This window comes from Leifsonia aquatica, from assembly GCF_014190775.1.
In the GTDB taxonomy this organism is placed as follows: domain Bacteria; phylum Actinomycetota; class Actinomycetes; order Actinomycetales; family Microbacteriaceae; genus Leifsonia; species Leifsonia aquatica.
On record NZ_JACHVP010000004.1, the window covers coordinates 221,305 to 448,891 of the forward strand.

A 227,587-nucleotide genomic window follows, 5' to 3' on the forward strand; every position below is an offset into this window, starting at 1 on the left:
TCTTCGACGAGCCGACGATCGGGCTGCATCCGCACGACATCCAGAAGATGAACGAACTGCTGCTTCGCCTGCGCGACAAGGGCAACACCGTGCTCGTGGTGGAGCACAAGCCCGAGGCGATCGCGATCGCCGACCACGTGGTCGATCTCGGACCGCGCGCCGGCACCGCGGGCGGAACGATCTGCTTCGAGGGCACCGTCGAGGGGCTGCGCGCGAGCGGCACCCTCACCGGCCGCCACCTCGACGACCGTGCCGCGGTCAAGGAGGCGGTGCGCACGCCGTCGGGTGCGCTCGCGGTGCGCGGCGCGACCGCGAACAACCTGCACGACGTGGATGTGGACATCCCCCTCGGCGTCCTGGTCGTCGTGACCGGGGTCGCGGGGTCGGGCAAGAGCTCGCTCATCCACGGGTCGGTGTCGTCGCAGGAGGACGTCGTCTCGATCGACCAGGGCGCGATCCGCGGGTCGCGGCGCAGCAACCCGGCGACCTACACCGGGCTGCTCGAGCCGATCCGCAAGGCGTTCGCCAAGGCGAACGGCGTGAAGCCGGCGCTGTTCAGCGCGAACTCCGAGGGCGCATGCCCCACCTGCAACGGCGCCGGGATGATCTACACCGACCTCGGCGTGATGGCGAGCGTCGCCACCGTCTGCGAGGAGTGCGGCGGCAAGCGGTTCCAGGCGTCGGTGCTCGAGTACACGCTGGGCGGCAAGGACATCAGCGAGGTGCTCGCCATGCCGGTCACCGAGGCCCGCGAGTTCTTCGGTGCCGGGGAGGCGCGCACCCCCGCGGCCAGCGCCATCCTGGACCGGCTGGAGGATGTCGGCCTCGGCTACCTGAGCCTCGGCCAGCCGCTCACCACCCTCTCCGGCGGCGAGCGCCAGCGCCTCAAGCTGGCCACCCACCTGGGCGAGAAGGGCGGCGTGTACGTGCTCGACGAGCCGACCACCGGTCTGCACCTGGCCGACGTCGAGCAGCTCCTCGGCCTCCTGGACCGGCTGGTCGACTCCGGCAAGTCGGTGATCGTGATCGAGCACCACCAGGCTGTCATGGCGCACGCCGACTGGATCGTCGACCTCGGGCCGGGCGCCGGCCACGACGGCGGGCACGTCGTCTTCGAGGGCACCCCTGCCGATCTGATCGCCGCGCGCTCCACGCTGACCGGCGAGCACCTCGCCCGCTACGTCGGCGCGTGAGGGCGGCGGTCGCAACTAGTGGTCATGACATGCCGTCCGCGCACGTGCGCGCGCGGCATGTCGTGACCACCGGCTGCGTTTCGGGACAGTGAGCTGACGAACGCCGACGGCCCGGACACCATCGGGTGTCCGGGCCGTCGTGCGTGAGGCGCGGCTAGCGGGTCAGGTGCCGGCGCCGGCGGCGGACCGCGAGTGCCGTTCCGAGCGCGAGCGCGAGCAGGGCGCCCAGAGCCGCCAGGCTCAAGTCGGCCGCACCGGTGTCGGCGAGGTCGCCGCTGCCGGAGCCCGCGATCGAGCCGCTTCCGTTGCCGGCCGGGGTCGTGCCCGATCCGCCGCCCGTGCCGGGGGTGGTGCCCGGGTCCGTCCCACCGTTGCCGGGATCGGTGCCCCCGCCGGTGCCCGGGTCGACGACCCCGCCCGGCAGGTGCGCGTCTGCGGTGATCCAGAACGCCACCGTGTAGGTCCGGCTCGTGTTGCCGTCGGCCGAGGTGACCGTGACGGTGCGCGACCGGGCCGAGGCGTCGTCGACCGCCGCGAGCGAGCGGAAGCCGGCCGTGAGCGGCTCGGCCACCGCGACCGTCGCGCCGTCGGCCGAGGCCGTCGCCGTGACCGCCGGGAGGGCGCGACCTGCGGGCCAGTCCACCACGTACGTGCGGGTGGCCGGGTCGAAGCCGTCGAGCGCGGTTCCGGCGACGCTGATCGCCGAGGCGGTCGCGACGCTGCGCTGGGTGGCGTCGGCGTAGTTGGTCACCGTGACGGTGCCGTCGGCGTTGAGCTTCACCTGCGCGGTCAGCGCCTTGGCGAGGTTGAGGCGCTCCCAGCTGGCGTCGCCCTGGGCGGTCAGGTCGAGCGGGTCGCCCGAGTCGAGCGCCGTCTGCTCCAGGATCTGCGTGCGCTGCGCGTCCGTCAGGTCCGGGAAGGCGGTGGTGAGCAGGCTCGCCGCCTCCGCCGGCACGGTGACCTTCACGCCCGCCGCCGCGACCTTGGTGAAGCCGTAGTCGAGACGCTGGGTGTAGAGATCGGTCGCCGCGGCGTCGTCGAGGCCGGCGTACGGCGTGCCCGAGCAGGCGGCGAGGGTGTCGCCGTACCCGTTCGCCTGGCACTCCTGCACCAGCACCTGCTCCAGCTCGTCGTGCGCCTGGAGCATCAGGTCGGCGAAGGCCGGGTCGGCCCAGCGGTGCGCGACCGTCGCCTGCGCGTCCATCCGGCCGCCCATGACGTCGAGCGGGTAGTGGAAGCCCAGGATGATGCGGTTGTTGCCGTACTCGGAGGCCCGGGCGAGCAGCTGGGGAGCGAGCTCCGGCAGCAGGGTCGCCATGGTCGTGCCGAACGTGTACCCGCCGAACGTGTGACCGCTCGGGTAGGAACCGCTCCCCGCCAGACCGTCGTAACCGCCGGTCTTGTTGTCGTAGATCAGGCCGCCCTGGCTGGCCAGGCCCATGCGCACGTACGGGCGCAGGTACTGGAAGTAGGGCTTCGCGGCATCGGCACCGCCGAGTCCCGAGGCCACCCGGTCGAGGATGGCCTGCGTCTTCGGCAGCTTGCCCGCGCCGATGGCCGCCGCGTAGAGCGTGCCGAGGCGCGATCCGAGGGCGTCGGTCATCGTCGTCGCCGGCGAGTTGTCGGCGTCGCGCTGGGCGCGGTCGACCTGCGCGCTGGTGGCGGCGTGGTTGATCGCGATGACCTTCTTGTCGTTCTCCGCGGAGATCGTGCTCAGGTCGGCGACCTTCTCGTTGGCGCCGAGGGTGCCGGTGCCGAGGGCGGAGAAGCCGCGCAGGATGTACACGTTGTAGTCCACGCCGGTCGGGGTCGCCGGCCAGGAGTCGGACGGGTACGACGCGGTGATCGTGCCGCTCGGGAAGGGCGTGGACGCGAGGGCCGCGAACGTCTCCGCGACGGCCGGGGCCGCCTCCGGGGTCGCCGGTGCCGCGGTCGAGGGAGCGGAGGCTCCCGTCGCGTTCAGCGCGCTGACCTGCGCGGTGTAGGCCTGCCCCGCCTTCAGCCAGGTGAAGACGGCCGAGAGCTGGGTCGGGTCGCTGATCGTGATCGTGTGGCCGTCGTCGAGGGTGACGAGGTAGCCGGTGAGCGGCGATCCGCCGTCCTCCGCCGGGGCGGTCCAGCGCACGGCGACGCTCGATCCGCTGACGGTGGCGGTCACCGACATCGGCACGGCCGGAGCCACGAGGGGCTTGGCCGCGAGGCCGTCCTGCGCGGAGGAGAGCGCGGCGGCCGCGGCCTGGAGTGCCTCATCCGTCGCCCCGGAGTCCGCCAGAACGGCCTTGCCGGCGTCGAGAGCGGACTGGAAGGCCGCCCACGATTCGTCGGTGTACCGCTCGTTCGTCACGGCCGACGCCACGCTCACGAGGTGGGCGAGGGTGAGCCGCGAGACCGGGGTCAGCTGGCTGGCGGCCAGGCTCAGGCTGCGCGCCTGGGCGTCGACCGCACTCTGGGTGGCGGTGTCGGAGGCGAGCAGCTTCTTGGCCGCGGCGAGCTCGCGGAGGAAGACCGCGAAGTCGATCGAGCCGTAGACGCCGGTCTTGTCGGCCAGCGGCGCGGTCGTGTCGATCGCGTTGCGCAGCGCGGTCTTGTCGACGCCCGTGGTGAAGGTCAGCTTGTCGATGTTGGCGACGTACGGGTGGTTCGCATCCGCCGTCGTGTGCAGCACCAGGTAAACCCGGTGGCTGCCCGTGATCGACTTCGACAGGGCAAGCTGCGCGGTGCCGGACTTGACCCAGTCGGCGCCGGTGGAAGCGAGTGGGAGGGTCGCGTACGGCGTGCCGGGGGCAGCCGGATCGAAGGCGTCCAGGTAGAGGTCGATGCGCGAGTTCGTCCCGCAGCGGGCCGAGTTGTTCACGTAGTGCGTCGCGACCTGCGTGACCGCGGTGCCGCCGAAGTCGATGGTGCCGTAGTCGAGCCAGGCGCCGTCGTACGTGCCGCCCAGGTCGACGACGGTGCCGTCGCTCCACGTCGAGGTCTCGCTCTTCAGGGCGCCGCCGCTGTTGGTCTTCCACGCCTCGGCCTCGAGCACCGTCGTGGTGTTCTTGGTCGGCACGAAAGTGACGTTGTCGATGTTGGCGACGTACGGGTGGCTCGCATCCGGCGTGGTGTGGAGCACCAGGTAGAGGCGGTGGCTGCCCGTGATCGTCTTCGGCAGGGTGATGGAGGCCGTGCCCGCCTTCACCCAGTCGGAGCCGGTCACCGCGAGCGGGACGTTGGCGTACGGCGTGCCCGGGTTCGCCGGGTCGTAGCCGTCGAGGTACACGTCGACGCTGGAGTTCGCGCCGCAGCGGGACGAGTTGTTGACGTAGTGGATGGCCACCTCCGAGATCGGCGTGGTGCCGAAGTCGATGGTGCCGTAGTCCAGCCACGCCTTGTCGTAGGTGGCGCCGAGGTCGGTGACCGCACCGTCGCTCCAGGTGGACTGCTCCGACTTGAGGCCGCCGCCGCTGTTCGTCTTCCAGGCCTCCGCCTCGACGACGACCGGTGCCGCGCCGTCCGATGCGGTCGCCGAGAACTGGAACCAGTCGAAGTTGGACACCCAGGCCTGGCCGTCCGGCGCCGTGAAGGTGAAGGTCACGCGCTTGGCCGCGGCGAGCGCGACCGGGTCGGTGACTGCCGCCGACACCGTGACGTAGTTGCCCCAGCTGCCGGTGCCCGGGAGGCTGACGGTGCCGACGACCGGACCGTTCTCGTCCCCGGCGTGCACGGTCGCGGTCGAGGGCGCCGCGTTGGTCGCCTGCGAGTTCGCGTAGCGGATCGCGATCCGCTTGGGCGTCGAGCCCGCGAAGTCGAGGTTGTTGTAGCGCACCCACGAGCCGGTGGTCACGCCGCCGAGGTCGCCGGTGGACTGGTACGCCTCGTTCTTGAGCGAGCCTCCCGACCACTCGTCCGACTGCTCGGCCTGCAGCACCCGGTAGGCGCCCTGGTCGAGACCGAGGCCGTCGATCGCGGCCTGCAGCACGCTGGTCGCGCTGCGCAGCTTGGAGCTGGTCGCGGACGCGTCGGCGAGCACCTTCTGGGCCGAGGTCAGCGCCTTGGTCAGCGCGCTGTACGAGGCGAACGAGTAGTTGCCCGGCTGCACCAGCGCGGCCTGGTCGACCAGCTTCTGCAGGGCGACGCGGTCGGCGTTGGAGACGGTCAGCTCGAGCGCCGACAGGTCGGAGACGCCTTGCCCGGTCAGAGCCGCCGCGGTGGCTCCGCCGCCGAGGGCCGCGTCAGCGAAGTTCACGTGGAAGCGCGCGTTCTTCGTGAGCGTGCCGGAGAGGCGGAGGGTCGCGGTCGTCGCCGTGGTGACGCGCAGGTCGGCGGTGACCGAGGCGGGCAGGCCGCTCACGGTCGCCCCTCCTGCACCCGTGATGCTGGAGCCGACGGCGCCGGTGAAGGTGGCGCCGCCCCCGAGGGTCAGGACGATCGAACCCGAGACGGTTCCGTCCGCCGCCGCCGCGAGGGAGGTCGCGGACGCGGTGACCGGGTAGGTCTTCGCGCTGCCGCCGTCGCCGCCGCCCGGGTTGCCCGGGGTGCCGGTGGAGCCGGTGCTCATCGAGTACGCGGGCTTGGTGTCCGCGCCCCACGAGGTCGCCTTCGCGCCCATGTCGAAGGCGAGCGTGCCGCCGCCGACGATGGAGGAGTAGTCCACCCACGTGTTGTTGTACGCCGCGCCGCCCAAAGTGGCCGACTGGATGTAGAAGTCGTCGGACGAGACATTGCCCGCCGAGACCGTGAACGACCGGCCGGTGTCGTAGGTGATCTTCGTCGAGTCGAAGAACGGCGAGCCGATCTGGTACTGCGACGACCCCGCGGTCACCGGGAAGAGGCCGATCGCCGCGGCGACGAACATGGTCGACATGGTGCCGGCGTCGTTGTCCATCGTCGGCAGGAAGCCGGCCGGGTCGAGCTTGTAGACGTTCGTCTTGACCGGCGGCGTGAACTCGCCGTTGCCGCTCGGCGCCTCGTTGGTGCTGCCGGTCGCGATGTACCGGTTCCAGGTCGGCTTCGTGTAGATCGCGCGCGCCCACTTCTGGGTCAGGCTCGGCTCGCCCACGTAGTTGAACAGGTAGGGCGCCTGCAGGTCGATCTCGTTGGCGTTGGAGTGCAGCATCCCCTTGCCGTCGTCGGTCGCCGAGTCCTCGCCGAACATGTGCTCGACGGCCAGCTTGGCCGCCTTCGAGCCGCCCATGGCCTGGATGGTGCCGGCCATGTCATAGGCGCCGTACCAGTTGTACTGCCACGGGGTGCCCTGGTAGAGGTTCGCCGTCTCGAAGCGCTCGTAGTCGACGCTCGTCCAGTCGCCCGCCGCGTTGCGCGGGGTCAGGAGGCCGACCTGCGTGCCGTCGGCGGCCGTCCACGCGCCCGCCTTGAAGACGTTCTGGAACGGGAGCGCCGCCTGGGCGCGCAGGTCTTTCGCCTCGTCGGTCTTGCCCAGGGCGTCGGCGATGATCGCGAGCGCCCACTGGTCGTAGCCGCGCTCGAGCGACGAGCCCGGTCGGTCGGCGATGTAGCCCTGGCGCAGCTCCTGGCCGGAGTAGTACCCGACGAGGTTGTGCAGGGTCGGGTACGCCTCGTCGAGGCGGGTGAAGCCGGTGTAGCCCTTCGACAGCGCGTCGGCGACGATCACGGCGGAGCGCTCCCAGCGGACCGTCGGCACGCCCTGCACGAGGCTGGCGAGGTTGGCCGCACCGGACGCGTTCTGGTCGGCGAAGAGGGTGATCAGCGACTGGATCATGTCGCGGTAGAGGGTCGGGTCGACGTAGGCGATCACCGAGTACTTGCGGAAGTCGTCCCACGATGACCAGCCGTCGTAGTACGTGTAGTCGTCGACCTGGTGCACGGCGCCGTCGACGCCGCGGTAGGTGCCGGAGGTGCTGGTGGCGTTGGTCGGCACCGCGAACATCCGGTACAGGTGCGTGTAGAAGAGCTTCTTGAGCGTGCCGTCGGGGTCGCTCTTCGTCGAGGCGGTCACGTCGACGGCGCCCAGGCGGGCGTTCCACGCGGCGGCCGTCTCGGCGCGCACCTGGTCGAAGGTCTTGCCGCCGACCTCGTTGGCCTGGTCGATCTGGGCCTGGGCGGCGCTGATCGGCGAGAGCGTGATGCGCAGTTCGACCTGCGAGCCGGCGGCCGGGTCGAAGGTGATCACCGCGCCGGTGTCGGTGCCGGTGCGGTTCGCGGTCGTGTCGAGCGCCGAGCCGTCTGCCCAGGTGCGCACCGAGGCGACCTTCTGCGCGGTCTCCGCGTAGTACGCCATCGCGTACGAGGCGCCGTTGAAGTTGCCGGCGAAGGTGCCCGAGAGCGCGATGCGGCCGTCGGCGAGCGTCGTCGTGGTGATGGACGACCCCGTGCGACTGGTGAAGTTGTTGTTCAGGTCGAAGACCAGCGAGGGGGTCTTGCCCGCCGGGAACGTGTAACGGTGCATGGCGGTCCGGGTCGCGGCGGCGACCTCGGCGTTGATCGTGCCGCCCGGCGCGGTCACGGCGCCGTCGGTGCCGGCGATCTCGCCGAGGCCCACGCGGTAGTAGCCCGGCGTCGCGGCCTCGTCGCTGTGCGAGTACGGGTGCGCGTACGAACCGGTGGAGGGGCGGGCCGAGTAGCCGACCTCGGTCGGGACGACGAGGATGTCGCCGCCGCCTCCCGAACCGCCCACGCCGTCGAGGTTGGTCTGGGTGAAGCCGGCGATCTTCTTCTCGTTGTAGTCGTAGCCGGTGTGGTTGCGGTTCGGCGTGGTGAGGGGGTTCACCTTCGCGAGACCGTTCGGCGCCTGCGCGCCAGGGAGGTCGTTGCCGTCGTCGCCCGCCGTGCTCACGAACGGGTCGACGAACGACGTGTAGGCGGTGGCCGCCGGTGCCGCGTCCGGTGCGGCCATCGCGGGCAGTGCCGTGAGGCCGGTCCCGGAGGCCACCAGCGCGACAGCGGAGGCGACGGCGGCGAGCCGGCCCGCGAACGCGCGGCTCCTCGGATGCGCCGAGGGCGCAAGTGACGTGCGGGGCATGGATGAGCTCCTGGTTCTGGTGAAGGTGTGACCGGATGACCCCGCGTGTGACAGCGCTGTCATGGCAGAGAGCTAACCCTACCGGCGCCGTCTTCGTCAAGCGCCTGCGAGAACCGATAGGGAGGCTATCGATGCCGGATGGAACGAAAGGAGCCCTCCCGGTGTCCGGGAGGCTGCGCGAAAGTGTCCGAAAAGTGAACTCGCCCGCGCCGCCGTCCGCCCCTCCGCCCGCCCCGCCTGGTGCCACGCCCGGGCCTCTCCCGCGCGCACCTCCCCCCTCCCGCCTCTCCGCAACATTCGGCACGAATGTCGTGAATGGCGCCGCCTTTCCCGACATTCGGCACGAATGTCGGGGGCGCGAATGGGCGTAGCGGGGCGCGCATCCCGGCCACTAGCCTGGCGCCACACCCTCCAGGAGGCGCCATGACGGACCAGCAACCGACTCCCGATCCGTCCGCGGCCGAGAGCGCCGCCGCCTCACCAGTGCGCGATCCGGCCGCCGCACCTGTCGATGCTGCCGCCGCGCCCGAGGCACCCGCCGACGATCCCGGCACGCCGACCCGCGCCGGCTGGGCCACCGCCCTGCTCGTGACGGGAGCCGCCCTCACCCTCATCGCGGGCGGCTTCATCGCGGGGACCATCGCGACCACCGCCGTCACCGCGGGCACCAGCGGATCCTGCGACGCCGCATCCGTCGCGAACGGCGTCCTGCCCACCATCGTCACCATCTCCGTCACCTCGTCCTCGGGCGGCAGGAGCAACGGCAGCGGGCAGATCATCACCGACGACGGCTACATCCTCACCAACAACCACGTCATCTCCCCCGCCGCATTGGGAGGGACGTTGTCGGTTCGGTTCAGCGACGGCCACGACCTCGATGCCCGGCTGATCGGCCGCGACCCGAAGACCGACCTCGCCGTCGTGAAGGTCGACGACGACGAGCCGCTCCCGGTGATCTCCATCGGGGACTCCGGAGGACTCTCCGTCGGCCAGCCGGTGGTCGCGCTCGGCGCCCCGCTCGGCCTCTCGAGCACCGTCACGGCCGGCATCGTCAGCGCGCTCGGCCGCACCGTCCCCGTCCCGAGCGAGGACGATCGCAACGCGGTGCTCGTCGGGGCCATCCAGACCGACGCCTCCATCAACCCCGGCAACTCCGGCGGAGCACTGGTCGACTGCCGCGGTCAGCTGATCGGCGTCAACACCGCGATCGCGACCGTGCCGGGCAGTGGAGGCCAGAGCAGCACGGGCAGCGTCGGCATCGGCTTCGCAGTGCCCGAGTCGTCGGCGATGAGCATCGCGCACGAGCTCATCGAGACCGGGAAGGTCTCGTACCCCACCGCCGGGCTCGAGGTGCTCCCCATCCCGCCCGGCGTCGCCGCGGCCTACGGGATCACCGACGGTCTGTTCGTCCAGTCGGTCGAGGCCGGAGGCCCGGCGGCGAGCGCCGGCCTGCGCGCCGGCGATGTCGTCACCACTCTGAACGGCACTCCCGCGAGCAGCGTCGACGTGCTGACCGCCGTGCAGATCACCTCCGACCCAGGCGACGAGGTCGCGATCGGCTACGTTCGCAGCGGCCGGGAACGGGAGGCGACGCTCACGCTGGCCGCGGGGTGAGTTGGCGGGTGCGAGGCCGCTCTCACGCCCCGCGGATGCGCCGCGACAGCTCGGCGGCCGCCTCCCGCACGCGGGCGGCGAGCGCCTCCCACTCCTCCGGCGGCACGTTCTCACGCGGGAAGGTCACGGCGATTCCCGCCGCGGGCCACCCGGCGTGATCCCGCACCGACACCGCCACGGACGCGAAGCCCGGTGTGACCTCGCCGTCCTCCGTCGCGAAGCCCCGCACGCGCACGTCGGCGAGCACCCGGCGCAGTTCGCCGTAGGAGTGGGGGCCGGCGCCGGCGCGCTCCTCGAAGGCGTCGCGGTCCGGGTAGAGGGCGCGCAGCTGCCCGGCCGGCAATGTCGCCAGCAGCGCGCGGCCGCTCGCCGTCAGATGAGCCGGGAGGCGGACGCCGACATCGGTGACGAGGCGCGGCCGGCGCGGGGCGCGCTCCTCGACGATGTAGACGACGTCGCGGCCGTGCAGCACGGCGACGTGCCCGGATTCGCCGATCGCGTCCACGAGCCCGGCGACGATCGGGCGGCCGAGCCGGCTGAGCGGCTGCTGCCGCGAGAACGCGCTCGACAGCTCGTACGCGGCGACGCCCAGCCCGTAGCGCCGTGCCTCCGGGAAGTGCAGGACGAACCCGTGATCGCCGAGCACCGAGAGCAGGTGGTAGACCGTCGAGCGCGGGAGGCCGAGTGCGGTCGCGATGCTCGCGGCGGGTACGGGCCCGCGCTGCGTGGCGAGGTGACCGAGGATGAGCAGCGTGTTCTCGGCGGCGGGCACCTTGCTCATCGGGCCTCCTCGCACGGTCGCTGTCTGGTATCCCGGACAGAGTCGAGTCTACAACCGGCCCGCCGCGGCGGCCCCGCGGCGAGGATCGGAGCATGCTCCTCACCACCGCCCCCGTCATCGTCGGCGCCGCGCCGCTCACCGTCGCGGACGTCGTCGCCGTCGCCCGCCACGGCGCCCGCATCGAGCTCGACCCGAACGCGCTCGACGCGGTCCGCGCTTCCCGCGCCATCGTCGAGGGGCTCGCCGACGACGTGGAGCCGCACTATGGCATCTCGACCGGCTTCGGCGCCCTCGCGACCACGTTCATCCCGGCCGAGCGTCGCGCGCAGCTGCAGGCCAGCCTCGTGCGCTCGCACGCCGCGGGCAGCGGCCCGGAGGTGGAGCGGGAGGTCGTCCGCGCCCTCATGCTGCTGCGTCTCGCGACCCTCGCGACCGGCCGCACCGGCGCCACTGCGCGCACGGTCGAGACCTACGCCGCCGTGCTCAACGCGGGTATCACGCCGATCGTGCGCGAGTACGGATCGCTCGGCTGCTCCGGCGACCTCGCCCCGCTCGCTCACTGCGCCCTCGCGGCGATGGGTGAGGGCCAGGTGCGCGTCGACGGCGAGCTGCTGGATGCCGCGGACGCCCTGGCCGCCGCCGGCATCGAGCCGCTCGTGCTCGCCGAGAAGGAGGGTCTGGCGCTCATCAACGGCACCGACGGGATGCTCGGGATGCTGTCGCTCGCGCTGCACGATCTCCAGCGTCTCCTCACCACGGCCGACATCGCCGCCGCCCTCAGCGTCGAGGCGCTGCTCGGCACCGACGCCGTGTTCGCCGACGACCTGCAGCGACTGCGCCCCCAGGCCGGCCAGGCGGTCTCGGCGGGCAACCTGCGCGCCCTGCTCGCCGGCTCCCCCCTCGTCGCGAGCCACAAAGGTCCCGAGTGCACGCGGGTGCAGGATGCGTACTCCCTCCGCTGCTCGCCCCAGGTGCACGGCGGCGCGCGCGACACGGTCGCCCACGCGACGGTGGTCGCCGAGCGCGAGCTGGCCTCCGCGGTCGACAACCCGGTGCTGACGCTCGACGGCCGGGTGGAGTCGAACGGCAACTTCCACGGCGCGCCCGTCGCGTACGTGCTCGACTTCCTGGCGATCGTGGTGGCGGATGTGGCGAGCATGTCCGAACGCCGCACCGACCGCTTCCTCGACCCGGCCCGCAACCAGGGGCTGCCGCCGTTCCTCGCCCACGAGGTGGGGGTCGACTCCGGGCTGATGATCGCGCAGTACACCGCCGCGGGCATCGTCTCCGAGCTCAAGCGCCTGGCGGCTCCGGCGTCGGTCGATTCCATCCCGTCGTCCGCCATGCAGGAGGACCACGTGTCGATGGGCTGGGCCGCGGGTCGCAAGCTCCGCCGCGCGGTGGACGGCCTCACCCGGGTGCTCGCGATCGAGGTGCTGACCGCCTCCCGCGGCGCCGACCTGCGCGCGCCGCTAACGCAGGGCCCGGCGACCGGAGCCGTGACCGCCGCGCTGCGGGAGCAGGTCGCGGGCCCGGGCCCCGACCGCTACCTGTCCCCCGAGATCGAGGCCGCGGTCGCGCTCGTCGCATCCGGTGCCCTCCGCGACGCCGCCGACGCCGCCCTCCCCACCCCCCTCACCTGACCACATCCCGCTCACCTGACCACATCCCGCTCACCGAGCGGGCAGAAACTGCACAGAAATCCGCCGAGAAGGCGAACAATCCGCCTTCTCGGCGGGAGACGGAAGGAGTCGAGACACATGGACGGAGCGAGACCAGTGCGCGCGGCACGCGGCACGGAGCTGAGCGCCAAGAGCTGGCAGACGGAGGCCCCGCTGCGGATGCTCATGAACAACCTCGACCCCGACGTGGCCGAGCGCCCCGACGACCTCGTCGTCTACGGCGGCACCGGCCGGGCAGCCCGCAGCTGGGAGGCGTTCGACGCGATCGTCGAGACCCTCCGCGACCTCGAAGCGGACGAGACCCTGCTCGTGCAGTCGGGCAAGCCGGTCGGCGTGTTCCGCACCCACGAGTGGGCGCCGCGCGTGCTGATCGCCAACTCGAATCTCGTCGGCGACTGGGCGACGTGGCCCGAGTTCCGCCGCCTGGAGGCGCTCGGCCTCACGATGTACGGCCAGATGACCGCCGGCTCGTGGATCTACATCGGCTCGCAGGGCATCCTGCAGGGCACCTACGAGACGTTCGGCGCGGTTGCCCGCAAGCTCGCCGCCCAGCGGGGCGGCCACGACGAGCAGAGCGGCGGCACGCTCGCCGGAACCCTGACGCTGACCGGTGGATGCGGCGGGATGGGCGGCGCGCAGCCCCTCGCCGTCACGCTGAACGGCGGCGCCGTGCTGATCGTCGACGTCGACCGCGCCCGCCTGCAGCGCCGTGTCGACCACGGCTACCTCGACGAGCTCGCCGACGACATCGACGACGCCGTCACCCGTGCCGTCGCGGCGAAGGACGAGGGTCGCGCCCTCTCCGTCGGCCTCGTGGGCAACGCCGCCGAGGTGTTCCCGGAGCTGCTGCGCCGCGGCGTCCCGATCGACATCGTGACCGACCAGACCAGCGCCCACGACCCGCTCAGCTACCTGCCTGTGGGCGTCACCGTCGAGGAGTGGCACGATCGCGCCGCCGCGGATCCCGAGGCGTTCACCGACGCGGCCCGCGCCTCCATGGCGGCCCAGGTGGAGGCCATGGTCGGCTTCCTCGACGCCGGTGCCGAAGTCTTCGACTACGGCAACTCGATCCGCACCGAAGCCCAGCTGGGCGGCTACGACCGGGCGTTCGCCTTCCCCGGGTTCGTCCCGGCCTACATCCGCCCGCTCTTCGCCGAGGGCAAGGGCCCGTTCCGCTGGGCGGCGCTTTCGGGCGATCCGGCAGACATCGCGGCGACCGACCGCGCCGTGCTGGAACTCTTCCCGGAGGACGAGCACTTGCGCCGCTGGATCACGCAGGCCGGCGAGAAGGTACCGTTCGAGGGCCTCCCGGCGCGGATCTGCTGGCTCGGCTACAAGGAGCGGCACCTCGCCGGCCTCAAGTTCAACGAGATGGTCGCCTCCGGCGAGCTGAGCGCCCCGGTCGTGATCGGCCGCGACCACCTCGACTCGGGGTCGGTCGCGTCCCCGTACCGGGAGACCGAGTCGATGGCCGACGGCTCCGACGCGATCGCCGACTGGCCGCTCCTGAACGCCCTGCTCAACACCGCTTCTGGCGCGACCTGGGTCTCGCTGCACCACGGCGGCGGCGTCGGGATCGGCCGCAGCATCCACGCCGGCCAGGTGATCGTCGCCGACGGCACCGCGCTGGCGGCCGAGAAGATCGAGCGCGTGCTGACCAACGACCCCGGCACCGGAGTCATGCGCCACGTGGATGCGGGCTACGAGCGGGCGGTGGAGGTCGCCGACGAGCGCGGTCTGCGCGTCCCGATGCGCGAGCACGCCGCCCGCGAGCACGCCGCCCGGGAGCGCGAGGCGAACTGATGCCACGCGCGACGCTCCTCACGGGTATCGGCGAACTCGTCACATTCGACCCGGCGCATGACGGGCCCCTCGGCCTGGTGCGCGACGCCGCGATCCTCAGCGTGGACGGGCGCGTCGAATGGACCGGGCCGGCCGGGAGCGCTCCCCTCGGCGATGCCGACGAGGTACACGATGCGCGCGGCGCAGCGGTGATCCCGGGCTTCGTCGACAGCCACACGCACCTCGTGTTCGCCGGAGATCGCGCGGCGGAGTTCGAGGCGCGGATGGCCGGGCAACCGTATTCCGCTGGTGGCATACGCAGCACCGTCGCGGCGACACGAGCCGCCTCCGACGGCGAGCTGCGTAACCAGCTCAGCCGGTTCGCGAGCGAGTTGCGCGCCCAGGGCACCACGACCTTCGAGGTGAAGAGCGGCTACGGCCTCACAGTCGGCGACGAGGAGCGCTCCCTGCGTCTGGCGCGGGAAGTCACCGCCGAGACCACATTCCTCGGAGCGCATGTGGTCCCGCCCGAGTACGCCGATCGTCCCGATGAGTACGTCGACCTGGTCGTCGGCCCGATGCTCGACGCCTGCGCCCCCCACGCCCGCTGGATCGACGTCTTCTGCGAGACCGGCGCGTTCGACCCCGACCAGACGCGCCGCATCCTCACCGCCGGAGCGGAGCGCGGGCTCGGCCTGCGCGTGCACGCGAGCCAGCTGGGCCCCGGCGCGGGCATCGCCCTCGCTGTGGAACTGGGCGCCGCCGCCGTCGACCACTGCACGTACCTCGCCAATCGCGATGTGGAGGCCCTGTCCGGCTCGACCACGGTCGTCGGCCTCCTCCCGGGCGTCGAGTTCTCGACCCGGCACCCGTATCCCGATGCCCGCCGCCTGCTCGATGCGGGCGTGCGCGTGGCGCTCGCGAGCGATTGCAACCCGGGCTCGTCCTTCACGTCATCGATGGCGTTCTGCATCGCGGTCGCCGTGCGCGACATGGAGATGACCGTGCCGGAGGCGTTGCGAGCCGCGACCCTCGGTGGTGCGGAGTCGCTGCGCCGGGACGACGTCGGTCACCTGCGTGCCGGCGCCCGCGCCGATTTCGTGGTGCTCGACGCGCCCTCGTACGTGCACCTCGCCTACCGCCCCGGCGTGCCGCTTGTGGCGCGGACGGTCATCGGCGGCGCGTAAGCCGCCCATCGACCGGCCGGCTCAGGAGGCGCGCGACGCCACTCCCGCAGCGGCCTCGAGCACCAGCAGCGCCGCGAGCCGCACGGTCCGCTCGTCCGCGGCGTCGGCCGTGGCATCCACCTCGGCGATATCGAGCGACCGCACGAGCGGGGAACCCGCGGCCAGGCGGGCGACCCGGCGCAACTCCCACGCGGCGAGGCCACCGGGCACGGAGGCCGGGCACCCGGGAGCCACCGAGCGATCGCACACGTCCACGTCGAGATCCACGTGCACCGGACCTCTCGCCGCCCCCGCGATCTCGAGCGCCTCCGCCATCACGTCCTCCCACGGCCGTCCGTGCAGGGCATCGCGCGTCACGACCGTGATGCCGAGGTCGGCCGCACGCCGCGTGTATGCGGCGGAGTTGGCGAAGTCCGCGATGCCGATCTGGACGATGCGCTCACCGGCGAGCCCGGCCTCCACGAGCCGCCGCACCGGCGACCCGTTCGAGATGCCGTCACGCAGATCGTGGTGGGCGTCGAGCGTGATCAGCCCGGCCGTGCCGAGGTCGGAGCCGTACGCGCCCAGCGCCGCGGGAACGGTCAGCGCGTTGTCCCCACCGACCGCGACGGTCACGATCGACCGCGCGGCGACTGCGCGCATGGCGGCGGTCGCGCGCGCCTCCCCCTCCTCGCCGTCCGGCTCGGAGACGTCTCCGGCGTCGGTCAGCCGGAGCCCCTCGACGGCGAGCCCCGCGGCGTGCTCCGAGTAGCGGCGCAGAGCGGCCCGTAGGGCGGCCGGCGTCGCGTGTGCTCCCGTCGCCGACAGCGAGGTGCGCCAGGTCGGGATGCCGAGCAGCGTCAGGTCCGCGCGCTCCCCCTCCGGCAGCGCGTCGAACGCCGGCCAGTCACCGGCCCGGGGCCACAGGGGGTCGACGGACAACGCGCTGGTGCTCATAGCGCGACGATACCGAGCGGGGGATGCGCGGGCCGATGAGCCCGCGCATCCCCCGTCTGGGATCCCGGACGACGTGTCGATCGCCCGGGACGCTCTCAGAGCTGCTGGCCGCCCGCGGGCGGGGTGAACACCGGCGGCTGCGGACCCGTGACGGTCACGGCGGCCCCGGCCGCTCCCGGGCCTCCGGTGACGGGCTCGCCCGCGCCGGGTCCACCCGCCGAGCCGTTGCCGCCACCGTCGCCGCGCTTCGCCGCCCGCCTCGCCTCGCGGCGCTCCAGCCATCCCATCACCAGGTTGTAGAGGGTCGGCAGCACGACCAGCGTCAGCACCGTGGAGGAGATCAGACCGCCGATCACGACGATCGCCAGCGGCTGCGAGATGAAGCCGCCGTGCCCGGTGAGGCCGATCGCCATCGGGGTGAGCGCCGCGATGGTCGCGAGCGCCGTCATCAGGATGGGGCGCAGACGGCGGGAGGCGCCGTGCACGACGGCCTCCGCGACCGAAAGCCCTCGCCTGCGGTACTGGTTCACCAGGTCGATGAGCACGATCGCGTTGGTCACCACGATGCCGATCAGCATCAGCACGCCGATGAGGGAGGCGACGCCGAGCGGGATGCCCGAGACGATCTGCAGCAGGATGGCGCCGGTCGCCGCGAACGGCACCGAGACCAGCAGGAGGACCGGCTGGAGGAGCGAGCGGAATGTCGCCACCATCACGATGTAGACGATCAGGATGGCCGCCAGCAGCGCGAGGCCGAGCTGCGCGAACGCGTCGGTCTGGCTCGACGAGACGCCGCCGATCTTCGCCGTCGCACCCTCCGGCAGGTCCGCCTTGGCGAGGGACTTGGTCACGTCACCGCTCGCGACGGAGAGGTTGTCGGTCGCGGGAGTGGCGGTGACGGTGGAGGTGCGCAGGCCGCGCTCCGAGGTGACGGTCGCCGGCCCCTTCGCCTCTTCGACGGTCGCCAGCGTGCTGAGCGGCACGACACCCGTCGCGGTCGGGATCTGCAGGTCCGCGAGCGCGGCGACGGTCGTCGGCGCGTCCGAGTTCTGGATGTAGATCGTCAGCGTCGTGTTGTCGATCGCGACCGTTCCGGCCTGGGTCGGCTGCATCGCCTGCGAGACGATGGTGCCGACGGCGACCTCGCTGAGGCCCGCCTCCGCCGCCTTGGTGCGGTCGACGGTCACCGCGATGTACGGCAGCGACGCGCTCAGGTTGTCGGTGACCTGCTTGAGCGACGAGTGCTTCTTCAGCTCGGCGACGACCGAGTCGGTCGCCGTCTGCAGCTCCTCGCTCGTGCTGGCGGTGATGTCCACCTCGATGTCGCTGGAGGCGCCGAACCCGCTCTGCGACGACACCTGGATGGTGCCCTGGTCCTTGATGGAGCCGAGCTCGCTCTCGATGGTGTTCTGCAGCTTCTCCTGATCGGCGTCCGGGTCGGTCGTGATCGAGAAGGTCGTGCCGCCTCCACCGCCCCCGGCGAACGCGTCGCGGAGGGAGGAGCCGCTGGAGCCGATCGACACCTGCACGGTCTCGACGCCCTTCGTGTCGAGCAGCTTCTGCTCGACGGACTTCGCGGCGTCGTCCTTCGCCTGCAGGCTCGCGCCGGGCTCCAGGGTCTGCGTGATCGTGAGCGAGTTCTGGCCGCTCGCGCCGAGGAAGTTCGTCTTCATCAGCGGGGCGAGGAAGCCGGTCCCGATCAGGACGACGAGCGCGATGATCATCGTGATCGCAGAGTGCTTCAGCGTCCAGCGGATGATCGGCAGGTAGCCCTTCTGCAGGCGCGACGGGTGCTCGAGCTCGTCGTGACCGGAGGCCGCTGCCTCCTCGACGGTCAGGTGCGCCGCCTCGTCGTCGGCCGCGCCGCCCTCGTGCTTGCGAGCCTTCGGGGCACGCAGGAACCAGTAGGCGAGCACCGGCACGATGGTCAGCGCCACGAGCAGCGACGAGAGCAGCGCGATCGTCACGGTGAGCGCGAACGGGCGGAACAGCTCGCCCGTCACATCGCCGACGAACGCCAGCGGCAGGAACACCGCCACGGTCGTGATGGTGGAGGCGGTGATCGCGCCCGCGACCTCCCGGACCGCGCGGACGATCGTGACCGCCCGGTCGGCGCCGGGCACCAGCTGTCTCTTGATGTTCTCGATGACGACGATGGAGTCGTCGACCACGCGGCCGATCGCGATCGTCAGCGCACCGAGCGTGATGATGTTGAGCGTGTAGCCCGTCGCCCACATCACGACGAACGTGATGAGCACGCTGGTCGGGATGGAGATCGCCGTCACCAGCGTGGAGCGCACCGACAGCAGGAACACCAGGATGACGATGACCGCCATCAGGAGGCCGAGCAGGCCCTCCTCGGTGAGCGAGTTGATCGACTGCGTGATGAAGGGGGCCTGGTCGAACACGACGGTGATCTTCGCGTCGGAGCCGAGCTTCTTCTGGAGGTCGGGGATGAGCTCCGTCACGCCGTGCGAGACCTCGACGGTGTTGGCGGAGGGGAGCTTCGTGACCGCGATCGTGAGCGCCGGCTTGCCGTCGACGCGCGAGATGGAGGTGATCGGGTCGTCGGTCTCGGCGACCGTGGCGACGTCGCCGATGGTCGGCGGGGTGGTCGGCTCGGCGGCGGCGGCGGCTGCTTCAGCGGCGGCCGATCCCGTGGCGCCGGAGGCACCCGTCGCTCCGGAGGCCCCGGAGGCCCCGGAGGCCCCGGATCCGGACGCTCCCGCACCCGCCGTCGCGCTCCGCACGAGCGGCAGTGCCGCGATGTCGTCGACCGAGGTGAGCTGCTTGCCCGACTGGATGGAGAGGGTCTTGCCGTCCTCGGTGATCGAGCCGCCCGGGAGCAGCACGCCGTTCTGCTGCAGGGCGTCCTTCACGGCCGAGCTGCTCACTCCCGCCGCCGCGAGCTTCGCCGCGTCCGGGGTGATGGTGATGCGCTGGCCGACCTCGCCGACGAGCTGCGCGTCGTTGACGCCCGTGACGTCCTTGAGGTCCGGGAGGGCGAGCTTCGTGATGTCGTCGGAGAGCGTCCGCTGGTCGCCGTTGCTGCTGACCGCGAGCTGGATCACCGGGAGGTCGTCGATGCTGCCCGAGACCACCTGCGGCTCGACGCCCGAGGGGAGGTTCGACTTGATCTGGTTGATCGCGCGGTCGATCTTCTGCTCGGCGGTCGCCAGGTCGGTGCCGTAGGTGAACTTCGCCGTGATGATCGACTGGTTCGTGCTGCTCACCGAGGAGGTGCTCTCGAGGTCCGGCACGCCCTGGATGGCGGCCTCGACCGGGGTGCTCACGTCGTTGTTCACGACCTCCGGGGACGCGCCGGGGTAGGTCGACACGACGGCGAGCTGCGGGAAGGAGATCGACGGGATCAGTTCCTGCTTGAGATTGGCCAGCGCGAGACCGCCGAACACGGCCGCCACGATGGTGACGAGCGCGATCAGCGCGCGGTTCTTCATGCTGAGCACAGCGAGAAAGTGCACGGATGTTCCCCTCAGCGGGTGTGGATGCGGACGTGCGGCATCGATGACGCAGGTCCAGCATCTCATTGCAGAAGGTGCAAGTTCCTCATGCCGTGGTACTACTTCGCGGCGGAGCCTCCACCCGCGCCCACCCGGCCGGCGCGCAGCCCGCGGATCACGACCGCGACGCCCGTCCGGAGGCTGGACGCGAAGTCGAGCCGGTACCGGGCGAGCTCCGGGTCGAGCGCGTAGGCCTCTGCCATCCCGGGCGACACCCGGCAGCTCGACCAGACGCCGCCGATGGCGAGCGTGACCGCCCCGACGAACACGAGGGCGTCGGACTCGTCGCTGCCGATCCAGGGCGCTGCCAGCGCGGCCAGCCGCGCCGCCGAGGTGAGCATCCCCCGCTTGTAGGCCCGGGCGACCTCCCCCGAGATGTTGTGCTCCAGGATGCCCGGAGCGCTCGCGCAGAGCTCGGCCAGCACCGGCCGCTCGGCGACCGTCTCGGCCACCGCGGCGGCGAGGGAGCCGGCCGAGCGCTCGGGCGTCGCCGCGAGACGCTCCTCCAGGGCATCGAGCCACTCGCGGAACTCGCGGTCGTAGAGGTCGAGCAGCACGGCCTCGCGCGACTCGAAGTAGCGCAGCACGTTCGACTTGGCGAGACCGACGCGCCTCGCCAGCTCGTTGAGGCTCAGGTCGGCGACGCGGGTGTCGCCGAGCATCGCGCGGGCGGCGCTCAGGATGTCCTCCCGGCGCTGCGCGCGCTGCTCGACGCTGCGCGCCCGGCTGAACGTCGCCTGTGACACCGGGAACCCCCTTGCTAACAGACCATCGGTCTATTACTGTCCGTAACAGACCACCGGTTCATTATTTCACGATCAGCCGGACATCCACGGCACGACGGAGGATCTCATGTACACCGTTCCCGACCAGACCGGACGCAACATCGTCGTGACCGGTGCCAACAGCGGCACGGGAAAGGAGGCGACGACCCGGCTCGCCGCGGCCGGCGCGCGCGTCACGATGGCCGTGCGCTCGCTCGACAAGGGCGAGTCCGCGCGCCGTGACATCCTGGCTCGCGTGCCCGGCGCTCAGCTGGAACTGCGCCGCATCGACCTGGCCGATTTCGCGAGCGTCCGCGCCTTCGCCGAGGGGATGCTGGCCGACGGCGAACGCATCGACACCCTGGTCAACAACGCCGGCGTCATGGTCCCGCCGAAGCGGACGGTGACCGTCGACGGGCACGAACTGCAATGGCAGAGCAACTTCCTCGGCCCGTTCCTGCTGACGAACCTGCTACTGCCGCGCATCCTGGAATCGCCGTCGCCGCGCGTCGCGACGATGTCGAGCGGCACGGCGAACTTCGGCGGCATCCATTTCGACGACCTCGACTCCGAGCGGCGCTACCGCGCCGGCCGCGCGTACGCGCAATCCAAGCTCGCCGACCTGCTGATGGCCCTCCACCTCGCCGCGCTCTCGGAGGAGCACGGCTGGGGTCTCCTCAGCACCGCAGCGCACCCCGGCTACACCCGGACGAACCTGCAGACGGCAGGACGCAATCTCGCGCGGAGCGAGGACAAGGCCCTGCAGCCCTCGCGGCGCACCCTCCTCCCCTCGCAGGGGGTCGAGCAGGGAGCAGAACCCCTGCTCTTCGCCGCCGCCGACCCCGCCGCCGCGCAGGGCGCGTACTACGGACCCGACCGCTGGGCCCTGACCGGCCCGACCCACCGGGCCGCCCTGCCCCGCAGCGCCCGCGGGCGCGACCTGCCCGCTTCACTCTGGGCGGTCGCCGCGAGCCAGACCGGCGCAGACGCTCAGACGACGTTGGGCAGCGCCGCCGCGTCGTAATACGGTGCCGGCTCGTTCGCCGCGACGGCCCACGCCCGCTTCAGTGCGGCGAACGCGCGCTCGGTCTCCTCCACCGAATAGGTGATCGGGATGCGCAGGGACCGCTCGAACGCGCCGTCGAGCCCGAACCGGGGGCCGGCCGCGATCAGCAGTCCGTGGTTGCGCGCGGCGAGCGCGAGCGCGGAGCTGACGGGGGCGCCGATCCCGACCCAGGCGGCGAGACCGCCGTGCTGGGTGGGCATCGTCCAGTCGGGGAAGGTCGAGGCGATCAGCCGCCGCACGGTGTCACGCCCCTCCCGCAGCTGCGTGCGTCGCTCCTCCACGATCTCCGGGATCTGCGGCAGCATCCGTGCGACGACCAGCTGCTCGATCATCGGCGTGCCGAGATCGGTGGAGGGTTTAGCGGCGATCAAGCGCTGCACGAGCGGGCGGTCGGCGCGGATCCAGCCGATCCGCAGGCCGCCCCAGAGGCTCTTGCTCGCCGAGCCGATGAGCAGCACGGGCGCTCCGCCGGCCGCGCGCTCCGCGTAGACGGGCATCGGGAGGTGCTCGCCCCGGCGGTCGATGTCCAGGTCGCCGGTGGTCTCGTCCGCGACGACGATCGTGCCCTGCGCCGCCGCCGCCGCGAGCACGCGCTCCCGGGTGGCGGGCGACATGGAGGCGCCGGTGGGGTTGTGGAAGTCGGGGATGAGGTACGCCAGCGCCGGATTCGCGCGCCGGATCGTCTGCTCGATCGCGTCCGCATCCCACCCGTCGTCCTCGGTGCCCAGCGCGTGCGGGCCCTCCTCCGGCGGCGTCACCGTGATGGGGACGAGGCGGGCTCCCGCGAGCCGCAGCGCTTCGGTGGCGTGCGGGTAGGTCGGCATCTCGACCAGCGCGCGGTCGCCGCGGCCGAGGAAGGTGCGGGCGATCAGGGCGATCGCCTGCTGCGCGCCGACGGTCACGAGCACCTGGTCCGGGTCGGTCGGGAGGCCGCGCTCGGTGTAGCGGGCGGCGATGGCGGCGCGCAGGTGCGGGAGGCCGACGGGGTCGTACCCGGAGTCGGGGAGGAAGTGCGGCAGCTCCTCGGCGGCGGCGCGCGCCGCGGCCGGGAGGGCGGTGGCCGCGGGCAGGGCGGCCTTCGTGAAGTCGAGCATCCCATCCCCGCCACCGGTGGGCAGCGCCAGTGCCGGGCCGGGGAGCCGCGCGACGCTGCCGGAGCCGCGGATGCTGTCGACGAAGCGGCCTTCGCGCAACTGCCGGTAGGCGGCCGCGACCGTGGTGCGGCTGAGGCCGAGGCGGCCCGCCAGATCGCGCTCGGCCGGCAGGCGGGTGCCGATCGGGATGCGGCCGTCGAGCACGAGCAGGCGCACGCGGTCGGCCAGCTCCTGATACTGCGAGCCGGTTCCGCGCCACTGACCGAGCAGGGTCTCCAGCGAGCGGGCGGTGAGCTGTGGATCCGACATGCATGCCACCTTAACCGAATTGGCATCTTGATGGAAGGCCAATCGAGCGATTGGATTGTGAAGGTGACCACTCGACTCCTCCTGACCCGGCGCCTCGTCCAGCTGCTGATCGGCCTCTTCCTCTACGGGATGGCCATCGCGCTGATGGTGCGCGCCGCGATCGGGGTGTCGCCGTGGGACGTGCTCGCGCAGGGCCTCTCGATCCACAGCGGCTGGGCGTTCGGACTGATCACCAACGTGGTCGGCCTCGCCGTGCTGCTGCTCTGGATCCCGCTGCGCCAGCGCCCGGGACTCGGGACGGTGCTCAATGTGCTGCTCGTCGGGCCGAGCGCGCAGTTCGGATTGTGGGTCATCCCGCAGCAGACCGAGCTGTGGGCCCAGATCCTGGTGTTCGTCGCCGGCCTCGCCCTGCTCGCGGTGGCGACCGGCCTCTACATCGGAGCCCAGCTCGGGCCGGGCCCGCGCGACGGCCTGATGACCGGCCTGCACGCCCGCACCGGCTGGCCGATCTGGGCCGTGCGGACGGGCATCGAGATCGTGGTGCTCATCATCGGCTGGTTCCTCGGCGGAAACGTCGGCATCGGAACGCTCGCCGAGGCGCTGCTGATCGGACCGCTCTGCGCCATCACCATCCCGTTCTTCGCCATCCGGCTGCCGCGGCTCGCTGCAACGGCCGCGCCGCTGGAGGGCGAACTCGAAGGCACGGCCGTGCAAGGGGCCGGCCTTCGGGACGAGCAGGATGCCGCGCGTGTCGACGTGCGCGACGGCATCCTGCTCGAGTCCGACGCCGCGGCCCGCAGCCGGTTCGCCGACCACGCCGACGGCCCGCTCGTCCGGCGGGTGCAGCCGGATCGCGCGCCCGCCGAGCGTGGGGAGGCAGGCGCAGCGCCGGAGGAGGCGCGCCCCTCCCGCATCATCGCCGCGCACTGGCTCGACGACCGCCTGAACGGGCGCACGCGCCGCGCCTAGCTCGCGCCGCGCCCAGCTCGCCCCACCGACCGCCCGAGTTCTCCACAGCTCCTCCGCCGAGGCGGCGAGATCTCACGCTCAAAGCGCCGAGACGGCGAAGAGTTCGCCGCCTCGACACCGCGACGGGAGTACGGTGCATCGAGTGCGGGGGAGGCGGAGCGGACTGGCGGTCTACGTCGCCGCGGCGTGCCTCCTGCGCGGCGCCGACGCAGCGGCGGTCATCGGCGTCGTACTGCTCGCGCAGCAGCACCGCCTCGGCGCCGGAACCGGCCTGCTCGCGGCGTGCATCACCCTGCCGCATCTGCTCGGTCCGGTCGCCGCGCAGCTGCTGGACCGGACGCACGCCAAACGCGCCGTGCTCGCCGGGGCTGGCGCCCTCTACGGGCTGGCGCTGGCCGTCGCCGTCCCCGCGATCGGAACCGCGCCGTGGCTCGGCGCGATCGCCCTGCTCGTCGCCGGCGCGGCCGGTCCGCTCCTGACCGGAGGGATGAGCAGCCAGCTCGCCGGGATCGTCGGCGGCGACGCCGTCGCCCAGCGCCGGGCACAGAGCGTCGACGCCGCCACCTACGGCATCGCGGGCACGGCCGGCCCCGCAGCCATCGGGGCCGTCGCTGCGACGGCCGGTCCTGCCGTCGCCGTGGTCTGCGCGGCCGCGGCCGCGCTCGTCGGAGCCGCGCTGGTGCTGCTGCTCCCCCGGCCCGACCGGGAGGGACGCGACCGCCCGGCCCCCGCCGTCAACATCCTGCAGGCCATCGGGATGCTGGTGCGCGTGCCCGGCCTCCGGCGCACCACGGTGGCGACAGCCGTCACCGCGATCCCGCTCGGAGCCGTCCCGTTGATCGCGGTGGCGACGGCCGCCTCGCTGGCGCAGCCGCCCGCGCAGTCCGCGACGCTGACGGCGGCGTACGGCTTCGGCAACCTCGCCGTCTCCCTCGTGCTGATCGCCGTCCCCCTCCGCGGCGAGGCCGACCGGCTCGTGCTGCGCGGGACGCTCGGGGTGCTCGGGATGCTGGCGGCCGGCCTCCTGGCCCTCACCTTCCCGCTCGCCATCGTGGTGTACGCCGCGCTCGGCGCGGCGACCGGGGTGCTGTTCACGGCCAGTCTCGCGGCGCGCACCGCGTACGCGCCGCACGGCGCTGAAGCCCAGGTGTTCGTCACGATGGCCGGCATCAAGGTCGGCTTCTCGTCGCTGGGCGCCGCGCTCGTCGGCGTGCTGCTGCCGCTCGGCTCGACCGCACTCTTCGCCGGGTCCGCGCTGCTCGTGCTCGCGACCGCCGCCGCCTTCGTGCTCGATCGCCGCCTCTCGCGCTGAGCCGCGCGCGCCTCAGCGCCACCGAGACGGCACGAGTTCGCGCGAAAAGCGCCGAGGAGGCGGACAATTCGCCTCCTCGGCGCTCGCCGGACGCCTACGCGAGGTGGGCGGCGGCGTACACGCGGAGGGCGTCGCGGACGAACTCCGCCCCCTCCGCTCCTCCGTAGTTCGCGCCGAAGCGCGGGTCAGCGACGTACATGTCGGCGAGGCCGGTCAGGTAGGCGGCCGGCGGTCCGCCCGCTCCGTGGCCGGGGGTGCCGGGCACGTCGGCCAGCCATTCGGCGTGCCGCCGGGCGAGCACCTGCGCCTCCTCCGACTCCGGCGCGATGCCGCTCGACGCGGCGGAGATCCAGTCGGCGGCGAGCCGCTCCTGGCGCTCCTTCCACCCTTGGCGCTCCTCCGGCGTCATCCCGCGCCACCACCGGTCGGACGCCGCGTACGCCTCGCGTCCCCAGCGCTGTTCGACCTCCTCCTTGTACTGGGTGTGGTCGAACCCGTCGAACATCTCTTCAGCCATGATCTCCGCTCCTCTCTCCACGGCGTGGATGGTCGTCTCGACCGACGCGATCTGCCGCGCCAGCCGCTCCTGCTCGCCGCGCAGCCAGCCGAGGTGGTCGCGCAGCGCGGGCACCGCATCCTCCCGGTCCGCGAGCACCCGGGCGATGGCCGGCAGGCCGAGTCCCAGGTCGCGCAGCAGCAGGATGCGTTGCAGCCGCACGAGGGAGTCCCGGTCGTAGTACCGGTAGCCGTTGGCCCCGACGCGGCTCGGCCGCAGCAGGCCGATGTCGTCGTAGTGCCGCAGCGTCCGGCTCGTCGTGCCGGCCATGCGGGCGATGTCCTGGATGGACCAGTCCATGCGCGGCTCCTCTCTCGTGCGTACGGAGATCACGCTAGATCTTGACGTTACGTCAAGGTCAAGCGGGCGGGGCAGACCCGGAGCAGGATGTCGGTGCCCGCCCGGATGCGCCGTCGCACCGTTCTGTTAGCGTGGCCCACGGGGGCGATCGCGTCTCCGTGGGCAAACCGTGGAAAGGCGTGCGACCGTGACGACACCTGGCATCCGGAACAGTGCGATCGGCGGGTGGGCCCCGCGCGTGCTCATCGGGGCGGTGATCCTCGCAGCGCTCCTCTCGATCGGCTTCGTGCTCTTCGGCGTGAGCGGCGAGACCCTCGGCCGCGTGATCGCGACCAACATCACCCTGGTCGTCTTCGCCCTGTTGGTCTGGGTCGACTCCCTCATCGGCCGGTTCCGCCCCTCCTGGTTCGAGCTGTCCTCGCTCGCGGCCGACGCCTACCTGCTCCTGCTCTGGATCGGGATCATCTGGCTCAGCCCGTTCACGGTCGGCGACCAGTTCGGCGCCTTCTTCCTCGGCATCGGCACCCTGCTGTGGGTGCGCGCGATGCTCGGGCTCGGCGACCTCCTGCGCCTGATCTGGAACCGCTGGCGCAGCCGCCCGACCGACATCTTCGCGGTCGTCGCCCTGGTCGCGCTCGCCCTCATCGCGGTGCTCGTCACCCTCCCCGCCCCCCACTCGCTGAACACCCTGTGGGACTACGAGTTCTACGGCCGCGTCATCGGCGCGATCAGCATCGTCGCCGGCGTCTGCTTCGTGCTGGTGCCGCTGTGGGGCCTGCTCGGCTCGCGCGAGCAGCGTGCGGCCGGGCACGCCACGCCTGGCTACGCGGCGGCGGGCTACGCTCCCGCCGGGTACCCGCAGGCCGGCTACGGGCAGCCGATCCCGGCTGCTCCCGCGTTCGCGGCGCAGGCTCCGGGAGGCTACGCGCAGGCTCCGGGAGGCTTCCCGCCCGCTCCGCAGGCGGCTCCGGCCCCGGCGGCGCCCGCCGAGGCCGCCGCTCCCGCCGCACCGGCTGCACCCGCTCCCGCCGCTCCGTCGCCCGCTCCGGTCGCCGAGGCCCCCGCGCAGGCGGCACCGCCGGCCCCGGCCCCCGCGACTCCGTCCGCCCCGCAGCGGCCGCTCGCCTGGCCCCACTTCACCGACGGCACGCCGCTGCCCGCCGGCCCGGACGGCCGCCCCGACTTCGCCGCGGTGCCCGCCGGCAAGCAGCTCGGCTGGCCCCTGCACGTCGACGGCACCCCCGTCCCCGCCGCGCCGGACGGCACTCCGCTCTACCGCTGACGCCCCCGAGAGGTGAGTCGTTGCGGGTGCGCACCCCTGCGGACCCGCAACGACTCACCTTTCGCGTGTCCGGGAAGAGGTGCGGGGTGTTGGCGTTGCGGTTCAGGCAACCACTTGGAACAACACGAGGAGAGCGGATGAGCGCCACGGAGACGGCACCGACCACGACACCGGATGACGGACTCGTCATCCGCCTGGCCGACCCGGCGGAGTACGCGGCCATCGGCGAGCTCAGCTACGCGGCCTACCGCAACGACTACACGATCAGCGACGGCTACCGCGCCCAACTGCTCGACACGGCCGGTCGCACCGACGAGTACGAGATCTGGGTCGCGGCGGATGCCGACGGCACCCTCGTCGGCACCGTCTCCATCCTGCGCGACGGCTACGACCTGGGCGGCGCGCTGCGCGACGGCGAACTCTACTTCCGGCTGCTCGCCGTGAGCCCCGACGCCCGGCGCCGCGGGATCGGCGCACGCCTCACCGCATTCACGCTCGACGAGGCCCGTCGCCGCGGCTACCGGGCCGTGGCCCTCAACAGCGGCGAGCACATGACCGGCGCCCACGCCCTGTACACCAGCCTGGGCTTCGTCGCCGATCCCGAGCGTGACATCCACATCCACGACGATGGCCAGGCGATCACCGTCCACCTGTTCACGCGCTCGGTCTGAGCCCGGGAGCCCGCGCTCCCGGGCCCGCACGCTCGCGGTTTACGGGTACAGGCCCCGCAGCCGGTGCGCTTCGGCGACCCGCTCCACGGCGAGCGCCGTCGCGGCCGCGCGCAGCGTGAGGTCGCGCGAGCGGGCGGAGGCGAGCACGTCGCGCCAGGTGGCGAGCATGCGCTCCTCGAGCTTCGCCTCCACCTCGTCGACGCGCCACCAGTACGCCTGATTGGCCTGCACCCACTCGAAGTACGAGACGATCACACCGCCGGAGTTGGCGAGGATGTCGGGGACGACGAGCTGACCGTTCGCGGCGAACACCGCGTCGGCGCCGGCCGTGGTCGGTCCGTTGGCGCCCTCGACGATGACGCGGGCGGTCACGCGGGGCGCGTTCTCCTCGGTGAGCACGCCTTCGACGGCGGCGGGGATGAGGAGGTCGACGTCGAGCTCGAGCACCTGGGCGCTGTCGGCCGCGTCGGCGCCGATGTAGCCGACGACGGAGCCGGTGGCGTCGACGTGGGCGGCGAGCCGCTCGGGGTCGATGCCCGCGGGGTTGTGCACCGCGCCGTACTGGTCCGCGATGCCGACGACGCGCACGCCCGCCTCGTGGAGGAAGAAGACCGCGTCGCGGCCGACCTTGCCGAAGCCCTGCACGACGGCCGAGGCGCCCGCCGGGGTGATCCCGCGGTGGCGCAGCGCCGCCAGGGCGATGTGCACGACGCCGCGGGAGGTGGCGCTCGCCCGGCCGAGCGAGCCGCCCAGGCTGAGCGGCTTGCCCGTGACGACGCCGGGGACGGTGTAGCCCGAGACCACCGAGTAGGTGTCCATGATCCAGGCCATGGTCTTCTCGGACGTGCCGATGTCGGGCGCCGGGATGTCGCGCTCCGGGCCGAGGATGGGCAGGATCTCACTGGTGTAGCGACGGGTCACGCGCTCCAGCTCCGCCTCGGAGTGCAGGCGCGGGTCGATGCGCACCCCGCCCTTGGCGCCGCCGTACGGGATGTCGACGAGCGCGCACTTCCACGTCATCCACATCGCGAGGGCCCGAACCTCCTCGAGCGTGACGTGCGGGCTGTACCGCAGGCCGCCCTTGGCGGGACCGCGGGAGAAGTTGTGCTGCACGCGGTGGCCGGTGAAGACGGTGACCGTCCCGTCGTCCCCCCGCAGGGGCACGGCCACGGTCATCTCGCGACGCGGGGTGGCGAGCATGTCGCGTATCCCCGCGTCGTATCCGAGCGTCGCGATGGCGCCGTCCAATTGGGCGATCGCCTCATCCAGCGGGTTCGCTTCCGTCCGATCCAACGTCAGGGCCACGGCTCCTCCTCAAGCACTTGTGTGAGGCCCACGGTACGTATCCCGCGTCGCCGATGCGTTCGACGCCCTGTCGATTCCGGGCAGCGCGGATAGACGTCGTGGCGAACGTCGCCGTGGTCACTGGGAGGCGGCGCCGTGCTTTCGACGCCGCACAACGAGGATGCCGCCGGCGATCACGAGCATCCCTCCGCCGAAACCGGCGAGGAGCGGTGCCGTCCCGCTCGATCCGCTCTCGGCCAGGACGTGCGTGCGACCGTCGCGGTGGTCGCCGTGATCGCCGTCGCCGGGGGCATGGTCCGGTCGCGGCTCGAAGTTCAGGATCAGCGAGAGCAGCTCGATGCCGGGCTCGCTGTCGACGTCCTGCGGACGCCCCTGGTTCCACATCGTGGTGACGCCGACTCCGCGGCTCGGGGCGAGCGTGGTGTCGGTGCTGAACCCGGCCGTGCCGCCGTTCTTGAACGCCCAGTCCGCACCCATGCCGTTCGAGGTCGCGGGGTACAGCTGCCAGCCGAGTCCCATCTGGAAATCCGTGACCGGCTGACACGACGCGGGATCCGGCTCCGAGCACATGGTGGTGATGGTGCTGACGGGACGGAGGGTGTCCGCCATCGTCCGCACGCCGAGCGGCGCGCCCGCAGAACGATAGCCGAGGTGCGCCTCGACCCAGGTCGCCATGTCGTCAGCGTTGGAGACGAGCCCGCCTTCTCCGGCGAGGGCGTTGGTGTCGTCCCAGTAGAAGGTGGGGGTGTTGTCGGACGCGTACGGCGTCGCGATGGTCGGGCCGGTCCCCAGCAAGGTGGAGGACATCCCCAGGTCGTCGAGGAACGCGCCCTGCAGCGCGGGCAGGTACGCGGGCGGGTCGGTCTCCGGTGTCGGCGCGATCACGTTCGCGAGGATCGTGCCGAGCAGACCGAACCCGAAGTTCGAATAGAGCCAGTTGGTGCCGGGCTGCCACAGCAGGGGGTTGTCCGCCAGGCCCCGCCACAGCATCCTCTGCGTGTAGTCCGGCTGGGGATTGATGCAGGCGGGGTCGTTGTGGCACGGCTCCCAGTAGTTCTCGGGCGAGTCGGGAAGGCCCGCCTGATGCGTCGCCAGATTGCGGAGGGTGATCTCTGTCGTGGCGCCGGACTGCGGGTCGGTCCACACCGGCACGGTGATCCCGGCCGGGGCGTACTTCTGCACCGGGTCGTCGAGCGACACCCGCCCGGCGGCGACGAGGGAGGTCAGGAGGTCGGTGGTGAAGATCTTCGTCTCGGACCCGATCTCGAACTGCGTCGACGAATCCACCGGCGTCGCGGACCCCAGCGTCGGAACCCCGACGGCGAATCGGGTGACCACCGGTTCGGCACCTCCGGCGGCCGGCGTCACGACGGCGACGGACATCCCGGCGATGCCGTACTTCGCCTGGAAGGACGCGATCTTCTCCTGGATGCGGTCGTGCAGCTCGGGCGTCATCTCCACCGCCCGGTCGGCCGTGAGAGTCGCTGCCTGAGCGGGCGCGGTGCCGACGGCGACGACCGCGCCGATCGCGACCGCCGCCGCACCGATCATCGTCCGGAATCGGCGCCCACGCCGACGCGAGCTGCTCCTGATCACGTTCCGCCCCTCCCCCGGGTGACTTCAGCGATCTCATACTGCCCGATATGAGTCGTCGCCCGGAAGGGGATCGACGCAGAACGGCCGCCCCGGATGTCCGGGACGGCCGTCGTGCGCAGCGGGATCAGCCGATGCGGATGAGCTTCTTGTTGACGAACTCGTCGGCGCCGAAGCGGCCGAGCTCACGGCCGGAGCCGGAGCGCTTCACGCCACCGAAGGGCAGTTCGGCGCCGTCGGCGAGGACGAGGTTCACGAAGACCATGCCGGCCTCGATCTGGTCGGCGACGCGGTGCGCCTGCTCCTCGTCGGTCGTGAAAAGGTACGAGCCCAGCCCGAACGGGGTGTCGTTGGCGATGCGGACCGCGTCGGCCTCGTCCTTCGCGCGGAACACCTGCGCGACCGGCCCGAAGAACTCCTCCTGCGAGGCCGGGTTCTCCGGGGTGACGTCGGTCAGCACGGTGGTCTCGAAGAAGGCGCCGTTGCGGCCGCCTCCGCGCACCAGGATGGCGCCGTTCTCGACCGCACGGTTGACCTGGTCCTCGAGGTTCTCCGCCGCGCGCAGCGACGAGAGGGGGCCGAGGGCCGACTCCTCGCTGGTCGGGTCGGTGGCCTCCACCTCGGCGAGCTTGGCGGTGAACTTCTCGAGGAACGACTCGTACAGGTCGTCGGCGACGATGAAGCGCTTGGCCGCGTTGCAGGACTGGCCGCTGTTGTCGAGACGGGCGTCGACCGCGTTCTGCACGGTCCCGTCGAGGTCGTCGGTGGACAGCAGGATGAACGGGTCGGACCCACCGAGCTCCAGGACGACCTTCTTCAGGTTGCGGCCGGCGATCTCGGCGACCGCCGCGCCCGCGCGCTCCGAGCCCGTGAGGGAAACGCCCTGCACGCGGCGGTCGGCGATAACCTTCTCGATCTGGTCGTGGCCGGCGTAGATGTTCACGTACGCGCCGACGGGGAAGCCCGCGTCGAGGAAGATCTTCTCGATCGCCGCGGCCGACTCCGGGCACTGCTCCGCGTGCTTGAGCAGGATGGTGTTGCCGATCACCAGGTTCGGTCCGGCGAAGCGGGCCACCTGGTAGTACGGGAAGTTCCACGGCATGATGCCGAGCAGCACGCCCAGCGCCGAGCGCCGCACGACCGCGGTGCCCTCGCCGTCGAGCAGCGTGATCGGCTCGTCCTCCAGGAACTCCGACGCGTGGTCGGCGTAGTACTCGTAGATCGCACCGGCGAAGTCCACCTCGCCGAGCGCCTGCTCGACCGGCTTGCCCATCTCGCGGACGATGATGTCGGCCAGCTCCTGGCGGCGCTCCACGTGCAGCTCTCCGACGCGGCGGATGAGGGCGGCGCGCTCCTCGACGGTGGACGACTTCGACCAGCCGCGGTAGGCGTCGCTGGCGGCGGTGATCGCGGCCTCGAGCTCGGCGTCGCCGATGGGCTCGAAAGTCTTCACGGTCTCGCCGGTGGCGGGATTGGTCACGGCGTAGCTCATGGCACTCCTCTTCTGCGATGAATGGCGTCAGGCCCTCTTGCGACCCTACGCGCCATCCGCGCGGATCGCCTCGACACGACGTCCGAGTTCTCAGACCGGGACCGACACAGTGTACAGAGCGCGGGTGGCTCAGCGCTTGGTGGGCGCGGGGGTCTCCGGAGGCGTCGGCAGCGTCTCGCCCGTCGTCTCGCCCACGACCTCGGGCACATCCGGGACGGAGTTGTCGGGCTGGCCGACGGCGAGCGGCGTGGAGTGGATGTGGATGCGCGCGTGCGGCTTCGACGCCGGCACCAGCGGCCGGCGGGCGATGGCGCGCACCGGCTCGCCGCGGCGGTCCTGGCCGGGCAGCGGGCGCGACCGGCGGCCGTAGATGAGCGACGAGGAGTCGAGCAGCCACGGGACGAGCGCGACCGTGACACCGTGGCAGAGCATCAGCTGCTTGGCGAGGCGCCGGGCGCGGTGGTTGTGGAGGATGCCCTCCCACCAGTGGCCGACGATGTACTGCGGCAGATAGACCGTCGTGACCTCGGAGCCGTGCTCCTCGCGCCGGTGCTTGAGGTACTTGATGAGCGGCACGCCGAATTCGCGGTAGGGCGACTCGATGATCGTGAGCGGGACGTGGATGTTCTGCTCGATCCACTGCTTCTGCAGCTCCTCGGTCGCCTCCTCCTCGATGGAGACGTGGATGGCCTCGATCGAGTCGTGCCGCGCGGCGATCGCGTAGTCGAGGGCTTTGAGGGCCGGCTTCTGCATCTTGCCGACCAGCACGATGGCGTGGTCTCCGACCGAGCCGAAGGTCGTGATCGGGTCGACCTCGATCTCCTTCTCGACGTCGCGGTAGTACCGGTTCACACCGAGCATCAGGAACCACAGGATCGGCATGAAGATGAAGACGAGGTACGCGCCGTGGGTGAACTTCGTGATCGTCACGACGATGAGCACGATCGCGGTCAGGCAGGCGCCGAAGGCGTTGATGCAGAGGGAGCGCACGATGCTGCTGCGCTCGCGACCGGTCTGCCCGCCCTCTTTGAGCAGCGTGATCCAGTGCTTCACCATCCCGGACTGGCCGAGCGTGAACGACACGAAGACGCCGATGATGTAGAGCTGGATGAGCTGGGTGAGGTTCGCCTGGTAGACGAGCAGCAGGGCCGTCGCCGCGAGGGCGAGGACGATCATGCCGTTCGAGTAGACGAGGCGGTCGCCGCGGGTGTTGAGCGCCTTGGGGGCGTAGGAGTCGCGCGCGAGCACCGAGCCGAGCAGCGGGAACCCGTTGAAGGCGGTGTTCGCCGCAAGCAGCAGGACGATCGCGGTCGCGGCCTGGATGAGGAAGAAGAAGAACGTGTTGTTGCCGAAGGTGGCGGCGGCGATCTGCGCGATGAGGCTGCGCTGCGGCGAGGTCGCGCACTGGGCCCAGCCCTGGAGGTCGCAGGGGTTCTCGGCGTAGTGCACGCCGCTGATCAGCGCGGTGGCGGTCAGTCCGGCGAACAGGACGATCGCGATGCCGCCCATGAGACCGAGCGTGACGCGGGCGTTGCGGATCTTCGGGGTGCGGAACGCGGGGACGCCGTTGGCGACGGCCTCCACACCGGTCAGGGCAGAGCAGCCGCTGGAGAACGCGCGGAGCAGCAGCAGCACCATCGCGGCCTGCGTGAGGCTGCTGGCGTGGACCTGGTAGCCGGCCGACTCGGCGACGGGCGCATCGCCGAAGACGGTGCGGATCAGCGCCGTCACGATCATCAGGAAGACGCTGCCGATGAAGATGTAGGTCGGCAGGGCGAACGCCTTGCTCGACTCGCGCACACCGCGCAGGTTGACCGCGGCGATGAGGATGACGCAGAGCACCGCGAGTTCGACCCGCCACGGCGCGAGGAACGGGAGGGCCGAGATCACGTTGTCCACGCCGGACGCGACCGACACGGCCACGGTGAGCACGTAGTCCACCAGCAGCGCAGAGGCGACGATGAGGCCGGCCTTCTCGCCGAGGTTCTTGTGGGCGACCTCGTAGTCACCGCCGCCGGAGGGGTACGCCTTGACCAGTTGGCGGTAGCTGAGGACGACCGTGACCAGCAGGACGACGACGGCCGCCGCGACCCACGGGGCGAAGCTCAGGAAGGCGAGCCCGCCGAGCAGCAGGATCATCAGCAGCTCCTGCGGGGCGTAGGCCACGCTCGACAGGGCGTCGGAGGCGAAGATGGGTAGGGCGAGGTGCTTCGGGAGCAGCTGTCCTTCGAGCTTTTCACTCGGAAGCGGGTCGCCGATCAACCAGCGCTTCGGGGATCTCCCCTCATTTGTCACGAGGGACGACACTACTCGCTGCCAATACCCTGTCAAGTCGGCGCGTCGAGGGGGTGGCCAGTTGCGTTTCTGCAAGGCTCGGCCTTCGCATCCACAACCCCTCCACATCCGCGGAATCACGCGGCGGAACGGGGGTCGGAGTCTCTCTCTGAAGACTCTCAGAACGTTCGCCGGGAGTTGCTGTGCATCCCGTCCGGGGCGCCGTCTCCGCGGGCGGCGCCGTACGCAGGTAGAACCGCAGCGACGACATGGCGCATCCCGTCAGCGTCGCCCGAGCGCCTCCAGGACGGAGCGGCGCACGCGCACCAGCTCGTCCTTCAGGAGCGTCACGACGTCCTCCGGCAGGGTTCCGCGCGACGCCTGCAGCCGCAGCTCCGTGCGGAGCTGCTGACGGAAGTCGTTGATCGCGACATCGGCCTCGCGGATCGCCGACGAGGCCGCCGCCCGAGCGTCGCGAGACGCCTCCCGGGCCGCGTCGCGCGCCTCCCGCCGGGGGTCCAGGCGCGTGGCGTCCCGCCGGCTCTCGCGCGCGGCCGAGGCCAGCTCGGCCCGCAGCGTGCGCATGGCGTCGTCGACGCCGGCGCGCACCTCGTCGGCGAGCCGGCGCACCGAATCGGTCACCTCGTCCTCGATCGCGTCGAGCTCGTGCTGGCGCTCCGCGAGCTCACGGCGGCCGGCCTCGGTGATGGCGTAGACCGTCTTGCGGCCGTCCGCCTGCTTGGTGACGAGGCCCTCCTCCTCGAGCTTGGCGAGCCGCGGGTAGATCGTGCCCGCGCTGGGCGTGTACGTGCCCCCGAAGCGGTCGCTCAGTGCCTGGATCAGCTCGTAGCCGTGCTTGGGGGACTCGTCGAGCAGGCTGAGGAGGTACAGCCGGAGGCTGCCGTGGGCGAAGACGGGGGTCACGCCGACGCCCCCTCGCCGCCCTGGCGAGCGCTCTCCTGCGAGGCGCTCGGGCCGCGCAGCACCGAGACGGCGCCCGAGACGGAGTTCACGTTGATGTCGACCCAGGAGCCGTCGAGCGAGCCGGCCGTGCCGGTGTACCCCTTTCCGACGGACCCGACGATCACCACGTTGTCGAGCTGCACGCGTCCCGAGACGGTGTTCGCCCGGTAGCGGGCGCCGATGGCCTCCGGGATGCGGATGGTCGAGTCGCCCGAGACCGTATTGATCGCGATCTCGTCCGGAGTGCCGGAGATGTCGGCCATCACGTCGCCCGAGACGCCGTCCACCGCGAGCTTGCGGATCGAACCGCTCACGGTCACATCACCTGAGACGGTGTGCGCATTGATGCGGCCGGAGTGGTCGCGCACCGACAGCTCGCCGCTGACCGAGTTGAGCTCGATGTCCCCCACCAGCCCGTCGGCGACGACATCGCCGGAGACCGTGCTGAGGCGGGCATCCGTGTGCAGGCCCGAGATCAGCGCCGTCGCCGAGACGACCCCGAACTTGAGGGCGACGTCGCGCGGCACCAGCACGCTCACGTCCGCTTTGGCGTTGGACCGCATGGACTTGAAGACCTCGATGAAGTTGTCCCAGCGCAGCTGTGGGTGATCGATCTCCAGCCGGTCGCCGTCGATCGTGATCTTCAGATCCCGGCCCTGCACCGAGTGCACCTCGACACGCGCGCCGGGCTCGTCGTGCGCGATGACGTCGATCTGCCCGCCGATGAAACCGATCTTGAGGGTGCGGACCAGCTCCACGTCGATCGTGCGGCTCTCGCCGGGCTGGACCAGCCACTTCTCCTGTGCCATGTTCCTGACCTCTCCTGTACGCCGCTGCCACGCGACGATGATGTTTCGGTGACTCGCGATATATCGCGATGTTGACAGAGTCACGATATATCGCGAGTTGCGACCACCGCAACCCCTGCGCCGAGGAATCAGGGTGCACTCAGGGTCGGGTCGGGGTTCGAGTCGGGGAGGGCCGGGGTACCGGCCTTCCGTACACGCGGAAGGGGCGGTACGTGTGTCGACGTACCGCCCCTTCGGCCTATCGCGCCGCTCGGGCGGCGAGCCGCAGGCGAGTGGCTCTCTTGAGCTCCGTCCACCGCTCGCGCGTCACGCGGCGCCGTCTCCGGATCGACGCTGAACCGATCCCTCCCGTGCTACACCGCCGACGCGGTCGCGGTGCTGCGGCGGCGCGGGGCGATGAGCCAGATGGCGCAGCCCAGCAGCGCGATGATCACGCCCGCCCCCATGGCGAAGGCCGCCACGCCGAACGAGACCACCGACGTGAACAGCGAGGCCCGGAGGAAGGATGCGTTCATCACCATCGGACGCAGCGGGTCGTCCTGCTCGAGCTCGGCGTAGGTCTTGCCGCCCGACAGCTTCTCCGCGTGCGTGTTGATGGTGTCGGCCTGCGCGAGAGCAGTGAACGGCCCGGCGACGGTCTGCCCGCCGAACGCGGCCGCATCCTCGCTCACGGTGATCTTCTGCGCCTGGAGCTGGCTGCTGACCACGCCCCAGACCACTCCGCCCGCGATCACCATGACCAGTCCGGCGATGACGGCGAGGATCCCCACCGGCCGCACGAGCCGGGTGGCCCAGGTCGAAGTTGCCGATCGCGTCTCTGTTGCCACGGTCACGATGAATCCTTCCGGCAGCGGCCATCCCGCCGCGTCGTCGCGTGCGGTGGTTACCGCACGCTTGAATTCTACAGACTGTAGAAGTTCGATATGCGACATGCTTTCGCCACGGTCCGCAAGGATCCGGACAACTCCCGGGAGGCGGCGATCAGCGACGGAGCCAGGGCTGCAGCGTCCGGGTGACGAAGGGCAGCAGCAGGTATGTCATCGTCGGCGTGAGGCAGAGCGTGCTGATGAGCACGGTCGCCAGCGGCCACAGCGAGTGCCAGCCCGGCACGAACGTGACGGCCAGCCAGGTGAAGAGCAGGGACAGCGGGAAGAACCCCAGCCAGATGGTCACCGCCTGCTTCCAGCGTGGCGGCGCGGCCGGGACGCCCGGCTGCGGCGCGTCGAACCAGCCCTCGATGCCGGTGCGCCGCTCCACCCGCGAGACCTCGACCAGCTCGCGGCCGTCGTAGAGCCAGGTCGCGCGGTCGTCGGAGGCCTCCCAGGCCTCGAGCGTCCCCGCGTCGGCGAAGCGGTAGAGCATGTGCCACTCGTCGGAGTCGGCGTGAGCGCGCACCCAGCCCGAGCCGAGGAAGCCCTCGTAGGTGTTCGCGAGGTTGACGCCGGACTGGACCCAGCGGGTGACCTCGGGCAGGCGGCTGCCGTCGACGCGGCGCGTGATGGAAACGGTGATCGGGAGGCGGAGCGCTTGTGGCGCATTCTGCAACGACTCTTGTGGAGACATGACTCCATTGTCGCCGCCGTTCGTTACGCCGGTGTTTCAGCAGGGTGCTGCTTCAGCGGGGTGCTGCTTCAGCGCGGTGCTGTTTCAGCGCGGGGCGATGAGGGCGGGTCCCCCGCGCACGACCAGGCGCGGAGCGACGAGCCGGTGCCGCGGATCGGTCACGCCGTCGTCCGCACGGACGCGACCGCCGTGGGCTCCGGTGAGCAGTTCGAGCACGCCGGCGGCGACGGCATCGAGCGGCTGCTCCACGCTCGAGTAGCCGAGGGAGGCGGCCACCGGGGTGTTGTCGTAGCCGATCACGGGGATGCGGCTCCCGACGACCGTCAGAGCGCCGAGGGCCAGCGAGTCGGAGGTGCACACGACCGCATCGATGCCGTCCGGCCCGGCCGCGGCCTGCAGCCGGCGCATGGCCTCGGCTCCGAAGGTGACGCCGTCCTCCGCGACCGCCTGCAGCCCCGGGAGGTCGGACTCGGGCACCTGGCCGGCCGCGCGCATGGCCTCGAGCCATCCCTCGCGGCGGTCGTCGCCGGTGCCCGATCCGCTGGGCCAGCCGAGGAAGGCGATCCGGCGGGCGCCGGCGTGGAGCAGATGGGCGGTCGCATCCCGCAGGCCCGAGCGCCCGTCGACATCCACCCAGAGGTGCTGCGGGTCGGTCATGTCGTCGATCCCCCACGGCCGGCCGAAGGTCACGAACGACTGACCGTGCTCGATCAGCCACTCGGTGCGCGGATCGCCGTGGAAGGTGGAGGTGAGCACGAAGCCATCGACGTCGGCCGCGTCCGAGAGGCGGCGGAACTGCGCGATCTCGTCGTCCGGGCCATCCGCCGTGAAGAGCAGCACGCGCAGGCCCTTGCGGTCGGCCTGCTCGGTGAACGAATGCAGGAAGCGGTCGAGGATGCTGCCCGAGATGCCGTCCTGTGTGATGGGGTCGAGCCGGATGCCGATCGTCGAGCTCTTCTGCGTGCGCAGCCGGCGGGCCGACGCGTGGGGACGGTAGCCGAGGCGCCCGATCGCGTCCTGCACGCGCTCCCGCGTGGCCGGGCGGACCAGCTCGGGCGCGTTCAGCACATTGGAGACGGTCTGGCGGGAGACGCCGGCGGCGTCGGCGACATCGCTGACGGTGGGCTGTGCGCCCATGGCGGCCTCCTCCCGGCTCGATCGCGGCTGAACCGACCCTACCGTCCGGCCGCTTGACAGGCCGGGAAGCCCATGGTTATGGTGACTGCAATCCGATTTGATCGTTCAAAAGTGACGCTAGCACGTCGCGATTTGATCGTTCAAGATCACGGATCGATCCATGAACCGCAGCACGACGGACCAGAGGAGGTCGGATGCCCGCATCGAGGCGCAGCGTCCCTTCACCCCTCCGTCGTCGTCTCCCGGCGGCCTCCTCATCGGCCCGCTGGTCTACTGTCGTCGAGGCCGCCCGGGCGTGCACAGCTCGCTCCACAGCGTCCGCCCCGACCTGATCCCTCCACACTTTCCCGACCCCACCCTCTGCGTGCCCACCGTTCGGGCACGCTCACACCAAGGAGAGAAACACATGCGCAAGAACACCAACAGGTGGATCGCGAGCGGCGCCGTCGCCGTCGCGACCGCCCTGGCGCTGACGGCCTGCGGCTCCGGCTTCAGCGGGAGCAGCAGCAGCGACTCGGGCAAGCTCACGTCGTCCGACAAGGCCCTCACGGTCATGATCGGCTCGTCGGGCGACTCCGAGACCAACGCGGTGAAGTCGGCCGTCTCCGACTGGTCGAAGAGCTCGGGCACCAAGGCCTCCGTCGTCGCCGCCACCGACCTCAACCAGCAGCTCTCGCAGGGCTTCGCGGCGAAGAAGCCGGCCGACGTGTTCTACCTGTCGACCGACGCCCTGGCCGGCTACGCGTCCAACGGCTCGCTCCTCGCCTACGGCGACCAGCTCAGCAACAAGGACGACTTCTACCCCAGCCTGGTCAAGTCGTTCACCTACGACGGCAAGTTCTACTGCGCCCCGAAGGACTTCTCGACCCTGCAGCTCATCATCAACAACGACATGTGGAGCGCGGCCGGCCTGACCGACGCCGACATCCCGAAGACCTGGGACCAGCTCGAGTCCGTCAGCAAGAAGCTGACCACCGCCGACCACGTCGGCCTCGGCATCTCCGGTGAGTACGCCCGCATCGGCTCCTTCATGGTCCAGGCCGGCGGCAACCTGATGAACGACGACTCCACCAAGGCGACCGCGAACAGCGACGCCAACGTGAAGGCGCTCGACTACGTGAAGACCCTCCTGAACGGCGGCGAGCTCAAGTACGCCAAGGACCTCGGCGCGGGCTGGGGCGGCGAGGCGTTCGGCAAGGGCCTCGCGGCCATGACCATCGAGGGCAACTGGATCACGGGTGGCCTGAAGGCCGACTACCCGGACGTCAAGTACACCGTCGCGGAGCTCCCGGCCGGCCCCGCCGGCCAGGGCACCCTGCAGTTCACCAACTGCTGGGGCATCGCCGCCGACAGCCCCAACCAGGCCGCCGCGCTCAAGCTCGTCGAGAAGCTGACCAGCAAGGACGACCAGCTCGCCTTCTCCGAGGCCTTCGGCCCCATGCCGTCGATCAAGTCGGCCGCCGACGAGTGGAAGTCGGCCAACCCGGCGCTCGTCCCGTTCCTCTCCGCCGCCGACTACGCCAAGGGCGTGCCGACCGCGAAGGGCTCGGCCGACGTCGTCACCGACCTCAACAGCAAGCTGGAATCGCTGGCCACGGGTGACCCGAAGGCCATCCTGGACGCGACCCAGAAGAACCTCGAAGCACTGCTGAAGTAGGAGCGAACCCTCCCATGTCGCAAACCACGAGTCGGTCTCGCCGTTCCGGAATCCGGCGCGGCGAGGCCGCCTCGGGGTGGTTGTTCACCGCCCCGGTCATCATCCTGCTCGGCGTGTTCCTCGTCGTCCCGGTGCTCATGGCACTGTGGGTGAGCTTCTCCGACTGGGGAGGCCGGGGCAGCCCCTTCTCCTCCGACGTCAACTTCATCGGACTCAAGAACTACACGTCGATCCTCGCGGGCGGCGGCCTGGCCGAACAGGACTTCGGCATCTCGCTGAAGAACAACGCCTGGTACGTGGTCCTCGTCGTGCCGATCCAGACCGCCGTCGCCCTCGGCCTCGCGGTCCTCGTCAACCGGGCGGTGCTCCGCGGACGCGGGTTCTTCCGCACCGCCTTCTACTTCCCCTCCGTCACCAGCTCGGTGGCAATCACCGTGCTGTGGCTCTTCCTCTTCAGCACCACCGGTGCGGTCAACCAGATGCTCTCCTGGATCGGGATCAACGGGCCCAACTGGTTCAACGACCCCGACGGCATCGTCCACAACTTCCTCGGCATCTTCGGCGTGACCCAGGGCCCGGGCGCCCTCACGCAGAACACCCTGCTCGGCGTCTCCTGGTGGGACTGGCTGGGCGGCCCGTCGGTCGCCATGACGGCGTACATCATCATGGCCGTCTTCACCACGAGCGGCACGTTCATGCTCCTCTTCATCGCGGCCCTCCAGAACCTGGGCGGCGACATCACCGAGGCCGCCATGATGGACGGCGCGAACGGCTGGCAGCGCTTCTGGCGCATCACCCTCCCGCAGCTGCGCCCGACCCTCTTCACCGTGCTGACCCTCGGTCTCATCGGCTGCTGGCAGGTCTTCGACCAGATCTACACCGGCACCAAGGGCGCTCCCGGCAAGACCACGCTGACCCCGGCCTACCAGTCGTACAAGACCTCGTTCGTCGATCAGAACTGGGGACAGGGCGCGGCGATCGCGTTCATCCTGTTCGTCATCATCGTGCTGTTCACGATCTTCCAGCGCTGGGTGCTGCGCGAGCGCGCGGTCTCGAAGCGCCGGATGCGCCTCTACCAGCCCGCCATCACGGCGAGCACCGCCGTGCCCGCCGCAGCGACCGCCGCAGCAGCGGAGAAGGAGCCGAAGCGATGACCGCGACACTGTCCTCCGCGCCGTCCGGCGCCGAGAAGGCGACCGCCGCGCCCGCGGCGCGCCCGCCCCGTCGCCGGTCCAACGGCACGATCGCCGCGACGTCGGTCAGCTACGCGATCCTCGTCATCCTCGCGGTCGTGTACATCCTGCCGTTCCTCATCCAGCTCGCGACGTCGTTCAAGACCGACGCCGACGCCACGGCCCATCCCGTCTCCCTCATCCCGCAGGTGTGGACGACCGCGGCGTACACGAAGCTCTTCCTCAGCTCCGACTTCCCCACCTGGTTCACCAACTCGGCGATCGTGACGATCTTCGTGACCCTCGGGCGAGTGTTCTTCAACTCGCTGGCGGGGTACGCCCTCGCCCGGCTGCACTTCCGCGGACGCGGCGTCATCTTCGCGGCCCTGGTCGCGGTCATGTCGGTGCCGATGGTCGTCCTGCTGATCCCGAAGTTCCTCGTGATCAACCAGCTCGGCATCTACGACTCCTACGCCGGCATGATCCTGCCGCTGCTGACGGACGCGGCCGGTGTCTTCATCATGAAGAACTTCTTCGAGTCCATCCCTGCCAGCGTGGAGGAGCAGGCCCGCATCGACGGCGCCAGCACCTTCCGGGTGTTCTGGTCGATCGTTCTGCCGATGGCGCGGCCCGCGCTCATCACGATCATCATCCTGTCGTTCCAGGGCTCGTGGAACGAGCTGGCGCACTTCATCGTCTCCACGCAGGATCCGGCGCTCACCACGCTGACCAAGGGCGTCGCCGGCCTCGCCAGTGGCCAGCTCAGCCAGGGCAACCAGTTCCCACTCAAGCTCGCAGCCGCCGCACTCATGACCATCCCCGTGGCCATCATGTTCTTCATCTTCCAGCGCCGCATCATGAACTCGAGCGAGGGGGCGGTGAAGGAGTGACCGCCGCTGGACCCACGATCGTCGCGACCTGCGGCGGCCTCAACGGCGGCGACTGGACCGACTCCGTCTACGGTCCGCTCCTGCACCACGCCATCGAGCTCGCCCAGGTGAGCGGCCGCGCGCCGCGCGTCACTCACATCAACACCGCAGGCGGCGACCAGAGGCACATCGAGGGCGCCGAGCTCGAGGCTGCCCGCGTCGCGGGAGTCGAGGCGAGCCACGTGCGGTTCTTTCCGCACCCGAACACACCCGACCTCCGCGAGCACCTGCTCAGCCAGGACGTCGTGTGGGTCAGCGGGGGCAGCCTCGTCAATCTGCTCGCCGTCTGGCGCGCGCACGGCCTCGACCGCCTCCTCGCGGAGGCGTGGGAGGCGGGCGTGGTGCTCGCCGGAGGATCCGCCGGCGCCTTGTGCTGGCACGAGGGCGGCACCACCGCCTCGTACGGCCCGGACATCAGCGCGGTGCCCGACGGCCTGGCTCTGCTGCCCGGCTCGCTCGGCGTGCACTGGGACTCCGATCCGAAGCGCCGGCCCGCGCACCTCGCGGCCATCGCCGACGGCGCCCTCTCCGACGGCTACGCCCTCGAGGAGGGCGTCGGCCTCGTCTATCGCGGCCGAGAGCTCGTCGAGGTCGTCGCCGAGCGCGAAGACGCCGCAGCCTGGCGTCTGGTCCGCGACGGTGACTCCATCGCCGAGACGCGACTGACGCCGCGCATTCTGCCCCACCACCCCACCGACCAGACCGACCGATCCACATTCACACCCCCTATCGAGGAGGCGCGACAGCCACGATGACCCACCCGCTCCAACCCCTGCTGCATGACAGCGTCGTGGTCCTGACCGCGCCCAGCCAGGCCTGGTCCACCGCCGACGGCGACGTGGACGGCGTCGGCATCCACGGGTTCTTCCACTCCGACCTGCGCGTCCTCGACCGCATCGGTCTCACGGTCGCCGGTTCGACGCTCGAGCACATCGCGACCGCCGGCCCCGACGCCGCGACGGCCGTCTTCACCTCCCTCGCTCGCGGTCTCGACGACGCGACGGCCGACCCCCGTGTCCGCGTCGAGCGCACCCGCGAGGTGCGTGCCGGCGTGCTGCGCGAGACCATCGTGGTCCGCAACGCGCTCCGCGAGCCGATCTCCACCACCGTGTCCGTCGCCGTCCACGGCGACTTCAGCCCGATGCAGGTGGTCAAGGCCGGTCTCGCCGGCGCCGAGCACCCGGTCGAGACCTCCGTCGACGGCTCCACGGTCACCTTCACGTCCGGCCCCGTCACGGCCGTCCTCCGCGCCGAGGGAGCCCGGGTCGAGTCCGACGCGGCCGCGGCGACGCTGTCGTGGGATCTCGACATCGCCGGCAACGGCGCCGCGACCCTCACCTGGGAGATCGCCGTCGACGACCCGACCGCCGTGGTCGCGGGCGCCGGTCCCTCCGCCGAGTGGACGGCCTTCACCGCCTCCACCGGCGACTCGCGCCTGGCCTCCTGGCTGGAGCGCGCCCTCGCCGACCTGCAGTCGCTGCGGATGACGACCACCGCCCGTCCGGACGACGTGTTCCTCGCCGCCGGCGCCCCGTGGTTCTTCACCCTCTTCGGCCGCGACTCCCTCTGGGCCGCGCGGATGCTCCTCCCGCTCGGCACCGATCTCGCTGCCTCGACGCTCCGCGTGCTCGCCGCCCTCCAGGGCACCGAGACTGTCGGTGCAACGGCCGAGCAGCCGGGCAAGATCATGCACGAGCTGCGTCCGTCGGCGCTGACCATCCCGGGCGAGGGCGTCGTGCTGCCCCCGCTCTACTACGGCACAGTCGACGCGACCGCGCTCTGGATCTCGCTGCTCCACGACGCGTGGCGCTGGGGCATGCCTGCCGACGAGGTCGAGGCGCTCCTCCCCGCGCTCGAAGCCGCGCTGCTCTGGATGCGCGACCACGGAGACAGCGACGGCGACGGGTTCCTCGAGTACGTCGACACCACCGGCCACGGCCTCGCGAACCAGGGCTGGAAGGACTCGGGCGACTCGATCCAGTGGAACGACGGCACCCTCGCCGACGGTCCGATCGCGCTCTGCGAGGTGCAGGGCTACGCCTACGAGGCCGCGGTTGGCGGCGCCGCCCTGCTGGAGGCGTTCGGTCGCGACGGCGCCGAGGAGTGGCGCGACTGGGCCGCCGCCCTCAAGGCACGCTTCGCCGCCTCCTTCTGGATCGACGACCCAGCCGGCGCCTACCCGGCGATCGCGCTCGACGCGTCGAAGCGGGCGGTCGACTCCGTGACCAGCAACATCGGCCACCTGCTCGGCACCGGCATCCTGGAGCCCGGCCAGGCCGAGCTGATCGCCCGCCGTCTGGCGTCGCCCGAGCTCTCCTCCGGCTACGGGCTCCGCACGATGTCCAGCGCGGCCGGCGGCTACTGGCCGCTGAGCTACCACGGCGGCAGCGTCTGGGCCCACGACACCGCGATCGTCATCACCGGCCTCGCCCGCGAAGGCTTCGCCGCCGAGGCGGAGCAGCTCTCCGACGGCCTGCTCGCCGCCGCCGACGGGTTCGGCTACCGCATGCCCGAGCTGCACTCCGGTGACAGCACGGAGCAGACGGCCGCGCCCATCCCGTACCCGGCCGCCTGCCGTCCGCAGGCGTGGTCCGCCGCCGCTGCCGTCGCCGTGCTCAGCGCCCGCCTCGGGCTGCGCGCGGACGCACCCGCCGGACGTTTCGACGTCGACCCGGCTCCCGCTGCGGCCAACACCCACGTGCGCGGCCTGCGCTTCGCCGGCGAGACGCGCGACGTCGACGTGCCCTGACCGGACCTGACGCCAGAAGAGGCCGGACGCACCCCGCGTCCGGCCTCTTCTGCGTGCGCCGGCCGGCCTCCCGGGATGCGCACGTCGCGAGATGTGACTAGTTGCGGGTATCCACGCGAAACACCCGCAACAACTCACACCTCGCGAGCGCGGCACGCGCTCGGAGGCTAGAGCTGGGCCATGATCTGGCGGGCGATGACGCGGCCGGCGCGGTTGGCGCCGATGGTGCTCGCCTGGGGGCCGTAGCCGGCGAGGAAGATGCGGCTGTCCTGCCAGGATGCGCCCGAAGCGACGGTCAGGCCGCCCGCCTTCTCGCGCAGCTTGAGCGGCGCGAGGTGGCGCAGCTCGGGACGGAACCCGGTCGCCCAGACGATGGCGTCCGCGTGGGTGAACGACCCGTCGCTCCAGCGAACGCCGTCCGGCTCGATGGCGGTGAACATCGGACGCTCGACGAGGAGCCCCCGCTCGATGCCGGCGGCGATGCGGCGGGTGCGGGGCACACCGGTCCCGCTCACGATGCTCGGCAGCGCCGCACCGGCGCGGGCTGCGGCATCCTGCTGCTGCACGGCGGCGACACCGCCCTCGATCGTGAGCTCGGATTCGTCACGGAAGTCGACCGGGCGCCGGGTCGCCCACGCCAGCTCACCGGCGACGCCCTCCAGCTCGAGCAGGAAGCCGATCGCGCTCGTGCCGCCGCCGACGACGACGACCGACTGCCCGGCGAACTCCTCGGCCGACACGTAGTTCGAGGTGTGCACATGCCGTCCGGAGAATGTGTTCATGCCGGGGTACCAGGGGATGAAGGGTGCGCCCCAGGTCCCGGAGGCGTTGACGACGACGCGCGTGACGGTCTCGCCCTGCGAATGCCCCACCACGAGGTCCGCTCCCCGGTTGAAGACGCTGGAGACGGCGACCGGTCGCTCCACCCGGAGGCCGAAGTGCTCCTCGTAGCGGCGGTAGTAACCCGCAACGATGTCCTTGGCAGGAAGCGAGCGGTCGGCGGTCTCGAAGCTGAGCCCGACCTCCGCCATCCCGGGCAGATCGTTGACGTGATGGGCGCTGCCGAGCTTCAGCGCATCCCAGCGGTGCTGCCACGCGCCGCCCGTGTACGGACCCCGGTCGAACAGGACGAAATCCTCGCCGGGGACGAGCTCGAACCGCCGCAGATAGTAGGCCACCGCGAGCCCCGCCTGGCCCGCACCGATCACGACGACCTGGGTCTCGGTCCTGCTCGTGGTCACGCTGTCATCCCATCATGTCCGGCTGTGCGCATACTCCGGGTCCATAGGGACCTGCATGCTAAACTCGATGCTAGTTTTTATTGTTTCTGTTCGGATCCCCGGGAGCCCAGCCCCCGGGCTGGGACCAAAAGGGGGTCACGCATGGGGCGCGGCCGTCAAAAGGCAAAGCACACCAAGATCGCTCGTGAGTTGAAGTCGTTCAGTCCGACGGTCAACTACGACGCGCTCGAGCGCGAGCTGACCGGACATTCACACCACGAGGACGACCAATACGCCGCGTGGGCGGACTACGAGCCGGAGGAATCCGGCGACGGCTACGAGGACGAAGAGACCGAGACGCCGAAGCGCGCCTGACGAGTCCCGTCCCTACAACCACCCCTGTCGGGTGGCGATCAGAACCGCGTCCGAGCGGTTGCGCGCCGCGGTCTTTCCGATCGCGCTCGACAGGTGATTGCGCACCGTCCCCTCGCTGAGGTGCAGTCGGCGCGCGATGTCGGAGATCGTGCCGCCGTCCCCCGCCAGGGCCAGCACCTCCGCCTCACGCGAGGTCAGCGGTGAGACACCGGACGCGAGCGATTCGGCTGCGAGCGTCGGATCGACGACACGCAGACCCGAGGCGACCCGGCGCACGGCATCAGCGAGTTGCCCCGACGGCGTGTCCTTGACGATGAAGCCGGAGGCTCCCGCCTCCATCGCCCGGCGCAGATAGCCGGGACGCCCGAACGTCGTGACGATGAGAGACCGGCACGCGGGCACAGCGGTGCGCAGCGCGGAGGCCGCCTGGATGCCGTCGAGCCCGGGCATCTCCACGTCGAGCAGGGCGACGTCGGCGGCGGACTCCCGGGCCGCGTCGACGACCTCGTCCCCACGGCCGACCTGGGCCACCACCTCCAGATCCGGCTCGAGGTCGAGCAGGGCGGCGAGCGCCCCGCGCACGAGCGCCTGGTCGTCGGCGAGAAGCAGGCGGATGGTCATGCGGTCCTCCGGACGGTCAGCAGTGTTCCGCCGCGCGTCCCCGCCGCGATCTCGACCGTCGCCCCCGACGTGCGGGCGCGCTCGGCGAGCCCGGCCAGGCCGGAACCGCGCACCGCGGCGGCGGCGGGCACCGAACCGACCGGCGCCGGACCGAGTCCGTCGTCCTCGATCGCGAGGGCGTCGCTCCCGACGGTCACCCAGCAGTTGCGGGAGCCGGAGTGGCGGATCACGTTGGTCACGCCCTCCCGCAGCACCCAGCCGAAGAGCTCCCGGAGGTCGGGCGCGACCTCCTCGCCGTTGCGCGGCAGGTGCGCGGTGATGTCGGCGGCAGCCAGGCTGGCCTGTGCGGCGGCGAGCTCGGTGGAGATGCTCATCTCGCGGTAGCCGGCCACGGCCGCCCGCAGATCGGCGAGCGCGGACCGGGTGAGGCGTTCGATGTCCGCGAGTTCGGCCTCCGCCCGCGCCGGGTCGACGGGGACGAGCCGCCGGGCGAGCTCGGACTTCACCGTGACGACGGTGAGGGAGTGGCCCAGCACGTCGTGCATGTCGCGCGAGAACCGCGACCGCTCCTCGATCACCGCAAGCCGGGCGATCTCGCCCTGCGCGCTGCGCAGCTTGCGGAGCGCATCGATCTGGCGGGCGAACGCGCTCATCATGATGCCGATCGAGACGGTGACGAGGGCGATGAACCAGTAGTCCTCGAAGCTGCCCGCCAGGAGGAACACCACCAGCTGGACCGCGCCCAGCGCCACGATGAGAGCGGTCGAGAGCACGGGCCGCGCCACGACCATCCCGATCACGCAGGCGACGTAGACCCACGTCCAGCAGGTGATCTCGCCGAGCGAGGGGATGAGGAGGAGCGTCAGGGCGAAGTAGCCGGCGATCGCGAGCATCCGCGTGCGCTCGCCCTCCCACCAGAGCAGCGGAGGGAGGGCGAGGAAGCCCGCGTAGACGAGCACGAGGAGGAACGTCGTGATGATCTTCTCGGCGAGGGATCCGTCGGACGTCCAGAGGCCGGCCAGGACCGAGATCTGGTAGACCAGGCCGATCAGCGCGCCCGGATACCAGCGCCGTGCGGCCTGATGGGTCAGCCGGGCGCGGAACCCTGCCGGCCGGCGCTCCTCGACCTCGTTGCTGAACACGTCCCTACCCTAATCAGCGGCCGGTCAGCCGCGCGCGGCGTCGCGGCGGTAGCGCCAGACGATCAGGGCGCCGAGGGCGACGGTCCAGGCGGCGAGCACCAGCGCCGGGGTCAGGGCGTCCCCGCTCTGCAGGGCACCGAGCTGACCGACGCGGTTGAGCCAGTACGACGGGACCGCCTTCGCCACGTTCGCGACCCACACCGGGAAGATCTGGAGGGGGATCCAGAGCCCGCCGAGCACGGCCATCCCCATGAACACCGCCATGAAGAGCGGCTGCGCGAACTCGGGCTTGGCGAACTGGCCGATCAGGATGCCGAGCAGCGCGAACGGGATGACGCCGCACCAGATGCCGAGGGCGGCGAGCACCCAGCTCCCGGCCGACAGCTCCGGGTGGTACAGCGCGAGCGACACCCCGATGATGACGACGATGCTCACCAGCGCGAGGGCGAGCGCCGCGACCAGCTTCGAGACGAGGTAGCCGGTGCCCGAGAGCGGGGTGACCCGCAGCTGGCGGTTCCAGCCGATCGAGCGCTCGGTGACGATCCCGAACGCCTGCGAGAGGGCCGCCATCATGCCGCCGTACGCGGCGACCTGGATGGTGGTGACGACGATCCACGGCAGGTGCGTCACCGCATCCACCTGGCCGCGTCCGCCGAAGGTGCCGCCGAACGCGATCAGCATCACGAGCGGGACCGCGAGGGTGAACACCATCGAGCGCATGTTCTTCAGCTGACGGAGCGACTCGCGCCCCAGATAGGCGATGCTCATCGCGTCGCTCCTTCGGTCTCGTGCGCCTCGGTGAGGGCGAGGAAGGCCTCGTCCATCGTGTGCGCGGTCACTTCGATGTCATGGATGTCGTCGTGCGCGGCGAGGAGCGCCCGCAGCGTCGCGTCGGAGTCGTCGCTGACGAGGGCGAGCTGGCCGGCCCGGTGCTCGACGCTCCGCACGCCGGGCAGGGCGGCGAGCGCGGCCTCCATCGCCGGGCTCCAGGCGAAGTCGGCGGAGGCCCGGATGCGGCGGCCCGAGACGACCGCCTTGACCTCGGCGGGCGTGCCGTCGGCGACGACGCGGCCACGGGCGAGCATCACGATCCGGTCGGCGTAGGTGTCGGCCTCGTCGAGGTAGTGCGTGGCGAAGACGACCGTGCGGCCCTCCTCCGTGAACTCGCGCATCGACTGCCAGAAGGTGCGCCTGGCCTCCACGTCCATCGCGGCGGTGGGCTCGTCGAGGAAAAGCAGGTCGGGGTCGGAGACGACGGCGACCGCGAACCGGGCGCGCTGCATCTGGCCGCCGGAGAGCTTGGCGACGCGCTGCTTGGCGATCTCGGTGCAGCGCGCCCGCTCGAGCGCCTCGGCGACGCTGAGCGGGTGCCGGTGCGCGGCGGCGACGAGCGCGACGCACTCGGCGACGGTGAGGGTGGGGAGCAGGGCGCCGCCCTGCAGCATGGCGCCGACCCGGCCCTCCCGGATGGCGCGGATCGGCTCGGCGCCGAACAGCTCGGCGCTGCCCGCGGAGGGCCGCGCGAGGCCGAGGGCGAGGTCGATGGTCGTCGACTTGCCTGCCCCGTTCGGGCCGAGCAGGGCGACCACCTCGCCGGGGCGGATGGTGAGGTCGACGCCGTCGACGGCGGTGAGCGAGCCGAAGGACTTGCGCAGGCCGGCGAGGCGGATGGCGGGTGTCTGATTCACGCTCTCAGCCTCCCGCCGCGGCCGGCCCGGCGCGCAGGGCGGGTGTCAGGAGGTGGGGGTGATGAATGTCATGGGTGAGGCACCATTCGCAGCATTCAGAAGTAGTTCTGAACTATGATCGAGGGATGCTAACCGCTGCCCGCCCACAACAGGTCTTCCAGTCCTCCGAACTCAGCCGCAACTCGACCCGGGTCTTCGCCGCTGCCGAGGATCAGCCGGTCGAGGTCACGCGCCGCGACGGAGAAGATCTCGTCCTCATGTCCAAGAGCGAGGCGGACGCACGCGAAGGACTGCTTCAGCTCGCCGCGACTCTCATCGGCGTGGCCACCGACACCCGAGGAACGCTGGCGGAGCGCATGTCCGAGGCGCTGCCGTGGATGCTCGCCCTCAGCCCCGAGGACCGCGAGACCTGCGCGAGCGATCTCATCCGGGCGGCTCGTGCTTCATTCTCCACCGGACAGGCGCACCTCGCGGTGGCCGAGCTGAACTCCTGGCTCGAGACCGCTACCGCGATCGCTGCAGGGCTCTCCACGGCATCGGTCGACTGGCTCGACGCCGACCTCCCCGTCGAGCGGCCGTAGGTGGCGCGAGAGAAGAAGGTCGCCCGGCCGACCAAACGCAGCGAGTACGGAATCGAGTTCGCCAGCAGGCAGGCACAGGTCGGCTGGACCGACCTGTGCGCCACGATCCGCGGACCGCTGGCCGACGCGTGGGACTTTCTGACCCGCACCCCGCTGGCGGAGACGCCGACGAACTACCCGCTCAAGGGTGCGCTGGGGACCATCACGCGCGACGGCGCCGTCCACCAACGCTGGCAGCACAAGCCGACCCTCAAAGGCGACGCACGCATCTGGTTCTACGTGGACGGTCAGGTCGTGCACCTGGAGCAGGTTCACACTCACCACCCGAACGCGACGAAGTAGAGGCGGTGGGAGCCCCTTCCTCGACCGGATGCGGAGATCGATCAGACGGCGGCCCCGTACCCGCGCAGGAACGCATCCACCGTCGCCGCGATGTGCGCCTCTAGGTCGGCATCCGTGAACGTGTGGCCGGGGTCGAGGAGCAGGCGGTCCTGCAGCGGGCCGACCAGCGCGTAGGCGAACTGCGTGGCGGCGCGGACGGGGTCCGATGCGGCGAGCACGCCCTCGTCCGCCAGCGACCGGATCCGCTCGGCGAGGAGCTCGATCGTCGCGGCCGGGCCGGCCCGCCAGTATCCGGCAGCCGCCTCCGGGAACCGGACGGCCTGCGAGATCGCCAGGCGCCGCAGGCTGACGACCTCCGACCGGAGCACTCCCCGCACGAGGACCCCGGCGACGGCCAGGAAGCGTTCGCGGAGGGGTTCGTCCCCCTCCAGGCCCGCCGTCGCCGACCGCAGGATGCCGCCGGCCTCGGCGGTGACGACCTCGAGCAACTCGACGAAGAGGGCGTCCTTGTCGGCGAAGTTGCTGTAGACCGTCGCCTTGGAGACTCCGGCGGAGGCCGCGATCGCCTCGATCGTCGTGCCCGCGAAGCCGTCACGCAGGAACAGCTCGCGCGCGGCCGTCAGGATCTCCGCCGTCTTCCGCTCGCGCACGGTGCGCTCCTCCCTTGACCCGGTCGTCGACGCCAGCCTATCCTGATCAAACTAAACGGTTCAGTTCAGATTGGATGACCATGTCGCGCACCGTGCCGGGCGAATCGTCCACCTCCCGCATCGACTGCACACCCGAAGCCCGGGTCACCAAATCCCTGCTCGGCTACGGCGTCATCGCCGGGCCCTTCTACGTCGTCTGCTCGGTCGTGCAGGGCCTGCTGACGCCCGGCTTCTCGTTCGCGACGGACAGCTGGAGCCTGCTCTCCCTCGGCGGCGCGGGCTGGGTGCACATCACCGTCTTCGTCCTCACCGGGCTGATGACCGCGGCGGCCGCGATCGGTTACCGCCGCCACCTCCCGAGCGGGCCGGGGCGCACCGCCTGGGTCTTCCTCCTGGTCTACGGGATCCTGCTCATCGCGGCGGGGGCAGCCCTCCCCGATGCGACGGGGGCGGGCTTCTCGGTGCACGGGATGCTGCACCTGCTGGCCGGAGGGCTCGGGTTCGTGGCCTTCGCCGTCTGGTCGTTCGCCCTGGCGCGGCGCCTGCGCAGGACGTCGGTGCCGGCCTCCGCGACGAGCATCATCGTGGGCGCGCTGCTCCTCGTCGGCTTCGTGGCGATCGCGGTGTCGGGAGGCTCGGCCGTCGCCACGATCGCACTGACGGTCGTCGTCATCCTCGCCTGGGCCTGGCTGGCCGTGGTCTCCGTCTGGATGTACCGCGAGGCCGCCGAGGCGGGGCGCATCGTCGTACCGGCCGCCGGCTGACCAGGGCCGTCAGATCCAGCCGCGCTCCTCGGCGATGAGGACGGCCTGCTGTCGGGTGCTGACCGACAGCTTGCCGATCACGGCGGAGACATGGTTGCGTACCGTGCCCGGCGCCAGTGAGAGCGCACGGGCGATCTGACCGGTCGTCTCGCCGCGCCGGCCCGCGCGCAGGACGTCCAGTTCCCGGTCGGTGAGCGGGGAGCGCTCGTCGCTCAGGGCGTCGGCCGCGACCTCCGGATCCACATACCGCCGGCCCGACGCGACCGTGCGGATGACCGCCGCGACCTCCGCCGCATCACGCGACTTGGGCACGAAGCCCGAGACACCCGCCGCCAGCGCGCGCCGGAGCACCCCCGGGCGGGCGTGGCGCGTGATGACGATGCACCGGGTCGGGAGGGCGCGCGTCAGCCGAGCGGCGACCTCCACCCCGTCGAGACCCGGCATCTCGAGGTCGAGCAGGCAGACATCGGGCGCGACGCGCAGCGCTTCGGCGACGGCCTGCTCGCCGTCGGAGCACTCCGCGACGACCTCGATGTCGGCCTCCAGCCGGAGCAGCGCCGCGAGCGCGGAGCGGATCATCCCCTCGTCGTCGGCGATCAGGACGCGGATCATGCCCGGCCCTCCTCGGCCGGGACGGTCACGACCAGCCGGAACGACTGCGCTCGGTGCTCGACCACCAGCGCGCCGCCTGCGTCGGAGACACGGCGGGCGATCCCCGGCAGTCCCGACCCTCCGCCGTCGCCGGAGGACTCCCGATCCGTGGCGTCGTTCTCGATCACGAGTCGCCACGCATCCACGTCGCGGGTCAGCGAGAGGAGCGCCCACCGTCCGCCGCCGTGACGCAGCGCGTTGGTGGTCGCCTCGCGGATGACCGGTCCGAGGACGGCGGCCGGCGCGAGATCGGCGTCGCGGTCGACCGTCGCCTCGGCGGCGACACCCGCCGCCCGCAGCAGGTCGACGGCGTTCGCGAGCTCGTCACGCAGGGGGACGGAGCGGAAGCGCAGCGCGAGGTCCCTCGTCCCCTGCCGCGCCTCGTCGACGCTCGACCTCGCCGCACGCACCTGAGCGAGCGACGCCTCCGGGTCGCTCGTCATCAGCCGCTCCGCGAGCTCCAGCTGGAGGGCGATGACCTGCAGATGGTGCCCCTGGAGATCGTGGACGTCGGTCGCGACCCGCAACCGCTCCTGGGTGGCGGCCAAGCGCGCCTCCGCGGCCCGAGCGCGATCGAGGGTGAGGACCACGTCCCACCACCACAGCGACAGGATGGTGACCGCCGGCAGGGAGGCCGCGTAGAAGCCGAGCAGGAACCAGGTCGAACCGCCGTCGGCCGGGATGCCGAACCGCGCGTCGATCGCCCAGAGCGCGGCGAGCAGGACCGTCACCACCAGCACGACCCGCAGGCGGATGCCCGGCCCCCAGTTCAGCAGGACGATCGCCTCGACGAGCGGGACAGCAGCGATGACCCAGATCCCCGTGGCGTATCCCAGCACGAGCGAGCACGCGAGCGCGACGAGGAGCGGAACGAACGCGCGCCGCCGGCGCACCGGCACCGCGTCCTCGTCCCTGCGCCGGTAGTCGAGCAGCATCGGGACGGTGGCGGCGATCCACACCACCCCCGCGAGACCCGCGGCGAGCACGGACCCCGCGTCGAAACCCGCGCCGACGAGGGCGGCCTCCCAGAACAGCACGAGCATGACGACGAAGAAGACGACCGTGCCGAAGGTGTACCACCAGGTCGCGGACACCCCTCGGCTGAGCCGCGGTGCGATCCGTGCCGTGGCGGCAGCACCGGCGGCCTCCGCTGCCTCTGCCCCGTATCCCACCCGTTCATCGTAGGTGCGTGACGAATGTCACGGATCGCCCGAGCGGAACGCCCGGGAAGCGGTGACGGTCGCACACTACCGGCCCGCACCCGCGACCGGTGGACTCGGAAGGAGCACGCATGACCGACCGATCGGAGCAACCACCATGAACCTCGTCGACGCCCTCCAAGACCTCGTCGGGCACGTGCCCGACCTCGTCCAGCCGCTGATCGTCGCCGCGGCCGGCGCCATCCCCTTCGTCGAGGGCGAGGGAGCCGCGACGATCGGGATCATCGGCGGCATAACTCCCGCGATCGCGATCATCGCCGCGATCGTCGGCAACTTCGCCTGCGTCGCCGTGCTCGTGCTCCTCGGCTCGGGAGCGCGCCGCGCCGTCGTGACGCGCAGCCGTGCGCGGAAGCAGGCCGCCGCGGTCGCCGCCGGCCACGGCGTCGGCGCCGAGCCGGACCTCGAGACCGACCCCGCGCCGGCCAGCTCACCGCGGAAGGCGAAGTTCCAGCGCGCATTCGAGCGCTACGGCGTTCCCGGTGTGAGCCTGCTCGGGCCGCTCCTGCTGCCCACGCAGTTCACCGCGACGATGCTCGCCGCGGCCGGCGTCGGCCGGGCGCGCATCCTGATCTGGCAGGGCGTCGCGATCGTCGGCTGGACGGTCGCCGTCTCGCTGGTGATCGGCGGCGTGGTGACCACGCTGAGCTGACTCCGACGCGCCGTCAGGGCCGTCAGGCGTCGGCGTTCTTGAGGGTGACGCCGCGCAGGACGCTCACCACTCCCGCGATCCCGCCGACGGAGAGGATGGCGCCGACGATCAGGAGCAGCAGGTCCTGTCCGGTCGTGCCGCTGGGCCGGGCGGTCGGGTCGGCGACGGGGAGTGCCGATGCGGGTCCGTCCGCGTCGTGCGACCCCGCGACGGCGAGGGAGGCGGTCGAGGAGTCGTCCGGTCCGGCCGCCACGGCAGCGGCCGTCGTCGCCACGGCCGGAAGCAGGACCGTCGCCGAGGCGGCCCCGACCGACGTGGACGCCCGCTGCAGGAGCACGAAGAACGTCGCGGACGGCGAGCCGACCGCCCGCGCTGCCAGAGGGATGCGGACCTTCGCCTCGCGCACCCCGTCGGCGAGCACGACGGTCCCGGAGGTCGCGGTGTAATCGGCGCCGGCGCGTGCGGTCCCGTCGGCGGTCGTGTAGTCGACGGTCGCCTCGCCGTTCGCCGTGGCGCGCGTCACCACGATGACGGCGGAGGTGCTGCCCGCGACGACGCTGTTGGCCGCGACCGAGAGCGGCCCGCTCGCGACGGCGGTCGTCAGGACGGTGGAGGCCGTCGCCGGCTTCAGCCCGGAGCCGTCGGCGGGGAGGTAACGGGCGACCAGGGTGTGGGTGCCGGCGGCGGGAGCCGTGAGCTCGGCGCGCGCGGAGCCTCCCGCAACCGGGACGACCGTCTCGGCGCCGCCATCGATCGAGAAGCCCACCGATCCGCCGTCGGCGGCGCCCAGCAGGAGCCGGGAGACGGCAGCGGTCGTGACGAAGGGCCGGCCGGCCTCGGGGCTCGCCGGAGCGTTCAGCGTCACGACGGTCGCGTCCGTGCAGGCCGGTGCGGAGGCGTCGATGGCGGCGACAGCACCCTGCACCCGCCAGCCGAGGGCCGGCTCCGCCTGCGCATCGAGGGTCACCAGGGCGACGCCGTGGTGCTCGCCGGGGAGGAACGTGCTCGGTTGGCCGCGGTCCGCGGCGCCGGAGGTCAGCTCGTTGTCCCCGCCGCCCGCGGGCACCGACACCGGCTCGGCGGCGGTCGAGCGGTAGCCCAGCACGACCGTGCGCGCCGTGACGGCGCCGAGCGGAGCATCCTGGACGCAGTCGATGAGCGGGGTGACGGTGCCGGCCGCGGGAGAACCCGGATCGGGCTGGGCGAGCGCCGCCGGTGCCACGCCGAGCAGTGCGGCCACCGCTGCGATGCCCGCCGCGCTCGCCACGCGAAGGTGGGCAGACAGGCGGGTCACCCCGTCACTCTATCCAGAGACGCCCGCGCCCCGCTCCGACCAGAACAGGGCACGTCGGCCGAAGACTACGAGACCTGAGACTCCGGCCCCTGCTCGGTGAGGTCGTCGCTCACGAAGGCTCGCGTGCTCCCGATGCCGAAGATCTCGGGGAGGCGCCACGCGCTCGGGCGGCCCGCGATCAGCAGTCGAGCGCGCGCCATCAGGTCGGCCGCGGCAATCGTCCTCGAGTACTCCTCGACGTCGCGGGGAAATCCGACATTGTCGCCGAGCCATGTCGAGACCGCCGCCCACGAGTAGAGCGACCAGCCCTCGCCTGAGAGCGGGGCAGGGAAGCCGCCGGGGCCGCGCTTGCCGGCGGCGAGGAGCCGCAGGCTCTCGTAGCTGCGACCACACCGCTCGGCGATCGTCTTCAACGGGACGAGGTCGTCCTGCTTCAGGCCCGTCACTTCGAAGCCGGCACGTTCCACATCGCGGACGACACTGAGGATCGCATCATCGAGAGTCGCCGCCTCGCGGTCGACATGCAGCAGCCCGGTGCCGTTGCCGACCTCCACGGCCGAGTCATCCAGGCCGGCCTCGAAGAGCGCGTCCTGCTCGTCATCCGTCGGCGGCCGATTCAGAATCGCGGTGAAGGTGTGAGTGCTCATGCTTCTCCCTCCATGTGCTCGTGCTTCGCTGCGAAGCGCTCGATCTGCTTCGCGTGGTTGTCGGCGTTCTTCGGGGTGCTCCACACACTGAACGAGGCCGTGCATTCCCGACAGACGACCGAAGCCCACCGGTGGCCGTTGCGAACGGGGTCGATGTCGAATCGCCCAGAGGGAAGGGCGTCGAGTGCCTTCGCCACCGCGCTCTTCGAGTGTCGTCCTTTGCTAACCATCCCATCCTATCCGAATTGTTGTGAGTATACAACGCCCATGGAATCGCGGACGCTCTCACGCTTCGGAACGCCAATTACAACATGTTAGATTATGCATGCTGTCAGCGAAGATGGGAGACTGCGTATGAACGGCCTGCGCCGAGCCTTGGCGGTCGTCACCCTGTGGCTACCCGCCGCGACGATCCTCTGGACGTGGATGCTGTGGGAGGGCCGCTTGCCCGACCTGCCCACGCACTGGGGCGTCGGCGGCCCCGCGGACGGGGTGACGAGCGCTCCGGTCTTCCTCGGGTGGCTGCTCGGAGTGAGCGCCGCAGCCGCTCTGATCGGGTCGATCGTGGTGCTCGCCGGGAGGTCGGGCGCACGGGGGCCGCGGGCGGCCGGCGGGTTCACCGGCGGCGCCGCTGCGCTCGTTCTGGGCATGTGGCTCGGGAGCACCGTCCCGTCCCTGGATGTGACCGACCCGTTCACGGTCCACATCGGAGCGTGGGTCCTGGTGACGCTCGTGGCCCCGTGCTACGGCCTCCTCCAGCTCGCACTCCTGCCCCGCGGGGCGACCCCGCCGGTCGAGGTGGAGGCCGATGCCGGCCACCGGCCCGCGGCCGCCTCCCTTCCCGCCCGCGCGTGGAGCCGCACGGTGTCCTCCCGGATGTTCATCGGGGCGACGCTTCTGCTCCTGGTCCTCGGGATCGTGCTGTTCGCGCCGCCCCTCGCGCGCGACGGCGTGGCCTCGCTGGAGTGGACGGCGGTCGTCTATCTCGCCGTGCTGCTCCTCGTCGCCGTCTTCTGCGTGTTCCGGGTGACCGTCGACGAGCGGGGCCTCCGCATCACGTCCGGCCTGCTGGGCATCCCGCTGAAACGCATCGCTCCCGCGAAGATCGCATCGATCGAGGTCACGACGCTCGAACCGATGCAGTGGGGCGGGTGGGGGTACCGGATCATGCCGAGCCGGTCGGCGATCATCCTCCGGCGGGGCCCGGGCCTCGTGATCACCCAGCACGACGACCGCCAGTTCGCGATCACGCTCGACGAACCGGAAGAGCCGGCGAGCACCCTCCTCGCGATTGCGACCGCCGAGGACGCCTCCGCGGCATGAGACCGCGCGGCGGGACGCCTATCCGGCGTACGCGCCGGTCAGGCGCACCGCGCCGCCGTCGACGCCCTTCGCACCCTGCTCGAACCCGGCGAGGTCGCGGGCCGAGGTCGAGACGGTGCCCACCGGCCAGGTCGGGATGCCGTCGGCCGTGATCGCCGCGGCGACCGCGTCGGCGGCCTCCGGTGCAACGATGGCGAACATCCCGACGCCGAGGTTCCAGGTGCCCTCGGACGACTCGAGCGTGCTGCCCGCGAGGTCGCTCAGGATGCGGAAGACCGGGCTCGGCGACCACGTCGAGCGCTCCACCTCGACCCACGAGCCGACCGGGAGCACGCGGGCGAGGTTCGCCGCGATACCGCCGCCGGTCACGTGGCTGAGCGAGTGCACGGCACCGCGCAGCGACGGCTCCTGCAGCACGCGCAGCAGTGGGGAGGTGTAGAGGCGGGTCGGCTCCAGGAGGGCCTCGCCCACCTGGCCGTCGAAGTCGTCGGAGTGGTCCGTGAAGCCGATGCCGCGCTGGGCCAGGATGTGGCGCACGAGCGAGTAGCCGTTGGAGTGCAGGCCGGAGGAGGCCATCGCGAGCACGACATCCCCGTCGCGCACGCGCTCGGCGCCGAGCAGGTCGTCGGCCTCGACCGCACCCACGGCGGCACCTGCGACGTCGTAGTCGTCCGGGCCGAGCAGACCGGGGTGCTCGGCGGTCTCGCCGCCGACCAGGGCCGTGCCGGTCGCCTCGCAGGCACCCGCGATGCCGGCGACGATCGCCGCGATGCGCTCGGGCACGACCTTGCCGCAGGCGATGTAGTCGGTCATGAACAGCGGGCGCGCGCCCACCACGATGATGTCGTCGACCACCATGCCGACCAGGTCCTGGCCGATGGTGTCGTGCTTGTCGATCGCCTGGGCGATGGCGACCTTGGTGCCGACGCCGTCGGTGGAGGTCGCCAGCAGCGGCCGGCGGAAGTCCTTCAGGAACGAGACGTCGAAGAGCCCGGCGAAGCCGCCCACTCCCCCGAAGACCTCGGGGCCCTGGGTGCGGGCGACGGCGGCCTTCATGAGCTCGACCGCGCGGTCCCCGGCGGCCGTGTCGACGCCGGCGGCGGCGTAGGAGGAGGACGAGGATGCGCTGGGTTCGGTCACCCGCCAATCGTACCGGGCGACGGGGCCGCCCCTCCCCCTGGCCTACTCCTGGCGGCCCGGGTCCCCGAAGGAGAGCAGGCGCTCGTACTCGGAGTCCGGTCCCGGCTCGCAGCCGTCGGACGCGGCATCCGCACCGGTGTCGGTGTCGGCGACGGTCTCCTGCGGGCGCTCCAGCAGGTTCTTGCCCAGGTGGTGCGCATCCGGCAGCTCGATCGGGTACTTGCCCGTGAAACAGGCCGTGCAGAGCAGCTCGCGCGGCTGCTCGGTGGCGCCGATCATGCCGTCCTCCGACAGGTAGCCGAGGCTGTCCGCGCCGATGGACTGGCGCACCTCCTCGACCCCGAGGCCGGTCGCGATGAGCTCGGCCCGCGAGGCGAAGTCGATGCCGTAGAAGCACGGCCAGGTGATGGGCGGGCTGGAGATGCGCACGTGCACCTCGGCCGCTCCGGCCTCCCGCAGCATCGAGACGAGCGCGCGCTGCGTGTTGCCGCGCACGATCGAGTCGTCGACCACCACGAGGCGCTTACCCTTGATGACCTCCTTGAGCGGGTTCAGCTTGAGCTTGATGCCGCGCTGGCGGATGGTCTGCGAGGGCTGGATGAAGGTGCGGCCCACGTAGGAGTTCTTGACCAGGCCCTGGCCGAACGGGATGCCGGACGCCTGCGCGTAGCCGATGGCCGCGGGGGTGCCGGACTCCGGCGTCGGGATGACCAGGTCGGCTTCGACGGCGTGCTCGCGGGCCAGCTGGCGACCCATCTCGACGCGGGCCTCGTGAACACCGCGACCGGAGATGGTCGTGTCGGGACGCGCGAGGTAGACGTACTCGAAGACGCAGCCGGCACGCTTCTCGGGGGCGAAGCGGGTGGTGCGCAGGCCGTTCTCGTCGACGGCGATCAGCTCGCCCGGCTCGACCTCGCGCACGAAGCTCGCACCGACGATGTCGAGCGCCGCGGTCTCGGACGCGACGACCCAGCCGCGCTCGAGCCGGCCGAGGACCAGCGGGCGAACGCCCTGCGGGTCGCGGGCGGCGTAGAGAGTGTGCTCGTCCATGAAGACGAGGCAGAAAGCGCCGCGCAGACGCGGGAGCACCTCCAGGGCCGTCGCCTCGAGCGTGTGGTCGAGGTCGCCGGTGAGGAGCGCGGTGACGACCGCGGTGTCGGTCGTGTTGCCGCGGGTCAGCTCGCCGTCGAGCTCGGGGTACCGCTCGTGCACGAGCTGCATGAGCTGCGCGGTGTTGGTCAGGTTGCCGTTGTGGCCGAGCGCGACGGTCCCGCTCGCGGTGCGGCCGAGGGTCGGCTGCGCGTTCTGCCAGCTGGAGGCGCCGGTCGTCGAGTAGCGCGTGTGGCCGACGGCGATGTGGCCGGTCAGCGAGTTGAGCGCGTTCTCGTTGAAGACCTGCGAGACGAGACCCATGTCTTTGTAGATGAGGATCTTGTCGCCGTCGCTGGTCGCGATGCCGGCCGACTCCTGCCCGCGGTGCTGCAGGGCGTAGAGGCCGAAGTAGCTGAGTTTCGCGACCTCTTCACCGGGAGCCCAGACGCCGAAGACGCCGCACGCGTCCTGGGGTCCTTTCTCACCGGGCAGCAGATCGTGGGTGAGAAGACCGTCGCCTCCGGCCACAGCGGACCCCTTTCTCAAGGTGTGTCGTGATGTTCAGCTCTCGGGGGTCGCGGGCCGGTCGCTCTGCGGCTCGTCGCTCTGCAGCTCGTCGCCGGGCTCCTCCGCGGGGATGTGCACGTCGATTCTATCGGCCTGAACGCTGCGCGCGCGCCGGGAGGTCGCACGGTCGATCAGCAGCGCGACGAGGGCTCCGAGGGCGACGCCCACGACGACGCAGATCGCGAGCAGGAAGCCGAAGACCGTGCCGCGGTCGTACGTCGGGTTCTCCGGGAAGGCGAAGGTCAGCACCAGGGCGACGATCGCGAACAGGATGGCGCCGGTGAGCATGAACCGGAAGTAGCGCGGCGAACGGTGCACCCGCACCTCCGCCTCGGTGACGGACGCCTGCTCCTCCGGATTATCGGTCATGCGTCCATTCTCCCTTACGCCGCCTGGGTGGACGCCCACCCCGGTGCGGTCCTCCCCCGTCAGTAGCGGAGGGGCAGCAGGCCGTCGAGGGAGGCGCGCTGGCCGGAGGCGTGCACGGAGCCGGAGGCGAGGCCGTCGCCCCAGGAGAGAGCGCCGGAGGCGAGCGCGAGCCAGGTCTTCGGGTCGGTCTCGATGACGTTGGGCGGGGTGCCGCGGGTGTGGCGGGGGCCCGGGATGCACTGGGTCGCGCCGAACGGCGGGACGCGCACCTCGACGGTGTTGCCCGGCGCGCGCTCCGCCAGCAGCTGCAGGAGGTAGCGCACGGCGGTCGCGGTCGTGTTGCGGTCCGCGCCGTCGGCGAGCGCCGCGCGCACCGCGGGGCCGCCCTCGGAGTCGGGGATCTTCGCTCGGGCCATGCGTCCATCCTCCCACCGGGGCGGCGGGCACTCACCGCGGACCTCTAGCATGGTCGCGTGAAGATTCTCGTCCTCGGTTCCGGTGCCCGCGAGCACGCCATCATCACCGCGCTCCTCGCGGAGGAGGCGGGTCACGAGATCGTCGCCGCCCCCGGCAACGCGGGGATCGCGGCCGACGTCGCGGTCGACACCGCGCTCGACCCGCTCGACGGCGCCGCCGTCGCCGAGTACGCGATCGAGAACGGCATCGAGCTCGTCGTCATCGGTCCCGAGGCCCCGCTGGTGGCGGGGGTCGCCGATCCCCTGCGCACCCGTGGCATCCCCGTCTTCGGTCCGGGCAAGGCCGCGGCGCAGCTGGAGGGCTCCAAGACCTTCGCGAAGCGCGTCATGGAGGCCGCGGGCGTGCCCACCGGCCGAGCCGTGCGCGCCGGGACCCTCGCCGAGGTCGAGAAGGCCCTGGACGACCTCGGCGCCCCCTACGTCATCAAGGCCGACGGGCTGGCCGCGGGCAAGGGAGTGCTCGTCACCGAGGACCGCGCCGCCGCACTCGCCCACGCCGAGCACTACCTCACCCAGGGCGGGGTGCTGATCGAGGAGTTCCTCGACGGCCAGGAGGTCTCCCTCTTCCTCGTCAGCGACGGCCACACCGTCCTCCCCCTCAGCCCGGCCCAGGACTACAAGCGCCTCCTCGACGGCGACGCCGGCCCCAACACCGGCGGCATGGGCGCGTACTCGCCGCTGCCGTGGCTGCCGGAGACGTTCGTCGACGAGGTCATCGACACCGTCGCGCTGCCGACCGTGCGCCAGCTCGCCGCCGAGCAGACACCGTTCATCGGCCTCCTCTACTGCGGCCTCATCATGACCGAGCGCGGCATCCGCGTCATCGAGTTCAACGCCCGCTTCGGCGACCCGGAGACCCAGGTCGTGCTCCCGCGGCTCGTCACCCCGCTGTCGTCGCTGCTGTTCGCGGCCGCGACCGGCGCGCTCGCCGGGATGCCGCGCCCCGAGTTCGCCCTCGACACGGCCGTGACCGTCGTGGTCGCGAGCGAGGGCTACCCGGAGGCACCGCTGACCGGCCGCCCGATCACGGGGCTGGAGGAGGCCGCGGGGGTTCCCGAGGTCACCATCGCCCACGCCGCGACGGCCCGCGACGAGTCGGGGGCCCTCGTGGCGACCGGCGGCCGGGTGCTCTCCGTCGTCGCCCGCGGCACGACCTTCGCCGAGGCGCGCGAGCGCGCCTACGAGGCCGTCGGCCGCATCCACCTCGAGGGCTCGCAGTACCGCACCGACATCGCGGCTCGCGTCTCCTGAGCGCCCCCACCTGCCCAGCCGCCGAGTACGCAGAAAGTAGGGCGAAAAGGGTCGAGTACGCGGATAATCTGCGTACTCGAGAGGGGCTCAGCCGAGCAGGCGGGTGAGGAAGGGGTTGCGGAAGCGGCCTGCGGGGTCGAAGCGCTCGGTCAGGGCGCGGAAGTCGTCGAGACGCGGGTAGAGCGTCGGGACGACGCCGGCCTGGTCGAGGGAGAGCTTGCCCCAGTGCGGGCGGGCGCCGAGGGGCAGCAGCGCGTCCTCCAGCGCCGGCAGCACCGCCTCCACGCCCTCCTGGTCGCGGAACCAGGTGAAGTGGAGGCCGACCACGTCGGTTCCGTAGGCGCTCGACAGCCAGAGGTCGTCCGCCGCCGCGGTCCGGATCTCGCTGATCTGCAGCAGCGGCGCGATCAGCGGGGCGAGCGAGCGGACCGCGTTGATCGCCGTCACCGCGTTGGCGCGCGGCACGAGGTACTCGGACTGGATCTCCTCGCCGTTCGACGGCGTGAACTCGAACCGGAAGTGCGCGAGCCGCTCGCTCCACGGTCCGGGCACGCCGAGCTGCTCGGTCGTGTTGCGCACGTCCATCGTCGCGATCATGTGCCGCGCCTCGGTGAGCGCGGGGGCGCCGAAGAAGTCGTCGCCGACCGGGGTCGGGGTGTCGGCGAGCTCCTTGATCCACCCGAGGCTCACGGCATCCTCGTCCCAGGTGGTGAAGAGCGAGACGCTGTAGGCCGCCGACGTGACCTCGTCGAACCGGCTCGTGACCGCCTCCCACGGCACACCGCCGAAGAGCCGCTGCCGCACGGTGAACGTCGGCCGGATGTCGAGGGTGACCTCGAGCACGACGCCGAGCGCGCCGAGGGACACGACCGCTCCGGCGAAGTCGTCGTCGCCGCGACGCAGCTCGACGACCTCGCCGTCGGCCCGCAGGATGCGGAGCCCGGCCACCGCCGTCGCGAGCGTCCCGTTGCGGTCGCCGGAGCCGTGGGTGGAGGTCGCGATCGCGCCGGCCACCGAGATGTGCGGGAGCGAGGCGAGGTTGTGCAGAGCCCACCCCGCGGCCTCCAGCTCACGGGCGAGGTCGCCGTAGCGCACGCCGCCGCCGACGGTCGCCGTGCGCGCCTCCGCGTCGATCCGGACACCGCCGGGCAGGCCGGCTGTGCTGACGAGGAGGTCGTCGGTGTCGGCGAGGTCGTTGAACGAGTGGCGGCTGCCGAGCGCGCGCACCGAGCGGGCGCCCGCGATCAGCTGGCGCAGCTCATCCACGCTGCGCGGCGTCACGATGCGGCTCGCGGCGTAGCGGTGGTTGCCGGCCCAGTTCCATTCGTCCACGTGGTCCTCCTTCGCACCGGGATGCGGCTCCCGCGTCCCTCGACCGCCCTCAGTCTAGGGATGTGAACGTGCGCATCGCCGACGGGACCTTACCTCGTCCACGTCGGTCATTGCCTCGCCGCACCGGGCACGGGTAGCGTCGGCCCCAGGAGCGGCGTCCGCCGCAGGAGGAGGACCACGGTGGCCGAATTCGAGTACGGACCCGCGGAGTTCATCGTCGCCCAGTTCGACACCGACCTGCCCTCACCCGGCGTCGTCCAGGCCATCCTGGACCTCGTGGCGAGCGGCACGGTGCGGCTGCTCGACCTGCTGATCATCCGGCGGAGCGTCGACGGGAGCGTCGAGCTCCTGGAGCTGGAGGAGATCGGCGACCAGATCGGGATGACCGATGTGCAGCTCGAGGCGAGCGGCCTCGCGGGCGACGACGACGTGAGCGACATCGCCGACCTCATCGAGCCGGGCCGCGCCGGCGCCGTGCTCGTGATCGAGCACCGCTGGGCGACCGAACTGGCCAGCCGCTTCTTCGCGGCCGGGGGCACCGTCGTGCACACCGAGCGCATCCCCGCGCCGGTGGTCAATGCGATCGTCGCGGGAGATTTCGACGAGAGCGCGCCCGCGGGCGCGGAAGGCTGAGGAGGACACCATGCCGTTCATCGGACGAATGGGACGCCCGGGACTACTCGGGCTCGCGGCGCGCACCGCCGTCGTCGCCGGGACCGCGACCGCGGTCTCCGGAGGCATGGCCCGCCGCCAGCAGCAGAAGGCGCAGGACAGCTACGAGCAGCAGCAGTACGAGGCCCAGCAGCAGCAGGCGCAGATGCAGGCGGCGGCTCAGCAGGCCGTCGCCCAGCAGCAGCCGCAACAAGCCGTGGCGGCTCCCGCCTCCGCCGCCGACGACCTCATGGCGCAGCTGCAGCAGCTGGCGACGATGCACACGCAGGGGCTGCTCGACGACTCCGAGTTCGCCGCGGCGAAGGCGAAGCTGCTGGGCTGAGCGCGCGGTCGGGCGTCAGCCCCGGTAGCCGGGGTGGCCGTCGGGCGTGAGGCCCGTTCCGGCGGACAGCTTCTGGAGCAGCGCAGCGAGAGCGACGCGCTCCTCCGGTTCGAGCGCTGCGAGCACCTCGGCCTGGTGCTCCTCGGCCACGGCGCGCAGGCGGCCCAGCATCGCGCGCCCCTCGGCGGTCAGGGACAACGCGTTGTTGCGGCGGTCGGCCTCGTTGCGTTCGCGGTCGACCAGCCCGCCCGACGAGAGCTCGTCGAGCAGGGCGACGATCCGGCTCGGCGGCGCACCGAGGGCGTGGGCGACCTCCCGCTGGCTGATCCCCGGCCGCTGGCCGATGATCCGGATCGCTCCGGCCTCGCGTGCACTGAGTCCGAGCTCGGCGACGCGGGCCTGGAAGCGGTCGGCGGCGGACGCGCCGACCTGCGCCAGCAGAAAGGCGGTGCGTGGCGGCACGGCGTCGGAGGAAGGGCTCACCCGACCAGAATAGCTGTTGCGCGTAACGATTACACTGTGTAACGATTACGAACATGAACGATTCATCCACGACGAGGCGTCCCGGAGGTCCGCCGCTGGGCGGGCTCGCCGTCGTGCACGCCGCGCTCGTCCTCCTCGCCCTCGTCGTCGGGTTCGCCGCCGCAGGGCCGGACGCGTTCGCCTCTCCCTACGCGGGAGCCGCGGCCGTCGCCGCTCACGCTCAGCAGGATCCCGTGGCCATCCGGGTCGTCGCGCTCCTCCAGTTCGGCTCGGCCGTCCCGCTCGGCATCCTCGCGGCCACCGCCTTCGCGCGCCTCCACCGGCTCGGCGTCCGGGTGCCGGGGCCGTCGATCGGGTTCGCGGGCGGGCTGACGGCGTCCATCCTCCTCATGGTCTCGGCCTTCTGCACCTTCCTGCTCTCCCGCCCCGAGCTGACGACCGACCCGCGGCTCGCGCTCGCGTTCTCGTTCGCGGCGTTCGTCACAGGCGGTGTCGGCTATGCGACCGGCCTCGGTCTCCTCATCGCCGGGATGGCCGTCCCCGCGCTCATCCTCCGGCTGGTGCCGCGCTGGCTGGCGTGGGCGGGACTCGTGATCGCGGCGCTGGCGGAGCTGACCTTCCTCTCGCTCGCGATCGAGCCGCTGCAGTTCCTGCTGCCGATCGCCCGCTTCGGCGGGATCGCGTGGCTCATCGTCGCCGGCTTCCTCTTCCCGACGGACCGCCGGGATGTGCGCGAGCGGAACGGGGCGGCAGCGTGAGCGCCGCGCTCGTCGTCGGCGCGAATGGCCTCATCGGCCGGGAGATCTGTCGCGCGCTAGCGGCCGACGGCCACACGATCCTGCCCGTCGCCCGGGACGCGACCGCACTCGACGAGCTGGTCGTCGCGCTGCGCGCCGAGGGGATCGACTGCGGGACGCCGATCGCAGTGGATGCCACGGACGACGCAGCCCTCACCGACGCGATCGAGCGGCTGGCCCGCGAGCGAGCGTTCACCGTCTGCGTCAACAACGTCGGACGCGGGCACCGGCCCATCCCGCTCGCCGACCAGGATCCGGCCGAGTTCGACGCGATCGTCGCCGTCACCTTCCGCAGCGTGGCCGTGGCGATGCGCGCCGAACTGCGGGCGCTTCGGGCCATCGACGGGCCGCGCGGGATCGTCAATGTCGCCTCGAGCGCCGGCACGGCAGCGGCTCCCGGGATGTCGGCGTACGTCGCCGCCAAGCACGCGGTGGTCGGGCTGACCCGCACGGCCGCCCTCGACGAGGCCCGGGCCGGCATCCGGGTGAACGCCGTGGCGCCTGGCCCCATCGAATCGGGTCCGATCCTCGCGCAGAGCGCGGAGACGCGCGCCCACGTCGGCGCGCAGATGCCCGTCGGGCGGATGGGTCGCGCCGAAGAGGTCGCCGCCGCTGTCGCATGGCTCGCCTCCCCCGCCGCCTCGTATGTGACGGGCGTCGTCCTGCCCGTGGACGGCGGCAAGTCGGCCTGACGCCAGCCTCTACGATGGACGGGTGAGCGAACTGGCGGGATGGGTCCACAGCTATTCGGGCAAGGTCCGAGACCTCTACGTGCCCGAGGGCGCGACCGGTCTCGACGACGCGGACGCCGTGCTGGTCGTCGCCAGCGACCGCGTGAGCGCGTTCGACCATGTGCTCTCCCCCGGCATCCCGGGCAAGGGCGAGCTGCTGACCGCGCTCAGCCTGTGGTGGTTCGACCAGCTCGCCGGCGTGCCCAACCACCTGGTCCCTGACCACGAGCTGCGCCGCGAGGGCACCGACGACCGGGTCGTCGAGCGCATCCCGGCGGAGGTCTCCGGGCGCGCGATGCTGGTGAAGCCGCTCGACATGTTCCCGATCGAGTGCGTGGTGCGCGGCTACCTCACCGGCAGCGGCTGGGCGGAGTACCAGGCGAGCCGCAGCGTGTGCGGCATCCCGCTGCCCGACGGCCTGAGCAACGGAGACCGCCTGCCCGAGCCGCTCTACACCCCCGCGTGGAAGGCGCCGCTCGGCGAGCACGACGAGAACATCAGCTTCGAGCGCACCGTCGAGCTCGTCGGTCCCGAGATCGCGGAGGAGCTGCGCCGCCTCTCGCTGCAGGTCTACTCGCGCGCGTCGGCCATCGCCGAGCAGCGCGGAGTGATCATCGCGGACACCAAGTTCGAGTTCGGCGCCGACCGCGCGACCGGCGAGATCACACTGGCCGACGAGGTGCTCACGAGCGACTCCAGCCGGTACTGGGATGCGCAGGTCTACGCGACCGCGGCGACCGCCGAGGAGCGCATGGCGAGCTTCGACAAGCAGATCGTGCGCGACTGGCTCGCAGCGAACTGGGACAAGACCGGCACCCCTCCCGAGCTGCCCGCCGAGATCGTCGAGCGCACCACGGCCCGCTACCGCGAACTGCTGGAGCGACTGACCGGCGCCTGACGCGTCGCCGCCGCGACAGCTCCCCGAGCACGACGAAGCCCTCCCGCCGATCGGCGGGAGGGCTTCGTGCTGTCGGAACGTCCGGGCGTCAGTCCGTGACGGGCGCGGCGTGGAGGCCGTGCGGCGGCTCCTCGCCCTCGGACAGGTCCGTCGCGGGCGGGACGTCGGCGGCGTGCGAGCCGTGGACCACGGCGTCGACCGGGACAGGCGCGGCGTGCGCACCGTGGCCTCCCGCAGCCCCTGCGGAGGCACCGGCGGCATCCGCGGCGGCCGCGTCGCGGGCGGCGTCCGCGCGGGGACCCCACGCCGGCGGCTTGGGCTTCGCCCACCAGATCACGATCAGCGCGCCGAGGAAGGCGACCGCGGCGGGCAGCAGCAGGGCCTCCGACATCGCCTGGGTGAATCCGGCGTGGAGGAACTGCGGCAGCTCCGTTCCCGCCGTGGCCTCGCTGACGTTCCCACCGCCGGGGACCTTCGGCAGGTCGACGGCGAGTCGGCTCGAGATCAGGGCGGCGATGGACGCGCTGCCGAGCACCGCACCGATCTGACGCGTGGTGTTGAAGACGCCCGAGCCGGCCCCCGCCTGGTTCATCGGGAGGTTGCGGGTGGCGGTCGCCGAGATCGGCCCCCAGACGCCCGACATCGCGATGCCCATGAGGGCGCTCGGGATGAGCAGCCACCAGATGGTCACATCCGGGGTCAGCATCCGCGAGTAGAGGAACAGCGCCATCGCGAAGAGCAGGAGGCCCGGCGCGGCGATGTACTTCGGGTTGATCTTGTCGATCAGGCGACCCATCAGCGGCGCGAGCACGCCGGAGAACACGGCGGTCGGCGCGAGCATCAGGGCCGACTCGGTCGGCGTGAGACCGCGGACGGTCTGGAAGTAGAACACGAGCGGCAGCGCCATGCAGGTGACCGCGAAGCCGACGGTCGTGATCGCGCCGTTCGAGAGCGAGAAGTTGCGGTCGCGGAACAGGGGGAGCGGCAGCAGCGGCTCCTTCTTGTTCATCGCCTGCCAGATCACGAACGCGATCAGCACGACGATGCCCGAGATGATGAGCCCCCAGACGCTGATCGGGCCCCAGATGACGCCCCAGTCGTAGGTGCCGCCCTCCTGGATGCCGAAGACGAGGAGGAACATGCCGACGGCCGACAGGATGACGCCCAGGATGTCGAAGCTGTGCGAGTGCGTCGGGAGCTTCGGCACGAGACGCATCGCGAGGATGAACGCGACGACGCCGACGGGCACGTTGATGAAGAAGATCCACTCCCAGCCGAGAGTGTCGACCAGGATGCCGCCGAGCAGCGGGCCGATCAGGGTCGCGACGCCGGCCACGGCGCCCCACAGGCCCATGGCCGCACCGCGGCGGTCGGGCGGGAAGATGCGGGTGATGACCGCCATCGTCTGCGGGGTCATCAGCGCGGCGCCGAGGCCCTGCACGACGCGGGCGGTGATCAGCATCCCGATGCCGCCGCCGGGCATGTCGCCGGCGAACCCGCACCAGGCGGAGGCCAGCGTGAAGATCACGAGGCCGATCAGGTAGATGTTCTTCGGTCCGAACCGGTCGCCGAGGCGGCCGGTGATGAGCAGCGGCACCGCGTAGGCGAGCAGGTACGCGCTGGTCACCCAGATGACCGCGTTGTAGTCGGTGCCGAGGTCGAGCCCCTTCATGATGGAGGGGTTGGCCACCGACACGATGGTGGTGTCGATGAGGATCATGAAGAACCCGACGACCAGGGCCCAGAGGGCCGGCCAGGGCTTCAGTTCTCGTTCCATGGGTGTCTTTCTCTCAGTGCTGCTTCTGGTCGTCCCAGGGGATCTCTCCCGAGACGAGGTCGTCGATGAGGGCCTCGAGCGTGGCCACGTCGGCCTCCGCCATCGCGCGCAGGTAACGCACGTCCATCCAGTACCGGGCGGGGAGGCCTTTGTCCATGAGCTTGCGGATCGCCTCGTCGAGTGTCCCGATGTCCTCGCGGATGTGGGAGACGCGCTGGCGCAGCAGGGCGACGACGGTCTCGGCGGAGAGGTTGTTGGATTCCCCCAGCCCGACCGGGAACTCCGGATACTCGTTGACGGGTGTGCCGATGATGTCGGCGATCCGCTCGCGAAGGGCCTGCGTGCCCTCGGCGGTGATCTCGTAGGTGGTGCGCTCGGGACGGTTGCCCTCGCGCTCGGTGCCGGTCGCCCGGACGAGGCCGTTGCCGGCCATCCGATCGACCGTGTGGTAGAGCGAGCCGGGGCGCACCTTGACGAGCCGGTCCTCCGAGCGCTGCACGAGGGTCTGGTACATCTCGTACGGATGCGTCGGCCCCTCGGCGAGCAGCGCGAGCGCCGCCACGGCGAGCGGGGTGAGGGGGGTTGGTGTCATGGGTGTTGTTCCGGATCGATTGTTCCGCGGTGATTATTCCACGTGGAATAGTACGTCGTGAAGGATTCGTAAGTCAACCCTCAGCCGCGCATGCCCGCATTCACGGCCAGCAGCTGCTCGGTGAACTGTCGCGCGCCGCCCTGGGCGGGGTGCCGGATGGCGGGCGCGTCGACGCCGGCGACCGCGAGGGCCCCTTGGGCTTTGCGTCCCACGGCGACCACCGTCTCCACGCCGAGCGCGCGGATCAGCTCCAGCGCGACCGGGGCGCCGGCGCGCACCTCGGCAGGGCGCGGGGTGCGATTCGTGCGCGGGTCGCCCGGCACGAACGGGTGGTGCGGGTAGATCGGCCAGGAGAGCGGGAGCGGCCCCTCCCACGATCGGAAGGCCGCCCACACGTCGCGGCTGGACGCCTCCCACGGGGCCTGCGGCTCGGGAGGCAGTTCCAGCGCGGCGAGCTCGGGCGTGACCGCGGCCTCCACCTCGCGCACCGACGTGAACGGGACGCCGGTGATCGTCATCCCCCGCCATCCCGGAGCCTCGCCGAGCAGCAGCACCGGGGCGTGCGGCATCGCGAGGTAGCGGCGCAGGTTGCGCTCCCGGCGACGACCCTCGGGGTCCCTCCCGTACAGCGCCTCGGCGTCGGGCGGCACCGGCACCTCGGCGAGGAGGCGGAAGAAGGTCGCGAAGGGGTCGTCGCTCATGCCTCCACGATGCCACCCGGCACCGACGGCGTCAGTGGCCGGCGTCGGACTTCTTCGACATCCTGTCGATCGCGGCGAGCGCCACGGCGGAGAGGATGAAGACGCAGTGGATGAGGACCTGCCAGAACACGCCCTGGGACGTGTACGTGTCGCCGGTCACGTTCTCGGCGCCCGGAGCCCCGAGGTCGCCGACCTCGATGAACGTCTTGAGCAGGTGGATGGACGAGATGCCGATGATCGCCATCGCCAGCTTCACCTTGAGCACGTTCGCGTTGACGTGCGACAGCCATTCAGGCTGGTCGGGGTGCCCGTCGGTGTTGACGCGCGAGACGAAGGTCTCGTAGCCGCCGATGATCACCATGATCAGGAGGTTGGCGATCATCACGACATCGATCAGGCCGAGCACGGCGAGCATCACCGCGGCCTCGTCGATGTGGCCGCTGACGATCACGTCTTCGGCGAGATGCCACAGCTCGACGATGAACACCCAGACGTAGATCGCCTGCGCGACGATCAGCCCCAGGTAGAGGGGGGCCTGCAGCCAGCGGCTGAAGAAGATCAGCGAGCCGATGGCGCGGCTCGCCGGTCCGGGCTGCCGGTGCTGCAGCGACGGGGCGGGCGGGCTCGGGGGCACGGGCGGCTGCGCCTCGGAATCGGTGGTGCGGGGACGGGTGGTCGGGTCGACGGTCTCGATCACGGGGGTTCCTCACGGGGTTCGGGAGCTCGATCCTAGAGAACCGAACATGTGAGAACGCTCAGGAAAGGCTACGGGCGCACGCCCACCCGCGGGTGCCCGGTCGCGGCGAGCGCCGCATCCACCTCCTCCAGCGGGAAGACGACGCCCACCTGCTCGGCGAAGGGATAGCGGCGGCCCCCGTCGGCGAGGAAGCGGACCGCCTGCTCCAGGTGCCGCGGGGCGTAGTTGTGCACGCCGCGGATGGTGAGGAGGCGGCGAACGAGCTGCTCCGGCGAGACGGCGAGGTCGGGACCGGGGAAGACCGAGCCGACGAGCACCAGCACGCCACCGACGTCGACCGTGGCGAGGAGCGAGCGGACGGCGGCGGCGGTGCCGGAGAGCTCCAGGGCGACCGTCGGCGCTGCGGCACGGCCGCCGGCCTTGCCCAGCGCCGTCGCGAGCCCCGTGGCCGAGTCCGCGGGGGCGCGTGGATCGACGATGGCGGCTGCGCCGAACGCGAGGGCCGCCTGGCGTCGCTCGGGGACGGGGTCGCTGACGACGACGCGAGCGCCGGCCTCCGTCGCCATGGCGGCCGCGGTGAGGCCGAGCATCCCGGCCCCGGCGATGAGGACGAGGGCGCCGTCCAGCGGCACGATCTCGGAGGCCGCCTCGAGCGCGGCGGCGACCGTCGCGGTCGAGCACGACGCGGGGGCGAGCACGGCGGCGGGGAGGTCGTCCGGAACCGGGACGATCGGGGTGCCGTCGAGGATGTGGGTGTGCGTGGCGAACCCGCCCGAGAGCTCCCAGCCGCGGCGCATCCGCTCGTGGCCGTACTTCTGCAGGTTCAGGCACCGCTGCGGGAGGCCGCGACGGCAGCGCGCGCACCGTCCGCAGGGCACGGCGACGGACCAGACGACCCGCTCGCCGAGCGACACCCGGTGACCGTCGGTCGTCTTGGCGCCGCCGCGGCCGAGCGCGACGACGCGGCCGACCTGCTCGTGGCCGAGCACCAGCGGGGTGGGCGCCGAACGGTGCCCGAGCACGGTGTGCACGTCGGAGCCGCACACGGTGGCGAGCTCCACCTCCACCAGCACATCACCCGGCGCGAGACGCACGCCCGGCACGGCGACCGCCTCGTGGCGGTGACCCTCGCCCGGCCACACCATCGCGGTCGCGGACGGGTACACGCTGACCCCCATCCCCAGGCTCGCCGGCGGCGCGACGACGCGAGGGGTCACGGCTTTGATCGTCACCGGCCGGCCGGCCCGTCCGCGCGGGCGAGCGCTGCGTCGTCGTCGAGCTCGACGTCGTCGTCGAGGGCGTCCTCGTCGTCGAGCGCGTCCTCGTCATCGACGTCGGCGAGGTCGTCCTCCTCGTCGTCGTACTCGGCGTCCTCGTCCGCGAAGCCCAGCAGCTCGGCGAGGTCGGCGACGCTGTCCACGACGGCGTCGGCTCCCGCATCGAGCAGGGTGCGCTCGTCGTGCGACCCGCTCAGCACACCGACGACGAGCCCGGCGCCCGCGGCGATGCCGGATGCGATGTCGCTCGCGGTGTCGCCCACGACCACCATGCCGTCGACCGCGGTCGTCCCCGTGCGCAGCACGGCCGTGAGCGGGAGGTCGGGGTACGGTCGGCCGCGCCCCGCCTCGTCGGCGCTCAGCGTCACGTCGGCCAGGTCGGCCCAGCCGAGGGCGGCGAGCACGACATCGAGGGTCGCGCGGGAGAACCCGGTGGTGAGCACCACGGCGACCCCCGACTCCCGCAGCAGGCCGATGAGCTCCTCCGCACCCGGGACGGCGCGCACGCCCGCCGCGGCGACGAGCTCCGCGTACGTGGACTCGAAGACGGCGTTGGCGTGCTCGGCCTGGTCGTCGTCGCCGGTGAGGGCGCGGAAGACGGCCGCCTTCGACTGCCCCATGGTGCGGTGCACGTACGCGAGCGCGGCGGTGCGCTCCTCCTCAGTGGAGGTCAGGCCCGCGGCATCGGCCGCGCGCGCGAACGCACGCTCCACGAGACCGTCGTCGACGACGGTCGTGCCGGCCAGATCGAGCACGACGAGCTCCAGATCGGCGAGCTCCTCGTCCTCCTCGGGCTCGATGATGGCGGTGTCGTCGAACTCGCTGGTGATGCGGCCGTCAGGGGTCACGGTGGTGCCTTTCTCGTGTCTCGTGCAGACGTGTCAGTGGGCGCGTGCGCCGGCGGTCGCCAGCACGCCGGGGGCGGAGGCGAACAGCTCGTCGACGACGCGGTCGGCGAGCCCCAGCCCGGTGGTCATCCCGATGCCGGTCATCACCGACACGACGCGCACGTCGGGCTGCGGCGCGGCGACGAGGAACTCGTCGGGGGCGGACGCGTACACGCCCTGCCAGCGCTCGCGCACGCGGAGGCGGTCGGTGCCGAAGAGGGCGCGGGCGCGCTCCAGCAGCAGTTCGAAGGCCTCCTCCGATTGGAAGGGCGGGACGTCCGAGCCGAGTCGGTGGGTGTCGCCGACGAGGAGCGAGCCGTCGGGCCGCTGCGTGTACATCTGATTCACGTCGAGAGCCGCGAGCGCGGGATGCTCCGCGGCCAGCCGCTCGCGCAGGGCGTCGGCGCTCGGCGTGCGGGCGAAGCCGGGGTAGCGCACCAGCGACCAGCCGGTGAGGAGCGGGGCGGCGAGCGGGTGGTCCAGCTCGGCCTCCACGAGCATCATGTCGAGGCTGCAGCGCACCATCCCGTGCGCTTCCGCGACCCCCGGGAAGAGCTGCTCGACGTCGTGATTGACCGCGACGACGACCGCGTCGGCGGCGAGGCGTCCGCGGGAGGTGTGGACCGTGCCGGTCTGCACCCCGCCGACGGCGGTCTGCCAGTAGAAGTCGACGCCGTGCGCCTCGAGCCAGCGGACGATCGCGGGCGCCGCCTCGCGCGGGTCGACCTGCAGATCGGCGGGCAGGAAGGCGCCGCCCATCGCGACGCCGTCGGCGACGGGGATGCGCTCGCGCACCTCCGCCGGCGTGAGCATGCGCACCTGCCGGCCGCCGCGCTGTTCGCGGAACTCCTCGAGCACCGCCAGCTCGTCTGGCGCCTGCGCGACGACGACGGTGCCCGACTCCCGCAGCCAGAACCCGGCCTCCGGAGCAAGCGTCAGCCACAGCTCGCGGGCCAGTTCTGCGTAGGCCCTGGCCTCCCCGTCCTGCCCCGTCACGCACAGGTGGCCGAAGTTGCGCACGGACGCGCCGTAGGGTCCGGAGGCGCGGTCGAGGACGGCGACGGTCAGCCCACGGCGCAGCGCCGCCACCGCGTGACCGAGGCCGACGATGCCGCTGCCGACGATCGCCAGATCGTAGTGCCTGCCCATAGCGCCCCTCCTGTAGGGCACACGCTAGGCGCCGGGGACGACGGCGGCGCGACGGCCGGGTAACCGGGAGGTGAACGGCGAGCGGCGTCGGCGACGGAGGAGCCGGGGCTCAGGGTCGGCTGACGTGGACGCTCTGGTCGACCAGCACCCCGTGCCGGTCGCCGGACACGACGACGATCCCGATCCGGTAGTCGCCGGGCTCCATCCCGAACAGGGAGTAGGCGTTGCCGTTGTCGTCGAGCGGGAGGACCCGGCCGGAGGGCTGGCCGTCGATCCACACCTCTGCCGTCGCGCCCGGTGCACCGTGAACCGCGAGGATCACGGAGAGCGGCGCTCCGATGGCGAGCACGCCGGGAACGCTCGACGTGCCCGTAACCGGAACCGACGGCTCGGAGACGTTGGCCGCCACGTCGGTCTGACGCGCGGTCAGGGAGGAGTTCGGTGAGGCGAGGATCAGCTCGCCCGTGCTCCAGCCTCCCGTCGCGTCGGCGGTCACCGTCGCGAGGGGGCGGTCGCCGTCGGAGACGACCACGGTCGCGCCGGGCTCGGCCGTCCCGGAGACGATCGGCGCCATCCAGCCGGCCAGGTCGCCGGAACCGGTGTCGACGCCCGTGATCACGGGCGGGAGCGCCGTGCGGTCGACGAGGAGGTCGAGCGTGGTGGGCGCCGAGGAGGCTCCAGCCGCCGTCTGGACGATGACAAGGGTCCACGCACCGTCGGTCAGCGCAGAGAGGTCTGCCGTGAGAGTCCAGGCCCCGGAGGGGTCGACGGTCGCGGAGGCAAGCGGGGCCGCAGCGGACGCCAGCCGTACGGGTCCTGTGCCTGCACGCTCGGCGACCACCGAGACGACAGCGCCCGGGAGGCCGGTTCCCGCGAGGTCGGCGGAGGTGGCGGAGGTCGGCCGTGCCGCATCCCACGGCGAGGTGACGACGGGAGCGAGCGGCGGCTGGGGGAGGGTGGGGTTCGTCGGCGCCGTGGGGTCGGTCGGGGTGGTGGGGTCGGTCGGGGTCCTGGGGCCGGTCGGGGTGGTCGGGGCCGCGGGTACCGCCGGGGCCCCGGGGCGCGCCGGAGCGGTCGGTACCTCGGGAGCCGGGTCGGCGGGTGCGTCCTGCGTGGGCGGAGCCGCTGGCGGTGCGGCCACGGGCACCTCGGGGAGGGCCTTCGCCGCACCTCCCGGTGCCCCCTCGGCGGACGGCGGGGCGGCCGCGACGACCGGCGTCGAGGGTCCGTGGTCGCCACCGGGGAACAACTGCGGTCCGAGCACGAGGGTCCCGGCGACGGCCGCCGCGGCGAGGAGCGCGCCTCCTGTCGTCCAGCCGGCGATCGCCATCCCGCTCGCCGCACCGCCCGCGCCGCCCGCGCCGGCACCACCGGTCGATCCCGCCGACGAGACCGCGTGCGACACCGACGGCGGCATCGGAGTCGCGGAGCCCGCCGTGGCGGCGACGGCGTTGTGACCGGCCTGGATCCAGGCCGCATACGCGGCGGCGGCACCGACCCCCACGGTCAGCGGGAGCACGATCAGCGCGAAGCGGGAGCCGACCTCCTCGGCCTCGCCGAGCACGATGGTGCAGCGGGCGCAGGAGAAGAGGTGCTTCTCGAAGCGGACGGTGTCACGGGTCGCGAGTTTGCCACGCGTGTACGCACCCATCCGGTCTGTCACCCAACGACACTCCGAGTCCTCGTCGAGGGACTGGAGGTGCGCCTGGATCCACGCCTGGCGGAGCCCCTCCCGCGCCCGGTAGGCGAGAGCGGAGACGCTGTTGGGCGTCAGCCCGAGCAGCGGGGCGACCGTGGCCGGGCTCAGCTGCTCGACATCGCAGTACCAGAGCACCTCCTGCCAGCGGTCGGGCAGCGATCGGAAGGCCTGCGCAGTGAGGGAGCGGTCGAGCGCCTTCATGGTCGTCGACTCGGTGGTCTCCGGATCGGGGATGCTCTCGGCGTCCTCGAGCGGGTTCTCCTTGCGGTCGCGGCCCCACGACGCGGCGAGGTTGCGGATCGTGGTGAAGAGGTACGGGCGGAAACCGACCTGCGGCCCCTTGCCGCGCTGGACCGCCTGGAAGATCTTCGTGAACGCCTCGGCGACCAGGTCCTCCGGGTCGATGCTCGAACTCGCCGACCGCGCGACGGCCAGGCCCGCACGGGAGTGCCGGCGCCACAGCTCTGCGTAGGCGAGCTCGTCGCCGGCTCGGGACCGCTCCACCAGCTCGTCGTCGGAGAGCTCGTCGACGGGTTCGGGCCGGGGCGCGCGACGGAGCAGCGTCAGCCGCTTGCGCTCGGCGCGCTGCTGGTCGCGAGGGGTCATCGGGGAGCTCATTCGGGTGGGGATCGCGGACGGGGCGGGCAGTGCCGCATCCAAGAGACGCTGGAGGGGGTGGATCATGACGCGACTCGGCGGATCTCGATGAATCCGCGCGAACCGCGTCACGATCGGCGCCCTCAACCGTCCCTTCTCCGAGCGCGCACCCGAGCGCGCTCCGAGCGGTCCGCCACCCGAAGGCGCGACCCGGGGAGACCCGAAACCCCGTCCGCCCGATCAGCGTCCGCCGGCCACCGGCAGGCGCCGTCCGGCGTGCGCAGGACCGTCCGAACCCGAACGAAGGACCGTCATGCATCGCACCGTCGCGCGCGACCCGAACGCGCGCACCCGTTCCACCTCCCGTCCCGCCCGCCTCGTCGCCGCGCTCGTCGCCGGCCTCCTCGCGGTCAGCGGCCTGCTCGTCGCGACGGCTCCGGCCGGCGCGGCCGAGATCCCCGGCGCCATCTCGAACGTCACGACGGACAAGTCGTCGTACGGCTACAGCGAGAAGCTCGTCCTGAGCTTCGACTGGGCGGTTCCGGACGGCAGCGCGCCCGGCGACACGTTCTCGCTGACCCTGCCGCCCGAGCTCGCCGCCGCGAGCCTCGCCCGGTTCACCCTCGACGCCCCGGACGGCACGCCGATCGCGACCGCTGCCTGGAACGGCCGCACCGCCGTCTTCACCCTCACCGACTACGCGGCGACCCACGACGACGTCGCCGGCACCGGGCACTTCACGGCGCAGTGGGACCACACCACCGTGACGGAGACCGGCGGCCCGGTCGAGCTGACCTTCGGCTCGACGCTGACGACCGTCACGATCGCGCCGAAGCCGACGCCCACGCCCTGCACCACGAACTGCGGGCCGCCGACCGTGCCGACCTCGCGCGGAGCGTGGAAGGGGTCGGGCTGGACGGACGGCTCGTACGAGGGCACGCGGGACCCGTCGAGCAACATCTCGTGGATCGTTCAGCTGCCGGGCGACCAGACCGGATACTCCGGACCGGTCGACGTCGTCGACACGATCGGCGCCGGGAGCGCGATCGACTGCCCGTCGCTCTCCGTCACCGCCCGCGCCAGCCTGGCGGGAGGGACGCCCAGCTCCCCGGTCGACCCGTCGCGCTACACGGTCTCGTGCACGGCCTCCGGCCTCCATGTCGTGCTCGATGCGGTGCACGCGAGCGAGTTCATCGACCTCCGCTACACGGGCACCATCACCGACCAGCGTCTCGGCACGTACTCGAACGCGGTCACGATCAGCTACCCCGGCACGACCGTGACGAAGAACTCCACGATCAAGCGGACCTCGGCCGGCGGATCGGGTGACGGCGACCAGAGCGTCTCCGTCGGCGACCTCGTCTGGCTCGACACGAACCGCGACGGCCTGCAGAGCGCCGGCGAGCAGGGGATCCCCGGCGTCGTGCTCGTGCTCACCGGCCCGGACGGCGGACCCGTGACGAACGTGGGAGGTGCGCCGGTCGGCCCCGCGACGACCGACGCCGACGGCCGCTACCTCTTCCCGGGGCTGCCCGTGCTCCCGGCGGGGCAGCACTACACGGTCACGCTCGACCGTGCGGCATCGGCCGCCGCCCTGGCGGGACTCACGCCCACCACCGCGGGCGCGGGCGCCGACCGCGCCATCGACAGCTCGACCTGGCTGGCCGAGTCGGGCGATCTCACCACGAACCGCGCAGCGGACCTGACGCTGGACTTCGGCTTCGTGCGCCCGGTCGTGACGCCGACGGAACCGGCCGAGCCGAACGCCGGTGGCACGACCCCGGGCACTCCCGCGACCCCGGCCCCGGGTTCGCGAGGCGCCACTCCGGTCGCCGCCGCTCCGGTCGCGTCGCTGGCGCACACCGGCTCCGACGTGGTGACCCCCCTCGCGGCCGCGGCGGCCCTCATCGCGCTGGGACTGGCGCTCGCCGCCACCGTCTCATGGCGACGCCGCCGGGCCGAGCGGAGCTGATCACCGTCACCGGGGGACGGCGCACCGACGCCGTTCCCCGGCGACGCTCGCGCCCGCCTGACTTAGCTGTTGCGCATTCGTGACGATCGGCGCAAACTTGCAGCATGAGCGTGGATGGGAACACCCGGGACATCGAACCCGACATCGTCACCGACTTCCGCGAGCGGATGTCGTACGGCTCCTACCTGGACCTCGACACGCTCCTGGGCGCGCAGCACCCGGTGAGCCGGCCGGAGCACCACGACGAGCTGCTGTTCATCGTGCAGCACCAGACGACCGAGCTCTGGCTGAAGCTGGTGCTGCACGAGCTCGAGTCCGCCCGCGACCTGCTGCGTGCCGACGAGCTGGCGCCGGCGCTCAAGCGCATCGCGCGCGTCAAGCACATCCAGAAGACCCTCACGGAGCAGTGGTCCGTGCTCGCGACGCTGACGCCGACCGAGTACGCGCAGTTCCGCGGATTCCTCGGCAACTCGTCCGGATTTCAGTCGTACCAGTACCGCGCCGTCGAGTTCGTCCTCGGCAACAAGAACGCCCGCATGCTGAGCGTGTTCGCGAGCGACCCCGCCGCGCACGCCCTGCTCGCGGAGTTGCTGGAGCAGCCGAGCGTCTACGACGAGTTCCTCCGCTACCTCGCCCGCGCCGGTCATCCCGTACCGCAGGCCGTGCTGGAACGCGACGTCACCCAGGCCCACGTCTTCACTCCGGAGCTCGTACCCGTCTTCCGGGACATCTACGAGAACGCGGATGCGCACTGGGCGGAGTACGAGGCGTGCGAGGAGTTCGTCGACCTGGAGGACAACTTCCAGCTCTGGCGGTTCCGGCATCTCAAGACGGTGCAGCGCACCATCGGCATGAAGATCGGCACCGGCGGCTCCTCGGGCGTGAACTTCTTGCAGAAGGCGCTCGAGCTGACCTTCTTCCCCGAGCTGTACGCCGTCCGCACCGAGATCGGCACACCCCGGTGAGCCCGGACGCGCCCACGTTCAACGCGGCCTCGTTCGACGCGGTCTGGACCGGCGACGGCTTCCGCGGTCCGACCACCTTCCGCATTCGCGACGGCCACCTCCTTCCGAGCGACCCCGCCCCGCGCGACGCCGGCCACGGCACCGCCACCGCGACCCACCACCTGGGCGGCACCCTCTTCCCCCGCCTGACCGACCACCACGTGCACCTCGGGCTCGTCGATCCCGTCGCCCTGTTCTCGGGCGGGATCACGCACGTCGTCGACCTCGGCTGGGACCCGGCGATCGCGACCACCTGGCTGCGCGACGACCCGCGCGGCCCCAGCGTGGCGATCGCCGGCGCCCTCCTCACCGCTCCCGGCGGCTATCCCGTGCGGTCCGGCTGGGCTCCCCCCGCCGCGGCGCGCGAAGTGGGCGGCCCGCGGGAGGCTCGGCGAGCGGTGCGTGAACAGGTCATGGCAGGAGCCTCCCGCATCAAGGTCGCCCTCAACAGCGAGGCGGGCGAAACGGTGGATGACGCCACTCTCGACGCGATTGTGGAGGAAGCTGTGACCTCCGGGCTGCCGGTCGTCGCCCACGCCCAGGGCACCGGGCAGACCGCCCGCGCCGTCCGCGCCGGCGTCACCCAGCTCGCCCACACCCCGTTCAGCGAACGCGTCCCCGCCACCGTCATCGACGACGCCGTCGCAGGCGGCGTGAGCTGGATCTCCACCCTCGACATCCACGGCTGGGGCGCCCAGACCCGGGATCACGACACCGCCGTCGACAACCTGCGCCGCTTCCACGCCGCCGGCGGACGCGTGCTCTACGGGACCGATCTCGGCAACGGCCCCCTCCCCCTCGGTGTGAACGCCCGCGAGCTGACGGCGCTCCTCTCCGCGGGCCTCGATGCGACGACCGTGCTCCGCTCGATCGCCGGCGACCCCGGAGACGACCACCTCGCCGACGAGGCCGCGATCGGCTCCCGCCTCGCCTGGATCCCCGCCGCGCCTCCTCGCGACACGGCCCAGCTGCCCGCGTGGCTCGCGACCGCTCGCGGGCTCCATGCCGTCGACCTCACCGCAACCGACCTCCCCACCCCCTCCTCCACTCCCATCACGAGCACCGAAGGACCGCTCCCATGACCGACGACACCGCCACCACCGACCTCCTCGCGCCCGACCCGCTCACGGTCGCCCGCGCTCTCGACGGCGCAGACCAGCTGGCCACCTACCGCGAGCGCTTCGTCGGGGTGCCCGACGGCACGGGGGTCACCGCCTACTTCGACGGCAACTCGCTCGGCCGGCCCACCCTCGCGAGCGTCGAGCGCGTACAGCGCTTCCTGGTCGACGGCTGGGGCGGCCGCCTCATCCGGGGCTGGGACGAGGAGTGGATGGAGCTGCCGTTCACGATCGGCGACGCGCTCGGCGACGCCGCACTCGGCGCCGGGGCCGGTCAGACCTTCATCGGCGACTCGACCACCGTCGTCCTCTACAAGCTGGCGCGCGCCGCCGTCGACGCCCGGCCGGGGCGCACGCAGATCGTCCTCGACACCGACAACTTCCCGACCGACCGCTACCTGCTCGACGGCATCGCGCGCGAGCGCAGCCTCGACCTGGTCTGGATCGAGGCCGACACGGAGGCGGGCGTCACTCCCGAGCAGGTCGCGGCGGTCGTCGGCCCGCAGACGGCGCTCGTCGTGCTGAGCCAGGTCGCATACCGGTCCGGGTTCCTCGCCGATGTGCCGGCGATCACGCGGATCGCCCACGACGCGGGCGCGCTCGTGCTGTGGGACCTCTGCCACTCGGCCGGCTCCGTCCCGGTGGAGCTGGACGCGTGGGGCGTCGACCTCGCCGCGGGCTGCACCTACAAGTACCTCAACGGCGGACCGGGATCCCCCGCGTTCGGCTACGTCGCCGCGAGCCTCCAGAGCGAACTCACGCAGCCGATCCAGGGGTGGATGGGCGCCCGCGACGTGTTCACGATGGGTCCGGAGTACCGGCCCGCCGACGGCATCCGCCGGTTCATCAGCGGCACCCCTCCGGTCGTGGGGATGCTCGCCATGCAGGACACGATCGCGATGATCGCGGAGGCCGGGATCGACGCGGTGCGCGCCAAGTCCGTCGCGCTCACCGAGTATGCGGTCGCGCTCGCCGACGAATGGCTCGCCCCGCTCGGCGCGACGCTCGCCAGCCCGCGGGAAACGGAGCGGCGCGGCGGACACGTCACGGTCAACCACCCGGCGATGCGCGAGGTGACCGCCGCCCTCTGGGAGCAGGACGTCATCCCCGACTACCGCGACCCGAACGGGCTGCGCATCGGGCTGTCGCCGCTGAGCACGAGCTTCGAGGAGGTGTGGCGGGGGATGTCCGCCGTGCGCGACGTGCTCGGCGAGCTGACGCATGACTGAACCCGCACTCCGCGAGGATCTCGAGGCCACCTCCGGCAGCGCGACGGCCCTGCTGCGGACGCTCGTCGGGAGCATGTTGCGCCCGCTCGGCGGGTGGATGTCGGCCGCTGGCACGGTGCGCCTGCTCGGTTCGCTGGGCATCCCGCCCGCCACGGCACGGTCGAGCATCGCGCGGCTCGTCGCCCGCGGTGTGCTGCGACGAGCGCCCGGCGACGGCGGAGCGCCCGGCTACTCCCTCGACCCGGCCGCGGTCCCGATGCTGGAGCGCGGCGACGCCCGCATCTTCGGCGAGCGCCGCCCCGCGACGGCGTGGTGCCTCGTGTCGTTCTCCTTCCCGGAGCGGCAGAGATCGCTGCGGCACCAGCTGCGCCGGCGGCTCGCCGCCATCGGCTGCGGCACGGTCGCGGACGGCCTGTGGATCGGCCCTGCCGCGCTCGAGCGGGAGCTGGCGGAGGTCGTGGCCGAGTTCGACGCCGTCCTGTTCGTGGACGCGGCTGTCCGCAGCGACCTCTCCGCGGGACTCGCGTCCTGGTACGACCTCCCCGCCATCCGGCGCGTGCACGAGACCTTCGTCGACCGGTTCGGCGCGGTCGACGTCTCACCGGCGATCGGTGACGAGGAGGCATTCGCGCTCTGGGTGCGCGCGCTCGACGAGTGGCGCGTGGTCCCGTACCGCGACCCCGGCCTCCCTCCCGCCGCGCTGCCGGCCGACTGGCCCGGCGACGTCTCCGACTCTCTGTTCAGGAGCCTGCGCGACGCGCTCGAGCAGCGGGCCATCGGCCACGCCTCCCGCATCGCCGGCCCGGACCGCGTGCCCGCCGTCGCACGGTAGAATTGCTGGCGAACCCCCCGACCGCGAGCGAGCAGGAGCGCACCTTTGTCGACGATCGTTGTGGAAGTCATGCCCAAGGCCGAACTGCTCGACCCGCAGGGCAAGGCCGTCGCCGGCGCCCTCTCGCGCATCGGCAAGGGTCAGTTCAGCGGCGTCCGCGTGGGCAAGCGCTTCGAGCTGACCGTCGACGGCCCGATCGACGACGCCACGCGCGCCGCGGTCCGCGAGATCGCCGACGAGATCCTCTCCAACTCCGTGATCGAGGACGTCGTGGGCATCCACTACCCGGACGAGGCCGGCGCCTGATGCGCATCGGCGTCATCACCTTCCCCGGCTCGCTCGACGATCGCGACGCCCTCCGCGCCGTGCGCCTCGCCGGCGCCGAACCGGTCGCGCTCTGGCACGGCGAGCACGACCTCCAGGGCGTCGACGCGCTGGTCCTCCCGGGCGGCTTCAGCTACGGCGACTACCTGCGCTGCGGCGCGATCGCCAGCCTCTCGCCGATCATGACCGAGGTCGTGGACGCGGCCGCCAAGGGCGTGCCCGTGCTCGGCATCTGCAACGGCTTCCAGATGCTCGCCGAGGCGCACCTCGTGTCGGGCGGCCTGATCCGCAACGACCACGGCAACTTCATCCGCCGCGACCAGTCGCTGACCGTGGAGAACACGGACACCCCGTGGACGAACGGCTTCGAGCAGGGCCAGGAGATCGTCATCCCGCTCAAGAACGGCGAGGGCGGCTTCATCGCCTCGGCCGAGGAGCTCAAGCGCCTCGAGGGCGAGGGCCTGGTGGCGTTCCGCTACCAGGGCGTCAACCCGAACGGCTCGCTCAACGACATCGCGGGCGTGCGCAACGAGCGCGGCAACGTGGTCGGCCTCATGCCCCACCCGGAGCACGCGGTCGAGCCCGGCTTCGGTCCCGACACCTCCGACGCCATGCGCTCGGGCGTCGACGGCCTCACCTTCTTCACCTCCGTCATCCGCTCGGCGCTCGTCGAGGCGTAACCCCGACTCCGGAGGCAACAGCCGAGTACGCAGAAAGTGCGCCGAATCCACTCGATCCGGCGCACTTTCTGCGTACTCGGGAGTTACCCCAGCGGCGTGTAGACGACCAGCCGGAGCTCCGGGTGGTCCGTCGGCGTCAGCTGGTGGTGCTCGAAGCGCGCGGTGACGCCGCCCGGGAGGCGGAAGAGCCGCTCGCGGGAGGCGAACCCGCTGATGTCGTAGTGCTCCCAGGCCGCACGGAACTCCGGGCTCGCCGCGCGCAACCGCTCCACGAGCGCGCGCACACCCGGGTCGCCCGCTCGCGCGCCGGTCTCGGCGCGGAATTCGGCGAGGAACCGCGCGCTGGTCACATCCCAGTCCGGGAGCAGCTCCCGCACGGCATGGTCGGTGTAGACGAGCCAGAGCAGGTTGCGGTCCTCGGGAGGCACGTCCCCGACCCGCGGGTACAGCCGGGTGTACGCCTCGTTCCAGCCCGCGATGCCCCAGTCGGGTGCGAGGGCGAACGCCGGGTTGGGGTCGATCGCGTCGAGCAGCCGCTGGAGCTGGGGAGGCGCATCCTCGACTGCCCGGGCGGCGACCGTCGGCGCGAGGCCGAACCCGGCGAGGGAGAGCACGTACTCCTGCTCCGGCAGCGGGAGACGCAGGGTGCGGGCGACGGCGTCGAGCACCGAGCGCGACGGATTGATCGGGCGCCCCTGCTCCAGCCACGTGTACCAGGTGACGCTGACGCCGGAGAGGTAGGCGACCTCCTCGCGGCGCAGGCCGAGATCCCGGGTGCGGCCGACCGGCGGGAGTCCGTAGTCGGCGCGCGGAGCCTGCTCGCGGCGGGAGCGCAGGAAGCGCCCGAGCTCGCGGCGGCGGTCCTCGGTGTCTGGCACGACGTCGATACTAGTGCTCTCACTACTAGTATCAACGCTGACTTCCGCTCCCGCGCGCGCGACCGAAGGATGGAATCATGCCTCCACTCCGTTCACGCACCGTCACGCACGGCCGCAACATGGCCGGCGCCCGCGCACTGCTGCGCGCCGCCGGCGTCGCCCGCGAAGACTTCGGCAAGCCGATCATCGCGGTCGCGAACAGCTTCACCGAGTTCGTCCCCGGCCACACGCACCTGCAGCCGGTCGGCCGCATCGTCTCGCAGGCCATCCACGATGCCGGCGGCATCGCCCGCGAGTTCAACACGATCGCGGTCGACGACGGCATCGCCATGGGCCACGGCGGGATGCTCTACTCGCTGCCCTCCCGCGAGCTGATCGCCGATTCCGTCGAGTACATGGTCAACGCGCACTGCGCCGACGCGATCGTCTGCGTCTCCAACTGCGACAAGATCACGCCCGGGATGCTGCTCGCGGCGCTGCGCCTCAACATCCCCGTCGTCTTCGTCTCGGGCGGCCCGATGGAGGGCGGCCGCACCACGCTCGTCGACGGCACCGTGCGCAAGCTCGACCTCATCTCGGCGATCGCCGACTCGGCGAACGACAGCGTGAGCGACACGGACCTGTTCCGCATCGAGGAGAACGCCTGCCCGACGTGTGGCTCCTGCTCCGGGATGTTCACCGCCAACTCGATGAACTTTCTCACCGAGGCGCTCGGGCTGGCCCTGCCGGGCAACGGCTCGACCCTGGCGACGCACACCGCCCGCCGCGCCCTCTACGAGAAGGCCGGCGCGACCGCCGTCGAGCTGGCGCACCGCTACTACGACCAGGACGACGAGTCCGTGCTGCCCCGTTCGATCGCGACCAGCGCGGCCTTCGGGAACGCGATGGCGCTCGACATCGCGATGGGCGGGTCGACCAACACCATCCTGCATCTGCTCGCCGCGGCGCGTGAGGGCGGGATCGACTACGACCTGACCGATATCGACGCCCTGTCGCGCCGCGTGCCGTGCCTCTCGAAGGTCGCGCCCAACGGCGCCGCGCTCGTCGAGGACGTGCACCGCGCCGGCGGTGTGCCCGCGCTGCTGGGCGAGCTCGACCGCGCGGGCCTGCTCGACCGCGGCGTCCACACCGTGCACGCCGCGACGCTGGACGCGTGGCTCTCGGACTGGGACATCCGCGGCGGCTCGGCGACGCCCGAGGCGATCGAGCTCTTCCACGCGGCGCCCGGCGGGGTGCGCTCGTCGTCGGCGTTCTCGCAGTCGGAGCGCTGGCACGACCTCGACCTCGACGCCGAGACCGGCGTGATCCGGGATGTCGCCCACGCGTACTCGAAGGACGGCGGCCTCGCGATCCTCCGCGGCAACCTCGCCCCCGACGGCGCCGTGGTGAAGACCGCGGGCGTCGACGAGAGCATCCTCACCTTCAGCGGGCCGGCCGTCGTCGTCGACTCGCAGGAGGCCGCGGTCGAAGCGATCCTCGGCAAGCGCGTGAACGAGGGCGACGTCGTCGTCATCCGCTACGAGGGACCGCGCGGCGGGCCCGGGATGCAGGAGATGCTGTACCCGACGTCGTTCCTGAAGGGCCGCGGGCTCGGCGCGAAGTGCGCGCTCATCACCGACGGCCGCTTCTCCGGCGGCACCTCCGGCCTCTCGATCGGGCACGTCTCGCCCGAGGCGGCGGCCGGCGGCCTGATCGCGCTCGTCGAGGACGGCGACATCATCAGCATCGACGTGCACACCCGCGCGCTGCGCCTGGACGTCCCGGACGCCGTGCTCGACGCCCGCCGCGAGGCGCTGGAGTCCGGGCGCGGATACCGCCCGCTCGACCGCGACCGCCCGGTGTCGGCCGCGCTGCGCGCCTACGCCGCGATGGCGCTGTCCGCGGACAAGGGTGCGGCCCGCGACGTCGACCAGCTCGAGGAGCGCGTTCGTACTTTCGGGTGATTCGCCGGCGGCGGCGATCCGACAGGCTGGAGGCATGACCCCCCGCCTGCTCTACCGCATCCTCGCCGTCGCCGAGGCGATCACCTGGACCCTCCTCATCGCGGGGATGGTGCTCAAGTACGCCGTCGGGGTGGGCGACTGGCCCGTGGCGGTGGCGGGCCCGATCCACGGCTTCGTGTTCATCGCGTACGCGATCACGGCCGCCCTGATCGGGGTCAACCAGCGCTGGCGCCTGCCGCTCATCGTGCTCGCGGTCGCGACGGCCGTCGTCCCGTACGCGACGGTCCCGTTCGACCTCTGGGCCGACCGCACGGGACGCCTCGACGGCCGCTGGCGCACGACCGCGACGGACGACCCCCGCGACCACACCGGTTTCGGGCGGCTGTTCCGCTGGATGCTGACCCACGTCGCGGTGCTCGCCACCTCCCTGGCCGTCCTCGCGGTCGCGATCATGGCGGCGCTGCTGGTGCTGGGGCCGCCGAAGCTCTCGTGAGACGGGACTCCCCGTCGCCGCCTGCGCCCACTACTGTGTCGCGTGTTCGCACCACGTCACGAGTACGGAGGGCACCATGGCAGGGAAGTTCGAGCTCTACAAGGACACGTCGGGCGAGTACCGCTTCCGGCTGAAGGCCGCCAATGGCGAGACCATCGCGACGTCGGAGGGCTACGCCAGCAAGTCCGGCGCGAAGAGCGGCATCGAGTCGGTGCAGAAGAACGCCCCGACCGCCGAGGTCGTCGAACTCGACACCTGAGCCGCGCGCCGCGCTCTCCTTCGCCCCTCCAGCCGGGAACCGCACCTCGAGCTGCGGACACTATAGAGATGTGAGGGGATTCCTGCTCGACGAGCCCGCTGTGCTCGATCGCATCCATGACGGCGACGCCGACGCGTTCGGCGCGCTCTTCGATCTGCACCACGACCGCGTCTTCCGGCAGGCACTGCGGCTGACGTCGTCGGTGCACGACGCCGAGGACGTCACCGCGGTCGTCTTCCTGGAGGCGTGGCGGCGACGTGACGCGATGCGCGTGGTGAACGGGTCGGTGATCGGCTGGCTGCTTTTGACCGCGAACAACGTGCACCGCAACCATCTGCGCTCGTCGCGGCGCTACCGGGAGGCGCTCGGCAACCTCCCCGCTCCCGAGTACGCTCCCGACCATTCCGGGGTCGTTGACGACCGGCTCGACACCGACGCACGCCGCACCGCCGTGCGCGCCGCGCTCGCCCGGCTCCCGAAGCGCGACCAGGACATCATCACCCTGTGCGTATTCGAGGAGCTGAGCACGGCGGACGCCGCCGAAGCCCTCGGAGTCGCACCGGGGACCGTGAAGTCGCGCCTCTCGCGTGCCAAGGCCCGTCTCGCCGAGCTGCTCGGCGAGGACGGCGCCGCCGATACCAACGACCGGAAGAACGGAGGAGAGCGATGACCGAGCCCACCTTCGACCCGCGCCGTAAGGCGGCGATCCGCGACCTGGTGGTGCAGAACGCCGCCAGCCGCGGCCGCGTGCTCGGCCGCAAGCGCACGGCGTTCGTGGTGACCCTCGTACTGCTGGCCGTGGGTATCTCCGGCGGCGGCGTGGCCTACGCCCTCGGCACCGGACTGATCGACCCGGCACCCGTGGCGAGCCCCACCCCGACGCCGACACCCACGCCGACACCCACCGAGACGCCGACCCCCACCCCGACGCCGACTCCCACCCCCACGTCGACTGTGGACCCGGCCGACCCCGCCACCTGGACGATCGGCTTCGACGGTGTCGGGCCGGTGACGCTCGGCTCGACGCTGCCCGAGCAGAGCGGCGCACTCCCCGCCTTCGCGGACGAGACCGCCTCGATCTGCGTCGGGGGACTCTCCGTCTTGACCTCGCCCGGCGGGATGCGATTCACCTTCGCCGCCGCCGCCGACGGGTCGGGACGCACCGCGGCGATCCAGTTCGGCAACTTCGGCGGGGGATCGGACGACCATGCGATCACTCCGCGCACGGCCGAGGGGATCGGGATCAGCTCCACCCTCGACGAACTCCTCGCGGCCTATCCGGGCATCCCGCAGACGTACACCTACAACGACATCACCACCGGGTACGGGCTGACCGACGGATCGGACGGATGGATCGTGTTCGCGGTGATGAACGGCGTGGTCTCCGACATCCAGATCGCGAACGCGTCGGTCCTCCCGATCGGCCAGGGCCGAGCGGACGCCATCCCCTCGGAGCGCTGTCCCGCCTGAGCCCCGGTAGACTGGGGTCGATCCCCCCGCTTCCGCCTGCAGCCTGGAGTGCCCGCGTGACCGACACCACCGCCCAGCACGTCGTCGACACCGTCGCGAACGCGATCGAGACTCCCGAGAAGGAGCAGCCGTTCGCGGCGCTCGGCCTCAAGGAGGACGAGTACGCGCAGATCCGCGAGATCCTCGGCCGCCGCCCCACCAGCGGCGAGCTGGCGATGTACTCGGTGATGTGGTCGGAGCACTGCTCCTACAAGTCGTCGAAGATCTACCTGCGCCAGTTCGGGCAGAAGGTCACCCCCGCCATGAAGAAGAACCTCATGGTCGGCATGGGCGAGAACGCGGGCGTCGTCGACGTCGGCGAGGGCTGGGCGGTCACCTTCAAGGTGGAGTCGCACAACCACCCCTCCTACATCGAGCCGTTCCAGGGCGCCGCGACCGGCGTCGGCGGCATCGTGCGCGACATCATCTCGATGGGCGCCCGCCCGGTGGCCGTGATGGACCAGCTGCGCTTCGGCGCCATCGACGAGCCGGACACGGCGCGCGTCGTGCACGGCGTCGTCTCCGGCATCTCGTTCTACGGCAACTGCCTCGGCCTGCCGAACATCGGCGGCGAGACCTACTTCGACCCGATCTACCAGGGCAACCCGCTGGTCAACGCGCTGTCGGTCGGCGTGCTGCGCCACGAGGACCTCCACCTGGCCAATGCCTCCGGCGCCGGCAACAAGGTCGTGCTCTTCGGCGCCCGCACCGGCGGCGACGGCATCGGCGGCGCGAGCATCCTCGCCTCCGACACGTTCTCGGCCGGCGGCCCGACCAAGCGCCCGGCGGTCCAGGTCGGCGACCCGTTCGCCGAGAAGGTGCTCATCGAGTGCTGCCTGGAGCTGTTCCGCGACAAGCTCGTCGAGGGCATCCAGGACCTCGGCGCGGCCGGCATCTCCTGCGCCACGAGCGAGCTCGCCTCCAACGGCGACGGCGGCATGTACGTCGAGCTCGACAAGGTGCTGCTGCGCGACCCGTCGCTCACCGCTGAGGAGATCCTCATGTCGGAGAGCCAGGAGCGCATGATGGCGGTCGTCAAGCCCGAGCTGCTCGACGCCTTCCTCGCCGTCACCGCCAAGTGGGATGTCGAGACCAGCGTGCTGGGCGAGGTCACCGAGACCGGCCGCCTCGTCATCAACTGGAAGGGCGAGGAGATCGTCAACGTCGACCCGCGCACCGTCGCGGTCGACGGTCCGGTCTACGAGCGCCCGGTCGCCTACCCGACCTGGATCGACGCGCTGCAGGCCGACTCGGCCTCCCGCCTCCCCCGCCCCGAGGGCGGCGACGCCCTGCGCGAGCAGGTGCTGGCGCTGCTCGGCTCGGCCAACCTGGCCGACAAGGGCTGGATCACCGACCAGTACGACTACTTCGTCGGCGGCAACACGGCCCTCGCGTTCCCCGACGACGCCGGCATGGTCCGCGTCGACGAGGAGAGCGGGCTCGGCTTCGCCATCGCCACCGACGCGAACGGCCGCTACTGCCAGCTCGACCCGAAGGAGGGCGCGAAGCTCGCCCTCGCCGAGGCCTACCGCAACGTCGCCGCCTCCGGCGCTGTGCCGGCCGCGGTCACCGACTGCCTCAACTTCGGCAGCCCGGAGAACCCCGAGGTCATGTGGCAGTTCTCGCAGGCCGTCGAGGGTCTCTCGGACGCCTGCCTGGAGCTCGAGATCCCGGTCACCGGCGGCAACGTCTCCTTCTACAACCAGACCGGCGACGTGCCGATCTTCCCGACGCCCGTCGTCGGCGTGCTCGGCGTGATCGACGACGTCGCCCGCCGCATCCCGGCCGGCTGGCAGGACGAGGGCGAGAACATCTACCTCCTCGGCGTCACCCGCGAGGAGCTCGACGGCTCCGCCTGGGCCGGCACCATCCACGGCCACCTCGGCGGACGCCCGCCGGCGGTCGACCTGACCGCCGAGCGCACGCTCGCCGAGACGCTGCACGCCGCTTCGGTCGAGGGCCTCGTCTCCTCCGCCCACGACCTCGCCGACGGCGGCCTCGCGCAGGCCCTCGCCGAGAGCGTGATGCGGTTCGGCGTCGGCGCCCGCGTCTGGCTGGGCGAGATCGTCGAGCGCGACGGCGTGGATGCGGCGACCGCGCTGTTCAGCGAGTCGACCGCCCGCGTGATCGTCTCGGTTCCCCGCGAGGACGACGTGAAGTTCCGCGGCCTCTGCGAGGGCCGCGGCGTCCCGATCCTGCGCATCGGCGTCACCGACGCCGAGGTCGGCACCCAGCCGGTGCTCGAGGTGCAGGACCAGTTCACCGTCGGCCTGGAGGAGCTGCGCGCGACGCACCGCTCCACCCTCCCGGAGCGCTTCGGCCCGGTCGTCGCCTGACGTCCCATCCCGGCTCTGCACGACACGAGCGGTCACACGATTCCGTGACGGCCGGCCGGCCTGACAGGCTGGGAGCACCATGACCCAGCACAGCATCGATCGTCTCGCCGGCCGTTCCGTCGTCCTGATCGGGGGCGGCTCCGGCATCGGGCTCGCCGTCGCGCGCCAGGCCGTCGCCGCCGGTGCGCACGTGCACCTCGGCGGACGCACCGAGACGACCCTGCAGCGCGCTGCCGCCGAGCTGGGCGACGCCGCGTCCTGGGGCGTGGTCGACACCTCCGACGACGCCTCCGTCGCGCGCTTCTTCGAGCGGGTGGAGGCGGTCGACGCGCTCTTGACGACGGCTGCCAGCTACACGACGGGCCCGTTCACGACCTCCACGATCGAGGAGGCCCGGAGCCCGTTCGAGTCGAAGTTCTGGGGCCAGTACCGCGTCGTCCACGCCGCCCTCCCCCTCCTGACCCCCGACGCCTCCGTCGTCCTGATGTCGGGTGCGGCGAGCGTGCGTCCCGCGGGGCCCGCCGCGGCGTACGTCGCCGCGAACGCCGCCATCGAGGGCCTGGCCCGCGGCCTCGCCGTCGAGCTGGCGCCGGTGCGCGTCAACGCCATCGCGCCGGGCACGATCGACGGCAACCTCTGGGCGCAGCGCTCCGCCGAGGTGCGGGAGGCGGCCTTCAGCGGCTTCAGCGCCACCACGGTCCTCGGCCGGCCCGGTACCGAGGAGGAGATCGCGGACGCGGTCATCCACCTCTTCACGAGCACGTACACGACGGGATCGACGCTCTACGTCGACGGCGGCTACGCGCTGCGCTGACCCACCAGCTCGGCCTGACGGCGCGAGAAGATCCGCACCCGCTGCTGCGTGAGCAGGATGCCGGCGATCACGATGAGAGCCCCGACGGGCTCGTTCCAGCTGAGGTGCTCGCCCAGCACGAGGATGCCGAGCGCGACGCCGACGACCGGGGTCACGTAGGTCACCCCGGAGGTCGCCGTGGGGCCCCAGGCGCGCAGCACGTTCATGTTCCAGATGTAGACGACGCCCGTCCCGAGCATCCCGAGCGCCAGGAGGCTGAGCAGCACGGGCCAGCTGAAAGTGATCGGGCCCAGCGCGACGAACGGGGTCAGCACCAGCATGATGACCGCGGCGATGCCGATGTTCAGGAACGCCGTGGTGGTCGCCGGGATGGCGCGGTGGCTGATGAAACGGCGGATGTAGCCGAAGCTGAACCCGTAACAGGTCACGGCGCCGAGGCAGGCGAGCTGGCCCCACAGGCTGCCGGTCAGGGCGGCGACGCTCCACGGGCCGACCACGACGACGACGCCGACCACGCCGATCAGCACGCCGAGCACCTGATCGCGGTTGAGCTTCTCGACCCGGAACGCGACCGTCACGAGGATCGCGGTCGTGATCGGCGTGACCGCGTTGTAGATGCTGGCCAGGCTCGACGACACGTACTGCTCAGCCCACGCGAAGAGCAGGAAGGGCACGACGCAGTAGGTGATCGCGACCACGGTGAAGTGCAGCCAGACGATCGGCTCGCGCGGCAGCCGGCTGCGCATGACCAGGACGATGACGCCGAGCGTGATCGCGCCGAAGACGAGGCGCGCCCAGGCGACCTGACCGAAGGACACCCCGTCGAGGGCGATCTTCATGAACAGGAAGCTGGCTCCCCAGATGAGCCCCATGGCGACGAACTGCAGCGCGACCTTCACTCTGCGAGGCTAGCGGCTGCCACCGTCACCGGCTGGCGGGATTCGGACGCGGCGCAGCACTCTGTCCGGACCTTTGCGATGGCTGGCCGGATCTCCCTTCCGGAGGCCAGACTGGAGGCCGGGAATACTCCGGCCGCGCGTGCGTTATATGCGTTTGCATAGAAACGGCGAGACGAAAACCACAAGGAGCCAGCCATGCAGTACGGAATCTTCTCCGTCAGCGACATCACCCGCGACCCGGTCTCGGGTCACACCCCCAGCGAGGCGGAGCGCATCGAGGGGATCGTCACGATCGCCAAGCACGCGGAGGAGGTCGGCCTCGACGTCTTCGCCATCGGCGAGCACCACAACCCGCCCTTCTTCTCCTCGTCGCCCACGACGCTGCTCTCGCACATCGCGGCCCTGACGAAGACCCTCACGGTCACGACCTCCACGACCCTCATCACCACGAACGACCCGGTGCGCATCGCCGAGGAGTACGCGATGCTCCAGCACCTCTCCAAGGGGCGCATGGATCTGATGCTCGGCCGCGGCAACACCGGCCCGGTCTACCCGTGGTTCGGCAAGGACATCCGCCAGAGCCTGCCGCTCGCCCTCGAGAACTACAACCTCCTCAACCGCCTGTGGCGCGAGGACGTCGTGGACTGGGAGGGGCGCTTCCGCACCCCGCTGCAGGGCTTCACCTCCACCCCGCGCCCGCTCGACGACGTGCCGCCCTTCGTGTGGCACGGCAGCATCCGCACGCCCGAGATCGCCGAGCAGGCCGCCTACTACGGCGACGGCTTCTTCGCGAACAACATCTTCTGGCCCAAGGAGCACTACCAGCGCCTGATCGCCTTCTACCGCGAGCGCTTCGAGCACTACGGCCACGGCACCGCCAAGCAGGCCATCGTCGGGCTCGGCGGCCAGGCGTACATCGCCAAGAACTCGCAGGACGCGAAGAACGAGTTCCGCCCGTACTTCAACGAGGCCCCCGTCTACGGCAACGGCCCGACGATGGAGGAGTTCACCGAGGCGACCCCGCTCACCGTCGGCAGCCCGCAGGAGGTCATCGACAAGACGCTGACGTTCCGCGAGTGGGCGGGCGACTACCAGCGCCAGCTGTTCCTGATGGACCACGCCGGCCTGCCGCTCAGCACCGTGCTCAAGCAGCTCGACCTGCTGGGCGAGGAGGTCATCCCCGTGCTCCGCAAGGAGACCGAGGCCCGCAAGGACCCGGAGGCGCCCGACGCCCCCACGCACGCCTCGCTCGTCGCCGCCAAGTACGGCGACGCGGAGCCCCGCCAGCCGCGCCCCAACGCCAACCGCGGCGACAACGTGACCGGCGCCTCCCCCTACCAGGACACCGAGGAGCAGTTCCAGGCCAGCTACCCGTCGCTCTGAGCGAGGCGGCCTGAGATCGAGAGAAGGACATGATGACGAACACCGATCAGCGCCCGTTCCGCGTGGTGGTGGTGAACGCCGGCGTCAGCGACCCGTCGTCCACCAAGATGCTGGCCGACCGGCTGGCGCTGCGCGTGGAGGCCGCCGCCCAGCGCGACGGACGCACCGTCGAGACGCAGCACCTCGACCTGCGCGAGCTGCTGCCGGAGCTCTCCGGCGCGCTCGCCTCCGGGCACCTCGGGCCGAAGTTCACGAAGGCGATCGACGCGCTGAAGGCGGCGGACGGCATCATCGCGACCGCGCCGGTCTACAAGGCCGGGCCGAGCGGACTGTTCACGTCGTTCTTCCAGGTGATCGACAACGACCTCCTCATCGCCAAGCCGGTCGTGCTCGGCGCGACCGCCGGCACCGCCCGGCACGCGCTCGTGGTCGACGAGCAGATGCGCTCGATGTTCGCCTTCCTGCGCACGATGACCACCCCGACGTCGGTGTTCGCGTCGACCGAGGACTGGCAGGACAAGTCGTTGGGCAAGCGGATCGACCGGGCCGCGCGCGAGCTGGTCGTTCTCATGGAGAGCGAGGTGGAGGCCAAGATCACGGACGCCTCCTGGGACCACTACCAGCACGAGTTCGGTTCGGCGGGCGGCGACGAGTTCGGCATCGACCTGAGCTCGGACCTCATGAAGCTGGCCGCGGGCGGCTCCCTCGGAGCACCCCGCTCATAGCGCCCTGTGCACAAGCGGGTCCCGTCCACCGACGGGGCCCGCTTTCCGCTGTCCGGGGGCGCTCCCGCTGTAGGGTTGCGGGTAGACGAGGGGAGTTTCCTGGTGGATGTCGTGGGCGTTCTGCAATGGATCGGCGTGATCGTGTGCCTGGTCCTCGCCCTGACCGGTTTCATCCCGGTGATCGCCGCAGCGGCGACCTTCTTCGTGATCCCGTTCCACGCCTGGATCAACCACTACAAGAAGGCGGCGCCGTACCTCCCGCGCGTGGCGATCGTCGTCCCGGCCTGGAACGAAGGCGCCGTGATCGGCGCCTCCGTGGACCGGCTGATGAAGCTCGACTACCCCAAGGAGGCGCTGCGCATCTATGTCGTCGACGACGCCTCCACCGACGACACCCCGGATGTGGTCCGCAGCCGCGCCGAGCAGTACCCCGGCAACGTCTTCCTGCTCCGGCGGGAGCAGGGCGGCCAGGGCAAGGCGCACACCCTCAACCACGGCATCAGCCGCATCCTGGAGGAGGACTGGATGGAGGCGCTCCTCGTCATGGACGCCGACGTCATCTACCTGCCCGACTCCCTCCGGCGCATGACGCGGCACCTGGCCGACCCCGAGGTGGGCGCCGTCTCGGCGTACATCCGCGAGGGCAGCAGCGTCGGGCGCAACTACCTCACCAAGTTCATCGGCGTGGAGTACGTGCTCTCACAGCCCGCCGCCCGCCGCGCGCAGAACGTGCTCGGAGCGCAAGCGTGTCTCGCCGGCGGCGCCCAGCTGCACACCCGCGAGAACCTCGTCGCCATCGGCGGCCGCATCGACACCTCGTCCCTCGCCGAGGACACCATCACCACCTTCGAGACGCAGCTGAACGGCCGCAAGGTCGTCTTCGAGCCGCACGCGCACGTGCTGGCCGAGGAGCCGAGCCGGGTCGACGCCCTCTGGAAGCAGCGGCTGCGCTGGGCCCGGGGCAATGTGACGGTCACGGCCCGCTACTCGAAGGTCTGGTTCCGGCCGTCGAAGCAGCACCACCTGGGTGCGTGGACCTTCGGCATCGTCTGGTTCAGCCTGTGGCTGCTGCCGCTGATCATGGTGCTCTCCGCCATCGGCCTGACCGGACTGCTCTTCCTGCAGTCACCCTTCGCGACGGGGGTGTTCCGCGCGCTGTGGATCAGTGCAGCGCTCGCCTATCTGTTCGTGCTCATCCTCGGCTCGCTGACGGACAGCAGGACCACGGGGCGGGCGCTCGGCCATGTGATCCTGTTCCCCGGCATCATCAACATGCTCGTGATGGTCACCGCGCTCTTCCCCACCTTGATGCTCGTCCGGCTGCCCGGCCTCTTCGGCGTCACTCTGAGCGAATCGACCCTCTTCGTCCTGACCCTGCTGATCTACATCTGGATCCCGTTCTCGATGCTCGTCGCCTGGCTCGCTCGGGTGGTCGGGAAGCGGAAAGGCCTCCGCTGGCTGGCGCCGGTCTTCATCTACCTGGCCGGGTACGGATCGCTGCTCTGCGCGATCACGCTCGACTCCTACTTCAAGGAGCTCGCCGGGGCCGAGGCCCGGTGGGACAAGACCGAGAAGGTCGGTCGCGTCGCGGTCTGAGCCGACGCGCGAGAGGTGAGTTGTTGCGGGTCCCGGGCTGCCGGAACCCGCAACGACTCACCTCTCGCGGGGTATCGCCTCGTCAGTCGACGATGGTGATCTTCACCGGGATGTTGCCACGCGTCGCGTTCGAATACGGGCACACCTGGTGAGCCTTCTCGCCGAGCTCCTCGGCGACCTCGCGGCTGACGTTGGGCACGTAGACGTCGAGCTCGACCTCCAGGGCGAAGCCGCCCTCGCCGTTCGGGCCGATGCCGACGCTGGCGGAGACCCCGGCGTCGGTGGTGTTCTGCTTCTCGGCGCGACCCACGGCGTGCAGGGCGCTCAGGAAGCAGGCGGCGTATCCGGCGGCGAAGAGCTGCTCCGGGTTCGTGCCCTCGCCGGAGCCGCCGAGCTCCTTCGGCGGACGGGTGTCGAGATCGATCAGGTCGTCCTCACTGCGGACGTGCCCGTCGCGGCCTCCACCGGAGGCGTGGGCGATGGCGGTGTATGCGATTTCCATGGGCTCAGCCCACTCCAGCGGTCTGAACGCCGACTGGGAGACGCGTCAACAGTGCGGGTGTATAAGGCGATAGCGTGGAGGCATGAAGGTCCGCGGAATGGTGCAGAGCAGCGAGACGAGCGAGCTGGTCGCCGAGGCGGACGACGCCGAGACGGCGCGGGCCCTGGTCGACGAGCAGGTGCCCGAGGGCTTCGAACTGCTCCGGGTGCACAACGCCATGCCGCGCGGCGGCCGCGTGATCGCGACGGGCGTCATGCGCCCCGCGGCGGTGACCGAGATCGAGGCCGCGGGCGCCGACTACGCCTCCGCCCGCGACGCCCTCCGCGCCGCGGTGCCCGAGGGTCAGCGACTGCTCTCCATCACCGTCGTCCCGGAATAGCGCGCCGCCTGCGCAGGTCGGCGCCCCCGCCGGCGCCCACGCTCCGCGCGCGCGTCAGCCGATGCGCAGCTCGACGCCCGCGGCCTCCTCGAGCAACGGCCACAGCCGCTCGCCCACGCGAGGTGAACGCGACGCCCGGGTGGGGTGCAGGTGCGTCGGGATGCCCTTGGTACGGCCAACCGGGCCGATGTAGTCCTCGCCGGTGAGTTCCGGGTCGAGCACGGCGCGCACTGGAGCCCAGGCGCCGTGGTCCTTGCCCTGCGTCCACCCGGCCTGCAGGTTGTCCACGAACCGCTTGACCCGCGTCGGCTGGTTGACGCCGCGGATCCCGGGCGTGCGCCCCGAGGTGGAGTAGCCGGGATGCACGACGATGCTGCTGATGCCGCTGCCGGCCGCCTGCAGCCGCCGGTCGAGCTCGAAGCCGAAGGCCTGCGCGGCGATCTTCGACCGCGAGTAGGCCCGCCACGACGTGTAGGAGTGCTCGAGCTGGAGGTCGTCGATCCGCAGACTCCCGAGCCGGGTCGCCAGCGAGCCGAGCGACACGATGCGCGAGCCCGGAGTGCGCTCCAGCACCGACAGCAGCCCGGCGACGAGCCGCACGTGACCAAGCACGTTGGTCGAGAGCACCAGCTCGTTGCCGACCGCGTCGGTCTCGCGCTCCCGAGGCGGGTGCACGATGCCCGCGTTCAGCACGACGGCATCCACCCGCTCCCGCTCGCGGAGGTGCTCGGCCGCGGCGTCGATCGACGCGCGATCCGTGACGTCGAGGGGCATGGCCTCCACCCGGGAGCCGGGGACGCGGCGGCGGATCGCCGTGACGGCCGCCTCCGCCCGCTCGGGGTCGCGGCAGGCGAGCACGACGCGGGCGCCGGCCCGCGCCAGCTGCTCGCCCGTGAAGTAGCCGACGCCGGCGTTGCCGCCGGTGATGACGACGGTGCGGCCGATGGCGTCCGGCAGCGCTGTCGGATCCCACACCACGGCGTTACTTGCCGCTCTCGGTGGCGATGCGCTCGTGGTGGTGGATGACCTCGGCGATGATGAAGTTCAGGAACTTCTCCGCGAACGCCGGGTCGAGATGGCTCTCCTCGGCGAGCGCGCGCAGTCGCTGGATCTGCTCGCGCTCCCGCTCGGGATCGGCCGGGGGGAGGCCGTACTCGGCCTTCAGCGCGCCGACCTGCTGGGTGAACTTGAAGCGTTCCGCCAGCATGTGGATGACCGCGGCGTCGATGTTGTCGATGCTCTGCCGGATGCTGTGCAGCCGCTCAACGGCGGCGTCGTCTGACTCGGTGTCACCCATGCTCCGACCCTATCGGGTCAGAGGCTGGGGGACGGCTCCGCGAGCACCCGCGTCAGCACCGGACGGGTCGCGAGCAGAGCGAGCCAGACCAGCCCGATGCCGGCGGCCAGGCAGCCGACGATCACCGCGACGCTCGCCGGGGCGAGGATGAGGCTGAGCCCGGCGAGCGGGAACACCACCACACCGGCGACCAGCGCCGAGCCGACCGTGGTGATGCGCAGCGGCGAGAGCACGGCCCGGCCGCGGGCGGCGTTCATCTCGCTCACCGGCATCCCGAGCCGGTCCAGGCTGACGTAGAGGTCGCGGCGGTCCAGGATGGCGGCCGCCTGGTTGACGCCCGCCGAGCAGGCGACCATGAGGAACGACGCGATCACGGTGATCAGAACGCCGGTGCGGATGTCGGCGACGAGCTGGGCGCTTTGCGGGTCGGTGTCCCCTACCGCGCCGAGGAGCGCGATGCCGACACCGGCGAAGACGGCCATGAAGCTGGTCATCGCGACGCCGGAGACCTGCCGCCACGCCGCCTTGGGCGACTCGAGGATCGTGCGGGCGGCGAGAAGGCGGCGCGGTGTCTGCGCGCGGCGCGCCTGACGCGAGGCGAGCATCCGGAGCACCCACGGCCCGACGAGGTTCAGCACGGCGACGGCTCCGCCGAAGCCGGCGCCCAGCACGCCGAGGATGATCGCCACTCCGCCGAAGCTGCCGAGCGCGCTCATCGCGCCGTACACGACTCCGATCACGACGACCGCGACGACGACCCGGACCCAGTGGGTGCGCGGCGCGTCCTGGCGCGTGCGGACTCCCAGCGGCGAGAGGACCACCCGGCGCAGACCGATGACGGCGCTGAGGGCCGCGAGCGCTCCGACGCCGAGCACGACGAGCGCGATCCAGCCGGGGCCGAGCAGGATGGACATCCCCAGCGGCTCGCCGCGGAACGGGATGAGCCCCACCAGCGGCGCGAGGGCGAGCGAGAGCACGACGCCGACGAGGGCGCCGGCCACGGCGAGCATCGTCGACTCGATCACCGTGAGGGCGGTGACCGTTCCGGGTGTCGCCCCGAGCAGACGCAGTCCGGCGAGACGGTCGTCGCGCCGTCGCGCCGAGAGGCGGGCGGCCGATCCTCCGAGGGCGATCAGCGGGACGACGAGCAGAGCGAGCGCGATGACCGCGAGGCCCTGGTAGACCGGGGCGAAATCGTCGGTCCACGAGAAGAAGGCCTGGGCGCCGCCCGCGACGATGAGCAGCAGGGCTGTGACGATCGCGAACGCGACCACGGGGAGCGCGATGGTGGAGCGGTCCGCGGCCCCGCGGCGCGCGAACAGCCAGGCCAGGCGGAGGGTCGTCATCGCGACTCCTCCGTCCGCGTGCGTGCCTCGTCGACGATGCGCCCGTCCGCCAGGCGGAGGACGCGGGAGCAGCGGGCGGCCACACCGTCGTCGTGGGTGACGACGACGAGGCTGCGACCGCGACCGGTGGTGGAGGCGATGAGCGCATCCATCACCTCGGCGGAGGTCCGCGAGTCGAGGGCGCCGGTCGGCTCGTCCGCGAAGACCACGGATGCGCCCCCGACCTGCGCACGCGCGATGGCGACGCGCTGCGCCTGTCCACCGGAGAGCTGGCCGATGCGCCGCTGCTCCATCCCGGCGAGACCGAGCGCCGCCAGCCAGGTGGCGGCGTCCTGCTCGGCGGCCGCGCGCGGCGCCCCGGCCAGCATGAGCGGCAGTGCGACGTTCTCGACGGCGGTGAGCTCGGGCAGCAGCAGGCCCTGCTGGAAGACGAAGCCGAACGCCTCCCGGCGCAGGCGCGACCGCTCGGCCTCCCCGAGCGCGGTCACCTCCACCGAACCGTGCGCGGTCGCCAGCACGACGGATCCCGTGTCGGGGCGGACGATGCCGGCCAGGCAGTGCAGGAGGGTGGTCTTGCCCGAGCCGGATGCGCCCATGATTGCGACGGACTCGCCCGGGGCGATGGCGACATCCACCCCGGCGAGCGCCGCGGCGGAGCCGTAGGTCTTGGTGAGCCCGGAGGCGCTGAGCACCGGAGGGGCGGGGACGAATGCGTTCATGCCTCCATGCTCGCCGCGACCGGCGCGCCGCACATCGGACGACGGCGTCATCCTCGCCGCCCGGCGTCATCCTTCCGACGGATCGACCCTCGGGTAATGTCATATTTCATGACGAGACCCACCGCACGTGTATACGTCGATGGATTCAATCTGTACCGCCGCTGTCTGTCGTCTCATCCCGAGCACAAATGGCTCGCATCCAGTTCGATCCGCAGACTCCGGTGCGGCAGCAGATGTATCTCCGAGCGCTGCGGACGCGTCGGGAGCAGATCTCGCTTCATTTCGGGAGTTTCCGCAACGACAAACGGGACATGCCCGTTCACCCCGTCGAGCTCGATCCGGCCACAGGCAAGTGGCGGACGACGGCCGTCAAGAAGCTCGAAGAGAAGGGCTCGGACGTGAACCTTGCCTCACGGATGGTGGCCGATGCCTTTCTGCGAAAAGCCGACATCTTCGTGCTGCTCTCGAACGATTCAGATCAGGCGGGCCCGTTACGGATGCTGAAACACGAACTCGGCTTCTCCACCGGCATCATCTTTCCGATGGAGTCGTCGCGAGGCTCCAAGGAACTGATGCAGACGTCCCCGGATTTCGTGTCGCATGTGACTCCGGAGGCGCTCGCGTCGAGCCAGTTCCCCCGCGTTCTCAAGGACGAGACTGGGCGATTCCATCGACCGGCGGCATGGGATTAAGTTCCGAAGGCCCCAGTCTCCTGGGGCCTTCTAACCGGTAACCGAAGTATCCGGGGGTGTGTGTCCAGTCTATTCGAACGCCCGGGTTGCGCCAAGCTCCACCCACGTCCTCGCGGCGGAGGAGGGCCGGTGGGTACGGTGGAGAGGTGAACCAGAGCTACGAGAACGCGCCCGTCGACGAGCAGTCCGCCCACGAGATCGAGGAGGCGGGCCTGCGGCTCGCGCTGGTCGACACGACCGATGCGGAAGCGTTCGACACGTGGTTGCGGGCCGATCAGCGCGGATTCCACAGCGGCGCGCCGTCGAAGGAGGCGCTGCAGGAGGCGCGGGAGAACCTCGCCGACCGCCGCACGACCGCCGTGTACGACGACGACCTCCCGTCGCGGGAGCCGGTCGGCACCGTGAACTCGTGGGTCGCACCGCTGACCGTCCCGGGCGGCACCCTCGCCGACAGCTGGGCGATCAGCTCGGTGACCGTCGCTCCGACGCATCGGCGCCGCGGTATCGCGCGTGCCCTGCTCGGCGGCGAACTGCGCACCGCGCACGCGCTCGGGTTGCCCCTTGCCATCCTCACGGTCTCGGAGTCGGTCATCTACGGACGCTGGGGATTCGGCCCGGCGACCTTCGTCAGCGAATGGCGCGTGGACACCAAGCGGGTGCGCTGGGCGGGTGCTCCGACGGGCGGCCGGCTGTCCTTCACCGAGCCGGACGAGTACCGGGAGACCGGGCGTGCCGTGCTCGATGCCGTCATGGCCGCTCGCGCGGGCGAGATCGGGCTCACCCCGTACCTGTCCGATCGTCTGATCGGGCCCACGAAGAGCAGCGAGAACCCGGAGCGCTACCGGCTCGTGCGCTACGACTCGCCGGCCGGTGAGCCCGAGGGCTTCGTGAGCTTCGTCGTGAAGGAGCACGACGACTTCACCCGGCACACCGTGGAGGTCAACCACCTCGCCGCCACGACCGATGAGGCCCTCACCGCGCTCTGGCGATTCCTGCTGGAGCTCGACCTCGTCGCCGAGGTGCACGCGTGGACCCGCGGCATCGACGAGCCGCTGCCCGCTCTCGTGTCCGACGTCCGCGGTGCGGCCGTCGCGGGCATCCAGGACCACCTGTGGGTGCGCATCCTGGACGTCCCCGCCGCGCTCGCGGCTCGCAGCTACGAACGCGACGGCGAGCTGGTGCTCGACGTGACCGACGACCTCGGCCTGGCCGGCGGCCGCTTCCGGCTGTCCGTGACGGACGGGGTCGCGACCGTGACGCCGACCGAGGACGCGCCAGACGTGACCCTGCCGGTCGCCTCGCTCGGCAGCGTCTACCTGGGCAACGATTTCGCGCGCGCCCTCGGCGTCGCCGGCAAGATCCAGGGCGACGTGACCGCGCTCGACGGGCTGTTCCGCACGGCCGTGCCGCCGCGCCTCAGCACCTGGTTCTGACGGCGAAGTTCACGTCGTGGCGGCTATTCGTACAGCGATGACCGCCACGACGTGAACCTCGGGCCGGCTCGGCTCAGTCGACGAGGTCGTGGCGCACGACGATCTCGTCGCGGGCCGGGCCCACGCCGATCGCCGAGATGCGCGCACCGGACATGCGCTCGAGAGTGAGCACGTAGTCCTGGGCGTTCTTGGGCAGGTCGTCGAACGTGCGCGCGCCGCTGATGTCCTCGGTCCAGCCGGGGAACTCCTCGTAGATCGGCACGGCGTGGTGGAAGTCGCTCTGCGACGCCGGGACCTCGTCCATCCGCACGCCGTCCACGTCGTAGGCGACGCAGACCGGGATGCGCTCGATGCCCGTGAGGGTGTCGAGCTTGGTCAGCACGAAGTCGGTGACGCCGTTGATGCGCGCCGTGTATCGGGCGACGGGGGCGTCGTACCAGCCGGTGCGGCGCGGACGGCCCGTGGTGGTGCCGAACTCGAAGCCACGCTCGCGCAGGAACTCGCCCCACTCGTCGAACAGTTCGGTCGGGAACGGGCCGGCGCCGACACGGGTCGTGTACGCCTTGACGATGCCGATGACGCGGTCGATGCGGTTCGGGCCGATGCCGGAGCCGATGGCCGCACCTCCCGACGTCGAGCTGGAGGAGGTGACGAAGGGGTACGTGCCGTGGTCCACGTCGAGCATGGTCGCCTGGCCACCCTCGAAGAGCACGTACTTGCCTTCCTCGAGGGCGCGGTGCAGCAGCAGCGAGGAGTCGACGACCATCGGGCGCAGGCGCTCCGCGTAGCTCAGCAGCTGCTCGACGATCTCGTCGACCGAGATCGCGCGGCGGTTGTAGACCTTCACCAGCAAGTGGTTCTTCTGGTCGAGGGCGCCCTCGACCTTCTGGCGCAGGATGTTCTCGTCGAAGAGGTCCTGGATGCGGATGCCGACGCGGTTGATCTTGTCGGCGTAGGTCGGGCCGATGCCGCGACCGGTGGTGCCGATCTGGCGCTTGCCCAGGAAGCGCTCGGTCACCTTGTCGATGGTGCGGTGGTACTGCGTGATCACGTGCGCGTTGGACGAGACCTTGAGGCGCGAGACATCCACACCGCGGGCGATCAGGCCGTCCAGCTCCTCGAAGAGCACCTCGATGTCGACGACGACGCCGTTGGCGATGACCGGGGTCACACCCTCGGTCAGGATCCCCGACGGAAGCAGGTGGAGCGCGTACTTCTCGTTGCCGACGACGACCGTGTGCCCGGCGTTGTTGCCGCCGTTGAACTTGACCACGTAGTCGATGCGGCTGCCGAGGAGGTCGGTCGCTTTGCCTTTGCCTTCGTCGCCCCACTGGGCTCCGATGATCACGATCGCGGGCACTGTCCACGTCCTCTCGATGGATGGGCGCACCGGTGCGTCACACGGACGACCGCTGCACTCGATCCTATCGCGACCCGTGTGCGGGGCCGGTCCGGGGGGTTCCTGGCCGCAGTCGCTACTTGATCGCTCCCGCCGACAGGCCCTTCTCGAAGAACTTCTGCAGGCTCAGGTAGGCGATCACGATGGGCAGGCAGATCAGCACGAGAGCGGCGAAGATCTTGGGCTGATCCGACCCGTACGTGCTCGTGAAGTAGAGCGGGATCGTCGTCACGGTCTGCATGGACGGATCCGGCAGGAAGAGCAGTGGGAGGAAGAACTCGTTCCACGCCTGCAGGAAGGTCCACACGATCAGGACCGCCGTGATGGGCTTCGCAAGGGGGAGCACGATCCGGACGAGCGCACTGAAGCTGTTGCAGCCGTCGATGCGGGCGGCCTCCAGCACCTCCTCGGGGATCCCGGCGATGTAGTTCCGGGTCAGCAGCAGGGTGAACGGCACGATGGTCGTCGCCAACGGGATGATCACGGCGAGGTAGTTGTTGAACAGGTCCAGCCGCTGGACCATCACGAACAGAGGCACGATCAACGCGATCGTCGGCAGCACGAGCCCGACCAGGATGGCGTTGAAGACGAGCTTCTTGGCCGGGAACTCCATCTTTCCGAAGGCATACGCGGCGAGCATCGTGAAGACGTAGACCAGCACGATGACACCGGCCGAGATGATCAGGCTGTTGCCCATCGATTGCAGGAACGGCGTCTTGGTCAGCACGGCCAGGTAGTTCGCCGCCGCCCCCTCCCCTTCGAACGATTTGGCGACGATGGCCACGAGCGGCAGGAGGAACGGGAGGGCGATGAGGGTCGCCGCCAGCTGGCAGACGATGCGGGACAGGGTCGTCGGTCGTCCGAACATGTCAGTCCTCTCCGAAGCGGTAGGCGCGGATCTGGATCGAGGTGAAGATGAGGGCGATCACCAGCAGCACGATCGAGAGCGCCGCCGAGTAGCCCGCGTGATACTGCTCGACGACCTGCTTGTAGATGTAGGTGGTGAGGAACTCGGTACTGCGCCCGGGGCCTCCCCCGGTCGTCAGGTACACCAGGTCGAAGGTCTTCAGCGCGCCGATGCATCCCGTGAGCGCCAGGGTGGCGTGCGTGCCCTTGAGCTGGGGAAGCAGGATGCGCCGGACGATCTGGAGACCGCCGGCACCGTCGATCGCCGCCGCCTCGAAGAGGCTCTGGTCGAGCTGCGAGATCGCGGCCTGGTAGAGCAGGAAGCTGAAGCCCGTCCACTGCCAGATGTTGATGGCGGCGATCGAGTAGAGCGCGATGTTGGGGTCGGCCAGCCAGGCGGTGTGCGCGTCGATGCCGACCGACCGGAGAAGCTGGTTGAGCGCGCCGTCCGGGCTCATGATCTCGCGGAACGCGGTCGCGACGGCCGCGGGGGCGAGCACCACGGGGAGGAACATGACGATCTTGTAGATCGCCCGGCCCCGCACCGAGTCGCTGGCGAGCAGCACGGCCATCACGAGTCCCAGCACCATCTGGATGACGACGGTGATGACGCCGAAGACCGCGACGTGCCCGACGGCGGTCCAGAACACCGGATCCTGCGCGATGGCGATGTAGTTGCCGAAGCCGATCGGCTTCTGGCTGTCGTCGATGCCGTTCCAGTCGAGGGTGGAGACCCATCCCGTGTAGCCGATGCCGACGTAGATGATCCCGACCACCAGGAGGAGGGCGGGGAGGATGTACAGCCACGGGGTGAGCGGTCTCTGTCCGATGGTACGGAGCGCGGGCCGGCGGCGCCTCGGCGCCCGCGACCCGCCGGGAGGCGCCGGATCGACGCGGTGCGGACGTTCAGTGACGGTCGTTGTCATGTGCGTTTCCGAGGGGTGCCCGCGTGCGCGGGCACCCCGTCCTTCCTGGTCCGGTGACGACTACTTCGCGATGGCGTCGATGGCCTTCTGCACACTGGCCGCAGCGTCCTCCGAGCTCATCTGCCCGCTCGCGACGGAGGAGAGCGCCTGGCCGAGCGCGGTCTGCACGTCCGCGTCCTGGATCTGGCGAGCGCCGATCAGGTCGGTGATCTGCTTCGCCTGATCCTCCAGAGCGGGCTTCTGCACGTCGGGCGCTGCCAGCTCGCTCGCGTCGACGGGCACCGACTTGAGCGCCGGTGTCTGCAGGGTCTTCCCGATCATCGTCTGGGCCGTCTTGCTGGAGGTCAGCCACTGCACGAGGGTGAAGGCCGCGTCCTTGACCTTGCTCTTGGCCGAGATGGCCCAACCGACGTCCGGTCCGCCGAAGAGCCGCCCGGTCTCTTTCGCTCCGCCGACGACGTCGGGGAAGGCCACGGGAACGAACACCTGGGAGGTGATCTGATCGCCGTAGGTCGGGGCGAGGGAGGCGAGGGTCGGCTTCGTCATGTGGTCGTCGTTCCAGGTGCCCAGGGCGATCATCGCCGCGTCGCCCTTGCTGAAGATGTCGCTGACGTCCGGGTACTCCGTCTGCCCGAGGGCGCCGGGCTGCACGATGCCGTCGTCGAAGAGCTGCTTCCAGACATCGAACGCCTTGACGAAGTCGGCGCTGTCGAACTTCGCCTTGCCCAGAACGGCCTTGTAGAACGTACCGGGCGTGATCTGGTTGACGATGGACTGGTAGACGTCGATGTTGACCCAGTCGTCCTTCGCGCCCTGCACGAAGCAGGTCTTGCCGAGGGCTGTGATCTTCGCGCAGGCGTCCTTCCATTCGGCGAGTGTGGTGGGCGGCTGCACCCCGGCCTGGTCGAGGATGTTCTTGTTGTACCAGAGCAGGCCGCCTCCGGTGATCATCCAGGGGAGGCCGACCTGCTTGCCGTCGACGGCGAGCTGCTGGGTCTCGAGGAGCTGGTCCTTCCAGTCGGCGCCGATGTTCTTCGCGGCGAGCGGAGCGAGGTCGACGGCCAGCGGAGCGAACTGCGTGGTCAGCGCCCCGACCTGCAGACCGAACACGTCGGGGCCGGAGTTGCTGGTCGCGGCCAGTCGCACCGCGTTGACGTAGTCGCTGTACTGGATGAAGCGGTGCTTGATCGTGATGTCCGGATGCTCCTTCTCGAACGCCGTGATCCACTGCTTGTCCTGCGTGTCGTCCGGGTTCCACGACCACCAGTTGACGGTCGTCTTGCCGCTGGAGGTGTCGGACGAGCCGCTCGACGAGCAGGCGGTCATGCCGCCGATCGCGACGGTCGCGGCCGCGGCGGCCGCGATCGCCCTGGTGAGCCACTTGCGGGTGCGGGATTCCATGCTGTCTCCATTACTTCGTTGTAGGGGATGGTGCGGGAGGGGTCAGGGGCGGAGGGCGTTCTCGATCCAGAGCATGCTCGGGCGCTCGACCAGGGCGACGACCCACTCGGCCGTCTCCCGATGCTGCGGTGGGCGCTTAAACGCGATCGACAGCGTGTGCGAGCCTTCGGCGAGTCCGAAGTCGACGTACTGGCCGACGGGGGCCATGTGCGGTGCGGGGAAGAACAGGGCGCTGCCCTGCGCACCGTGCAGGAACTCGCCGTCCAGCCAGACGCGGTAGTCCTCGCTGCTGTTGACCATCAGCCGGACGTCGGGCCGGCCGCGGCCGTCGAGCGTGTACTCGACCATGAGCAGGCGGTCCTCGAACTCGGAGCGCGGCGTGCGCACCCAGGTGCCAGGCAGGTGCGCGTCTGCATAGTCGAGCTCAGGGAGCGGGCCGCCGATCTGCGGCAGCTCTGACTGGTCGCGCTGCTCCCACCGTTCCGCCGAGAAGACGGTGTTGAAGTGGGCGATGCGCACCGGGATGCGCCGGGTCGCCGGGTCGAACGGCTCGCTCGTCGCAATAGGGGCGGCGCCGCCGAGCCGCCTGCCGAGGCTCAGCACGAGGTCGGTGAACTCGTCGAGGGTGGCGGGGTGCTCGAGGTCGACGATCTCGGAGTTCAGGACGAGGTCGTTCCCGATCGGCGCCAGCCAGCGGTCCTCGATCCCGCTCGGGTCGAGGATGCCGAGCAGCGCGCCGACGGAAGCGGTCGAGCTGTCGCAGTCCTCTCCGCAGTTGTTGGTGATGAGGATGGCCTCCGAGAAGTCCCGGCCGTGCAGCCACCCGAGGATCACGAACCCGGTGTTCTGACGGACATCCGTGAAGTCCTGGCTTCCGTACTTCTCGACGATGAGTGCTCGGACGTCGCGCCAGTCGTCATGATCCCGCGCCCAGTGACGAGTGTCCACGACGACGGAGGCGATGCCGCTGTCTGCCGGGATGCCGGCGAGAGCGCCGTCGATGAGCGTGTCGACGTCGGACTCCACGAAGGCGAGCGACTGGAGGCGGGCGAGGAACTGCGCTGCGTACACGCCGTCGCCGTCGTGGTCGAAGCAGGCGTCCTCGTAGGCGTAGGCCGCGGCGAGGTCGGGGTCGCCCGGCGCGAGGCATGCCCAGATCTCCGAACGGATCGCTGCGCCTTCTCCGCAGGTGAACCAGTTGTCGTACGAGCCGGTGTAGGGCGGTTCGAGCCCCTCGGCGAGGTTGCGCACGGCGACGCCGTACTCGTTCCAGGGGAAGAGCACGTGCTTCCGCCAGGCGTCGGCGAGGATGTGCCGGTCGACGCGAGGCGCCTCCAGCGCGTCCAGCACCGCCGCGTAGACGACTTGCAGGTCGAGGTCGTCGTTCGGCACCATCTCGTCGGGCACCGGGAAGTAGAAGTCGGCGTCGAGCGGGCCGGAGAGTCCCTCGAAGGTCTGGCCGAGCGTCCCTCCTACGGCCTTGCCGAGCCAGCATCCCTGTATGCGATCGCGCACCGAAGGGTTGAGATCGGTCGGGGCGAGTGTCGTCATGGTTCTCCTTCGAACGGACTGCGGGCGACGCGGTGAACCATTTCACCGTCGATGTGGTGAATCATTTCACCGATGCCGCTATCCTGTCAACGTACGGATGCGCCGACCGGCTCTCCGCGAGAGAGGAGGGGCAGCGGTGGCAGCACGATCGAGCATCCGCGACGTCGCCGAACGGGCGGCCGTCTCCGTCGGGACGGTGTCGAACTTCCTCAACGACACCAAGCCGATCGCACCCGCGACCGCGGAGCGCATCCGCGCCGCCATCGACGAGCTCGGCTTCATCCCGAACGCGGCCGTGCGCGTGATGCAGGGAGCCCGCAGCCCGGCTCTGGCGTTCCTCGTCCCCGATCTCTCCAACCCGTTCCTCGCCGAAGTGAGCCGGGGCATCGAGGATGTGGCCCTCGAGCGCGGCCACATCGTGATCACCTGCAACACCGACGGCGACCTCGACCGCGAGCAGCGGTTCGCCCAGGTGCTCGCCGAAATGCGAGTGGCCGGCGCGATCACGATGGCGATGACGGCGGAGGGGGAGCCCCTGCAGCTGGTGAAGGACAGCGGAGCGCGCGTCGTGCTCGTGGGCGCACACTCGGACGAGTACATCTCGGTGAACATCGACAACCCGCTCGCCGGCTATCTCGCGATGCAGCATCTCCTCGAGCGCGGGCACCGACGCTGCGTCTTCTTCGGAGGCCCGGGCGCCGCACCCCAGATCGCCGAACGCCTCGACGGCATCCAGGAGGCCATCCGGGTCGCCGGCGCGTCGGTCGAGATCACCCGCTTCGATGCCGCCGGCAACGACATGGCGTCCCGACTCCGTGCGGCCGAGACGCTGCTCGACGACCTCGACGGCGCGACGGCCGCGATCTGCGCCAACGATCTCCTGGCCCTCGCCCTCGAGACCGCGGCCCTCCGTCGCGGGCTCCGCATCCCGCAGGATCTCGCGATCATCGGCTACGACGACATCGACGACTCCATCTCGGCCGTCGTCCCCCTCACGTCCGTGCACCACTCGGGCCGGGAGCTCGGCGCCCACGCCGCTGCCCTCGCCCTCGGGCTCGACGAGGACCTGCGGCCGGTGTCGCCCCCACGGCTGGTGGTGCGCGAGTCCACGTGACGTCGAGGCCGGGCGCGGTGCGCGGGCCATTGCCGCGGAACTGAGGAAAGTTCTACATTGGCGCCGTGGCGTCCTTCCTGTACGCGCTGGGCCGGATGGCCTTCCGGCGGCGCCGGAGGGTCCTCGCGCTGTGGCTGCTGGTCGCGGTGCTGATCGGCGCGGGCGGCGCGCTGCTGAGCCACGGGACGGACAACACGTTCAGCATCCCGGGGACCGAATCGCAGGAGGCGCTCGACGCGCTCGCCCGCACCTTCCCGGAAGTGAGCGGCGCGTCGGCCCAGCTGATCGCCGTCGCTCCACCGGGCGGGAGTGTCGACGACTCCGCGTTCCAGTCCGCGGTCGAGCAGTCGGTGACCGCGATCGCGCGGATCCCGCAGGTCACGAGCGCCTCCTCCCCCTACTCGGGACCGTCGAGCGGGAACCTCAGCTCCGACGGGTCGGCGGCGCTCGTGCCCATCCAGCTCGCGGTCGCGCAGACGGCGGTCGCGCCGTCGACGATGGATGCGCTGCAGCAGGCCGGGAAGGACCTCCTGAAGCAGCTGCCGTCGGGCTCGCAGGTCGCGGTCGGCGGTCAGGTGTTCTCGCAGTCGGCGGCGGGGATCAGCGTGACCGAGCTGGTCGGCATCCTGATCGCCTTCGTGGTGCTGCTGTTCACGTTCGCGTCGGTGGTCGCGGCAGGGATGCCGCTCGTCACGGCCCTGCTCGGCTCGCTCATCTCGCTCTCGCTGATCTTCGCGGCCACGCACTGGCTCACCATCGCCTCCACCACGCCGCTGCTGGCGCTCATGCTCGGCCTGGCAGTGGGGATCGACTACGCGCTGTTCATCATCTCCCGGCACCAGGAGCAGGTGAAGCACGGGATGCCGCCGGAGGAGTCCGCCGCGCGCGCCGTCGCCACGGCCGGCTCCGCGGTCGTGTTCGCGGCGGTCACGGTGATCATCGCGCTTCTCGGACTCGCGGTGGCCGGCATCCCGTTCCTGACGACGATGGGCGTGGCGGCAGCCCTCGGTGTCGCGATCGCCGTGTTGCTGTCGACGACCCTCACGCCGGCGCTGCTCGGGTTCGGCGGGATGAGGGTGGTGGCGCGGCGGTACCGCCGGGAGCCGGTGCGGCCGTCGAAGCGGGTCGCGAGTCGAGAGGCGAAGCGCGCGGCCAAACGCGCGGCCGCACCGCGACGCCCGCGGTCCGAGCACCCCGTCGCCCTCGGCTGGGTGCGCGCGGTCACCCGATGGCCGCTCGTCACGGTACTCGGCGTCGTCGTGCTGCTCGGGTTGGCGACCCTCCCCGCCGCGTCGCTGCGGCTCTCCCTCCCCGATGCCGGGTCACTCGACGAGCAGGAGCCCGCCCGCATCACCTACGACCTGGTCGCCGACCACTTCGGCCCGGGCTACAACGGACCCTTGATCGTCACGGGCTCCGTCATCGGCAGCTCCGACCCGGTCGGCCTGATGAACGACCTCGCTGCCGAGCTGCGCACGGTGCCGGGGGTCGCGGCCGTCCCGCTCGCCACCCCGAACCCCGACGGCGACACCGGCATCGCCCAGGTGGTGCCGACGGGCGCACCGGACTCGGAGCAGACACAAGCCCTGGTGGCTTCTCTCCGCTCGATGCACGACCACTTCGAGCGCGAGTACGGGATCGATCTCGCCGTCACCGGCTACACCGCAGCCGGCATCGACATCTCGGCACAGCTCGCCGGCGCGCTCCTGCCGTTCGCGCTCCTCGTGGTCGGGCTCTCGCTCGTGCTGCTGGCGATGGTGTTCCGCTCGATCGTGGTGCCGGTGACGGCCGCGCTCGGCTACCTGCTCAGCATCGGCGCCGCCTTCGGGGTGTCGAGCCTGATCTTCATGACCGGCTGGCTGGCCGGCCCGCTGCACATCGCCCACGTCGGCTCGGTGATCAGCTTCATGCCGATCATCCTGATGGGCGTGCTCTTCGGGCTCGCGATGGACTACGAGGTGTTCCTCGCCAGCCGGATGCGGGAGGAGCACGTGCGCGGGGCGGCGCCGCGCGAGGCGGTGCACGGCGGGTTCGCCGGTTCGGCGCGCGTCGTGACGGCGGCCGCCGCGATCATGTTCGCCGTCTTCGCCGCATTCATCCCGGAAGGCGACGCGTCGATCCAGCCCATCGCCGTGGGTCTCGCGGTCGGCGTGGTGGTCGACGCCTTCATCGTGCGCATGACGCTCATCCCGGCCGTGCTCGTGCTGTTCGGGCGCGCGGCCTGGTGGATGCCGCTCTGGCTGGACCGCGCCCTCCCGCACTTCGACATCGAGGGGGAGGCGCTGCAGCGCGAGCTCGACGCCGCCGACTGGCCGGAGCCCGGCGACCGCATCGCCATCGCGGCGGAAGGTGCGCAGATGGGCGGCCACGAACACACGCTCGCAACGGTGGATGCGATGGTGCCGGCCGGGGACGTGCTGGTGATCCGGGAGGCCGATGCCACCGCGGTCGGCGCCGCCCTCTACGGTCTCGCCGGCCGCGGACCGGTGTCCGGCGGACGGCTCAAGGTCGCCGGGATGCTGCTCCCCGTCCGTCGGAGTGCGGTTCGTGCTCGGGTCGGCGTGGCCCGGGTCGGCGATGGTGCCGATCCGATCGCGGCGGTGCGCGTCGCGCTGCGCGGCGACCCGCGCATCCTGGTCGTCGACGGCGCCGACCGGACCGCGGGCGCGCAGGCGCGCGCTGAACTCGCCGTCGCCCTCGACCGCGCGTGGACGGACGCGCGCGACGCCGGGGAACCGCTCACCATCGTGCTCGGCGGCGGCCTCGATGCCGACCTCGACGGGCTGGTCCCGCTCGGCGCGGTGCGGCACGTCACCACCTCCACCCTCCTCACGGAACCGGAGCCCCAGCCATGAGACGCACCCCCTTCTCGGCCCGAGCGGGCACCGAACGGCTCGCGCCGCTCACGCTCACCGGCCTCGCCCTGGTGCCCCTGATCGTCGCGGGCGTGCTGGCCTGGGCCCTCTGGGCGCCCGGGCAGAACCTGGACCGTGTCACCGCCGCCATCGTCAACGACGACACCCCCGTCACTGTGAACGGGCAGACCGTCCCACTCGGACGGCAGTTCGCCGCGGCGCTGATGAGCGGAGGATCAGCGACGGTCTCGGGAGACGGGCCGACGTCGACGGGGACGCCCGCACCGACCGGCACACCCGCGCCCAGCGGCACGCCGAACTCCAGCCCGGCGCCCGTCCCGGCCGAGGCGCCGCCCGCCGCGGATCCGCAGAACTTCGACTGGGTGCTCACGAACGATGCGGAAGCCGGAGAGGGCCTGGCCAGCGGGAACTACGCCGCGGTCGTGACGATCCCCTACTCCTTCTCGGCGAACGCCCTCTCGTTCTCGGGACCGGCTGCGGAGGCAAAACAGGCGTCGATCACGGTCCGGACCGGGGCCGCCGTCGCCCTGCTCGACCCGGCACTCACGGCCGCGATCACGCAGACGGCGACCGCCGCGCTCGGCCGGCAGCTCACCGTGCAGTACCTCGGCAACGTCTACCAGGGGTTCAACACGATCAACACGCAGATCGGCGGCGCGGCCTCCGGGGCGACGAGCCTGGCGAGCGGAGCCGACACGCTGGCACAGGGCACGCAGCAACTCGCCGCGGGGGCCGCCAGCCTCGCGACCGGCGCGCAGTCGGTCGATGCCGGCGCGCAGTCCCTCGCCTCCGGGCTCTCGCTCTTGAGCGATCAGACGGCGCCGCTGCCTGCGCAGTCCGCGCAGCTCGCACGCGGCGCGACCGCTGTCGCCGGGGCGACGGATGCCGCGGCCGCGAAGGTGTCGGCCGCCACGGCCTCCCTCGCCCAGGCGCAGGCACAGGTGTGCCCCGGGCCCGGATGCGCGGCGGTGACCGACGCGCTCACCACGCTGCAGCAGGCGAACGCCGACGTCGGGACGCTCGCCACCGTCGCCGACGGCGTCGCCACGGGCAACCAGCAGCTCGCCGCAGCCCTGCCCCAGGTCGTCGACGGCATCGATCAGTCCGCCACCGGGGCCGCGCAGCTGGCGTCCGGGACGGCGCAGACCAGCAGCGGAGCGGCCTCCCTCAGCAGCGGCGCCGCATCCTCGGCAGCGGGCGCCGCTCAGGTGGACGCGGGCGCGCAGCAGCTGAGCAGCGGTCTCACCACGGCGGTGACCGACATCCCGACCTACTCGCCCTCGGACATCGCCACGCTGACGGCGGTCGTCGCCCAGCCCGTCGCCGCGACGCAGAAGGCGCCGCCGGCGGGGGTCGCAACCGTGCCGCTGTTCCTGGTGCTGGCGCTCTGGGTCGGCGCCATGGCCACCGCGTACGCACGGCGAGCGGTGCCCGACCGGGAGCTGATGACCACGACGCCCTCGCTGACGATCACGCTCCGGGCGGCCGGGGTCACGGCGCTCGTCGGCGCCGGGGAGGGTGTGCTCGCCGCCGCGCTCGCGCAGCTGTGGCTCGGCCTCCGGCCCGACCTGTGGCTCGAACTCGCCCTCGTCGGCGCGCTCGTCGGCGCGGTCTTCTGCCTCATCAACCAGGCGCTGGCCGCGGCGTTCGGCGGCGTCGGCCGGCTGCTCGCGCTCGTCGTCGGCCTGTTGGCTCTGGTGTCCGGGATGTCGTCCACGGTGCCGCCGGCGGTGGCCTCCCTCGCCGCGGCCATGCCGACCGCCCCCGCGCTGTCGGGGCTGCGCGCGATTGCGTCCGGCGACGCCGGAGGCGCGTGGGGAGACGTCGGGCTGCTGCTCCTGTGCGCGGTGGGTGCGCTCGCGCTGCTGTTCGCCGCGGTCGCCGCGCGTCGGTCGGTCCGCCTCGCCGATCTCGCGCCACGGTCGCACCCGCGCGCTCCGCTTGCGCCACCGCCCCCTCCGACTCCGCCGCCCGCGCACTCCCGCGCGGCCTGAGGCTGTCGGTCCGCCGAAGTTCACGAAGTGGCGCTCATTCCACCGGAATGGGCGCCACTTCGTGAACCTCGGGCGCGGGCGCCGCACTAAGTTGCACAGCGGTGTGCAAGAAGCGTAAGATCGTCGCATGACCGCCTCCCCCGCCCGTGCTCCGCGACGCGATGCCGCCGCGAACCGGGAGGCCCTCCTCGTCGCCGCCGCGGCGGCCCTGAACGAGGACATCGACGCCTCCCTCGAGACCATCGCCGCGCGCGCCGGCCTCAGCCGCCGCGCCCTGTACGGCCACTTCGCCAACCGCGACGACCTGCTCGTCGACGTCTTCACGCGCGGCGCCGCCCGGCTGGCCGCCCTACTCGACCCGGTGTCGCATCCCGACGCCCGCGTCGAGATCGCGCTCTTCGGCGCGACGCTCTGGGCCGAGGTCGAGCACATCCGGGTCAGCGCCGCCCTCGCCGTGCGCGGCCCGCACCGCCAGATGGTGGCCACCGCCCTCGACCCGGCTCGCGAGCGCCTGCGTTCCACGGTCGAGCGCGGGATGGCCGCGGGCCAGGTGCGCACGGACCTCGACCGCGAGACCGTCACCCGCCTGATCGAGAACGCGGCCGTCGCCGTCCTCGACGAGGCCACGCGCGCCGGATTCTCCCGCGCGGCCGGGCACCGGCTGGTCATGCTGGCCGGCCTCGGCGCGGCGGGCCTCGGCTGGCAGGAGGCCGACGCGCTGATCGACAGCACGCCCGAACTCGCCTTCACCCCCGAACCCGCACTCCCATCCACACCCGCACCCGTATCCACCCCGGAGAAGAACCGATGAAGATCGCCCTCGACTCGGTCGCGAAGGGCCCGCGCAACGCCGCCCTGCCGCCGACCAGCGTCGCCTTCGCCAACGGTCAGGCCGTGCTCGCGCGCGCCGAGACCGAGCAGCGCCCGACCGTGCTCGGCCTGATCGCCTCGGGCCGGATGCGCCCGGACGCCGGGGTCGTCACGATCGACGGCGCCACCGACTACCGCGCCATGCGCCGGCGCATCGCCCTCATCGACGCGCCCGACGTGTGCGAGCCCGCCGCCGATGTGACGGTCGCCGGGATCGTGGCGGAGGAGCTCATGTTCGCCGGCCGCGCCTCCCACCCGATCGCGGTCAACAAGCGCCTCAGCGAGCTGGACGCGTCGGAGTACGCGCGCTGGGACATCGGCACGGTGCCGCCGACCGTGCGCATCCGGCTGCTCGCCGAACTCGCCTTGATGCGGAAGGGCGTCGACGGTCTCGTCATCGTCTCCCCCGACCGCCACGGCGGCGACCCGAGCGAATGGTGGACGTTCGCCCGCGAGCTAGCAGGCCGCGGCATCGCCGTGCTCGTCGTGGCCGGCGACGCCTCCGCCGCGGCGATCGCCGCCGCCTCCCTCGTCTCGCGGCTCGACGAGACCGCTTCCGCACCCGCGACCTTCGACGAGGACCCGGGCCGCGACGACACCGATGACCTTCCCGACCTGATCGTGGAGAACGCATGAAGATCCCGCAGATGATCGCGGCGGAGTTCCGCCGCCTGACCGCCAACCCGATGGCCATCGTGGCGCTCATCGCCCTCATGGCCGTGCCCGTGCTCTACGGCGGCCTGTACCTGTGGGCGAACCAGAACCCGTACGCGAACCTCGACAAGATCCCGGCCGCGATCGTGGTCGACGACACCGGCACCACGGTCGACGGCAAGGACATCAACTACGGCGACCAGGTGGCCGACCAGCTGATCGAGGACGGCTCGTTCGACTGGCACCGGGTGAAGTCGGGGTCCGCGGCGAGCGGCGTCGACGACTCGAAGTACGACTTCAGCATCACCTTCCCGTCCGACTTCTCGTCGGCGCTCGCGTCGGCGTCGGGCGACAGCCCGCACCGCGCGATCGTGACGCTCACGACCAACGACACCAACAGCTACCTGGCCTCGACGATCGGCACCCAGGCGGCGGAGAAGATCCGCACCTCCATCGTCAAGCAGGTCAACCAGGAGGCCGCGGCGCAGTTCCTCCTCGGGCTCTCCGACATCCGCTCCAATCTGGTGAAGGCCGCGGACGGCGCGAACCAGCTGGTCGACGGCAGCGCGACGGCCCAGTCGGGGGCGTCCTCCCTCGCCGACGGAACGGCCCAGCTCGCGAGCGGATCGCAGACCCTGGCCAACTCGCTGGGACAGCTCGCCTCGGGCGCCCAGCAGGTGAGCGACGGCGCTGCCCAGGTCGCCTCCGGCAACAAGGAGCTCGCGGGCAAGGCGAATGAGGCGGGGCAGGTCGCGGCCGACCTCGCGACCGCCGCACCCCAAGCGCAGCAGGACCTGCTGGCCCGGCTCGCCGCGGCCGGTGCGACCCAGGAGCAGCTCGACCAGGTGAAGGCCGTCCTCGGCGACCTCGACACCAAGGTTCAAAACGGCAACGACCAGATCCAGGCAGCCGTCGGCAAGATCAACCAGCTCTCCGCGGGCGCGGACCAGGTCGCGGGAGGCGCGGCGCAGGTCGCCAGCGGATCGGCGCAGGCCCAGGCCGGTGCGACCCAGCTCGCCAGCGGTGCGGGCACCGCGGCCAGCGGTGCAGCACAGCTGCGCGACGGACTCACCACGCTCCACGACGGCACCACCACCCTGAGCAACGGCCTCCAGGACGGCGTGAAGCAGATCCCGGACAACTCCCCCGAGCTGCAGAAGAAGCAGGCGTCGACGATCTCCGACCCGGTCAACCTGAAGAACGACAGCATCACCTCCGCCGGCACGTACGGCGCGGGACTCGCTCCGTTCTTCGTCGCCCTGGCCGGCTGGATCGGCATCTACGCGCTGTTCCTCATCGTGAAGCCCGTCTCGCGCCGCGCGATCACGGCGCTGCACTCGCCCGTCAAGATCACCCTCGCGGGCTGGCTCACGCCGGGTCTGCTCGGCGCCATCCAGATGGTCGGGCTGTTCGCGATCGTGGCCGGCGCCCTGGGCTTCCGCATCGAGAACCCGGTCGGGATGTACGGACTCATGGCGTTGGCGTCGCTGACGTTCGCCGCCATCATCCTGGCGCTGAACGTGTGGCTGGGCAGTGTCGGGCAGTTCCTCGGCCTGGTCCTGATGGTGCTCCAGCTCGTGACCGCGGGAGGCACCTTCCCCTGGCAGACATTGCCAGGCCCGTTGGCCGCCCTGCACCATGTGCTGCCGATGTCGTACGCGGTCGACGGGATCCGCCAGCTCATGTACGGCGGCAACCCCGCCACCGCCTGGGCGGACGCGGGCGTGCTCGGGCTGTGGCTGCTGATCGCGCTGCTGGTCTCGGCGATCGGGGTGACGCGGATGACGCACTTCCGCACCCTGCGCGACCTGCGGCCATCGCTGATCGGCTAGACCCGGTGGGGTGGGAGGCGCCGTCACCCGTGCGCGCTAGGCTCGGCGCGTGACCGCCTCCCACCGCATCCTGCACCTCAGCGACACCCACCTGTTCGGCGACGGCCGACGCCACTACGACCTCGTCGACACCCGCGCGGCGCTGGAGCGCGTGCTGGAGCGGGCCTCCTCGCTCGGCACCCTGGATGCAGTCGTCGCGTCGGGCGACCTGTCGGAGGACGGCTCGGCGGAGTCGTACCGCATCCTCTCCGGACTGCTGGAGCCGTGGGCGGCCGAGCGCGGGGCGCAGGTCGTCTACGCGATGGGCAACCACGACCTCCCGGAGCCGTTCGAGGAGGTCCTCGGCGAGCGCGAACGCGTCGTCGAGGTGCGCGGCCTGCGGATCGTGACCGTCGACTCCACCGTCGCCGGCGCCGGATACGGCGAGGTCGGCGAGGAGCGCCTCGACCGGCTGCGGGAGATCCTCTCCGAGTCGGCCGACCACGGCACCGTCGTCGTGCTGCACCATCCCCCGACGCCTCCCACGACCGGGCTCTTCGAGTCGCTGCGGCTGGTCGACCCCGAGCCGCTGCTCGAGGCGTGCCGGGAGGGCGACGTGCGCGCCATCCTCGCCGGGCACTACCACCACGCGCTTGTCACCGAGACGGACCCCGGGTACATCCCGCTGGTCGTCGCTCCCGCGGTGGCGAACACCACCGACGTGCTCTGGCCGGCGCCGGGCGAGCGGGCCGTGCGCGGTTCCGGCTTCGCGCTGATCGACCTCCCGGACGACGAGCCCGTGCGCGCGCTCATCGTCAGCGTGCCGGCGCCCGACGACGGCGAGACCGTCTACGAGCTCGACGCGGCGGACGTGACGCGCATCGCCGAGACGTCGGGCTGGCGCGGAGAGCAGTGACCACTCCGGCCGGGTACTCCGGCACGCCGCTGTGGAAGAAGCTCGGGCTGAAGCCCGGGATGCGCGCGCAGCTGCTGCACGCCGACCCCGGCTGGCGCATCCCGCTCGACGAGCCCGGTGCTCCCGACCCGATCGATTGGCTCGAGCCCGGCGACGACGGCCCGGCCGCCCTGGTGCTGGCGTTCTACCGTGAGGCGGCCGACTACCTGGGCGAGCTCGACGCGATCGGTGCCCGCATCCGGCCCGACGGGATGCTGTGGGCGGCCTGGCCGCGCAGAGCCGCCGGCCACGTGAGCGACATCGACGAGAACCTCCTGCGCGACGCCGCCCTCGACCGCGGGCTCGTGGATGTGAAGGTCGCCGCGCTCTCGACGGACTGGTCCGGCCTCAAGATCGTCTGGCGCCGCGAGAACCGCTGACCCGGTGGCGCGATTTGTACCAAATGTCCGGGGGGGGTGGGGACGGTCAGAAGCGCACGTGCTGGAGGACCCACGCGTGCATGGCGACCGCGGCAGCGGCGGAGGCGTTGATCGAGCGCGTCGAGCCGAACTGCGAGATCTCGATCACGGCGTCGGCGGCGTCGATCGCAGGCTGCGAGAGCCCCGGTCCCTCCTGCCCGAACAGCAGCACGCACTCCCGCGGGAGGGCGAAGGTCTCGATGAGCACCGACCCGGGGACGTTGTCCACCGCGATGATCGGGAGGCCGGCCTCCCGAGACCACGCGACGAACGCCTCCACGTCGTCGTGGTGCACGACGTGCTGATAGCGGTCGGTCACCATCGCGCCGCGCTTGTTCCACCGGCGCCGGCCGATGATGTGCACGGTGTCGGCGGCGAACGCGTTCGCGCTGCGCACGATCGACCCGATGTTCATGTCGTGCTGCCAGTTCTCGATGGCGACGTGGAACGGGTGCCGGTGCTCGTCGAGGTCGGCGACGATCGCCTCCATCCGCCAGTAGCGGTAGCGGTCGATCACGTTGCGGGTGTCGCCCTGGCGCAGCAGCTCGGGGTCGTAGTGGTCGCCCTCCGGCCACTCGCCCGGCCAGGGCCCGACGCCGTGGGTGGTGAGCTCGTGCGACGGTCCCGGGTGATCCACCCAGCCAGCGTAGCCGCCCGCCCTCTAAGCTGGTGGCGTCCAGTCTCCATCGGAAGGGGTTTGCGTGGCGCGACGCGACGAGATCGAATGCTGGCTCACCGACATGGACGGCGTGCTCGTCCATGAGAACCAGGCGCTGCCCGGCGCCTCGGATCTGATCCAGCAGTGGCGCGACAACGGCACCCCGTTCCTCGTGCTGACGAACAACTCCATCTACACCCCGCGCGACCTCGCCGCCCGGCTCCGCGCCTCGGGCCTGGACGTGCCGGAGGAGTCGATCTGGACCTCCGCCCTCGCCACCGCCGACTTCCTCAAGTCGCAGAAGCCCGGCGGCAGCGCCTACGTCATCGGCGAGGCCGGACTCACCACCGCGCTGCACGAGGCCGGCTTCATCATGACCGACACGAACCCCGACTACGTCGTGGTCGGCGAGACCCGCAGCTACTCGTTCGACGCGATCACGAAGGCCGTGCGCCTCATCGGCGCCGGCGCCCGGTTCATCTCGACCAACCCCGACGCGACCGGCCCGAGCGCGGAGGGCCCGCTCCCGGCCACGGGCGCCGTGACCGCCATGATCACCAAGGCGACCGGCGGCATGGAGCCCTACGTCGTCGGCAAGCCCAACCCGATGATGTTCCGCTCGGCGCTCAACCGCATCGGCGCCCACTCCGAGAACACGGCGATGATCGGCGACCGGATGGACACCGACGTCGTCGCGGGCATCGAGGCGGGCCTGCACACCATCCTGGTGCTCACCGGCATCAGCGACCAGGCCGAGATCGACCGCTACCCGTTCCGCCCCGACGAGATCCTCAGCGGCGTGCGGGAGCTGCTCGCGCCCGAGCCCGTGGAATCGGACCTCTGACGGCGTGACCCTCGAGCACCACCCTGCGTCGTATGGCCGCGTTCGCGCCGCCATCCGGGAGGCCGCTCGCGCAGCGTGGACGGATCTGCGCCGCGAGCATCCCGAGTCGTTCTACTACTTCGGGCTGTGGACGACGCCGCTCGCCCACCGGCCGGCGCCGACCGCGATCTCGCTGGAGGGGCAGGCGCGCGTCGTCACCCACTACCGCGCGCAGGGGATGCCCGTGACCGCGGAGGAGCTGCGCTGGGCCGAGAACGACTCGCCGTTCGACCTCTTCGGCGACGAGGGCTTCGCCGAGGTGGAGCGCCTGTTCGACGCGTTCGGCAACCCGTACGACCGCCCGCGCGCCGTCAACGAGGCCCTGTTCGAGACGATCACGGGCGCGCTCGCCGATCTCGACGCGGAGGGATTCTTCGGCACGGGCGTCGAGCGCGACGCGGTCGTGGTCAACGTGACCATGCCCGGCCACGACGAGGCGGACGACCTGCTCGCGTCGGCGCGCGCGCTCAACCCGGCCTCGGCGCTCACGCGCTACGAGGCCGACTGGTCAGCGTAGGTCAGCCCGTCGGGCCGGGACCGGCGACGGACGACGTCATCGGCTCACCCGTCGAGCGGGTGGCGAAGCAGTAGTACGAGCGCTGCCCGGACTTCCACTGCTCCTCGGTCGCCGGGAAGGTCCCCTGCACCTGGAGGCCGGTGTACGCCGCGGCCGCGTTCAGGTCGATCACACCGGGCGCGGTGCACAGGCCGTTGATCTGCTGGCCGAGCGCGTCGGCTCCCGGGTAGGCGGCCGCGATGTCCGGGTTGAGGATGCCGGTGTAGACCATCTGCGCGGTGTGCGGCACCGCGCAATCGACCACGGTGAACGACTCGGCCCAGGGCGTGGTGTACGGCTCGATGCACTCGCCGCCGCCCAGCGCATCCCACGCGGCGACCCCGGCCGCGGCCGGAGCCCCCGGCTTCGGAGTGACCGTCGGGGTCGGCGTGGGGGTCGGCGTCGGCGTCGCGGACGGGGTGGACGATCCGGAGGCCTTCGGGGTCGACGCCGTCGCGCCGAAGAGGGACGGCAGACGCGTCCCGAGCGCGAAGAGGCCGATCAGGACGAGGACCACCGCGAGCGCGCCCGCCACGATGAAGAGGATGCGATTGTTGCGTGGATTGCGCGGGCGCTCCGGCGGAGTGGCGCCCGTGGTGTCGCCGGGTCCGCCTCCCGAGACGCCCGGCGCCGCGGGTCCGCCCACCTGTGCGACCGGTGCGGGTGCGATCGGCGGGGTCTCGGCGGACGGGATCACTACGGTGGGGTCCGCGGCGAAGACGGGTGCCGGGAGCGTCTCCTCCGGGACGGTCAGCGGGCCGGTCAGAGGGGCGGTGAAGGGCTCGGTGAACTGCGGGCCCTCCATCGCCGCGCTGGGCTCCGCGGCCGCCAGGTCGGGGAAGAGGATGGTGTCGACGTCGGAGGGCCGATCACCGGCGGCGGGTTCCTCCGCGAGGGCGGCGTCCGGCTCCGGCTCGAGGTTGGGCTCGGGTTCGGGCTCGGCGACATCGCCGAAGAGCGCGGCGATGCCGTCGTCGGGCTCGGGCTCCGTTTCGAGTGGATCGGCGGCAGGGACCTCGGCTTCGAGGAGCTCGGGCTCGGCCTCGGCCGGCGCCGACTCGACGACCGGCAGCACCGTGGTCGGCTCGGGCGCGACGGCGACGGGCGCCACCTCGACGGGCTCGACGGGAGCGAGCGGATCCGGGTCTCCGACGCGCGCCGCGAGCAGCGCCGCCATCTCGGCGGTGTCGAGCTTGGTCGTCGGCACCCCGGCGCTGTCGGGCTCGGGCGCGGGCGCCTGCTCGGCCGCGGGCTCGAACAGCTCGGCCGCGTGCGGAGGCGGAAGCACCGGTTCGGCCGGCGGCGTCGGCGCCGCGAACGCGGGCGGCACCACCGGTGGCGGGGCGACCGGGGGCTGCTTGGTGAGAGGAGGCTGCGCGGCGACGGGAGGCGGGGTTGCCGCGGGCAGCACCGTCGCGGGCGGGAGCACGGTCGGCGCGGGCGGCGTGAGCGATCCGGGGACGATAGGGATGATCCCGGTCGTGTCGCCGATCACCGACCGGGAGGCCGGAGCGTCCGGGCTGGGCGCGCCGTAGCCGAGGAGAGCGGCGAGTCCGTGACTCTGCGGCTCCTCCGGCGCGGCGGTGGCCTCGGCCGCAGCACCGGCCTCCCGCTCGTCGTCGGTGCGCTGCGAGTCGGGGACGGCCGGCGTGGCCGTCTCCGGGGACTGGACGGGCTCGTCCCACTCGGGAGGCTTGGGCATCCGCAGCGAGGCGAGGAAGCTCGGCGGCTCGGCGAGCGCCGGCGACGGCGCGGCCGGTTCGGGAGCAACGGGCGCTTCGGGAGCAACGGGTTCGGGAGCAACGGTGGATTCCGGCTCGACGGGCGCCGCAGCGACCGGCGGCGTCACGGTCGGCGGCTCGGGGAGCACGGGCACCACCGGTGCTGCCGGTTCCGGTGCCGTGTACCGCGGGGGCTCGGGCAGGGACGGCTCCGGCTCGACCGCCGCGGGCTCCACGGGAGCAACAGGCTCCACGGGAGCAACCGGCTCCACGGGAGCAACCGGCTCCGCAGCCTCCACCGGCACCGCGGGCACCAGCGGGACGCCGGGCTCGACGGGCGCGGCCGTCGTGTTCACCACGAGCGGGTCTTCGCCGGCTCCGGGGGTCAGGTTCCAGGTGAAGGGCGTCGGTCCTGAGGCGGTCGGCTCCGGCTGGGGACCGGTCCCTTCGGCGTCCTCGTCCGATCCGACGGGCTCCACCGGATCGGCGGCGGCGCTGCGACGCGCACGACGCGACAGGGGCGCGGGCTCCGGTTCGTCCGGCTCGACGACCTCCGGCTGCGTGCCCAGCTCGCGGAACAACCACTCGGGGCTGCCGAACTCGGGCTCATCCGCTCCGGGCGCGGCGGCGTCCGGCGACGCGTCGGCGTCGCCGTCTCCGTTCGCCGGGTCGCGGTGGTCGGCCACTAGGCCAGCCCCAGATCCTTCAGGCCGATCGCAGCGTAGTACGGGTATCCGGCGGCCTCGATGACCTCGCGTGCGCCGGTGTCGCGGTCGACGACGACGGCGACGGCGGCGATCTCGGCGCCCACCTTCTTCAGCGCCTCGACGGCTTTGAGCGGCGAGCCGCCGGTGGTCGAGGTGTCCTCGAGCACGATGACGCGCTTGCCGGCCAGGTCGGGGCCTTCGACCTGCTTGCCGCGGCCGTGGTCCTTCGGCTCCTTGCGCACGACGAACGCGTCGTAGCCCGCGCCGCGCGCAGCGCCCTGGTGCAGGATGGCTGCGGCGACCGGGTCGGCGCCCATCGTCATCCCGCCCACCGCGGAGACGTCGGGGATGTCGGCGATGAGGTCGAGCATGACCTGGCCGATCAGCGGGGCGACCCGGTGGTCGAGGCTGACCTTGCGCAGGTCGACGTAGTAGGTGGCCTTCTTTCCGCTCGTGAGCGTGAAGTCCCCGTGGAAGACGGCGTCGGCCGAGATGTAGTCGATGAGCTGCTGTCGTGCGTCGGTCACGTCCCGATTCTATGGGGGCGGGACCCCCGATACGATCGGTGCATGCGTGTCGCCACCTGGAACGTGAACTCCATCCGCACCCGAGTCGGCCGAGTGGTGGACTGGCTGGTCCGCGAAGACGTGGATGTGCTGGCCATGCAGGAGATCAAGTGCAAGCCCGAGCAGTTCCCCTACGGACCGTTCGAGGACGCCGGCTACGAGGTCGTGCTGCACGGTCTCAACCAGTGGAACGGCGTCGCCATCGCGAGCCGGCTGCCGATCGAGGACGTGCAGATCGGCTTCCCGGACATGCCCGGATTCCTCAAGGGTCACGAGGGCCCGGACCTGCCGAAGGAGGCGCGCGCGATCGGGGCGACCGTGGACGGCGTGCGGCTCTGGAGCCTGTACGTGCCGAACGGCCGCGCGCTGGACGACCCGCACTACCACTACAAGCTCGACTGGCTGGCGACGCTGGCGGAGGACACCCGCCGGTGGCTCGCCGAGAACCCGCACCTCCCGCTCGCGCTGATGGGCGACTGGAACGTGGCTCCGCTCGACTCCGACGTCGGCGACCCGAGCCTCATCCCGGGCGTCTCCACGCACATCTCTCCCCCGGAGCGCACGGCGTTCTCGGCGTTCGAGGCGGCGGGACTCACCGACGTCGTGCGGCCGCTCGTGCCCGAAGGTTACACGTACTGGGACTACAAGCAGCTGCGGTTCCCGCGTAACGAGGGTCTGCGGATCGACTTCATCATGGGGTCGGAGGCGTTCGCCGACCGGGTCGCGGGAGCCTCCATCCACCGCAACGAGCGCAAGGGCGACGCCCCGAGCGATCACGTGCCGGTGCTGGTCGACCTCACGGACGCCCCGAGCGATGACGAGGACGAAGACCGGCCGATGATCTTCGGCTGACGCCGCACGGCTCGCCCGCAGAGACTCCACGGTCCGGCGGGCAAGCTTTCGTTACGCCACGTTTCGTCGCGCGGGCGCGCCGACGGGGGCTTCGGTAGCGTCGGAGCACCATGTCCGAGACATCGTCCGCCTACCCCGTCGAGTTCGCCGGAGTCGGTCGCGCCTTCGCGGCCCCTCAGCGCCGCGGCCACGCGGGCGACGTGCGGCCCGTACTGCGCGATGTCTCCCTCCGGGTCGAGGCCGGCGAGGTCGTCGCCATCCTCGGTGCGAGCGGCTGCGGCAAGTCCACGTTGCTGCGCATCGCCGGTGGTCTGGACCAGCCCACCGCGGGTGCGGCGCTGATCGACGGTTCGCCGGTCGCCGGCGTCGACCCCCGCTGCGCCGTCGGCTTCCAGGAGCCGCGGCTGCTGCCCTGGCGCTCCCTGGCCGACAACGTCGCCCTCGGGCTCCCGCGCGGTCTCGATCGGGCCGCCGGTCGCGAGCGCGTCGCCCGGCTGCTCGACCTCGTCGGGCTCTCCGCCTCCGCCACCCTGCGTCCGCGCGAGGTCTCCGGCGGCATGGCGCAGCGCGCCTCCCTCGCTCGTGCCCTGGCCCGCAACCCGGGCGTCCTGCTGCTCGACGAGCCGTTCGGCGCCCTCGACGCGCTGACCCGCCTGAAGATGCAGGACCTGCTCGTGGACGTGCACGCCGCCGCCCCGACGACGATCCTGCTCGTCACCCACGACGTGGACGAGGCACTGCAGCTCGCCGACCGCATCATCCTGCTCGGCGCCGAGGAGGGACGCGTCGGCGCGACCATCCGCAGCGTCACGACCGTGCCCGGCGCACGGCCGCGCGACCGCGCCTCGGCGGAGCTCGCGGCGCTGCGCGCCGACCTCCTCGACGGGCTCGGCATCGACCGGCACGGGAACGCGCACGCGGGCTCGGTGACGGCCGGCGGCCGAATGTCGTCCACAGCCGAGGCCTCCCTGGTCTGATTCCACCGATCGGGCGATCCCACCCCGCGGAACAGCACAGCACGGGAGGCTCGACTCAGCTCCACCCGCACCACCGGCACCACAGCACGCACCGCACCGACAGCACCGCACCCACACAGCACGGCTCGACAGAGCCACGGACCAGGAGGCCCCATGCGCCGCACACCCACCATCGTCACCGCCCTCGCGGCCGCCGCCGCAGCGGCGACCCTGCTGCTCACGGGCTGCGTCGCCGGAGAGGGCTCGGCTTCGGGCGCCGCCGCGAGCAGCACCCCGGGCACCGTCACGAAGGGCGGAACGCTCAACATCGACTTCGCCACCTACAACCCGCTGAGCCTGGTGATCAAGAAGGAGGGCTGGCTCGAGAAGGCCCTCGCCAAGCAGGACATCACGGTCAACTGGGTGCAGTCGGCCGGCTCCAACAAGGCCAACGAGGCGCTGCGCTCCGGCGCGATCGACGTCGGCTCGACCGCCGGCTCGGCAGCGCTGCTCGCGCGCTCGAACGGCTCCGAGATCAAGACGATCGACATCTTCTCGCAGCCCGAGTGGTCCGCCCTCGTGGTCGGGCCGAACTCCACCATCACCGACGTGAAGGAGCTCAAGGGCAAGCAGGTCGCCGCGACGAAGGGCACCGACCCCTACTTCTTCCTCCTGCAGGCGCTGGAGGCCAACGGACTCTCGGCCGACGACGTCACCATCCAGAACCTCCAGCACGCCGACGGCTGGGCCGCGCTGCAGAACGGCTCGGTCGACGCCTGGGCCGGTCTCGACCCGATCATGGCGAACGCGCAGGCCTCCGGCGCCAAGCTGATCTACCGCAACGTCGCCTTCAACACCTACGGGTTCCTCAACGCGACGGAGTCCTTCGTCTCGAGCAAGCCCGATGTGGCGCAGACCGTCGTGAACACCTACGAGTACGCCCGCGCCTGGACGCTGAAGCACCCGGACGAGACCTCGCAGATCCTCGCCGACGCCGCCAGCATCTCCCTCCCGGTCGCGACCACCGTCATCACCGAGCGCACCAACCTCGACGTCTCGCCGATCCCCGGCGACGCGCAGCTGAAGGTGCTCAAGAAGGTCGGCCCGATCTTCGTCCAGACCGGCGACGTCGCCTCGCAGTCGAACATCGACGCGGCGCTCAAGAGCCTGCTCGACCCGACCTTCGCGAAGAAGGCGGACCCGAGCGCCATCGGAGGCTGACGCGGCCATGTCGTATCAGAACGCACCGGAGGGCGACGGCCCGCTGATCGTCGTCGGCGGTTCGGGAGGCGAGGTCGGAAGCGCGACCTCCGTCGCCCGGGAGACGCCCCGGCCGCCGGCCGGTCCGCGCATCGTGGCGAAGGATGGCGCGCTCGCAGCACGCACGCCCTTCCTCTCCCGGCGCTGGGTGCGGATCACGGGCGGACTCGTCCTGCCGGCGATCATCCTGGTGGTCTGGCAGGTCGCCAGCACCTCCGGTGCGTTCACGTCCGCGCAGCTGCCGTCCCCGGCCATGGTCTGGAACGCGGCGATCGACCTCGCCCAGCGCGGGCTGCTCGGGCTCTACATCGCGATCTCGACGCAGCGCGTCCTGATCGGCTTCGCCTGCGGCGCGGCGCTCGGCCTGGTGCTGGGCGCCGTGGTCGGGCTCTCACGCCTCGCGGACATCCTGTTCAGCTCCACCCTCGCGGCCGTGCGCGCCGTCCCCTCGCTCGCCTGGGTGCCGCTGCTGATCCTCTGGTTCAAGATCGGCGAGGACTCCAAGATCATCCTGATCGCGATCGGCGCCTTCTTCCCCGTCTACACGACGGTCGCGGCCTCCCTCAAGCACGTCGACCGGCACCTCGTGGAGGCCGGTCGCGCCTTCGGGCTGAACGGCGTGCGCCTGTTCACGACGATCCAGCTGCCCGCCGTGCTGCCCTCGGTGATCTCCGGCCTGCGACTCGCGCTCGCCCAGGCGTGGCTGTTCCTGGTGGCGGCCGAGCTCATCGCCTCCTCGATGGGCCTCGGCTTCCTGCTGAGCGACTCGCAGAACAACGGCCGCACCGACCGGCTCTTCCTGGCGATCATCCTGCTCGCCCTGCTCGGTAAGGCGACGGACTCCCTCGTCGGCCTGTTCGAGCGCTGGGCGAACCGCCGCTGGGCCTGAGCCTGCGCGCGGCGTCGCGTCGCACCAACCACCTGTGAAGTCCAGGCCCTGTACCTGACCGCTGCCCGGCCTACCGTTCGACGGGAAACCAGAAGGCAGCGAAAGGAGCAGCAATGGCTGCAGTGACCAAGTCCATCGACGTGAACGTCCCGGTCTCGACCGCATACAACCAGTGGACCCAGTTCGAGTCCTTCCCGCACTTCCTCGACGAGGTCGAGGAGATCCGCCAGGTGGACGACACCACCAACCACTGGCGCGTGAAGATCGGCGGCGCGGAGCGTCAGTTCGACACCGTCATCACCGAGCAGCTCCCGGACGAGCGCGTGGCGTGGAAGTCCGTCGCCGGCGACACCGAGCACGCGGGCGTCGTCACGTTCCACCGGCTGTCCGACACCGAGACCAAGGTGACCGTCCAGCTGGAGTGGGCGCCGTCCGATGCGCTGGAGAAGATCGGTGCCGTGTTCGGCCTCGACGACCACGCCGTCAAGAAGGACCTCGAGAACTTCAAGGAGTTCATCGAGTCGCAGGGCACCGAGTCCGGTTCCTGGCGCGGCGAGGTCGACCGCGGCAAGACGGTCTGACCGCCCTCGACCCAGAACGTCGGAACGGCGCCGGTGCGACTTCGCACCGGCGCCGTTCTGCGCGTCAGCGCTCCGAGTCGACCCGTTCCTGGACAGCCCTGCGCTTCGCCATCCGGGAGTAGATCCGCTCGACGATCCACAGCAGGATCCCGATCGCGAGCAGCCCGAGGGCGATCGTGTACTGGCCGACCGGGCGCCCGGACGTCCACGGGAACACCAGGTAGAGACAGGTCAGGCCGCCGATGATCGGCAGCACCGTCGGCGAGCGGAAGTGCTTGTGGTCGACGGGTTGTTTGCGCAGAACGAGGACCGCCGCGTTGACGACCGCGAACACGGCGAGCAGCAGCAGGGAGGTCGTCCCGCCGAGCAGCGCCACGATCGAGCCTTTCGGGTCGAGCGAGACGTAGATGATGAGCGCCACCGCCAGCGCCGACGTGAAGAGGATGGCGGTCCACGGCGTGCGCCGCTTCTGCGAGACCTTCGCCAGGAACGGCGGCAGCACGCCCTGCTTCGCCATCCCGTAGAGCAGGCGGCTCGCCATCATCATGTTGATGAGCGCCGTGTTGGCGACGGCGAACATCGAGATGAACGGCAGCAGGTCGTTGATCGGGAAGCCCGGGGCGGCCGCCTCGACCGCCGTGACGAGCGGCGTCTCGCTGCCGGCGAGCTGGCCGATCGGGACGAGCGCAACCACCGTGATCGACACCAGCACGTAGATGACGGCGGCGATGCCCAGCCCGCTCAGCATCATCTTCGGGAAGATACGGCTCGGCTCCTTGGTCTCCTCCGCCATGTTCACCGAGTCCTCGAAGCCGACCATGGCGAAGAACGCCAGCGAGGTCGCCGTGCTCACCGCCAGCAGCACGCCTTTGTCCTCCGGCGTCTCGAACGCCACGACGCGCGACCAGTCCGCGTTGCCGCCGGCGATCGCCCACATGCCGATGAAGATCACGAGCAGCAGACCGGAGAGCTCCACGAGGGTGAGGACCACGTTCAGCCACACGCTCTCCGTCACCCCGCGCAGGTTGACCAGCATGATGAGCACGATGAAGGCGAGCGCGATCAGCAGTGTCGTGAGGTTCTCGTCCGGGATGCCGAAGCCCACGGTGAGGTTCACCGCGAAGGCGCGCGACGCCGTCGACGCCGAGGTGATGCCCGACGTCATGACGATGAAGCACACGATGAAGGTGAAGAAGTGGATGCCGAACGCCTTGTGCGTGTAGAGCGCGGCGCCCGCGGCCTGCGGGTACTTGGTCACCAGTTCCAGATACGAGAAGGCGGTCACGGTGGCGACCGCGAACGCCAGCAGGAAGGGCAGCCAGGCCGCGCCTCCCACCTCCGCCGCCACCTGTCCGGTGAGGGCATAGACGCCGGTGCCGAGGATATCGCCGACGATGAACAGCAGCAGCAGACCGGGCCCGAGCGCCCGCTTGAGCTCGGGCTGCTCAGGCTCGACGGTCTTGACCACCTGGGTCCAGGATGGATCGCTCACGATTGCTCCCTTCGACACGACCGCGGTGACGTGCGTAGTGCGACTGTATGTGAGTTCTCTCAGATTTGCGACCCGTTCGGGGGTGGAACGGGTCGGCACGGCGCGGATCCCGACCCGAGCGGGACGCACCTGGCAGGCTGCCAGCATGATCGCACTCGTCTCGGCGCCGACGAACCTGGGCCTGCGCCCGCCGCAGCCCGGGAGCGTTCCCGGTTCCGCCAAGGCGCCAGAGGCGTTGCGGGAGGCCGGACTCCACGAGCGGCTACTGGCGAGCGGGGCGCGCGATGCCGGGGTGGTCATCCCGGGCCGCTACGTGGACGATGACGCGGCGCGCGCGCCCGGCCGCGTCCGCAACGAGGCCGCACTCGTCGAGCACGCCCGGCGCCTCGCCGACCGGGTGACCTCGATCCTCGACGCCGGGGACGCCCCGATCGTCGTCGGCGGCGACTGCAGCGTGCTCGTCGGGATCGGTGTCGCCCTGGCGCGCCGAGGCGGTGCCGGCCTGCTCCACCTCGACGGCCACACCGACTTCCGGCACCCCGGCAACAGCGCCGTGTGCGCCAGCGTCGCCGGTGAGGACCTCGCGGCCGCGGTCGGGCTGCACTGGCCGGCGATCTCCGACATCGACCGGCTCGGACCGTACGTCGACCCCGCCCGCGCGGCTCACCTGGGCCACCGGGACGACGACGAGCATGCGGCAGAGGCGCGCGGCGTGCTCGGCGCGGTCGTCTCCGCACGCGAGGCCCGGGAGACCGCACCGGCCGCGCTGGCCGCCCGCCTCCGCGCGGTCGCGGGCACCGGATACTGGCTGCAGCTCGACGTGGACATCCTCGACCCGGGCGTGATGCCCGCGGTGGACAGCCCCGACCCCGGCGGCCTCGGCGCCGACGAGCTGAGCGGACTGCTGCGGGAGCTCGCCCCTCACTCGATCGGAGTCTCCATCACGGTCTTCGACCCGGACCTCGACCCGGACGGACGCTACGCACGCCTGCTCACCGAGCTCCTCGTCGGACCGCTCGCCGCAGTCGGGAGTGCCCTAGGCCGCTGACGACGGCGCGCCGGGGTGCGCCTACGGCCGTCGCCCCGTGAACAGGTCCATCGAGTGGTACACGCCGAGCCGGTCGGCGACCGCATCCCATGCCCGCGTCGGGAGGACGCCCTTGAGCAGGCGGGCGAAGCCGACCGACCAGGGGAGCATGAGCATCGGGCGGCCGGCGAGCATCGCCTTCCAGACCTTGTCGACGACGTACTCGGGGGTCAGCACCGGGGTGAGGAGCGGCCCGCGGGCGCCCTCGAACATGCCGGTGTCGATGTAGCTGGGGGCGACGGTGGTCACCTTGACGTGGCCGAAGCCCTGCTGCTCGAGCTCGAGGCGCACGCTGTCACTCCAGCCGATGACGGCCCACTTGCTCGCGGCGTACACGCTCATGCGCGGGTTGGAGAGGGTGCCGGCCGCGGAGGCGATGTTGACGATGCGCGCCTCGCGGTCGCTCTCGATCATCCCGGGCAGGAACTCGCGGGTCACGTACATGGGGGCGAGTGCGTTCACCTGCATGGTGGGGCGGGTGTCGTCGCCGTTGTCGTGCTCCCAGAAGTACTTGCCGCGCACGATGCCGGCGTTGTTGATGAGCACGTCGATGCCGCCGAGTTCGCGGCGGACCGCCTGGGCGCTCTGCGCGATGGCGCCGAGTTCGCCGAGGTCGAGGAAGTACGGGTGGACGCTCGTGACCGGAGTTCCGGCGGCGGACGACGGCGAACGCGGAGGCGCGCCCCAGGCGGCGGCGGTGCGACCGGCGAGGATCTCGGCGCGGAGTGCGTCGGTCAGTGCAGTGAGGGCCGCGGCGTCACGGTCCCACAGGACGACCGCGCGGGCGCCCTCGCGCACCGCGCGCTCCGCGTAGAGCCGCCCCATCCCGGACGCGGCTCCGGTGATGAGCACACGTGCACCCCGAACCGTTCTCGCCATCCGTCCATCATCGCAGGCGAGCGCGTCGCGTGCGGCGTGTACGATCGACGGGAACACCGATCACTGGTCGGTTTTCCGCCCGTGTCCGTCCCATCCGATCCGAGGTCCCTGTGATGACGCAGACCGCTCTCGACCGCCGCGCGCTCGTGCGCTGGCGCAACGCGATCACCGCCGCGTTCGGCCTCGGCGGGGTGACCATCGCGACCTGGGGGCCGCGCCTCCCGGAGCTGATGCGCGAGCTCAACATCGACACCCCCACGGTCGGCATCCTGATCGCCTGCTCCACGGTCGGCTCGATCGCGGGTCTCGGCATCTCGACGCCGCTGCTCGGCCGCCTCGGCGGACGCTGGGCGGTCTCGACGGCGCTGCTCACGATCGCCGGATCGCTCGTGCTGATGGGCGGCGCGCTGCTGGCCCAGTCGGTCCCGCTCGTCGCGCTCGGCTTCGTGACGGTCGGTCTCGGGATCGGGACGCTCGACGTCCTCATCAACGTGGAGGGCGCCGCGATCGAGCAGGCGGCCGCCAAGACGCTCATGCCGCTGATGCACGCGGCCTGGTCGGTGGGCGCCGCGGTGGGGTCCGGGATCGGGGCAGCCTGCGCCGCGTTGGGCATCGCGCCCTCGGCCCAGTTCATGGCGCTGGGCGTCGTCGTCGTGGTCGTCACGCTCGCGATGGCTCGCGCCATCCCCACGGCAGCTCCGGAGGCCGTCGCCGACGACGCACCGCGACCTCCCGTCGCCGCCCGCGTGCGGCAGTGGCTGCGCGGCTGGATGGACGTGCGGCTGCTGGTGATCGGCGTCGTCATGCTGGGCGTGGAGCTGGGCGAGGGGTCCGCGAACACGTGGCTCACGCTCTCGGTGAAGGACGACCACGGCCAGACCGCCGCGATCGCCGCCCTCTTCTTCACGATCTTCGCGGCCAGCGAGGCGGCTACCCGCATCTTCGGCGGGCCGGTGGTTGACCGGCTGGGGCGCGTGGCGACCATCCGCTGGACGACGGCGCTGGGCATCGCCGGGCTGCTCCTCTTCATCCTCGGCGGCGAGCTGTGGATGGTGCTCGTCGGCGTCGTCCTGTGGGCCGTCGGCGTCTCGATGGGCTTCCCGCTCGGGATGTCGGCCGCAGCGGAGGGCGGCGGCAACGCGGCGGCCCGGGTGAGCGTCGTCGCCTCCATCGGCTACATCGCGAACCTCGCCGGGCCTCCCGTGCTCGGGCTCGTCGCCCACGCGACCGGGCTGCTCGGGGCGCTCTGGCTGGTCGTCGCGCTGATGGCGGCCGCGTTCATCAGCGCGCCGGCGCTGCGACCGCGGGGCGCGCGCGGAGCGCCGGCGTCGGCTCCGGCTCCGGCTAACTCCGGAGAGTAGGTGCGACGCGCCGCTCAGCGTGCTGCGCGGTACTGCGCCCGGGTCGCCGGGGCGAGGTGCTCGGTGGCGTACGAGAGCATGGTGCGCGGCATCCGGGCGGCGTGCTCGTCGAGGAAGCCGAGCAGGAGCGCGCGATCGACCCGCTTGCCGACCTCCCGCAGCATCCACCCGACGGCCTTGTGCATGAGGTCCTCGCGATCGGTGAGCAACCGCTCGGCCAGCGCCAGGGTCGTGGAGGCGTCGCCGCGCCGGATGAAGGCGTAGGTCGCGAGCACCGCGACCCGCCGCTCCCACAGCACGTCGCTCGCGGCCAGCTCGTCGAGCAGCTCGCGCGGTCGGTCCCACAGCCACGCTCCGAGCACGAACTCGGCGGACGAGTCGACGAGGTCCCAGTTGTTCACGCGCCCGCGCTGCACGGCCGCGAGGTAGAAGTCGGCCAGGCGCTCGCGCGCCGCATCGTCCCGGTCGCGGGGGCGGCTCGCGCGCTCGAAGGCGCGGTTCAGGATGATCAACCCGGCGAGGCGGTGCTCGTGCACGTCGCTGTCGAGGAGAACGTCGATCTGCTCCAGCGGCATCCCCTCGAACCGCTTCGCGACGGCGCGCGTCTGCGGAACGCGCACGCCGATGAAGACGTCGCCCTCGCCGTACTCACCGGGCCCGGTCTTGAAGAAGCGCTGCAGGAAGACGGCGTCGGCGGGATCGGCGACCGCGGCGAGCGCCTCCTGCACCTCTGCCGCATCGATCGTCACGCTGCCGAGATTACCGAACGGCGCGGGAGGCGACATCGCGTTGACGAATCCTGCGCGTTCCGTCGATTTCACGCACGATTCCGCCGAAACGGGCAAAGAAACGTCCGCGATCCCCGGATAGGCTCGACCGAGGGCGCGATTTCCCGCGCCCGCGCTGCCGCGAGCCTGCGGCCGACCGATGACGGGAGGTTCGTCAATGTCTCAGTCCCTTTCCAGCTTCACGCAGAACGCGATTGTCGGAGAACCCGAGGTCGTCGAGGACGCCCGCCCGGTGCGCGAGGTCGCGACGCATCCCGCGTGGCTTCGGCTCAAGGACGCCGCCGTCGCCCTGCAGGCGCTGCAGATCAAGGACGGCTCGGTCGAGCAGGAGTCCGACCGCCCGGCCGCCGCGAACCACGTCACCGCGATCATCGAGTCGATCGACGAGCTGGCGCCGTTCTTCCCGCACGACGCGTCGTACCTCGCAGCGCTGCAGCGGGACTTCACCCGCTGGGCCGACGAGGGCTTCGGCGTCCCCGACTTCCTTGACGCCCTCAACGAGTTCCAGCCGCAGCAGCACCGCGTCGACGGGCTCGGCCACCTGGTCGTCTTCCCGATGTACACGCAGAACGGCAGCGCGAACCGCCTCGTGGAGGCCGTGCTGGTCGAGGTGATCTGGCCGGAGTTCGTGGCGGAGCTGGAGGCCGGCGAGTACGGCAACAAGCTCTTCGTCGCCCTGCGCTTCGTCGACTTCACCCCGGGCTACGACACCAACTCGGCCGTCCTCTTCCCCGAGACGGTCGCGATGCGCGAGATCCCGCAGTTCACCTGGGGCGCGATCTTCCAGGACCGCGAGGCCGCCCGGTACCGCCGGGTGGTGCGCGCCGCCGCGGAGATCACCAAGCTGGAGCTGCCGGCCGACGCGGCCGCGATGCTGGACGACCAGCACCTCACGGAGGACACCTTCGTGATGTGGGACATCATCCACGACCGCAGCCACATGCGCGGCGACCTGCCGTTCGACCCGTTCATGATCAAGCAGCGGATGCCGTTCTTCCTCTACTCCCTGGAGGAGCTGCGCTGCGACCTGACGGCGTTCCGCGAGTCGGTGCGCCTCGAGCGGACGCTCTCGGCCATCCCGGACGCGGAGCTGTCGGAGGCGCAGCGCGCCATCCGCGACCACGCCCACCTCGTGCAGTACGCGGTGATCTTCGACCGCATCTTCCGCTTCGCGATCACCGGCAGCCGCGTGCGCAACTACGACGGGCTCGGCGGCCAGCTGCTGTTCGCGTGGATGCACCAGCACGACGTGCTGCACTGGACCGACACCCAGCTCACCATCGACTGGGAGTCCGTGCCGGACGTGGTCGTCGCCCTCAGCGACCAGATCAACGAGCTCTACTGGCGGTCGATCGACCGGCCGAAGGTCTCGCACTGGCTGGCCGCGTACGAGATGCTGACGCAGACGCTCACCCCGCACCCCGCCTCCAACTGGGCGCGCGGACTCTCCGACGAGATCCTCGCCGGCGCTCCGAAGGGCTACACCGACGCGGTGCTGGACGACGAGTTCCCGCTCTCGATGTTCTACGAGGCGCTGAACAAGAAGATGGCGGCGGTCATCGAGTCCACGGCCGGGATCACCGGTACGACGGACGCCGCGTGACGGACGCCCTGCCTCTGCACGGCCGGCTGGTGCTGATCGCGGGAGCGACCAGCACCAGCGGCGAGGCCGTCGCGCGCGCGCTGGTGACGGCGGGCGCGACGGTCCTCGCCGTCGGCACGCGGGAGGAGGCGCTCGACGCCCTCGCCGCCGCGGTCCCGGGCGTCGACACCCGCGTCTGCGATCTCGCCGACCGTGACGCCGTCGCCGAGCTGGCGATGCGCATCCACCTCAAGTTCGGCGCGGTCGACGGCCTGATCCACCTGGTCGGTGGCTGGCGAGGCGGCGGCGGTCTCGCCGGTCAGACCGACGAGGACTGGGACTTCCTGGAGCGCGCGTTCCGCACCCTGCGCAACACGACCCGGGTGTTCTACGACGACCTGGTCGCCTCCCCCGCCGGCCGGCTCGCGATCGTCTCGTCGACGGCCGTCGACTCCCCCTACGCGGGCGGTGCGAACTACGCGGCCGCGAAGGCGGCAGCCGACGCGTGGACCCGCGCCGTCGCCCAGGGCTTCCGCAAGGAGGCCCCGAACGCCGCGGCCGTCGTCTTCGTCGTGAAGACGCTGTCGGGCCTGGAGGAGCAGCTCGCCGACGAGGTCGTCCAGCTCTGGAAGAGCGCGCCCGCCGACCTGAACGGCACGCGCATCGCGCTCGCCGCGAATCCTGCGAGGATGGACGGGTGACGCTACAACTCCATGATCTGAACCTGCGCGGCTTCGCCTCCGACAACTACGCGGGAGTGCACCCCGAGATCCTCGACGCGATCGCCGCGGCCAATCAGGGCCACCAGATCGCCTACGGCGAGGACGTCTACACCGAGCGCCTCCACGAGGTCTTCGCCGAGCACTTCGGCGCGGACGTGCAGGTGTTCCCGGTGTTCAACGGCACGGGTGCCAACGTCGTCGGCCTGCAGTCGATGGTGCCGCGCTGGGGCGCCGTCGTGTGCGCCAAGACCGCCCACATCAACACCGACGAGGCGGGCGCCCCCGAGCGCGTCGGCGGCCTCAAGCTGCTGCCGGTCGAGACCCCCGACGGCAAGCTCACCCCCGAGCTCATCGACCGCGAGGCCTGGGGCTGGGGCGACGAGCACCGTGCACAGCCGCTGGTCGTGTCGATCACCCAGACGACCGAGCTCGGCACCGCCTACACGGTCGAGGAGATCCGCGCGATCGCCGACCACGTCCACGGTCTCGGCATGAAGCTCCACATGGACGGCGCCCGCATCTCGAACGCGGCCGCCACCCTCGGCGTCCCGCTGCGGGCGTTCACGACCGACGCCGGAGTGGATGTGCTCAGCTTCGGCGGCACGAAGAACGGCATGCTCTACGGCGAGGCCGTGGTCGTGCTGAACCCGGAGGCATCCGACGGCCTGATCTATCTGCGCAAGCTGAACATGCAGCTGGCGTCGAAGATGCGGTTCATCTCGGCGCAGCTCATCGCCCTGCTCTCCGACGACCTCTACCTGCGCTCGGCCGGCCACGCGAACGCGATGGCCACGCGCTTGCGGACCGCGCTGGAGCGCGGCGTCGCCGACGGCAGCATCCAGGGCGTCGGCTTCAGCCAGGAGACCCAGGCGAACGGCGTCTTCGCGACGCTGCCCGCCGGCGTCGCCGACCGGCTGCGCGAGCACTTCCGTTTCTACGACTGGGATGCGGCCCGCAACGAGGTGCGCTGGATGTGCTCGTTCGACACCTCCGAACAGGACATCGACGACTTCGTCGCTGCCCTCGTGCAGGAGCTCGGCGCCGCCTGACCGGAGCATGTCCCCCGGATGCCCCTCGATCTGGGGCCGTATCGGGGTACAAACGTGTCCTCCATTTAGCCGACAGATCCGTTATTCTTGGATGACGGCCGGGGGAACCCGAATTTCCACCGGCCGTCACCCCGAACGAATGCCGGGCAGCGTGGATCGAACCCTAGCCTCCACGCCGCCCGGCATCGTGGGTTAAGCGGCCGGAACCGTGGCACACTCCCCCGAATTGGGGTGGTGGGGTACAAGTTTTGTCCTCCATTTGACCCACACGGAGGACGAGGTTTCGGTTAGTCTTCAAGAGCGGTCGAGGGAAACCCGAATATCCACCGGCCGTAACCCCGAAACGATGTCGGGCAGTGTGGACTAACCCTAGTGTCCATACCGCCCGACATCGTGGGTTAACCGGCCTGCGGAGGCTCCTCCCAGTACTCGTAACGCGAGGCGGGGACGAAGCCGAGGCTCTCGTAGAGCGCGATCGCCGCCGAGTTGTCGGCGACCACCTGCAGCCAGAGCCGGTCCACGCCGTGCGCTGCAGCCTCCCGAGCGAGCGCCGTCGTCAGCGCTCGCGCGAGGCCGCGCCGCCGTGCGGAGGGGAGGGTCGCCACGGCGTACAGACCGCCCCATCCGCCGACCAGCGCCAGGCGGGCGACCGCGTCGGGCTGCTCCGCTCGCCCCGCCCACGCGTACAAGGCCGGACCGCCCGCGAGGATCCGCTCCACCGTGCGGCGCTCGGCGTCGCCGCCGCGCCCATCCACCGCCCACCAGGTGTCCAGCCAGCCGGAGGAGGGGGAGGTCGCGACGGCGATGTCGCCAGCGGCGTCCCGAGCGGCAGGCCTAGAGACTACGGTGGCGCGGTCGGCCACGCGGATGTCGGTGGCGGAGTGCCGCCGGTATCCGCGCCGCTCGAGTTCGGGAGCGAGGGCGGGAGGCGCGGCCGGGCTCAGCTGGAACACGGCAGGGAGGCCGCGCGATGCGTACCAGCGCTCGGCAGCATCCACCGCCTCCCGGATGTCGCGATCCTCCCCCAGGGCGAGCGCGGAGTTCGCCCGGTTCGTCACGCCATCGGCCGCCCGCAGCGTCCACGGTCCGAGGGCTTCGCGCTCGAGTGCGGGCCAGCCCCGGTCGGCGAGTCGGTCGAGCACGTCGGGGGCGGGGAGGTCCATCCACCCACGCTAACGGGTGCCGGTCGACCGCTCGCCAGCGGCCCTCCTCCGGCGTACCGTCCACGGCATGACCGACACCCAGCACGCCGACCCGTTACCCGACAGCGAGATCGCGGGCCTCGGCGCCAAGACCGTCGCCCACGTCATCCACTACCGTCGCAAGACGTACGTGACGAAGCCCTCCGAGGGGTACGCCCTGCTGAAGCGCATCCGCACGCTGCTGCGGGACGGGACCACCGATCTGGTGCCCGTCGTGCACCGCGACGGATTCGTCTGGCTCGCCGTCGGCCCGAACATCCCGATCGCCGTCGACGAGATCGAGACCGACGCCGGGCACAGCGAGAAGCACACGCTGAAGCGGCTGGGGCTGGACTGATCGGCGGCGGGCGCTACCGCTGCTCGAGGTGCTCCTTGAGCACGCGGAGCGTCCGCCGGTTCTCGGAGGCGATCGCGGCGGCGGCCAGTGGACGCACGATGCCGATCAAGCCGCGCGCCGACACGGCGCCCCTGCGGACGACGCGGGTCCCGCCGTCGATCGGGGTCAGCTCGTAACGGATGGTGATGGCGAGCCTGCTGCCGCCGGAGCGCCGGGGTGCCGCGGCCTGCTCGAAGACGAGGAGCCGGTCGGGCTCGTACTCGCGGACGGTGCCCTGCGCCGTGCCGATCAGGCTCGCGTCCGTGTAGGCGGTCCCCTTCGCGCTCGAGGCTCCCCCGGCGGAGGTGCGGGTGCGGGGCAACCAGGCCGGGTACCCGTCGAGGTCGGCGAGCGTCGCGAAGACCCGCTCAGGGCTCGCGCCGATGTCGATCGTCAGCACCGTCTCGTTCGTCGCCATGCAGATGACCGTACGCCAGCGAGTGCGGCGACGCGGTACGTCTGCGCATCGGCGCCGCGCCGCATTCGTTCCGAGGAACCGCAGTCGTCGGCGGCAGACGAGTCCGCCGCCGTCACATCCATGCGTCGAGGAGCATCCACAGCGACGCGTAGACCGCGGCGCCCGCGAGATACGCGACGACGACGGCCGCAGATGGGCGGAGAGCGAGGTGCCGGCGCCAGATGGCGGCGGTCACGAACCCGACGGAGAGGGCGATCTCCACGCTCCAGTAGACGGGGCTCGTCGTGTCGGAGATGCGAGCCAGCGCCCACACGCCTTCGCCGAGGAGCACGGCCGACAGCGGCACGACCGCGAGAGCGGACAAGAGGCGCGAACCGTGGCGGACGATCGCGGCCGACGCCCCGAGCACCGGGCCGGCCACGAGGGCGACTCCGGTCCAGATCGAGGAGAAGGGGGCGGCGTAGAAGAGGCCCCGCCAGGCCGAGACCACTCCGTATCCCTCCACCATCAGGAGGAAGGCGACCGCTCCGAGGACGGCCCCCGGCACCGGTCGCGCACGGCTGAGCCACACGAGAGCGAACGCGAGCATCGCCCATCCCCCGGCCGAGTTCGCGAACGAGGTGAGCCACTCTGGGAGGTACTGCTGACCGAGGCTCGTCAGTCCACCGACCGCGAGGGCGCCCACGATGACGAGGACGAACGATGCCGCGAGCGCCACCCACGGCGCGCGAGCGGACGGCCCGCCTGTGGTGGACACGGTCCCGTCGGTCGTCATGATTCGACGTTAGGCGGGACGGGGTCGCGAGCGCGTCATCCCGAAGTCGTAATCACCGGGTGGGGTCAGCCGCCCGGGTGCTCGACCGCGGCGAGCTCGCGCGGGAGGCGGTCGACGATCTCGCTCGCGAGGAACCCGAGCGGCGCGATGTCGCGAGCGAGCGAGACACCCGTCGCCATGTGCAGGTAGGTCCCCCACACGGCTGCCTGCGCAGGCGTGCAGCCGCGCGCGGCGAGGCCGGCGATCGCGCCGGCGAGCGCATCCCCGCTCCCGGAGGTCCCCAGGCCGGGGCCGCCGTCGTCGAGGAGGTAGAGGCTGCCGTCGGGGTCGGCCACGACGCCGTGGCACGAGACCACGGCGCGGTAGCGGCGGGCGATCTCGAGGAGGTCGGCGCGCTCGTCCCGCAGCCGGCGGCCCAGCAGCACCGCAGCCTCCTCTGAGTTGGGCGTGAGGATGCGCCGCCCCGACCGGCCACGGTTCGGGCTCCCGGCGAGTGCGCCCAGGGCATAGGCGTCCAGCACGACGGTCGTGTCGCGCCCCGCGACGGAGCGGAGGCGGCGCAGCATGGAGGTCGTCTCGCGGATGTCATCGAGACCGGGACCGAGCAGCACGGCATCCGCGGACCGCAGATCGGCGGCCGCCGCCCCGATCGAGCGACCGCGCACACTGCCGCCGCGGCCCTCGTCCAGCGGGACAACGCCACACTCGGGGAGGGCGACGGCCACCTCGACGGCGGTGGACTCCCCCACGGCGAGGGTGAGGCGCCCGGCGCCCACGCGCAGCGCGGCCCGCCCGGCGAGTAGCGCGGCACCCGGTGAACGGCCGGCGCCGCCGACCACGACCACCTCCCCGCGGGACCGCTTCGACCCTCCCGGCTCGGGTAGGGGCCAGGCGCGCAGCAGGGAGAGGTCGACCTTCACAGGGTCGCGGTCAGTCGATGACACGGGCGGCTCCCGGGTGCTCGGTCGCCGGGAGGCCGGCGGCGGTGAGGTGGGCGTCGTCGGAGAACGCCTCCACCCGCCAGGCCGGGCCGTCCGCGACGAGGGTGGTCACGGTCGCGTTGCCGACGACGCGGTCCACGAGGAAGGCGTTCAGCTGCTCCTCGGTCCAGCCGAGGAGCACGTAGAGGAACAGGCTCACCACGGCGTCGTGCGTGAACAGGAGCACCGTCCGGCCGTCGGCGTGGCCGAGCTCGCCGGTGAAGGAGCGCAGTCGCAGCGCGACGTCGGTCCACGCCTCGCCCCCCGGCGGCCGGTAGTAGAACTTGCCGAGCCAGCGGCGGCGGGCAGCCTCCTCGGGCAGTCGGGCATCCACCCCGCGGGAGGTCAGCGCGTCGAGGATGCCGAGCTCGCGGTCGCGGAGGCGCTCATCGATGGCGAATGCACGGTCGCCCAGCGCCAGCTGAGCGGTGTTCACCGCACGCCGGTAGGGCGAGCTCCAGACGAGCGCCCGGTCCCACTCGGCGCCGAGCTCGTCCCGCAGGCGCGGTCGCAGGGAGGCGGCCTGTCGCTCGCCGAGCGCGGACAGCGGCACGTCGGCGTCGCGCGCCGTGACGTCGATCGTCTCCGCCCCAGCGGCCTCTGCGGCGGTCGCGGCGACGTTGGCGACGCTCTCGCCGTGGCGGATGAGGAGGATCTTCGCGGCGGTCATGGCGCGGAGTGTACGCCGGGGTGGACCGCCGCGCCCTCGGTCGTGCCCGCACCCAGGAACGCCGCGAGTGCGTCGGTCAGCTCGCCCGGCGCCTCCTCCGCCATATGGTGGCCGGAGTCGATCCCGTGCCCTCGCGCGTCGTCCGCCCAGTCGCGCCAGATGAGCAGCGGGTCGCCGAACAGCTGCTCGAGGTCATCCCGTGTCGACCAGAGGACGAGAAGCGGCTGGGTCAGCCGACGTCCCGCAGCGCGGTCGGCCTCCTCGTCCGCGCGGTCCACGGTGAGGCCGGCCCGGTAGTCCTCCAGCATGGCGCGGACGACGCGCGGCGAGCGCATCGCCTCCCGCCACTCCGCGTGGTTCTGCGCTCCCATCGCCTCGGGATCGCCCCGGTACCAGCCGTCGGGGTCGGCGAGGATGACGCGCTCCGGCGTCTCGGGCTGCGCGAAGAAGAACCAGTGCCACCACTGCGCGGCGAACTCCGGGGTGATGCGCTCCAGGTGCTCGACGATCGGGATGCAGTCGAGCAGGGCCACGCGCGAGACGGTCTCGGGATGGTCCATCGCCATCCGGAAGGCGACGTAGCTGCCGCGGTCGTGGCCCACCACCGCGAACCGCTCGTGGCCGAGGGCGTGCATCGCCGCGAGCAGCCGCTCGGAGCTCGCGCGCTTCGAGTGGGGCGCGTGGTCGGGGGTGGGATCCGGCGCGAGGGATGCGCCGTACCCCGGCAGGTCAGGCACGACGACCGTGAAACCGAGCGCGGCCAGCCGTGGCGCCGCGCGGTGCCAGGTCGACCCGGTCCGTGGGTGACCGTGGAGGAGCAGCACGACCGGGCCGGAGCCGGCGCGCCGGAGGTGCACGGTCCCTCCGGGCACCGCGATGTCCTCGACGACGAACCCGTCGAAGATCGGCGCCCCATCTTCCCCGCTGTCGTCGACTCCCATCCGTCCCCCTCTCCGCCGAACACGGTGGGCGCAGAACCGCTCCGCGTCAAGCCGTTGTGCGGTAGCGTCCTGGCCCTGTCTACTGGCGGGGACGACGAGCGGAGGATGATGTGCGGACGACCATCGGGGCGGAGGAGGAGTTCGTCCTCCTCGATCCGCCCACGCTGACGCCCGTCGATCGCGCGGCCGACGCCATCGCTGCTCTCAGCGGCCGGCGAGCGGACGGCGGCGCGGTGACGCCCGAGTTCTTCCCGTCCCAGCTCGAGTACGCGACACCGGTGTGCCGGACCGCCGCGGACGTCTCGACCGCACTGGAGGGGTTCCGTGCGGAGCTACGCGAGTGGGCGGCGTCCGCCGGACTACTGGCCGCAGGGGTCGGCCTGCCGTACCGCACGGCGCACGACGCGCGCGTGACGGACCACGAGCGCTACCGCGACATCGCGTCCCGATTCGGGCTCGTCGTTCCCGACCACCAGCTCAACGGACTGCACGTGCACGTCGGGGTCGGCGACCGCGAGGAGGCGATCGTCGCCCTCAACCGGCTCCGGCCGTGGGTGCCCGCTCTGCTGGCCCTCTCGGCGAATTCGCCGTTCTGGCAGGGCGCCGACACCGGGTTCGACAGCTGGCGCGCGATCCACAGCCGACGCTGGACGACGCACGGCGTCCCTCCCGCATTCGTCGACGCCGCCGACTACGACCGCCGAGCCGCCGCGCTGGGCGGTGTCGGCGGCACCAGCGATGCCGGGACGCTCAACTGGGTCGTGCGCCCGTCGGAGCGGTACCCGACGATCGAGGTGCGGGCTTTCGACGCGCAGCTCGACGGCACGACGAGCTCGGCGCTCGCCGCCCTGGTCCGCGGGCTCGTGGTGTCGCCGGCCGACGGACGAGAGGGCGAGGCCCTCGCGCCCGAGTTGCTGGACGCCGCCCACTGGCACGCTGCCCGGGACGGTCTCGGCGAAGACCTGCTCGACCCGCGGGACGGTCGGTTGCATCCCGCCACCGAGGTCGTCGCAGGGTTGCTCGCCGCGGCCGGACCGGGCCTCGCGGAGCACGACGAGACCGACCTGGTGCACGACGCCGTCGCCCTGCTGCTCGCCGACGGCAACGGCGCGACCCGCCAGCGGCGCGCGCTCGCTCAGGGCGGGACGGCGGGCCTGGCCGCGCTGATCTCCTGACGCACGCCGGCCATGCACGGAAGCGAGGACGTGGCAAGCACTTGATCGCCCCACCGCCTCGCGGCACCGTCGATGGCATGACACCACGCATCACGCCCCGCGGCCCCATCAGCGCGGCGCTCCTGCAGACGTTGCCCCAGGCACCGCAGCACTCCCGCACCGCCGCGGAGGGCATCGTCGAGGAGGTCCGCGCCGCCCTCTCCGCCGGGCCCGATCTGATCACCGACGACGACCTCCAGCTCAGCCTCTACCTGATCTACGGCCTCTCCTACGGCGGCACCGTCGACGCCGACGACGAATGGGAGTGGGACCCGGACATCGTCGTCGCCCGGCGACTCATCGAGCGCCGGTTCGAGGAGCAGCTGCGCGAGCGCGTCCCGGTCGGCGAGCTGCCGGAGCCCGAGGCCGAAGCAGTCGCCTCGTACCTCTTCTCCCTCACCGCCGAGGACGGCGGCCCGAGCCTCTCCCGCTACATCGCCAAGAAGGCCGGCGACGAGCAGCTGCGGGAGTTCGTCATCCAGCGCTCGATCTACACCCGCAAGGAGGCGGACCCGCACTCCTGGGCCATCCCGCGCCTCACCGGGCGCGCGAAGGCCGCGCTCGTGGAGGTGCAGTCGGACGAATACGGCGGCGGCCGCCCCCACCGCATCCACGCGGAGATCTTCGCCAGGACCATGCGCGGCCTCGGACTGGACGACACGTACGGGGCGTACGTCGACGACGTCCCGGCCATCACCCTGGCCTCGTTCACGATGATGTCGATGTTCGGGATGAACCGCCGCCTCCGCGGAGCCATCGCCGGCCACCTCGCCGCCTTCGAGATGACCTCGTCCATCCCGAACCGCTTCTACGGCAACGGATTCCGCCGCTTGGGCTACGGCGTGGATGTCACGGAGTACTACGACGAGCACGTGGAGGCCGACGCCGTGCACGAGCAGATCGCCGGCCGCGACCTCGCCGGCGGACTGGCCGAGGACGAGCCGGAGCTGCTCGCCGACATCATCTTCGGCGCCACCGCGTGCCTCTACGTCGACGGGCTGGCCGGCCAGCACATCCTCGACAGCTGGGAGGCCGGCCGCAGCTCGCTGCGCGCCCGCGAGGCGGTCACGGCGTGACGAGCGAAGAACCACCGGAGATCGTCGTGTGCCCGAACGGGCCGCTCCTGGTGCGCGGTCACGTCGACCTCACGACGCCGGACGGCGAACCCGTCGAGCAGAAGCGCCGCACGGTCGCGCTCTGCCGGTGCGGGGTCTCCACCATCAAGCCGTTCTGCGACGGGACGCACAAGGCCATCCACTTCACGACCGACGCGCCCGCGCCCTGAGAACGGGCGCTGCGCGGGCGCGAGTGCGGTGCGGCGGTACGACTGCGTCGTGTCGCCACGCCGCAAACGTCCCGTCGCGCCGCAGTCGCTGGAACTGCGGCGCGACGGGACACGCGGCGGCGGTGCGGGGCTAGGCGCCCGCGACGGGCAGGAGCTCGCGCTCGCGCGCGCTCTCGCGCTTCGCGGCGGCCGGCTTCGCGGCCTTCGCAGCCTTGGCGGCGGGCAGCACCGGCACCGCGGGCGCGGGGGCGGAGGGTGCAGCCGGCTCCACCGGTGCGGCGGGCGCGATCGAGTCCGCGAACTCCCGCAGCCACGGCACGAGTCCGGGGCCGAGGTCGTCGCGGGCCGAGGCGAGCTGCACGATGGCCTTGATGTAGTCGAGGCGGTCGCCGGTGTCGTAGCGGCGGCCGCGGAAGATGACGCCGTGCACGCCGCCGGTCCAGGCCGGCGCGGTGGCGAGGCCCTCCAGAGCGTCCGTCAGCTGGATCTCCCCGCCCTTGCCGGGCTCCGTCTTCTCCAGGATGTCGAAGATCTCCGGACGCAGCACGTAGCGCCCGATCACGGCGTAGTTCGAGGGCGCGTTCTCACGGCTGGGCTTCTCGACCAGGCCGGTGATCCGCACGACGTCGTCCTCGTCGGTCTCGACGACCGCCGCCGCACCGTAGAGGTGGATGGACTCCGGCGGCACCTCCATCAGCGCGACCACCGTCGTGTTGAGCGCGTGCTGCACCTCCAGCATCCGGGCGAGCAGAGGGTCGCGCTCGTCGATGATGTCGTCACCCAGCAGCACCGCGAACGGCTCGTGACCGATGTGCATCTTGGCGCGCAGCACGGCGTGTCCGAGACCCTTCGGGTCGCCCTGGCGCACGTAGTGCATGTCGGCCAGGGAGGTGGAGTGGCTGACCTTCTGCAGCTTGTCGGTGTCGCCCTTGCGGACGAGCGTGTCCTCCAGCTCGGTGTTGCGGTCGAAGTGGTTCTCGAGCGCGTTCTTGTTGCGGCCGGTGATGAGGAGGACGTCGTGGAGGCCGCTGGAGACGGCCTCCTCGACGACGTACTGGATGGCCGGCTTGTCGACGACCGGGAGCATCTCCTTGGGCATCGCCTTGGTGGCGGGGAGGAAGCGGGTGCCGAGCCCGGCGGCGGGGATCACGGCCTTGGTGACGTAACTGGTCATGTCGGTTCCTTCGATCGGAGGAGCGTGCGTGGAGGGATGGACGGGCTAGCGGACGGAGGCGAGAGCGGCGAGATCGCGCTCGAGCGGGGCGACCGTGGGCACGGTCCCCATCGCGAGCACATCCCAGCCGGCGGCGGACCACGCGGCGGGGTCGAGGCAGTTGCGGGCATCGATCACGGTGCGGCCCGCAGCCAGGGCGCGCAGGGCCGCCGGGTCGGCCGAGGTGAACTCGTCCCACTCGGTGAGCACGACCAGCAGGTCGGCCCCGGCCACGGCGTCGTCCATCGACTCCGCGTAGCCGAGCGTCGGGTACAGCCGCTGGGCGGTCCCACGGGCCTGCGGGTCGTACACGACGACCTGCGCGCCGCGGAGGTGCAGGGCGGCGGCGACGTTCAGCGCCGGCGAGTCGCGGACGTCGTCGGTCTCCGGCTTGAACGCCGCGCCGAGCACACCGATGCGGCGGTTGAGCACCGAACCGCCGAGCGACTTCAGCGCCAGGTCGATCACGCGCTGGCGGCGGCCCATGTTGATCTCGTCCACCTGCTGCAGGAGGCCGACGGCCGCGTGCGCGCCCAGCTCGTTCGAGCGGTGCATGAGCGCCCGGATGTCCTTCGGGAGGCAGCCGCCGCCGAAGCCGAGGCCGGCGTTCAGGAACTGGCGCCCGATGCGCTTGTCGTGCCCGAGCGCGTCGGCCAGCAGCGAGACGTCTGCACCGGCGGCGTCGCACACCTCGGCGATCGCGTTGATGAACGAGATCTTGGTCGCGAGGAACGCGTTGGCGCTCACCTTGACGAGCTCTGCGGTCGGGAGGTCGGCGACCAGGACGGGCGTCCCTTCCGCGATCGGCGTGGCGTAGACCCGGCGGAGGAGCGCCTCCGAGGCCGCCGTCGTGCCGCCGAAGACCAGGCGGTCGGGGTGGAGGGTGTCGTCGACCGCCTTGCCCTCGCGCAGGAACTCGGGGTTCCAGACCAGCTCGACGTTCACACCGGCGGGCGCGGCCTCGGCGACGATCGCCCGGAGGCGGGCGCCGGTGCCGACCGGGACCGTCGACTTGCCCACGATCAGGGCGTCGTGCGTGAGGTTCTCCGCGATGCCGCGCGCCGCCGCCTCCACGTACGCCAGGTTGGCGGCGAAGGAGCCGGACTGCTGCGGGGTGCCCACGCAGATGAAGTGCACGTCGGCGGTGGCGACCGCCTCGGCGATGTCGGTCGTGAAGGCGAGCCGGCCCGCGGCCACGTTCGACCGGATGAGCTCGGGCAGGCCGGGCTCGAAGAAGGGCGCGCGCCCCTCCCGCAGCTCCTCGACCTTGTGCGGGTCGGTGTCGACGCCGACGACGTCGAAGCCGAGCTCGGCCATGGCCGCCGCGTGCGTGGCGCCCAGGTACCCGGTGCCGATGACGCTGAGACGGGGAGCGGGCTGCTCCTTGGGGGACTTCTTGGTGGTGGTCATGTCGTGTCCTTCCGGTCGGTGGAGCAGATCAGGGAGCCGGGGTGAGGGTGAAGCGGTCTTCCGGTCTCGTGAGGCCGGCGATGAAGGCCGAGAGCGTGTCGGCCCGGGAGTCGATGCGCCAGTCGTTGGTGGCGCGCACCCCCTCGACGTAGGTGGTGATGGCGAGGTTGAACCAGGAGAAGCCGATGATGTCGTCGTTCTCGGGCCGCCCGAGCGCCTCGAAGAACGAGGTCACCCATTGCGGTTTGCCGCCGCCCGTCTCGGACGCGCCGACCTCCGCCAGGATGATGGGCTTCTTCGTGATCGATCGCAGCTTGTCCAGGCTGGGCTTGAACGTGTAGTCGAAGCTGAAGTCGTTGTCGGACTTGTACGGCGGACGCAGGTAGCCCGAGAGGCCGACCCAGTCGACGTAGTCGTCGCCGGGGTACAGGCCCTCGAGGTAGCCGTCGACCTTGTGGGTGGCGGGGAGGTTGTTCACGATGTTCGGCGCCCACACCCAGATCACGAGGTTGTTGGCCCCCTCCTGCTGGAAGATGTCGTGGACGTGCCGCCACATCTTCACGTAGTCGCCCGCACTGTTGCCGTTGATCGACTTGCCCTGACCGTCGGTCTCGGACCACGGGTACCAGATGCCGTTCATCTCGTGGTCGAGGCGGATGGCGAGGGGGAGGCCGGTCGCGACGATGTCCTTCGCGTACTGGTGCAGGTAGGCGTCGAAGTCGCCGCCGATGATCTTCGGCAGGGAGTACTCCGGCGCCACGTTGGAGTCGTTGCCCGCGTTGATCGGGCGCGACTCCCACGTCATCATCGGCATGCGGCCCTGCGCCCAGGCACGGGTGACCGCGTTGGCGCGGAACGTCTCGTCCCAGCCGCTGAAGTAGCCGACGAGGTTGGGCGCGACGCCGACCTTGGCGCTGGTGGCGTCGAAGGTCGCCCAGTTGAACGGAGCCTGCTCGGTGTACATGCCGTAGTACCGGCTGGTCGGGGCGACGAGGTCGGCACGGGCCGGAGCCGTGATGGGGGTGGTGGTGCCGCCTCCCGAACCGGACGAGCCGGAACCCGAGCCGGACGCGCTGCTCCCCGAGCTCTTCGACCCGGCGGACGCCTTCGCGTTGGCCGCGGCGAGCTGCGCCTTGACGCTGTTGAGCTGGTTCTGGGCGGCCGTCGCCTTCTGCTGGGCGGCGGCGAGCTGCTTGGCCGTCGACGCCTGGGCGGCGAGCGCCTGCTTCTCCATCGCCGTCATTTTTCCCTTCTGGGAGGCGATGGTCTGCGTCGCGCGCTGGAGGTTGCGGCGCAGTTCGGTGTTCTGGGCCGCGTAGGGGGTGATCGCCTCCGTCGCGTCGGCCACGGCCTGACGGAGCGGGGCGCCGGTGGGAGAGGCCCAGACGAAGGCGGAGATGCCGACGAGGGTCCCGGTGAGGAGGATGGCCGCCGCGGCGGTCGCCTGGGCGCGCGAGCGGGACTGGGACCACCAGGCCGCGGTCTTGGTGGAGATCGAGGGGCTAGACAAGGAACAGAGCCTCCAGGGTCAGGATCGCGATGCCGATCAGGTACGGGATGGCGGCGAGCGGGTTGAGGCGGCGCCGCTTCGAGGTCTTCTTCGCGGAGGTGGCCGTGGCGGCCTTCGCCGCCTTGGCCTCCGCACGGGTGGCGGTGCCGGCCGGGACGACGACGGGACGTGCCGCGACCGCGGTGACGCTGCCCGTCGCGGGGCGGCTGGCAGTCTGCAGTGCCGTGGCGGTCGTCACGCCGCCGACCGCATCCGGGAGCGCGGGACCGGACGGAGTCTCGGACGAGGGCGCGTTGTCGAGCGCGGCGATCTCGTCGTCGGAACTGATCTCCGCCGGACCGCCGGCGTAGGCGCCGGCGCGGGTGCCCCAGCCGCTGGCGTGCGCCATGCGGAAGAACCCGATGAGCCGGATCGGCATGAGGAAGAACGTCGAGACGATGATGAAGATCGGCAGGCGGAAGAAGTCGCTCGGCTTCTCGGAGAGGTGCCGGATCTGGCGGATCGACATGCTGATCACCGACGAGGCGACCATCAGCGCGACCACGGTCAGGACGCCCGCCTGGACGCCGTACTCGTGCAGGAAGCCCGCGTAGAAGTTGTAGCCCTGGCCGGTGATCGACCGGTAGACCCAGCCGCCGAGCACGCCGGCGAGCACGAACGGCAGGATGATGTCCATCACGAAGAAGAACGCCAGCAGGGGCGCGTGCCCGAGCATCCACGGCAGCATCCGGAGCGTGTTGTACTGGCTGCCGCGCGCCCAGCGGAGCTGCTGCTTGAAGAGCTTCTTCACCTTCAGCGGGGCGTCCGTGTAGCAGAGGCTGGTGTGCTGGTAGACGGTGCGGTAGCCCTCTTTGAGCGTGAGGTTCGTGAGCGTGCGGTCGTCGGAGACCTCGAGGAACACGCCGAGGAACTTCTCGGTCATGAACTTGTCCATGACGCGCATCAGGATCGACCGGCGGAAGGCGATCGTGCGGCCCGGAAGGCAGCCGATCTGCCCGACGACGCTCTGGGCGGGCATCGAGTAGAGCGCCCGCGAGTTCTCGAGCCAGTCGGCCCAGCGGGTGATCCAGCTGCGCTCCGGCTCGAGGATGCGCTGCTTGGTGGTCACGCCGCCGACGCGGTCGTCGGCGAACGGCTTGACCAGCTCGCTGAGCGTGTCCTGCGTCCACACGGTGTCGGAGTCGACCAGGACCGTGATCTCGCCGGTGGACATCCGGGTGCCGATCATGACCGCGTTGCGCTTGCCGGGAATCGGCGTGTGCACCCAGCGGACGAGCGGGGCGAACTCCTCGCACACCTCGGCGAGGTCGGGGTTGGGGGCACCGTTGATGACGACGATGATCTCGCCGGGGCGCTGCTCGACCATGCGGCCGAGCACGTCGCGGAACAGGTCGAGCGGCTCGTCGACGACCGGAACGACCACGCTCGTGGTGCCGTGGAACTCGCCGGTGTACGGCCGGTAGCGGCGGGACATCAGGACCTTGACGATCCAGATGACCCAGATGAGGGCGGAGTAGACGGCGAAGAGATAGATCTCCGGATGGCCGCCCAGCATGTGCCGGATCTGCAGCAGGAAGATGAACACGAGCGGACCTCTCACGGGGGGAATGGGGTTGGCATCCACGACGGCGGGGATCTGGTCTGTTCGGGTGGCTCAAGTTGTATTGGTTCTCAGGCATGGCCCGCAAGTAGGGGTGGACAGGGCGGGTCGGCGCGTCGGACGACCCCCTCCACGACCCCTGTCCGCAGACACGCGGACAGCACTTCTCGGGCGTGTCGACCTGGCGCATCCCGGGCGCGGCGGTAGAAGAAGGCCTGATCGGATGCTGAAATCCCGAGAAGATTCCGACAACTGACGGCCACTCGGGTTTTGTACCCCATACTCCTCTTCGTGTACCCCGCAAAGTCCTCCGGCGATACGGGCCCGAATGTGACGAATTGTTACGTGCGCGTCATATTGCGTTCACACCGGCGACGCGGGATCGGTCGGGAGTACGGGTCCGAGGGAGGGCGTCCCGGCCCCTTCTCCCTCCCCTTTGAGCTCGACGATGATCGTGCGGGTGGGGGTCTCGCCGATGTTGCTTCCGGCGTGCGATTGCTCGGGGATCCACACGGCGACCCCCTCGGGCAGCTCCACCTCCGCGCTCTGATCGCCGGACTCGAGCCGTCGGCGGAATGCGGTCAGCGTGACCATCACGGAGTCGGGATGGTGGTGCACGGTGGTGCTCTCGCCGGGCTCGTCGGAGTACGCGAGCACGCGCACGCGCTCGTTCTCCCAGAGCACCCGGTAGTGATCGGGGTTGCTGACCGTCGGGTCGTCGTCGACCATGAGCGCAGGCTACTGCTCCTGCGCACCCCGGGGCTATGCTGTGGCCCGTGGGCACGGACGACCGCATCTCCCCCCGTCGCTTCCACGACGCCGACGGCGTCGAGGACTGGTCGGTGCTGTACGACGGAGCCGTCGCGCGATACGCCACCGGGACCTTCGAACGCGGTGCGGCCCTCGTCGCCGAGATCGCGCGGCTGGCCGAGGAGGCCGGCCACCATCCCGACCTCGACCTGCGCTACGGCAGCCTCGTCGTGCGCCTCGTCAGCCACGACGTGGGAGACATCAGCGCGCGCGACCAAGCGCTCGCCGCACGCATCTCGCGGGCTGCGCGCGAGCTCGGGATCGAGTCCGCCGCCACCCGCGCTCAGACCGTGCAGATCAGCATCCACGCGCTCGACATCCCCACCGTGCTCGCCTTCTGGCAGGCCGCCCTCGCCTACGACCGGGTGGGCGACGCGGACCTCGTCGACCCGCTGGGCCGCGGCCCCGCCGTCGCGTTCCAGCCGCTCGACCACCCGATGACGCACCGCAACCGCATCCACATCGACATCTCCCTGCCGCGTGCCGAGGCCGTGGAGCGGGTGGATGCGGTGCTCGCCGCCGGTGGCCGGCTCACCGAGCACACCCGCGAGCCGCACTGGTGGTCGCTGGCCGACCCCGAGGGCAACGTGGCGGACATCGCCGCGTGGCGCGACGACTCCGAGGAGGGGGATCTGTGATGTCGACGACACGGACGAAGGCGCGCGTGCGCGCGCGAGCCGGTGCAGCCGCGGGACTCACGGTCGCCGTACTGCTGTTGCTGACCGGCTGCGACCTGTTCGCACCGCAGGACACCATCGACATCCACGAGACGAGCGACGGCGTGAGCGGCACCGTCGGCGACGTCTTCGTAGCCAACGCCGTGCTCCTCACGGCCCCCGACGGAGACGGCCCCGCGGGGCTGGTCGCCAGCCTCGTGAACCAGGGCACCTCGTCGCGCGACGTGAGCGTGCACACCACTGCCGGCAGCGAATCCGTCGCGCTGGAGCCGTCCGGCGTCGTGCAGCTCGGCGTGCCGGAGGGCGAGACCGTCGAGTTCGACGGGCTCGACGCGAAGCCAGGATCGCTGACGGACGTGACCTTCGAGACCGGCGCGGAGACGCTGACGCTGCAGGTGCCCGTGCTCGACGGCGCCCTGCCGCAGTACCGCGACCTGGTGCCGACGGCGCCGCCGCTCCCGACGCCCACTCCGACCTCCACGTCGAAGTAACGGATCGCAACGCTCGCGGAATACTCCCGGAGTTGATGTGTTTACATCGATATAGCCGGGCAATGGAGCCTCGAGGCCATCCATCCACACTTCGAGGAGATCCACCCATGTCGCTCACCGACGTCGCGCCCCGCACCGCCGAGACCGCCGCGCCCCTGCTCCCCGCGCTCGCCGAGCGCTGGAGCCCGCGCGCGTTCGACACCGCCGCCGTCATCGACGAGACCAAACTGACCGCCGCCCTCGAGGCCGCGCGCTGGTCGCCGTCGGCCAACAACTCCCAGCCCTGGCGCTTCATCGTCGCCCGCCGCGGCACCCCCGAGTTCGACAGCATCGCCGCCAACCTGATGGGCTTCAACCAGGCGTGGGCCGGCGCCGCCAGCGTGCTGATCGTCGCCGTGGCCGAGGTCGTCGACGCCGAGGGCGCCGAGCGCCGCTGGGCCACCTACGACGTCGGCCAGGCGGTCGCGCACCTCACCATCCAGGCCCACCACGACGGCCTGCACACCCACCAGATGGGCGGCTTCCAGGCCGACGGCCTGCGTGAGGCGTTCGGCCTCGAGGAGCGCTTCGTGCCCGTCTCGGTGACCGCCCTCGGCATCGTCGGCGACGCCGACGCGCTGCCCGAGCCGCTGCGCGAGCGCGAGGTCGCCCCGCGCGTGCGCCGCCCCCTCGACGAGGTCGTCATCGTCCGCGCCTGACGCGCGCGCCGGCGGGCCACTGCCCGCCGCCGAAGTTCACGAAAGGGCCCCCATTCCGTGCGGAATGAGGGCCCTTTCTCGCACCTCGTGGGAGTGGAGGGCGCTACTGGACTTTGCAGCGGCGCTACTCGACTGGCCACCGGAAGTACGCTCCCCCCGCCTGGGTCTGATAGTTCTGTCACAAGACTCGACGAAGGAGTGAGTGATGGAATCCCCACGACTGCAACCGAAGCGCGTTCTCGGCTGGGGCGTCGCGCTGACGATCGCCGGGTCGGTGCTGACGATCTTCATCCCCGACATCGCGTGGTTCTTCACGAGCGCGACAACCGCGGCAACAGGGGTCGATCAGGGGATCCTCACCCTCCTGGACCTCGTCTCCCGCATCGTCGGCGGTGTCGTGACGCCGCTTGGAGTCGTGCTGATCGGTGCCGCCGTCGTCATGACCTATCTGCGCGGCCTCCTGCAGCCCCGCCAGCCCGAGTGAGGTTCACGAAAGCGGCGCGACGCGGCGGAGCAGGCGGCTACGGGCGCACGAGCGTCTTGATGGCGCGGCGCTCGTCCATGGCGGCATACGCCTCGGCGATCTCGCTCAGCGGCAGCTCGAGGTCGAAGACCTTGCCGGGCTGGATGGCGCCCGACCAGACGTCCTGCAGCAGTTCCTCGACGTAGTTGCGCACAGGGGCGACGCCGCCGTTGACGCCGATGTTGCCGTTGAAGAGGGGGCGGACCGGGAGCTCGGGGCCGCCGTTGGGCACGCCGACGTAGCCGACCATGCCGCCGGGACGGGCCGAGCGGATGGCCTGGTCCATGGACTCCTTGGTGCCGACGGCCTCCAGGACGCAGTCCGCGCCGATGCCGTCGAGCAGGGCCTTCACGGCCACGACGCCCTCGTCGCCGCGCTCGGCGATGATGTCGGTCGCTCCGAACTCCCGGGCGAGCGCCTGCCGGGACTCGTGCCGCGACATCGCGACGATGCGGGAGGCACCGAGGCGCGCGGAGGCGAGGACGGCGCACAGACCGACCGCCCCATCGCCGACCACAACGACGGTGCTGCCCTCGGTCACGCCCGCGGACACGGCGGCGTGGTGACCGGTGCCCATGACGTCCGAGAGGGTCAGGAGGCTCGGGATGAGCTCCTCGGCGGGGAACGAGGGGGTCGCGACGAGGGTGCCGTCGGCGTGCGGCACGCGCACCCGCTCGCCCTGGCCGCCGTCGGCGAACCCGCCGACCTGATCGTTGCCGCCCCACCAGCCGCCGTGCAGGCACGACGTGCTCACGCCGTTGCGGCAGTTGATGCAGGTCATGTCGCAGTCGTAGAACGGCGCGATGACGAAGTCGCCGGGCTTGATCGTGTGCACGTCGGGACCGACGGCCTCCACGACGCCGACGAACTCGTGGCCGATGCGGCGGGGCTTCGGGGTCGGGGTGACGCCGCGGTAGCCCCAGAGATCGGAGCCGCAGACGCAGGCCGCGACGACCCGGACGATGGCGTCTCCGCCGGTGGACAGGACAGGATCGGGGACCTCTTCGAGACGGATGTCTCGCTCCCCGTGCAGGACGGTTGCACGCATGGTGCGAGCCTACGCCCGGCTCCCTTGCCCCTGCCTGTCAGCGCCCGCGTCAGGCGCGCACGCGACGCCGCACCAGCATCGCTGCGCCGAGACCGAGCAGCCCGAGGGCGAGCAGCAGCAGCGGGGTCGCGTCGAGGCCGGTGTCGGCGAGCCCGGAGCCTCCCGAGCCCGACGTCGACCCCGCACCGCCCTGCGCGGAGCCGCTGCCAGAGCCGCCCGAGCCGCCCGAGCCGCCGCCGTTCGCCGTCGGCAGGACGATGCCCGTGCGCAGCACGCGCTCACTGCCGTCCGGTGCGGTGCCCAACGCGACCAGGGTGTGCGCCCCCTCGTACCCGGCGGGGATCACGATGGTCAGGCGCGCCGTGCCCTGCGCGTCGGCGTCGACCACGCCCAGCGTGACCGGCACCGAGTACAGGCCGAACGTCACCGGCGAGTCCGGTGCGAAGCCGTCCGCGACGAGGGTGATCGTCTGCCCGGGCTGCACGCCGGAGGGAACGCCCGCGAGCGGGCCGTCCGCGGTCGGAGGCACGAGCGGAAGGGTGTACGTCGGCGCGTCGGCGACGACGATGGTCAGCGTGCGCGTGACGTCCGCGCTCCCGGGCGCGACGGCGGTGAGCGTCACGGTGGAGGTCGCGGCGGCATCCGTCGTGCTCCCCGTGATGCGGGCGGTGCCGTCCGGGCCGGCGGTGAACGTCAGGCCGGCCGGAAGGGCGCCGGTCAGGGTCACGGTGGAGACCGCCGGGTAGGCGGGGCCGGTCGCGATCCCGAAGTCGACGTCCACGCCGCGCGTGACGTCGAGCGTGGACGGACCGGTGAACACCGCGGCCTCGGCCACGACGATGGTCAGCGTCTGCGTCGTGGCGGGGGCCACGCCGTTGTCGGCGGTGACCTGGACGCTGTACGCGCCGCCCGACCCCGCCGCCGGCGTCCCGCTCAGCACGGCGGTGCCGTCGCCCGCGTCGGTGAAGCGCACCCCCTGCGGGAGCGACCCGGCCGCGGTCAGCGTGACCGCGGCGGGGAAGCCGCCGCTCGTGGTCACGGTGAAGGAGCCGGCCGCCCCGGCAGTGAACGGGGCGGAAGCCGCGCTGGTGATGGCCGGCGACTCCGCGACGGTCAGCGCGAAGCTCTGGGTCGCATCCGGCTGGTAGCTGTTGGAGGCGGTGAGCGTGAACGTGTGGACTCCCGCAGAACCGGCCGGGGGCGTGCCCGCGAGCGTGCCGGTCTTGTCGCCGTTGTCGGTCATCGTGAGCCAGGCCGGGAGGCCGGAGGCGCTGAGTGCGGCGTTCGGGAAGCCGGTGGTGGTGACCGCGAAGGTGTGCGCGGCGCCGTCGAGCAGGAAGGTCGTGCCGGCCGCGCTGCTGAACGTCGGCGCCGTGCCGACGGAGAGCGTCGCATCGGCCGAGACCGAGCCCGCCGAGTTCTCGAAGGTGACACGGTACCGGTTGCCGTCGTCTCCCGCCGCCGCCGTGAATCCGTAGCTGGTGGCCGTCGCCCCCGTGATCGGGGCGTACGACGCGCCGCCGTCGGTCGAGACGGACCACTGGGCGGTCGGTGCCGGGAAGCCCGAGGCGGCCGCCGTGAAGACCACGGGCGCGCCGGCGACGACCTTCTGGTCGGCCGGCGCCGTCGTGACGGCCGGCGCCGTCCTGACCGTCAGGGTGAGGTCGCCGGAGGCCGCGGGAGCGACGCCGTTGGAGGCGGTGACGCCGAGGGCCGCGACACCTCCCGAGCCGGTCGGGGTGCCGGAGATCGTGCCGGAGCCGTCGCCGTTGTCGACGAAACCGAGACCGGTCGGCAGCGTGCCGGTCAGCGCGAGCGCCGGGACGGGATAGCCGCGATCGGTGGTGACGGTGAAGCTGAAGCCCTGGCCCACGGTCGCCGTCGCGACCGCGCTGCTGGTGAGAACGGGCGCCTCCTGCACCGTCAGGGTCAGCGTCTGCGCGGCCGCCGCTCCGACGCCGTTGCCGGCCGTGAGCGAGAGCGTGCGGACGCCGCCGGTCTTCGCGGCCGGGGTGCCGGCGATGGTCGCCGTGCCGTCGTGGTTGTCGGTGAAGGTCAAACCGGAGGGCAGCGTGCCGACGAGCGTGATCGGGTCCGGCGTCGGCCGGCCGGTCGTGGTCACGGTGAACGAACCGGCGGAGCCCGCCGTGAAGGAGGCCGCATTCGGGCTTGTGATCGCTGACGTCTGGTTCAGGACGTAGGTGAGGGCCTGATCCACTGTGCCCCCGGCGTTGGAGGCGCGCACGGTCACGGGATAGTCCTTCGCGGCGTCCATCGGCGTGCCCGAGACGGTCGCGGTCCCGTCGCCGTTGTCCACGAAAACGACGCCGGTCGGGAGGCCGCCGATCAGGGAGAGAGCCGGAGTCGGGTAGCCCGTTGTGGACACGGTGAAGGTGCCTGCCGTCCCGATGACGCCGGTCGCGGTGCTGCCGGTGGTGAACGCCGGCGGCGCGGACAGCACCACCGTGGTGACGGCGGAGGCCGCGCCCAGCGTGGCGGAGGCGGTGGCCAACCCGGGCTGCATCAGACCGAGGGCCGCCGTGGCGACGCCGCCGGACATGGTGGCGCTCAGGGGCGAGACCGTGCCGGCGGTCCCCGTCCGGCCGAATGCGACGCTCGTGCCCTCGAACGCGGTCAGGTCCGACGGTGTGACGGAGGCGCCGGCCGAGTCGGTGAGCAGGCTGGCCGTGAGCGTGGTGGTGGTCTGCGGGGCGACGAGCGTCGCCGGCGACGCCGTGAGCCTGAGGGTCAGGTACGGGGCTGCCGTGACCGCGCCCGCGGCGGTGTCGCAGCCGCTCGCCCCCGGGGCGCCGCCGCAGCCCCACCAGTTGCGGGCGAGATCGGCCGTGCCACCGGACTGCTTCACGGCGGGGGCGGAGTTGCCCGCGATCCGGTTGTAGCGGGCCGAGAGCGTGCCGCCCGTCACCGCGATCGCCGAGCCGGCGTTGGCGGGATTCGTGTTCGCCGCGAAGGTGGATCCGGTCACCGACAGGGACCCGCCGTCGAGCCAGAGCCCCGCGCCCGGGAACGAGGCGCTGCCGACGGGCGCATTGCTCGTGAAGGTGCTCGAGGTGATCGACATCGCGGCGCCGCCGTGCGGATCGCTGACGGCGACCGCCGCGCCCCCGTTCACTCCGGACGCCGTCGCCCGGTTGTTCGCGAAGGTGCTGCCCTGGATGTTCAGCCGCTCGCCCGAGGTCGTCCCGGTCGCCTGGTAGTAGAGCGCGCCGCCCGAGGCGATGCCGGAGGAGTTGAAGCTGAAGCTCGTCGACCGCACGTCCAGCGACCCGCCGATGAACTGGACGGCGCCGCCCGGGTTGGCCGTCGAGCCCGCCGCCGTCGTGTTCGCCGAGTTGTCGGTGAAGAGGGAGGCCGAGATCACCAGCGAGTCGGCGGCAGCGGCGTTGCCGGAACCGCCGATGATCGCGCCGCCCCCGTAGACGTTGTCCACGCCGCCGCGCAGGGTGACCTTGTCGATCGTGACCGCGATGCCCCCGACCTGCAGCGGGTCGAGGGTGAGCAGCTGCTGCGTGCCCGACCCCACCAGGACCGTGCCGGTCGTCGACGCTCCCTGGATGGTGATGTCGGTCCCGGCCGTTGTCCCCACGCCGATCGCGCCGTCCGAGAGGGTGTAGATGCCGTACGGGACGGCGACGATGGTGGAGCCGCCGAGGTTCGAGGCGACGCAGAGCGCGGCGCGCAGCGTGACCGGGCTGCCGGGGTCGACCACGGACGGCGTCGTGCACGCGCTGTTGGGGTCGGTGTCGGCGGTGCTCGTCACGGCGATGGTCCGGTCGGCCGCCTGGGCAGGCGCGGCGATGCCGACTCCGAGGAGGGCGGCGACGAGGGCGGTGACGGTCGCGGTCGCGACGAGGGCCAGGTCACGAGCGGACGGGCGTCGAGCAAGCGGGCGATGCATCGGTTGTCTGGCTCCTCGCCGGGCTCGGGAATTCCGGCTTTCTCGATGCTAGTGGCGACGGCATACCGGCCGTTGTCCCCTCTCTAAGGGCCAGAGACGCCGAACGGGGATGCCCTAAGCTCGCATCCAGGCTGCGCGCCTCCCGACCGGCGCACAGCACCCAGAGAGGACAACCGTGCCCGAGGTCTCGCGCCGTGCCGTGATGGCCACCGCTCTGGGCGGCCTCGGCCTCGCCGTTCTGGTACCCGCCGCGCCGGCCTTCGCCCGCACCGCTGCCGGTGCCGGCTCCTCCACCCCGGTCGCGGCGCCCGCCTCCGGTCTCGCGGATCCCGTCCGCTCGCTCTTCACACCCGCGATCGGTCGTGCGTTCACCGCCGTCGACGGCGAGCGCACCCTCCACATCGTCCTCACCGCCGTCGAGGACCTCTCGCCCGATGCCGCGGGCGACGAGCACCGCTTCCTGCTGCTCTTCACCGCGGACGGCTACTCCCCCGCCGACGGGATCTTCACGCTCAGCCGTGCGGGCGCGCCGGATGTCGCCCTCTTCATCAGCCCGATCGGGCGCGGCGGCCTGACCCGCACGCTGCAGGCCGTCGTCAACCGGACGGCGTGATGGCGCTGCTGACGGCCGGGCTGCGCGCGGCGACCCCTGCCGACGACGCATTCCTGCGCCGGGTGTTCCTCGACAGCCGCCGCTCCGAGTTCGCGGGCGTGCCGGCCGATCAGGTCGACCCGCTCCTCGCCCTGCAGTACCGGGCACACGCCGCCGACCGCCGCGCCCGTCACCCGCACGCGGAGACCGCGATCATCGTCGTCGACGACGACCCCGTCGGCTCCGTGACGGTGGACCGCGACGGCGGCCGGATGCACCTGGTCGACATCGCCGTCCTCGCCTCTCATCGCGGCCGCGGCATCGCCTCGGAGATCCTCGGCGAGCTCGTCCGGACCACGGAGCACGCGACGCTCACCGTGTGGAGCCTGAACGCGGGGGCGCGCCGGTTGTACGAGCGGTTCGGATTCCAGGTGGTCTCCGAACAGTTCGGCTACGTCCTGATGGCGACGGAGGTCGACGGATGACCGCGACCCACGCCGACTGGCAGGCGGCGTCCGGCAGCGAGGTGCGCGCGATGGCGCCCGACGGCACGGGATACGACCTGCGCCTGGTCGCCGTCTCCCCCGCCCGCGTCGACAACGGCTGGGTGGCGTACACGCTCCGCTTCGAGAGCGGGGCCGACCTGCCCGCCGAACAGCAGACCTACGAGCTCGTCGTCGGCCCGATCGCCGAACCGGTGTTCCTCGTCCCGACCGGCCGCACCGCCGACGGACTCGCGCTCGAGGCCGTCTTCGCCCAGGCGGCGGGAACACAGGCGGCGCCGACCCCGCAGAAGGAGAGCTGATGTCCCAGCCCTACGTCGGAGAGATCCGCATGTTCGCGGGCAACTTCGCCCCGTCCGGCTGGTTGTTCTGCCGCGGCCAGGTGATCTCGATCTCCGAGAACGAGACGCTCTTCCAACTGATCGGGACGACGTACGGCGGCGATGGGCAAGAGACCTTCGGCCTCCCGGACCTGGGCGCCCGGTTCCCTGTGCACCAGGGCACGCAGCCGGGGGGCGGGTCGTTCACGATCGGCCAGATGGCTGGGACGGATGCGGTGACCGTGAGCCTCCCGCAGCTGCCGAGTCACGCGCACGCCCCGGCCGCGGCGACCACGCCGACGACGTCGAGCGCGTCGGGCGCGTACATCGCCGCGCGGGCGGACGCGCCGTTCTCGTCGGCGACCCCGTCGACGGCGCTCGCCCTGCAGCAGCTCGCACCGGCCGGCGGCTCGCAGCCCCACGAGAACCGCCAGCCCTACGTCACGGTGAGCTTCATTATCAGCCTCTACGGCATCTTCCCCTCCCCGACCTGAGCCAGGAGTCACCGATGTCCGAACCCTTCCTCGGCGAGATCCGCATCGCCGCGTTCTCCTTCCCGCCCAAAGGCTGGTCGCTGTGCAACGGGCAGCTGCTGCCGATCAATCAGAACCAGGCCCTGTTCTCGCTCCTCGGCACCCAGTTCGGCGGCAACGGGCAGACGACGTTCGGGCTGCCCGACCTGCGCGGCCGCGTCCCGGTCGGGTTCAGCTCGGACAACCCGCTCGGAAAGCTGTTCGGCGAGGCATCCCACGTGCTCAAAGTCTCCGAGCTGGCACCGCACGCCCATGCCGCCTCCGTCGCCTCGTCGGCGACCGTGACCACGCCGACGGGCACCGCCTACCTGGCGCAGCCGGGCAAGGCCGCCTACGCGGCGAGCGCGTCCACGGCCATGTCCGCCGGCTCCGTCGCGCCGGTCGGACAGAACCAGCCGCACGAGAACATGGCGCCGTACACCGTGGTGTCGTACATCATCGCCCTCACGGGCATCTTCCCCTCCCAGAACTGAGGCCAGCATGTCCAACCCGTTCGTCGGCGAGATCCGTCTCGTCGGGTTCAACTTCGCCCCGACCGGCTGGGCGTTCTGCCAGGGACAGCTGCTGTCGATCGCGCAGAACACGGCGCTGTTCTCGCTCCTGGGCACCTCCTACGGCGGGGACGGCCGCTCGACGTTCGCACTGCCCAACCTCCAGGACGCCACCGCGATGGGCACCGACCAGTCGGGCCTGTTCCCGTACGTCGGGGAGTCGGGAGGAGCGGCCGCCGTCGGTCTGACGCAGAGCCAGATCCCGTCGCACACGCACGGCGTGCTCGCCTCACCCACGCCGGGGACGACGAGCGACCCGACCAACGCGTCGTTCGCCATCCCCCGCGTCGGCCGGGTGACCGAGGCGGCGTACGGCGCTCCGGCCTCCGTCCCGCTGGCGCCCGACGCCTTCGGGGTGACCGGCGGCGGTCAGCCGCACAACAACGTCCAGCCGTCCCTCGCGCTGAACTACATCATCGCCCTGCAGGGCGTCTTCCCCCCGCGCCCCTAAGCGACGTCCCGAGCGGCCGCGACCGTCAGCCGATCGCCCTCGGGGGCGAGGTCGACGCGTACCAGGTCGCCGTCGCGGATCTCTCCGGCCAGCAAGGCCGTCGCGAGCCGGTCGTCGATCTCCCGCTGCATCAGCCGGCGCAGCGGCCGGGCCCCGTAGATCGGGTCGAAGCCGCGCTCGGCCAGCCAGGCCCGGGCGTCCGGCGTGACCGCCAGCTCCAGTCGACGCTCCGTCAGCCGCTTGACCAGGCGGTCGATGTTGAGCTCGACGATCTCGCCCAGCTCGTCCTTGCTCAGCGTCGAGAACACCACGATGTCGTCGAGACGGTTCACGAACTCCGGCTTGAACGCCTGGCGGACCTGCTGCAGCACGGCCTCCTCGCGCTCCGTCTCGTTCAGCGTCGGGTCGACCAGGTACTGGCTGCCGAGGTTGGACGTCAGGATGAGGATCGTGTTGCGGAAGTCGACCGTGCGGCCCTGACCGTCGGTCAGACGCCCGTCGTCGAGCACCTGCAGGAGGATGTCGAAGACCTCCGGGTGCGCCTTCTCGACCTCGTCGAGCAGGATGACCGAGTACGGCCGGCGGCGGACCACCTCCGTGAGCTGACCGCCCTGCTCGTAGCCGACGTAGCCGGGAGGCGCGCCGACCAGCCGCGAGACGGCGAACTTCTCGCTGTACTCGCTCATGTCGATGCGGATCATGGCCTTCTCGTCGTCGAACAGGAACGCAGCGAGCGCCTTGGCCAGCTCGGTCTTGCCGACGCCGGTCGGGCCGAGGAACAGGAACGACCCGGTCGGCCGGTCGGGGTCGGAGATGCCGGCGCGCGTGCGGCGCACCGCGTCGGCGACCGCTCGCACGGCCGTCTTCTGGCCGATGATGCGCCGGCCGAGCTCGGACTCCAGGTGGAGCAGCTTCTCGGTCTCGCCCTGGGTGAGGCGGTCGACGGGGATGCCCGTCCACGCCGCAACCACGGCCGCGATGTCGTCGGCCGTGACCTGCTCGTTCACCATGCGCGGGTGGTCGTGCTCGGCCTGCTCGGCCTCCGCCAGTTCGCGCTCGATGCTCGGGATGGTCTCGTACTCGATCCGGGAGGCCTCCTGGTAGCGGCCGTCGCGCAGGGCGACGTCGCGGCTGGTCTTGGCCTCGTCGAGCTGCGAGCGCAGTGCGCCGACCCGGTTGAGCGCGGCCTTCTCGGCGCGCCACCGGCCCTGCAGCTCCTCGAGCTCGGCCTCCTGCACCCGCAGGCGCTCCTGGAGCGCGGCGAGGCGCTCCTTGCTGGCCTCGTCCTTCTCCTTCTTGAGGGCGAACTCCTCCAGCTTCATCCGCTCGACGACGCGCTGGAGCGTGTCGATCTCGACCGGGGCCGAGTCGATCTCCATCTTGAGCCGGGAGGCCGCCTCGTCGATGAGGTCGATCGCCTTGTCGGGCAGCTGCCGCGCGGTGATGTAGCGGTTGGAGAGGGAGGCCGCGGCGACCAGCGCCGAGTCCTCGATGGTGACGCCGTGGTGCGCCTCGTAGCGACCCTTCAGCCCGCGCAGGATCGCGACCGTGTCCTCCACGCTCGGCTCGCCCACGTATACCTGCTGGAACCGGCGCTCGAGCGCGGCGTCCTTCTCGATGAACTCACGGTACTCGTCGAGCGTGGTCGCGCCGATGAGCCGCAGCTCGCCGCGTGCCAGCATCGGCTTGAGCATGTTGGACGCCGCGACGGAGCCTTCTCCGCCGCCCGCGCCCATGAGGATGTGGAGCTCGTCGACGAAGGTGATGATCTCGCCCTCGGCGTCGTTGATCTCTTTGAGGACGGCCTTCAGCCGCTCCTCGAACTGGCCGCGATACATCGCGCCGGCGACCAGCGCCGACAGGTCGAGCGAGACCAGCTGCTTGCCCTTGAGCGAGTCGGCCACGTCGCCCGCGACGATGCGCTGGGCGAGGCCCTCGACCACGGCGGTCTTGCCGACGCCGGGCTCGCCGATGAGCACGGGGTTGTTCTTGGTGCGCCGGGTCAGCACCTGGCTGACGCGGCGGATCTCGGCGTCCCGCCCGATGACCGGGTCGAGCTTGCCGCTCTTGGCGATCTCCGTGAGGTTGACGCCGTACTGCTCCAGCGCGCTCTTGGACTCCTCCTGGGTGGAGGGCGCGCCCTGCATGTTCGCCATTCGTGTCCTTTCCCGAGTGGTGGCAAAGTTGAGTCTACTTAGCTCAACTTTCATTGGCCAGGGGGTATTCCGTTTTTGCGCGGACGAAATCGCGCTCTCGCGGCATCGGTGGTCGCCCGTACGATCCTCACGTGATCACCACCGTCGCCGTCGCCGGCTACCGCTCGCTGCGCGACCTCGTGCTGCCGCTCGACCAGCTCACGGTCGTGACCGGCGCGAACGGGGTCGGCAAGTCGTCCCTCTACCGGTCGCTGCGGCTGCTCGCCGGCTGCGGTCGCGACGAGGTCGTGGTCGCGGTGGCGCGGGAGGGCGGACTCGACTCGACGCTCTGGGCCGGTCCCGAGCAGATCGGCCGGGCGGTGCGGGAGGGGCGGTCGCCGGTGCAGGGCACGGTGCGCAGCGGCCCCATCTCGCTCCGACTCGGCGTGCAGCTCGACGACGACGGCGACGGACTCGGCTACGCGCTCGACCTCGGGCTGCCCAACACGCGCAAGTCGGCTTTCGGGCGCGACCCGGAGCTCAAGGCGGAGACGCTCTGGACGGGCAGCGGCCCCCGACCGTCGAGCGTCGCCGCCGAGCGTCGTGGCGGTCACGTGCGCGTGCGCGACGACGACGGCGCCTGGACCGAACTCGGCCGCTCCCTCCGGCCGTTCGAGAGCCTGCTCACGGAGGTCGTCGATCCCATGCGCGCGCCCGAGGTCCTTCGGATGCGCGAGAACCTGCGGTCGTGGCGGTTCTACGACCACTTCCGCACCGACGCGACCGCACCCTCCCGCCTCCCGCAGCTCGGCACCCGCACCCCCGTGCTCGCGGCAGACGGCGCCGACGTCGCGGCCGCCGTGCAGACCATCCGCGAACTCGGCGGCGGGGATGCGTTCGACGCCGCGATCGAGGACGCCTTCCCGGGCAGCCGGGTGGAGGTCGTCGTCGACGGCACGCAGTTCACGCTCGCCGTGCACCAGCACGGACTGCTGCGTCCGCTCGCCGGGCCCGAGCTCTCGGACGGCACGCTGCGGTACCTGCTCTGGGCCACCGCGCTGCTGTCGCCGCGGCCCCCGCAGCTGCTCGTGGTCAACGAGCCGGAGACGAGCCTGCACCCCGATCTCCTGCCGGCGCTCGGCTCCCTCATCGTCGCGGCCTCGTCGAACGCGCAGACCCTCGTCGTGACCCACTCGCAGGTGCTGCTCGACGCGATCGAGGGCGCCGCCGCCGACCGCGACGGTGTGCGACGCGTCGAGCTCGAGAAGCGCTTCGGCGAGACGGTGGTGCTGGGCCAGGAGGGCCTACTCGACCGGCCGTCCTGGCACTGGCCGAACCGGTGACGCACGACGCCCCGGTCACCGCGGTCTCCCGCGGCGCCGGGGCGTCGGATGTGCGATCGATCAGAGGGTCAGGCGCAGACCTTGCCGACCTCGGTGAAGGACTCGGTGATCGCGGTCGCCTTCGCGCCGACCGAGCTGGCGTCGACGGAGGCCGGGTTCTGCACGGCGTCGTGGAGGAAGGTCGCGTAGTCGTCGATGGCGGCGGCGGCCTTGTCGACCGGAGCCTTGACCTCGGGGTTGCCGACCTTGTCCTTGATGGACGTCATGGTGTCGTTCATCTGGTCGAACAGGGCGAGCGCCTTCTGCGGGTCGGACATGGCGGCGCTGGCCTCGCTCTGCATGCTCTGCAGCTTCTCCAGACCCGACTTGACGACGGCGCAAGCGTCGGCCTTGGACTGGTCGGTCGAGGCCTTCGCGGCGGCGGACGGCTTCGACGAGGCGGACGAGGACGACGACGAGTCGCCCGACCCTCCGGCCGAACAACCGGTGAGGGCGGCGGTGACGGTGGCGATGGTGACGGCGGCGAGCGCGAGACGCGCTCCGAAAGTCTTCTTCATGGTTCCCCTGTGTTGGAGCGGCGGCGGCCGCAACGTTCCCCCTGCGGTTGAGAGGCCGCTGGCCACGATAGCAAACCCATAGGAACGGCAATGCGGCGCGTGCGCCTCCCGCGCTTGTACGCTGACGATGATGATCGACCCGATGGACCTCCACATCGTCCTCATGGACAGCGCCTCGGCGGCCGCCCTGGCGCAGATCCTGCCCCTCCTGCTGCTGACCCTCATGGTCGAGTTCCGCCGGGTGGAGCTGCACCACCGCGGCCGGGTGCGGGTGACGCGCCTCCTGCTGGGCGTCTTCTTCCTGGTGTTCGGCTTCATCGAGACGGTGCTGGTGCTGTCGATCGACGGGTCGTTCATCCCGTTCCAGTGGAGCGACCTGGCCGCCGCGCTGGTGATCTTCGGCCTGCTTGCGCTGCTCTTCTGGCTGTCGATGCTCGACAGCCCGAGCCGTCGCAAAGCACGGGCTGCTCAGGACGAGGACTTTGACTAGCGCAGAGTCCGCGCCCTACTCGTCGGCGTCGAGCCGCTTGCCGCGCATGACGATCAGCGGATCGGGACGCTTCACGACCGACGTGTCCTTGCCGTCGTAGTCGAACTGGCTCAGGAAGTAGCGCATCGCGTTCACCCGGGCACGCTTCTTGTCGTTGGAGCGCACGATCGTCCAGGGGGCGTGCCGCTTGTCCGTGCGGCGGAACATCTCCTCCTTGGCGGCCGTGTACTCGTCCCACCGGTCGAGGGAGGCGATGTCCATCGGCGACAGCTTCCACCGGCGCACCGGGTCGAGCTGCCGCATGGCGAAGCGGGTGCGCTGCTCGGTGCGCGACACGGAGAACCAGAACTTGGTGAGGTGGATGCCCGAGTCGACGAGCATCTTCTCGAACGCGGGCGCCTGCGCCATGAAGGTCTCGTACTCCTCGTCGGTGCAGAAGCCCATGACCCGCTCGACATTCGCCCGGTTGTACCAGGAGCGGTCGAACATGACGATCTCGCCGGCGGTCGGGAGGTGCTGCACGTACCGCTGGAAGTACCACTGGCCGCGCTCCCGGTCGCTCGGCTTCGACAGTGCCACGACCCGGGAGGTGCGGGGATTGAGGTGCTCGGTGAACCGCTTGATCGTGCCGCCCTTGCCCGCCGCGTCCCGGCCTTCGAAGACGATGACGGCCCGGCGGTCGTTGTCCTCCAGCCAGTACTGGAACTTCAGGAGCTCCACCTGCAGCTGGTACTTCTCGAGCTCGTACTGCTCGCGCGTCATCCGCTCGGAGTACGGATACCCCTCCTGCCAGGTGTAGACCGGGTTGCCCTCCGGGTCGATCAGATCGGGGTCGGGGGTGTGCCCGCCCTGCACGGTGTATCCGGTCGCACGCAGGTGCTCGATGTACTCGCGCAGGTCGGTCGCAGGGGTGTCGTCGGCCATAAGTTCCTCCTGGTCGCCGGTCGTCTGTGCGCGCGAGTGTACGCGGGTGAGGTGTACGCGCGGTGCCCGGGAGCGCACTGCTCTCGTCAGTGCGCGGAGAGCATCCGCTCCAGCTCGCGCGTGAGCGCGGCCCGGCCGGTGCCGTCGACCGTGCTCAGGAGGGGCTGGAGGGCGCGGCCGACCTGCTCGGCGCCGTCGCGCGCGAGGGCGAGGCCGTCGGCCGTGGCCTCGACCTCCACCGCCCGGGCGTCGTCCGCGCTCGGCACGCGCCGGACCAGGCCACGGCGCTCGGCGCGCTCGATCAGGCCGGAGACCGTGGACTTGTCGAGGCCGAGCAGGGCCGCGAGCTGTGCCATGCGCGGGCGGCGGTCGCGCAGCACGCCGAGCATCCGGAGCTGGGTGAGGGAGAGGTCGCGCTCGGCGGCCACGCGGGTGAGCACGCCCGTGACGACGAACGAGGTCTGCACGAGGGCGTCCACGAGCGCGTCGTCGGGGGTGTCTGTCATGTTCCGAGCGTACTTGACAAAAGTTGGCATTACCAACCATCATTGAATAGTTCGTAATACCAACCAATTGGAGGAGCCATGCGCGCAGCAGTCGTCACATCGTTCGGCACGGTGCCGGAGTACGGCGAGTGGCCCGACCCGGTCGCGGGCGACGGCGCGCTCGTGGTCGACGTCGTCGCGGCCGCCCTCCACCCGCGCGTGCGCTCGCAGGCCGACGGCAGCCACTACACGAGCACCGGCGATCTGCCGCTCGTCCCGGGCATCGACGCCGTCGTCCGCGACGCCGACGGCCGCCTGCGGTACGCGCTCGTGCACGAGAGCGAGCTGGGCACCTTCGCGGAACGGACCGTCGTGCCGCGGAACGCGACCGTCCCGCTCCCCGACGGGATCGACGCGGTGCGCGTCGCCGCCGCCATGAACCCGGTGATGTCGTCGTGGGTGGCGCTGCGCCGCCGGACCACCCTCCGGCCGGGCGCGCGCGTCCTCGTGCTCGGCGCGACCGGGAACGCCGGCCGCCTCGCCCTGCAGGTCGCCCGCACGCTCGGGGCCGCGGAGGTGGTCGCGGCCGGACGCGACCACGACCGCGCGGCGGCGTTGCTCGGGCACGGCGCGGATCGCGCACTCGGGTTCGACGAGCTGTCGCAGGCGGCGGACGTCGACGTGGTGCTCGACTACGTCTGGGGCGCGCCCACCGCGCAGGCGATGGCCGACATCGTGACCGCCCGCTCCGACCGCGGCGCGCCGCTGACCTGGATCGAGATCGGGTCGGTCGCCGGCGCGACGGCCGCCATCCCGTCGGCCGCGTTCCGCGCCGCGCGGCTCGACCTGGTCGGCAGCGGGATCGGCTCGGTCTCGCCCGAGGAGTTCGGCGCCGAGCTGCCCGCCATCGCCGAGGCCGTCTCGCGGGGCGAGTTCGACATCGACGTGCGCGCGGTCCCGCTCAGCGACGTCGCCGCCGTGTGGCGCGACGACCCGGGCGCGACCGAGCGCGTGGTCTTCGTCCCCTGAGCGGGCGACTGCAGCCTCCCGGTACATCTGCCGCGGCGCGACCCGGCGCAAACGTACCGCGGGACCGCAGCGGTCGGCGGAGACTGGCCGGGAGCCCGTCTGGGTCAGCGCTACTGGGGAAACCGTCGCCGATCGCCGATCCGGCCACTGAATCCGGCGATCGGTTCGGGATGCTCCGCCCGCGCCAGCAGCCAGGTCGTGTGCGAGGCCGTCCCGCCCGCGAGCCGGAAGCCGAGCCGCCCGGCCAGCCGCGCCGACCGCTCGTTGGTGCGGTCGACCACGGCGGTCACGATCACGGCCCCCAGCCTCCCGAACGCCAGGTCGAGCGCCGCCTCCGCCGCCTCCGTGGCGTAGCCCTGCCCGCAGCGATCCGACCGCTGCAGCCAGCCGATCTCGACGCTCCGCGTCTCCACCGCGAGGGTGCGCAAGTGCAGGGAAACGTCTCCGATCACGTGATCGTCGAGCTCCACGGCGAGCGCGAGGAAGTCGCCCGCCTGACTGAGCACGGTGTGACGCATGCGCGCCCGGAAGTGGTCGAGCGCCTGCCGCTCGGTGCGCTCCGGCCACCCGAGTCCCGAGCGCACACCGTCGTCGGCCTCGATCGCGAGCCAGTCGACCGCATCCCCCGCCCGGTACGGACGCAGCAGGAGGCGGTCGGTGCCGAGCACCGGTGCGACCAGCGGCTCGTCGAGGGCGGGGCCGCGCAGCACGCGCGGCCGGTGAATCGCCAGTGCCATCTCGTTCCCGTCCTGTCCCGCTCCCCCGGTCTCAGGTCGAGGCTATGGCCGCACGCGTAGCAATCGGCTGCCAGATCGGTGCCGGCGGTGTGAAGGCTCGAAGCCGGCCATAGGCGGCATGCAGGGGCGTGCAGTGCCGGCGGGCAGCGGCATGCAGGCTACGGCCGGCGGGACGCCGTGACCGTGAACTTGTTGCTGCGCGCGATCTGCCGGGTCGGTCCGACGACCCGCTCGAGGGCCGGCCGGTAGCCGAGGTGGGAGTTCCACACGGTCCACAGCTCGCCGCCAGGGGCGAGCACGCGGGCGGCGTCGGCGAACATCCGGTGGGCCACGCCCGTGTGCACGGCTCCACCGATGTGAAACGGCGGGTTGAGCACCACGAGCTCGGTCGAGGCGTCGGGCTGGGAGGCGAGGCCGTCATCCCGGACGACGGTCACACGCTCGGCGACGTGGTTCGCGGTGGCGGTCGCCCGAGCCGAGGCGACGGCGGCGGCCGACTGATCCGTCGCGACGACCCGCAGGCCGGGGCGCGCGGAGGCGAGGGCGGAGGCGAGCACTCCGGTCCCGCAGCCGAGGTCGATGGCCGTGCGCGCCTCCGGGACCGCTTGCGGCAGCACGGTCAGGAGGAAGCGGGTCCCGATGTCGACGGAGGCGCCCGCGAAGGCCGCCCCGTGCGCGCAGACCCAGAGGCCGGTGTCATCGTCGAACGCCCGCTCCGGCCAGCGGTCGAGCACGGTCGCGGCAGCGGGATGCGGTTCCGTCGCGGTCAGGACGCGGGCCTTCTGCCGCGCGAGCGACACCTGCACCGAGCCGAACACCTCGCCGAGCACGCCGTTCATCGCGACGCTCATGTGCTTGAGCATCCCGCCGGCGAACACCTGGACCTCGGGCCGGGCGTGCTCGGCGATGAGGGCCGCGATCTCGGCGAGCGCTTCGAGACTGCGCGGCAGCCGCAGCAGCACCGTGGTCGCGCCGCGGACGAGCGACTCGTCGAGCGGGTGGTGGGTGAAGACGCCGTCGCCCGGGAGGCCCAGGGTGCCGGCGAGGTCGGCCGCGTTGGCGTCGAGGGCGCGTTCGCCGGTCAGCGGGTCCTGGTGCACGCGGATGCCGCGCGCCCCGCGCTCGGCTGCGGCCAGGGTGAGCGCGCCGTAGGCGTCGCCGATCACGACGAGCCCGGGCTGGAGCACCGCGTCGCCGGCCGTGTCGGCGAGGAGCCGATCCGCCGCGTCGGCGGCGAACAGGTTCGGCGCCTCTACATCGGGCCGGCGGCGCAGCTGCTCGTACGGGAACATGCCTCCCAGTCAAGCAGACCGGCTACCTGCCCTGCGGCGCACCGGAGTTCCGGATATCCGCCGTGATCGCCGCCATCCGGAAATCCGGTGATCCAGTTCGGCGCGCCGCTCACTTCGCCGTAACTCCGGCGATTCGGGACGCAGGAGCGGGAATCGCCGGCGTTCCGGCGGCGACCACGGGGCCGGGTCAGGCTTCCGCGGCCACGGCCTCCTTCTCGGAGAAGTCCATCATCGGCGGCTTGCGACGGAAGCCGCGGGTCAGCACGGCGAGGTAGATCACGCCGAGCGCGACCCACGAGAGGCCGACGATGAAGGTGGTGACGGTCAGCGACGTCCAGAGCCAGACGGTGAGCAGGAAGCCGATCGCCGGGAGAAGCCCGTACCGGATCCACTCGCCCGCCGACGGCTTCTCGCGGCCGCCCTTCGGGAACAGGTGGTGCCGGATGACGGAGAGGTTCACCATCGAGAACGCGGCGAGCGCGCCGAACGAGATCATCGTGGCGGCGACGTCGAGGGTGAGCACGAGCGACAGCAGCGAGACGATCGAGACGGCGATCGCGGCGACCCAGGGGGTGTGGAAGCGCGAGTGCAGCTTCCCGAAGATCCCGGGCAGCACCCTGTCCCGGCCCATCGAGTAGATGATGCGCGAGACGCTGACCTGGGTCGTCATGCCGGAGCCGAACGCGCCGACGACGTACACGGCGACGAAGAAGGAGGTCAGGAACGTGCCGCCGACCTTCGCCATCAGGTCGACGCCCGCAGAGTCGACGTTCGCGAAGTCACGCCAGTCGGGGAAGACGAGGGCGCCCAGCCACGAGACGACGATGAAGATCGCGCCGCCGATGAGCGTGGTGAGCATGATGGCGCGCGGGATGTCGCGCTTCGGGTTCTTGGCCTCCTCCGACAGCGTCGACACCGCGTCGAAGCCGAGGAACGAGAGGGCGAGCACCGCGGCGCCGGCGAACACCGGGCCGAGACCGCCGGAGCCGGGGAGGAACGGCTCGATGAGGCTCGGAGTGTCGGCGGACGGGTTGGTCGCGAGTTCCTTGATCGCCAGCACGGCGAAGACGACGACGAGCAGGACCGACAGCGCGACGATGGCGACGTTGAGCTTGTTGACCAGCGTGATGCCGAGCACGTTGAACACCAGGACGAGCAGCAGCGAGGCGAGCGCGAACACCCACTGCGGCACCTCGGGGAACTGCGTGTTCAGGTACAGGCCGATGAGCAGGAAGTTGATCATCGGGAGGAAGAGGTAGTCGAGCATCAGCGTCCACCCGGTGAGGAAGCCGACATGGCCGCCGAACGACTGCTGCGTGTAGGTGTACGCCGAGCCGGAGACCGGGAACGCCCGCGCCATCGCGCCGTAGCTGAGCGCGGTGAAGAGCATCGCGACCAGGGCGACGACGTAGGCGGACGGCAGGTGGTTGTCGGTGGACTCCGTGACGATGCCGTACGTCGTGAAGACCGTGACGGGCGCCAGGTAGGTGAGCCCGAACAGGATGAGGGCGGTCGGCCCGAGCGCCCGCTTCAGGCGGGGCTGGACGGGCAGGTCTGTCGTGGTCATGTGGTGCGTGCCTCTCTACGTCGAGTGGTGCATTCGGGTTCGTGCTGGGGTCGGAGGGACGGAACGGGACGGTACGGGATGGGGTTCAGGCGCGGCGCACGCCGGCGACCCAGGCGCCGAGCACGCGCACGGAGCGCAGCTCGTGCGGGTCGACCGCGCGGGGATCGCGGTCGAGCCAGACCAGGTCGGGTGCGGTGCCGACGACGAGCTCGCCGCGGGCCGCCTCGGCGAAGGCCTGGCGGGCGACGCCGGAGGAGTAGGCCTCCAGGGCGTCGGGCAGTGCGATGCGCTCGGCGGGGGTCCATCCCGCTTCGGGCACGCGTGCCGGGGTCTGCCGGGTGACCGCGGTGGCGATCCCGGGCCGCCAGTCGTTGTCGCTGACCGGCCAGTCGCTGCCGAAGGAGATGTGGGCGCTCTCCTGCAGCGTGCGGATGGGGTACTGGAGCTGCTCGCGCTCGGGCCCGAGGCGCGGGAGCGTGAGGTCGAGCATCATCGGGTCGAGCTGCGCCCACAGCGGCTCGAAGTTCGCGGTGACGCCGAGCGCGGCGAAGCGCGGCAGGTCGGCGGGGTCGGCGAGCTGCACGTGCGCGATGACGGGGCGCCGGTCGCGCGGGCCGTTCGTGCGCTCGACGTGCTCGAAGACGTCGAGCGCGGTGCGGCAGGCGGCGTCGCCGATCGCGTGCAGGTGCAGCTGGAAGCCGAGCCGGTCGAAGGTTGCGGCGGCCTCGGCCAGCTGGGCGGCATCCCAGTTCGGGAGGCCGCGGTCGCCGGGGGTGTCGGTGTAGTCGGCGAGCATCGCGGCGGTGTGGTTCTCCACCACGCCGTCGACGAAGACCTTGACCGTCGCGGCGGTGAGGAGCGGGTCGCCCAACTCCTCGACGCGGCGGCGGGCCTCCACGAATCCGGGCACCTGGTCGCGCCAGCGGAACGGGTCGGCGCGCAGAGCCAGGTTCACGCGGGTGGAGAGCAGCCCGCGCTCGGCGGCGGTGAGGTAGGCCTCCACCTCGGCCGGCTCGACCCAGGCGTCCTGGATCCAGGCGATGCCGAGGCCCGCGTACTCGGCGGTGGCCAGGCGCAGCGCCTCCACCCGGTCCTCGTGCGAGCGGCCGGGCTCGACGGGCAGCAGCAGGTCGACCGCGCCGGGCTCCTGCAGGATGCCGAGCGGGGTGCCGTCCGGGCGGCGCGGGATCCGGCCGAGCGGAGGCTCCGGGGTGTCGGCGTCGATGTGCGCACGGCGCAGGGCTTCCGAGTTGACCCACACCGTGTGGTAGTCCCAGGCGCGCAGCACGACCGGGCGGTCGGGCACGGCCTCGTCGAGCCAGCGGGCGTCGAACATCCCCTCGGGAGCGAGGGTCGCGTCGTAGCTTCCGCCGTAGATCCACTCCTGCTCGGGATGCGCGTCCGCCCATTCCTTCACGCAGGCGACGATCTCGGCGACGCTCCCGCACGTCCGCACCTGCGGGCCGAGCTTCTCGAGGCCGCCCTGGAGGGGATGGGCGTGCCCGTCACCGAAGGCCGGGGCCAGCACGCCGCCGGCCAGATCGACCACCTCGTCCGCGGTGCTCCGCAGGGCCAGGGCCTCGGCACCGGTCGCGACGACCGCGCCGTCGACCACCGCCGCGGCCTCCGACGCCCGTGCGTCCGCACGGTAGCCGGAGAGGATCGTCCCGTTGACGAAGACGGTCGCGCCCATCGCACCTCCGAAGTCCAGTACCGCTAAATGAACGGCGTTCTTTTATTTCGTCAGAGACTAGGGCACGATCCCCGCGAGCGGAAGAGCAACCGGAGAATTCGTCGACGGACCGGGCGTTAGGGTGTGAACGTGCCCGAGGCTCAGAACGACACCCGGGCCGACCGGCCGGCCCGTCGCGTCGGCCGGCCGACCACCACCGTGCTCACGCGCGACCTGATCGCGGAGGCGGCGCTCCGGCTGCTCGACGAGAGCGGCTCGGAGGGCTTCACGATGGCGCGCCTCGCCCAGGCCCTGCGCGTGCGGCCCAGCGCCCTCTACAACCACGTGGACGGCAAGGAGGACGTGATCGCGGGCATCCGCGAGCTGATCAGCGACCGGATCGACGTGAGCGCCTTCGCGACCGAGCCGTGGGACCGCGCGATGCTCCACTGGGCGTACTCGTACCGCGTCGCGTTCGCTGGGCATCCCCCGACCATCGCCATGCTCGCGACGATGCCGCTGCGCGGGGCGATGCGCACGATGCGGATGTACGACGCGGTGGTATCCGCGATGATCGCGGCGGGCTGGCCCGCGGAGGAGGTGCTGCCGACGATCGTCGCCGTCGAGTCGTTCATCCTCGGCTCTGCCCTCGACGCGGTGGCACCGGGCGACATGTTCGACCCGGCGGGCGCGGAGGACGAGGTGCCGGCGTTCGCCGCCGCCTACCGGGCGCGCGCCGAGGCGGTCAGGGACGCGCCTCCCGCCGACGGCGCCTTCGCGATCGGGCTGCACGCCGTGCTCGACGGCCTGCGGGCGCGGTTCGCGCAGCTCGGCAGTGAGCCTGGGTTCAACTGATCTCGGGCGGCCGCGCCAAGCTCGAGTACGGCTCCATCGCGCCGCGGACCCAGCGCCAGAGAAGCTCTTTGATGTCGGGACTAATTTCGTCCCACGTGACTATGTAAGCCAGGTTTGCCCGCAAGTAGGGCGCTTTAGACCCCGCCTTCTCGGATGCTTTGCCGTCCCCGCCCTTTGAACCCATCCGCGCCATGAGCTTGTCGCGAGATTCGACCTCAAGCCCATGCGTTTTGGCGAACTCCCGCGACCTGCGGTCATTCAACGCCTCCAGAATTGCGTACTCGAGGTCGACGCGATTGAAGTGCAACGGCACATTGGACGACGCTGCGAGCCTATTGGCTGCACTCGTTCGCTCGGCGATGACAAGGGCATCAGCCGGTGAAACATTCGACATGTCGATCCCGTTGGCGAGATTTGCGATCTCGGACGCGAGCGCTGCTGGAACAACCACGCTTGACTCCCGCAGAGCACGCACTACGTCCGTACCGGCATCGATCGAATCGGCGCAGACGATAACCTCAAACGCTTGATCTCCATTGTTCGCGAAGCGCCGGAGCAGTCGAAGCCAAGGACCAAATCCAGCTTTCCCACCAACCGCGCACACGCGCATGCGATTAAGGAGTGGGAGCGGGATGATGTTGCGCATTTCGCGTCGAAGCATTTCAAAGTATGCAACCTCGCCAGGGCCCTCGACTAAAAGCAGGCTGCGATCAAACATCGTGTTGCTCGCCAGTGAGGAAAGCAGATACGCGTCCTTTTGCTCCTGGGTCGTCGAGACCGAGGCTGCAGGGTAGGCAACATGATCCCGCATGACGACTATGTCTTCAGGCGCAGCCTCCGCCAGTACTAACGCGCTGTGCGTGGTCGCAATGGTCTGAATCCCAGGGAGATGGAAGGTTTGCTGAGCAATCGTCCTTTGAGCGCTGGGGTGCAAGAAGGCCTCGGGCTCTTCTAGCAGAAGCAACCTGTACATCTTTTCTGACCGCGGGCGTTGTGCGACTGCAATGGCAAGCGCACTTTGCAACCCGGCGCCGAGCGATTCGATCGCCACCGTCTTCGCGTCGTGATCGCCCGTCGAGAATCGAGCTTCCATGCGATCAAGCACCAACTCGACCAAATCCTCAGCCGACACTGACGCGCTGAACAACCCTTTAGGATCGAAGCCTCCTCGAAGGTTTTCTTTCGTCTCCTTCCAGACTTTAGACGCGAACGTGTTGGCGTGCGTGCTGAGAGTTGCTGCTGCGTCGGATGTTGCTTTCGGAGCACCGGCGGGCCGGCCCACCCCGTCATAGATCATCGCACCCGAGAGTTCTTGTCTAAGGGCGTCTCGAAGAATACGCGAGAAGATCTCGGAGCTGCCGTCTCGCGAGGCAGGGACGTAAAGGCAGGAATAACAACCTTGTAGCCGATCGAGCAGCACTGCCGCGTTGGGTTCCGTTTCAGCTTCCTCGTTGCGCGTCGGTGAGCCGAGGCGAGCGTAGTACTTTGAGGCTCTGAATTGCACTCGAACTTCAGCAACATTGTCGGCTTTGGCCGCGAACTTGGTAGCTGATCGCCCATCGCTGAGCCGAACGCGAAGGAAAATACGTCGTGCCTTGTTCTGCGTGGCACGCGCTGGTAGAAGGAGCGCCTCCTCCACCTCATTCAACTCACGCCGTCCTCGTAAGAGATCGGAATCGAGCGAGTTGAATAGCCAATCAAGTATTCGCAGCACAGACGTCTTGCCCGAATTGTTTTCACCGATTAGGAGGACGTCTCCGTCAAGCGGAAATTCGGCGGTCTTGAAGCCTCCAACGTTTTCCAATCGGACACTAAGTAGTCGCACCTTGCTCCCCCAAAACGAATGCTCCAACGTGGACATTCACACGCCAACGTATGTGAATGGGCGAAGCGCCCGGTATCCCCCTTCCGGACGACAGGTATCCGTCCGAGAGCGATTGTCTCGAGCATCCACGTGACGCAACACGCCGCCTCCGCAGGTGCGGAGACGGCGTGTTGCGACGACCTGATCGGCGCTAGACGGTGAACTCCACCGGAGCGCCGAGCGCGGCGACCGAGGTGCCGAGCGTCAGCGCATAGGTGCCCGGCTCGGTGCGCCAGGCGTGGTCGTCGATCGACCAGTGCTGCAGGCTGCGCGGCTCGACCGTGATCGTCGCCGTCACGGTCTCGCCCGGCTGCGCGTGCACGACGGCGTAGCCGGCGAGCCACAGGACGGGGCGCTCGACCTCCGACGCGGAGACGCGCGACAGGTAGGCCTGCACGACCTGCTTGCCCGCGCGCTCGCCCGTGTTCGTCACCGGGATGCCGGCCGTCAGACCGTCGACGGCGGCCTCCCCGAGCTCCCACTCGGTGTAGCCGAGACCGTGGCCGAACGGGATGGCCGGGGCCGGGCCGCCGAGCTGCTCGCGGCGCACCCACTCGCGGTAGCCGACGTTCAGCTTCTCGTCGTAGAACAGCTTGCCGTCGACGGGCTCGACCTGCCAGACCGGCACGTCGTCCTCGCTCGCCGCCCAGGTGGTGGGGATGCGGCCACCGGGCTCGCGGGTGCCGGTGAGCACGTCCGCCAGGGCGCCTCCCATCTCCTGCCCCGGGAACCAGGTGAGCAGCACCGCGGGCGCCTCGCTCAGCCACGGCAGGATCACGGGGCCGCCCGAGTTGACGACCACGACGGTGCGCGGGTTGACGGCGAGCACGCGCCGGACGAGCTCGTCCTGGCCGTCCGGGAGGCTGAGGCCGGCGCGGTCGAAGCCCTCCGACTCCAGCGTCTCGGTCGTGCCCACGACGACGATGGCAGTCTCGGACTCCGCGGCGAGCGCGACCGCCCGCTCCAGCTCGGCCTCCGGGTCAGCGAAGGGCTCCTCGTAGCCGAAGGTGAACATGACGGCCGCGAGCCCGGCCTGCATCTGCGGGCGGTGCTCGAGCCGCAGCTCCACCGTCTGCCCGGCCGTGAGCTGCACCGGGAACGACTGCTTGGGCGGGTTGAGGAACGCCATGAACGGGTCCGTGCCGTCGGGGAAGAACAGGCCGTCGCTCTTCAGCTCGCCGTCGACCTCGAACCGGAACAGGCCAAGGCCGGCGAAGCCGACCGCGTACTCGCCGTCCTCCGGGGCGGTGAAGGTCGCGGTCGCCTCGACCACGGCGGTCTCGCCCAGCACGGGGTCGCCGAGCCAGGTCAGGCGGCCGGAGAGGCGGTGCTCGTCGAGCACGACGCCGCCGTCGGCGTCCAGGAACCGCACGTGCACGCCCGGCTCGCCGGTGACGGGGTCGACCGCGACGCGGGCGTCGAGGGGGAGGACGCTCTCGGTCGACTTCGCTCCCGGCGCGAACCGCACGCGGTCGGCGCCGAACGCCTCCTCGATCCCGTCGAGCGGAGTGACGACGTGCTGCGGGAAGACGGTGGCCGAGCCGCCGCCCTGGCTGCGCGCGACGCGGGCGTGCTGCCCGATCACCGCCACCGATCCGTCCGCCGCGAGCGGCAGCAGGCCGCCCTCGTTGCGCACCAGCACCATCCCGTCGGCCGCGGCCTCACGCAGAAGCGCGTCCACGCTCTCCTGCGGCCACGGCTCGGCGAGCGGCGTCGCGGCCTCCACGCCGTCGAGTGCACCGAGACGGCCGGCGAGGCGCAGGATGCGGCGCACCTTCTCGTCCACGTCGCTCTCGGCGACCGAGCCGGCGCGGACGGCCTCGACCAGCGCGTCGCCCCACACGCCCTGCGGGCCGGGCATCGCGAGGTCCTGCGACGAGACGGCGGCGGCGATCGTGTCGCGCACGCCCATCCAGTCGGAGACGACGACGCCGTCGAAGCCCCACTCGTCCTTCAGCGGCGAGCGCAGCAGCTCGTTCTCGGTCATGGTGACGCCGTTGACCGAGTTGTACGACGACATGACGAGCCAGGCGCCGCCCTCGACGACCATCCGCTCGAACGGGGCGAGGTACACCTCCCGCAGCGTGCGCTCGTCGACCTGCACGTCGACGGTCATGCGGTCGGTCTCGCTGTCGTTGGCGACGAAGTGCTTCGGCGTCGCGCCGACCCCGCCCGACTGCACGCCCTGGACGTAGGCCGTGCCGACGACGCCGGAGAGCCACGGGTCTTCGCTGAACGCCTCGAAGTGGCGGCCGCCGCGGGGCGAGCGCTGGATGTTCACGGTCGGGCCGAGCGCGACGCCGACGCCCTTGCGACGCGCCTCGGCTGCGATTAGCTGGCCCAGCCGGTAGACCCGCTCGACGTCCCAGGAGGCGGCGAGCGCGGTCGGCGACGGGAGGTTGGCGGACGCGTCGCGCTCGTCCCAGACCTGGCCGCGGATGCCCGCGGGGCCATCGGAGACCACGATCGTGTCGAGTCCGATCTGCGGCTCGTCGTGCAGCGTCCAGAACGAGGCGCCGGTGAGCAGGCGCACCTTCTGCTCGAGGGAGAGGGAGCCGAGGAGGCCCGCGATGACGTCCTCGGTGGTGATGGTGTCGGTCATGGTTGCGGAGCTCCTAGCGGACGGACTTGATCGGCAGGACGGCGAAGGCGCCCAGCAGCGCGATCACGATACCGATGGGGAAGAGGGCGGTATAGGTGTTGCCGAAGGCGACGATGATCGCACCGGCGATTCCCGGGGCGAGCGTCTGCGGCAGGGTGGCGGCGATGTTCAGGACGCCGAGGTCCTTGGCGAAGTCGTCCTTCGACGGCAGCACCTCGCTCATCAGCGCGGTGTCGACGGCCTGATACGCGCCGAAGCCGAGGCCCGAGATGAAGGAGAACAGGAACATGCCCGTGAGGGTCGGCATGATCAGCGGGAACAGCAGCGAGATCGCGAGGACGATGCCCGCAACGATGACGACCGGCTTGCGGCGCCCGAGCTTGTCGGAGAGCGGTCCGCCGACGAGCGTGGTGATGATGATGCCGACCAGGCTGACGAGGCTCAGCAGCGGCATCATGGCGACCGCGCCGTCGCCCAGCCCGATGTAGGACTGGAGGATGAAGAGCTGGTAGCCGGTGACCATGAAGTAGCCGGCGTAGAGCAGGAGGCGGCCGGTGAAGCCCCAGAAGAAGTCGGGGTGCTTGCGCGGGCTGACCCAGAAGGTCTGCAGGAACGCCGCGAGGTTGAACGGCGGCTTGGGCTCGCCCTTGTTGGAGCGGTCCGGGTTGATGATGACGAAAAGCACGATCACGATGAGCGCGATGCCCGCGAACGTGAGGTAGCCGGCCGGGATCGCCTTCGCGAACTGCGCGGCCACGATCGAGCCGCCCAGCGACCCCAGCATCAGCCCGAGCCCGGAGAGCGAGGCGAAGGTGCCGCGCGCGCCGCTCGGGACGCGGTCCGGGAGGATCGCGGAGAGCGGACCCTGCGCGAAGTTGTAGCAGATCTGGACCATGACCCAGGCGATCGCCAGCTGGACGACGCCGTTGGCGGTGCTCATGAAGAGCAGCGACAGACCGCCGAGGAGCACGCCGACGACCATCCACGGAGCGCGACGCCCGAAGCGGCTGCGCGTCCGGTCGGACACCAGGCCGGCGATCGGTTGCGCGACCATCGCGGCGAACGCGCCGATCGTGGCGACGATGGCGAGCGTGCCGTTCTGCGCCTTCTCGCCGACGAGGGCCTGGATCTGCAGCGGGAGGAGGATGCCCGGCACCGCGCCCCAGATCGCGAAGATGGCGACGTTCGCGACGAGCATCGACAGCATCAGCTTGAGCAGCCTCCCGCGCACCTTCACCTTGTCGGGGCGCTGGGCCGAGGTGGCGGTCGTCGGTGCGGCGGAGAACGGGGATCCGGCGGTGGTGAGCGTCGAGCCGAGCGCGGCGCTGTCCGGCACGCCGGAGAGGTTGGAGGGGACGGTCGGCTGGACCGGGCGGGGACCTTCGGGGAGATCGTCAGACGTCGGTGTCACGGGTGGAGTCCTTTCAGGAGCAGGCGTCGTTGCGTGCTAACACGCGTAACCATAAACCACCCCCGCGGCCGAATACAAGCCATCGGTCGGTTTTTGATTACACGCGTAACCTCCCGGGGGCTCCGACCTAGACTGAACCCAGCATGTTCACACCCCAGGTCGTCAAAGCCCCGACGAGCGCCGACGTGGCTCTCGCGGCGGGGGTCTCGCGCGCGACCGTCTCGTTCGTGCTCAACGACAAGCCGAACTCGCGCGTCTCCGACGACACCCGGCATCGCGTGCTCGAGGCCGCACGACTGCTCGGCTACACGCCGAACACCGCGGCCCGGTCGCTGGCGAGCGGGGAGGCCGTGGCCGGCCTGGTGGTCGCCGCTTCCGCCGCCGACCACGGCGCGACGGTCGAGCGCACCCTCCAGGCGCTGCTGGCGCGCACCGTCGACGACGGGACGGACGCCCTCCGGCACGCCGACGTCTCCGCCACCGGCGCCGAGGCCGCGCAACTGTGGGCGAAGCTGCGCCCGGAGGCCGTGCTCGCCGAGGCCGCGCGCTGCGACGCCGCCGCGACCGAGGTCCTGCGGCTCGCGGGCGTGCGCGCACTGATCGTGCACGGTGAGGCACCGGTCTCCTACGCGCCGACCCTCGTCATCCCCCAGCGGCCGTTCGGCCATGCCGCGGCCGAGCACCTGATCGCGCTGGGCCACCGCCGGCTCGTCTTCCTGATGCCGACCGCGACCTCCACCATGGCCGACGAGCGGCTGGCCGGTGCGCGGGAGGCTGCCGACGCGGCGGGTGCGCGGCTCACGGTCACTCACGCCGCCAGCTCGGCGGCGACGCTCCGCGACTGGACGCGGGGGCTGCGCTACGACGAGCAGGCGCCGACCGGTGTCGTGGCCGCACACGACGGGCTCGCCATCGCCGCGATGCGCGCCCTCACCGACGCGGGACTGCGCGTCCCTGACGACCTGTCCGTCATCGGCGCCGACGACCATGCGGCGTCGGCCGACTTCATCCCGCGCCTGAGCACGGTCGCGTTCGACGCCGACGAGCTCGCCGCCGACCTCGTCGAGGCGTATGCGACCATGCGTTCGGGCGGCCGTGTCGAGCGGGTGGATGCGCCTCCCGTGCGGGTGCGGGCGCGCGAGTCGACCGCACCCGCCTGAGAGGCGCGCGTCGCGCTAGGGGTCGAGACGGTAGATCGCGGACGCGGCCGCGCCGACGGGGTTCCCGTTCGTCGACGGATCCGATCCGAGCCGGACCGCGTAACGCATCGCGGTCCCCTGGGCGGGGATGGTCAGCGTGACGTACCCGTCCGCGTCGGTCATGGCGCTCTCGCCGATCTCGTACGCGTTCGAGCCGACCGGGTAGATCTGCGTGCGTACGGCACGCCCCACGATCGGATCACCGGCGGCCGAGGTCGCGCGTGCGCGCACCGTGATCGCCTCACCGTTCGCCACCGACACCGGGGCCTCGATCGTGACGATCGTCGGGGACACCGTGACCCACCGGCTCGCGACGGCCGGGACGGTCTCGTCACCCGCGAACCGGAGCGCGAAGTCGGCACGCGGCTTCGGCGGGCTCACCTCGACCTGCACGCGACCCCACATGTCCGTCGTCCCCGAACCCACGGGCGTGCCGCTGCCGGCCTGCAGGACGTCCACCTTCCGACCGGTCAGGACGGAACCGTCCGCGTCACGCAGCATCCCCGTGAGCGTGACCGTGCCGCCCGGGGTCGGATAGTAGGTCGAGGGGTCGATGGTGAGGAACGGCCGGGCCAGCGCGGGATCGGTGGCGGGGGTCACGTTCAGGCCCGACGCGATTCGCCACGCCGGGACGGCGTAGAGCATGGATCCGGTGGGCGAACCGTTGAGCGACGGCCCGTCGAGCACGCCGCTGCGGATCATCCCGAGATACATGAATGCGCCGCCTTCGGTCACCTTCCACACCGCTCCCCCGGAGTCGCCGTTGCCGACGATCAGACCATCGGGGCGATCGCTCTGCCCGACCACCAGGGTGTCACCCGTCGCGATGATCCGGCCGCAGATGACGCCGCTCGCTGCGCCGGGTATGTCGGGGGCGGGGATCACGTTCGCGACCCGCTGCCCGTCCGCCCCTCGGCTGAGCGGGCTCCACCCGGTCCGGCACACCCGGTCGCCCGGACGGGTGTCGGCCGGGCCTTTGGCCGCCGACTGGAACATCGACCGGTAATCGTCGCTCAGCGCCACCGCGGGGTTGCCACCCCACTCGGATCCGACGGGGCGCAGCAGAGCGACGTCGATCGCGGACGAACTGTGCCCCGGGATGACGGAGACCTTCGACGACGCTCCCGTCGCGTCGCTGAGGGACCACGCGGTCGTGCTGCTGTCCCCGACGCCGTGGCGAGCCGTGACGAGACCGACGGCCCCCTCCGCCGTGGAGTACGGCACCCCCGCGGTCTGCCCCTGCAGTTTGAAGACACCGGACGCCGTCGCGAGCGGATCTGCCGCCCGCGATCCGGCCTCGTCCGCCTGCGCGGGGCTCGCGCCGATGACGCACGCCACCGCCAGCAACCCCGCCGCCCCTATCCATCGCCTACGTCGCATCGATTCCTCGTCTCCGATTCCCGATGGCCCGCTGTCGCTCCGACAGCATGGTGACCACCGAAGGAATACGATATCGGCAATATATACATGCAAAACTATGCATGGGAGAGCCGTGACCGGGCGCCGCCGGCCTGAGCCGACTCTCACCCGCTTCGGGCGACTTTTCACCTGCCCCCTCCTGTCGTCACCGGGACGCGCGGCGCCGTGCGCATAGGGTGGAGACGTGGGGATCCTCGCCTGGCTGAGCCTGGCGCTCGCGATCGTCTGCGCCTATCCGGCCTGGCGATTCGCTCGACGCGCCTGGCACTTCCGCGCGCGCCCGACCGTCATCGCCGTGATCGTGACGCAGGTGCTGGCCCTCGTCGTATTGACGCTGCTCGCCCTCCTCACCCCGCGGCCCGACCTCGGCGGCCTCGGCTGGTTCGCGATCGGGCTCGCCGCCCTGCTCTTCCCGCTCGCGCTGGGCGACGCGCTCCAGACCACGCGCCTGCGCGCGGTCGCCGTCGTGCTCGCCGCGGTCGCCGGCCTGCTGACGGCCGGGATCTCGGTGGTGGCCGCCGCTCCCGCGTTCGCCACCGCGACGGTCGCCGGACGGCACATCCCGGCGACCGAGACGACACTCGCCGAGGGCTACCAGCTGGCCGTGCACATCCCGCCGACGGCCTCCGGCTTCTCCTCCCGTGACGCGCACCTGTTCGTGCCGTCCGGGTGGATCCGCGACCCGTCGAGCACCCGCCCGATCGTCATCATGATGATGGGCCAGCCGGGCAACCCGACCCTCGGGGCGACGCTCGACGCCCTGCACTCGCTCGGCACGGAACGCCTCGACGACGCTCCGTTCGTGCTCGTCGTCGACCAGCTCGGCGCCAACGACAAGAACCCGCCCTGCAGCAACACCTCCGCCGGGCAGCTCGAGACGTTCCTGACGGAGGACGTGCCGAACTGGGTGACGGCCGAGCTCCCCGTCTCGCACGACCGCGCCGACTGGGCGATCGCCGGCTTCTCCCACGGCGGGGAGTGCGCCGCCTACCTCGGTGCGAAGCATCCCGACCTCTGGGCGAACGTCATCGACGTCTCCGGCCCCGACAAGCCCGGCGAGTACCGTTCCGACCGCACCCGCGCGAAGTACTACGACGACAGCGAGGCCGAGTACGAGAAGTACTGGCCCGCGAAGGTGATGGCCTCGACCAGCTACGCCGACCACCCCATGCGCGGCATCTTCGTCGCCGGCGCCGAGGACGACCACTTCCGGCCGCAGGTCGAGGACACCGCGACCGCCGCCGAGAACGCCGGCTGGAAGGTCACGTACTGGGCCGTGCCGGGCGAGGGCCACTCCGGGCCGACCCTCACCAAGGGCCTGGCCACGGCGTACAACCAGCTCATCCCGCTCTGGCTGGAGTCGGGCGCGATCACCACCGGCGATCGCCTCCTCTGCCAGCCCGACCAGCCCAACCGCTCCTGCGGGGTGACGCAGGTGACGGCCGTGGCCGGCACGATCGCCATCGTCGACCTGGGGATGCTCGCCGTCTTCCTCAGCGCCCAGCTGCTGCTCTTCTTCGGCAACCGCGGCCGTCGAGTGGTCGAATAGTCCGCCTTCTCGGCCCTTTTCCCGCGACATATCGCCTTCTCGCACCTCCTGAAGGGACGCTCAGGAAGCGCATAGGCGGGTGAACGGGCGCGCATAAGACCCCTTCCTACGCTCGGTTTCTGCCCCGACGGGCGGGCGCATGGAAGGAACACCCGAATGAAGCGGACTCTCGCGCGGATCAGACCGCGCACCTGGATCATCACGGCGGCCGTCGTGGTCGCGGTCGTCGGGGGTGGGGCTGTCTACTGGTTCGGCTTCGCCCTCCCGGCCCAGGCCACCTCCTCGCAGCCGGCCACCCGGACGGTGCAGGCCAGCACCCAGACCCTGCAGAAGACGGTCAGCGCGACCGGCACGCTGTCGCCGACGGTGTCGGAGGACGTGAACTTCCTCCCCTCCGGCACGGTCACCGCGGTGAACGTCGCCGCCGGGGCGACGGTCACGGCGGGTGAGGTGCTCGCGACGGTCGACACCGTCTCGGCCAACGCGACCCTCCTGCAGGCCAAGGCGGATCTCGCCTCGGCGCAGGCGAAGCTCTCGGACGCGCAGGACGCCTCGACCGGCAGCACCGCCGACGTGGCGGCGGTCGCCGCGGCGCAGGCGCAGGTCACCTCGGCCCAGTCGTCCGTCGACACCGCGCAGACCGCGCTCGACGGCACCACCCTGGTCGCCCCGGTCGCGGGACTCGTCACCGCGGTGAACGTCGCGGTCGGCGACGCGGTCACCGGCACGTCCGGCAGCACGAGCAGTTCGAGCAGTTCGGGGTCCGGCGCATCCAGCGGGTCCGGCGGGTCCACGGGCGGCGGCGCGACCGGCGGCACGGGCACGACCGGCAGCGGGACCGGCTCCTCCACCTCCACCTCCACCGCGCAGTTCACGATCGTCGGCACCGGGTCGTGGGAGGTCGACCTCACCGTGAGCGCCTCCGACCTGAAGTCGATCGCCAAGAACGACCAGGTCGAGCTCTCCACGTCTGACAACGACTCCTTCTTCGGCACCGTGACCTCCATCGGCCAGCTGCCGTCGACCACGTCCGGGAGCGCCGCCTACCCTGTCGTCGTCTCGGTGACCGGGTCGCCCGAGAACCTCTACGACGGTGTGAGCGTGACGGCCGCGATCGTCTACGAGCGCCGCACCGACGTGCTCACCGTCCCGAGCGCCGCGATCACGACGGCGAACGGGAAGTCCACGGTGACGAAGGTCGTCGACGGCAAGAACGTCACCACCGACGTCACCGTGGGTGAGACCTCCGGCACCGTGACCGAGATCACGAAGGGCCTGAGCTCCGGGGATTCGGTGCTCGTCACGGTCTTCACGCCCGGCTCGGGCGCCGGCACCGGCGGCTCGACCGGCCAGACCGGGCAGACCGGGCAGCAGGGGCAGTTCCCCGGCGGCGGCGAAGGCTTCACGGGAGGCGGCGAAGGCGGCCAGTTCCCGGGCGGCGGCCAGGGCGGCCAGACCGGGAACGGGGGCACCCGCAATGGCTGAGCCCTCGCCCGCCGTCTCGCCCGTCATCGAGCTCACCGGCGCGCGCAAGATGTACCGCAGCGGCAGCATCGAGTTCGAGGCACTGCGCGGCATCGACCTGCTCATCCACGAAGGCGAGTACGTCGCCGTGATGGGGCCCTCCGGCTCCGGCAAGTCCACGATCATGAACGTGCTCGGCTGCCTCGACGTGCTCTCCGAGGGCGCCTACCGCCTCGGCGGCCAGGATGTGGAGGATCTGGACGAGACCGAGCTCGCGGCCATCCGCAACCAGCGCATCGGCTTCGTGTTCCAGCAGTTCAACCTCCTCCCCTCCCTCTCGGCCCAGAAGAACGTCGAGCTGCCGCTCGTCTACGCCGGGGTCCCGGTGGAGGAGCGCCGCGAGCGCTCCCGGGCCTCCCTCGAACGCGTCGGTCTCGGCGACCGCCTGCAGAACCGGCCGGGCGAGCTCTCGGGAGGCCAGCAGCAGCGCGTCGCCGTCGCCCGCGCCCTCGTCGGCGAGCCGACCCTGATCCTGGCGGACGAGCCGACGGGAAACCTCGACTCGGTCTCGACGGAGGACGTGCTCGCGCTCTTCGACGAGCTGCACGAGGCCGGCCGCACGATCGTGCTGATCACCCACGAGCTGGAGGTCGCCGAGCGCGCCCGCCGCATCGTGCGGGTGCGCGACGGGCAGATCCTCCGCGACGAGGTGAATGCGGCATGAACTGGAACGAGACCCTCCACACCAGCTGGTCGGCCATCCGCGCGCACACCCTGCGCTCGGTGCTGACCGTGCTGGGGATCCTGATCGGGATCGCCGCCGTCATCCTCACCGTCGGCCTCGGCCTCGGCACCCAGAAGGACGTGAGCGCGCAGATCAGCGCGCTCGGAAGCAACCGGCTCATCGTCTCGCCGGGCAGCAGCACCGACTCGAGCGGGGTGCGCGGCGGCTTCGGCTCGGGCACCACGCTGACCCTCTCGGACGCCGACGCTCTCGCGTCGAAGGTGAACGCCCCGGACATCGCGGGCGTCGCGGCCGAGAAGTCGACCCAGACCTCCCTCGTCTACGGCGACACGAACTGGACCACGACGGTGACCGGCGTGACGAGCTCGTGGCTGGACGTGCGGTCGCGGACGGTCGCGCGCGGCGCGTTCTTCACGGCAGCGCAGCAGTCGTCGGGCGCCCGGGTCGTCGTACTCGGCTCCGAGACGGCGCAGGAGCTCTTCGGCTCCGAGAACGTCGTGGGCCAGTCGGTGACCATCGGCAACACCACCTACAGCGTGATCGGCGTGCTGGCGTCGGCCGGCTCCGACACGTCGAGCAACCTCGACGACGTCGCGATCGTGCCGATGACGACGGCCGCGGACGACGTGATCGGCGGGACGAACACCTCCAGCGTCTCGACGATCTACATCCAGGCCGCCGACGCCGACCGGCTCAGCGCGGCCTACCAGGAGGCGCAATCGGTGCTGCTCAACGCGCACTCCATCACCAGCACCGACGACGCCGACTTCACGATCAGCAGTCAGGACGCCCTGGTCAGCACCGCGACCTCCGTCTACCAGACGCTGACCGTGCTGCTCACCGGCATCGCGGCGCTCTCCCTGCTGGTGGGCGGCATCGGGGTGATGAACATCATGCTCGTCTCCGTCACCGAGCGCACCCGCGAGATCGGGTTGCGCAAGGCGATCGGGGCGCCGCCCGCGGCGATCCGCACGCAGTTCCTGGTGGAGGCCGCCATCCTCGGCCTGACCGGCGGCGTGCTCGGCTCGGTGCTGGGCGTGGCCGCGGCACTCGTACTGCCCGCGCTGATCGGCAGCTCGGTGGTCATCTCGCCCGTCGCGCTCGGCCTCTCCATCGCCGTCTCCCTCGCCATCGGCCTGGTGTTCGGCGTCTATCCGGCAGCGCGCGCCGCGCGCCTGGCCCCCATCGACGCGCTCCGCTCCGAGTGAGCGCCCCCTCTCGTCCCGACCCGCAAGGAGAACCACGATGAAGACATCCACCCGCCGAGCCGCCGCGGTGATCGCCGCCCTCGGCTTCGGCGCCCTCGCCCTCACCGGATGCGCCGCCGCCACGGCGAGCAGCCCCTCCACCACCGCGGCCCCGCAGCAGCAGGGCCAGCAGGGCGGCGGAGGCGTCACCGGCGAGATCGCCGCCGTCGACGGCACCACGCTCCAGGTGCAGTCCACGACCGAGCAGACCGCCGTGACCTACACCGACTCCACCACCATCACGCAGCGGGTGACCGCCGCACTCACCGACGTGACGAACGGATCGTGCATCAGCGCGTTCACCGGCGGCACGGGGTCGTCGACCTCCACGTCGTCGTCCGCCTCGACGGCCGCGACGACGGTCTCCATCAGCGCGGCCGTCGACGGCGCGTGCACGGCAGGCGGGTTCGGCGGGATGGGAGGCGGCGGCACCCCGCCGACCGGCGCACCCAGCGGATCGGGCGAGGGTGGCACCGGCCAGCGGCCCACGGACGCCCCCACCGGTGCGCCCGGCGGCGCGGGCGGCGGTGGCGCGGGCGGCTTCGGCGGCATGACCTCCGGTCTCGTCACCGCGGTCGACGGCTCGACCATCACCGTCACCTCGACGGCGCAGGACGGCACGACCTCCACGAAGACCGTCACGGTCGACGACAGCACCACCTACACGACGACACAGGCGGCCACCGCGGACGCCCTCACCGCCGGTCGCTGCGTCATGGCCAGCGGCACGGCCGACTCCTCGGGAGGATATGCCGCGACCGCGCTCGTCGTCTCGGACAAGGGTGCCGACGGCTGCACCCAGGCCGGACCCGGCGGCGGCCGGCCGGGCGGCACGGGAAGCGACTCCGGCACCGGGACCGGCACGAACGGCGGCGGAGCATGAGCCCCGCGACCAAGCGCCCCGCCGCGCGCCGGCGGCGCCGCACCGTCGTGATCGCCTCGGTGGCGACCCTCGCGCTCTGCGCGGTCGGCGGCGGCGTCGCCTGGGCGGCGAGCGGCAACGGCGGCGCGAACTACCGCACCGCCACCGCCGCGAAGGCGTCGGTCACGCAGACCACCACGCTCACCGGCACCGTCGCCTCGGCGACCCGCCGCGACCTGGCCTTCCAGGTCGGCGGCACGGTCAGCGCCGTCCCGGTCGCGATCGGGGACACCGTCACTGCGGGGCAGACCCTGGCGACGCTCGACACGACCGACCTGGAGGCGGCGGTCACCTCGGCGCAGCAGGCGGTGTCGGACGCCGAGGAGACCCTCGCGACCGACCTCGCGTCCCAGTCGGGGACGAGCACGAGCTCGAGCGCCGGCTCGGCCGGCTCGTCCGGTTCCTCCGGGTCGTCCGCGTCGGGATCCACCGCCTCGTCGGGCGGATCCGGCACCACCACGGCCTCCACCGGCGCAACCGCGGCCGTGCCGAGCACCGGAACCGGGACGGGCACCGGCTCGGGCACCGGGACCGCCGGCGGCTCCTCGTCCGGCGGCACCTCGTCCGGCGTCTCTGCCGAGACCACCGCCGCCATCGCCGCCGTCACCGACGCGCAGACGAAGCTGCTCGCACAGCTGACGGCCGCCTCCACCGCGCTGACGGACACCAACACCCTCGTCGCCACCAGTTCGACCACCTGCCAGCCGTTCCTGGAGGCCGCACTCGACGACACGACGGACGGCACGGGGACGGGCACGGGGACGGGCACGGGGACGGGCACCGACGGTTCCGGCTCCACGACCGACGGCAGCGGCACCTCCGGAACCGACACGTCGGGAACCGACACCTCGGGAACCGACACCTCGGGAACCGACACCTCGGGTACCGACACGTCCGGCACGTCGACGGACGGCAGCGGCACCGCGACCTCCGGAAGCTCCGGGACCTCCGCAGCCGACCAGCTCCAGGCGGCGAAGGACGCGCTGGCCTCCTGCCAGACCGCGATCACCGCCGCCCTGGCCAGCCAGCAGACCACCACCGACGCGCAGAACGCCGTCACGCCGCTGGCCACGAAACTGGACGACGCCGTCGCCGCGCTGCAGAAGGTGCTCGCGAGCGGTACGACCGGGTCGGGTTCGACCGTGGGTTCGACGGGCTCCGGCTCGACAGGCTCCGGCTCGACCGGTTCCGGATCAACAGGCTCCGGATCGACAGGCGCCGGCTCCACCGGCAGCGGATCGGCCGGGACGGGCGCTTCCGGCGGCAGCACCTCCGGCACGGGCACGGGCGGCAGCTCCGGTACGGCAGCGACCGGCTCCGGCACCGGCACCACGCAGGTCGCGTCGGCGGCGACCATCGTGGCCGACAACGCCGCGATCGACGCCGCGAAGGCCGCCCTCACTCTCGCGCAGAGCAAGGTCGCCCTCGCGACGCTCACCAGCCCGGTCTCGGGCACCGTCGCGGCCGTCTCCCTCGCCGCCGGCGACGCCGTCTCGGCCGGCTCCACCACGGCGGTCATCTCGGTGATCGGCACCAACGGTTTCGTCGTCGACTCGTCCGTCGGCCTCAGCACCGTCGCCACCCTGAAGGTCGGGCAGAGCGTCGCCGTCACGGTCTCCGGATCGACGAAGGCGCTCGCCGGCACGGTCAGCTCCATCGGCGTCGTCGACACGGCCACCGACTCCTCGACCCCGAGCTACACGGTGACCACGGCCATCACGGACACGAAGGCCGACCTCCTCAACGGCGCCAGCGCCAGCGCGGTCGTCACCATCGCGAAGACGGCCGACGTGCTCACGGTCCCGACATCCGCCCTCCACCGCGACGGCACGAAGTACACCGTCGACGTGCTGAAGGACGGTAAATCGGTCGCCACCACCGTCACCGTCGGCGCGAAGGGCACCGACCGCACCGAGATCACGAAGGGCCTGAGCACCGGCTCCGAGGTGATCCTGGCGGACCTCACCTCGACGACGACGGGCGACAGCTCGAACTCGTCCACCACCTCCGGAGGGCTCAGTGGCTTGGGCGGCCAGTCCAGCACCTCCGGCGGCCCGGGCGGACAGGGCGGCCCTCCGGCCGGCTTCACCGGAGGCGCCCCCAGCCGCGGCTGACCGGGAGCGAACACGGGGCGGACGCGAGGAGGGCTCGCGTCCGCCCCGTGCACGTCCCCGCGGGACGTCGGCGGCCGCGAGTGCCGCGCGGCGGTACGTCGGCGGCCGCGAGTGCCGCGCGGCGGTACGTTTGCGGTCGCGCGAGAGGCCGCAAACGTACCGGGAGGGCGCAGTCGCGCCGGCGTGCCGGCGGGCGGGGCGGCCGGCCGGGCGGCCGGGCGGGCGGCCGCCGGCGCGGTCGCGAGTGCCGCACCGCGGTACGTCGGCGGTCGCGAGTGCCGCGCGGCGGTACGTTTGCGGTCGCGCGAGAGGCCGCAAACGTACCGGGAGGGCGCAGTCGCGCCGGGCGGGCGGCCGGGCGGGCGGGCGGCCGGGCGGCCGGCCGAGCGGGCGGGCGGCCGCCCGCCGCGCGCACCGTCAGGCGGCGGCGACGGCCTCCCGCGCCGCGGCGAACGCGGCCACGCAACGCCGGATCTCGTCCTCGGTGTGGGCCGCCGACAGCTGCACGCGGATGCGTGCCTCGCCGCGCGGGACCACCGGGAACGAGAACGCGGTGACGTACACGCCGTGCTTCTGCATCTCGTCGGCGATCCGGCCGGTGAGCGCCGCGTCGTGGAACATGACCGGGACGATGGGATGCTCGCCCGGCAGGAGGTCGAAGCCCGCCTCGGTCATCAGCTCGCGGAAAAGCCGCGCGTTGGCGACGAGCTGTGCCCGGAGGTCGTCCGAGCTCTCCAGCAGGTCGAGCGCGGCCAGCGTGCCCGCGACGATCGAGGGCGCCAGCGTGTTCGAGAACAGGTACGGGCGGGAGCGCTGGCGCAGCAGGTCGACGATCTCCTTCCGGGAGGAGACGTAGCCTCCGGAGGCCCCGCCGAGCGCCTTGCCGAAGGTGCCGGTGTAGATGTCGACGCGGTCGGCCACCCCGCAGAACTCGGGCGTTCCGCGGCCGTGCTCGCCGACGAACCCGACGGCGTGCGAGTCGTCGACGAAGACCAGCGCGCCGAACTCGTCGGCCAGGTCGCAGATCTCGCGCAGTGGGGCGATGTACCCGTCCATCGAGAACACGCCGTCCGTGACGATGACGGTGAACCGGGCGCCGGCCTCCAGCGCGGCCTCGAGCTGCGCGCGCAGGTCGTCCATGTCCCGGTTGCGGTAGCGGAACCGCTGCGCCTTCGAGAGCCGGATGCCGTCGATGATCGAGGCATGGTTGAGCGCATCGGAGACGATCGCGTCCTCCGGGCCGAACAGCGTCTCGAAGACCCCGCCGTTGGCGTCGAAGCATGAGGAGTAGAGGATGGTCGCCTCGGTCCCGAGGAACCGCGACACGCGCCGCTCCAGCTCCAGGTGCTGCTCCTGCGTGCCGCAGATGAAGCGCACGCTGGCCATCCCGTAGCCCCAGTCGTCCAGGGCTGTCTTGGCCGCATCCCGCAGCGCAGGATGATCGGCGAGGCCCAGGTAGTTGTTGGCGCAGAAGTTGAGCACCTCGGCGCCGTCGGCGGTGATCTGCGCCGACTGCGGACCGTGGATGCTGCGCTCGCGCTTGGTGAGGCCCGCGGCCTCGATCTCGTCCAGCTGCGCGGCCAGGTGGTCGCGGAATGTGCCGTACATCAGAGCTCCGTCCAGTCGAGGATGACCTTGCCGCCGCCGGCCGACGCGGCCGCGGCGAACCCCTTCTCCCAATCCCGGGCGGGGAACCGGTCCGAGACGATCGAGGCGATCGCGTCGTGCAGAGTGGTCGAGGTCTGCAGCATCGCGCCCATCGCGTTCCACGTCTCGAACATCTCGCGCCCGTAGATGCCCTTCAGCGTGAGCATGTGGGTGACGACGATGCCCCAGTCGACCGCGATCTGCTGCGACGGGAGACCGAGCATCGCGATGCGGCCGCCGTGGTTCATGTTCTCGATCATCTGCGGCAGCGCGGTCGGCGCTCCGCTCATCTCGAAGCCGACGTCGAAGCCCTCGCGCATCCCGAGCGCCGTCTGCGCCTCGCGGATCTCGGAGCGGGAGACGTCGACGGTGTAGTCGGCGCCCATCCCCTGCGCCAGGGCGAGCCGCTGCGCGCTGACGTCGGTGCCGACGATGAAGCGGGCGCCCACGTGCCGGGCGACGGCGATCGCCATCAGCCCGATGGGTCCGCAGCCGGTGACGAGCACGTCCTCGCCGACGACCGGGAAGGCGAGCGCGGTGTGCACGGCGTTGCCGAGCGGGTCGAACAGCGCGCCGACCTCGGGCTCGATCGCGCTGTGGTGCACCCACACGTTCGTGGCCGGCAGCACGAGGAACTCGGCGAAAGCGCCGTCCCGCTGCACCCCGACGCCCTGGGTGCGGATGCACATCTGGCGGCGCCCGGCACGGCAGTTGCGGCACGTGCCGCAGACGATGTGCCCCTCGCCCGACACCAGGTCGCCGACCGCGACGTCGCGGACGAGCGGCCCGACCTCGACGACCTCGCCGAAGAATTCGTGGCCCGGCACCAGCGGGGCGGCCACCGCGGAGGCGGCCCAGTCGTCCCAGCGCTGGATGTGCAGGTCGGTGCCGCAGATCCCGGTGCGCAGGATGCGGATCTTCACGTCCTCCGGCCCGGCCTCGGGCTCGGGGAGGTCGCGGAACTCGAGACCCGGTCCGGCCTCGCTCTTGAACAGGGCTTTCATAGCCACCTTCCTCGTCGACGTCCTTCGTGGGGCGCGTCAAGCGGAGTCGAACACCCGTCCCCGGCCTCGTGAGCGTGGAGGGACGAGCGTTTCGCCGCTGACAGCCTAGACCACCTCATCCTGCGCAGCTCCGTCCCTCCGCACCTGCCCGCCGTCGAAGTAGGCGCGGAGTTCCGGCCGCAGTTCCGGCACCGCCAGCAGGCCCCCGTCGCCGCGGAGGGAGGCCGTCGCGACCACTCCCGCGGCGACCGCATTGCGGGCGGCGACCGGGGAGGTGACGGTCGCGCCTCCCTCGCGCACGAAGGTCACGAACTCGTCGATCAGCAGCCGGTCGGCACCGCCGTGGCCGCCCTCCGCCTCCGGGACGATGAACGTCTCGTCGCCCGGGGCCGCACCCTCGTGCCGTCGGTTCCACAGGCGCACTTCGGCGCCCGGCTCGTCCCCGAAATTCTCCAGCCGCCCCTCCGTCCCGATGACGGTGTAGTTGCGCCAGTAGTCGGGCGTGAAATGGCACTGCTGGTAGGAGGCGAGCGCGCCGCCCTCGAGGACGAGGTTGACCTGCGAGATGTCCTCGACATCGACCACCGGGTTGAGCCCTTCCGCCGCGGCCGGCGGCCAGTTGTCGAGGCTGAACCAGTCGTGCATGCGCTCGCCCGACCGATCCCGCCGGTCCTGGATGCCGCCGTAGACGCTCAGCGAACCGATCGCCTGCACCCGGCGCGAGTAGCCCCCGCCGAGCCAGTGGATGACGTCGATGTCGTGGGCGCCCTTCTGCAGCAGCAGTCCCACCGACTTCGAGCGGTCTGCGTGCCAGTCCTTGAAGTAGTAGTCGCCGCCGTTGCCGACGAAGTGGCGGCACCAGACGGCCTTGACCTCCCCGATCCGTCCCTCGTCGATGAGCCGCCGCATCAGCGTGATCACCGGCATGTGCCGCATGTTGTGGCCGACGTAGAGCCGCGAGCCCGTGCGGTACGCCGCCTCCAGGATGCGGTCGCAGTCGTCGATCGAGATCGCGAGCGGCTTCTCGCAGAACACGGCGACGCCGGCCTCCAGGGCGGGGACCGCCACCTCCGTGTGACGGTCGTCCGGGGTGAGGACCATCACAGCGTCCACCCCGGCGTCGAGCAGTTCACTCAGGCTCGCGGTGACGAGCGCGTCGGGGAAGGCCTCCGCCGCCTCCGCCCGCGATCGTGCGCTGAGATCGCAGACCGCGACGACGCGCGATCCGCCTCCCGGCCGATGGGCCTCCCGAGCGAGATGACCCCGCAACCCGAAGCCGACGACACCGATTCTGACGTCCACGAACACTCCTCACGTGACAAAGGGAAAGAAAGTACTGAAGGAAAAGAAGGGAGGGCGCGGCGCCGACTCAGCCGGCCGTCGACGCGCGCACGAACAGGTCCCACTCGAAGGTGTGCAGCTCGCCACCACCCGGTTCGGCGGCCGCACCGAGCGCGCGGTCCACGATGATCCGCGCCTGCCGCCGGTAGAAGTCCGCCGGCCCGACGGTGGAGAGCCCCGGCTCGACCAGCTCGGCGTCGGGGGTGTTCCCGACCCCGATCACGGCCACGTCCTCCGGGACCCGCAGGCCCAGCCGGTGCGCCGCGATCTCGACGGCGATCGCCGCGAAGTCCGTCGTCGCGTAGATCGCCGTGGGACGGTCGTCCCGCGAGAGCAGATCCACGGCCGCGCTGAAGGCGCTGGCCTGGGTGTCCTCGAAGAAGGCGACCCGGTCCTCGCGGATCGGGAGGCCGCGCCGCAGCAGGGCGTCGCGGTACACCGAGTAGCGCGACTCCCCCGTCGACTCGTAGGACGGTCTCGTGGTGAGGCAGCCGATCTCGGTGTGCCGCTCCAGCAGGTGCGCGACCGCCAGCCGGCAACCCGGGATGGCGTCCGAGCGGATGACGTCGAAGCCGTCCGGCTCCAGCCGCTCGTCGAAGACCACGAGCCGCTGCCCGCTCTCGACCAGCGCCGCCAGCCTGCGCTGCGACTCCACCCGGTCGGCACCGAGACCGTCGATGTAGACCACATCCGCCCGTTGCGCCTCCGACGCTGCGAACCAGTCGCCGTCGGCCAGGATCATGGTCGTGAGCCGATGCTCGTTCGCCGCCTCGTTGACCGCCGCCGCGACCGCCAGCGACCAGGGGTCGCTCAGCATGTGCAGCGAGAGGTGGACCAGCCCGGTGCGGCCCGTGCGCACGGCACGCGCCGAGGTGTTCGGCCGATAGCCGAGCCGCTCGACCGCGTCGCGCACCCGCTCGACCGTCGCCTCGCTGACCCCGGGCCCTCCGCCGGAGCGACCGGAGAGCACGTACGACACCGTCGCCGTCGAGACCCCGGCCTCCTGGGCGACCGCCTTCATCGTGGGACGCCCGGGCTCCCGCTTCGCCTGCTCCGCCATACCGAGAACTCATCCCTTCGATCCCGAGAAGGCTATCCCCTGGATGAACTGCTTCTGGAGGAAGAGGAAGGTGACCAGCATCGGCAGGGCGGCGAGCAGCGCACCCGCCATCAGCACGGGATAGTCGGTGCCGTGCAGGCCGACCAGCTGGGACAGCCCGACGGACAGCGGCATCCTGCTCGGATCGGTCGTCACCACGAGCGGCCAGAGCAGATCGTTCCACGACCACAGCACCGTGAAGACGGTCAGCGCGATGATGCCCGGCTTCGCGAGCGGGAGCATGATCCGCCAGAAGATCTGCCAGACGTTCGCGCCGTCGATGCGCGCCGCCTCCTCCAGCTCGGCCGGCATCGACAGGAAGAACTGCCGCATCAGGAAGGTGCCGAACGCGCTGAACAGGCCGGGGAGGATGAGGCCCTGCAACGAGTTGAGCCAGCCCAGGGACTGGATGATCTCGTACTGCGGCAGCAGGTACAGCTGCGACGGCACCATCAGCACCGAGAGGAACAGCACGAACAGCGCGTTCCTGCCCCGGAACGGGATGCGCGCGAACCCGTACCCGGCCATCGTGCACAGCACGACCTGGCCGAGCGTCCTCCCGAGCGTGAGCACCACCGAGTTGACGAACATCAGCACGAACGGCATCGAGTCGAAGATCTTCGCGAAGTTGCCGAACTCCCACGGGCTCGGCAGCAGCTGCGGCGGCACCTGCACCGAGCCGGTGAAGGTCTTGAACGCGGTCAGCACCTGCCACACGAACGGAAAGACCATCACGACGGCGCCGAGCACGAGCAGCCCGTGCACCAGCCACGGCTGACGCCGCTTGACGTCATTCATAGTGCACCCACTTCTTCTGGAGCCGGAACTGCACGATTGTCAGCCCCAGGATGATGATCAGCAGCAGGAACGCGATCGCCGCCGCGTAGCCACGGTCGTTGTCGATGAACCCGGCCTGGTAGAAGAGGTAGACGATCGTGCGGGTGTCCGGCAGGGCCGGGTTCGTGCGCCCGATCATCAGGTACACGAGGTCGAAGACCTGCAGCGACCCGATCACGTTGATAACGCTCACGAAGAAGATGCTCGGGCTGAGCATCGGCACCGTGATCGAGAAGAACTTCCGGATCGGTCCGGCGCCGTCGAGCGACGCCGCCTCCATCAGCGTGTCCGGGATGCCCTGCAGACCGGCGAGGAAGATCACGATGTTCGTGCCCAGCCCCGCCCAGATGCCCACCAGCGCCACCGCGTACAGGGCGGTCGCGGGGTTGGTCAGCCAGCTGCCGCCCTGGATGCCGACCACGTGCAGCGCCTGGTTGAGGATGCCGTAGTCGCCGTTGTAGAGCATCTTCCATACCAGGGCGATCGCCGCCGGCATCGTGACCACCGGCAGGAAGTACAGCATCCGGTAGACGCTCCTCCCCTTCAGCCCCGCCGTGTTGAGCAGGGCGGCGATGGCCACGGCCAGCGGGATGCCGACCAGCGCGATCAGCATGTAGATCGCGGTGTTGATCAGGGCCCGGCCGAGTGCCGGGTCCTCCGCGAGTCGTGCGTAGTTCTCCAGGCCGGCGAACGCCGACCCGCCGAACGGCCCCGACTGGGTGAACGAGAGGATGAACGTGCGGACCGTCGGCCAGAGGTAGAAGACCAGGAGCCCGAGCGCGGTCGGCCCGATGAAGAGCAGCGCCCACCACGGCGAGGCGAAGGGTCCGCGCCGGCGACGGAGAGCGGTCGTCGCGGTCACCGGCTACTTCTTTTCCTTGTCGAGCGAGGCCTGCATCTTCTCGGCCAGCGTCGCGAGCCCTTCCTCGGGCGTGATGCTCAGCGCCCACACCTGCGACAGCGTCTGGTCCTGGACGGTCACCCACGCCGCGGTGTTGATGGAGGCGGGGTACGGCACGGCCGTGTCGAGCGCGTCCGTGAAGACGCTGAGGTCGAACGACGGGTACGAGTCGATCCAGTCCTGCTGGGTCCCCTCGTAGGCGGGGATGACGGCGCCGCTGCTCGCCTGGATCCCGGCGGCCTCCTTGCCGGACGCGAAGGCGGCGAACTTCTTCGCGGCGTCCAGGTGCGGCGACTTCGCGTTCGCGACGTTCGCCAGGCCGTGCACCACCGACTGGTCGCCCGTCGGGCCGGTCGGGAGCGGTGCGACGCCCACGTGGTCCTTGATCGAGGCGTCCTGCCCGAACTTGTTGGCGCTCCACGAGCCGGACCAGTACATCGCGACCTTGCCCGAGAGGAAGGCGTCCTCCGGCGGGGTGTCGGTCATCTGCTGCTGGGTGGGCGAGACGCCGTCCGTGATCTGGTCGACCCAGAATCGGATGCCCTCGAGGGCCTCGGGCTCGCCGTAGCCGGTCTTCGTCCCGTCGTCGTCGATCACATATCCACCGGCCTGCGCGATGGTGTTGTAGTAGTTCTGCTGGTCGTTGAGCGCTGCGGCCGAACCCCAGACACCGGCCTCGGGGTTCGTGAGCGCCTTCGCGGTGGCCAGGTAGTCGTCCCAGGTCCAGCCCGCCTTCGGGTACGCGACGCCGGCCGCGTCGAAGAGGGCCTTGTCGTACCAGACCCCGATCGTGTCGAAGTCCTTGGGGACGCCGTAGAGCTTTCCCCCGTAGGTGTAGATGTCGGTCAGCCCCTCCGAGTACTTCGACGTGTCGACGCCGTCGAGCGGAGCGAGCACGCCGTTCGACGCGTAGAGCTTGCTGTTGGGACCGTTCATCCAGAACACGTCCGGGGCGCTGCCGCCGGTGACGGCCGTCTGCAGCTTCGTCCAGTACTGCGAGAACGGCGTGACCTGGATCTTCACCGAGACCCCGGGGTTCTCCTTCTCGAACGCGTCCGCGATCTTCTGCATCGCGGGCTTCTGCACCTGATCCCAGATGCCGTACTGGAGGGTGACGTCGCCGCCTCCTCCTCCCTCCGACGAGCAGGCCGCCAGGCCCGTCACGGCGAGGGCGGCCGCCGCCAGCAGGGCGGCGAGGCGTGAGCGGTTGTGGTGTCGAGGCATCCGTCTTCTCCTTTGAACAGCGGGTCCCGCCTCGGGCGTTACAGTGTTGTTAACCGATTAACCCGAATCGATTAACAAGACCATATTGCTCGGGCTTAAACGCGTCAAGCATTCGATCACTCCGGGTGCGCGACCGCGCTGCCGGGGATAGAGTCCCCTCATGAAGCGCGCACTGATCGTGATCGACGTGCAGAACGAATACGTCGACGGCAACCTCCCCATCTGCCACCCGGATCTGATGACCTCCATCCCGAACATCGAGGTCGCCATGGATGCGGCCGCCGACCACGGCGCCGCCCTCGTGATCGTGCAGCACATCGAGGACGAGGGCGCACCGGTCTTCGCCCGTGGCTCGCACGGCGCGGCCCTGCACGAGTCCGTCGCCGACCGCACGCCGGACCACCTCGTCACCAAGACCGACGTGTCCGCCTTCCGCGGCACCGACCTCGAGGAGTGGCTGCGCGCCGGCGGCTACGACACGGTCACGATCGCGGGATTCATGACGCAGCACTGCTGCGCCGGCACCGCCCGGGATGCGCACGCGCTCGGCTTCACCGTGGAGTTCCTCTCCGACGCCACCGGCACCCTCGACCTCGTCAACGCGGCGGGCTCCATCTCGGCGGACGCCCTGCACGTCAGCGTGCTGGTCACCATGGACTCCGAGTTCGCCGCAGTCGCCACCACCGAGGAGTGGACGCTCGCGGTCGAGGCCGGCGACAGCCTCCCTGTCTCGAACCTCTGGGACAGCACCGGCCACGCGCGGGTGCCGGGCAAGCACTCCGAGCTGCACAAGCTCATGCGCGAGGTGCGCGCCGGAATCGACCGCGACATCGCCGCGGAGGAGTCGCACGAGCTCCGCAACACGCTGTACGTGGGCCAGGGCGGGTCGGCATCGCTCTGACCCTCCCGACATTCGTGCCGAATGTCGTGAAAGCGCCGCCTAAAGTCGACATTCGGTCCAAATGTGCGGAGGGTGTCAGCCCGAGAACGACATGACGGCGTTGACGAGCAGGCTCCCGAGCACGGAGATCAGGCCTGAGCCGCTCACTCCGAGCGCGATCGCCGCCGGGATCGTCCCGCGCCGCCCGACCAGCGCGACGACCGCGATCGCGATGACCACCAGGTCGAGCACGACGCCGAACGTGACGGAGACTCCGGAGAACAGCGCGAAGGACGCGCTGGAGTAGTGGGTCTGCAGCAGGAACTGTCGCTGCAGCACCTGCGCAAGGAGGCCGGCGAGCAGGCCGAACGCCGCGATGCCGAGCGCGACCGAGCCGAGGACGGGGGAGCGGCGCTGGGGAGGGGCCGACGGCGGCGGCGCGTACGTCACCTGCGGCTGCGGCGACTGCGGCGACTGCTGCTGCTGCGGCGGCGTCGGGAACATCGGCTGGAACGGCGACTGCTCGGACATGATCTGGATCCCCCCGGTCGAGACTCTGCGTGGTCAGGCCTCGACTCTATCCCCGCCTCCGGAGGGCCCTACGCCTCGTCGAGCTGCCCGACCTCGTAGGAGCCGCCCGGCATCTTGATCATCACGTTCATGCGGTTGAACGCGTTGATGAGGGCGATCTGCGCGACGAGTGCCGCGAGCTGCTCGGTGTCGAAGTGGGAGGCGGCCGCCTCCCACACCGCGTCGTCCACACCGTTGCCGTCGGCCAGGCGCGTGCCCTGCTCGGTGAGCTCCAGGGCGGCGCGCTCGGCGTCGGTGAACACGGTCGTCTCGCGCCACGCGGCGATCAGACTGAGCCGCAGCGGGGTCTCCCCCGCCTGGACGGCCTCCTTGACGTGCATGTCGAGGCAGGCGCCGCAGCCGTTGATCTGGCTGGCGCGGATGTCGACCAGGCCCTCGATCGTCGGCGGCAGCGTCGACTGGCGCACCACACGGTTGGCCGAGACGATGTATTTGACGAACTTCGGCGTGATCGTTGCGGCGTACATGTCGAATCTGGGTCCCATGGTGATCTCCTTTTCAATCGGACTCACCAGGTAGACGGATCCGCGGGCTCAGATGTAACAGCCGGGGGCGCAACCGCTATCGTTGCCTGCCGCTCGGGCCGGAGGAGCGAGTCGACCTGCACGATCCGGTCGTCGACGACGACGCACGCCATGACGGCCAGGGGCGTGCCGTCCTCCCGCCACGCCATCACGCCCGGCATGCCGTCGACGTCGACGCGGCGGGCGACGGTCTTGGTCCGCCGGCCGAGCGCCGCGTGCCGGGCGAGCTCATCCGCTCCGAGCCGCACCGTCACCCCGCGCGGCGTGTGCACTCGCCACACCACGTCCGGGTCGAGCACGCGCAGCAGGGCGTCGAAGTCACCCTCGCGCGCCGCCGCGAGGAACGCATCCACGACCTCCCGTTGCCGGCGGCGATCGCTGGGGGGCTCCGCACCCCGCACTTTGCGTCGTGCACGACTGCCGAGCATCCTCGCCGCGTCGGGCGACTTGCCCAGGATGCGGGCGATCTCGTCGAACGGCACCGCGAAGGTGTCGTGGAGGATGAACGCCAGCCGCTCGTCCGGGGTCAGGGACTCCAACACCATCAGCAGGGCGACACCGATCGTGTCGCTGAGCTCGGCGCGGTCTTCGGGATCGTCGACATCGTCGGAGACCAGCCACTCGCGGCCCGGCTCCTCCCACGGGGTCTCGCCCTTGGCGCGACGGGAGCGCAGCATGTCGAGGCAGACCCGGCCGACGACCGTGCTCAACCAGCCGGAGAGGTTGTCGATGGAGTCCGGGTCCTGCCGGGAGAGGCGGAGCCACGCCTCCTGCACCGCATCCTCGGCGTCCGTGCGCGACCCCAGCACGCGTGCGGCCAGCCCGGTCAGGCGGCCGCGCTGCGCTTCGAAGGCCTCGCTCGTCGCGCTCTCGTCCATCGTGTGCCCCTCTCGTCCGCACTCTACGAGAGGGGGACGATCCGGCGCACGAAAACGTAACAGCGCCTGCGAGATTTGGACCAAATGTCGTGAAAGTGCGCGCCAAAGCCGACATTTGGCACAAATGTCGGCGGGGTCGCCGCCCCACGGAGCGCGCCATCGCGGAAGCAGCTCCCGCGAGTCGGATTTCAGGCTTCGATCTTCTTCGCGGCCAGGCTTGCCGCGTATGCAGCTGCGCCTGTCCCACAAAAGGTCAGCGCAACGCCTGCAGCAAGCAGGATCATCGACGATGCCTCCGAATCCACACTGAGCGCAATGATCTCGAGAGGGAGCACCAGCAGCACCGTGATACGCGATGGCCACACGGCAGCTTCGTGCCCTCGCTTCCAGGACGCGGCGTTCTTTCGAACTTCGTGAGTTCTGATGCCCACCACCGAATTCCGCCGCAGCTTCCCTCTGGCAGCGAGCTCGACGACCACATCGGCAGCGATGACTACGACAATGATCACGGGCGCCATCAATATCATGAGAGTTCTCCCGCGCTCGCAGAGGCTACCGCCCTCGCGGACGGGGTCCTGCGGGAATTGCAAGCGGCAGCTATCTTTCGCCAATCACGTGCCGCGACAACGCGCTCGCTCCGCGTCTGTGGGCCCGCCGCGATTGCTGTGGTGCCGATCATGATCAGCGCGAAACTCCACAGCCCGATCGACAGGATGATGAAGACGTGGAGCATCACGTCGAGCGTCAATGCCCATCGCCGCCAGCGGTAGTGACCGAGGATGCTCACCCCGATGGCGAGCTCTATTACGATCGCTCCCCACGAGAGTGCAGCAACTAGCATGGGAACGCTGGTGATGTTCTCGAGCACGTCACGGACCACGCCTGAGGCGCCGAACATCGAACTTCGCGCGTAGTAGTACTCGGCGGAACCATTCAGCCAGGCCTCCGTGCCGAACTTCGCGATCGCACTGTTCAGATAGACCACGGCGACCTGAATTCGGATCGCGAGCAAGAAGGCCGCGGATACTCCCGCCGCGAACGGATGCAGTGGCTCCGGGCTTCGTGACCAGATGGATCTGCGACCATCGGACAGGCAGAGTGGGACAAGAAGCAGGCAGACGATACGCGCTACCTGGTCACCGCCGTCCGGCAGCGAGATGCTCAGGCCAATCGAGAGACTCACCCAGGCGTGGGGAATCGCTGTCCATCTCGGTCGCCATCCGCTCACGACGAGGAGCAAGACCGCAATCATGATCCATCGGCGCCAATCCTGCGATACAGCTTCACCGCCGACGCAATACAGCGTGACTACTCTCACGCTTTCACAGGCAGGTCCATCTCCTTGCCCGGCTACTGGCTGGAGAAGTGCCGCAGGAGATGTGAACGCCAGTATGGTCAACTGCGCAATGGCGATTACGGTTCGGCCGACCGCAAACCATCGGGTTCGAAAGTCGAAGGTGGAGAGGCGTCTAATCAGGCGCGTCGTCATCACGGTTTCCTCTTCGGCTCCGCGCAACTGACGTGTACGCGCGCGATCTGTTGGATCTGCGATCGCTGCACACCGTCGAAGTCTCGATACGCCCACGGTGTCGGTTTTTCGCCTGTCACAAACGCCGCACCGCAAATCGTTCGCACGAATGCATCGTTTTCGACGCTCTGGGTCTCGGCGCCCGACGCTTCGCTAAAACAAATCTCGCGATCCATCGGACACTCGTGCCAATCAGTGATCTGCGATGCGATCAACGCCAACTCCGGACCTTGAGCTCGCTGATTGCGCGACAGCCCGAATGCGTTCTCTACTCGTGTCTGCGGAGTCACTAGGAGGGTCTCGCCTGTTCGAGCGTCGTAGACACCGATCTCGGACTCCTCCGGAGACTTGGTGAAGAACGCCCAGCCCTGCGGAACGGTCATCGCTACATATTCACGAACTTTGTCCCGGCCTTCCGGATTGAGGACGTTGCTCGGCCAACCGGCGTAGGCCGACACGAGGAACGCCGGCGCGAGGAGACAAGTTGCTAGGCCGAACCCGAGAAGTCGGCTTCGGTCGGCCCGTGTAACCATGATTCAGAGCGTTCGAGCTATCGTCGCCGCGAATGCCTGGAGGTCGAAGTCTTTTGCGTCCTTGTCGGGCATGTAGTAGACCGCATAGACAGGAACTGCTACAGCTCCGACCACAGCTGCAACCACGACCGCCACAGCGCTTCCGATGAAGAACCAGATCCCCACTACGCAGCGTCCGACCGCGGCTCCAGTGTCTTGAGCAGGAGCGAAAGATTCTATGTCGGCCCGAAACTGGACAATTGCAGCTTCGACAGCGAAGGGATCCCCGGACTGAAGTGGGATCGTCACCAAATCGTGGAACCCCGGGTCCGCTTCGTAAAGCGCCTCGAGGACCGACTCATAGGCGGCTTGAGGCTGTTCCGGTGCCTTGACAGGCACGAGCTTCTCGGCGAGACCGGGATGTGCATCGGCAATACGCCCTCGTCCTGCAAGGAAAAGCATGACGATGTCCAGATCGTTGTACGTCGAGGCGGCGGTCTGGATCTCACTTCCCGAGGCGACCGGCGCCGGGTGTAGCACCGTGTTCGCTGATCCTTCCGCAGCAACGGCCGGTCCGCCCGACATCGTCATCGCGAATCCGACAGCCGTCACCATCGCAGCGCCCATCGAAGCGAGGCGGCGTGGTCGGCGGCCGCGTCTCATTTTGTTGGTGGCCATGAAATCCCTCACTCCATTGTGTGTAGTACGGATATTTATGACCATACGGTAAATTTTAGATTCGGACAACGGTCTTGACGCCCTAGGGGCAGCGAAAGGCCGGCACCCTCAACGGATACCGGCCGAAAAATCGAAAGCCGCCTACTGCTCCAGCGGCCGCCACACGACCAGCTGCGTGCTGCGGCGCACGCGGGTGCCGGCGCGCAGCGAGACGACCTCGCCCTCGGAGCCGGCGGCGAAGACGCGGCGGCCCGGACGGTTGAGCAGTTCGTCGGCGAGTGCCGACTCCAGCTCGCGCACGCGGGCGCTGAGCGAGCCCACCTGGTCTTCGAGCTCGATGATGCGGCGGATGCCCTCGAGGCTGACGCCCTCGGCGCCGAGCCGCGCGATCTCCTGCAGCTTCTCCACGTCGCGCATGGAGTACCGGCGCGACTTGCCGGCCGTCCGGCTGGGGCTGACGAGCCCCAGCCGGTCGTACTGGCGGAGGGTCTGCGGGTGCATCCCGGCGAGCTCGGCCGCGATCGAGATGACGAAGACCGGGGTGTTCTCGTCCATGGTCAGCCTCTGGCCTTCGCGAGAAGGTCCTCTCGCGGGTTCTCGTCGGGGAGCTTCGCGGCGAACGCCTCCAGGGCCTCCTTGGCCTCGGCGGAGAGGTGCGACGGGACGGCGACCTGGACGACGGCGAGCAGATCGCCGGTGCCCTTCGGCGTCTCCACGCCGCGGCCCTTCACGCGCAGCACGCGGCCGCTCGGGGTACCGGGTGCGACACGGAGCTTGACCGGGTCGCCACCGAGAGTCGGGACCTCGATGGTGGCGCCGAGGGCCGCCTCCGCGAAGGTGACCGGGACGGTCACGCGCAGGTTGAGGCCGTCGCGCTCGAAGACGGGGTGCTTGCGCACGGTGACGGTGAGGACGATGTCGCCGGGCTCGCCGCCGTCCGGGCTGGGCTGCCCTTTGCCGCGCAGCTTGATCTTCTGGCCGTCGGAGACGCCGGCCGGAATCTTCACCTTGAAGGGCTTGCCGTCGGCCGACTGGAGGCTGATGGTCTCGCCGCGCGTGGCGGTGAGGAAGTCGATGGTGGTGTGCGCGGTGACGTCGCGGCCGCGGGTCGGTCCTCCGTATCCGCGGTATCCGCCGGACGAGCTGCCGAAGCGCCCGTTGCCGAAGAGGCCGCCGAACACGTCGTCGAAGCCGCCATTCTGGCCGCCGCCCTGCTGGAACGTGTAGCCGCGCTGCTGGCCGCCGGCGCCGCCGAACATGCCGCCGAAGACGTCGTCGAAGCCGCCCTGCCCGGCCGAGCCGGGAGCCGTGAAGCGGGCTCCGCCTCCCATGGCGCGGATCTGGTCGTACTCCTTGCGCTCCTCGGCGTCGCTGAGCACCGAGTAGGCCTCGCTGACCTCCTTGAACTTCGCCTCGGCAGCGGCATCACCGGGGTTGGAGTCCGGGTGGTACTTGCGGGCGAGCTTGCGGTAGGTCTTCTTGAGGTCCGCTTCGCTGACGTCCTTGGAGACGCCGAGGACCTTGTAGAAGTCCTTGTCGAACCAGTCCTGGCTAGCCACGGCGCCTCCTTTCGATCGTGATGGTCGTGGATGAAGTCTGCATGATGTCCGCACGGCGGGCGGCCGGAACGGCGGGACCGTGGCCCCGCCGCTCCGCCGTGCCGTGCATCCGGTCGATCAGGCCGGGACCGCGACGACGACCTTCGCCACCCGGACGGTGGTCGAGCCCAGGCGGTAGCCGGTCTCGACGACGTCCGCGACGGTGTCGACCGTCACGCCCGGGGTGGGCTGCTGGAAGATCGCCTCGTGGATCTGCGGGTCGAAGGGCTCGCCCTTCTCGCCGTAGGGGGTGAGGCCGAGCCGCTCGACGTTGGTGCGCAGCTTGGCCGCGATGGTCGCGAACGCGCTGCCCTCGGTGAGGTCGCCGTGCTTCTCGGCGCGCTCCAGGTCGTCGAGCACCGGGATGAGGCCCTTGACGGCCTCGCTCACGGCGCGCTCGCGCTCGACCTCGCGGTTGGCCTCCGTGCGCTTGCGGTAGTTCGCGTACTCCGCGGTGACCCGCTGGAGGTCGGCGAGCCGCTCCGCCGCGAGCGCGTCGGACGTGGTCTGGCCGGAGAGGACGTCCAGGTCGTCGTCCGACAGGACGGGACCCTCCTCGGCGGCCGGGCCGACGTCGACGAGCTCCTCGTGCGACAGGTCGTGCTCGGACTGCTCCTCGCGCTCGGGGTCGGGCTCGCCCGATCCCGGAGCGCCGGGGTTCTGGTCCGACATGATTACTTCTTCTCCTCGTCCTCGACGACCTCGGCGTCGATGACGTCCTCGTCGGAGGACTCACCCGCCTGCTCGCCCTGAGGGGCGTCCGCCTCGGGAGCCGCGGCGTCGGCCTGGCTGGAGGAGTAGATGGCCTCGCCGAGCTTCTGCTGGCTCGCGCTCAGCTTCTCGAACGCGGTCTTGACGGCCTCGTCGTCCTCGCCGGCAAGTGCCGTCTTCAGCGCGTCGACGTCGCCCTGGACCTCGTTCTTGACGTCCTCGGGGAGCTTGTCCTCGTTGTCCTTGATGAGCTTCTCGATCTGGTAGACGAGCTGCTCGGCCTGGTTGCGGGTCTCGGCGGACTCGCGGCGCTTCTTGTCCTCCGCCGCGTGCTCCTCGGCCTCGCGCACCATGCGCTCGATGTCGTCCTTCGGCAGGCTCGAGCCGCCGGTGATCGTCATCGACTGCTCCTTGCCGGTGCCCTTGTCCTTGGCGGACACGTGCACGATGCCGTTGGCGTCGATGTCGAAGGTGACCTCGACCTGCGGGATGCCGCGGGGGGCCGGGGCGATGCCGGTGAGCTCGAAGGTGCCGAGCGGCTTGTTGTCGCGCGTGAACTCGCGCTCGCCCTGGAAGACCTGGATCGCGACGGACGGCTGGTTGTCGTCGGCCGTGGTGAAGGTCTCGCTGCGCTTGGTGGGGATGGCCGTGTTGCGCTCGATGAGCTTGGTCATGATCCCGCCCTTGGTCTCGATGCCGAGGGACAGCGGGGTGACGTCGATGAGGAGGACGTCCTTGCGCTCGCCCTTGAGGACACCGGCCTGCAGCGCGGCGCCGACGGCGACGACCTCGTCCGGGTTGACGCCCTTGTTGGGCTCCTTGCCGGTCTCCTGCTTCACGAGCTCGGAGACGGCCGGCATACGGGTCGAACCGCCGACGAGCACGACGTGCGCGATGTCGCCGACCTTGATGCCGGCCTCACGGATGACGTCCTGGAACGGCTTCTTGGTGCGGTCGAGGAGGTCGCTGGTCATCTGCTCGAACTGGGCGCGGGTGAGCGTCTCGTCGAGGTTGGCCGGACCGTTCTCGGTGAGCGAGAGGTAGGGCAGCTGGATGCTGGTCGACATGCTCGACGACAGCTCCTTCTTGGCCTGCTCGGCAGCCTCCTTGAGGCGCTGCTTCGCGATCTTGTCGCCCGAGACGTCGACACCGGTGGTGTCCTTGAACTTCTTGATCAGCCAGTCCACGACGCGCTGGTCCCAGTCGTCGCCGCCGAGGCGGTTGTCGCCGGCGGTCGAGCGGACCTGGATGGTCGAGAAATCGTCGTCCTTGCCCACCTCGAGGAGGGAGACGTCGAAGGTTCCACCACCGAGGTCGAAGACGAGGATGAGCTCGTCCTCCTTGCCCTTGTCGAGGCCGTACGCGAGTGCGGCGGCGGTGGGCTCGTTGATGATGCGGAGCACGTTGAGGCCCGCGATCTCACCGGCCTCCTTGGTGGCCTGACGCTCGGCGTCGTTGAAGTAGGCCGGGACCGTGATGACCGCGTCGGTGACGGTGTCGCCGAGGTACTGCTCCGCGTCGCGCTTCAGCTTCTGCAGGATGCGGGCCGAGATCTCCTGGGCGGTGTACTTCTTGCCGTCGATCTCCTGGGTCCAGGTGGTGCCCATGTGGCGCTTGACGGACGAGATGGTGCGGTCGACGTTGGTGACCGCCTGGCGCTTCGCGGTCTCGCCGACGAGCACCTCGCCGTCCTTGGTGAACGCCACGACGGACGGGGTGGTGCGGAAGCCTTCCGCGTTGGCGATGACCGTGGGCTCGCCGCCCTCGAGCACCGAGACGACGGAGTTGGTGGTTCCGAGGTCGATACCTACTGCACGTGACATATGTGCTTTCTCTCCTTTGTTGCTGGTCTGCGTATTCGCTGGCCGGTGAAAATCTTGGGTCGAGAGTTGAGCCCCGACGACTCAACACTGCCACCCGGGGTGGAACGGTGTCAAGCGGGAGACCCAAAACTTGAGTACACATGACTCAACTTTCAGGAGGGTCACAGTATTCCGGTTTCGGAGGATTCGTTGGACGGTTTCGGATCGGGCAGCCGCCGCATCCGCAGAGCATTGGCGACCCCGAGCAGCCCGGCCACGAGCGGCACGAGCAGGGCGATCTGCAGGGCGAGGGGACGCGCCTCGGTGTTGATGCGGACGACCTCCTCCCGCACCGATTCCGGCTCGCCCGCGAGCAGCTCGGCGAGGCTCGTGTTCGACATCAGCTGGGCGTCCTCCTCGAGCACGGCGGCGATCTGCTGCTTGTCGTCCGACGGGAGGATGGTGCTCGCCTGCGTCATCGACCCGAAGGTCGCGGCCAGCGTCGAGAGCATGATCGCCCCCGCGAACGCCAGGCCGAACGACAGCCCGAAGGAGCCGGCGGCGGAGTTGACCCCGGCGGCCTCGCTGACGCGCTCGTCCGAGATCGGCGAGAGCGTGTAGTTGTTGAGCTGCGAGACCAGCAGCCCCAGCCCGCAGCCGGAGACGATGAGCGGCAGCGTGAGGTACCAGCCCGAGGTGGCGATCGGCACGAGCAGGATGACGACGGCGATCCCGACGACGACCAGCGCGAACCCCCAGAGGATGAGCGTCGCCGGTCGTCGCTTCAGCCCGCGCCCGGCCAGGAGCGCGACGGCGAACATGCTCAGGGAGAGCGGCGCGATCGAGAGGCCCGCCCAGAGCGCGTTGTACTCGAGCACCATCTGCAAGTAGATCGGCAGCGCGATCATGGTGCCGCCGAGGGCGATCTGCTGCAGCAGCTGCCCGGACGCTCCGGCCTGGAACAGCCTCGACCGGAACAGCGCGGGGTCCAGGAGGACGGCCTTCTCGCGCCTGCTGCGCCAGCGCAGCCAGAAGACCAGCCCGGCGAGCGCCGCCGCACCGAGCAGGATGAGCGCCAGCACCCGGTCGCCGCCCTCCTGCCAGACCAGGATCCCGGTGACGATGCCGCCCATCCCGATCACGGAGAGCAGCGCCCCGAACAGGTCGATCGACCGCGACCCCGCGTACGGGACGTCCTTCACCAGCCCGATTCCGGCGAGCACCACCGCGATGATCACGGCTTCGAGCAGGAACCCGACCCGCCAGGAGAGGAAGGTCGTGATGAACCCGCCGAGCAGCGGCCCGACCGCGGCGGCGATCGCCGCGGACGCCCCGACCAGCGCGTAGACCCGCTTCTGGTGATCGCCGGCGAAGTTGCCGTGGATGAGCGATTGCATGGCGGGCAGGAGGAGTGAGGCGCCGATCCCGCCGATGATCGCCCAGAAGATGATGACGGCGGTGAGGTCGCGCGCGAGGGTCATCGCGATCGCGCCCGCCGCGTAGCCGAGCAGCCCGAGGACGTACGCGAGCTTGCGCCCGATCAGGTCGCCCGTCTTGCCGCCGATCAGGATGAACGCGGCCGAAACCAGTGCCTCCAGCGCGATCGCGCCCTGCACCCCGCTGACCGTCGTCCCGAGATCGCGCACCACGGCGGAGATGGACACGTTCATCAGGGAGGTGTCCACCACGAGCACGAACATCGCCATCGCGAGCAGGATGGCGAGCCGAGCATTGAAAGGCGCCGAGGCGTCGGAGCCGCCGGTCATGCGCACATGAGAGCACAGGGCGCGCGGGTTTGGGTAGCCCGGGGGCCTCCGCCGCCCTCCCCGATTCACACTTTTCGCACAACCACCGTCGATAGCGTGGAGGCATGGACCCAGCCCCTGCCGACGCCGACACCCCTGCTCTCGCCGGGGAGCACGGAGGGCCGCTGCTGTCGTCGCGCGCCATCGAGGCGCTGCAGAGCATCGACCCCGCGACACTGAGCGAAGTGCAGGCGTTCCGAGACGATTTCGCGCGGTTCATCATGCCGTACAAGTTCGGCATCGATGAGATCTCGACCAAGGTGTCCATCCTGCGCGAGGAGTTCGCGGAGCTGCACGAGTACAACCCGATCGAGCACATCTCGAGCCGGCTGAAGTCGGCCGAGAGCATCGAGCAGAAGGTCGTGCGCAAGAACTGCGAGCCGTCGTTCGAGGCGATCCGCGACGCGATCACCGACATCGCCGGGGTGCGCATCGTGTGCTCGTTCGTCTCCGACGTGTACAGCGTGTTCGAGCTGCTCGTCGCCCAGGAGGACGTGCGCGTGCTCCGCGTGAAGGACTACATCGCGCACCCCAAGCCCAACGGCTACAAGAGCCTGCACGTGATCGTGGAGGTCCCCGTCTTCCTCAGCGCCGGCCCGGTGCACGTGCCGGTCGAGATCCAGCTCCGCACGGTCGCGATGGACTTCTGGGCGAGCCTCGAGCACAAGATCTACTACAAGTACGACGGCGAGATCCCGGAGCACCTGCTGCGCGACCTCACCGCCGCCGCCGGCACCGCAGGTCAGCTCGACGTGACGATGGAGGACATCCACCGCCAGGTGCGCGGCGACGGCGGCGGGATGCAGCAGTACACCCTGCCGATCCAGGTCTAGCGCGATCCCGGTCTAGGGCGATCCCGGCCTAGCGCGCCTCCAGCCACTCGGCGAAGGTCTGCCGGCCGAGGCGCGCGTCCGGGCCGCCGAGGATGGTGCCATCGCGGAGCGCACGGCCCCAGCGACCGGGCAGCGGCACGGTGATCACCCGGCCGCCCCGCCCGGTCGCGGCGAGGTAGCGGCGGACGAGGTCGGGCATGTCCTCGACCAGCGGCCCCGCCAGATCGCGGTCGAGCCCGCGCGGCTCTCCGACCGCGATCGCGGCGAGCGCCTCACCGACCTCGGCCGCGGCGATCGGCTGCGAGCGCATCGCGGGCACGAGGTGGAACCGCTTCTCACCGTCGCCGAGGAGCTGCGCGGCGAACTCGTGGAACTGCGTCGCGCGCAGGATGCTCCATCCCGTGCCGGACTCCTGGACCAGCTGCTCCTGCAGCGCCTTCCCCGCGTAATAGGCGGACGGCGCCGCCACCGCCCCCACGATCGACAGCGCGACGTGGTGCGGCACGCCCGCGCTGCGTTCGGCGGCGAGCAGGGAGCGGGTGACCCCGCCGAAGAACTCCCGCGACACGCGACCCGAGGTGGTCTGCACGCTCGTCACGTCGACCAGCGCCGCGCATCCTTCGATCGCGGCGGCGACCCCGTCCGCGTCGCGCACGTCCACGCCGCGCGAGCGGCTGAGCACGACGGCCTCGTGGCCGCCCGCCTCGAGGGCGGCCACCACGTGCCGGCCGACCACGCCCGTCCCTCCCGCGACGGCGACCCTCATCGCGTCACCGCCTCGGCGCGGCCGCGCAGCGGGAGGATCAGCACGAGGCCCAGCAGTGCGCTCAGGCCGAGCGAGACCAGCGCGAGGATCTGGTCCCCTGTCGACCCTTCGGGGTGCAGCGCGTGGTAGCCGAAGTGCAGCACGCCGAACGCGGCCCACGCGAGCCCCACGACCCGGCCGGGCGCTGCCGACCGGCTGAGCGCCGCCGCGATGCTCGCGACGCCGAGGCCCAGGTAGAGGGCGCCGACGTCGCGGATCAGGTGTTCGTTGTACGGGCCGTCGATGTCGATCCAGTGCAGCCCGAAACCGGGGAACGAACGGTAGAAGGCGTCGGGCGCGGCGAACGCCCACCCGCCGACGTACGCGGCGAGCGCGGCGCCGACACCGAGCAGGGTGCGGCGCAGAGGTGTGTTGTCCATACCGTCCAGGACGACGCAGCGTGCGTGGATGTGAGGTGCGGCCTCACATCCGCACCTCCCGATCCGTCTTAATAGACGTAGAGGAGGCGCGCATGGACGTGGACGCGGAGGTGATCGCCGAGCGGCGGCACCTGCTGGCACTCGGGTACCGGATGCTCGGCACGGTGGCGGAGGCGGAGGACGCGGTGCAGGAGACGTACGCGCGCTGGTACCGGCTCACCCCCGACGAGCGCGATGCGATCGAGTCGCCGCGCGCGTGGCTGACCCGGGTGGCGAGCCGGATCTGCCTCGACGTGCTCGGATCGGCACGGGTGCGACGCGAGAGCTACGTCGGCCCGTGGCTGCCGGAGCCGGTGCCGACGTCGACCTTCGGGACGCTCGGGGATGCGCACGCCTCCGCCGACCCGCTCGACCGTGTGACGCTCGACGAGTCGGTGAGCACCGCGTTGCTCGTCGTGCTCGAGGCCATGACGCCCGCGGAGCGCGTGGCGTTCGTGCTGCACGACGTGTTCGCGCTCCCCTTCGACGAGATCGCCGGGATCGTGGGCCGCTCCCCCGCGGCCTGCCGCCAGCTGGCGACCTCCGCCCGGCGCCGGGTGCAGGAGCGCCGGGAGCGGGCGGTCCCGCGCGCCGAGCACGACCGGGTCGTGCAGGCCTTCGGTGCCGCGGCGGCGGGAGGCGACCTCGCCGCGCTCGTGGCGGTGCTCGATCCCGCGGTCGTGCTGGTGGCGGACGGCGGCGGCCGGGTGAGCTCGGCCCGCCGGCCCGTCCAGGGCGCCGAGAACGCGGCGCGCTTCCTCCTCGGCCTGGCCGCCAAGTTCACGGACGCCGTGATCCGACCGATCGAGACGACCGACGGGCTCGGCTTCGAGGTGCGGCAGGAGGGCGCCGTGACCGGCATCCTCACCCTGAGCGTCCACGACGGTCTCATCACGGACATCCGCATGATGCGCAACCCGGACAAGCTGACGCTCTGGGCGTGAGGGACCCGGGAGTGAGCGCGCCGCGCCAGTTCACCGCCTGTTCCCCGCCAGCCCCTACGCTGTGGGCATGACACGCGACCTCCCGGGAGGCGGCGGTGCGAGCGGCGACGGCGACGCGAACACCAAACGCCCCACCACGTCGACTGATGCCCTGCTGACGTCGGCGAGCCCGCTCTTCTCCGACAGCTCGACCGAGCGCCGCATCCCGCGCCGCTGGGTTGTGTCGTGGGCGCTCTGGGACTGGGGCGGAGCCGCCTTCAACGCGGTCATCACGACCTTCGTGTTCACGGTGTACCTGACCGGCAGTCTCTTCGTCGACCCCGCCCTGGTCGCGGCGCGCGACGCCGAGACCGACCTGAAGGGTCCCGCCCACGCCGCCGTGACCGCCGCCGAAGCACCGCTCTCCAGCGGGCTCGGCTGGGGCCTCGCCATCGCGGGCATCGTCGTCGCGCTCCTCGCGCCGGTGCTGGGCCAGCGGACCGACGGCTCGGGCCGCCGCAAGCTGTGGCTCGGGATCAACACCGGCGTCGTGGTGGTCGTGACGGCGCTCATGTTCCTCGTCGTCGGCGAGCCGTCGTACTTCCTGCTCGGCGTCGCCCTCGTCGCGATCGGGACGGTCTTCTACGAGATCGCCACCGTCAACTACAACGCGATGCTGGTGCAGGTCTCGACGCCGAAGACCGTCGGCCGGGTGAGCGGCTTCGGGTGGGGAGCGGGTTACCTCGGCGGCATCGTGCTGCTCCTCATCGTGTACTTCGGCCTGGTGACCGACAACCCGGACGGCACCGGCGGCTTCCTGCACGCCAGCCAGGACGCCGGGCTGAACATCCGCATCATCGCGCTCATCGCCGCGCTGTGGACGCTCGTCTTCTCGCTCCCCGTGCTGATCTCGGTGCCCGAGATGGCGAAGAACGCCCGCACCCCGCGGGTCGGCTTCTTCGCCTCCTACGCCGTGCTCGTGCGCGACATCGGGAGGCTGTGGAAGGAGAGCCGCAACACCGTCCTGTTCCTGATCGCCTCGGCCCTCTTCCGGGACGGGCTCGTCGGCGTGTTCACCTTCGGGGGCATCCTGGCCCAGGGCACCTTCGGCTTCTCCAGCGGCCAGGTGATCATCTTCGCGATCGCCGCCAACGTCGTCGCCGGCGTCAGCACCCTCATCTCCGGGCGCTTCGACGACCGGTACGGGCCGAAGCCGGTCATCGTCACCGCGCTGGTCGGCCTCGTGGTCGCCGGGCTCGCCGTGTTCTTCCTGCACGACGGCGGCGCGACCGCGTTCTGGGTCGGCGGCCTCGTGCTCTGCCTCTTCGTCGGGCCCGCGCAGTCGGCCAGCCGCACGTTCCTCACCCGGGTCACCCCGGTCGGCCGCGAAGGGGAGGTCTTCGGCCTCTACGCGACGACCGGCCGCGCGGTGTCGTTCCTGGCGCCGCTGCTGTTCGCGACCTTCGTCGCCGTCGGCGGCGCGCAGTACTGGGGCATCCTCGGCATCGTGCTGGTGCTCGCGATCGGGCTCGGGCTGCTGATCCCGGTCAAGGCGCCGCGCACGGCGCACCCCGGCTGAGCCGGCGAAATCGACCATTCGGCCCGGAGGCGCGAGCGCATAGCCTGAGCCCATGGCGGAGGTCGCAACATACCCGCTCGGAGTGGTGGTGCTCGTCGGCGTGATCGCGCTGGCGGTCGGGATCCTGATCGGCACGCTCGTGCGCGGCTCGGCGCGCACGGAGACCGTGCTCGCCGCGCGGCGCGCGTGGGCGGCGGCCAATCTGCGGACGATCTTCGGGATCGGGCGCGACGCCGCCGACGCCGGCCGGCCCTTCGACGGGATCGTCCCTCCCGACGGCGCGACACCGCGCGGCTACGGCGTGCGCGCGGTCGACGGCACGGCGGACGGGTCGGCCGAGCTGATGCTGCTGCAGCCGCTCCGGACCGGCTGGGCGCGCAACTGGCTGTTCAACTCGCAGGTGTTCCTGCAGGCGCAGGCCGACATCCTCCACGGCTGGCTGCACACGCTCGGCAGGGAGGCCGCGCTCGTCGACCCGGCCTGGGTGGAGGCCGACCAGGAGTACGTCCGGCGCGTGCACCGCGTCGAGAACACGCTGACCCACTGGGCGGCCGGACGCTGGCTCACGCACTCGAGCCTCCGCCTGCGCATCACGAGCCGGAAGCCGTTCTGGAACCGCCGACTGCAACGCTCGCTGCTGATCCCGTCGGCTCCGGAGGCCGTGCTGCGCGGCGAGTACCCGCCGTGCGATTGCGAGACGGGTCAGGCGCCGGCCGGGTGATCGCCTTCCCGACTCAGGGGCGGGGCCACGCGCGGACGAAGCGGTCGAACAGCTCGGCGAAGGTGCGCGCCTCCTCCGGCGTGAACTCCGCGAGCGCCGACTCGACGGCGCTGCGCCGATGCGTGCGCACCTCGTCGAGCTGGGCGCGTCCGGCCGCGGTGAGCTGGATGAGCGCCCGGCGCGCGTCCGACGGGTCGGGCACCCGGCGCACATGCCCGCGCTCGACGCCCTCCTGGACCAGCCGGCTCGCGCGCGGCTGATCGACGCCGATCGCCTGCGCGAGCGAGCTGATCGACAACGGGCTGCCCGCGGCCTCCGCCGTCTCGAGCGCCTCCAGCATCCGGATGCGCGCGATGCGGCCGAGGCTGCCGTCGCGGCCGCGACGACCGGGGCCGGGGCGGGCGGAGTCGCCGAACGGCGGGTGGTCGTGGTCGTGCGCGAGGTGCTCGTGGGCGCCATGTTCGTGGGACCCATGATCGTGCTCGGCGTGACCGTGGCCGGCCTGCCCGTGCCCGCCGTCGCCTCCCCCCGCACCCCAGGGGCCGCGGGGACCCCACGCGTGTGGACCGCCGCGGCCGAAGGGAGCGTCACCCCACGGCCCGGGAGGCCGGCGGCGCGACTGATCGCGACGTACCGCCACCAGCGCGCTCTCGATCAGCGCCACCACGTCCGCTGACGGCGAACCCTGCTCAGCTTGACTCTCGTCATCCATGTATGTAACTATACATTTACTTGTCAAGATACATGCAAATAGGAAGGGGTCCCCGATGACGAACATCGACGACTCGAACAACACCCCTGCCTCGACCCCGCCCGGATACTGGTTCGGCGAGATCGAGAGCCGGCTGCGCGATCGCATGCGCGACGCGCTGGCCGAGCAGGGCCTCCGCCGCGGCGGCTGGCGCCTGCTCCACTCCCTGTCCGAGGGCCCGGCGACCGCCGCCGAGCTCGCGGACCGCCTCCCCCGCGGCCGTCGTGGCCACGGGCACGGACGCGGCCACGGACATGGACGCGGCGCCTTCGGCCGCGACCACGACCACACCGGCGGCCCCGAGCGCGGTGGGAACGGTGAGCGCCCCGAGCGCGGCGAGCGCGGTCATGACCGCGCGGGCTTCGGTCGCGGCGGCTTCGACCCGCGTGAGCGCGGCGGTCGCCACCCGTACCCGTCCCCGCGCTCGCAGGGCGCCTGGACCTACAGCCGTGAGACCTGGCACGCCGAGCGGCCGTTCGGCCCGGGAGGCGGTCATCCCGACCGCCACCACGCCGACGCTCACGTGGAGGCCCAGGGGCACCACGGTCACGACGGCGACGCCGGCCACCACGGGCACGACCACCACGACCACCACGACCGTGAGGCCGCCTTCGAGCGCGGCTTCGAGCGTGGTTTCCAGCGCGGAGCCGCGGCGGCACCCGCGTTCGGCGGCCCGTTCGCCGGACCCTTCGGCGGTCACGCCGGCTTCCGCGGCGGGCGCGGCTTCGGTCCGCACCACGGACACCACGGCCACGGCGGCCCTCACGGCCGCTGCGACGGCGACCGCCGCACGGGGCGCATCGAGCGCATCCTCGCCGACTTCACCGAGCGCGGCTGGGTCTGGTTCGACGGCGACCGCGCCACACTGACCGACGAAGGCCGCGCCGCCCACGACGCCGCGTTCGCGCGGGTCCAGGAGGTGCGCGGCGCTCTGGCCGACGGCATCTCGCCCGAGGACTACGCCACCACCCTGGCCACCCTCGAGACGATGGCCCGCAACCTGGGCTGGGAGCCGCGGGAGCAGGGCCAGGAGGGCGAGCCGGCTGAGTCCGGGGAGCCGGGTCAGGCCGAGCAGGGCTGACCAGCACCCGTTCCACCGATCATCTTCGGTGGAACGACGAGAGGCCGGGGCGCACGAGCGCTCCGGCCTCCGTCATGTGCGGCACCGGGCCGCGATCGTCATGCCGCGCGACGTCGCCTCCGCACCATCGCGAGCGCGGTGATCCCGGCGCCGGCGAGCAGCACGGCGAACGCGGATGCGATCGCGGCGCCGCCTCCCGCGTCCGAGCCGGTCGCGGCGAGTTCGCCGGTCGCGATGCCCGCAACCGCGGTGCCGCCGCCTCCGGCGCCTCCCGCAGCTCCGCCGTCCTCCGCGCGCGGAGCCCACGACGCGGAGAACGTCTGCGCCGCCATGAGCGGCTGGAGCGCATCCCGCACCGCGTCGTCGGCGAAGAGAGTGCGCATCGCGCCGTCGTCCAGGCCGTTCGCGACCGCGGCCATGATCATCGACTGGTCGAGCGAGAGGTAGCGCTCGGCGATGCGTCCGCTGTGCACGGCCACCGCGTCGTAGAACCCGCCGGGGCCGTAGGCGCCGAGGTTCTGCTCGATGCCGCGCAAGTTCTCGACGGCACCGCGGGCGTCGTAACCCAGCGCGAGGAACGACGCGTGCGGCGTCACCACTCCGTCGCCAAAGGTGGGCGCCGGGTTGGTGCCGCGCTCCGCGGTCGGGCAGCCGGCGAAGGGGAGGTCGACGTCGGTGTTCTCCTGGTCGGAGAAGTAGCCGTCGGCGCGCATCCCCGCCGCGTCCACCCCGTACTCGCGGTAGCCGCCGTCGGGGTTGCTCGCGGGCGAGAAGCCCCAGTATCCGTAGCCGGCATCCTGACCGTGCTTCTCCTGCACGGCGACGGTCACGGGATGGTTGAGGCCCCACGAGGTCGGACCCCACGTCTCCTCCGGCACCAGGAGGTCGGGCATCAGCGCCTCGAACATGCTGCCGCCCCAGCTCGGCACGAACTGCATGCCGTCAGAGCTGTAGGCGCCCTCGAAGACGGTGAGACCGTCGTACACCCGGTTCTCGCCGACGGGGCTCTGCTCCTGCCAGGAGTAGTCGCAGCCGGCGGGCATCGTGCGGAAGGTGCCGTACAGCCCGGACGGCGGGATCTGCCCGTTGACGATGCCGAGGTAGGTCGCGATGCGGCTCTCGCTCACCGTGGTGTCGTACCAGTGGCACGTGTAGAAGACGTTCGGCCCAGATCCCGAGAACGGCGCCTGCTCGCTCGCGCAGGTGTCGCCCGGCTGCGCCTCCCAGAAGCCGCCCTTGTTCGTGCCGGCCGGGAGCGCCGGATTGTACGGGGTCGGATCGAAGAAGACGCCGAAGTCCATCGAGTCGTAGAGCGCGCGGGCGCGGTCGGTCAGCGTCGGCTCGCCGTTCGCCACCATGCGCAGCGCGGCGGCGAGCCAGCCGTTGTCGACCGTGCTGAGGAAGGGATGGACGACCGAGCCGTCCTCCGGCCACGTGGTGAGCTTCTGACCGTCGGCGGGCGAGTACCAGTTGTAGAACATCCCGCTCGCGGCGTTCCGCTCGAGGTGCTCGAGCGTGCCGACAGTGGTGGTGAGCCGGTCACGGGCCTCGTCCGCCGAGATGATCCCGAGCCCGCGCGCGGCGAGCGTCGACCAGAGATAGCCGCCGATGTTCGTCGGGGAGGTGTGGCCGCTGGCGGAGGCGGGATCGAGGCTGTCGTCGATGTTGTCGGCGGGGAGGCCGACGGCAGGGTCGGTCATCGCGTCGAGGGAGTGCCAGGTGTCGGCCGCCCAGCGGTGCAGCTCGGCCGAGTAGGGGGTGGCGTCGCCGGAGGCGGGGCCGTGGGTGTCCACGGAGATCGCGGCGGGAGCGGCGGGAGCGGCGGCGGGAGCGGCGGCGGGAGCAGCGGCGCGCGACTGGCCCGGAGGCGCGGCGGCCGCAGGAACCGCCAGAGCGACAGCGCCGGCGAGCGCGGCGGCGAGAGCTGTTCCGCCGGCACGCAGGGCGCGGCGGGAGAGGTGAAGGGGCATCATCGTCCTTTCGCCGCCATCCTGACGCCAGGGTGCGAGGTGGCGGGCGGTCGCGGTTTCGAGCGAGTGTATGCGCATACATGGCGAGACGCAAGCTCCCCGCCCCGGTCGCATCCCGCGCTGCGCGGTTAGGGTGGACGCACCGGACCAAGGGGGAGGACCGATGCAACCGACCGACGATCAGGTCGCCGCGATCGACGCCGCAGCCGAGGCGCTGCGGAACGCACCGGACAGCTTCGAGGCAATGGACGGCCTCTGGCGCGCGGTCTACGCGCTGCCGAGCTGGGCGTTCATCGCGCGCGGGACGGACGACGCCCCGACCCCGTTCGTGGGCGAGCTGGACGCGGGGCCGATGGTCTTCGCCTTCACGACCCTCGGGCGCGCGCGGGAGGGTGCATTGAGCGCGGGGCTGGACGAGGACGCCGCCTCGAAGGTGCTCTCGGTCCCGCTTCCCGGCGCGATCGAGTGGCTCGCCTCCCTCGCCCAATCAGGCGTGCGGGGAGTGGTGTTCGACCTGCCGCGGTTCGGGTACTTCGCGCCGCTGCAGAACCTCGTGCCGATGCGCGACCACCTGGCGGCCACCCCGCCGGCGTGAGGCGGGCCTCCGCCCGGTTCACCGGTTCGCTCGCGGCTCCCTCCCGGTTCCCCTCGCCGCACCCGCGCCTAGGATGGACGCATGACGCCACCCCGTGAAGAGGTCGTACTGCTGGCCGAGGACGGGACGCCGATCGGGACGGCCGACAAGGCCACCGTGCACACCACCGAGACGCCGCTGCACCTGGCGTTCTCCTGCCACCTCTTCGACGGCGAGGGCCGCATACTCGTCACCCGTCGCGCACTCGGCAAGGCCACCTGGCCCGGCGTCTGGACCAACTCATTCTGCGGGCATCCCGGCCCCGGCGAGACGATGGAGGATGCCGTCGCCCGCCGCGCCGCCGACGAGCTCGGCACGACGATCGAGAACGTGATCGTCGCGCTCCCCGACTTCCGCTACCGAGCGGTCGACGCCTCCGGCATCGTCGAGTACGAGATCTGCCCCGTCTACACCGCCACCGTGGCCTCGCCGCTCTCCCCGGCGGCCGACGAAGTCGCCGAGTGGGAATGGGTCGACCCGCGCACGCTGCTCTCGGCCGTGGAGGCGACGCCGTGGGCGTTCAGCCCCTGGCTCACCCTCCAGTTGCCGGCCCTGTACGCCGATCCGGATGGCGAACCTTCGGGTCAGCTGTGAGAACGGCTCATATTTTCCACTTGTGAAATTCCCTGTGGATAACTCACGTCTGGGGTATGCCCGCGACCGAATACCTTCGTGCGCACAGCGTCCAGGCGGGAGACCGCCCACGGTTTGACTTCGAGCGCACTTCAAGGAGCATGCTGAGACCATGAACTCCTCCTCCAGCACTCGCGTCGCCCTCGTCACCGGCACCTCCACCGGCATCGGACTCGAGACGGCGGTCGCCCTCGCCCGCGGCGGCTGGGATGTCGTCGCCACCGTCCGCGACGTCTCCCGGGCGGACCGGCTCCGCGACGCCTCGACCGCCGCCGGGGTGTCCCTGGACATCCGGGCGCTGGATGTGACCGACGGGGCGGCGTCGACGGCACTCGTCGAGCAGGTGGTGGCGGAGCGCGGTCGCCTCGACGCCCTGGTCAACAACGCCGGCGCCGCCGCTCTCGGCACCGCCGAGACGATGGGCATCGACCGCGTCCGCGCCGCGATGGAGGTCAACTTCTTCGGAGTCGTGCAGCTCACGCAGGCGGCGCTGCCCGCGCTGCGGGCCTCCGGCGGGCGCGTGGTGACGGTGTCGAGCGTCGGCGGCATCATCGGACAGCCGTTCAACGACGCGTACTGTGCGGCCAAGTTCGCCGTCGAAGGCTTCTTGGAGAGCCTCCACCCGGTCGCCGCCGCCCAGGGCGTCGCGGTGATCGTCGTCGAGCCGGGCGCCGTCGCGAGCGAGTTCGTCGCCAACGCGACCGAGGGCCGGGATGCCGCCCTCGCGGACGCCGGACCCTACGCCCCGCAGCTCGCCGCCTACCTGGAGCGCACCGCCGGCGCCTTCGCCGCGGCGCAGCAGCCCGCCGAGGTCGCCGCCGTCATCGAGCGGGTGCTGACGGAGGCGGAGCCGCCGTTCCGTGTGCAGACCTCCGACGCCGCGCGTGCCTTCGTCGGCATCAAGCTGGCCGACCTCGACGGCTCGGCCGTCACCGGGGCGACCGCGGGGTGGGTGGCGTAGGGAGCAGCCGCTGCATCTAGTGGTCGCAACACGCCGTGCGGACGCCTGCGCGGCGGCGTGTTGTGACAGGTGGATGGGAGGGGCGATCCAGTGGTCGCGACATGCCGCGAGCGCGCCTGCGCCGGCGGCGTGTTGTGACAAGTGGATGAGATGATTCGCGGGCGCGGCAGCACCCGCACGCCGCTCCTACCCGGTGCGCGTGGCGGTGATGTGCTGCTCCAGCCACCAGGTGCGGCCCTCGTCGTCGGAGACCCAACCGTCCCACTCGAACGAGTCGGCGGTGATGGCGGAGAAGTTCCAGCGGATCGGGCGGCCGTCGGTCTGCGTGCCGTCCTGGCGGATCCCGTCGCGGTGGCCGGAGGCGACGAGGGTGCAGAAGTCACCGGCGACGGCGCCGAACCAGCTCACCCGCCACGCGCCCAGCACCGGGTCGTATACGCGGATGGTGGTGCCCTTGGACTCCATGCGGGAGGGGTCGGCAGCCGTCGGCGCGACCAGCACATCCTGAACGGCGCGGCCGCCCAGCGTGTAGGCGAACAGCCAGTCGGTGGTGAACTCGCTCCAGGCTCCGGACTCCTCGTCGAGGAACCGGCACTCGGCGCGCCAGCTGCCGACCAGTTGCCCGAAGAGGTGCATCCGCTGCGGCCGCACGGGAGTCGGCCCCGTCGCGATCAGCGCGCTCGCGAACTCGGCGTCGGTCGTCTCGCTCATGGGGCGCCTCTCGGGTCGTGGGTCAGCTGGACGGACGCCCGGCCTCGGTGGCGGACACGTCGGTCCGGTGGAAGTTGAGGAACGAGCGCGAGGCCGTCGGCCCGCGCTGGCCCTGGTAGCGGGAGCTGTACTCACTCGATCCGTACGGCTTCTCGGCCGGCGAGGTGAGCCGGAAGAAGCACATCTGGCCGATCTTCATGCCCGGCCAGAGCTTGATCGGGAGGGTGGCGACGTTGCTGAGCTCGAGCGTCACGTGACCGGAGAACCCGGGATCGATGAACCCCGCGGTCGAGTGCGTCAGCAGGCCGAGGCGACCGAGCGAGCTCTTGCCCTCCAGCCGCGCGGCGACGTCGTCGGGCAGGGACACCAGCTCGTACGTCGACCCGAGCACGAACTCGCCGGGGTGCAGGATGAACGGCTGGTCCGCCTCCACCTCGACGAAGCGCGTCAGCTCGGGCTGATCTTCCGACGGGTCGATGAACGGGTACTTGTGGTTGTCGAACAACCGGAAGAACCGGTCCAGCCGCACGTCGATGCTCGACGGCTGCACCATCGAGGCGTCGAACGGCTCCAGGCCGATCCGTCCGGCGCCGAGCTCGGCCTTGATGTCGCGATCGGAGAGAAGCACGAGGTCAGCTTATCGGGATGCCGCTCACCGCACCTCGAATCCTGCAGCCAGCAGATCCTCGGCGCGCGACGACGAGCCGACGAGCAGCTCGAATGCACCGGGCTCCACGCGGCGGATGGCAGCCGCATCCACGATCGTGCAGTCGGCGACGGGAAGCGTCAGCACCACACGCGCGGACTCCCCCGGCGCGAGGTCGACCTGACGGTACACCTTCAGTTCCCGGTCGGCCCAGCTCACGCTGGTGACCGCGTCGCGCACGTAGACCTGCACGGTCTCGCGCACCGGACGATCACCGGTGTTGCTCACCGTGACCTCGGCGACGATGTCGTCTCCGGCGCCGAGCTCGGTGCGCGCGAGCGCGAGATCGGCGTACTCGACGGTCGTGTACGAGAGCCCCTGGCCGAACGCCCAGGCGGGCGCCTGGGTGAGGTCGGCGTAGCGGTCGCCGTGCTGGCCGCGGATCTGGTTGTAGTACGTCGGCTGCTGGCCGACGTGGCGGGCGAAGGAGATCGGCAGGCGCCCCGACGGCTCGATGCGGCCGGTGAGGAGCTCGGCCAGCGCCTGGCCGCCGAGCATGCCCGGGTTCGCGGCCCAGATCACGGCCGCCGCCTGCGCGGTCGAGGGAGGCAGGACGAGCGGCTTCGACGCGAGCAGGATCACGACGACGGGCTTCCCGGTCGCGATCAGGGCGTCGAGCAGCGCGTTCTGGCCGCCGATCAGTTCGAGCGTCGCCGTGGAGCGGCCCTCGCCGACGAGCTCGATCCGGTCGCCGACCACGGCGACGACGACATCCGACTGCTCGGCCGCAGCCACGGCCTCCGCGATCAACTGCTGATCGGGCGCACAGGGCACCACGACCGGCGGTCGCGGCTGGCCGTCCGGGAACGTGCGGCCGTTGGGGT

209 protein-coding genes and 1 pseudogene (2 of these 210 running past the window's edge) are annotated in these 227,587 nt (G+C 71.2%); 101 read left to right on the top strand and 109 right to left on the bottom strand.

Annotated features, from left to right (window positions below):
- Window positions 1–1,193, top strand: partial view of an ATP-binding cassette domain-containing protein gene (locus FHX33_RS17090; protein WP_021764573.1) — the 3' portion only. The gene continues 1,201 nt to the left of window position 1, outside the view; 1,193 of the gene's 2,394 nt are visible here — the last part of the coding sequence; the start codon falls outside the window, past its left edge; it ends in the stop codon at window positions 1,191–1,193.
- A 154-nt stretch (window positions 1,194–1,347) separates the two neighbouring features.
- Here FHX33_RS17090 and FHX33_RS17095 read toward each other — a convergent pair whose 3' ends face one another.
- Window positions 1,348–8,175, bottom strand: a complete 6,828-nt coding sequence (locus FHX33_RS17095) for a glycoside hydrolase domain-containing protein (protein WP_183428767.1) — start codon at window positions 8,173–8,175, stop codon at window positions 1,348–1,350.
- Between the two features lie 423 nt (window positions 8,176–8,598).
- Between FHX33_RS17095 and FHX33_RS17100 the strand changes: the two genes are divergently transcribed.
- Window positions 8,599–9,789, top strand: coding sequence for a S1C family serine protease (locus FHX33_RS17100; protein ID WP_183428768.1), 1,191 nt, complete (start codon window positions 8,599–8,601; stop codon window positions 9,787–9,789).
- 22 nt (window positions 9,790–9,811) lie between these two features.
- Here FHX33_RS17100 and FHX33_RS17105 read toward each other — a convergent pair whose 3' ends face one another.
- Window positions 9,812–10,570, bottom strand: coding sequence for an IclR family transcriptional regulator (locus tag FHX33_RS17105; RefSeq protein ID WP_183428769.1), 759 nt, complete (start codon window positions 10,568–10,570; stop codon window positions 9,812–9,814).
- A gap of 92 nt (window positions 10,571–10,662) precedes the next feature.
- Between FHX33_RS17105 and hutH the strand changes: the two genes are divergently transcribed.
- The 3 genes from hutH (at window position 10,663) to hutI (ending at window position 15,221) form a co-directional block, all read left to right on the top strand.
- Window positions 10,663–12,213, top strand: coding sequence for a histidine ammonia-lyase (gene hutH / locus FHX33_RS17110; RefSeq protein WP_183428770.1), 1,551 nt, complete (start codon window positions 10,663–10,665; stop codon window positions 12,211–12,213).
- A gap of 117 nt (window positions 12,214–12,330) precedes the next feature.
- Window positions 12,331–14,055: a urocanate hydratase gene (hutU, locus tag FHX33_RS17115; protein WP_051336925.1), complete on the top strand. Its 1,725-nt coding sequence runs from the start codon at window positions 12,331–12,333 to the stop codon at window positions 14,053–14,055.
- Window positions 14,055–15,221: an imidazolonepropionase gene (hutI, locus tag FHX33_RS17120; RefSeq protein WP_021761467.1), complete on the top strand. Its 1,167-nt coding sequence runs from the start codon at window positions 14,055–14,057 to the stop codon at window positions 15,219–15,221. Before hutU ends, hutI begins: the two co-directional genes overlap by 1 nt.
- Window positions 15,222–15,242: 21 nt before the next feature.
- On the opposite strand, the gene FHX33_RS17125 is transcribed toward hutI, so the two are convergent.
- From FHX33_RS17125 to FHX33_RS17135, 3 genes are all read right to left on the bottom strand, one after another.
- Window positions 15,243–16,157 carry an arginase family protein gene (locus FHX33_RS17125; RefSeq protein ID WP_021761465.1) on the bottom strand — a complete coding sequence of 305 codons (915 nt, stop codon included), beginning with the start codon at window positions 16,155–16,157 and terminating at the stop codon, window positions 15,243–15,245.
- A gap of 95 nt (window positions 16,158–16,252) precedes the next feature.
- Window positions 16,253–19,639 (bottom strand): efflux RND transporter permease subunit, encoded by a 3,387-nt coding sequence (locus FHX33_RS17130; RefSeq protein ID WP_183428771.1) that lies wholly within the window; start codon window positions 19,637–19,639, stop codon window positions 16,253–16,255.
- Window positions 19,640–19,737: 98 nt separating this feature from the next.
- Complete coding sequence (locus tag FHX33_RS17135; RefSeq protein ID WP_021765314.1) at window positions 19,738–20,424, bottom strand: TetR/AcrR family transcriptional regulator; 687 nt, start codon at window positions 20,422–20,424, stop codon at window positions 19,738–19,740.
- A 106-nt stretch (window positions 20,425–20,530) separates the two neighbouring features.
- Here FHX33_RS17135 and FHX33_RS17140 point away from each other — a divergent pair, with 106 nt between their 5' ends.
- Window positions 20,531–21,466: an SDR family NAD(P)-dependent oxidoreductase gene (locus FHX33_RS17140; protein ID WP_183428772.1), complete on the top strand. Its 936-nt coding sequence runs from the start codon at window positions 20,531–20,533 to the stop codon at window positions 21,464–21,466.
- On the opposite strand, the gene yczR is transcribed toward FHX33_RS17140, so the two are convergent.
- A complete protein-coding gene (gene yczR / locus FHX33_RS17145; RefSeq protein ID WP_183428773.1) occupies window positions 21,433–22,911 on the bottom strand; it encodes a MocR-like transcription factor YczR in 1,479 nt (492 codons plus the stop codon). The genes FHX33_RS17140 and yczR overlap by 34 nt on opposite strands.
- A gap of 63 nt (window positions 22,912–22,974) precedes the next feature.
- Here yczR and yczE point away from each other — a divergent pair, with 63 nt between their 5' ends.
- Both yczE and FHX33_RS17155 read left to right on the top strand, forming a co-directional pair.
- Complete coding sequence (yczE, locus tag FHX33_RS22215; protein WP_183428774.1) at window positions 22,975–23,880, top strand: membrane protein YczE; 906 nt, start codon at window positions 22,975–22,977, stop codon at window positions 23,878–23,880.
- Window positions 23,881–24,022: 142 nt separating this feature from the next.
- The gene (locus FHX33_RS17155) at window positions 24,023–25,192 is read left to right on the top strand and encodes an MFS transporter (protein WP_183428775.1); all 1,170 of its coding nucleotides are present in this window, start codon (window positions 24,023–24,025) and stop codon (window positions 25,190–25,192) included.
- Between the two features lie 94 nt (window positions 25,193–25,286).
- On the opposite strand, the gene FHX33_RS17160 is transcribed toward FHX33_RS17155, so the two are convergent.
- Window positions 25,287–26,048, bottom strand: coding sequence for a MerR family transcriptional regulator (locus tag FHX33_RS17160; protein ID WP_021763693.1), 762 nt, complete (start codon window positions 26,046–26,048; stop codon window positions 25,287–25,289).
- Window positions 26,049–26,235: 187 nt separating this feature from the next.
- Here FHX33_RS17160 and FHX33_RS17165 point away from each other — a divergent pair, with 187 nt between their 5' ends.
- Together FHX33_RS17165 and FHX33_RS17170 are read left to right on the top strand one after the other, a co-directional pair.
- On the top strand, window positions 26,236–27,330 hold the full coding sequence (locus FHX33_RS17165; protein ID WP_183428776.1) for a hypothetical protein: 1,095 nt from the start codon (window positions 26,236–26,238) through the stop codon (window positions 27,328–27,330).
- A 137-nt stretch (window positions 27,331–27,467) separates the two neighbouring features.
- Complete coding sequence (locus tag FHX33_RS17170; RefSeq protein ID WP_021765352.1) at window positions 27,468–28,001, top strand: GNAT family N-acetyltransferase; 534 nt, start codon at window positions 27,468–27,470, stop codon at window positions 27,999–28,001.
- Window positions 28,002–28,040: 39 nt separating this feature from the next.
- Here the strand turns inward: FHX33_RS17170 and FHX33_RS17175 are convergent, their stop codons facing one another.
- The 9 genes from FHX33_RS17175 to FHX33_RS17215 all read right to left on the bottom strand — a co-directional run bounded on the left by FHX33_RS17175 (window position 28,041) and on the right by FHX33_RS17215 (window position 39,137).
- Entirely contained in the window at window positions 28,041–29,306 is a 1,266-nt protein-coding gene (locus FHX33_RS17175; protein WP_313544210.1) for a Glu/Leu/Phe/Val family dehydrogenase, read from the bottom strand.
- A gap of 117 nt (window positions 29,307–29,423) precedes the next feature.
- Window positions 29,424–30,902, bottom strand: a complete 1,479-nt coding sequence (locus tag FHX33_RS17180) for a serine hydrolase domain-containing protein (protein WP_155829044.1) — start codon at window positions 30,900–30,902, stop codon at window positions 29,424–29,426.
- A 124-nt stretch (window positions 30,903–31,026) separates the two neighbouring features.
- On the bottom strand, window positions 31,027–32,391 hold the full coding sequence (locus tag FHX33_RS17185) for an NAD-dependent succinate-semialdehyde dehydrogenase (RefSeq protein WP_021763607.1): 1,365 nt from the start codon (window positions 32,389–32,391) through the stop codon (window positions 31,027–31,029).
- Window positions 32,392–32,520: 129 nt separating this feature from the next.
- The gene (locus FHX33_RS17190; protein ID WP_246397521.1) at window positions 32,521–34,653 is read right to left on the bottom strand and encodes an APC family permease; all 2,133 of its coding nucleotides are present in this window, start codon (window positions 34,651–34,653) and stop codon (window positions 32,521–32,523) included.
- A gap of 294 nt (window positions 34,654–34,947) precedes the next feature.
- Window positions 34,948–35,589: a helix-turn-helix transcriptional regulator gene (locus FHX33_RS17195; protein WP_183428777.1), complete on the bottom strand. Its 642-nt coding sequence runs from the start codon at window positions 35,587–35,589 to the stop codon at window positions 34,948–34,950.
- Complete coding sequence (locus tag FHX33_RS17200; RefSeq protein WP_021763153.1) at window positions 35,586–36,437, bottom strand: DUF4097 family beta strand repeat-containing protein; 852 nt, start codon at window positions 36,435–36,437, stop codon at window positions 35,586–35,588. Before FHX33_RS17200 ends, FHX33_RS17195 begins: the two co-directional genes overlap by 4 nt.
- Before the next feature lie 353 nt (window positions 36,438–36,790).
- On the bottom strand, window positions 36,791–37,270 hold the full coding sequence (locus tag FHX33_RS17205) for an aromatic ring-opening dioxygenase LigA (RefSeq protein ID WP_248616255.1): 480 nt from the start codon (window positions 37,268–37,270) through the stop codon (window positions 36,791–36,793).
- A 148-nt stretch (window positions 37,271–37,418) separates the two neighbouring features.
- Window positions 37,419–38,000 carry an antibiotic biosynthesis monooxygenase gene (locus tag FHX33_RS17210; protein ID WP_021763150.1) on the bottom strand — a complete coding sequence of 194 codons (582 nt, stop codon included), beginning with the start codon at window positions 37,998–38,000 and terminating at the stop codon, window positions 37,419–37,421.
- An 84-nt stretch (window positions 38,001–38,084) separates the two neighbouring features.
- Complete coding sequence (locus FHX33_RS17215) at window positions 38,085–39,137, bottom strand: LacI family DNA-binding transcriptional regulator (RefSeq protein WP_183428778.1); 1,053 nt, start codon at window positions 39,135–39,137, stop codon at window positions 38,085–38,087.
- A gap of 406 nt (window positions 39,138–39,543) precedes the next feature.
- On the opposite strand from FHX33_RS17215, the gene FHX33_RS17220 reads away from it, so the two are divergent.
- Genes FHX33_RS17220 through FHX33_RS17240 form a run of 5 tightly spaced genes read left to right on the top strand, consistent with a single transcriptional unit; the run spans window position 39,544 to window position 45,644 of the window.
- Window positions 39,544–40,794: a sugar ABC transporter substrate-binding protein gene (locus FHX33_RS17220; RefSeq protein ID WP_021763315.1), complete on the top strand. Its 1,251-nt coding sequence runs from the start codon at window positions 39,544–39,546 to the stop codon at window positions 40,792–40,794.
- 14 nt (window positions 40,795–40,808) lie between these two features.
- Window positions 40,809–41,948 (top strand): carbohydrate ABC transporter permease, encoded by a 1,140-nt coding sequence (locus tag FHX33_RS17225; RefSeq protein ID WP_021763316.1) that lies wholly within the window; start codon window positions 40,809–40,811, stop codon window positions 41,946–41,948.
- On the top strand, window positions 41,945–42,856 hold the full coding sequence (locus tag FHX33_RS17230) for a carbohydrate ABC transporter permease (protein ID WP_021763317.1): 912 nt from the start codon (window positions 41,945–41,947) through the stop codon (window positions 42,854–42,856). Before FHX33_RS17225 ends, FHX33_RS17230 begins: the two co-directional genes overlap by 4 nt.
- Window positions 42,853–43,650: a Type 1 glutamine amidotransferase-like domain-containing protein gene (locus FHX33_RS17235; RefSeq protein ID WP_021763318.1), complete on the top strand. Its 798-nt coding sequence runs from the start codon at window positions 42,853–42,855 to the stop codon at window positions 43,648–43,650. Before FHX33_RS17230 ends, FHX33_RS17235 begins: the two co-directional genes overlap by 4 nt.
- Complete coding sequence (locus FHX33_RS17240; protein WP_183428779.1) at window positions 43,647–45,644, top strand: glycogen debranching N-terminal domain-containing protein; 1,998 nt, start codon at window positions 43,647–43,649, stop codon at window positions 45,642–45,644. The genes FHX33_RS17235 and FHX33_RS17240 overlap by 4 nt, the downstream gene beginning before the upstream one ends.
- A 167-nt stretch (window positions 45,645–45,811) precedes the next feature.
- Here FHX33_RS17240 and FHX33_RS17245 read toward each other — a convergent pair whose 3' ends face one another.
- On the bottom strand, window positions 45,812–46,885 hold the full coding sequence (locus FHX33_RS17245; protein ID WP_021762603.1) for an NAD(P)-binding domain-containing protein: 1,074 nt from the start codon (window positions 46,883–46,885) through the stop codon (window positions 45,812–45,814).
- Window positions 46,886–47,026: 141 nt separating this feature from the next.
- Between FHX33_RS17245 and FHX33_RS17250 the strand changes: the two genes are divergently transcribed.
- Entirely contained in the window at window positions 47,027–47,239 is a 213-nt protein-coding gene (locus FHX33_RS17250) for a DUF3073 domain-containing protein (protein WP_021762602.1), read from the top strand.
- A gap of 12 nt (window positions 47,240–47,251) precedes the next feature.
- Here the strand turns inward: FHX33_RS17250 and FHX33_RS17255 are convergent, their stop codons facing one another.
- Genes FHX33_RS17255 through FHX33_RS17270 form a run of 4 tightly spaced genes read right to left on the bottom strand, consistent with a single transcriptional unit; the run spans window position 47,252 to window position 50,690 of the window.
- Window positions 47,252–47,860 (bottom strand): response regulator transcription factor, encoded by a 609-nt coding sequence (locus FHX33_RS17255; RefSeq protein WP_021762601.1) that lies wholly within the window; start codon window positions 47,858–47,860, stop codon window positions 47,252–47,254.
- Complete coding sequence (locus FHX33_RS17260) at window positions 47,857–49,002, bottom strand: histidine kinase (RefSeq protein WP_183428780.1); 1,146 nt, start codon at window positions 49,000–49,002, stop codon at window positions 47,857–47,859. The genes FHX33_RS17255 and FHX33_RS17260 overlap by 4 nt, the downstream gene beginning before the upstream one ends.
- Window positions 49,003–49,026: 24 nt before the next feature.
- Window positions 49,027–49,770: an ABC transporter permease gene (locus FHX33_RS17265; protein ID WP_021763414.1), complete on the bottom strand. Its 744-nt coding sequence runs from the start codon at window positions 49,768–49,770 to the stop codon at window positions 49,027–49,029.
- A complete protein-coding gene (locus FHX33_RS17270; protein ID WP_183428781.1) occupies window positions 49,767–50,690 on the bottom strand; it encodes an ATP-binding cassette domain-containing protein in 924 nt (307 codons plus the stop codon). Before FHX33_RS17270 ends, FHX33_RS17265 begins: the two co-directional genes overlap by 4 nt.
- A gap of 125 nt (window positions 50,691–50,815) precedes the next feature.
- Between FHX33_RS17270 and FHX33_RS17275 the strand changes: the two genes are divergently transcribed.
- Window positions 50,816–51,271 carry a prevent-host-death family protein gene (locus FHX33_RS17275; RefSeq protein WP_021764049.1) on the top strand — a complete coding sequence of 152 codons (456 nt, stop codon included), beginning with the start codon at window positions 50,816–50,818 and terminating at the stop codon, window positions 51,269–51,271.
- Window positions 51,272–51,613 (top strand): hypothetical protein, encoded by a 342-nt coding sequence (locus FHX33_RS17280; protein WP_021764048.1) that lies wholly within the window; start codon window positions 51,272–51,274, stop codon window positions 51,611–51,613.
- Window positions 51,614–51,654: 41 nt separating this feature from the next.
- Here the strand turns inward: FHX33_RS17280 and FHX33_RS17285 are convergent, their stop codons facing one another.
- Entirely contained in the window at window positions 51,655–52,263 is a 609-nt protein-coding gene (locus FHX33_RS17285) for a TetR/AcrR family transcriptional regulator (protein ID WP_021764047.1), read from the bottom strand.
- An 80-nt stretch (window positions 52,264–52,343) separates the two neighbouring features.
- Between FHX33_RS17285 and FHX33_RS17290 the strand changes: the two genes are divergently transcribed.
- Window positions 52,344–53,027, top strand: coding sequence for a DUF998 domain-containing protein (locus tag FHX33_RS17290; protein ID WP_051337014.1), 684 nt, complete (start codon window positions 52,344–52,346; stop codon window positions 53,025–53,027).
- A gap of 9 nt (window positions 53,028–53,036) precedes the next feature.
- On the opposite strand, the gene FHX33_RS17295 is transcribed toward FHX33_RS17290, so the two are convergent.
- A complete protein-coding gene (locus FHX33_RS17295; protein ID WP_021764045.1) occupies window positions 53,037–53,639 on the bottom strand; it encodes a response regulator transcription factor in 603 nt (200 codons plus the stop codon).
- The gene (locus FHX33_RS17300) at window positions 53,636–54,850 is read right to left on the bottom strand and encodes a sensor histidine kinase (protein ID WP_338092045.1); all 1,215 of its coding nucleotides are present in this window, start codon (window positions 54,848–54,850) and stop codon (window positions 53,636–53,638) included. The genes FHX33_RS17295 and FHX33_RS17300 overlap by 4 nt, the downstream gene beginning before the upstream one ends.
- 145 nt (window positions 54,851–54,995) lie before the next feature.
- On the opposite strand from FHX33_RS17300, the gene FHX33_RS17305 reads away from it, so the two are divergent.
- Window positions 54,996–55,547, top strand: a complete 552-nt coding sequence (locus FHX33_RS17305; RefSeq protein WP_183428782.1) for a small multidrug efflux protein — start codon at window positions 54,996–54,998, stop codon at window positions 55,545–55,547.
- 22 nt (window positions 55,548–55,569) lie between these two features.
- Here FHX33_RS17305 and FHX33_RS17310 read toward each other — a convergent pair whose 3' ends face one another.
- Together FHX33_RS17310 and FHX33_RS17315 are read right to left on the bottom strand one after the other, a co-directional pair.
- Window positions 55,570–56,841: a Calx-beta domain-containing protein gene (locus FHX33_RS17310; RefSeq protein ID WP_183428783.1), complete on the bottom strand. Its 1,272-nt coding sequence runs from the start codon at window positions 56,839–56,841 to the stop codon at window positions 55,570–55,572.
- A gap of 65 nt (window positions 56,842–56,906) precedes the next feature.
- Window positions 56,907–57,488 (bottom strand): hypothetical protein, encoded by a 582-nt coding sequence (locus tag FHX33_RS17315; protein ID WP_021763725.1) that lies wholly within the window; start codon window positions 57,486–57,488, stop codon window positions 56,907–56,909.
- A 354-nt stretch (window positions 57,489–57,842) separates the two neighbouring features.
- On the opposite strand from FHX33_RS17315, the gene FHX33_RS17320 reads away from it, so the two are divergent.
- Window positions 57,843–58,811 carry a hypothetical protein gene (locus FHX33_RS17320; RefSeq protein WP_021763723.1) on the top strand — a complete coding sequence of 323 codons (969 nt, stop codon included), beginning with the start codon at window positions 57,843–57,845 and terminating at the stop codon, window positions 58,809–58,811.
- A gap of 18 nt (window positions 58,812–58,829) precedes the next feature.
- On the opposite strand, the gene purM is transcribed toward FHX33_RS17320, so the two are convergent.
- Genes purM through FHX33_RS17340 form a run of 4 tightly spaced genes read right to left on the bottom strand, consistent with a single transcriptional unit; the run spans window position 58,830 to window position 62,395 of the window.
- A complete protein-coding gene (gene purM / locus FHX33_RS17325; RefSeq protein WP_021763722.1) occupies window positions 58,830–59,951 on the bottom strand; it encodes a phosphoribosylformylglycinamidine cyclo-ligase in 1,122 nt (373 codons plus the stop codon).
- A gap of 42 nt (window positions 59,952–59,993) precedes the next feature.
- On the bottom strand, window positions 59,994–61,571 hold the full coding sequence (purF, locus tag FHX33_RS17330) for an amidophosphoribosyltransferase (protein WP_021763721.1): 1,578 nt from the start codon (window positions 61,569–61,571) through the stop codon (window positions 59,994–59,996).
- A gap of 33 nt (window positions 61,572–61,604) precedes the next feature.
- Window positions 61,605–61,979 carry an ABC-2 transporter permease gene (locus FHX33_RS17335; RefSeq protein ID WP_021763720.1) on the bottom strand — a complete coding sequence of 125 codons (375 nt, stop codon included), beginning with the start codon at window positions 61,977–61,979 and terminating at the stop codon, window positions 61,605–61,607.
- Window positions 61,980–62,038: 59 nt separating this feature from the next.
- On the bottom strand, window positions 62,039–62,395 hold the full coding sequence (locus FHX33_RS17340; RefSeq protein ID WP_183428784.1) for a sterol carrier family protein: 357 nt from the start codon (window positions 62,393–62,395) through the stop codon (window positions 62,039–62,041).
- A 57-nt stretch (window positions 62,396–62,452) separates the two neighbouring features.
- On the opposite strand from FHX33_RS17340, the gene purD reads away from it, so the two are divergent.
- Window positions 62,453–63,706 carry a phosphoribosylamine--glycine ligase gene (gene purD / locus FHX33_RS17345; protein ID WP_021764804.1) on the top strand — a complete coding sequence of 418 codons (1,254 nt, stop codon included), beginning with the start codon at window positions 62,453–62,455 and terminating at the stop codon, window positions 63,704–63,706.
- Between the two features lie 87 nt (window positions 63,707–63,793).
- Here the strand turns inward: purD and FHX33_RS17350 are convergent, their stop codons facing one another.
- Window positions 63,794–65,038 (bottom strand): FAD-binding protein, encoded by a 1,245-nt coding sequence (locus tag FHX33_RS17350; protein ID WP_021764803.1) that lies wholly within the window; start codon window positions 65,036–65,038, stop codon window positions 63,794–63,796.
- A gap of 180 nt (window positions 65,039–65,218) precedes the next feature.
- Between FHX33_RS17350 and FHX33_RS17355 the strand changes: the two genes are divergently transcribed.
- Together FHX33_RS17355 and FHX33_RS17360 are read left to right on the top strand one after the other, a co-directional pair.
- Window positions 65,219–65,671 (top strand): DUF6325 family protein, encoded by a 453-nt coding sequence (locus FHX33_RS17355; RefSeq protein ID WP_021764802.1) that lies wholly within the window; start codon window positions 65,219–65,221, stop codon window positions 65,669–65,671.
- A 28-nt stretch (window positions 65,672–65,699) separates the two neighbouring features.
- Window positions 65,700–66,032: an SHOCT domain-containing protein gene (locus FHX33_RS17360; RefSeq protein ID WP_021764801.1), complete on the top strand. Its 333-nt coding sequence runs from the start codon at window positions 65,700–65,702 to the stop codon at window positions 66,030–66,032.
- A 15-nt stretch (window positions 66,033–66,047) separates the two neighbouring features.
- Here FHX33_RS17360 and FHX33_RS17365 read toward each other — a convergent pair whose 3' ends face one another.
- On the bottom strand, window positions 66,048–66,515 hold the full coding sequence (locus FHX33_RS17365; RefSeq protein WP_021764800.1) for a MarR family winged helix-turn-helix transcriptional regulator: 468 nt from the start codon (window positions 66,513–66,515) through the stop codon (window positions 66,048–66,050).
- A 53-nt stretch (window positions 66,516–66,568) separates the two neighbouring features.
- Between FHX33_RS17365 and FHX33_RS17370 the strand changes: the two genes are divergently transcribed.
- The 3 genes from FHX33_RS17370 to FHX33_RS17380 are packed head-to-tail and all read left to right on the top strand — an operon-like array spanning window position 66,569 to window position 68,941.
- A complete protein-coding gene (locus FHX33_RS17370; RefSeq protein WP_221209681.1) occupies window positions 66,569–67,273 on the top strand; it encodes a hypothetical protein in 705 nt (234 codons plus the stop codon).
- Window positions 67,270–68,004 (top strand): SDR family NAD(P)-dependent oxidoreductase, encoded by a 735-nt coding sequence (locus FHX33_RS17375; RefSeq protein ID WP_021764798.1) that lies wholly within the window; start codon window positions 67,270–67,272, stop codon window positions 68,002–68,004. Before FHX33_RS17370 ends, FHX33_RS17375 begins: the two co-directional genes overlap by 4 nt.
- A 22-nt stretch (window positions 68,005–68,026) precedes the next feature.
- Window positions 68,027–68,941, top strand: coding sequence for a phosphoribosylaminoimidazolesuccinocarboxamide synthase (locus FHX33_RS17380; RefSeq protein WP_021764797.1), 915 nt, complete (start codon window positions 68,027–68,029; stop codon window positions 68,939–68,941).
- Window positions 68,942–69,029: 88 nt separating this feature from the next.
- Here the strand turns inward: FHX33_RS17380 and FHX33_RS17385 are convergent, their stop codons facing one another.
- The 8 genes from FHX33_RS17385 to FHX33_RS17420 form a co-directional block, all read right to left on the bottom strand.
- Window positions 69,030–70,718, bottom strand: coding sequence for a DHA2 family efflux MFS transporter permease subunit (locus FHX33_RS17385; RefSeq protein ID WP_183428785.1), 1,689 nt, complete (start codon window positions 70,716–70,718; stop codon window positions 69,030–69,032).
- Between the two features lie 13 nt (window positions 70,719–70,731).
- Window positions 70,732–71,310: a PadR family transcriptional regulator gene (locus tag FHX33_RS17390; protein WP_021758147.1), complete on the bottom strand. Its 579-nt coding sequence runs from the start codon at window positions 71,308–71,310 to the stop codon at window positions 70,732–70,734.
- 80 nt (window positions 71,311–71,390) lie between these two features.
- A complete protein-coding gene (locus tag FHX33_RS17395; protein ID WP_183428786.1) occupies window positions 71,391–72,011 on the bottom strand; it encodes a uracil-DNA glycosylase in 621 nt (206 codons plus the stop codon).
- A 31-nt stretch (window positions 72,012–72,042) separates the two neighbouring features.
- A complete protein-coding gene (locus FHX33_RS17400; RefSeq protein ID WP_021758145.1) occupies window positions 72,043–72,708 on the bottom strand; it encodes a TIGR00645 family protein in 666 nt (221 codons plus the stop codon).
- 68 nt (window positions 72,709–72,776) lie between these two features.
- On the bottom strand, window positions 72,777–73,925 hold the full coding sequence (locus tag FHX33_RS17405; RefSeq protein WP_338092046.1) for an alcohol dehydrogenase catalytic domain-containing protein: 1,149 nt from the start codon (window positions 73,923–73,925) through the stop codon (window positions 72,777–72,779).
- 11 nt (window positions 73,926–73,936) lie between these two features.
- Window positions 73,937–74,833 (bottom strand): phosphonatase-like hydrolase, encoded by an 897-nt coding sequence (locus FHX33_RS17410; RefSeq protein ID WP_021764649.1) that lies wholly within the window; start codon window positions 74,831–74,833, stop codon window positions 73,937–73,939.
- 33 nt (window positions 74,834–74,866) lie between these two features.
- Entirely contained in the window at window positions 74,867–76,021 is a 1,155-nt protein-coding gene (locus FHX33_RS17415; protein WP_021764650.1) for a TIGR03364 family FAD-dependent oxidoreductase, read from the bottom strand.
- A 109-nt stretch (window positions 76,022–76,130) separates the two neighbouring features.
- Window positions 76,131–78,326: a sigma-70 family RNA polymerase sigma factor gene (locus FHX33_RS17420; RefSeq protein WP_183428788.1), complete on the bottom strand. Its 2,196-nt coding sequence runs from the start codon at window positions 78,324–78,326 to the stop codon at window positions 76,131–76,133.
- A 304-nt stretch (window positions 78,327–78,630) separates the two neighbouring features.
- Between FHX33_RS17420 and FHX33_RS17425 the strand changes: the two genes are divergently transcribed.
- The 7 genes from FHX33_RS17425 to purQ all read left to right on the top strand — a co-directional run bounded on the left by FHX33_RS17425 (window position 78,631) and on the right by purQ (window position 85,476).
- A complete protein-coding gene (locus FHX33_RS17425) occupies window positions 78,631–80,289 on the top strand; it encodes an SdrD B-like domain-containing protein (RefSeq protein ID WP_183428789.1) in 1,659 nt (552 codons plus the stop codon).
- A gap of 104 nt (window positions 80,290–80,393) precedes the next feature.
- Window positions 80,394–81,254, top strand: coding sequence for a tryptophan 2,3-dioxygenase (gene kynA / locus FHX33_RS17430; protein WP_021764838.1), 861 nt, complete (start codon window positions 80,394–80,396; stop codon window positions 81,252–81,254).
- Window positions 81,251–82,375 (top strand): amidohydrolase family protein, encoded by a 1,125-nt coding sequence (locus tag FHX33_RS17435; protein WP_021764837.1) that lies wholly within the window; start codon window positions 81,251–81,253, stop codon window positions 82,373–82,375. The genes kynA and FHX33_RS17435 overlap by 4 nt, the downstream gene beginning before the upstream one ends.
- Entirely contained in the window at window positions 82,372–83,640 is a 1,269-nt protein-coding gene (locus FHX33_RS17440; RefSeq protein ID WP_021764836.1) for a kynureninase, read from the top strand. The genes FHX33_RS17435 and FHX33_RS17440 overlap by 4 nt, the downstream gene beginning before the upstream one ends.
- Window positions 83,633–84,472 carry a PaaX family transcriptional regulator gene (locus FHX33_RS17445; RefSeq protein WP_183428790.1) on the top strand — a complete coding sequence of 280 codons (840 nt, stop codon included), beginning with the start codon at window positions 83,633–83,635 and terminating at the stop codon, window positions 84,470–84,472. Before FHX33_RS17440 ends, FHX33_RS17445 begins: the two co-directional genes overlap by 8 nt.
- A 45-nt stretch (window positions 84,473–84,517) precedes the next feature.
- On the top strand, window positions 84,518–84,778 hold the full coding sequence (gene purS, locus FHX33_RS17450) for a phosphoribosylformylglycinamidine synthase subunit PurS (protein ID WP_021758062.1): 261 nt from the start codon (window positions 84,518–84,520) through the stop codon (window positions 84,776–84,778).
- The gene (gene purQ / locus FHX33_RS17455; RefSeq protein WP_021758063.1) at window positions 84,778–85,476 is read left to right on the top strand and encodes a phosphoribosylformylglycinamidine synthase subunit PurQ; all 699 of its coding nucleotides are present in this window, start codon (window positions 84,778–84,780) and stop codon (window positions 85,474–85,476) included. The genes purS and purQ overlap by 1 nt, the downstream gene beginning before the upstream one ends.
- Before the next feature lie 83 nt (window positions 85,477–85,559).
- On the opposite strand, the gene FHX33_RS17460 is transcribed toward purQ, so the two are convergent.
- Window positions 85,560–86,354: a helix-turn-helix transcriptional regulator gene (locus FHX33_RS17460; RefSeq protein ID WP_021758064.1), complete on the bottom strand. Its 795-nt coding sequence runs from the start codon at window positions 86,352–86,354 to the stop codon at window positions 85,560–85,562.
- A 77-nt stretch (window positions 86,355–86,431) separates the two neighbouring features.
- Between FHX33_RS17460 and ilvD the strand changes: the two genes are divergently transcribed.
- From ilvD to FHX33_RS17495, 7 genes are all read left to right on the top strand, one after another.
- On the top strand, window positions 86,432–88,297 hold the full coding sequence (gene ilvD, locus FHX33_RS17465; RefSeq protein ID WP_183428791.1) for a dihydroxy-acid dehydratase: 1,866 nt from the start codon (window positions 86,432–86,434) through the stop codon (window positions 88,295–88,297).
- Window positions 88,298–88,331: 34 nt separating this feature from the next.
- Window positions 88,332–88,790, top strand: coding sequence for a DUF3817 domain-containing protein (locus tag FHX33_RS17470; RefSeq protein ID WP_021763996.1), 459 nt, complete (start codon window positions 88,332–88,334; stop codon window positions 88,788–88,790).
- Window positions 88,791–88,866: 76 nt separating this feature from the next.
- Complete coding sequence (locus tag FHX33_RS17475; protein WP_021763995.1) at window positions 88,867–89,049, top strand: YegP family protein; 183 nt, start codon at window positions 88,867–88,869, stop codon at window positions 89,047–89,049.
- 70 nt (window positions 89,050–89,119) lie between these two features.
- Entirely contained in the window at window positions 89,120–89,719 is a 600-nt protein-coding gene (locus FHX33_RS17480; RefSeq protein ID WP_021763994.1) for an RNA polymerase sigma factor, read from the top strand.
- Window positions 89,716–90,519 carry a hypothetical protein gene (locus FHX33_RS17485; protein WP_021763993.1) on the top strand — a complete coding sequence of 268 codons (804 nt, stop codon included), beginning with the start codon at window positions 89,716–89,718 and terminating at the stop codon, window positions 90,517–90,519. The genes FHX33_RS17480 and FHX33_RS17485 overlap by 4 nt, the downstream gene beginning before the upstream one ends.
- Window positions 90,520–90,575: 56 nt before the next feature.
- Window positions 90,576–92,894, top strand: a complete 2,319-nt coding sequence (gene purL / locus FHX33_RS17490) for a phosphoribosylformylglycinamidine synthase subunit PurL (RefSeq protein WP_021763992.1) — start codon at window positions 90,576–90,578, stop codon at window positions 92,892–92,894.
- 79 nt (window positions 92,895–92,973) lie between these two features.
- A complete protein-coding gene (locus tag FHX33_RS17495; protein WP_183428792.1) occupies window positions 92,974–93,708 on the top strand; it encodes an SDR family oxidoreductase in 735 nt (244 codons plus the stop codon).
- On the opposite strand, the gene FHX33_RS17500 is transcribed toward FHX33_RS17495, so the two are convergent.
- Window positions 93,693–94,607 carry a DMT family transporter gene (locus FHX33_RS17500; RefSeq protein WP_021764107.1) on the bottom strand — a complete coding sequence of 305 codons (915 nt, stop codon included), beginning with the start codon at window positions 94,605–94,607 and terminating at the stop codon, window positions 93,693–93,695. The two genes, FHX33_RS17495 and FHX33_RS17500, sit on opposite strands and share 16 nt — an antisense overlap.
- A gap of 195 nt (window positions 94,608–94,802) precedes the next feature.
- Here FHX33_RS17500 and FHX33_RS17505 point away from each other — a divergent pair, with 195 nt between their 5' ends.
- The 3 genes from FHX33_RS17505 to FHX33_RS17515 all read left to right on the top strand — a co-directional run bounded on the left by FHX33_RS17505 (window position 94,803) and on the right by FHX33_RS17515 (window position 98,311).
- On the top strand, window positions 94,803–95,990 hold the full coding sequence (locus tag FHX33_RS17505) for an LLM class flavin-dependent oxidoreductase (protein ID WP_021764108.1): 1,188 nt from the start codon (window positions 94,803–94,805) through the stop codon (window positions 95,988–95,990).
- Window positions 95,991–96,022: 32 nt separating this feature from the next.
- The gene (locus FHX33_RS17510) at window positions 96,023–96,715 is read left to right on the top strand and encodes a CE1759 family FMN reductase (protein WP_039923067.1); all 693 of its coding nucleotides are present in this window, start codon (window positions 96,023–96,025) and stop codon (window positions 96,713–96,715) included.
- Between the two features lie 111 nt (window positions 96,716–96,826).
- A complete protein-coding gene (locus tag FHX33_RS17515; protein ID WP_338092047.1) occupies window positions 96,827–98,311 on the top strand; it encodes a glycosyltransferase family 2 protein in 1,485 nt (494 codons plus the stop codon).
- An 82-nt stretch (window positions 98,312–98,393) separates the two neighbouring features.
- On the opposite strand, the gene FHX33_RS17520 is transcribed toward FHX33_RS17515, so the two are convergent.
- Window positions 98,394–98,813 (bottom strand): organic hydroperoxide resistance protein, encoded by a 420-nt coding sequence (locus FHX33_RS17520; protein ID WP_021764111.1) that lies wholly within the window; start codon window positions 98,811–98,813, stop codon window positions 98,394–98,396.
- An 82-nt stretch (window positions 98,814–98,895) separates the two neighbouring features.
- Between FHX33_RS17520 and FHX33_RS17525 the strand changes: the two genes are divergently transcribed.
- Window positions 98,896–99,192, top strand: coding sequence for a hypothetical protein (locus tag FHX33_RS17525; RefSeq protein ID WP_021764112.1), 297 nt, complete (start codon window positions 98,896–98,898; stop codon window positions 99,190–99,192).
- A 54-nt stretch (window positions 99,193–99,246) separates the two neighbouring features.
- On the opposite strand, the gene FHX33_RS17530 is transcribed toward FHX33_RS17525, so the two are convergent.
- From FHX33_RS17530 to FHX33_RS17545, 4 genes are read right to left on the bottom strand one after another with little or no spacing between them, the layout of a single operon-like run.
- The gene (locus FHX33_RS17530; RefSeq protein WP_338092048.1) at window positions 99,247–100,167 is read right to left on the bottom strand and encodes an SDR family NAD(P)-dependent oxidoreductase; all 921 of its coding nucleotides are present in this window, start codon (window positions 100,165–100,167) and stop codon (window positions 99,247–99,249) included.
- 7 nt (window positions 100,168–100,174) lie between these two features.
- Window positions 100,175–100,489: a chorismate mutase gene (locus FHX33_RS17535; RefSeq protein WP_021764188.1), complete on the bottom strand. Its 315-nt coding sequence runs from the start codon at window positions 100,487–100,489 to the stop codon at window positions 100,175–100,177.
- A 17-nt stretch (window positions 100,490–100,506) separates the two neighbouring features.
- Window positions 100,507–101,835: an FtsX-like permease family protein gene (locus FHX33_RS17540; RefSeq protein WP_021764189.1), complete on the bottom strand. Its 1,329-nt coding sequence runs from the start codon at window positions 101,833–101,835 to the stop codon at window positions 100,507–100,509.
- The gene (locus FHX33_RS17545) at window positions 101,832–102,554 is read right to left on the bottom strand and encodes an ABC transporter ATP-binding protein (protein ID WP_183428794.1); all 723 of its coding nucleotides are present in this window, start codon (window positions 102,552–102,554) and stop codon (window positions 101,832–101,834) included. Before FHX33_RS17545 ends, FHX33_RS17540 begins: the two co-directional genes overlap by 4 nt.
- 188 nt (window positions 102,555–102,742) lie before the next feature.
- On the opposite strand from FHX33_RS17545, the gene FHX33_RS17550 reads away from it, so the two are divergent.
- Together FHX33_RS17550 and FHX33_RS17555 are read left to right on the top strand one after the other, a co-directional pair.
- A complete protein-coding gene (locus tag FHX33_RS17550) occupies window positions 102,743–103,246 on the top strand; it encodes an NYN domain-containing protein (protein ID WP_021765361.1) in 504 nt (167 codons plus the stop codon).
- Between the two features lie 146 nt (window positions 103,247–103,392).
- Complete coding sequence (locus FHX33_RS17555; protein ID WP_021765362.1) at window positions 103,393–104,679, top strand: GNAT family N-acetyltransferase; 1,287 nt, start codon at window positions 103,393–103,395, stop codon at window positions 104,677–104,679.
- 73 nt (window positions 104,680–104,752) lie between these two features.
- On the opposite strand, the gene FHX33_RS17560 is transcribed toward FHX33_RS17555, so the two are convergent.
- The 5 genes from FHX33_RS17560 to FHX33_RS17580 form a co-directional block, all read right to left on the bottom strand.
- Window positions 104,753–106,039, bottom strand: a complete 1,287-nt coding sequence (locus FHX33_RS17560) for an adenylosuccinate synthase (RefSeq protein WP_021765363.1) — start codon at window positions 106,037–106,039, stop codon at window positions 104,753–104,755.
- Between the two features lie 115 nt (window positions 106,040–106,154).
- Window positions 106,155–106,946, bottom strand: coding sequence for a carbohydrate ABC transporter permease (locus tag FHX33_RS17565; protein ID WP_021765364.1), 792 nt, complete (start codon window positions 106,944–106,946; stop codon window positions 106,155–106,157).
- A 1-nt stretch (window position 106,947) separates the two neighbouring features.
- Window positions 106,948–107,910: a carbohydrate ABC transporter permease gene (locus FHX33_RS17570; RefSeq protein WP_021765365.1), complete on the bottom strand. Its 963-nt coding sequence runs from the start codon at window positions 107,908–107,910 to the stop codon at window positions 106,948–106,950.
- Between the two features lie 60 nt (window positions 107,911–107,970).
- Window positions 107,971–109,311, bottom strand: a complete 1,341-nt coding sequence (locus FHX33_RS17575) for an ABC transporter substrate-binding protein (RefSeq protein ID WP_021765366.1) — start codon at window positions 109,309–109,311, stop codon at window positions 107,971–107,973.
- A gap of 42 nt (window positions 109,312–109,353) precedes the next feature.
- Window positions 109,354–110,862, bottom strand: coding sequence for an ADP-ribosylglycohydrolase family protein (locus FHX33_RS17580; RefSeq protein ID WP_021765367.1), 1,509 nt, complete (start codon window positions 110,860–110,862; stop codon window positions 109,354–109,356).
- 136 nt (window positions 110,863–110,998) lie between these two features.
- Between FHX33_RS17580 and FHX33_RS17585 the strand changes: the two genes are divergently transcribed.
- From FHX33_RS17585 to FHX33_RS17620, 8 genes are all read left to right on the top strand, one after another.
- Complete coding sequence (locus FHX33_RS17585) at window positions 110,999–111,976, top strand: LacI family DNA-binding transcriptional regulator (RefSeq protein WP_021765368.1); 978 nt, start codon at window positions 110,999–111,001, stop codon at window positions 111,974–111,976.
- Window positions 111,977–112,041: 65 nt separating this feature from the next.
- On the top strand, window positions 112,042–114,831 hold the full coding sequence (locus FHX33_RS17590; protein WP_183428795.1) for an MMPL family transporter: 2,790 nt from the start codon (window positions 112,042–112,044) through the stop codon (window positions 114,829–114,831).
- The gene (locus FHX33_RS17595; protein WP_183428796.1) at window positions 114,828–116,846 is read left to right on the top strand and encodes a hypothetical protein; all 2,019 of its coding nucleotides are present in this window, start codon (window positions 114,828–114,830) and stop codon (window positions 116,844–116,846) included. The genes FHX33_RS17590 and FHX33_RS17595 overlap by 4 nt, the downstream gene beginning before the upstream one ends.
- Before the next feature lie 127 nt (window positions 116,847–116,973).
- Window positions 116,974–117,657, top strand: a complete 684-nt coding sequence (locus tag FHX33_RS17600; RefSeq protein WP_021765278.1) for a TetR/AcrR family transcriptional regulator — start codon at window positions 116,974–116,976, stop codon at window positions 117,655–117,657.
- The gene (locus FHX33_RS17605) at window positions 117,654–118,352 is read left to right on the top strand and encodes a hypothetical protein (protein ID WP_021765277.1); all 699 of its coding nucleotides are present in this window, start codon (window positions 117,654–117,656) and stop codon (window positions 118,350–118,352) included. Before FHX33_RS17600 ends, FHX33_RS17605 begins: the two co-directional genes overlap by 4 nt.
- Complete coding sequence (locus FHX33_RS17610; RefSeq protein WP_021765276.1) at window positions 118,349–120,202, top strand: YhgE/Pip domain-containing protein; 1,854 nt, start codon at window positions 118,349–118,351, stop codon at window positions 120,200–120,202. The genes FHX33_RS17605 and FHX33_RS17610 overlap by 4 nt, the downstream gene beginning before the upstream one ends.
- Before the next feature lie 49 nt (window positions 120,203–120,251).
- Window positions 120,252–121,097: a metallophosphoesterase gene (locus tag FHX33_RS17615; RefSeq protein ID WP_021765275.1), complete on the top strand. Its 846-nt coding sequence runs from the start codon at window positions 120,252–120,254 to the stop codon at window positions 121,095–121,097.
- Complete coding sequence (locus FHX33_RS17620; RefSeq protein ID WP_021765274.1) at window positions 121,094–121,516, top strand: DUF3052 family protein; 423 nt, start codon at window positions 121,094–121,096, stop codon at window positions 121,514–121,516. The genes FHX33_RS17615 and FHX33_RS17620 overlap by 4 nt, the downstream gene beginning before the upstream one ends.
- Window positions 121,517–121,562: 46 nt before the next feature.
- Here the strand turns inward: FHX33_RS17620 and FHX33_RS17625 are convergent, their stop codons facing one another.
- On the bottom strand, window positions 121,563–122,192 hold the full coding sequence (locus FHX33_RS17625; RefSeq protein ID WP_021765273.1) for a TrmH family RNA methyltransferase: 630 nt from the start codon (window positions 122,190–122,192) through the stop codon (window positions 121,563–121,565).
- Between the two features lie 64 nt (window positions 122,193–122,256).
- Between FHX33_RS17625 and FHX33_RS17630 the strand changes: the two genes are divergently transcribed.
- The gene (locus FHX33_RS17630) at window positions 122,257–123,057 is read left to right on the top strand and encodes an HAD-IIA family hydrolase (protein ID WP_021765272.1); all 801 of its coding nucleotides are present in this window, start codon (window positions 122,257–122,259) and stop codon (window positions 123,055–123,057) included.
- 4 nt (window positions 123,058–123,061) lie between these two features.
- Entirely contained in the window at window positions 123,062–123,613 is a 552-nt protein-coding gene (locus FHX33_RS17635) for a DUF4303 domain-containing protein (protein ID WP_021765271.1), read from the top strand.
- 1 nt (window position 123,614) lies between these two features.
- On the opposite strand, the gene FHX33_RS17640 is transcribed toward FHX33_RS17635, so the two are convergent.
- Window positions 123,615–126,059 (bottom strand): hypothetical protein, encoded by a 2,445-nt coding sequence (locus FHX33_RS17640; protein WP_183428797.1) that lies wholly within the window; start codon window positions 126,057–126,059, stop codon window positions 123,615–123,617.
- Window positions 126,059–126,607, bottom strand: coding sequence for an orotate phosphoribosyltransferase (pyrE, locus tag FHX33_RS17645; protein ID WP_021765089.1), 549 nt, complete (start codon window positions 126,605–126,607; stop codon window positions 126,059–126,061). The genes FHX33_RS17640 and pyrE overlap by 1 nt, the downstream gene beginning before the upstream one ends.
- A gap of 42 nt (window positions 126,608–126,649) precedes the next feature.
- On the opposite strand from pyrE, the gene FHX33_RS17650 reads away from it, so the two are divergent.
- The 5 genes from FHX33_RS17650 (at window position 126,650) to FHX33_RS17670 (ending at window position 131,184) form a co-directional block, all read left to right on the top strand.
- Window positions 126,650–127,498, top strand: a complete 849-nt coding sequence (locus tag FHX33_RS17650) for an exodeoxyribonuclease III (protein WP_021765088.1) — start codon at window positions 126,650–126,652, stop codon at window positions 127,496–127,498.
- Between the two features lie 110 nt (window positions 127,499–127,608).
- The gene (locus FHX33_RS17655; protein ID WP_183428798.1) at window positions 127,609–128,475 is read left to right on the top strand and encodes an ABC transporter ATP-binding protein; all 867 of its coding nucleotides are present in this window, start codon (window positions 127,609–127,611) and stop codon (window positions 128,473–128,475) included.
- Between the two features lie 153 nt (window positions 128,476–128,628).
- On the top strand, window positions 128,629–129,675 hold the full coding sequence (locus FHX33_RS17660; protein WP_021762625.1) for an aliphatic sulfonate ABC transporter substrate-binding protein: 1,047 nt from the start codon (window positions 128,629–128,631) through the stop codon (window positions 129,673–129,675).
- Between the two features lie 7 nt (window positions 129,676–129,682).
- A complete protein-coding gene (locus FHX33_RS17665) occupies window positions 129,683–130,603 on the top strand; it encodes an ABC transporter permease (protein WP_021762626.1) in 921 nt (306 codons plus the stop codon).
- 113 nt (window positions 130,604–130,716) lie between these two features.
- Entirely contained in the window at window positions 130,717–131,184 is a 468-nt protein-coding gene (locus FHX33_RS17670) for an SRPBCC family protein (RefSeq protein WP_021762627.1), read from the top strand.
- 64 nt (window positions 131,185–131,248) lie between these two features.
- Here the strand turns inward: FHX33_RS17670 and FHX33_RS17675 are convergent, their stop codons facing one another.
- The gene (locus FHX33_RS17675; protein WP_039921899.1) at window positions 131,249–132,676 is read right to left on the bottom strand and encodes an APC family permease; all 1,428 of its coding nucleotides are present in this window, start codon (window positions 132,674–132,676) and stop codon (window positions 131,249–131,251) included.
- Window positions 132,677–132,821: 145 nt separating this feature from the next.
- Here FHX33_RS17675 and FHX33_RS17680 point away from each other — a divergent pair, with 145 nt between their 5' ends.
- The gene (locus FHX33_RS17680; RefSeq protein ID WP_183428799.1) at window positions 132,822–133,724 is read left to right on the top strand and encodes an arginase family protein; all 903 of its coding nucleotides are present in this window, start codon (window positions 132,822–132,824) and stop codon (window positions 133,722–133,724) included.
- Window positions 133,725–133,745: 21 nt separating this feature from the next.
- Here the strand turns inward: FHX33_RS17680 and FHX33_RS17685 are convergent, their stop codons facing one another.
- Entirely contained in the window at window positions 133,746–134,642 is an 897-nt protein-coding gene (locus tag FHX33_RS17685; RefSeq protein WP_039923177.1) for an SDR family NAD(P)-dependent oxidoreductase, read from the bottom strand.
- 113 nt (window positions 134,643–134,755) lie between these two features.
- Here FHX33_RS17685 and FHX33_RS17690 point away from each other — a divergent pair, with 113 nt between their 5' ends.
- On the top strand, window positions 134,756–136,003 hold the full coding sequence (locus FHX33_RS17690; protein ID WP_183428800.1) for an MFS transporter: 1,248 nt from the start codon (window positions 134,756–134,758) through the stop codon (window positions 136,001–136,003).
- Between the two features lie 14 nt (window positions 136,004–136,017).
- On the opposite strand, the gene FHX33_RS17695 is transcribed toward FHX33_RS17690, so the two are convergent.
- The gene (locus FHX33_RS17695) at window positions 136,018–136,824 is read right to left on the bottom strand and encodes a DNA alkylation repair protein (protein ID WP_211235410.1); all 807 of its coding nucleotides are present in this window, start codon (window positions 136,822–136,824) and stop codon (window positions 136,018–136,020) included.
- Window positions 136,825–136,948: 124 nt separating this feature from the next.
- Here FHX33_RS17695 and FHX33_RS17700 point away from each other — a divergent pair, with 124 nt between their 5' ends.
- The 3 genes from FHX33_RS17700 to FHX33_RS17710 are packed head-to-tail and all read left to right on the top strand — an operon-like array spanning window position 136,949 to window position 140,144.
- On the top strand, window positions 136,949–138,394 hold the full coding sequence (locus FHX33_RS17700) for a DUF6421 family protein (RefSeq protein WP_021763891.1): 1,446 nt from the start codon (window positions 136,949–136,951) through the stop codon (window positions 138,392–138,394).
- Window positions 138,391–139,074 (top strand): SDR family NAD(P)-dependent oxidoreductase, encoded by a 684-nt coding sequence (locus FHX33_RS17705; RefSeq protein ID WP_338092049.1) that lies wholly within the window; start codon window positions 138,391–138,393, stop codon window positions 139,072–139,074. Before FHX33_RS17700 ends, FHX33_RS17705 begins: the two co-directional genes overlap by 4 nt.
- Window positions 139,071–140,144: a threonine aldolase family protein gene (locus FHX33_RS17710; RefSeq protein ID WP_021765642.1), complete on the top strand. Its 1,074-nt coding sequence runs from the start codon at window positions 139,071–139,073 to the stop codon at window positions 140,142–140,144. Before FHX33_RS17705 ends, FHX33_RS17710 begins: the two co-directional genes overlap by 4 nt.
- 398 nt (window positions 140,145–140,542) lie before the next feature.
- Here the strand turns inward: FHX33_RS17710 and FHX33_RS17715 are convergent, their stop codons facing one another.
- Entirely contained in the window at window positions 140,543–141,307 is a 765-nt protein-coding gene (locus tag FHX33_RS17715; protein WP_183428801.1) for a GNAT family N-acetyltransferase, read from the bottom strand.
- A 67-nt stretch (window positions 141,308–141,374) separates the two neighbouring features.
- Here FHX33_RS17715 and FHX33_RS17720 point away from each other — a divergent pair, with 67 nt between their 5' ends.
- A complete protein-coding gene (locus FHX33_RS17720) occupies window positions 141,375–141,683 on the top strand; it encodes a hypothetical protein (protein ID WP_021765196.1) in 309 nt (102 codons plus the stop codon).
- A gap of 13 nt (window positions 141,684–141,696) precedes the next feature.
- Here FHX33_RS17720 and FHX33_RS17725 read toward each other — a convergent pair whose 3' ends face one another.
- From FHX33_RS17725 to FHX33_RS17745, 5 genes are all read right to left on the bottom strand, one after another.
- Window positions 141,697–142,140, bottom strand: coding sequence for an SRPBCC family protein (locus FHX33_RS17725; protein ID WP_021765195.1), 444 nt, complete (start codon window positions 142,138–142,140; stop codon window positions 141,697–141,699).
- 112 nt (window positions 142,141–142,252) lie between these two features.
- The gene (locus FHX33_RS17730) at window positions 142,253–142,915 is read right to left on the bottom strand and encodes a DUF6518 family protein (RefSeq protein ID WP_021765194.1); all 663 of its coding nucleotides are present in this window, start codon (window positions 142,913–142,915) and stop codon (window positions 142,253–142,255) included.
- Between the two features lie 65 nt (window positions 142,916–142,980).
- Window positions 142,981–143,859 (bottom strand): NAD(P)H-hydrate dehydratase, encoded by an 879-nt coding sequence (locus FHX33_RS17735; protein ID WP_183428802.1) that lies wholly within the window; start codon window positions 143,857–143,859, stop codon window positions 142,981–142,983.
- Window positions 143,846–144,565, bottom strand: coding sequence for a histidine phosphatase family protein (locus tag FHX33_RS17740; protein ID WP_021757498.1), 720 nt, complete (start codon window positions 144,563–144,565; stop codon window positions 143,846–143,848). The genes FHX33_RS17735 and FHX33_RS17740 overlap by 14 nt, the downstream gene beginning before the upstream one ends.
- A complete protein-coding gene (locus tag FHX33_RS17745; RefSeq protein ID WP_021757496.1) occupies window positions 144,562–145,506 on the bottom strand; it encodes an alpha/beta fold hydrolase in 945 nt (314 codons plus the stop codon). The genes FHX33_RS17740 and FHX33_RS17745 overlap by 4 nt, the downstream gene beginning before the upstream one ends.
- A gap of 110 nt (window positions 145,507–145,616) precedes the next feature.
- Between FHX33_RS17745 and FHX33_RS17750 the strand changes: the two genes are divergently transcribed.
- From FHX33_RS17750 to FHX33_RS21755, 3 genes are all read left to right on the top strand, one after another.
- Window positions 145,617–146,681, top strand: a complete 1,065-nt coding sequence (locus FHX33_RS17750) for a YbdK family carboxylate-amine ligase (protein WP_183428803.1) — start codon at window positions 145,617–145,619, stop codon at window positions 146,679–146,681.
- 77 nt (window positions 146,682–146,758) lie between these two features.
- The gene (locus tag FHX33_RS17755) at window positions 146,759–147,796 is read left to right on the top strand and encodes an iron-containing redox enzyme family protein (RefSeq protein WP_021764687.1); all 1,038 of its coding nucleotides are present in this window, start codon (window positions 146,759–146,761) and stop codon (window positions 147,794–147,796) included.
- The gene (locus FHX33_RS21755; RefSeq protein ID WP_021764686.1) at window positions 147,793–148,005 is read left to right on the top strand and encodes a CDGSH iron-sulfur domain-containing protein; all 213 of its coding nucleotides are present in this window, start codon (window positions 147,793–147,795) and stop codon (window positions 148,003–148,005) included. The genes FHX33_RS17755 and FHX33_RS21755 overlap by 4 nt, the downstream gene beginning before the upstream one ends.
- 286 nt (window positions 148,006–148,291) lie before the next feature.
- Here FHX33_RS21755 and galU read toward each other — a convergent pair.
- The 5 genes and pseudogenes from galU to FHX33_RS17785 form a co-directional block, all read right to left on the bottom strand.
- Window positions 148,292–149,179 (bottom strand): annotated as a pseudogene (gene galU / locus FHX33_RS17765) (UTP--glucose-1-phosphate uridylyltransferase GalU); the annotation flags it as partial.
- A gap of 45 nt (window positions 149,180–149,224) precedes the next feature.
- On the bottom strand, window positions 149,225–150,628 hold the full coding sequence (locus FHX33_RS17770; RefSeq protein ID WP_021756209.1) for a UDP-glucose dehydrogenase family protein: 1,404 nt from the start codon (window positions 150,626–150,628) through the stop codon (window positions 149,225–149,227).
- A 28-nt stretch (window positions 150,629–150,656) separates the two neighbouring features.
- On the bottom strand, window positions 150,657–152,138 hold the full coding sequence (locus FHX33_RS17775; protein ID WP_021756211.1) for a glycoside hydrolase family 26 protein: 1,482 nt from the start codon (window positions 152,136–152,138) through the stop codon (window positions 150,657–150,659).
- Window positions 152,131–153,723: a glycosyltransferase family 2 protein gene (locus FHX33_RS17780; protein WP_021756213.1), complete on the bottom strand. Its 1,593-nt coding sequence runs from the start codon at window positions 153,721–153,723 to the stop codon at window positions 152,131–152,133. Before FHX33_RS17780 ends, FHX33_RS17775 begins: the two co-directional genes overlap by 8 nt.
- A gap of 378 nt (window positions 153,724–154,101) precedes the next feature.
- Window positions 154,102–154,467: a cupin domain-containing protein gene (locus FHX33_RS17785; RefSeq protein WP_021756217.1), complete on the bottom strand. Its 366-nt coding sequence runs from the start codon at window positions 154,465–154,467 to the stop codon at window positions 154,102–154,104.
- Window positions 154,468–154,514: 47 nt separating this feature from the next.
- Between FHX33_RS17785 and FHX33_RS17790 the strand changes: the two genes are divergently transcribed.
- From FHX33_RS17790 to FHX33_RS17805, 4 genes are all read left to right on the top strand, one after another.
- Window positions 154,515–155,186, top strand: a complete 672-nt coding sequence (locus tag FHX33_RS17790; protein ID WP_248616210.1) for a VOC family protein — start codon at window positions 154,515–154,517, stop codon at window positions 155,184–155,186.
- Complete coding sequence (locus tag FHX33_RS17795) at window positions 155,186–155,716, top strand: hypothetical protein (RefSeq protein ID WP_021756221.1); 531 nt, start codon at window positions 155,186–155,188, stop codon at window positions 155,714–155,716. The genes FHX33_RS17790 and FHX33_RS17795 overlap by 1 nt, the downstream gene beginning before the upstream one ends.
- 107 nt (window positions 155,717–155,823) lie before the next feature.
- Window positions 155,824–156,414, top strand: a complete 591-nt coding sequence (locus tag FHX33_RS17800; RefSeq protein WP_183428804.1) for a nitroreductase family protein — start codon at window positions 155,824–155,826, stop codon at window positions 156,412–156,414.
- Window positions 156,415–156,619: 205 nt separating this feature from the next.
- Window positions 156,620–156,898: a hypothetical protein gene (locus tag FHX33_RS17805; RefSeq protein ID WP_021754583.1), complete on the top strand. Its 279-nt coding sequence runs from the start codon at window positions 156,620–156,622 to the stop codon at window positions 156,896–156,898.
- A 37-nt stretch (window positions 156,899–156,935) separates the two neighbouring features.
- On the opposite strand, the gene FHX33_RS17810 is transcribed toward FHX33_RS17805, so the two are convergent.
- Both FHX33_RS17810 and FHX33_RS17815 read right to left on the bottom strand, forming a co-directional pair.
- Complete coding sequence (locus FHX33_RS17810) at window positions 156,936–157,985, bottom strand: zinc-dependent alcohol dehydrogenase family protein (RefSeq protein ID WP_021754585.1); 1,050 nt, start codon at window positions 157,983–157,985, stop codon at window positions 156,936–156,938.
- Window positions 157,986–158,034: 49 nt separating this feature from the next.
- Window positions 158,035–161,904: a beta strand repeat-containing protein gene (locus tag FHX33_RS17815; RefSeq protein WP_183428805.1), complete on the bottom strand. Its 3,870-nt coding sequence runs from the start codon at window positions 161,902–161,904 to the stop codon at window positions 158,035–158,037.
- A 175-nt stretch (window positions 161,905–162,079) separates the two neighbouring features.
- Here FHX33_RS17815 and FHX33_RS17820 point away from each other — a divergent pair, with 175 nt between their 5' ends.
- From FHX33_RS17820 to FHX33_RS17845, 6 genes are read left to right on the top strand one after another with little or no spacing between them, the layout of a single operon-like run.
- Window positions 162,080–162,517, top strand: coding sequence for a DUF6916 family protein (locus FHX33_RS17820; RefSeq protein WP_039921534.1), 438 nt, complete (start codon window positions 162,080–162,082; stop codon window positions 162,515–162,517).
- Window positions 162,517–162,981, top strand: coding sequence for a GNAT family N-acetyltransferase (locus FHX33_RS17825; RefSeq protein WP_021760621.1), 465 nt, complete (start codon window positions 162,517–162,519; stop codon window positions 162,979–162,981). The genes FHX33_RS17820 and FHX33_RS17825 overlap by 1 nt, the downstream gene beginning before the upstream one ends.
- Window positions 162,978–163,301 (top strand): DUF6916 family protein, encoded by a 324-nt coding sequence (locus tag FHX33_RS17830; RefSeq protein WP_021760623.1) that lies wholly within the window; start codon window positions 162,978–162,980, stop codon window positions 163,299–163,301. Before FHX33_RS17825 ends, FHX33_RS17830 begins: the two co-directional genes overlap by 4 nt.
- Complete coding sequence (locus FHX33_RS17835) at window positions 163,301–163,813, top strand: phage tail protein (protein WP_021760625.1); 513 nt, start codon at window positions 163,301–163,303, stop codon at window positions 163,811–163,813. Before FHX33_RS17830 ends, FHX33_RS17835 begins: the two co-directional genes overlap by 1 nt.
- Before the next feature lie 14 nt (window positions 163,814–163,827).
- Window positions 163,828–164,325, top strand: coding sequence for a phage tail protein (locus tag FHX33_RS17840; protein WP_021760627.1), 498 nt, complete (start codon window positions 163,828–163,830; stop codon window positions 164,323–164,325).
- 7 nt (window positions 164,326–164,332) lie between these two features.
- Entirely contained in the window at window positions 164,333–164,854 is a 522-nt protein-coding gene (locus tag FHX33_RS17845; protein WP_021760629.1) for a phage tail protein, read from the top strand.
- Here FHX33_RS17845 and FHX33_RS17850 read toward each other — a convergent pair.
- Entirely contained in the window at window positions 164,851–167,010 is a 2,160-nt protein-coding gene (locus FHX33_RS17850; RefSeq protein WP_021760631.1) for an ATP-dependent Clp protease ATP-binding subunit, read from the bottom strand. The genes FHX33_RS17845 and FHX33_RS17850 overlap by 4 nt on opposite strands.
- Before the next feature lie 131 nt (window positions 167,011–167,141).
- On the opposite strand from FHX33_RS17850, the gene FHX33_RS17855 reads away from it, so the two are divergent.
- Window positions 167,142–168,332, top strand: coding sequence for an AAA family ATPase (locus tag FHX33_RS17855; RefSeq protein WP_021760633.1), 1,191 nt, complete (start codon window positions 167,142–167,144; stop codon window positions 168,330–168,332).
- A 68-nt stretch (window positions 168,333–168,400) separates the two neighbouring features.
- Here the strand turns inward: FHX33_RS17855 and FHX33_RS17860 are convergent, their stop codons facing one another.
- Window positions 168,401–168,889: a hypothetical protein gene (locus FHX33_RS17860; RefSeq protein ID WP_039921536.1), complete on the bottom strand. Its 489-nt coding sequence runs from the start codon at window positions 168,887–168,889 to the stop codon at window positions 168,401–168,403.
- Window positions 168,890–169,019: 130 nt separating this feature from the next.
- Between FHX33_RS17860 and FHX33_RS17865 the strand changes: the two genes are divergently transcribed.
- Window positions 169,020–169,379 carry a hypothetical protein gene (locus FHX33_RS17865; protein WP_039921537.1) on the top strand — a complete coding sequence of 120 codons (360 nt, stop codon included), beginning with the start codon at window positions 169,020–169,022 and terminating at the stop codon, window positions 169,377–169,379.
- A 15-nt stretch (window positions 169,380–169,394) separates the two neighbouring features.
- On the opposite strand, the gene ppk2 is transcribed toward FHX33_RS17865, so the two are convergent.
- Window positions 169,395–170,303, bottom strand: coding sequence for a polyphosphate kinase 2 (gene ppk2 / locus FHX33_RS17870; RefSeq protein ID WP_021760642.1), 909 nt, complete (start codon window positions 170,301–170,303; stop codon window positions 169,395–169,397).
- Between the two features lie 86 nt (window positions 170,304–170,389).
- Complete coding sequence (locus tag FHX33_RS17875) at window positions 170,390–170,809, bottom strand: MarR family winged helix-turn-helix transcriptional regulator (RefSeq protein ID WP_183428806.1); 420 nt, start codon at window positions 170,807–170,809, stop codon at window positions 170,390–170,392.
- Window positions 170,810–170,887: 78 nt separating this feature from the next.
- On the opposite strand from FHX33_RS17875, the gene FHX33_RS17880 reads away from it, so the two are divergent.
- Window positions 170,888–171,817 carry a quinone oxidoreductase family protein gene (locus FHX33_RS17880; RefSeq protein WP_183428807.1) on the top strand — a complete coding sequence of 310 codons (930 nt, stop codon included), beginning with the start codon at window positions 170,888–170,890 and terminating at the stop codon, window positions 171,815–171,817.
- A gap of 110 nt (window positions 171,818–171,927) precedes the next feature.
- On the opposite strand, the gene FHX33_RS17885 is transcribed toward FHX33_RS17880, so the two are convergent.
- From FHX33_RS17885 to FHX33_RS17900, 4 genes are all read right to left on the bottom strand, one after another.
- A complete protein-coding gene (locus tag FHX33_RS17885) occupies window positions 171,928–172,554 on the bottom strand; it encodes a GNAT family N-acetyltransferase (protein ID WP_021763660.1) in 627 nt (208 codons plus the stop codon).
- 158 nt (window positions 172,555–172,712) lie between these two features.
- Window positions 172,713–173,846: a class I SAM-dependent methyltransferase gene (locus tag FHX33_RS17890; protein WP_183428808.1), complete on the bottom strand. Its 1,134-nt coding sequence runs from the start codon at window positions 173,844–173,846 to the stop codon at window positions 172,713–172,715.
- A gap of 187 nt (window positions 173,847–174,033) precedes the next feature.
- Window positions 174,034–175,413 (bottom strand): APC family permease, encoded by a 1,380-nt coding sequence (locus tag FHX33_RS17895; RefSeq protein ID WP_021765701.1) that lies wholly within the window; start codon window positions 175,411–175,413, stop codon window positions 174,034–174,036.
- Window positions 175,414–175,498: 85 nt separating this feature from the next.
- Complete coding sequence (locus tag FHX33_RS17900; protein WP_183428809.1) at window positions 175,499–177,106, bottom strand: amidohydrolase; 1,608 nt, start codon at window positions 177,104–177,106, stop codon at window positions 175,499–175,501.
- Between the two features lie 129 nt (window positions 177,107–177,235).
- Here FHX33_RS17900 and FHX33_RS17905 point away from each other — a divergent pair, with 129 nt between their 5' ends.
- Window positions 177,236–177,940 (top strand): TetR/AcrR family transcriptional regulator C-terminal domain-containing protein, encoded by a 705-nt coding sequence (locus FHX33_RS17905; RefSeq protein ID WP_183428810.1) that lies wholly within the window; start codon window positions 177,236–177,238, stop codon window positions 177,938–177,940.
- On the opposite strand, the gene FHX33_RS17910 is transcribed toward FHX33_RS17905, so the two are convergent.
- The 3 genes from FHX33_RS17910 to FHX33_RS17920 form a co-directional block, all read right to left on the bottom strand.
- Entirely contained in the window at window positions 177,933–179,801 is a 1,869-nt protein-coding gene (locus FHX33_RS17910; protein WP_081703994.1) for an ATP-dependent nuclease, read from the bottom strand. The genes FHX33_RS17905 and FHX33_RS17910 overlap by 8 nt on opposite strands.
- A 154-nt stretch (window positions 179,802–179,955) precedes the next feature.
- A complete protein-coding gene (locus tag FHX33_RS17915) occupies window positions 179,956–182,406 on the bottom strand; it encodes a beta-glucosidase H (RefSeq protein ID WP_021763471.1) in 2,451 nt (816 codons plus the stop codon).
- A 13-nt stretch (window positions 182,407–182,419) separates the two neighbouring features.
- Window positions 182,420–183,817, bottom strand: a complete 1,398-nt coding sequence (locus FHX33_RS17920) for an MFS transporter (RefSeq protein WP_248616270.1) — start codon at window positions 183,815–183,817, stop codon at window positions 182,420–182,422.
- A gap of 143 nt (window positions 183,818–183,960) precedes the next feature.
- Here FHX33_RS17920 and FHX33_RS17925 point away from each other — a divergent pair, with 143 nt between their 5' ends.
- The gene (locus FHX33_RS17925; RefSeq protein WP_183428811.1) at window positions 183,961–184,977 is read left to right on the top strand and encodes a LacI family DNA-binding transcriptional regulator; all 1,017 of its coding nucleotides are present in this window, start codon (window positions 183,961–183,963) and stop codon (window positions 184,975–184,977) included.
- A 15-nt stretch (window positions 184,978–184,992) separates the two neighbouring features.
- Here FHX33_RS17925 and FHX33_RS17930 read toward each other — a convergent pair whose 3' ends face one another.
- Window positions 184,993–186,396 (bottom strand): chymotrypsin family serine protease, encoded by a 1,404-nt coding sequence (locus FHX33_RS17930; protein WP_169730324.1) that lies wholly within the window; start codon window positions 186,394–186,396, stop codon window positions 184,993–184,995.
- 223 nt (window positions 186,397–186,619) lie between these two features.
- Here FHX33_RS17930 and FHX33_RS17935 point away from each other — a divergent pair, with 223 nt between their 5' ends.
- The 6 genes from FHX33_RS17935 (at window position 186,620) to FHX33_RS17960 (ending at window position 194,476) form a co-directional block, all read left to right on the top strand.
- Window positions 186,620–187,984, top strand: a complete 1,365-nt coding sequence (locus FHX33_RS17935; protein WP_183428812.1) for an alpha/beta hydrolase-fold protein — start codon at window positions 186,620–186,622, stop codon at window positions 187,982–187,984.
- Between the two features lie 156 nt (window positions 187,985–188,140).
- Window positions 188,141–189,469 carry an efflux RND transporter periplasmic adaptor subunit gene (locus FHX33_RS17940; protein ID WP_021764605.1) on the top strand — a complete coding sequence of 443 codons (1,329 nt, stop codon included), beginning with the start codon at window positions 188,141–188,143 and terminating at the stop codon, window positions 189,467–189,469.
- Window positions 189,462–190,172, top strand: coding sequence for an ABC transporter ATP-binding protein (locus tag FHX33_RS17945; RefSeq protein WP_021764606.1), 711 nt, complete (start codon window positions 189,462–189,464; stop codon window positions 190,170–190,172). Before FHX33_RS17940 ends, FHX33_RS17945 begins: the two co-directional genes overlap by 8 nt.
- The gene (locus FHX33_RS17950) at window positions 190,169–191,401 is read left to right on the top strand and encodes an ABC transporter permease (protein WP_021764607.1); all 1,233 of its coding nucleotides are present in this window, start codon (window positions 190,169–190,171) and stop codon (window positions 191,399–191,401) included. The genes FHX33_RS17945 and FHX33_RS17950 overlap by 4 nt, the downstream gene beginning before the upstream one ends.
- Window positions 191,402–191,438: 37 nt before the next feature.
- Complete coding sequence (locus FHX33_RS17955) at window positions 191,439–192,323, top strand: DUF5666 domain-containing protein (RefSeq protein WP_183428813.1); 885 nt, start codon at window positions 191,439–191,441, stop codon at window positions 192,321–192,323.
- The gene (locus FHX33_RS17960) at window positions 192,320–194,476 is read left to right on the top strand and encodes an efflux RND transporter periplasmic adaptor subunit (RefSeq protein WP_183428814.1); all 2,157 of its coding nucleotides are present in this window, start codon (window positions 192,320–192,322) and stop codon (window positions 194,474–194,476) included. Before FHX33_RS17955 ends, FHX33_RS17960 begins: the two co-directional genes overlap by 4 nt.
- A 417-nt stretch (window positions 194,477–194,893) precedes the next feature.
- On the opposite strand, the gene FHX33_RS17965 is transcribed toward FHX33_RS17960, so the two are convergent.
- The 7 genes from FHX33_RS17965 to FHX33_RS17995 form a co-directional block, all read right to left on the bottom strand.
- Window positions 194,894–196,084, bottom strand: coding sequence for a glycine C-acetyltransferase (locus FHX33_RS17965; RefSeq protein ID WP_183428815.1), 1,191 nt, complete (start codon window positions 196,082–196,084; stop codon window positions 194,894–194,896).
- Complete coding sequence (gene tdh, locus FHX33_RS17970) at window positions 196,084–197,127, bottom strand: L-threonine 3-dehydrogenase (RefSeq protein WP_021762372.1); 1,044 nt, start codon at window positions 197,125–197,127, stop codon at window positions 196,084–196,086. Before tdh ends, FHX33_RS17965 begins: the two co-directional genes overlap by 1 nt.
- A 105-nt stretch (window positions 197,128–197,232) precedes the next feature.
- Entirely contained in the window at window positions 197,233–198,429 is a 1,197-nt protein-coding gene (locus FHX33_RS17975) for a Gfo/Idh/MocA family protein (RefSeq protein WP_039921724.1), read from the bottom strand.
- Between the two features lie 67 nt (window positions 198,430–198,496).
- Window positions 198,497–199,528 (bottom strand): LacI family DNA-binding transcriptional regulator, encoded by a 1,032-nt coding sequence (locus FHX33_RS17980; protein WP_021762374.1) that lies wholly within the window; start codon window positions 199,526–199,528, stop codon window positions 198,497–198,499.
- Between the two features lie 9 nt (window positions 199,529–199,537).
- Entirely contained in the window at window positions 199,538–200,365 is an 828-nt protein-coding gene (locus FHX33_RS17985; RefSeq protein WP_021762375.1) for a carbohydrate ABC transporter permease, read from the bottom strand.
- A complete protein-coding gene (locus FHX33_RS17990; RefSeq protein ID WP_021762376.1) occupies window positions 200,358–201,266 on the bottom strand; it encodes a carbohydrate ABC transporter permease in 909 nt (302 codons plus the stop codon). Before FHX33_RS17990 ends, FHX33_RS17985 begins: the two co-directional genes overlap by 8 nt.
- A 3-nt stretch (window positions 201,267–201,269) precedes the next feature.
- Entirely contained in the window at window positions 201,270–202,529 is a 1,260-nt protein-coding gene (locus tag FHX33_RS17995) for an ABC transporter substrate-binding protein (RefSeq protein ID WP_021762377.1), read from the bottom strand.
- A 160-nt stretch (window positions 202,530–202,689) separates the two neighbouring features.
- On the opposite strand from FHX33_RS17995, the gene FHX33_RS18000 reads away from it, so the two are divergent.
- Window positions 202,690–203,430, top strand: a complete 741-nt coding sequence (locus FHX33_RS18000; protein ID WP_021762378.1) for a cysteine hydrolase family protein — start codon at window positions 202,690–202,692, stop codon at window positions 203,428–203,430.
- Between the two features lie 75 nt (window positions 203,431–203,505).
- Here FHX33_RS18000 and FHX33_RS18005 read toward each other — a convergent pair whose 3' ends face one another.
- From FHX33_RS18005 to FHX33_RS18060, 12 genes are all read right to left on the bottom strand, one after another.
- Window positions 203,506–203,940 carry a hypothetical protein gene (locus FHX33_RS18005; protein WP_021762379.1) on the bottom strand — a complete coding sequence of 145 codons (435 nt, stop codon included), beginning with the start codon at window positions 203,938–203,940 and terminating at the stop codon, window positions 203,506–203,508.
- Window positions 203,941–204,008: 68 nt separating this feature from the next.
- Complete coding sequence (locus FHX33_RS18010; RefSeq protein ID WP_039921726.1) at window positions 204,009–204,485, bottom strand: carboxymuconolactone decarboxylase family protein; 477 nt, start codon at window positions 204,483–204,485, stop codon at window positions 204,009–204,011.
- 23 nt (window positions 204,486–204,508) lie between these two features.
- Window positions 204,509–205,402: a sigma-70 family RNA polymerase sigma factor gene (locus FHX33_RS18015; RefSeq protein WP_183428816.1), complete on the bottom strand. Its 894-nt coding sequence runs from the start codon at window positions 205,400–205,402 to the stop codon at window positions 204,509–204,511.
- A gap of 188 nt (window positions 205,403–205,590) precedes the next feature.
- Window positions 205,591–205,920, bottom strand: coding sequence for an SdpI family protein (locus tag FHX33_RS18020; RefSeq protein ID WP_169730326.1), 330 nt, complete (start codon window positions 205,918–205,920; stop codon window positions 205,591–205,593).
- 5 nt (window positions 205,921–205,925) lie between these two features.
- Complete coding sequence (locus FHX33_RS18025; RefSeq protein ID WP_081703929.1) at window positions 205,926–206,891, bottom strand: sporulation-delaying protein SdpB family protein; 966 nt, start codon at window positions 206,889–206,891, stop codon at window positions 205,926–205,928.
- Complete coding sequence (locus tag FHX33_RS18030) at window positions 206,891–207,463, bottom strand: SdpA family antimicrobial peptide system protein (protein ID WP_081703930.1); 573 nt, start codon at window positions 207,461–207,463, stop codon at window positions 206,891–206,893. Before FHX33_RS18030 ends, FHX33_RS18025 begins: the two co-directional genes overlap by 1 nt.
- 3 nt (window positions 207,464–207,466) lie before the next feature.
- Window positions 207,467–208,120 carry a sporulation delaying protein family toxin gene (locus FHX33_RS18035; protein ID WP_155828997.1) on the bottom strand — a complete coding sequence of 218 codons (654 nt, stop codon included), beginning with the start codon at window positions 208,118–208,120 and terminating at the stop codon, window positions 207,467–207,469.
- A 141-nt stretch (window positions 208,121–208,261) separates the two neighbouring features.
- A complete protein-coding gene (locus FHX33_RS18040) occupies window positions 208,262–208,675 on the bottom strand; it encodes a heat shock protein transcriptional repressor HspR (protein ID WP_021762560.1) in 414 nt (137 codons plus the stop codon).
- A gap of 2 nt (window positions 208,676–208,677) precedes the next feature.
- Complete coding sequence (locus tag FHX33_RS18045; RefSeq protein WP_021762561.1) at window positions 208,678–209,679, bottom strand: DnaJ C-terminal domain-containing protein; 1,002 nt, start codon at window positions 209,677–209,679, stop codon at window positions 208,678–208,680.
- A 117-nt stretch (window positions 209,680–209,796) separates the two neighbouring features.
- Entirely contained in the window at window positions 209,797–210,390 is a 594-nt protein-coding gene (locus FHX33_RS18050; protein WP_021762562.1) for a nucleotide exchange factor GrpE, read from the bottom strand.
- A gap of 2 nt (window positions 210,391–210,392) precedes the next feature.
- A complete protein-coding gene (gene dnaK / locus FHX33_RS18055; protein WP_021762563.1) occupies window positions 210,393–212,252 on the bottom strand; it encodes a molecular chaperone DnaK in 1,860 nt (619 codons plus the stop codon).
- 161 nt (window positions 212,253–212,413) lie between these two features.
- Window positions 212,414–213,997, bottom strand: a complete 1,584-nt coding sequence (locus FHX33_RS18060; RefSeq protein WP_021762564.1) for an MFS transporter — start codon at window positions 213,995–213,997, stop codon at window positions 212,414–212,416.
- 104 nt (window positions 213,998–214,101) lie between these two features.
- On the opposite strand from FHX33_RS18060, the gene FHX33_RS18065 reads away from it, so the two are divergent.
- Window positions 214,102–214,869 carry a GTP pyrophosphokinase gene (locus tag FHX33_RS18065; RefSeq protein WP_021762565.1) on the top strand — a complete coding sequence of 256 codons (768 nt, stop codon included), beginning with the start codon at window positions 214,102–214,104 and terminating at the stop codon, window positions 214,867–214,869.
- Between the two features lie 28 nt (window positions 214,870–214,897).
- On the opposite strand, the gene FHX33_RS18070 is transcribed toward FHX33_RS18065, so the two are convergent.
- Complete coding sequence (locus FHX33_RS18070) at window positions 214,898–215,635, bottom strand: SDR family oxidoreductase (RefSeq protein WP_183428817.1); 738 nt, start codon at window positions 215,633–215,635, stop codon at window positions 214,898–214,900.
- On the bottom strand, window positions 215,632–216,054 hold the full coding sequence (locus FHX33_RS18075; protein ID WP_021758138.1) for a hypothetical protein: 423 nt from the start codon (window positions 216,052–216,054) through the stop codon (window positions 215,632–215,634). Before FHX33_RS18075 ends, FHX33_RS18070 begins: the two co-directional genes overlap by 4 nt.
- Before the next feature lie 92 nt (window positions 216,055–216,146).
- Here FHX33_RS18075 and sigJ point away from each other — a divergent pair, with 92 nt between their 5' ends.
- The 3 genes from sigJ (at window position 216,147) to FHX33_RS18090 (ending at window position 219,316) form a co-directional block, all read left to right on the top strand.
- Window positions 216,147–217,037, top strand: coding sequence for an RNA polymerase sigma factor SigJ (gene sigJ, locus FHX33_RS18080; RefSeq protein WP_183428818.1), 891 nt, complete (start codon window positions 216,147–216,149; stop codon window positions 217,035–217,037).
- Between the two features lie 67 nt (window positions 217,038–217,104).
- Window positions 217,105–218,595, top strand: coding sequence for an MFS transporter (locus FHX33_RS18085; RefSeq protein ID WP_021765209.1), 1,491 nt, complete (start codon window positions 217,105–217,107; stop codon window positions 218,593–218,595).
- A 52-nt stretch (window positions 218,596–218,647) separates the two neighbouring features.
- Entirely contained in the window at window positions 218,648–219,316 is a 669-nt protein-coding gene (locus tag FHX33_RS18090) for a hypothetical protein (protein WP_183428819.1), read from the top strand.
- A 13-nt stretch (window positions 219,317–219,329) separates the two neighbouring features.
- Here the strand turns inward: FHX33_RS18090 and FHX33_RS18095 are convergent, their stop codons facing one another.
- Window positions 219,330–220,028 (bottom strand): MarR family winged helix-turn-helix transcriptional regulator, encoded by a 699-nt coding sequence (locus FHX33_RS18095; protein WP_246397485.1) that lies wholly within the window; start codon window positions 220,026–220,028, stop codon window positions 219,330–219,332.
- Window positions 220,029–220,083: 55 nt separating this feature from the next.
- Here FHX33_RS18095 and FHX33_RS18100 point away from each other — a divergent pair, with 55 nt between their 5' ends.
- Complete coding sequence (locus tag FHX33_RS18100; protein ID WP_183428820.1) at window positions 220,084–221,148, top strand: hypothetical protein; 1,065 nt, start codon at window positions 220,084–220,086, stop codon at window positions 221,146–221,148.
- Between the two features lie 98 nt (window positions 221,149–221,246).
- On the opposite strand, the gene FHX33_RS18105 is transcribed toward FHX33_RS18100, so the two are convergent.
- Entirely contained in the window at window positions 221,247–223,118 is a 1,872-nt protein-coding gene (locus FHX33_RS18105; RefSeq protein ID WP_221209684.1) for a glucoamylase family protein, read from the bottom strand.
- A gap of 163 nt (window positions 223,119–223,281) precedes the next feature.
- Between FHX33_RS18105 and FHX33_RS18110 the strand changes: the two genes are divergently transcribed.
- The 3 genes from FHX33_RS18110 to FHX33_RS18120 all read left to right on the top strand — a co-directional run bounded on the left by FHX33_RS18110 (window position 223,282) and on the right by FHX33_RS18120 (window position 225,346).
- On the top strand, window positions 223,282–223,713 hold the full coding sequence (locus FHX33_RS18110) for a hypothetical protein (protein ID WP_021765617.1): 432 nt from the start codon (window positions 223,282–223,284) through the stop codon (window positions 223,711–223,713).
- 81 nt (window positions 223,714–223,794) lie between these two features.
- Complete coding sequence (gene idi, locus FHX33_RS18115; protein ID WP_021765618.1) at window positions 223,795–224,346, top strand: isopentenyl-diphosphate Delta-isomerase; 552 nt, start codon at window positions 223,795–223,797, stop codon at window positions 224,344–224,346.
- 151 nt (window positions 224,347–224,497) lie between these two features.
- On the top strand, window positions 224,498–225,346 hold the full coding sequence (locus FHX33_RS18120; RefSeq protein WP_183428821.1) for an SDR family oxidoreductase: 849 nt from the start codon (window positions 224,498–224,500) through the stop codon (window positions 225,344–225,346).
- Window positions 225,347–225,532: 186 nt separating this feature from the next.
- Here the strand turns inward: FHX33_RS18120 and FHX33_RS18125 are convergent, their stop codons facing one another.
- The 3 genes in view from FHX33_RS18125 to FHX33_RS18135 are tightly spaced (at most 24 nt apart) and all read right to left on the bottom strand, a layout consistent with a single transcriptional unit that may run on beyond the window.
- The gene (locus FHX33_RS18125; RefSeq protein ID WP_021764115.1) at window positions 225,533–226,057 is read right to left on the bottom strand and encodes a hypothetical protein; all 525 of its coding nucleotides are present in this window, start codon (window positions 226,055–226,057) and stop codon (window positions 225,533–225,535) included.
- A gap of 22 nt (window positions 226,058–226,079) precedes the next feature.
- Complete coding sequence (gene dcd / locus FHX33_RS18130; protein ID WP_021764114.1) at window positions 226,080–226,685, bottom strand: dCTP deaminase; 606 nt, start codon at window positions 226,683–226,685, stop codon at window positions 226,080–226,082.
- Between the two features lie 24 nt (window positions 226,686–226,709).
- Window positions 226,710–227,587 carry the end of an exo-beta-d-1,3/1,6-glucosidase gene (locus tag FHX33_RS18135; protein ID WP_183428822.1) on the bottom strand. It continues 1,399 nt past the right edge of the window, so only the last 878 of its 2,277 coding nucleotides appear in the window; its start codon lies off the right edge, out of view; its stop codon occupies window positions 226,710–226,712.

Bases quoted from the DNA above. Each gene is read 5' to 3' on its own strand.
- FHX33_RS17095 (WP_183428767.1), bottom strand. From the start codon at position 8,175: ATGCCCCGCACGTCACTTGCGCCCTCGGCGCATCCGAGGAGCCGCGCG.
- FHX33_RS17100 (WP_183428768.1), top strand. From the start codon at position 8,599: ATGACGGACCAGCAACCGACTCCCGATCCGTCCGCGGCCGAGAGCGCC.
- FHX33_RS17105 (WP_183428769.1), bottom strand. From the start codon at position 10,570: ATGAGCAAGGTGCCCGCCGCCGAGAACACGCTGCTCATCCTCGGTCAC.
- hutH (WP_183428770.1), top strand. From the start codon at position 10,663: ATGCTCCTCACCACCGCCCCCGTCATCGTCGGCGCCGCGCCGCTCACC.
- hutU (WP_051336925.1), top strand. From the start codon at position 12,331: ATGGACGGAGCGAGACCAGTGCGCGCGGCACGCGGCACGGAGCTGAGC.
- hutI (WP_021761467.1), top strand. From the start codon at position 14,055: ATGCCACGCGCGACGCTCCTCACGGGTATCGGCGAACTCGTCACATTC.
- FHX33_RS17125 (WP_021761465.1), bottom strand. From the start codon at position 16,157: ATGAGCACCAGCGCGTTGTCCGTCGACCCCCTGTGGCCCCGGGCCGGT.
- FHX33_RS17140 (WP_183428772.1), top strand. From the start codon at position 20,531: ATGTACACCGTTCCCGACCAGACCGGACGCAACATCGTCGTGACCGGT.
- yczR (WP_183428773.1), bottom strand. From the start codon at position 22,911: ATGTCGGATCCACAGCTCACCGCCCGCTCGCTGGAGACCCTGCTCGGT.
- FHX33_RS17160 (WP_021763693.1), bottom strand. From the start codon at position 26,048: ATGGACTGGTCCATCCAGGACATCGCCCGCATGGCCGGCACGACGAGC.
- FHX33_RS17170 (WP_021765352.1), top strand. From the start codon at position 27,468: ATGAGCGCCACGGAGACGGCACCGACCACGACACCGGATGACGGACTC.
- FHX33_RS17185 (WP_021763607.1), bottom strand. From the start codon at position 32,391: ATGAGCTACGCCGTGACCAATCCCGCCACCGGCGAGACCGTGAAGACT.
- FHX33_RS17200 (WP_021763153.1), bottom strand. From the start codon at position 36,437: ATGGCACAGGAGAAGTGGCTGGTCCAGCCCGGCGAGAGCCGCACGATC.
- FHX33_RS17210 (WP_021763150.1), bottom strand. From the start codon at position 38,000: ATGTCTCCACAAGAGTCGTTGCAGAATGCGCCACAAGCGCTCCGCCTC.
- FHX33_RS17215 (WP_183428778.1), bottom strand. From the start codon at position 39,137: ATGGGCGCACAGCCCACCGTCAGCGATGTCGCCGACGCCGCCGGCGTC.
- FHX33_RS17220 (WP_021763315.1), top strand. From the start codon at position 39,544: ATGCGCAAGAACACCAACAGGTGGATCGCGAGCGGCGCCGTCGCCGTC.
- FHX33_RS17225 (WP_021763316.1), top strand. From the start codon at position 40,809: ATGTCGCAAACCACGAGTCGGTCTCGCCGTTCCGGAATCCGGCGCGGC.
- FHX33_RS17230 (WP_021763317.1), top strand. From the start codon at position 41,945: ATGACCGCGACACTGTCCTCCGCGCCGTCCGGCGCCGAGAAGGCGACC.
- FHX33_RS17240 (WP_183428779.1), top strand. From the start codon at position 43,647: ATGACCCACCCGCTCCAACCCCTGCTGCATGACAGCGTCGTGGTCCTG.
- FHX33_RS17250 (WP_021762602.1), top strand. From the start codon at position 47,027: ATGGGGCGCGGCCGTCAAAAGGCAAAGCACACCAAGATCGCTCGTGAG.
- FHX33_RS17255 (WP_021762601.1), bottom strand. From the start codon at position 47,860: ATGACCATCCGCCTGCTTCTCGCCGACGACCAGGCGCTCGTGCGCGGG.
- FHX33_RS17265 (WP_021763414.1), bottom strand. From the start codon at position 49,770: ATGAGCATCGCCTATCTGGGGCGCGAGTCGCTCCGTCAGCTGAAGAAC.
- FHX33_RS17275 (WP_021764049.1), top strand. From the start codon at position 50,816: ATGCTAACCGCTGCCCGCCCACAACAGGTCTTCCAGTCCTCCGAACTC.
- FHX33_RS17290 (WP_051337014.1), top strand. From the start codon at position 52,344: ATGTCGCGCACCGTGCCGGGCGAATCGTCCACCTCCCGCATCGACTGC.
- FHX33_RS17295 (WP_021764045.1), bottom strand. From the start codon at position 53,639: ATGATCCGCGTCCTGATCGCCGACGACGAGGGGATGATCCGCTCCGCG.
- FHX33_RS17305 (WP_183428782.1), top strand. From the start codon at position 54,996: ATGAACCTCGTCGACGCCCTCCAAGACCTCGTCGGGCACGTGCCCGAC.
- FHX33_RS17315 (WP_021763725.1), bottom strand. From the start codon at position 57,488: ATGAGCACTCACACCTTCACCGCGATTCTGAATCGGCCGCCGACGGAT.
- FHX33_RS17320 (WP_021763723.1), top strand. From the start codon at position 57,843: ATGAACGGCCTGCGCCGAGCCTTGGCGGTCGTCACCCTGTGGCTACCC.
- FHX33_RS17335 (WP_021763720.1), bottom strand. From the start codon at position 61,979: ATGACCGATAATCCGGAGGAGCAGGCGTCCGTCACCGAGGCGGAGGTG.
- FHX33_RS17340 (WP_183428784.1), bottom strand. From the start codon at position 62,395: ATGGCCCGAGCGAAGATCCCCGACTCCGAGGGCGGCCCCGCGGTGCGC.
- FHX33_RS17360 (WP_021764801.1), top strand. From the start codon at position 65,700: ATGGGACGCCCGGGACTACTCGGGCTCGCGGCGCGCACCGCCGTCGTC.
- FHX33_RS17370 (WP_221209681.1), top strand. From the start codon at position 66,569: ATGAACGATTCATCCACGACGAGGCGTCCCGGAGGTCCGCCGCTGGGC.
- FHX33_RS17385 (WP_183428785.1), bottom strand. From the start codon at position 70,718: ATGGAACGAGAACTGAAGCCCTGGCCGGCCCTCTGGGCCCTGGTCGTC.
- FHX33_RS17390 (WP_021758147.1), bottom strand. From the start codon at position 71,310: ATGACACCAACCCCCCTCACCCCGCTCGCCGTGGCGGCGCTCGCGCTG.
- FHX33_RS17395 (WP_183428786.1), bottom strand. From the start codon at position 72,011: ATGAGCGACGACCCCTTCGCGACCTTCTTCCGCCTCCTCGCCGAGGTG.
- FHX33_RS17415 (WP_021764650.1), bottom strand. From the start codon at position 76,021: ATGGGCAGGCACTACGATCTGGCGATCGTCGGCAGCGGCATCGTCGGC.
- FHX33_RS17420 (WP_183428788.1), bottom strand. From the start codon at position 78,326: ATGACCCCTCGCGACCAGCAGCGCGCCGAGCGCAAGCGGCTGACGCTG.
- FHX33_RS17425 (WP_183428789.1), top strand. From the start codon at position 78,631: ATGCATCGCACCGTCGCGCGCGACCCGAACGCGCGCACCCGTTCCACC.
- kynA (WP_021764838.1), top strand. From the start codon at position 80,394: ATGAGCGTGGATGGGAACACCCGGGACATCGAACCCGACATCGTCACC.
- FHX33_RS17440 (WP_021764836.1), top strand. From the start codon at position 82,372: ATGACCGACGACACCGCCACCACCGACCTCCTCGCGCCCGACCCGCTC.
- FHX33_RS17445 (WP_183428790.1), top strand. From the start codon at position 83,633: ATGACTGAACCCGCACTCCGCGAGGATCTCGAGGCCACCTCCGGCAGC.
- purQ (WP_021758063.1), top strand. From the start codon at position 84,778: ATGCGCATCGGCGTCATCACCTTCCCCGGCTCGCTCGACGATCGCGAC.
- ilvD (WP_183428791.1), top strand. From the start codon at position 86,432: ATGCCTCCACTCCGTTCACGCACCGTCACGCACGGCCGCAACATGGCC.
- FHX33_RS17470 (WP_021763996.1), top strand. From the start codon at position 88,332: ATGACCCCCCGCCTGCTCTACCGCATCCTCGCCGTCGCCGAGGCGATC.
- FHX33_RS17475 (WP_021763995.1), top strand. From the start codon at position 88,867: ATGGCAGGGAAGTTCGAGCTCTACAAGGACACGTCGGGCGAGTACCGC.
- FHX33_RS17485 (WP_021763993.1), top strand. From the start codon at position 89,716: ATGACCGAGCCCACCTTCGACCCGCGCCGTAAGGCGGCGATCCGCGAC.
- FHX33_RS17495 (WP_183428792.1), top strand. From the start codon at position 92,974: ATGACCCAGCACAGCATCGATCGTCTCGCCGGCCGTTCCGTCGTCCTG.
- FHX33_RS17505 (WP_021764108.1), top strand. From the start codon at position 94,803: ATGCAGTACGGAATCTTCTCCGTCAGCGACATCACCCGCGACCCGGTC.
- FHX33_RS17510 (WP_039923067.1), top strand. From the start codon at position 96,023: ATGACGAACACCGATCAGCGCCCGTTCCGCGTGGTGGTGGTGAACGCC.
- FHX33_RS17520 (WP_021764111.1), bottom strand. From the start codon at position 98,813: ATGGAAATCGCATACACCGCCATCGCCCACGCCTCCGGTGGAGGCCGC.
- FHX33_RS17525 (WP_021764112.1), top strand. From the start codon at position 98,896: ATGAAGGTCCGCGGAATGGTGCAGAGCAGCGAGACGAGCGAGCTGGTC.
- FHX33_RS17535 (WP_021764188.1), bottom strand. From the start codon at position 100,489: ATGGGTGACACCGAGTCAGACGACGCCGCCGTTGAGCGGCTGCACAGC.
- FHX33_RS17540 (WP_021764189.1), bottom strand. From the start codon at position 101,835: ATGACGACCCTCCGCCTGGCCTGGCTGTTCGCGCGCCGCGGGGCCGCG.
- FHX33_RS17545 (WP_183428794.1), bottom strand. From the start codon at position 102,554: ATGAACGCATTCGTCCCCGCCCCTCCGGTGCTCAGCGCCTCCGGGCTC.
- FHX33_RS17550 (WP_021765361.1), top strand. From the start codon at position 102,743: ATGGCTCGCATCCAGTTCGATCCGCAGACTCCGGTGCGGCAGCAGATG.
- FHX33_RS17565 (WP_021765364.1), bottom strand. From the start codon at position 106,946: ATGTTCGGACGACCGACGACCCTGTCCCGCATCGTCTGCCAGCTGGCG.
- FHX33_RS17570 (WP_021765365.1), bottom strand. From the start codon at position 107,910: ATGACAACGACCGTCACTGAACGTCCGCACCGCGTCGATCCGGCGCCT.
- FHX33_RS17575 (WP_021765366.1), bottom strand. From the start codon at position 109,311: ATGGAATCCCGCACCCGCAAGTGGCTCACCAGGGCGATCGCGGCCGCC.
- FHX33_RS17580 (WP_021765367.1), bottom strand. From the start codon at position 110,862: ATGACGACACTCGCCCCGACCGATCTCAACCCTTCGGTGCGCGATCGC.
- FHX33_RS17595 (WP_183428796.1), top strand. From the start codon at position 114,828: ATGAGACGCACCCCCTTCTCGGCCCGAGCGGGCACCGAACGGCTCGCG.
- FHX33_RS17600 (WP_021765278.1), top strand. From the start codon at position 116,974: ATGACCGCCTCCCCCGCCCGTGCTCCGCGACGCGATGCCGCCGCGAAC.
- FHX33_RS17605 (WP_021765277.1), top strand. From the start codon at position 117,654: ATGAAGATCGCCCTCGACTCGGTCGCGAAGGGCCCGCGCAACGCCGCC.
- FHX33_RS17610 (WP_021765276.1), top strand. From the start codon at position 118,349: ATGAAGATCCCGCAGATGATCGCGGCGGAGTTCCGCCGCCTGACCGCC.
- FHX33_RS17650 (WP_021765088.1), top strand. From the start codon at position 126,650: ATGCGTGTCGCCACCTGGAACGTGAACTCCATCCGCACCCGAGTCGGC.
- FHX33_RS17655 (WP_183428798.1), top strand. From the start codon at position 127,609: ATGTCCGAGACATCGTCCGCCTACCCCGTCGAGTTCGCCGGAGTCGGT.
- FHX33_RS17660 (WP_021762625.1), top strand. From the start codon at position 128,629: ATGCGCCGCACACCCACCATCGTCACCGCCCTCGCGGCCGCCGCCGCA.
- FHX33_RS17665 (WP_021762626.1), top strand. From the start codon at position 129,683: ATGTCGTATCAGAACGCACCGGAGGGCGACGGCCCGCTGATCGTCGTC.
- FHX33_RS17670 (WP_021762627.1), top strand. From the start codon at position 130,717: ATGGCTGCAGTGACCAAGTCCATCGACGTGAACGTCCCGGTCTCGACC.
- FHX33_RS17680 (WP_183428799.1), top strand. From the start codon at position 132,822: ATGATCGCACTCGTCTCGGCGCCGACGAACCTGGGCCTGCGCCCGCCG.
- FHX33_RS17685 (WP_039923177.1), bottom strand. From the start codon at position 134,642: ATGGCGAGAACGGTTCGGGGTGCACGTGTGCTCATCACCGGAGCCGCG.
- FHX33_RS17690 (WP_183428800.1), top strand. From the start codon at position 134,756: ATGACGCAGACCGCTCTCGACCGCCGCGCGCTCGTGCGCTGGCGCAAC.
- FHX33_RS17700 (WP_021763891.1), top strand. From the start codon at position 136,949: ATGTCTCAGTCCCTTTCCAGCTTCACGCAGAACGCGATTGTCGGAGAA.
- FHX33_RS17715 (WP_183428801.1), bottom strand. From the start codon at position 141,307: ATGGACCTCCCCGCCCCCGACGTGCTCGACCGACTCGCCGACCGGGGC.
- FHX33_RS17720 (WP_021765196.1), top strand. From the start codon at position 141,375: ATGACCGACACCCAGCACGCCGACCCGTTACCCGACAGCGAGATCGCG.
- FHX33_RS17725 (WP_021765195.1), bottom strand. From the start codon at position 142,140: ATGGCGACGAACGAGACGGTGCTGACGATCGACATCGGCGCGAGCCCT.
- FHX33_RS17730 (WP_021765194.1), bottom strand. From the start codon at position 142,915: ATGACGACCGACGGGACCGTGTCCACCACAGGCGGGCCGTCCGCTCGC.
- FHX33_RS17740 (WP_021757498.1), bottom strand. From the start codon at position 144,565: ATGACCGCCGCGAAGATCCTCCTCATCCGCCACGGCGAGAGCGTCGCC.
- FHX33_RS17745 (WP_021757496.1), bottom strand. From the start codon at position 145,506: ATGGGAGTCGACGACAGCGGGGAAGATGGGGCGCCGATCTTCGACGGG.
- FHX33_RS17755 (WP_021764687.1), top strand. From the start codon at position 146,759: ATGACACCACGCATCACGCCCCGCGGCCCCATCAGCGCGGCGCTCCTG.
- FHX33_RS17770 (WP_021756209.1), bottom strand. From the start codon at position 150,628: ATGACCACCACCAAGAAGTCCCCCAAGGAGCAGCCCGCTCCCCGTCTC.
- FHX33_RS17785 (WP_021756217.1), bottom strand. From the start codon at position 154,467: ATGGTCGACGACGACCCGACGGTCAGCAACCCCGATCACTACCGGGTG.
- FHX33_RS17795 (WP_021756221.1), top strand. From the start codon at position 155,186: ATGTCGACGACACGGACGAAGGCGCGCGTGCGCGCGCGAGCCGGTGCA.
- FHX33_RS17800 (WP_183428804.1), top strand. From the start codon at position 155,824: ATGTCGCTCACCGACGTCGCGCCCCGCACCGCCGAGACCGCCGCGCCC.
- FHX33_RS17805 (WP_021754583.1), top strand. From the start codon at position 156,620: ATGGAATCCCCACGACTGCAACCGAAGCGCGTTCTCGGCTGGGGCGTC.
- FHX33_RS17810 (WP_021754585.1), bottom strand. From the start codon at position 157,985: ATGCGTGCAACCGTCCTGCACGGGGAGCGAGACATCCGTCTCGAAGAG.
- FHX33_RS17815 (WP_183428805.1), bottom strand. From the start codon at position 161,904: ATGCATCGCCCGCTTGCTCGACGCCCGTCCGCTCGTGACCTGGCCCTC.
- FHX33_RS17825 (WP_021760621.1), top strand. From the start codon at position 162,517: ATGGCGCTGCTGACGGCCGGGCTGCGCGCGGCGACCCCTGCCGACGAC.
- FHX33_RS17830 (WP_021760623.1), top strand. From the start codon at position 162,978: ATGACCGCGACCCACGCCGACTGGCAGGCGGCGTCCGGCAGCGAGGTG.
- FHX33_RS17835 (WP_021760625.1), top strand. From the start codon at position 163,301: ATGTCCCAGCCCTACGTCGGAGAGATCCGCATGTTCGCGGGCAACTTC.
- FHX33_RS17840 (WP_021760627.1), top strand. From the start codon at position 163,828: ATGTCCGAACCCTTCCTCGGCGAGATCCGCATCGCCGCGTTCTCCTTC.
- FHX33_RS17845 (WP_021760629.1), top strand. From the start codon at position 164,333: ATGTCCAACCCGTTCGTCGGCGAGATCCGTCTCGTCGGGTTCAACTTC.
- FHX33_RS17850 (WP_021760631.1), bottom strand. From the start codon at position 167,010: ATGGCGAACATGCAGGGCGCGCCCTCCACCCAGGAGGAGTCCAAGAGC.
- FHX33_RS17860 (WP_039921536.1), bottom strand. From the start codon at position 168,889: ATGAAGAAGACTTTCGGAGCGCGTCTCGCGCTCGCCGCCGTCACCATC.
- FHX33_RS17865 (WP_039921537.1), top strand. From the start codon at position 169,020: ATGATCGACCCGATGGACCTCCACATCGTCCTCATGGACAGCGCCTCG.
- ppk2 (WP_021760642.1), bottom strand. From the start codon at position 170,303: ATGGCCGACGACACCCCTGCGACCGACCTGCGCGAGTACATCGAGCAC.
- FHX33_RS17875 (WP_183428806.1), bottom strand. From the start codon at position 170,809: ATGACAGACACCCCCGACGACGCGCTCGTGGACGCCCTCGTGCAGACC.
- FHX33_RS17880 (WP_183428807.1), top strand. From the start codon at position 170,888: ATGCGCGCAGCAGTCGTCACATCGTTCGGCACGGTGCCGGAGTACGGC.
- FHX33_RS17885 (WP_021763660.1), bottom strand. From the start codon at position 172,554: ATGGCACTGGCGATTCACCGGCCGCGCGTGCTGCGCGGCCCCGCCCTC.
- FHX33_RS17890 (WP_183428808.1), bottom strand. From the start codon at position 173,846: ATGTTCCCGTACGAGCAGCTGCGCCGCCGGCCCGATGTAGAGGCGCCG.
- FHX33_RS17895 (WP_021765701.1), bottom strand. From the start codon at position 175,413: ATGACCACGACAGACCTGCCCGTCCAGCCCCGCCTGAAGCGGGCGCTC.
- FHX33_RS17900 (WP_183428809.1), bottom strand. From the start codon at position 177,106: ATGGGCGCGACCGTCTTCGTCAACGGGACGATCCTCTCCGGCTACCGT.
- FHX33_RS17910 (WP_081703994.1), bottom strand. From the start codon at position 179,801: ATGTCCACGTTGGAGCATTCGTTTTGGGGGAGCAAGGTGCGACTACTT.
- FHX33_RS17915 (WP_021763471.1), bottom strand. From the start codon at position 182,406: ATGACCGACACCATCACCACCGAGGACGTCATCGCGGGCCTCCTCGGC.
- FHX33_RS17925 (WP_183428811.1), top strand. From the start codon at position 183,961: ATGTTCACACCCCAGGTCGTCAAAGCCCCGACGAGCGCCGACGTGGCT.
- FHX33_RS17930 (WP_169730324.1), bottom strand. From the start codon at position 186,396: ATGCGACGTAGGCGATGGATAGGGGCGGCGGGGTTGCTGGCGGTGGCG.
- FHX33_RS17940 (WP_021764605.1), top strand. From the start codon at position 188,141: ATGAAGCGGACTCTCGCGCGGATCAGACCGCGCACCTGGATCATCACG.
- FHX33_RS17945 (WP_021764606.1), top strand. From the start codon at position 189,462: ATGGCTGAGCCCTCGCCCGCCGTCTCGCCCGTCATCGAGCTCACCGGC.
- FHX33_RS17950 (WP_021764607.1), top strand. From the start codon at position 190,169: ATGAACTGGAACGAGACCCTCCACACCAGCTGGTCGGCCATCCGCGCG.
- FHX33_RS17955 (WP_183428813.1), top strand. From the start codon at position 191,439: ATGAAGACATCCACCCGCCGAGCCGCCGCGGTGATCGCCGCCCTCGGC.
- FHX33_RS17960 (WP_183428814.1), top strand. From the start codon at position 192,320: ATGAGCCCCGCGACCAAGCGCCCCGCCGCGCGCCGGCGGCGCCGCACC.
- FHX33_RS17965 (WP_183428815.1), bottom strand. From the start codon at position 196,084: ATGTACGGCACATTCCGCGACCACCTGGCCGCGCAGCTGGACGAGATC.
- tdh (WP_021762372.1), bottom strand. From the start codon at position 197,127: ATGAAAGCCCTGTTCAAGAGCGAGGCCGGACCGGGTCTCGAGTTCCGC.
- FHX33_RS17980 (WP_021762374.1), bottom strand. From the start codon at position 199,528: ATGGCGGAGCAGGCGAAGCGGGAGCCCGGGCGTCCCACGATGAAGGCG.
- FHX33_RS17985 (WP_021762375.1), bottom strand. From the start codon at position 200,365: ATGAATGACGTCAAGCGGCGTCAGCCGTGGCTGGTGCACGGGCTGCTC.
- FHX33_RS17995 (WP_021762377.1), bottom strand. From the start codon at position 202,529: ATGCCTCGACACCACAACCGCTCACGCCTCGCCGCCCTGCTGGCGGCG.
- FHX33_RS18000 (WP_021762378.1), top strand. From the start codon at position 202,690: ATGAAGCGCGCACTGATCGTGATCGACGTGCAGAACGAATACGTCGAC.
- FHX33_RS18005 (WP_021762379.1), bottom strand. From the start codon at position 203,940: ATGTCCGAGCAGTCGCCGTTCCAGCCGATGTTCCCGACGCCGCCGCAG.
- FHX33_RS18010 (WP_039921726.1), bottom strand. From the start codon at position 204,485: ATGGGACCCAGATTCGACATGTACGCCGCAACGATCACGCCGAAGTTC.
- FHX33_RS18015 (WP_183428816.1), bottom strand. From the start codon at position 205,402: ATGGACGAGAGCGCGACGAGCGAGGCCTTCGAAGCGCAGCGCGGCCGC.
- FHX33_RS18020 (WP_169730326.1), bottom strand. From the start codon at position 205,920: ATGGCGCCCGTGATCATTGTCGTAGTCATCGCTGCCGATGTGGTCGTC.
- FHX33_RS18025 (WP_081703929.1), bottom strand. From the start codon at position 206,891: ATGACGACGCGCCTGATTAGACGCCTCTCCACCTTCGACTTTCGAACC.
- FHX33_RS18030 (WP_081703930.1), bottom strand. From the start codon at position 207,463: ATGGTTACACGGGCCGACCGAAGCCGACTTCTCGGGTTCGGCCTAGCA.
- FHX33_RS18035 (WP_155828997.1), bottom strand. From the start codon at position 208,120: ATGGCCACCAACAAAATGAGACGCGGCCGCCGACCACGCCGCCTCGCT.
- FHX33_RS18040 (WP_021762560.1), bottom strand. From the start codon at position 208,675: ATGGACGAGAACACCCCGGTCTTCGTCATCTCGATCGCGGCCGAGCTC.
- FHX33_RS18050 (WP_021762562.1), bottom strand. From the start codon at position 210,390: ATGTCGGACCAGAACCCCGGCGCTCCGGGATCGGGCGAGCCCGACCCC.
- dnaK (WP_021762563.1), bottom strand. From the start codon at position 212,252: ATGTCACGTGCAGTAGGTATCGACCTCGGAACCACCAACTCCGTCGTC.
- FHX33_RS18060 (WP_021762564.1), bottom strand. From the start codon at position 213,997: ATGACCGGCGGCTCCGACGCCTCGGCGCCTTTCAATGCTCGGCTCGCC.
- FHX33_RS18065 (WP_021762565.1), top strand. From the start codon at position 214,102: ATGGACCCAGCCCCTGCCGACGCCGACACCCCTGCTCTCGCCGGGGAG.
- FHX33_RS18070 (WP_183428817.1), bottom strand. From the start codon at position 215,635: ATGAGGGTCGCCGTCGCGGGAGGGACGGGCGTGGTCGGCCGGCACGTG.
- FHX33_RS18075 (WP_021758138.1), bottom strand. From the start codon at position 216,054: ATGGACAACACACCTCTGCGCCGCACCCTGCTCGGTGTCGGCGCCGCG.
- sigJ (WP_183428818.1), top strand. From the start codon at position 216,147: ATGGACGTGGACGCGGAGGTGATCGCCGAGCGGCGGCACCTGCTGGCA.
- FHX33_RS18085 (WP_021765209.1), top strand. From the start codon at position 217,105: ATGACACGCGACCTCCCGGGAGGCGGCGGTGCGAGCGGCGACGGCGAC.
- FHX33_RS18090 (WP_183428819.1), top strand. From the start codon at position 218,648: ATGGCGGAGGTCGCAACATACCCGCTCGGAGTGGTGGTGCTCGTCGGC.
- FHX33_RS18095 (WP_246397485.1), bottom strand. From the start codon at position 220,028: ATGGATGACGAGAGTCAAGCTGAGCAGGGTTCGCCGTCAGCGGACGTG.
- FHX33_RS18100 (WP_183428820.1), top strand. From the start codon at position 220,084: ATGACGAACATCGACGACTCGAACAACACCCCTGCCTCGACCCCGCCC.
- FHX33_RS18105 (WP_221209684.1), bottom strand. From the start codon at position 223,118: ATGCCCCTTCACCTCTCCCGCCGCGCCCTGCGTGCCGGCGGAACAGCT.
- FHX33_RS18110 (WP_021765617.1), top strand. From the start codon at position 223,282: ATGCAACCGACCGACGATCAGGTCGCCGCGATCGACGCCGCAGCCGAG.
- idi (WP_021765618.1), top strand. From the start codon at position 223,795: ATGACGCCACCCCGTGAAGAGGTCGTACTGCTGGCCGAGGACGGGACG.
- FHX33_RS18120 (WP_183428821.1), top strand. From the start codon at position 224,498: ATGAACTCCTCCTCCAGCACTCGCGTCGCCCTCGTCACCGGCACCTCC.
- FHX33_RS18125 (WP_021764115.1), bottom strand. From the start codon at position 226,057: ATGAGCGAGACGACCGACGCCGAGTTCGCGAGCGCGCTGATCGCGACG.